General features: G+C 35.2%; 242 protein-coding genes, 8 pseudogenes and 1 riboswitch (1 of these 251 running past the window's edge). Of the genes and pseudogenes, 79 read left to right on the plus strand and 171 right to left on the minus strand.

The features are described 5' to 3' along the window. The 3 genes from QUF91_RS14830 to QUF91_RS14840 all read right to left on the minus strand — a co-directional run. Positions 1-54: the 5' portion of a DUF3221 domain-containing protein gene (locus QUF91_RS14830; RefSeq protein WP_289418274.1), read on the minus strand. Its footprint begins 906 nt before the window's first position; the window shows 54 of its 960 coding nt (coding positions 1-54); it begins with the start codon at positions 52-54; its stop codon lies beyond the left edge, outside the window. Continuing rightward, positions 47-565: a sigma-70 family RNA polymerase sigma factor gene (locus tag QUF91_RS14835; protein ID WP_289418275.1), complete on the minus strand. Its 519-nt coding sequence runs from the start codon at positions 563-565 to the stop codon at positions 47-49. Before QUF91_RS14835 ends, QUF91_RS14830 begins: the two co-directional genes overlap by 8 nt. A gap of 458 nt (positions 566-1,023) precedes the next feature. Continuing rightward, the gene (locus tag QUF91_RS14840; protein ID WP_289418276.1) at positions 1,024-1,467 is read right to left on the minus strand and encodes an Lrp/AsnC family transcriptional regulator; all 444 of its coding nucleotides are present in this window, start codon (positions 1,465-1,467) and stop codon (positions 1,024-1,026) included. Between the two features lie 141 nt (positions 1,468-1,608). Between QUF91_RS14840 and QUF91_RS14845 the strand changes: the two genes are divergently transcribed. After that, positions 1,609-2,193, plus strand: a complete 585-nt coding sequence (locus QUF91_RS14845) for a DJ-1/PfpI family protein (protein ID WP_289418278.1) — start codon at positions 1,609-1,611, stop codon at positions 2,191-2,193. A 48-nt stretch (positions 2,194-2,241) separates the two neighbouring features. On the opposite strand, the gene QUF91_RS14850 is transcribed toward QUF91_RS14845, so the two are convergent. Next, complete coding sequence (locus QUF91_RS14850; protein ID WP_285398997.1) at positions 2,242-3,093, minus strand: LysR family transcriptional regulator; 852 nt, start codon at positions 3,091-3,093, stop codon at positions 2,242-2,244. A 177-nt stretch (positions 3,094-3,270) separates the two neighbouring features. Between QUF91_RS14850 and QUF91_RS14855 the strand changes: the two genes are divergently transcribed. The 6 genes from QUF91_RS14855 (at position 3,271) to QUF91_RS14880 (ending at position 5,935) form a co-directional block, all read left to right on the plus strand. Next, complete coding sequence (locus QUF91_RS14855; protein WP_289418280.1) at positions 3,271-4,413, plus strand: MFS transporter; 1,143 nt, start codon at positions 3,271-3,273, stop codon at positions 4,411-4,413. A gap of 46 nt (positions 4,414-4,459) precedes the next feature. Then, positions 4,460-4,825, plus strand: a complete 366-nt coding sequence (locus QUF91_RS14860) for a hypothetical protein (RefSeq protein ID WP_289418281.1) — start codon at positions 4,460-4,462, stop codon at positions 4,823-4,825. Continuing rightward, complete coding sequence (locus QUF91_RS14865) at positions 4,822-4,968, plus strand: hypothetical protein (RefSeq protein WP_289418283.1); 147 nt, start codon at positions 4,822-4,824, stop codon at positions 4,966-4,968. The genes QUF91_RS14860 and QUF91_RS14865 overlap by 4 nt, the downstream gene beginning before the upstream one ends. Then, entirely contained in the window at positions 4,965-5,135 is a 171-nt protein-coding gene (locus tag QUF91_RS14870) for a hypothetical protein (RefSeq protein ID WP_289418284.1), read from the plus strand. Before QUF91_RS14865 ends, QUF91_RS14870 begins: the two co-directional genes overlap by 4 nt. Continuing rightward, a complete protein-coding gene (locus tag QUF91_RS14875) occupies positions 5,132-5,386 on the plus strand; it encodes a hypothetical protein (protein ID WP_289418286.1) in 255 nt (84 codons plus the stop codon). The genes QUF91_RS14870 and QUF91_RS14875 overlap by 4 nt, the downstream gene beginning before the upstream one ends. Positions 5,387-5,536: 150 nt before the next feature. Continuing rightward, positions 5,537-5,935: a hypothetical protein gene (locus QUF91_RS14880; RefSeq protein ID WP_289418287.1), complete on the plus strand. Its 399-nt coding sequence runs from the start codon at positions 5,537-5,539 to the stop codon at positions 5,933-5,935. Positions 5,936-6,073: 138 nt separating this feature from the next. Here the strand turns inward: QUF91_RS14880 and acnA are convergent, their stop codons facing one another. Together acnA and QUF91_RS14890 are read right to left on the minus strand one after the other, a co-directional pair. Next, entirely contained in the window at positions 6,074-8,779 is a 2,706-nt protein-coding gene (gene acnA, locus QUF91_RS14885; RefSeq protein WP_285397808.1) for an aconitate hydratase AcnA, read from the minus strand. A gap of 259 nt (positions 8,780-9,038) precedes the next feature. After that, the gene (locus tag QUF91_RS14890) at positions 9,039-9,299 is read right to left on the minus strand and encodes a hypothetical protein (protein ID WP_285397807.1); all 261 of its coding nucleotides are present in this window, start codon (positions 9,297-9,299) and stop codon (positions 9,039-9,041) included. A gap of 477 nt (positions 9,300-9,776) precedes the next feature. Between QUF91_RS14890 and QUF91_RS14895 the strand changes: the two genes are divergently transcribed. After that, positions 9,777-10,118, plus strand: coding sequence for an ATPase (locus tag QUF91_RS14895; RefSeq protein WP_285397806.1), 342 nt, complete (start codon positions 9,777-9,779; stop codon positions 10,116-10,118). 111 nt (positions 10,119-10,229) lie between these two features. Here QUF91_RS14895 and QUF91_RS14900 read toward each other — a convergent pair whose 3' ends face one another. From QUF91_RS14900 to QUF91_RS14910, 3 genes are all read right to left on the minus strand, one after another. Beyond that, positions 10,230-10,445 carry a hypothetical protein gene (locus tag QUF91_RS14900; RefSeq protein WP_285397805.1) on the minus strand — a complete coding sequence of 72 codons (216 nt, stop codon included), beginning with the start codon at positions 10,443-10,445 and terminating at the stop codon, positions 10,230-10,232. Between the two features lie 91 nt (positions 10,446-10,536). Further along, positions 10,537-11,229, minus strand: coding sequence for an ABC transporter permease (locus QUF91_RS14905; protein ID WP_289418289.1), 693 nt, complete (start codon positions 11,227-11,229; stop codon positions 10,537-10,539). A 430-nt stretch (positions 11,230-11,659) separates the two neighbouring features. Then, positions 11,660-11,878, minus strand: a complete 219-nt coding sequence (locus tag QUF91_RS14910; protein WP_285397803.1) for a DUF3955 domain-containing protein — start codon at positions 11,876-11,878, stop codon at positions 11,660-11,662. 743 nt (positions 11,879-12,621) lie between these two features. On the opposite strand from QUF91_RS14910, the gene QUF91_RS14915 reads away from it, so the two are divergent. Then, entirely contained in the window at positions 12,622-13,863 is a 1,242-nt protein-coding gene (locus QUF91_RS14915; protein WP_285397802.1) for a nucleoside permease, read from the plus strand. A 232-nt stretch (positions 13,864-14,095) separates the two neighbouring features. Here the strand turns inward: QUF91_RS14915 and QUF91_RS14920 are convergent, their stop codons facing one another. The 3 genes from QUF91_RS14920 to QUF91_RS14930 all read right to left on the minus strand — a co-directional run bounded on the left by QUF91_RS14920 (position 14,096) and on the right by QUF91_RS14930 (position 15,765). After that, positions 14,096-14,548 carry a VOC family protein gene (locus tag QUF91_RS14920; RefSeq protein ID WP_289418290.1) on the minus strand — a complete coding sequence of 151 codons (453 nt, stop codon included), beginning with the start codon at positions 14,546-14,548 and terminating at the stop codon, positions 14,096-14,098. A 71-nt stretch (positions 14,549-14,619) separates the two neighbouring features. Beyond that, positions 14,620-14,931, minus strand: coding sequence for a hypothetical protein (locus QUF91_RS14925; protein WP_289418291.1), 312 nt, complete (start codon positions 14,929-14,931; stop codon positions 14,620-14,622). Positions 14,932-14,970: 39 nt separating this feature from the next. Continuing rightward, positions 14,971-15,765 carry a phosphotransferase family protein gene (locus QUF91_RS14930; RefSeq protein WP_289418292.1) on the minus strand — a complete coding sequence of 265 codons (795 nt, stop codon included), beginning with the start codon at positions 15,763-15,765 and terminating at the stop codon, positions 14,971-14,973. 943 nt (positions 15,766-16,708) lie between these two features. Between QUF91_RS14930 and QUF91_RS14935 the strand changes: the two genes are divergently transcribed. Continuing rightward, entirely contained in the window at positions 16,709-17,665 is a 957-nt protein-coding gene (locus QUF91_RS14935) for an MBL fold metallo-hydrolase (RefSeq protein WP_285397798.1), read from the plus strand. 60 nt (positions 17,666-17,725) lie between these two features. Here the strand turns inward: QUF91_RS14935 and QUF91_RS14940 are convergent, their stop codons facing one another. The 4 genes from QUF91_RS14940 to QUF91_RS14955 form a co-directional block, all read right to left on the minus strand. Continuing rightward, positions 17,726-18,082 carry an NUDIX hydrolase gene (locus QUF91_RS14940; protein WP_289418295.1) on the minus strand — a complete coding sequence of 119 codons (357 nt, stop codon included), beginning with the start codon at positions 18,080-18,082 and terminating at the stop codon, positions 17,726-17,728. Beyond that, entirely contained in the window at positions 18,079-18,225 is a 147-nt protein-coding gene (locus QUF91_RS14945; RefSeq protein ID WP_289418296.1) for an NUDIX hydrolase, read from the minus strand. The genes QUF91_RS14940 and QUF91_RS14945 overlap by 4 nt, the downstream gene beginning before the upstream one ends. A 309-nt stretch (positions 18,226-18,534) precedes the next feature. Then, positions 18,535-19,011 carry a PH domain-containing protein gene (locus QUF91_RS14950; RefSeq protein ID WP_289418298.1) on the minus strand — a complete coding sequence of 159 codons (477 nt, stop codon included), beginning with the start codon at positions 19,009-19,011 and terminating at the stop codon, positions 18,535-18,537. A 202-nt stretch (positions 19,012-19,213) separates the two neighbouring features. Continuing rightward, a complete protein-coding gene (locus QUF91_RS14955) occupies positions 19,214-21,037 on the minus strand; it encodes a DNA ligase D (protein WP_289418299.1) in 1,824 nt (607 codons plus the stop codon). Positions 21,038-21,142: 105 nt separating this feature from the next. Between QUF91_RS14955 and ku the strand changes: the two genes are divergently transcribed. Then, on the plus strand, positions 21,143-21,961 hold the full coding sequence (ku, locus tag QUF91_RS14960; RefSeq protein WP_289418301.1) for a non-homologous end joining protein Ku: 819 nt from the start codon (positions 21,143-21,145) through the stop codon (positions 21,959-21,961). Positions 21,962-22,019: 58 nt separating this feature from the next. Here ku and QUF91_RS14965 read toward each other — a convergent pair whose 3' ends face one another. After that, complete coding sequence (locus QUF91_RS14965; protein ID WP_285397793.1) at positions 22,020-22,544, minus strand: AAA family ATPase; 525 nt, start codon at positions 22,542-22,544, stop codon at positions 22,020-22,022. 121 nt (positions 22,545-22,665) lie between these two features. Between QUF91_RS14965 and QUF91_RS14970 the strand changes: the two genes are divergently transcribed. The 3 genes from QUF91_RS14970 to QUF91_RS14980 all read left to right on the plus strand — a co-directional run bounded on the left by QUF91_RS14970 (position 22,666) and on the right by QUF91_RS14980 (position 24,759). Then, the gene (locus tag QUF91_RS14970; RefSeq protein WP_285397792.1) at positions 22,666-22,839 is read left to right on the plus strand and encodes a hypothetical protein; all 174 of its coding nucleotides are present in this window, start codon (positions 22,666-22,668) and stop codon (positions 22,837-22,839) included. 76 nt (positions 22,840-22,915) lie between these two features. Continuing rightward, the gene (locus QUF91_RS14975; protein WP_289418303.1) at positions 22,916-23,671 is read left to right on the plus strand and encodes a class I SAM-dependent methyltransferase; all 756 of its coding nucleotides are present in this window, start codon (positions 22,916-22,918) and stop codon (positions 23,669-23,671) included. 65 nt (positions 23,672-23,736) lie between these two features. After that, positions 23,737-24,759: a serine hydrolase domain-containing protein gene (locus QUF91_RS14980; RefSeq protein WP_289418305.1), complete on the plus strand. Its 1,023-nt coding sequence runs from the start codon at positions 23,737-23,739 to the stop codon at positions 24,757-24,759. 353 nt (positions 24,760-25,112) lie between these two features. On the opposite strand, the gene QUF91_RS14985 is transcribed toward QUF91_RS14980, so the two are convergent. Then, positions 25,113-25,640 (minus strand): dihydrofolate reductase family protein, encoded by a 528-nt coding sequence (locus QUF91_RS14985; protein WP_289418307.1) that lies wholly within the window; start codon positions 25,638-25,640, stop codon positions 25,113-25,115. A gap of 100 nt (positions 25,641-25,740) precedes the next feature. On the opposite strand from QUF91_RS14985, the gene QUF91_RS14990 reads away from it, so the two are divergent. From QUF91_RS14990 to QUF91_RS15000, 3 genes are all read left to right on the plus strand, one after another. Continuing rightward, a complete protein-coding gene (locus QUF91_RS14990) occupies positions 25,741-26,682 on the plus strand; it encodes a helix-turn-helix transcriptional regulator (RefSeq protein WP_285397813.1) in 942 nt (313 codons plus the stop codon). Between the two features lie 93 nt (positions 26,683-26,775). Beyond that, a complete protein-coding gene (locus QUF91_RS14995) occupies positions 26,776-27,828 on the plus strand; it encodes a DUF418 domain-containing protein (protein ID WP_285397787.1) in 1,053 nt (350 codons plus the stop codon). 266 nt (positions 27,829-28,094) lie between these two features. Next, on the plus strand, positions 28,095-28,355 hold the full coding sequence (locus tag QUF91_RS15000) for a hypothetical protein (protein ID WP_289418308.1): 261 nt from the start codon (positions 28,095-28,097) through the stop codon (positions 28,353-28,355). A gap of 191 nt (positions 28,356-28,546) precedes the next feature. On the opposite strand, the gene QUF91_RS15005 is transcribed toward QUF91_RS15000, so the two are convergent. Together QUF91_RS15005 and QUF91_RS15010 are read right to left on the minus strand one after the other, a co-directional pair. Then, positions 28,547-30,043, minus strand: a complete 1,497-nt coding sequence (locus tag QUF91_RS15005) for a serine hydrolase domain-containing protein (protein ID WP_483308088.1) — start codon at positions 30,041-30,043, stop codon at positions 28,547-28,549. Positions 30,044-30,298: 255 nt separating this feature from the next. Next, a complete protein-coding gene (locus tag QUF91_RS15010; RefSeq protein ID WP_285397784.1) occupies positions 30,299-30,991 on the minus strand; it encodes an SDR family oxidoreductase in 693 nt (230 codons plus the stop codon). Between the two features lie 345 nt (positions 30,992-31,336). On the opposite strand from QUF91_RS15010, the gene QUF91_RS15015 reads away from it, so the two are divergent. From QUF91_RS15015 to QUF91_RS15040, 6 genes are all read left to right on the plus strand, one after another. Then, positions 31,337-31,678, plus strand: coding sequence for an ATPase (locus tag QUF91_RS15015; RefSeq protein ID WP_285397783.1), 342 nt, complete (start codon positions 31,337-31,339; stop codon positions 31,676-31,678). Between the two features lie 338 nt (positions 31,679-32,016). Next, complete coding sequence (locus tag QUF91_RS15020; RefSeq protein ID WP_285397782.1) at positions 32,017-33,141, plus strand: hypothetical protein; 1,125 nt, start codon at positions 32,017-32,019, stop codon at positions 33,139-33,141. Beyond that, on the plus strand, positions 33,098-33,487 hold the full coding sequence (locus QUF91_RS15025) for a hypothetical protein (protein WP_285397781.1): 390 nt from the start codon (positions 33,098-33,100) through the stop codon (positions 33,485-33,487). The genes QUF91_RS15020 and QUF91_RS15025 overlap by 44 nt, the downstream gene beginning before the upstream one ends. 32 nt (positions 33,488-33,519) lie before the next feature. Then, positions 33,520-33,945: a hypothetical protein gene (locus tag QUF91_RS15030; protein ID WP_285397780.1), complete on the plus strand. Its 426-nt coding sequence runs from the start codon at positions 33,520-33,522 to the stop codon at positions 33,943-33,945. A gap of 486 nt (positions 33,946-34,431) precedes the next feature. Then, the gene (locus QUF91_RS15035; protein WP_353957849.1) at positions 34,432-34,680 is read left to right on the plus strand and encodes a hypothetical protein; all 249 of its coding nucleotides are present in this window, start codon (positions 34,432-34,434) and stop codon (positions 34,678-34,680) included. Further along, positions 34,667-35,089 (plus strand): hypothetical protein, encoded by a 423-nt coding sequence (locus QUF91_RS15040; protein WP_289418314.1) that lies wholly within the window; start codon positions 34,667-34,669, stop codon positions 35,087-35,089. Before QUF91_RS15035 ends, QUF91_RS15040 begins: the two co-directional genes overlap by 14 nt. A gap of 385 nt (positions 35,090-35,474) precedes the next feature. On the opposite strand, the gene QUF91_RS15045 is transcribed toward QUF91_RS15040, so the two are convergent. Next, entirely contained in the window at positions 35,475-35,753 is a 279-nt protein-coding gene (locus QUF91_RS15045; protein ID WP_289418315.1) for a hypothetical protein, read from the minus strand. Between the two features lie 591 nt (positions 35,754-36,344). On the opposite strand from QUF91_RS15045, the gene QUF91_RS15050 reads away from it, so the two are divergent. Beyond that, positions 36,345-36,551: a hypothetical protein gene (locus tag QUF91_RS15050; RefSeq protein WP_289418316.1), complete on the plus strand. Its 207-nt coding sequence runs from the start codon at positions 36,345-36,347 to the stop codon at positions 36,549-36,551. 75 nt (positions 36,552-36,626) lie between these two features. Here QUF91_RS15050 and QUF91_RS15055 read toward each other — a convergent pair whose 3' ends face one another. After that, positions 36,627-37,028, minus strand: a complete 402-nt coding sequence (locus QUF91_RS15055) for a YhfM domain-containing protein (RefSeq protein WP_285397775.1) — start codon at positions 37,026-37,028, stop codon at positions 36,627-36,629. A gap of 390 nt (positions 37,029-37,418) precedes the next feature. Between QUF91_RS15055 and QUF91_RS15060 the strand changes: the two genes are divergently transcribed. Then, positions 37,419-37,622, plus strand: coding sequence for a translation initiation factor 2 (locus QUF91_RS15060; protein ID WP_285397773.1), 204 nt, complete (start codon positions 37,419-37,421; stop codon positions 37,620-37,622). A 475-nt stretch (positions 37,623-38,097) separates the two neighbouring features. On the opposite strand, the gene QUF91_RS15065 is transcribed toward QUF91_RS15060, so the two are convergent. Beyond that, positions 38,098-38,433 (minus strand): hypothetical protein, encoded by a 336-nt coding sequence (locus QUF91_RS15065; protein ID WP_289418318.1) that lies wholly within the window; start codon positions 38,431-38,433, stop codon positions 38,098-38,100. Between the two features lie 183 nt (positions 38,434-38,616). On the opposite strand from QUF91_RS15065, the gene QUF91_RS15070 reads away from it, so the two are divergent. Then, a complete protein-coding gene (locus QUF91_RS15070) occupies positions 38,617-38,814 on the plus strand; it encodes a hypothetical protein (protein WP_289418319.1) in 198 nt (65 codons plus the stop codon). 158 nt (positions 38,815-38,972) lie between these two features. On the opposite strand, the gene QUF91_RS15075 is transcribed toward QUF91_RS15070, so the two are convergent. Continuing rightward, a complete protein-coding gene (locus tag QUF91_RS15075; RefSeq protein ID WP_285397812.1) occupies positions 38,973-39,224 on the minus strand; it encodes a hypothetical protein in 252 nt (83 codons plus the stop codon). Between the two features lie 311 nt (positions 39,225-39,535). Next, positions 39,536-40,396 (minus strand): alpha/beta fold hydrolase, encoded by an 861-nt coding sequence (locus QUF91_RS15080; RefSeq protein WP_289418321.1) that lies wholly within the window; start codon positions 40,394-40,396, stop codon positions 39,536-39,538. 588 nt (positions 40,397-40,984) lie between these two features. Between QUF91_RS15080 and QUF91_RS15085 the strand changes: the two genes are divergently transcribed. Further along, positions 40,985-42,156, plus strand: a protein-coding gene (locus QUF91_RS15085; RefSeq protein ID WP_289417810.1) for an IS3 family transposase whose coding sequence is annotated in 2 segments (ribosomal slippage) — positions 40,985-41,246 and positions 41,246-42,156 — 1,173 coding nt in all. Because the reading frame shifts where the segments join, the coding sequence is not laid out codon by codon here. Between the two features lie 487 nt (positions 42,157-42,643). Then, the gene (locus QUF91_RS15090; protein WP_285397768.1) at positions 42,644-43,033 is read left to right on the plus strand and encodes a spore coat protein; all 390 of its coding nucleotides are present in this window, start codon (positions 42,644-42,646) and stop codon (positions 43,031-43,033) included. A 301-nt stretch (positions 43,034-43,334) separates the two neighbouring features. On the opposite strand, the gene QUF91_RS15095 is transcribed toward QUF91_RS15090, so the two are convergent. Then, complete coding sequence (locus QUF91_RS15095; RefSeq protein ID WP_289418322.1) at positions 43,335-43,841, minus strand: hypothetical protein; 507 nt, start codon at positions 43,839-43,841, stop codon at positions 43,335-43,337. A 266-nt stretch (positions 43,842-44,107) separates the two neighbouring features. Here QUF91_RS15095 and QUF91_RS15100 point away from each other — a divergent pair, with 266 nt between their 5' ends. Then, positions 44,108-44,440, plus strand: a complete 333-nt coding sequence (locus QUF91_RS15100) for a hypothetical protein (RefSeq protein ID WP_289418324.1) — start codon at positions 44,108-44,110, stop codon at positions 44,438-44,440. A gap of 479 nt (positions 44,441-44,919) precedes the next feature. Here the strand turns inward: QUF91_RS15100 and QUF91_RS15105 are convergent, their stop codons facing one another. The 5 genes from QUF91_RS15105 to QUF91_RS15125 form a co-directional block, all read right to left on the minus strand. Continuing rightward, the gene (locus tag QUF91_RS15105) at positions 44,920-46,125 is read right to left on the minus strand and encodes an EAL domain-containing protein (protein ID WP_285397765.1); all 1,206 of its coding nucleotides are present in this window, start codon (positions 46,123-46,125) and stop codon (positions 44,920-44,922) included. Positions 46,126-46,661: 536 nt separating this feature from the next. Then, positions 46,662-47,765, minus strand: coding sequence for a TFIIB-type zinc ribbon-containing protein (locus tag QUF91_RS15110; protein WP_289418326.1), 1,104 nt, complete (start codon positions 47,763-47,765; stop codon positions 46,662-46,664). Positions 47,766-47,779: 14 nt separating this feature from the next. Then, positions 47,780-49,018 (minus strand): SPFH domain-containing protein, encoded by a 1,239-nt coding sequence (locus QUF91_RS15115; protein WP_289418327.1) that lies wholly within the window; start codon positions 49,016-49,018, stop codon positions 47,780-47,782. Between the two features lie 315 nt (positions 49,019-49,333). Next, the gene (locus QUF91_RS15120; protein ID WP_285397762.1) at positions 49,334-49,708 is read right to left on the minus strand and encodes a DUF423 domain-containing protein; all 375 of its coding nucleotides are present in this window, start codon (positions 49,706-49,708) and stop codon (positions 49,334-49,336) included. A gap of 11 nt (positions 49,709-49,719) precedes the next feature. After that, complete coding sequence (locus QUF91_RS15125; protein WP_068984419.1) at positions 49,720-50,145, minus strand: acyl-CoA thioesterase; 426 nt, start codon at positions 50,143-50,145, stop codon at positions 49,720-49,722. Between the two features lie 391 nt (positions 50,146-50,536). On the opposite strand from QUF91_RS15125, the gene QUF91_RS15130 reads away from it, so the two are divergent. Beyond that, the gene (locus tag QUF91_RS15130; RefSeq protein WP_285397761.1) at positions 50,537-50,926 is read left to right on the plus strand and encodes a spore coat protein; all 390 of its coding nucleotides are present in this window, start codon (positions 50,537-50,539) and stop codon (positions 50,924-50,926) included. Between the two features lie 198 nt (positions 50,927-51,124). Here QUF91_RS15130 and QUF91_RS15135 read toward each other — a convergent pair whose 3' ends face one another. From QUF91_RS15135 to QUF91_RS15170, 8 genes and pseudogenes are all read right to left on the minus strand, one after another. Beyond that, positions 51,125-51,466 (minus strand): LuxR C-terminal-related transcriptional regulator, encoded by a 342-nt coding sequence (locus tag QUF91_RS15135; protein WP_353957850.1) that lies wholly within the window; start codon positions 51,464-51,466, stop codon positions 51,125-51,127. A 169-nt stretch (positions 51,467-51,635) separates the two neighbouring features. Further along, positions 51,636-51,918: pseudogene (locus QUF91_RS15140) on the minus strand (replication protein); the annotation flags it as partial. 112 nt (positions 51,919-52,030) lie between these two features. After that, positions 52,031-54,106 carry a serine hydrolase domain-containing protein gene (locus QUF91_RS15145; RefSeq protein WP_289418328.1) on the minus strand — a complete coding sequence of 692 codons (2,076 nt, stop codon included), beginning with the start codon at positions 54,104-54,106 and terminating at the stop codon, positions 52,031-52,033. Positions 54,107-54,411: 305 nt separating this feature from the next. Beyond that, positions 54,412-54,999, minus strand: coding sequence for a DJ-1/PfpI family protein (locus tag QUF91_RS15150; protein ID WP_285397759.1), 588 nt, complete (start codon positions 54,997-54,999; stop codon positions 54,412-54,414). Between the two features lie 181 nt (positions 55,000-55,180). Continuing rightward, a complete protein-coding gene (locus tag QUF91_RS15155; protein WP_289418330.1) occupies positions 55,181-55,354 on the minus strand; it encodes a hypothetical protein in 174 nt (57 codons plus the stop codon). A 103-nt stretch (positions 55,355-55,457) separates the two neighbouring features. Next, positions 55,458-56,030, minus strand: coding sequence for a histidine phosphatase family protein (locus tag QUF91_RS15160; protein WP_289418331.1), 573 nt, complete (start codon positions 56,028-56,030; stop codon positions 55,458-55,460). A gap of 24 nt (positions 56,031-56,054) precedes the next feature. Next, a complete protein-coding gene (locus tag QUF91_RS15165) occupies positions 56,055-56,243 on the minus strand; it encodes a hypothetical protein (RefSeq protein WP_289418332.1) in 189 nt (62 codons plus the stop codon). After that, entirely contained in the window at positions 56,219-56,359 is a 141-nt protein-coding gene (locus QUF91_RS15170) for a hypothetical protein (RefSeq protein ID WP_289418333.1), read from the minus strand. The genes QUF91_RS15165 and QUF91_RS15170 overlap by 25 nt, the downstream gene beginning before the upstream one ends. A gap of 543 nt (positions 56,360-56,902) precedes the next feature. Here QUF91_RS15170 and speG point away from each other — a divergent pair. Next, positions 56,903-57,418, plus strand: a complete 516-nt coding sequence (gene speG / locus QUF91_RS15175; protein ID WP_285397256.1) for a spermidine N1-acetyltransferase — start codon at positions 56,903-56,905, stop codon at positions 57,416-57,418. Between the two features lie 124 nt (positions 57,419-57,542). Here the strand turns inward: speG and QUF91_RS15180 are convergent, their stop codons facing one another. Then, a complete protein-coding gene (locus QUF91_RS15180) occupies positions 57,543-57,761 on the minus strand; it encodes a hypothetical protein (RefSeq protein WP_285397257.1) in 219 nt (72 codons plus the stop codon). Positions 57,762-58,492: 731 nt separating this feature from the next. Here QUF91_RS15180 and QUF91_RS15185 point away from each other — a divergent pair. Further along, entirely contained in the window at positions 58,493-58,954 is a 462-nt protein-coding gene (locus QUF91_RS15185; RefSeq protein ID WP_285397258.1) for a putative iron-sulfur cluster-binding metallochaperone, read from the plus strand. 119 nt (positions 58,955-59,073) lie between these two features. Here QUF91_RS15185 and QUF91_RS15190 read toward each other — a convergent pair whose 3' ends face one another. The 13 genes from QUF91_RS15190 to QUF91_RS15250 form a co-directional block, all read right to left on the minus strand. Then, entirely contained in the window at positions 59,074-60,258 is a 1,185-nt protein-coding gene (locus tag QUF91_RS15190) for an MFS transporter (RefSeq protein WP_289418335.1), read from the minus strand. Between the two features lie 11 nt (positions 60,259-60,269). Next, positions 60,270-60,740 (minus strand): MarR family transcriptional regulator, encoded by a 471-nt coding sequence (locus QUF91_RS15195; RefSeq protein WP_285397260.1) that lies wholly within the window; start codon positions 60,738-60,740, stop codon positions 60,270-60,272. Between the two features lie 307 nt (positions 60,741-61,047). Continuing rightward, positions 61,048-61,878, minus strand: coding sequence for a phosphoenolpyruvate hydrolase family protein (locus QUF91_RS15200; RefSeq protein ID WP_285397261.1), 831 nt, complete (start codon positions 61,876-61,878; stop codon positions 61,048-61,050). Between the two features lies 1 nt (position 61,879). Continuing rightward, a complete protein-coding gene (locus tag QUF91_RS15205; protein WP_289418337.1) occupies positions 61,880-63,103 on the minus strand; it encodes a Tm-1-like ATP-binding domain-containing protein in 1,224 nt (407 codons plus the stop codon). A 107-nt stretch (positions 63,104-63,210) separates the two neighbouring features. Continuing rightward, entirely contained in the window at positions 63,211-64,425 is a 1,215-nt protein-coding gene (locus tag QUF91_RS15210; RefSeq protein WP_289418339.1) for a phosphoenolpyruvate hydrolase family protein, read from the minus strand. 302 nt (positions 64,426-64,727) lie between these two features. Continuing rightward, entirely contained in the window at positions 64,728-65,474 is a 747-nt protein-coding gene (locus QUF91_RS15215) for an amidohydrolase family protein (RefSeq protein ID WP_285397264.1), read from the minus strand. A 330-nt stretch (positions 65,475-65,804) separates the two neighbouring features. Continuing rightward, positions 65,805-66,497 carry an ABC transporter permease gene (locus QUF91_RS15220; RefSeq protein WP_289418341.1) on the minus strand — a complete coding sequence of 231 codons (693 nt, stop codon included), beginning with the start codon at positions 66,495-66,497 and terminating at the stop codon, positions 65,805-65,807. Positions 66,498-66,950: 453 nt separating this feature from the next. Further along, positions 66,951-67,643: a DUF3169 family protein gene (locus tag QUF91_RS15225; protein ID WP_285397266.1), complete on the minus strand. Its 693-nt coding sequence runs from the start codon at positions 67,641-67,643 to the stop codon at positions 66,951-66,953. After that, positions 67,643-67,846: a helix-turn-helix transcriptional regulator gene (locus tag QUF91_RS15230; RefSeq protein ID WP_285397267.1), complete on the minus strand. Its 204-nt coding sequence runs from the start codon at positions 67,844-67,846 to the stop codon at positions 67,643-67,645. The genes QUF91_RS15225 and QUF91_RS15230 overlap by 1 nt, the downstream gene beginning before the upstream one ends. A gap of 305 nt (positions 67,847-68,151) precedes the next feature. Next, on the minus strand, positions 68,152-68,724 hold the full coding sequence (locus tag QUF91_RS15235) for a DUF1697 domain-containing protein (RefSeq protein WP_285397268.1): 573 nt from the start codon (positions 68,722-68,724) through the stop codon (positions 68,152-68,154). Between the two features lie 15 nt (positions 68,725-68,739). Beyond that, a complete protein-coding gene (locus QUF91_RS15240; protein ID WP_285397269.1) occupies positions 68,740-69,558 on the minus strand; it encodes an alpha/beta fold hydrolase in 819 nt (272 codons plus the stop codon). Between the two features lie 11 nt (positions 69,559-69,569). Further along, positions 69,570-70,043, minus strand: coding sequence for a GbsR/MarR family transcriptional regulator (locus QUF91_RS15245; protein ID WP_285397270.1), 474 nt, complete (start codon positions 70,041-70,043; stop codon positions 69,570-69,572). A 153-nt stretch (positions 70,044-70,196) separates the two neighbouring features. After that, the gene (locus QUF91_RS15250; RefSeq protein ID WP_285397271.1) at positions 70,197-70,754 is read right to left on the minus strand and encodes a cysteine hydrolase family protein; all 558 of its coding nucleotides are present in this window, start codon (positions 70,752-70,754) and stop codon (positions 70,197-70,199) included. 475 nt (positions 70,755-71,229) lie between these two features. Here QUF91_RS15250 and QUF91_RS15255 point away from each other — a divergent pair, with 475 nt between their 5' ends. The 3 genes from QUF91_RS15255 (at position 71,230) to QUF91_RS15265 (ending at position 73,351) form a co-directional block, all read left to right on the plus strand. Beyond that, complete coding sequence (locus QUF91_RS15255; protein ID WP_285397272.1) at positions 71,230-71,913, plus strand: DUF421 domain-containing protein; 684 nt, start codon at positions 71,230-71,232, stop codon at positions 71,911-71,913. A 149-nt stretch (positions 71,914-72,062) separates the two neighbouring features. Continuing rightward, a complete protein-coding gene (locus QUF91_RS15260) occupies positions 72,063-72,977 on the plus strand; it encodes a class I SAM-dependent methyltransferase (RefSeq protein WP_285397273.1) in 915 nt (304 codons plus the stop codon). Positions 72,978-72,997: 20 nt separating this feature from the next. Beyond that, positions 72,998-73,351, plus strand: coding sequence for a cupin domain-containing protein (locus QUF91_RS15265; protein WP_285397274.1), 354 nt, complete (start codon positions 72,998-73,000; stop codon positions 73,349-73,351). A gap of 180 nt (positions 73,352-73,531) precedes the next feature. On the opposite strand, the gene QUF91_RS15270 is transcribed toward QUF91_RS15265, so the two are convergent. Both QUF91_RS15270 and QUF91_RS15275 read right to left on the minus strand, forming a co-directional pair. After that, positions 73,532-73,909, minus strand: a complete 378-nt coding sequence (locus tag QUF91_RS15270; protein WP_285397275.1) for a VOC family protein — start codon at positions 73,907-73,909, stop codon at positions 73,532-73,534. Then, positions 73,902-74,259, minus strand: a pseudogene (locus QUF91_RS15275) (VOC family protein); the annotation flags it as partial. The pseudogene QUF91_RS15275 and the gene QUF91_RS15270, both read right to left, overlap by 8 nt. Positions 74,260-74,926: 667 nt before the next feature. Between QUF91_RS15275 and QUF91_RS15280 the strand changes: the two are divergent. Then, positions 74,927-76,129, plus strand: a complete 1,203-nt coding sequence (locus tag QUF91_RS15280) for an alpha/beta hydrolase (protein ID WP_289418345.1) — start codon at positions 74,927-74,929, stop codon at positions 76,127-76,129. Between the two features lie 167 nt (positions 76,130-76,296). On the opposite strand, the gene QUF91_RS15285 is transcribed toward QUF91_RS15280, so the two are convergent. Together QUF91_RS15285 and QUF91_RS15290 are read right to left on the minus strand one after the other, a co-directional pair. Continuing rightward, on the minus strand, positions 76,297-77,007 hold the full coding sequence (locus QUF91_RS15285; protein WP_285397277.1) for an ABC transporter permease: 711 nt from the start codon (positions 77,005-77,007) through the stop codon (positions 76,297-76,299). An 11-nt stretch (positions 77,008-77,018) separates the two neighbouring features. Beyond that, entirely contained in the window at positions 77,019-77,714 is a 696-nt protein-coding gene (locus QUF91_RS15290) for an ABC transporter ATP-binding protein (protein ID WP_285397278.1), read from the minus strand. Between the two features lie 154 nt (positions 77,715-77,868). Here QUF91_RS15290 and QUF91_RS15295 point away from each other — a divergent pair, with 154 nt between their 5' ends. Then, positions 77,869-78,009, plus strand: coding sequence for a hypothetical protein (locus QUF91_RS15295; protein ID WP_289418348.1), 141 nt, complete (start codon positions 77,869-77,871; stop codon positions 78,007-78,009). A gap of 5 nt (positions 78,010-78,014) precedes the next feature. Here QUF91_RS15295 and QUF91_RS15300 read toward each other — a convergent pair whose 3' ends face one another. Next, entirely contained in the window at positions 78,015-78,563 is a 549-nt protein-coding gene (locus QUF91_RS15300; RefSeq protein ID WP_285397279.1) for a PadR family transcriptional regulator, read from the minus strand. 693 nt (positions 78,564-79,256) lie between these two features. Continuing rightward, positions 79,257-80,102 carry an MBL fold metallo-hydrolase gene (locus QUF91_RS15305; RefSeq protein WP_289418349.1) on the minus strand — a complete coding sequence of 282 codons (846 nt, stop codon included), beginning with the start codon at positions 80,100-80,102 and terminating at the stop codon, positions 79,257-79,259. 336 nt (positions 80,103-80,438) lie between these two features. Here QUF91_RS15305 and QUF91_RS15310 point away from each other — a divergent pair, with 336 nt between their 5' ends. Further along, the gene (locus QUF91_RS15310) at positions 80,439-81,194 is read left to right on the plus strand and encodes a DUF1266 domain-containing protein (protein WP_289418351.1); all 756 of its coding nucleotides are present in this window, start codon (positions 80,439-80,441) and stop codon (positions 81,192-81,194) included. A 111-nt stretch (positions 81,195-81,305) separates the two neighbouring features. On the opposite strand, the gene QUF91_RS15315 is transcribed toward QUF91_RS15310, so the two are convergent. Next, positions 81,306-82,064, minus strand: a complete 759-nt coding sequence (locus QUF91_RS15315) for a class I SAM-dependent methyltransferase (RefSeq protein ID WP_289418352.1) — start codon at positions 82,062-82,064, stop codon at positions 81,306-81,308. A 701-nt stretch (positions 82,065-82,765) separates the two neighbouring features. On the opposite strand from QUF91_RS15315, the gene QUF91_RS15320 reads away from it, so the two are divergent. Continuing rightward, positions 82,766-83,629 carry an AraC family transcriptional regulator gene (locus QUF91_RS15320; RefSeq protein ID WP_289418353.1) on the plus strand — a complete coding sequence of 288 codons (864 nt, stop codon included), beginning with the start codon at positions 82,766-82,768 and terminating at the stop codon, positions 83,627-83,629. Between the two features lie 24 nt (positions 83,630-83,653). Here the strand turns inward: QUF91_RS15320 and QUF91_RS15325 are convergent, their stop codons facing one another. Next, positions 83,654-83,776, minus strand: a complete 123-nt coding sequence (locus QUF91_RS15325) for a hypothetical protein (RefSeq protein ID WP_289418354.1) — start codon at positions 83,774-83,776, stop codon at positions 83,654-83,656. Positions 83,777-83,845: 69 nt separating this feature from the next. On the opposite strand from QUF91_RS15325, the gene QUF91_RS15330 reads away from it, so the two are divergent. Then, complete coding sequence (locus QUF91_RS15330; RefSeq protein WP_289418356.1) at positions 83,846-84,418, plus strand: GNAT family N-acetyltransferase; 573 nt, start codon at positions 83,846-83,848, stop codon at positions 84,416-84,418. A 569-nt stretch (positions 84,419-84,987) separates the two neighbouring features. After that, positions 84,988-85,422, plus strand: coding sequence for a ribosomal maturation YjgA family protein (locus tag QUF91_RS15335; protein ID WP_353957851.1), 435 nt, complete (start codon positions 84,988-84,990; stop codon positions 85,420-85,422). A gap of 295 nt (positions 85,423-85,717) precedes the next feature. Here the strand turns inward: QUF91_RS15335 and QUF91_RS15340 are convergent, their stop codons facing one another. Both QUF91_RS15340 and QUF91_RS15345 read right to left on the minus strand, forming a co-directional pair. Further along, positions 85,718-86,458 carry a metallophosphoesterase family protein gene (locus QUF91_RS15340; protein ID WP_285395905.1) on the minus strand — a complete coding sequence of 247 codons (741 nt, stop codon included), beginning with the start codon at positions 86,456-86,458 and terminating at the stop codon, positions 85,718-85,720. Positions 86,459-86,596: 138 nt separating this feature from the next. After that, positions 86,597-87,067: a DinB family protein gene (locus tag QUF91_RS15345; protein ID WP_285395904.1), complete on the minus strand. Its 471-nt coding sequence runs from the start codon at positions 87,065-87,067 to the stop codon at positions 86,597-86,599. A 352-nt stretch (positions 87,068-87,419) separates the two neighbouring features. Between QUF91_RS15345 and QUF91_RS15350 the strand changes: the two genes are divergently transcribed. Next, on the plus strand, positions 87,420-87,896 hold the full coding sequence (locus QUF91_RS15350) for a hypothetical protein (protein WP_289418358.1): 477 nt from the start codon (positions 87,420-87,422) through the stop codon (positions 87,894-87,896). Positions 87,897-88,249: 353 nt separating this feature from the next. Here QUF91_RS15350 and QUF91_RS15355 read toward each other — a convergent pair whose 3' ends face one another. From QUF91_RS15355 to QUF91_RS28140, 6 genes are all read right to left on the minus strand, one after another. Beyond that, on the minus strand, positions 88,250-88,861 hold the full coding sequence (locus tag QUF91_RS15355) for a DUF4304 domain-containing protein (protein WP_289418360.1): 612 nt from the start codon (positions 88,859-88,861) through the stop codon (positions 88,250-88,252). 77 nt (positions 88,862-88,938) lie between these two features. Continuing rightward, entirely contained in the window at positions 88,939-89,511 is a 573-nt protein-coding gene (locus QUF91_RS15360) for a GrpB family protein (protein ID WP_289418362.1), read from the minus strand. Between the two features lie 118 nt (positions 89,512-89,629). Beyond that, entirely contained in the window at positions 89,630-90,475 is an 846-nt protein-coding gene (locus tag QUF91_RS15365; RefSeq protein WP_289418364.1) for an alpha/beta fold hydrolase, read from the minus strand. Between the two features lie 537 nt (positions 90,476-91,012). After that, positions 91,013-91,228 carry an IS66 family insertion sequence element accessory protein TnpB gene (gene tnpB, locus QUF91_RS15370; RefSeq protein ID WP_289418365.1) on the minus strand — a complete coding sequence of 72 codons (216 nt, stop codon included), beginning with the start codon at positions 91,226-91,228 and terminating at the stop codon, positions 91,013-91,015. Between the two features lie 153 nt (positions 91,229-91,381). Beyond that, the gene (locus QUF91_RS15375) at positions 91,382-92,440 is read right to left on the minus strand and encodes an NAD(P)-dependent alcohol dehydrogenase (protein WP_289418366.1); all 1,059 of its coding nucleotides are present in this window, start codon (positions 92,438-92,440) and stop codon (positions 91,382-91,384) included. 245 nt (positions 92,441-92,685) lie between these two features. Beyond that, entirely contained in the window at positions 92,686-92,778 is a 93-nt protein-coding gene (locus QUF91_RS28140) for an HPr family phosphocarrier protein (RefSeq protein ID WP_353957871.1), read from the minus strand. 177 nt (positions 92,779-92,955) lie between these two features. On the opposite strand from QUF91_RS28140, the gene QUF91_RS15380 reads away from it, so the two are divergent. Beyond that, positions 92,956-93,441 (plus strand): tetratricopeptide repeat protein, encoded by a 486-nt coding sequence (locus QUF91_RS15380; RefSeq protein ID WP_289418367.1) that lies wholly within the window; start codon positions 92,956-92,958, stop codon positions 93,439-93,441. Between the two features lie 415 nt (positions 93,442-93,856). Here the strand turns inward: QUF91_RS15380 and QUF91_RS15385 are convergent, their stop codons facing one another. The 4 genes from QUF91_RS15385 to QUF91_RS15400 all read right to left on the minus strand — a co-directional run bounded on the left by QUF91_RS15385 (position 93,857) and on the right by QUF91_RS15400 (position 98,472). Next, positions 93,857-94,900 (minus strand): phosphotransferase family protein, encoded by a 1,044-nt coding sequence (locus QUF91_RS15385; RefSeq protein WP_285395899.1) that lies wholly within the window; start codon positions 94,898-94,900, stop codon positions 93,857-93,859. A gap of 12 nt (positions 94,901-94,912) precedes the next feature. Beyond that, complete coding sequence (locus tag QUF91_RS15390; protein ID WP_285395898.1) at positions 94,913-95,689, minus strand: SDR family oxidoreductase; 777 nt, start codon at positions 95,687-95,689, stop codon at positions 94,913-94,915. Further along, a complete protein-coding gene (locus QUF91_RS15395) occupies positions 95,686-96,921 on the minus strand; it encodes an acyl-CoA dehydrogenase family protein (RefSeq protein ID WP_289418369.1) in 1,236 nt (411 codons plus the stop codon). Before QUF91_RS15395 ends, QUF91_RS15390 begins: the two co-directional genes overlap by 4 nt. A gap of 663 nt (positions 96,922-97,584) precedes the next feature. Continuing rightward, on the minus strand, positions 97,585-98,472 hold the full coding sequence (locus QUF91_RS15400) for a LysR family transcriptional regulator (protein WP_289418371.1): 888 nt from the start codon (positions 98,470-98,472) through the stop codon (positions 97,585-97,587). Positions 98,473-98,611: 139 nt separating this feature from the next. Here QUF91_RS15400 and hutG point away from each other — a divergent pair, with 139 nt between their 5' ends. Next, positions 98,612-99,577, plus strand: coding sequence for a formimidoylglutamase (gene hutG / locus QUF91_RS15405; RefSeq protein ID WP_289418373.1), 966 nt, complete (start codon positions 98,612-98,614; stop codon positions 99,575-99,577). Next, a complete protein-coding gene (gene gltS / locus QUF91_RS15410; RefSeq protein WP_289418374.1) occupies positions 99,574-100,758 on the plus strand; it encodes a sodium/glutamate symporter in 1,185 nt (394 codons plus the stop codon). Before hutG ends, gltS begins: the two co-directional genes overlap by 4 nt. Positions 100,759-100,810: 52 nt before the next feature. On the opposite strand, the gene QUF91_RS15415 is transcribed toward gltS, so the two are convergent. From QUF91_RS15415 to QUF91_RS15445, 7 genes are all read right to left on the minus strand, one after another. Further along, complete coding sequence (locus tag QUF91_RS15415) at positions 100,811-102,076, minus strand: polysaccharide deacetylase family protein (protein ID WP_285395893.1); 1,266 nt, start codon at positions 102,074-102,076, stop codon at positions 100,811-100,813. A gap of 462 nt (positions 102,077-102,538) precedes the next feature. After that, positions 102,539-103,375, minus strand: coding sequence for a D-alanyl-D-alanine carboxypeptidase family protein (locus QUF91_RS15420; protein WP_289418375.1), 837 nt, complete (start codon positions 103,373-103,375; stop codon positions 102,539-102,541). A 90-nt stretch (positions 103,376-103,465) separates the two neighbouring features. Then, positions 103,466-104,083 carry a histidine phosphatase family protein gene (locus QUF91_RS15425; protein ID WP_289418378.1) on the minus strand — a complete coding sequence of 206 codons (618 nt, stop codon included), beginning with the start codon at positions 104,081-104,083 and terminating at the stop codon, positions 103,466-103,468. Positions 104,084-104,124: 41 nt separating this feature from the next. Continuing rightward, entirely contained in the window at positions 104,125-104,547 is a 423-nt protein-coding gene (locus tag QUF91_RS15430) for a DUF3995 domain-containing protein (protein WP_289418379.1), read from the minus strand. Between the two features lie 263 nt (positions 104,548-104,810). Then, a complete protein-coding gene (locus QUF91_RS15435; RefSeq protein WP_285395889.1) occupies positions 104,811-105,344 on the minus strand; it encodes a TetR/AcrR family transcriptional regulator in 534 nt (177 codons plus the stop codon). Between the two features lie 66 nt (positions 105,345-105,410). Continuing rightward, positions 105,411-105,542, minus strand: a complete 132-nt coding sequence (locus QUF91_RS15440; RefSeq protein ID WP_285395888.1) for a hypothetical protein — start codon at positions 105,540-105,542, stop codon at positions 105,411-105,413. Between the two features lie 283 nt (positions 105,543-105,825). Then, a complete protein-coding gene (locus QUF91_RS15445; RefSeq protein ID WP_289418389.1) occupies positions 105,826-107,514 on the minus strand; it encodes an AAA family ATPase in 1,689 nt (562 codons plus the stop codon). A gap of 93 nt (positions 107,515-107,607) precedes the next feature. On the opposite strand from QUF91_RS15445, the gene QUF91_RS15450 reads away from it, so the two are divergent. Then, on the plus strand, positions 107,608-108,045 hold the full coding sequence (locus QUF91_RS15450) for a hypothetical protein (protein ID WP_289418390.1): 438 nt from the start codon (positions 107,608-107,610) through the stop codon (positions 108,043-108,045). A gap of 76 nt (positions 108,046-108,121) precedes the next feature. Here QUF91_RS15450 and QUF91_RS15455 read toward each other — a convergent pair whose 3' ends face one another. The 3 genes from QUF91_RS15455 to QUF91_RS15465 form a co-directional block, all read right to left on the minus strand. Continuing rightward, the gene (locus QUF91_RS15455) at positions 108,122-109,105 is read right to left on the minus strand and encodes a helix-turn-helix transcriptional regulator (RefSeq protein WP_289418391.1); all 984 of its coding nucleotides are present in this window, start codon (positions 109,103-109,105) and stop codon (positions 108,122-108,124) included. Between the two features lie 461 nt (positions 109,106-109,566). Next, positions 109,567-110,046 carry a nucleoside 2-deoxyribosyltransferase gene (locus QUF91_RS15460; RefSeq protein ID WP_285395884.1) on the minus strand — a complete coding sequence of 160 codons (480 nt, stop codon included), beginning with the start codon at positions 110,044-110,046 and terminating at the stop codon, positions 109,567-109,569. An 11-nt stretch (positions 110,047-110,057) separates the two neighbouring features. Further along, positions 110,058-110,492, minus strand: a complete 435-nt coding sequence (locus QUF91_RS15465) for a GNAT family N-acetyltransferase (RefSeq protein ID WP_285395883.1) — start codon at positions 110,490-110,492, stop codon at positions 110,058-110,060. A gap of 287 nt (positions 110,493-110,779) precedes the next feature. On the opposite strand from QUF91_RS15465, the gene QUF91_RS15470 reads away from it, so the two are divergent. Continuing rightward, on the plus strand, positions 110,780-111,937 hold the full coding sequence (locus tag QUF91_RS15470) for an immunity 26/phosphotriesterase HocA family protein (protein WP_289418392.1): 1,158 nt from the start codon (positions 110,780-110,782) through the stop codon (positions 111,935-111,937). 55 nt (positions 111,938-111,992) lie between these two features. On the opposite strand, the gene QUF91_RS15475 is transcribed toward QUF91_RS15470, so the two are convergent. Further along, a complete protein-coding gene (locus QUF91_RS15475; protein ID WP_285395881.1) occupies positions 111,993-112,466 on the minus strand; it encodes a hypothetical protein in 474 nt (157 codons plus the stop codon). 51 nt (positions 112,467-112,517) lie between these two features. Here QUF91_RS15475 and QUF91_RS15480 point away from each other — a divergent pair, with 51 nt between their 5' ends. Then, positions 112,518-112,769 (plus strand): hypothetical protein, encoded by a 252-nt coding sequence (locus QUF91_RS15480; protein WP_289418393.1) that lies wholly within the window; start codon positions 112,518-112,520, stop codon positions 112,767-112,769. A 357-nt stretch (positions 112,770-113,126) separates the two neighbouring features. On the opposite strand, the gene QUF91_RS15485 is transcribed toward QUF91_RS15480, so the two are convergent. Beyond that, on the minus strand, positions 113,127-113,597 hold the full coding sequence (locus tag QUF91_RS15485) for a hypothetical protein (RefSeq protein ID WP_285395879.1): 471 nt from the start codon (positions 113,595-113,597) through the stop codon (positions 113,127-113,129). Positions 113,598-113,772: 175 nt separating this feature from the next. Between QUF91_RS15485 and QUF91_RS15490 the strand changes: the two genes are divergently transcribed. The 3 genes from QUF91_RS15490 to QUF91_RS15500 are packed head-to-tail and all read left to right on the plus strand — an operon-like array spanning position 113,773 to position 114,902. Then, on the plus strand, positions 113,773-114,366 hold the full coding sequence (locus QUF91_RS15490) for a TetR/AcrR family transcriptional regulator (protein WP_285395878.1): 594 nt from the start codon (positions 113,773-113,775) through the stop codon (positions 114,364-114,366). Positions 114,367-114,401: 35 nt separating this feature from the next. After that, positions 114,402-114,632 carry a hypothetical protein gene (locus QUF91_RS15495; RefSeq protein ID WP_289418394.1) on the plus strand — a complete coding sequence of 77 codons (231 nt, stop codon included), beginning with the start codon at positions 114,402-114,404 and terminating at the stop codon, positions 114,630-114,632. A gap of 18 nt (positions 114,633-114,650) precedes the next feature. Next, the gene (locus QUF91_RS15500; protein ID WP_285395876.1) at positions 114,651-114,902 is read left to right on the plus strand and encodes a hypothetical protein; all 252 of its coding nucleotides are present in this window, start codon (positions 114,651-114,653) and stop codon (positions 114,900-114,902) included. A gap of 312 nt (positions 114,903-115,214) precedes the next feature. Here QUF91_RS15500 and QUF91_RS15505 read toward each other — a convergent pair whose 3' ends face one another. The 22 genes from QUF91_RS15505 to QUF91_RS15610 all read right to left on the minus strand — a co-directional run bounded on the left by QUF91_RS15505 (position 115,215) and on the right by QUF91_RS15610 (position 133,018). Next, entirely contained in the window at positions 115,215-115,682 is a 468-nt protein-coding gene (locus QUF91_RS15505) for a DUF4259 domain-containing protein (RefSeq protein WP_289418397.1), read from the minus strand. A gap of 198 nt (positions 115,683-115,880) precedes the next feature. Continuing rightward, complete coding sequence (locus tag QUF91_RS15510) at positions 115,881-116,042, minus strand: hypothetical protein (protein ID WP_289418398.1); 162 nt, start codon at positions 116,040-116,042, stop codon at positions 115,881-115,883. A gap of 95 nt (positions 116,043-116,137) precedes the next feature. Next, positions 116,138-116,980, minus strand: coding sequence for a metallophosphoesterase family protein (locus tag QUF91_RS15515; protein ID WP_289418399.1), 843 nt, complete (start codon positions 116,978-116,980; stop codon positions 116,138-116,140). Between the two features lie 85 nt (positions 116,981-117,065). Further along, positions 117,066-117,701 carry an RNA polymerase sigma factor gene (locus tag QUF91_RS15520; protein WP_289418400.1) on the minus strand — a complete coding sequence of 212 codons (636 nt, stop codon included), beginning with the start codon at positions 117,699-117,701 and terminating at the stop codon, positions 117,066-117,068. A gap of 69 nt (positions 117,702-117,770) precedes the next feature. Then, complete coding sequence (locus QUF91_RS15525) at positions 117,771-118,481, minus strand: DUF4274 domain-containing protein (RefSeq protein ID WP_289418401.1); 711 nt, start codon at positions 118,479-118,481, stop codon at positions 117,771-117,773. Positions 118,482-118,634: 153 nt separating this feature from the next. After that, positions 118,635-119,696, minus strand: a complete 1,062-nt coding sequence (locus tag QUF91_RS15530; RefSeq protein WP_289418403.1) for a suppressor of fused domain protein — start codon at positions 119,694-119,696, stop codon at positions 118,635-118,637. A 593-nt stretch (positions 119,697-120,289) separates the two neighbouring features. Next, on the minus strand, positions 120,290-120,874 hold the full coding sequence (locus QUF91_RS15535) for a hypothetical protein (RefSeq protein ID WP_289418405.1): 585 nt from the start codon (positions 120,872-120,874) through the stop codon (positions 120,290-120,292). A 395-nt stretch (positions 120,875-121,269) separates the two neighbouring features. After that, the gene (locus QUF91_RS15540; protein WP_289418406.1) at positions 121,270-122,046 is read right to left on the minus strand and encodes a MerR family transcriptional regulator; all 777 of its coding nucleotides are present in this window, start codon (positions 122,044-122,046) and stop codon (positions 121,270-121,272) included. Between the two features lie 21 nt (positions 122,047-122,067). Further along, a complete protein-coding gene (locus QUF91_RS15545) occupies positions 122,068-122,406 on the minus strand; it encodes a DUF4870 domain-containing protein (protein WP_289418407.1) in 339 nt (112 codons plus the stop codon). A gap of 436 nt (positions 122,407-122,842) precedes the next feature. Then, entirely contained in the window at positions 122,843-123,127 is a 285-nt protein-coding gene (locus QUF91_RS15550; protein ID WP_285395867.1) for a hypothetical protein, read from the minus strand. After that, positions 123,127-123,423, minus strand: a complete 297-nt coding sequence (locus tag QUF91_RS15555; protein ID WP_285395866.1) for a DUF2089 family protein — start codon at positions 123,421-123,423, stop codon at positions 123,127-123,129. The genes QUF91_RS15550 and QUF91_RS15555 overlap by 1 nt, the downstream gene beginning before the upstream one ends. A 1,495-nt stretch (positions 123,424-124,918) precedes the next feature. Continuing rightward, positions 124,919-125,284, minus strand: a complete 366-nt coding sequence (locus QUF91_RS15560) for a VOC family protein (RefSeq protein WP_285395865.1) — start codon at positions 125,282-125,284, stop codon at positions 124,919-124,921. Positions 125,285-125,715: 431 nt separating this feature from the next. Beyond that, positions 125,716-126,297 carry an imm11 family protein gene (locus QUF91_RS15565; protein WP_289418408.1) on the minus strand — a complete coding sequence of 194 codons (582 nt, stop codon included), beginning with the start codon at positions 126,295-126,297 and terminating at the stop codon, positions 125,716-125,718. A gap of 186 nt (positions 126,298-126,483) precedes the next feature. Beyond that, positions 126,484-126,942, minus strand: coding sequence for a hypothetical protein (locus QUF91_RS15570; protein ID WP_289418410.1), 459 nt, complete (start codon positions 126,940-126,942; stop codon positions 126,484-126,486). Positions 126,943-126,960: 18 nt separating this feature from the next. Beyond that, the gene (locus tag QUF91_RS15575; RefSeq protein WP_289418412.1) at positions 126,961-127,488 is read right to left on the minus strand and encodes a DUF4303 domain-containing protein; all 528 of its coding nucleotides are present in this window, start codon (positions 127,486-127,488) and stop codon (positions 126,961-126,963) included. Positions 127,489-127,665: 177 nt separating this feature from the next. Continuing rightward, a complete protein-coding gene (locus QUF91_RS15580; protein WP_285395861.1) occupies positions 127,666-128,169 on the minus strand; it encodes a DUF6630 family protein in 504 nt (167 codons plus the stop codon). A 190-nt stretch (positions 128,170-128,359) separates the two neighbouring features. Further along, entirely contained in the window at positions 128,360-129,214 is an 855-nt protein-coding gene (locus tag QUF91_RS15585; protein ID WP_289418415.1) for a hypothetical protein, read from the minus strand. A gap of 97 nt (positions 129,215-129,311) precedes the next feature. Further along, positions 129,312-129,704, minus strand: a complete 393-nt coding sequence (locus tag QUF91_RS15590; protein ID WP_289418417.1) for a DUF4240 domain-containing protein — start codon at positions 129,702-129,704, stop codon at positions 129,312-129,314. A 397-nt stretch (positions 129,705-130,101) separates the two neighbouring features. After that, the gene (locus QUF91_RS15595) at positions 130,102-130,959 is read right to left on the minus strand and encodes a hypothetical protein (protein WP_289418418.1); all 858 of its coding nucleotides are present in this window, start codon (positions 130,957-130,959) and stop codon (positions 130,102-130,104) included. 187 nt (positions 130,960-131,146) lie between these two features. Next, a complete protein-coding gene (locus tag QUF91_RS15600; protein ID WP_289418420.1) occupies positions 131,147-131,452 on the minus strand; it encodes a hypothetical protein in 306 nt (101 codons plus the stop codon). 133 nt (positions 131,453-131,585) lie between these two features. After that, positions 131,586-131,987, minus strand: coding sequence for a DUF2750 domain-containing protein (locus QUF91_RS15605; RefSeq protein WP_289418421.1), 402 nt, complete (start codon positions 131,985-131,987; stop codon positions 131,586-131,588). A 503-nt stretch (positions 131,988-132,490) separates the two neighbouring features. Next, entirely contained in the window at positions 132,491-133,018 is a 528-nt protein-coding gene (locus tag QUF91_RS15610) for an Imm26 family immunity protein (RefSeq protein ID WP_289418423.1), read from the minus strand. Between the two features lie 139 nt (positions 133,019-133,157). Between QUF91_RS15610 and QUF91_RS15615 the strand changes: the two genes are divergently transcribed. Continuing rightward, positions 133,158-134,281, plus strand: a protein-coding gene (locus QUF91_RS15615) for an IS3 family transposase (RefSeq protein WP_289418424.1) whose coding sequence is annotated in 2 segments (ribosomal slippage) — positions 133,158-133,401 and positions 133,401-134,281 — 1,125 coding nt in all. Because the reading frame shifts where the segments join, the coding sequence is not laid out codon by codon here. Positions 134,282-134,946: 665 nt separating this feature from the next. On the opposite strand, the gene QUF91_RS15620 is transcribed toward QUF91_RS15615, so the two are convergent. Continuing rightward, entirely contained in the window at positions 134,947-135,756 is an 810-nt protein-coding gene (locus QUF91_RS15620; protein WP_289418425.1) for a hypothetical protein, read from the minus strand. Between the two features lie 336 nt (positions 135,757-136,092). Then, positions 136,093-136,452 carry a hypothetical protein gene (locus QUF91_RS15625; protein WP_289418426.1) on the minus strand — a complete coding sequence of 120 codons (360 nt, stop codon included), beginning with the start codon at positions 136,450-136,452 and terminating at the stop codon, positions 136,093-136,095. A gap of 396 nt (positions 136,453-136,848) precedes the next feature. Between QUF91_RS15625 and QUF91_RS15630 the strand changes: the two genes are divergently transcribed. Beyond that, complete coding sequence (locus QUF91_RS15630) at positions 136,849-138,165, plus strand: IS1380 family transposase (RefSeq protein ID WP_289418427.1); 1,317 nt, start codon at positions 136,849-136,851, stop codon at positions 138,163-138,165. A 309-nt stretch (positions 138,166-138,474) separates the two neighbouring features. On the opposite strand, the gene QUF91_RS15635 is transcribed toward QUF91_RS15630, so the two are convergent. Both QUF91_RS15635 and QUF91_RS15640 read right to left on the minus strand, forming a co-directional pair. Further along, positions 138,475-138,654: a hypothetical protein gene (locus QUF91_RS15635; RefSeq protein WP_289418428.1), complete on the minus strand. Its 180-nt coding sequence runs from the start codon at positions 138,652-138,654 to the stop codon at positions 138,475-138,477. A gap of 126 nt (positions 138,655-138,780) precedes the next feature. Beyond that, positions 138,781-139,542 (minus strand): hypothetical protein, encoded by a 762-nt coding sequence (locus QUF91_RS15640; protein WP_289418429.1) that lies wholly within the window; start codon positions 139,540-139,542, stop codon positions 138,781-138,783. Between the two features lie 589 nt (positions 139,543-140,131). On the opposite strand from QUF91_RS15640, the gene QUF91_RS15645 reads away from it, so the two are divergent. Both QUF91_RS15645 and QUF91_RS15650 read left to right on the plus strand, forming a co-directional pair. Beyond that, complete coding sequence (locus QUF91_RS15645) at positions 140,132-141,367, plus strand: DUF6138 family protein (RefSeq protein WP_289418430.1); 1,236 nt, start codon at positions 140,132-140,134, stop codon at positions 141,365-141,367. A gap of 11 nt (positions 141,368-141,378) precedes the next feature. Next, on the plus strand, positions 141,379-141,918 hold the full coding sequence (locus QUF91_RS15650) for a hypothetical protein (RefSeq protein ID WP_289418432.1): 540 nt from the start codon (positions 141,379-141,381) through the stop codon (positions 141,916-141,918). Positions 141,919-142,161: 243 nt separating this feature from the next. Here the strand turns inward: QUF91_RS15650 and QUF91_RS15655 are convergent, their stop codons facing one another. Beyond that, a complete protein-coding gene (locus QUF91_RS15655; protein WP_289418435.1) occupies positions 142,162-142,518 on the minus strand; it encodes a hypothetical protein in 357 nt (118 codons plus the stop codon). Between the two features lie 85 nt (positions 142,519-142,603). After that, positions 142,604-142,708, minus strand: a pseudogene (locus QUF91_RS28145) (hypothetical protein); the annotation flags it as partial. A gap of 558 nt (positions 142,709-143,266) precedes the next feature. Here QUF91_RS28145 and QUF91_RS15660 point away from each other — a divergent pair. Further along, positions 143,267-143,743, plus strand: a complete 477-nt coding sequence (locus tag QUF91_RS15660) for a GNAT family N-acetyltransferase (RefSeq protein ID WP_289418436.1) — start codon at positions 143,267-143,269, stop codon at positions 143,741-143,743. 622 nt (positions 143,744-144,365) lie between these two features. Here the strand turns inward: QUF91_RS15660 and QUF91_RS15665 are convergent. The 4 genes from QUF91_RS15665 to QUF91_RS15680 form a co-directional block, all read right to left on the minus strand. Then, on the minus strand, positions 144,366-145,463 hold the full coding sequence (locus QUF91_RS15665) for a TolB-like translocation protein (RefSeq protein ID WP_289418437.1): 1,098 nt from the start codon (positions 145,461-145,463) through the stop codon (positions 144,366-144,368). Positions 145,464-145,704: 241 nt separating this feature from the next. After that, a complete protein-coding gene (locus tag QUF91_RS15670; RefSeq protein ID WP_289418438.1) occupies positions 145,705-146,520 on the minus strand; it encodes a C39 family peptidase in 816 nt (271 codons plus the stop codon). Between the two features lie 1,475 nt (positions 146,521-147,995). Next, on the minus strand, positions 147,996-148,256 hold the full coding sequence (locus QUF91_RS15675) for a hypothetical protein (protein ID WP_289418440.1): 261 nt from the start codon (positions 148,254-148,256) through the stop codon (positions 147,996-147,998). An 887-nt stretch (positions 148,257-149,143) separates the two neighbouring features. Continuing rightward, positions 149,144-149,542, minus strand: a complete 399-nt coding sequence (locus QUF91_RS15680; protein WP_289418442.1) for a VOC family protein — start codon at positions 149,540-149,542, stop codon at positions 149,144-149,146. A 650-nt stretch (positions 149,543-150,192) separates the two neighbouring features. On the opposite strand from QUF91_RS15680, the pseudogene QUF91_RS15685 reads away from it, so the two are divergent. Then, positions 150,193-150,468, plus strand: a pseudogene (locus QUF91_RS15685) (DnaA N-terminal domain-containing protein); the annotation flags it as partial. A gap of 76 nt (positions 150,469-150,544) precedes the next feature. On the opposite strand, the gene QUF91_RS15690 reads toward QUF91_RS15685, so the two are convergent. After that, a complete protein-coding gene (locus QUF91_RS15690; RefSeq protein ID WP_289418443.1) occupies positions 150,545-154,321 on the minus strand; it encodes a S8 family serine peptidase in 3,777 nt (1,258 codons plus the stop codon). A 332-nt stretch (positions 154,322-154,653) separates the two neighbouring features. Then, positions 154,654-154,935, minus strand: a complete 282-nt coding sequence (locus QUF91_RS15695; RefSeq protein WP_289418444.1) for a hypothetical protein — start codon at positions 154,933-154,935, stop codon at positions 154,654-154,656. Positions 154,936-155,060: 125 nt separating this feature from the next. Between QUF91_RS15695 and QUF91_RS15700 the strand changes: the two are divergent. After that, positions 155,061-155,955: pseudogene (locus tag QUF91_RS15700) on the plus strand (PhzF family phenazine biosynthesis protein). Positions 155,956-156,318: 363 nt separating this feature from the next. On the opposite strand, the gene QUF91_RS15705 reads toward QUF91_RS15700, so the two are convergent. The 5 genes from QUF91_RS15705 to QUF91_RS15725 all read right to left on the minus strand — a co-directional run bounded on the left by QUF91_RS15705 (position 156,319) and on the right by QUF91_RS15725 (position 159,552). Next, positions 156,319-156,804, minus strand: coding sequence for a DUF2975 domain-containing protein (locus tag QUF91_RS15705; protein ID WP_285399588.1), 486 nt, complete (start codon positions 156,802-156,804; stop codon positions 156,319-156,321). Between the two features lie 105 nt (positions 156,805-156,909). After that, positions 156,910-157,047, minus strand: a complete 138-nt coding sequence (locus tag QUF91_RS15710) for a hypothetical protein (protein WP_289418445.1) — start codon at positions 157,045-157,047, stop codon at positions 156,910-156,912. 458 nt (positions 157,048-157,505) lie between these two features. Next, complete coding sequence (locus QUF91_RS15715; RefSeq protein ID WP_285395056.1) at positions 157,506-158,177, minus strand: CPBP family intramembrane glutamic endopeptidase; 672 nt, start codon at positions 158,175-158,177, stop codon at positions 157,506-157,508. A 280-nt stretch (positions 158,178-158,457) separates the two neighbouring features. After that, positions 158,458-159,048: a VanZ family protein gene (locus tag QUF91_RS15720; RefSeq protein ID WP_289420083.1), complete on the minus strand. Its 591-nt coding sequence runs from the start codon at positions 159,046-159,048 to the stop codon at positions 158,458-158,460. 381 nt (positions 159,049-159,429) lie between these two features. Beyond that, the gene (locus QUF91_RS15725; protein WP_285395055.1) at positions 159,430-159,552 is read right to left on the minus strand and encodes a hypothetical protein; all 123 of its coding nucleotides are present in this window, start codon (positions 159,550-159,552) and stop codon (positions 159,430-159,432) included. Between the two features lie 650 nt (positions 159,553-160,202). Here QUF91_RS15725 and QUF91_RS15730 point away from each other — a divergent pair. Further along, positions 160,203-160,867 (plus strand): annotated as a pseudogene (locus QUF91_RS15730) (ISL3 family transposase). A 497-nt stretch (positions 160,868-161,364) separates the two neighbouring features. Next, positions 161,365-161,511: a YrzI family small protein gene (locus tag QUF91_RS15735; protein WP_289418447.1), complete on the plus strand. Its 147-nt coding sequence runs from the start codon at positions 161,365-161,367 to the stop codon at positions 161,509-161,511. Between the two features lie 977 nt (positions 161,512-162,488). Here QUF91_RS15735 and QUF91_RS15740 read toward each other — a convergent pair. The 20 genes and pseudogenes from QUF91_RS15740 to QUF91_RS15835 all read right to left on the minus strand — a co-directional run bounded on the left by QUF91_RS15740 (position 162,489) and on the right by QUF91_RS15835 (position 182,789). Beyond that, entirely contained in the window at positions 162,489-162,839 is a 351-nt protein-coding gene (locus QUF91_RS15740; RefSeq protein ID WP_289418449.1) for a YhjD family protein, read from the minus strand. Next, positions 162,832-163,164, minus strand: a complete 333-nt coding sequence (locus QUF91_RS15745) for a YolD-like family protein (RefSeq protein WP_285400152.1) — start codon at positions 163,162-163,164, stop codon at positions 162,832-162,834. Before QUF91_RS15745 ends, QUF91_RS15740 begins: the two co-directional genes overlap by 8 nt. Before the next feature lie 13 nt (positions 163,165-163,177). Next, entirely contained in the window at positions 163,178-164,434 is a 1,257-nt protein-coding gene (locus tag QUF91_RS15750; protein WP_285400150.1) for a Y-family DNA polymerase, read from the minus strand. Then, positions 164,434-164,610: a transcriptional regulator gene (locus tag QUF91_RS15755; RefSeq protein ID WP_285400149.1), complete on the minus strand. Its 177-nt coding sequence runs from the start codon at positions 164,608-164,610 to the stop codon at positions 164,434-164,436. Before QUF91_RS15755 ends, QUF91_RS15750 begins: the two co-directional genes overlap by 1 nt. 91 nt (positions 164,611-164,701) lie before the next feature. After that, positions 164,702-165,270: pseudogene (ligD, locus tag QUF91_RS28150) on the minus strand (non-homologous end-joining DNA ligase LigD). A 46-nt stretch (positions 165,271-165,316) separates the two neighbouring features. Continuing rightward, a complete protein-coding gene (locus QUF91_RS15765; protein WP_289418452.1) occupies positions 165,317-166,861 on the minus strand; it encodes a class I adenylate-forming enzyme family protein in 1,545 nt (514 codons plus the stop codon). Between the two features lie 12 nt (positions 166,862-166,873). Beyond that, the gene (locus QUF91_RS15770) at positions 166,874-167,647 is read right to left on the minus strand and encodes an enoyl-CoA hydratase/isomerase family protein (protein WP_289420084.1); all 774 of its coding nucleotides are present in this window, start codon (positions 167,645-167,647) and stop codon (positions 166,874-166,876) included. Then, entirely contained in the window at positions 167,647-169,206 is a 1,560-nt protein-coding gene (locus QUF91_RS15775) for an AMP-binding protein (protein WP_289418454.1), read from the minus strand. The genes QUF91_RS15770 and QUF91_RS15775 overlap by 1 nt, the downstream gene beginning before the upstream one ends. Positions 169,207-169,329: 123 nt before the next feature. After that, on the minus strand, positions 169,330-170,874 hold the full coding sequence (locus QUF91_RS15780; RefSeq protein WP_289418456.1) for a class I adenylate-forming enzyme family protein: 1,545 nt from the start codon (positions 170,872-170,874) through the stop codon (positions 169,330-169,332). A gap of 21 nt (positions 170,875-170,895) precedes the next feature. After that, positions 170,896-172,362 carry a sodium:solute symporter family transporter gene (locus QUF91_RS15785; protein ID WP_289418458.1) on the minus strand — a complete coding sequence of 489 codons (1,467 nt, stop codon included), beginning with the start codon at positions 172,360-172,362 and terminating at the stop codon, positions 170,896-170,898. Positions 172,363-172,404: 42 nt separating this feature from the next. Further along, positions 172,405-172,785 (minus strand): hypothetical protein, encoded by a 381-nt coding sequence (locus tag QUF91_RS15790; RefSeq protein ID WP_285400137.1) that lies wholly within the window; start codon positions 172,783-172,785, stop codon positions 172,405-172,407. A 626-nt stretch (positions 172,786-173,411) separates the two neighbouring features. Beyond that, entirely contained in the window at positions 173,412-173,849 is a 438-nt protein-coding gene (locus QUF91_RS15795) for a MaoC/PaaZ C-terminal domain-containing protein (protein ID WP_053483971.1), read from the minus strand. A 36-nt stretch (positions 173,850-173,885) separates the two neighbouring features. Beyond that, the gene (locus tag QUF91_RS15800) at positions 173,886-175,397 is read right to left on the minus strand and encodes an acyl-CoA synthetase (RefSeq protein WP_289418460.1); all 1,512 of its coding nucleotides are present in this window, start codon (positions 175,395-175,397) and stop codon (positions 173,886-173,888) included. 205 nt (positions 175,398-175,602) lie between these two features. Then, the gene (locus QUF91_RS15805) at positions 175,603-176,757 is read right to left on the minus strand and encodes an acyl-CoA dehydrogenase family protein (protein WP_289418461.1); all 1,155 of its coding nucleotides are present in this window, start codon (positions 176,755-176,757) and stop codon (positions 175,603-175,605) included. A gap of 23 nt (positions 176,758-176,780) precedes the next feature. Continuing rightward, positions 176,781-177,929 (minus strand): acyl-CoA dehydrogenase family protein, encoded by a 1,149-nt coding sequence (locus tag QUF91_RS15810; protein ID WP_289418463.1) that lies wholly within the window; start codon positions 177,927-177,929, stop codon positions 176,781-176,783. 213 nt (positions 177,930-178,142) lie between these two features. Then, the gene (locus tag QUF91_RS15815; protein WP_285400132.1) at positions 178,143-178,355 is read right to left on the minus strand and encodes an acyl-CoA carboxylase biotin carboxyl carrier protein subunit; all 213 of its coding nucleotides are present in this window, start codon (positions 178,353-178,355) and stop codon (positions 178,143-178,145) included. A 260-nt stretch (positions 178,356-178,615) separates the two neighbouring features. Then, positions 178,616-178,930, minus strand: a complete 315-nt coding sequence (locus QUF91_RS15820; protein WP_285400130.1) for an AtuA-related protein — start codon at positions 178,928-178,930, stop codon at positions 178,616-178,618. Next, positions 178,927-180,291: an acyclic terpene utilization AtuA family protein gene (locus QUF91_RS15825; RefSeq protein ID WP_289418464.1), complete on the minus strand. Its 1,365-nt coding sequence runs from the start codon at positions 180,289-180,291 to the stop codon at positions 178,927-178,929. Before QUF91_RS15825 ends, QUF91_RS15820 begins: the two co-directional genes overlap by 4 nt. A gap of 171 nt (positions 180,292-180,462) precedes the next feature. Beyond that, positions 180,463-181,248 (minus strand): enoyl-CoA hydratase/isomerase family protein, encoded by a 786-nt coding sequence (locus tag QUF91_RS15830; protein WP_285400127.1) that lies wholly within the window; start codon positions 181,246-181,248, stop codon positions 180,463-180,465. 11 nt (positions 181,249-181,259) lie between these two features. Next, a complete protein-coding gene (locus QUF91_RS15835; RefSeq protein ID WP_285400126.1) occupies positions 181,260-182,789 on the minus strand; it encodes an acyl-CoA carboxylase subunit beta in 1,530 nt (509 codons plus the stop codon). A 280-nt stretch (positions 182,790-183,069) separates the two neighbouring features. Between QUF91_RS15835 and QUF91_RS15840 the strand changes: the two genes are divergently transcribed. Beyond that, positions 183,070-185,124 (plus strand): sigma-54-dependent Fis family transcriptional regulator, encoded by a 2,055-nt coding sequence (locus QUF91_RS15840; RefSeq protein ID WP_285400124.1) that lies wholly within the window; start codon positions 183,070-183,072, stop codon positions 185,122-185,124. A 473-nt stretch (positions 185,125-185,597) separates the two neighbouring features. Here the strand turns inward: QUF91_RS15840 and QUF91_RS15845 are convergent, their stop codons facing one another. After that, complete coding sequence (locus QUF91_RS15845; RefSeq protein WP_289418468.1) at positions 185,598-185,984, minus strand: helix-turn-helix domain-containing protein; 387 nt, start codon at positions 185,982-185,984, stop codon at positions 185,598-185,600. Between the two features lie 86 nt (positions 185,985-186,070). Next, positions 186,071-186,292 carry a transcriptional regulator gene (locus tag QUF91_RS15850; protein ID WP_285400121.1) on the minus strand — a complete coding sequence of 74 codons (222 nt, stop codon included), beginning with the start codon at positions 186,290-186,292 and terminating at the stop codon, positions 186,071-186,073. 272 nt (positions 186,293-186,564) lie between these two features. Here QUF91_RS15850 and QUF91_RS15855 point away from each other — a divergent pair, with 272 nt between their 5' ends. Further along, positions 186,565-187,257 (plus strand): cupin domain-containing protein, encoded by a 693-nt coding sequence (locus QUF91_RS15855; protein WP_483308089.1) that lies wholly within the window; start codon positions 186,565-186,567, stop codon positions 187,255-187,257. A gap of 129 nt (positions 187,258-187,386) precedes the next feature. Next, a complete protein-coding gene (locus tag QUF91_RS15860; RefSeq protein ID WP_285400120.1) occupies positions 187,387-187,674 on the plus strand; it encodes a hypothetical protein in 288 nt (95 codons plus the stop codon). Positions 187,675-187,845: 171 nt separating this feature from the next. On the opposite strand, the gene QUF91_RS15865 is transcribed toward QUF91_RS15860, so the two are convergent. Further along, positions 187,846-188,241: a hypothetical protein gene (locus QUF91_RS15865; RefSeq protein ID WP_289418470.1), complete on the minus strand. Its 396-nt coding sequence runs from the start codon at positions 188,239-188,241 to the stop codon at positions 187,846-187,848. A 49-nt stretch (positions 188,242-188,290) separates the two neighbouring features. Here QUF91_RS15865 and QUF91_RS15870 point away from each other — a divergent pair, with 49 nt between their 5' ends. Continuing rightward, entirely contained in the window at positions 188,291-188,776 is a 486-nt protein-coding gene (locus QUF91_RS15870; protein WP_289418471.1) for a DUF3231 family protein, read from the plus strand. Between the two features lie 46 nt (positions 188,777-188,822). Here QUF91_RS15870 and QUF91_RS15875 read toward each other — a convergent pair whose 3' ends face one another. Further along, entirely contained in the window at positions 188,823-191,429 is a 2,607-nt protein-coding gene (locus tag QUF91_RS15875) for a cation-translocating P-type ATPase (RefSeq protein ID WP_289418473.1), read from the minus strand. 203 nt (positions 191,430-191,632) lie between these two features. On the opposite strand from QUF91_RS15875, the gene QUF91_RS15880 reads away from it, so the two are divergent. Next, on the plus strand, positions 191,633-191,767 hold the full coding sequence (locus tag QUF91_RS15880) for a hypothetical protein (RefSeq protein WP_289418474.1): 135 nt from the start codon (positions 191,633-191,635) through the stop codon (positions 191,765-191,767). Positions 191,768-192,058: 291 nt separating this feature from the next. Here the strand turns inward: QUF91_RS15880 and QUF91_RS15885 are convergent, their stop codons facing one another. The 7 genes from QUF91_RS15885 to dacB all read right to left on the minus strand — a co-directional run bounded on the left by QUF91_RS15885 (position 192,059) and on the right by dacB (position 199,110). Beyond that, positions 192,059-192,349 carry a hypothetical protein gene (locus tag QUF91_RS15885; protein ID WP_285400116.1) on the minus strand — a complete coding sequence of 97 codons (291 nt, stop codon included), beginning with the start codon at positions 192,347-192,349 and terminating at the stop codon, positions 192,059-192,061. A gap of 97 nt (positions 192,350-192,446) precedes the next feature. Next, complete coding sequence (locus QUF91_RS15890; RefSeq protein WP_289418476.1) at positions 192,447-193,637, minus strand: MFS transporter; 1,191 nt, start codon at positions 193,635-193,637, stop codon at positions 192,447-192,449. A gap of 94 nt (positions 193,638-193,731) precedes the next feature. After that, a riboswitch (purine riboswitch) is annotated at positions 193,732-193,831 on the minus strand. A gap of 635 nt (positions 193,832-194,466) precedes the next feature. Further along, entirely contained in the window at positions 194,467-195,024 is a 558-nt protein-coding gene (gene lepB, locus QUF91_RS15895) for a signal peptidase I (RefSeq protein WP_285396722.1), read from the minus strand. Positions 195,025-195,397: 373 nt separating this feature from the next. Continuing rightward, complete coding sequence (locus QUF91_RS15900) at positions 195,398-195,493, minus strand: transcriptional regulator (RefSeq protein WP_285396720.1); 96 nt, start codon at positions 195,491-195,493, stop codon at positions 195,398-195,400. A 327-nt stretch (positions 195,494-195,820) separates the two neighbouring features. Beyond that, on the minus strand, positions 195,821-196,756 hold the full coding sequence (locus tag QUF91_RS15905) for an LCP family glycopolymer transferase (protein WP_285396718.1): 936 nt from the start codon (positions 196,754-196,756) through the stop codon (positions 195,821-195,823). Positions 196,757-196,993: 237 nt separating this feature from the next. Then, positions 196,994-197,428 (minus strand): MarR family winged helix-turn-helix transcriptional regulator, encoded by a 435-nt coding sequence (locus tag QUF91_RS15910; RefSeq protein ID WP_285396717.1) that lies wholly within the window; start codon positions 197,426-197,428, stop codon positions 196,994-196,996. A gap of 248 nt (positions 197,429-197,676) precedes the next feature. Next, positions 197,677-199,110, minus strand: coding sequence for a D-alanyl-D-alanine carboxypeptidase/D-alanyl-D-alanine endopeptidase (gene dacB / locus QUF91_RS15915; RefSeq protein WP_289418480.1), 1,434 nt, complete (start codon positions 199,108-199,110; stop codon positions 197,677-197,679). 388 nt (positions 199,111-199,498) lie between these two features. Here dacB and QUF91_RS15920 point away from each other — a divergent pair, with 388 nt between their 5' ends. Beyond that, positions 199,499-199,867, plus strand: a complete 369-nt coding sequence (locus tag QUF91_RS15920) for a hypothetical protein (protein ID WP_285396714.1) — start codon at positions 199,499-199,501, stop codon at positions 199,865-199,867. A gap of 100 nt (positions 199,868-199,967) precedes the next feature. On the opposite strand, the gene QUF91_RS15925 is transcribed toward QUF91_RS15920, so the two are convergent. Together QUF91_RS15925 and QUF91_RS15930 are read right to left on the minus strand one after the other, a co-directional pair. Further along, positions 199,968-201,701: an ABC transporter ATP-binding protein gene (locus QUF91_RS15925; RefSeq protein WP_289418482.1), complete on the minus strand. Its 1,734-nt coding sequence runs from the start codon at positions 201,699-201,701 to the stop codon at positions 199,968-199,970. Then, positions 201,698-203,440 (minus strand): ABC transporter ATP-binding protein, encoded by a 1,743-nt coding sequence (locus QUF91_RS15930; RefSeq protein ID WP_285396712.1) that lies wholly within the window; start codon positions 203,438-203,440, stop codon positions 201,698-201,700. The genes QUF91_RS15925 and QUF91_RS15930 overlap by 4 nt, the downstream gene beginning before the upstream one ends. A 779-nt stretch (positions 203,441-204,219) precedes the next feature. Here QUF91_RS15930 and QUF91_RS15935 point away from each other — a divergent pair. From QUF91_RS15935 to QUF91_RS15960, 6 genes are all read left to right on the plus strand, one after another. Continuing rightward, the gene (locus tag QUF91_RS15935; protein WP_289418484.1) at positions 204,220-204,672 is read left to right on the plus strand and encodes a VOC family protein; all 453 of its coding nucleotides are present in this window, start codon (positions 204,220-204,222) and stop codon (positions 204,670-204,672) included. A 25-nt stretch (positions 204,673-204,697) separates the two neighbouring features. Then, positions 204,698-206,203: a transposase gene (locus tag QUF91_RS15940; protein WP_289418486.1), complete on the plus strand. Its 1,506-nt coding sequence runs from the start codon at positions 204,698-204,700 to the stop codon at positions 206,201-206,203. A 517-nt stretch (positions 206,204-206,720) separates the two neighbouring features. Then, a complete protein-coding gene (locus QUF91_RS15945) occupies positions 206,721-207,206 on the plus strand; it encodes a YfbM family protein (RefSeq protein WP_289418487.1) in 486 nt (161 codons plus the stop codon). Positions 207,207-208,668: 1,462 nt separating this feature from the next. Then, positions 208,669-209,031, plus strand: a complete 363-nt coding sequence (gene crcB / locus QUF91_RS15950; RefSeq protein ID WP_285396708.1) for a fluoride efflux transporter CrcB — start codon at positions 208,669-208,671, stop codon at positions 209,029-209,031. Continuing rightward, on the plus strand, positions 209,028-209,357 hold the full coding sequence (crcB, locus tag QUF91_RS15955) for a fluoride efflux transporter CrcB (protein WP_285396706.1): 330 nt from the start codon (positions 209,028-209,030) through the stop codon (positions 209,355-209,357). Before crcB (QUF91_RS15950) ends, crcB (QUF91_RS15955) begins: the two co-directional genes overlap by 4 nt. 21 nt (positions 209,358-209,378) lie before the next feature. Continuing rightward, entirely contained in the window at positions 209,379-209,726 is a 348-nt protein-coding gene (locus QUF91_RS15960; RefSeq protein WP_285396704.1) for a hypothetical protein, read from the plus strand. Positions 209,727-209,871: 145 nt separating this feature from the next. On the opposite strand, the gene QUF91_RS15965 is transcribed toward QUF91_RS15960, so the two are convergent. The 3 genes from QUF91_RS15965 to QUF91_RS15975 form a co-directional block, all read right to left on the minus strand. Next, positions 209,872-210,267 (minus strand): VOC family protein, encoded by a 396-nt coding sequence (locus QUF91_RS15965; RefSeq protein ID WP_285396702.1) that lies wholly within the window; start codon positions 210,265-210,267, stop codon positions 209,872-209,874. A 354-nt stretch (positions 210,268-210,621) separates the two neighbouring features. Further along, the gene (locus QUF91_RS15970; RefSeq protein ID WP_289418490.1) at positions 210,622-211,458 is read right to left on the minus strand and encodes a CbrC family protein; all 837 of its coding nucleotides are present in this window, start codon (positions 211,456-211,458) and stop codon (positions 210,622-210,624) included. 290 nt (positions 211,459-211,748) lie between these two features. Continuing rightward, positions 211,749-212,066, minus strand: a complete 318-nt coding sequence (locus tag QUF91_RS15975) for an antibiotic biosynthesis monooxygenase family protein (protein WP_289418491.1) — start codon at positions 212,064-212,066, stop codon at positions 211,749-211,751. A gap of 163 nt (positions 212,067-212,229) precedes the next feature. On the opposite strand from QUF91_RS15975, the gene QUF91_RS15980 reads away from it, so the two are divergent. Together QUF91_RS15980 and QUF91_RS15985 are read left to right on the plus strand one after the other, a co-directional pair. After that, positions 212,230-212,901: a response regulator transcription factor gene (locus QUF91_RS15980; RefSeq protein ID WP_289418493.1), complete on the plus strand. Its 672-nt coding sequence runs from the start codon at positions 212,230-212,232 to the stop codon at positions 212,899-212,901. Further along, the gene (locus QUF91_RS15985) at positions 212,901-214,136 is read left to right on the plus strand and encodes a sensor histidine kinase (RefSeq protein WP_289418495.1); all 1,236 of its coding nucleotides are present in this window, start codon (positions 212,901-212,903) and stop codon (positions 214,134-214,136) included. Before QUF91_RS15980 ends, QUF91_RS15985 begins: the two co-directional genes overlap by 1 nt. 41 nt (positions 214,137-214,177) lie before the next feature. Here the strand turns inward: QUF91_RS15985 and QUF91_RS15990 are convergent, their stop codons facing one another. From QUF91_RS15990 to QUF91_RS16005, 4 genes are read right to left on the minus strand one after another with little or no spacing between them, the layout of a single operon-like run. Continuing rightward, positions 214,178-214,732, minus strand: a complete 555-nt coding sequence (locus QUF91_RS15990) for a ferric reductase-like transmembrane domain-containing protein (RefSeq protein ID WP_285396693.1) — start codon at positions 214,730-214,732, stop codon at positions 214,178-214,180. Beyond that, positions 214,733-215,632: an FAD:protein FMN transferase gene (locus tag QUF91_RS15995; RefSeq protein ID WP_285396692.1), complete on the minus strand. Its 900-nt coding sequence runs from the start codon at positions 215,630-215,632 to the stop codon at positions 214,733-214,735. 13 nt (positions 215,633-215,645) lie between these two features. Continuing rightward, positions 215,646-215,888 (minus strand): hypothetical protein, encoded by a 243-nt coding sequence (locus QUF91_RS16000; protein WP_289418498.1) that lies wholly within the window; start codon positions 215,886-215,888, stop codon positions 215,646-215,648. A gap of 12 nt (positions 215,889-215,900) precedes the next feature. Then, positions 215,901-216,533: a copper amine oxidase N-terminal domain-containing protein gene (locus QUF91_RS16005; RefSeq protein WP_289418501.1), complete on the minus strand. Its 633-nt coding sequence runs from the start codon at positions 216,531-216,533 to the stop codon at positions 215,901-215,903. A gap of 309 nt (positions 216,534-216,842) precedes the next feature. On the opposite strand from QUF91_RS16005, the gene QUF91_RS16010 reads away from it, so the two are divergent. From QUF91_RS16010 to QUF91_RS16020, 3 genes are all read left to right on the plus strand, one after another. Further along, complete coding sequence (locus tag QUF91_RS16010) at positions 216,843-217,310, plus strand: LytTR family DNA-binding domain-containing protein (protein ID WP_289418502.1); 468 nt, start codon at positions 216,843-216,845, stop codon at positions 217,308-217,310. An 81-nt stretch (positions 217,311-217,391) separates the two neighbouring features. Beyond that, the gene (locus tag QUF91_RS16015; protein ID WP_289418503.1) at positions 217,392-217,904 is read left to right on the plus strand and encodes a DUF6622 family protein; all 513 of its coding nucleotides are present in this window, start codon (positions 217,392-217,394) and stop codon (positions 217,902-217,904) included. 118 nt (positions 217,905-218,022) lie between these two features. Beyond that, a complete protein-coding gene (locus tag QUF91_RS16020; RefSeq protein ID WP_289418504.1) occupies positions 218,023-218,355 on the plus strand; it encodes a DUF3021 family protein in 333 nt (110 codons plus the stop codon). 357 nt (positions 218,356-218,712) lie between these two features. On the opposite strand, the gene QUF91_RS16025 is transcribed toward QUF91_RS16020, so the two are convergent. From QUF91_RS16025 to QUF91_RS16040, 4 genes are read right to left on the minus strand one after another with little or no spacing between them, the layout of a single operon-like run. Continuing rightward, positions 218,713-220,182 (minus strand): sodium:solute symporter family protein, encoded by a 1,470-nt coding sequence (locus QUF91_RS16025; protein ID WP_289418505.1) that lies wholly within the window; start codon positions 220,180-220,182, stop codon positions 218,713-218,715. A 1-nt stretch (position 220,183) separates the two neighbouring features. Then, complete coding sequence (locus tag QUF91_RS16030; RefSeq protein ID WP_285396685.1) at positions 220,184-220,390, minus strand: DUF3311 domain-containing protein; 207 nt, start codon at positions 220,388-220,390, stop codon at positions 220,184-220,186. 30 nt (positions 220,391-220,420) lie between these two features. Then, on the minus strand, positions 220,421-221,710 hold the full coding sequence (locus QUF91_RS16035; RefSeq protein WP_289418506.1) for an amidohydrolase: 1,290 nt from the start codon (positions 221,708-221,710) through the stop codon (positions 220,421-220,423). Further along, positions 221,707-222,930, minus strand: coding sequence for a MalY/PatB family protein (locus tag QUF91_RS16040; protein WP_289418507.1), 1,224 nt, complete (start codon positions 222,928-222,930; stop codon positions 221,707-221,709). Before QUF91_RS16040 ends, QUF91_RS16035 begins: the two co-directional genes overlap by 4 nt. A 225-nt stretch (positions 222,931-223,155) precedes the next feature. On the opposite strand from QUF91_RS16040, the gene QUF91_RS16045 reads away from it, so the two are divergent. After that, positions 223,156-223,617, plus strand: a complete 462-nt coding sequence (locus tag QUF91_RS16045) for a MarR family winged helix-turn-helix transcriptional regulator (protein ID WP_289418508.1) — start codon at positions 223,156-223,158, stop codon at positions 223,615-223,617. Positions 223,618-223,948: 331 nt separating this feature from the next. Here QUF91_RS16045 and ltaS read toward each other — a convergent pair whose 3' ends face one another. Then, on the minus strand, positions 223,949-225,901 hold the full coding sequence (gene ltaS, locus QUF91_RS16050) for a lipoteichoic acid synthase (RefSeq protein WP_285396678.1): 1,953 nt from the start codon (positions 225,899-225,901) through the stop codon (positions 223,949-223,951). Between the two features lie 419 nt (positions 225,902-226,320). Here ltaS and QUF91_RS16055 point away from each other — a divergent pair. Further along, a pseudogene (locus QUF91_RS16055) lies at positions 226,321-226,569 on the plus strand (MarR family transcriptional regulator); the annotation flags it as partial. Between the two features lie 72 nt (positions 226,570-226,641). Here QUF91_RS16055 and QUF91_RS16060 read toward each other — a convergent pair. After that, the gene (locus tag QUF91_RS16060; RefSeq protein ID WP_289418509.1) at positions 226,642-227,907 is read right to left on the minus strand and encodes an MFS transporter; all 1,266 of its coding nucleotides are present in this window, start codon (positions 227,905-227,907) and stop codon (positions 226,642-226,644) included. A 260-nt stretch (positions 227,908-228,167) separates the two neighbouring features. Next, a complete protein-coding gene (locus QUF91_RS16065) occupies positions 228,168-229,589 on the minus strand; it encodes an anion permease (RefSeq protein ID WP_285396675.1) in 1,422 nt (473 codons plus the stop codon). Between the last annotated feature and the right edge of the window lie 1,097 nt (positions 229,590-230,686).

The following is a 230,686-nucleotide window of genomic DNA, read 5'->3' on the forward strand; positions in this document are numbered from 1 at the left end:
ACGCTTTTTGCTTTCGCTTAAATCATTTAATACCCTCACATCGACTTTACTCATGCAGCAGGACCTCCCATTCAATATGCTGTAGCTTTGGCTTTAATAACTCTCGTCCACGACGTAACCTTGTTTTCACCGTACTCTCCGGAATACTTAAAAGCTCTGCAATTTCAATAACAGGCATTTCCTCAAAATAAAAATAAATAAGGACCTCACGCTGTTTCAATGGTAGTGCTAAGATGGCGTTTTCAACTAAGGTTTGTTCATCCTGCTGCACTAGCATGTCCCTTTTCATGATAGCCTGCTTGGCAAAGATTTTCTGTTGAACTTGTATTTTACGGTATGTCCAGCTGCGTAAATAGTCTTTACTTTTGTTGATGACGAGCCTCGATAAATATGCCCGTAATTCTCCTCTTTCTTCATAGTTTTGCTGATTATCGTAAAATTTAATAAATACATCTTGAACGATATCTTCAGCACTTTGTAAATCCTTGACGTAATAAAAGGCAAGTCGGATGAGCCTTTCTGTATGCTGCTGCATTATTTCTTCGAGTTCTTTAATTTCAAGCAACATCTCTCCCCCTCTCTGCCCTATAAACGGTGCTCACGGTATAGAGGTTTGCTTTTTTTGTATTTTTTTTAAATAAATGATACCTGTTCTTTGAACTGTGGTTTTCTTGAGTTGTATTTCTTCCTAAGCCGAGTCCAAGGCTAACTCGAGTAGTTATTGGCTTTACCTGATCACATTTCTCGACTACCCGAGCGGTTTTGAGCTTTACCCGATCACATTCCTTGGCTACCCGAGCGGTTTTGGGCTTTACCTGATCACATTCCTTGGCTACCCGAGCGGTTTGGGGCTTTACCCGAGCACATTCTTCGGCTACCTGAGCGGTTTGGGGCTTTACCCGATCACATTCTTCGGCTACCTGAGCGGTTTGGGGCTTTACCCGAGCACTTTCTTCGGCTACCTGAGCGGTTTGGGGCTTTACCCGAGCACTTTCCTCGGCCACCCGAGCAGTTCTGAATTCATTATTCTAAATTTTCATCAGAAAAAGGAGTGATGACCGTTTTTTCGGATGAAGACAGCACAATATTCGTTGAAGGTGTTCCATAAGGCATCGCATCATCAATAAACTGCTCTAATGTTTCCACTGAGTTAGTTGCAATTTTTACAATATAACTGATTTCACCCGCTACACGATAGCATTCAAGGACATCGGGATGTGCGTTACAAAAATCCGAAAGACTTTTACAATCAATTGATTTAAATAAAATAATGGCTTGAATGTCGCGATTGATCTTTTTTAAATTAACCCTAGCACCGTAACCTTCAATAATCCCCTGCTCTTCCAGTTTTCTTACACGTTCAATAACAGCTGGAGACGATAAATGAACCATAGCCGCTAATTCCTTCATCGATACTTTTGCATTTTGTTGTAATTGCTGTAAAATTTCACGATCTATTTGATCCATAAGTATCCACCTTTTTTTATAAACTAGATTTAATAAAATTCCTTTTATTATAAAGCAAATTATCTAAATTACATTATACAGATTCTGTCATTGAATAGCATTATTCTCTACAATTAGACGTATAAAGGAGGCATTAATAACATGAAAAAAATATTATTACTATTAGCAAATGGATTTGAGGCAGTTGAGGCGAGTGTTTTTACAGATGTACTTGGCTGGAATAAATGGGAGGGTGATGGCACAACAGAGGTCCTGACCGTAGGATTGCATCAACAATTGCAATGTACATGGAATTTTAACGTAGCTCCTGAAAAGTTGCTTCATGAAATTTCATTAGAGGATTTTGATGCACTTGCGATTCCTGGAGGCTTTGAAGAGGCTGGATTTTATGAAGATGCTTTTAGCGAGGAGTTCCAGGCGGTAGTTCGTCATTTCGATGAACACAAAAAACCTATTGCGACAATTTGTGTAGCTTCCCTTATTTTAGGTCATAGCGGAGTACTACATAATCGAAAAGCTACTACTTATAATCATCCAACTAGTAAACGATTAGCACAGCTACAATCCTATGGTGCAGATATCGTAAATGAACGGGTTGTTCAGACTGAGCACATTATTACATCCTCAAATCCAGGTACTGCATTTGATGTTGCCTTTTGTTTACTAGAAAGGCTGACATCTGTGGAAAATACAAAGAAGGTAAAGGATTTAATGGGGTTTAATTAATTTAATGAAGCTGTCTCCACTAAACACTTGGATACAGCTTCATTCCATTTAATTTGATATTAATTGATATAATTTCGATCCAAATTCTTTATTTTTTGTAACCAATGAAATTGTTCTTGTTCTTCCAAAATTATTAATTGGTAAGGCAAAAAGCTGAAGATGACCGATATTTTTAGCCATAAGCTCTGGAACAATCGTAATTCCCATTCCAGTACTTACTGCTCCAAAAATAAAATCCCCAAAGTTTACCTCAGTTATGATATTTGGTGTGTAGCCAAGAGATTGTATTTGTTCTACTATCTCCTTCCTTGAATCACAAGGAGCTTCATGAACAATAAGCGGCTCCTCACACAATTCAGCAAGCTCAACTGTTGCTCTTGAATTAAAACGATGATTCAAAGGAAACACAGCATAGTAAGGTTCCGTAAACAATTCCCAACTCCACAAAGATTCTCCCGTATATTTAGCATCCACAAATACTGCATCAAGTCTACCTTTTTCTAAAGATTGTAACAGTTCATTTGAAGTATTTTGAATCATTAATGTTATAGGTCGATCTAGTTGCTTAAGTTCATTCATTTTGTTTGGCAAATAGTAAGTGGCTAAGCTAGGCAGACCACCGATTGCAATAGGGTTACTCTGACTAAATTGCTGTAATTCTTCACGAATAGATGTTAATTCAGTCAAAACTGGTGTAATTCTAGTGTAAAAACGTTCGCCAGCTTCTGTTAATTCGATACCAATAGATGTCCTATGAAATAGCTCGATACCAAGATTATTCTCTAAGTTTCGTATATGTTTACTTAGTGCAGGTTGGGAAAGATTAGTGATTTGTGCAGCTTTAGAAAAACTTTTTTGATTGGCAGCGGCAATAAAACTGTGTATCCATTCTACATTCATTATATTCACTCCATAGCCTATAACGTTTTGTTATACCCTTATAAAATAGTGATTGTTCCATATTCAACGTTTTCTAGTAATCTATTAAATATAGAAGGTGCTTCGATTATAACATATTGTTATAAGTTAACTAATCGAAAAAATGCTTAGCATCTTTAATATATGGAGGTTCAATAGATGAAAAATGTTTTATTATTATCCTTTGGCATGTTTGCCTTGGGCTTTGATGCCTATGTGATCGCAGGGCTTCTTCCAGGAATTAGCGATACGTATCAAAAAAGCACGTCACAAGTCGGCCAAGCTGTGAGCGTTTTTACTTTATTTTACGCAATTTCAGCGCCATTATTCTCTTCTTTACTTGCAGGAAAACCAATTAAAAAAATCTTAATATGGTCAATGCTTATTTTCACTATAGCAAATAGTATTACAGCTTTAGCGCCGACTTTTTCTATTCTTCTTCTATCAAGAGCAATTGCGGGGACAGGGGCTGGATTATTTTCACCTTTAGCTGTAGCAGCTTCTACAAAATTCGTTTCTAGTGAAAAAAAAGGGAGAGCTCTAGGGTTGACTATCGGAGGAATGAGTATGGGAACAGTGCTTGGCGTTCCTTTAGGAATCTATATATCAAACTTATTTGATTGGAAAGTAACACTTTGGCTATTAGTGATGATCGGTGTAATTTCTATTTTATGTATGTATATTTTCCTACCCGATTTCCCAACAACACCTCCCCCCGCCCTTAACGAACGACTAAAAATGTTCCTAGATAAAAGAGTAACTATAACTGTATGTATAACATTTTTCGGCAGTGTTGCCAGCCTTGGCTTATACACATATCTATCTCCCCTATTAGAGGAAATGGCAGGCTCCAGTAACTTAACGATATATCTTTGGGCATGGGGATTGGGTGGCTTATTTGGAAGTATAATAATTGGTTACTTAATCGACTATTTCGGAAAACCAAAAACTTTGGTTACAATCATATTATTTACTTTAACTTTATCCATTATTTGTATACCATTAATGATTAACTTACCTATAATAAAATACTTACCGTTCTTTGTCTGGGGAGCAATGGGATGGGCATGTCAAGCACCTCAACAACATATTTTACTATCATATCAGCCAAATAACGGAAGCTCAGCAGTGGCATTAAACAGCTCTGTAAATTATTTAGGCAGTGCAATAGGCGCAAGCTTAGGCGGGATTGTATTGTCCTTACAAATTGGATCAATTAAGTTGATTTATTTTGCAGTAATTTCTATGTCATTTGCAATTTGTTTACAGTTTTATAGCATGAAGAAAAAATTTAGCGATTAAATTTATTTAACAATTGCGGCTCTAACTGTTGATTCGATGATTTTATTTGTCGCTTCGATGGTTAGAATTGCAACTTGAAGACTCTATCATTCATCTTGAAACTTCTATTCGTCATATCGAAGGTCCTATCCACGATTTTGAAGGCCCTATCCACGATTTTGGAGGTTCTATCCACGATTTTAACGTTTCTATCCACGATTTCGGAGGTTCTATCCATCACTTTGGCGATTCTATCCGTCACTTTGACTGTTCTATACGTCGCTTCTGTTGTTCTTTCCGTCGCCCTGACGATTCTATCCGTCACTTTGATTGTTCATTCCGTCGCTCTGATGATTCTATCCGTCACTTTGACTGTTCTATCCGTCACTCTGTTTTCTATCCGTCGCTTCGGCTGTTCTTTCCGCCACTTTGACGATTCTATCCGTCACTTTGACTGTTCTATCCGTCACTCTGTTTTCTATCCGTCGCTTCGGCTGTTCTTTCCGTCGCTCTGATGATTCTATCCGTCACTCTGTTTTCTATCCGTCGCTTCGGCTGTTCTTTCCGCCAGTTTGACGATACTATCCGTCACTTTGACTGTTCTATCCGTCACTCTGTTTTCTATCCGTCGCTTCGGCTATTCTTTCCGTCGCTCTGACGATTCTATCCGTCACTTTGACTGTTCTTTCCGTCACTCTGTTTTCTATCCGTCGCTTCGGCTGTTCTTTCCGTCGCTCGGATGATTCTATCCGTCACTTTGACTGTTTTTTCCGTCGCTCGGATGATTCTATCCGTCACTTTGACTGTTTTTTCCGTCGCTCTGTTTTCTATCCGTCACTTTGACTGTTCTATCCGTCGCTTCAATTGTTCTTTCCGTCACTTTGAAGTTCTATCCGTCGCTTTGATTGTTCTTTCCGTCACTCCGTTTTCTATCCGTCACTTTGCCTATCCGGAGGTGTCTATCCATCACTTTAACCGGGCTATCAATCACTAAGAATTATAAAGTGCATTACTACCATTATCTAGGTAATGGCGTTTGAAAAAGTTGTAGCTTGCATTAAATGTAAACTCCCACAATCTGTAACTATTTGTAATTTATTTCGTCTAATTGGCAATAGAATACATTTTTTTGGGAGGCAGCCTAATGAAAAAATTTTTGTTTCTAATTTTGTTGGTAAGTCTATTTTTGATTTCTGCTTGTACAAATGAAAAAACGCAATCATTAGAAGCCTTTTATAAGGAAGCAAAAATTGAAAGTATAGATAAAGTAATCATCCAAGAGGGTTCAACTGGTGCTTCAAAAACGATAACTAAGCAAGAACAAATCAATGAATTCGTTTCTCTGATTAAAGATATAAAGTTTACTCCACAAGAAAATCAAGAAAAACGTGTTGGATGGAAATACGGTATTACTCTTTTTGATAGTAAAAGAGAATTTAAATTTACACTAAGTGAAATTGATGATATCTACTATGATTCAAACCCAGATATTTATCCTATTGTAGAGAACTATTACAAACAGTTGGAAATTGTAGAAAAGTAAAGATTTTAAAACTAATGACCTCTTTATATTGAGGTTTTTTGTTTTTCGGAACTTCTATCCGTTACTTCGATGAGTTGTTTTGACAGAAGTGCATAAAAAAACCGACCTCCTAGGAGATCGGTTTTCATATTTAAATGATTACTCAGCAGCTTTTGCGCGAAGAACCATTTGTAGGATACCACCGTGACGGTAGTAGTCTACTTCTACTTCTGAGTCGAAACGAGCTAAAGCTTGGAAAGTTTTAACTGAACCGTCTTCAGATTTAGCAGTAACTGTTAAGATTTCACGTGGTTTTACGTTGTCAGTAATGTTTACAGAGATTTCTTCTTTACCAGTTAAGCCTAAAGTTTCAGCTGATTCACCTGGCATGAATTGAAGTGGAAGAACACCCATCATTACTAAGTTAGAACGGTGGATACGCTCGTATGATTGTGCGATAACAGTTTTCACGCCAAGTAGGAATGTACCTTTCGCAGCCCAGTCACGAGAAGAACCCATACCGTAGTCGTTACCAGCAAGTACTACTAAGCCAGTACCTTGCTCTTGGTATTTCATACATGCGTCATAGATGTACTCTACTTCGCCTGTTGGCCAGTAAGTAGTGAATCCACCCTCTGTACCAGGAGCAACTTGGTTACGGATACGGATGTTTGCAAATGTACCACGCATCATAACTTCGTGGTTACCACGACGAGAACCGTATGAGTTGAAGTCACGGATTGCAACACCGTTTTCGATTAAATATTTACCTGCAGGTGTATCTTTACCGATTGCACCAGCTGGAGAAATATGGTCAGTTGTAATTGAGTCACCGAACTTCGCCATAATGCGTAAGCCGTCTAAGCCTTTAATAGCTTCTGGCTCTTTTGCAAGACCTTGGAAGAATGGTGGGTTTTGGATGTAAGTTGATTTGTCATCAAATGTGTATAGAGACTCAGTTGATGTTTCAATTGCATTCCATTTTTCGTTCGCTGTGAATACAGTTTCGTATTCTTTTTGGAATAATTCACGGTTAACTACAGTACCTAATACTGCGTTAACTTCTTCAGTTGAAGGCCAGATATCAGCGAAGAATACTTCGTTGCCATCTTTGTCTTTACCGAATGAATCTTTTTGTAGGTCAACATCCACAGTACCAGCAAGTGCATAAGCAACAACAAGTGGTGGTGAAGCTAAGTAGTTAGCTTTTACAAGTGGGTGTACACGGCCTTCGAAGTTACGGTTACCAGAAAGAACTGATGTTACGAATAAATCGTTCTCTTTGATTGCTTCTTCGATTTCAGGAAGTAATGGACCTGAGTTACCGATACATGTTGTACAACCGTAACCTACAGTGTTGAAACCGATTTGGTCAAGGTAAGTTTGTAAACCTGAATCTTCTAGGTAACCAGTTACTACTTTAGAACCTGGTGCTAAAGAAGTTTTTACCCATTTAGGCACAGTTAGACCTTTTTCTACAGCTTTTTTCGCAACTAAGCCCGCAGCGATTAATACGTATGGGTTAGATGTATTTGTACAAGAAGTGATTGCAGCGATTGCTACAGCACCTGTTGGGATTTCTACATCACCTTCAGCGAATTTAGCTACAGAAGTTTTTGCGAATTCATCTTCAGTTAAACCGAAACCTTGTGTACCTTGTGGTGCCACTACTGCTTCTTTGTAACGAGTACGCATTTGAGATAGTGGAATTAAGTCTTGTGGACGTTTTGGACCAGAAAGGTTTGGTTCGATTTCAGCTAAGTTTACTTCTAATACGTCAGTGTAAACTGGCTCTAAAGTTGGATCGAAGAACATGTGGTTAGACTTTAAGTAAGATTCTACAACCGCGATGTGCTCTTCGTCACGACCAGTTAAACGCATGTAGTTTAATGATTCTTCGTCAATTGCGAAGAAACCACATGTAGCACCATATTCAGGAGCCATGTTAGAGATTGTCGCACGGTCAGCTAGTGGTAATTTAGTTACGCCAGGTCCGAAGAACTCAACGAACTTACCAACTACGCCACGTTGACGTAATACTTGAGTTACTTTTAATGCTAAGTCAGTAGCAGTAGTTCCGTTTGGAAGATCGCCAACTAATTTAACACCGATAACTTCTGGAATTGGGAAGTATGAAGGTTGACCAAGCATACCTGCTTCAGCTTCGATACCACCAACGCCCCATCCAAGAACGCCGATACCGTTGATCATTGTTGTATGAGAGTCAGTACCTACTACTGAGTCTGGGAATGTTTCGAAAGTACCGTCAGCATTTTCGTTTACATGTACAACTGGAGCTAAATACTCTAAGTTTACTTGGTGAACGATACCAGTTGCTGGTGGTACAGCACGGAAGTTATTGTAAGCAGTTTGAGCCCATTTTAAGAAGTTATAACGCTCAGCGTTACGTTCAAATTCTAGGTCCATGTTTGCTGCTAATGCAGATGCATTACCGTATTTGTCAACTTGTACTGAGTGGTCAATTACAAGGTCAACTGGAATAGCAGGGTTGATTTTGCTTGGGTCGCCACCCATTTCTTTCATAGCAGAACGTAGAGAAGCAAGGTCAACTACTACTGGTACACCAGTAAAGTCTTGTAATACAACGCGTGAAGGTTTGAATGGTACTTCAGCTTCTGGATCTGCACCGTTACCCCATTTTGCTAATTCGTTTACGTGCTCTTCTTTGATTACATATGCATCATATTGACGTAAAACAGATTCTAATAATACTTTGATTGAGTAAGGAAGGTTTGAAACTTTTGCAACGCCAGCTTTTTCAATCGCAGCTAAGTCATAGTAATTATAAGATTTACCATTAACTTCGAATGATGCGCGGCTGTTGTGTAAATTACCTTGTGCCATTTGCGGATCCCCCTAAATATCTTTTTGAAAAGGCCTATTAAAAAAATTTAAAGCATCTTTTCTCCAATACCCATGATAACGCATTAATATTCATAAGTAAATTACATTAATATTATCTTTTTCAATAAGTAATTCTTATGACCTTGATTTCTAACCTAAATGTATTTAATTTTTTGATGTGCATAATATGAAGGTTTTGCTGAAAGGACATTTTTATACATTAGAAGCTAAATGTTTTAAAGGGAGTACTTGTAGTTTTTTATTTTGAAATGGCGATCCAGTAAAAAATCAATGATTTGGCTTTGTGCTTGTACAAAGTACTCCCTTCCGAATCCGTGACATCCGCCAGAGATTTTAACTTATTTTCAGAGAATGTTTTGACATCCTCTGAAAAGTAACTTAAATCTGCATTCATCTGTTCACCATAGGGGTAGGAGACTTCTGTATCCGTCGCTACAAAAATATTGCTGAAATAAGTTAAATTTCCCGGACAAGTAATAGTAATAATAGAAGCAATCATAACAAAAAAACGTATTTACAACAACTGTTATCCTTGAATATTTAGAACATTCACATTTTTATTCTTCGTTCAACCTAATGTCACAGCATGGATCCTTTTAAATATGTAATAAAAACCTCAAGAAAAAATCTTTAAAATCAAATGTAATAAAAAAACGGACTGTCTATTTTGTGATTACTAGCATTTTGAAACCACTTACTCACTCCCCTGCACATATTATCCCGAAAACGAATCCAAAGATTTTCAGTTCGTTTTTCAATTCGAAATTAGGCTTAGTATATGCTTCTTCTAGCACAATCCATATTCTGGTTTGCTTTCAGATTTATCTTTAATAATTTTCCCTTTAATCAATTCACACATTTTTTAATTAATAACAAATTGATTAATATGTCTAAAGCATTCAGTAGAGTACTGAATACTATGAATATGTAAGCTGCAGATTATAAAACTTTTATTTGCAAAGGAGGTGAATTTCAAATGCCTTTAACTACTGGTCCGATTGAAAATACAGGAAATCTACCTGCTAATGCTAGTAGCGTTCGTATTAAAGTTCTTAACCTTACTGGAGGCTTACTTTCCGGACTAATTAGAGTTTTCAGACTGAACGGTACAAGACAATTACTATCAGTGACTGCTTTTAACGTAGGTGCTAATTCCTCTACTTTTATAGATGCAAGTGTTGGAACTTCGGCTCAATATGAAGTTGAAATTGCTCCAAATCAAAATGGTGGATTATTTAGCGTTTACGGATTAACTGCTTCAGGTGTTATCATTACTGCCCAAAGATTAGTTAACTCAGAATTAACACAGATTCTTTAATTTGAAAGTGGCTGTCAAAACTTTAAAAAGCGCGAGAAATCAATTTTAAAAACGTTGATTTCTCATGCTTTTCTGATGTGAAATTTTTTGTTTTTTACTATTTATTTTCTTTTAAATTACTCTCACAACGATTTGGATTGTATGGGTAATAATAATTAATAAGCCTAAACCAATACAACATGTCGCCAACGTGCTATTTTTTTGTTTTTTTTGCTTTACAAGACCAAAAATAGTCAGGCTTAAACCAATCGCAATAGATACTATTGATAGAATGGTAAAAAACGGTGTACTTAATGAAGAATTGAAAAAAATACTTTCTAATTGCATTTTACGCTCTCTCCTTAAACTTAGATATTAAAATCAATAATGCCATGGCAAAATTGCTCGGAATCGGCTTTGTGTTTGTACATACTTCAAGTTAAACCGCATCCTCCCTTTCAATATTACGAATGCCTAAGTAAGCAATTGCTCCTCCAATAACTGCAAGCCCTATTTGAAGTGGAATAAATGTCACCAAGGAGATTTCTGGATTATAAGAACAAGCAATGGCCACTACAATAAGTGATGAAGTAATTGTGACCGGAACAGAATGATTACGCATTCCGAAATATAATGGAATTAAACTCATTCCCGCAGAGGCAATTACAAAAGGAACCATGTTAATGACTTCTCCTAGAAATCGATTTACAGTTAATGTAAATGGAACTATAGGGATATAAATATTAACGATAGTAAATAGTCCTGCAACAACGATATTAGACAGCATCATAGTAATTAACGTTAACGATACGATTAGCAGCAGTTTACTAGCGATGATTTTCTTCCTATTAACAGGATAAGAAAATAAAAGGGATATTGTTTTATTTTTATATTCTTCAATGACTATTTTCGAAATCAATACAGAGGCAAATACAATAAACGTTGCCCTAACGCTTGCACCAATCAATATGTATACATCCTGATACACTGTAATTAGTAAATCACCCTCACTATGTGCTAAATAAATTACGAAACACATTATTACTGTTAATAGGATATTTGCGATAATCGCACCTTTTACATACCAACCTAATTTAAATTTCTTCAATTCTAGCTTTATTAGCTGTAACATCCCTTTCACCCCTCCTCTTCTAGATTGTCGTCTCACTACACGGTCATATAAGTACACTTATTATGTTAAATATTGGTAAACTATCATTATGCTTGAATCCTTCCATTACTATACGGAATAACATAACAGCTAAAAAAATGATAAATGTGAATTTCAGAAGAAAATTCATGAATGCTATGAGTCCTAAATATTTTGTAAACGTAAGTCTAATCCCAAGTGTAGATCCCAATGCCGTGAAGCTGCTTGCTAAGGAAATTGCGACAATCATTAGTTTAAGCATGGATTCGCTCTCCTTTCATTTTGTAATTTAATTGTACGAATCGATTTTCACTTTTTTCTTACTCATTCCTTACAAATTTATTAATTTTAAAGTTGAATACAAAAAAGACCAGGATCTCATGAAGAGAATCCCGATCTTTTCAATATAATATTAGTTTGAAATTTGTGTTTTCTTAAACATTGAGACTAGCGTCACTCCACATAAAGACACAATCCCTATGAACAATAATAAGTATCCAATTGGAATCAAGAAGAAAGGTTCCTCTAATTTGCCATCTGCAGCTACATTACTTCCAATGATGGCCTTTGCAAGAAAACAGATTACTCCTAAAAGAATTGGTGTAGATGCAATTACATATTTCATTTTCATAATATCTTCCTCCATTAAAGTTAGTTTATTTGTTAATACACTTATTTTTTATCCTGTTTGTATTTTGAATCGAAAAATCATTCCCACAACTTACATCTGTACAGAAATTCCAACATCTACAGGCTTTTCGAAGGAATTCCAGGTGACAAAATAACACCCCAGTTAATACGATTATAAATTCCAACCAATACTGTTTGATGCCTCACCGCTTTCTCAACTTTCTACAATCATAATATCTAAAACCTCATCCTTAGTCAATAATTATTTATCGAAAAACAATAAATTATTATTGTTTTTAACAATACGTGTTGACGTTATATTTTCACTTTACTGAAATAAAAGTGGAGTGAATGCAAAAATAAAATATAAATAAGCCTAAGATAGCAGAATTAATTGCCATCTTGGGCTTTTGTCATTTTAACAACTATTTGACGATTAATTTTCTATAGTTTTATTTTCGGCTACCTTTGCAAGGAGATGTGAACTAGCAAGAGAAACTTCAATTAAAACTCGTATGAATCTGACATTAGGAGTAAATGCTGTAGTTATGTCAACAGTTCTAGAGTCAATATAGCGACTTATGGGAGAAGGTGTTTGTATTTCATTACATCAGACAATAAAAATTTTTTATGAACGAAAAATGCCTGTTGAATTCATCAGTATTAGCTCAAACTATAAAATGAACAATCGTAGAATAACGTTCTTTACAAAAGAACTTCATCACCTTCTATAGGAGGCAAAAAATGAATATAAAATTACGTCTTAAAATAATGATTTTTCTCCAGTTTTTTATTTGGGGATCTTGGCTTGTTACACTCGGTTCTTATATGATTAATACGTTGAGTTTTACTGGTGCACAAGTTGGATTTGTATATAGTTCAACCGGTCTTGCTGCCATCTTTATGCCAAGTATTATAGGCATTGTTGCAGATCGCTGGGTAAAAGCAAATATTTTATATGGAATCTTACATTTCCTCGGTGCGATTACCCTATTTACAGCTGCTCAAATTGCTGATCATACTATTATGTTTTGGGTAATGTTCTTTAACTCGATTGTTTATATGCCAACACTTGCTTTATCGAATACAATTTCTTATGTTAGCTTAGAAAAAAAGGGGTTCGATATCGTAAAGGACTTCCCGCCTATACGTGTCTACGGGACAATTGGTTTTATTCTTGCGATGTGGATTATTAGTATTGCTAAGCTTGAATTAAGTAATATTCAGCTATTCATAGCTAGTGGAGCATCGATGGTACTTGCACTATACTCATTTTCTCTTCCTACCTGCCCAACTTCCAATGCCATAAAGGATAAGTCGTTAGTTAGCCTTTTAGGACTTGACGCTTTTGTTCTTTTTAAACGAAAAAAAATGGCTTTGTTTTTCCTTTTTTCAATGCTATTAGGTGTTGCCCTTCAAATTACCAATACATTTGGTGATCCATTTTTACACGATTTCGCGTTGAACCCAGAATATAAGAATAGCTTTGCCGTTAAATATCCAGCTATTTTATTATCAGTGTCGCAAATTTCAGAAGTATTCTTTATTTTGACCATTCCCTTTTTCTTACGTAAATTTGGAATTAAGAAAGTAATACTCATCAGCATGGTGGCATGGACATTACGCTTTGTATTCTTTGGATTCGGAAGTCCAGTCGGTGTAGGATTCTTATTGTTATTATTATCTATGATTGTTTACGGTTGTGCATTTGATTTCTTTAACATTTCGGGAGCCATTTTTGTAGAAAAAGAAGTCGATCCTCGAATTCGCGCCAGCGCTCAAGGATTATTTAGTACAATGGTAAATGGAATCGGCGCCTATGTGGGGGCTATAATTAGCGGAACAGTAGTTGATTATTATACAGTTGATGGAGTAAGAAATTGGCAAAACATTTGGTTGTTTTTTGGAGCCTATACTCTCGTTTTAGCAATAATTTTTGCGATAACTTTTAAATATAATCATGACAGCAATGAAATGAAAATTTGACCGTTTGCTTTTGTCTTCACTAATAAGAATGTTACTACAATATCCAACTGTATCTCCTCACTTACTCACGGGAAATATGTTTTCCATTAATCGGAAATCCAAGGTGATGGAAATCCTACCCTTGCTTGTTTTCAAGTACAAGAAAGAGCCTTACCGTTCTCGGTATAAGGCTCTTTTACTTTAGCAGAAAAACCGGCTACCTTCAGTTACTTCAGGATGCTTTTATATGGCTTTAACGCTTTCTCCACTCTTCAAGAGACATCTCATTAAAATCCTCAACATCATCTAGTCTCAATGGTGTAATTAATTCTAAGGAGTTACCATCTGGGTCTGAGAAATAGATTGCTGCATGCGCATGAGGTTTGTTTGATAAAACTAAAGGTTGCTGTTCAGAAGTAAGGCCAAATTCAGTTCGAACTTCTATGCCAATTGAAGACAACCACTCTTTCACATGTTCAAGATCTTCTTCATCAATTTTAAACGCCAAATGTCGGATAGATGGATGGTATTTTAATTGAACACTATCATTTTCCCATAATCCTAACCAGCTTTCTCCTTTAACTATCCAAAAGAAAGCGACTTTTCCTTTTTTATACGCGAGTTCTAACCCTAACTTTTTATAAAATAAAATCGAATTTTCTAAATTACGAACTGGTAAATGTGCTTCATATAAACCTTTAATCATTTCAATATTCTCCTATTTCATCTTTATTTATGAAATAATATATTAAAAACACATTCCATTTACATCAATCTTTAGTCTGAATCTTTAAAAAACCTATCTTCAATAAAGTATCTAAAAACAGAAAAAATTCCAACTAATACATAAATCAAACTATTGAAAAACACTATAATCATAAAAAACATACTAATATACGTAAAATCGTCACCAATACTAAAAATACTTGAGATGAATTTAACCAAAGATAGAAAAACAACTGGTATCAAAATTGCACCGAATAATCCAATGCGTATCAAAGAAATATTTTTCACTTTATGGAAATATAAAAACACACCGTTTGTTAAAAAAATTAAAAATAAAAAAAACCCCGCTATAGAAATATCCATAATTATACAAACACCCTCCAGAATTTAGCGAAATAAATATTAAAAGAACTCATATAATCCATTAACAAAATACTCATATATTTTGTCATCAATTATATTTTCACCGTACCCTTCAAAAAAGATTTGTTTTTCGATTTCGTTTTCAAAGACATTTGGTTTCGGTCGAATTGCAAGAGATACATCATATCTTGGGTCTCCGTATGCTCCACTCCCCCAATCAATAACACCTGTCACTTCCCCGTTGGAAACCAATACGTTATCAATTGTATAGTCTCCATGAATTAACGTCTGCTTATAATGATCTGGTTTATATTTTTTAACCTTTTCCAATAATTCCTTAGTTCCATCTACTTCATTTTTAATAAGATTATCGTTTGCTTGACTTATCATTTGCTCAAGCCAGTTTTTATGGTGTATTAGTTCCTTTGGACAAGGCGTTGAATGAACATCAGCTAAGAGTTTGCCAAAGTTAAATATTATTTCTTGTCTTATTTCCTTATTTTTCTCATCTTTTAAAGCAATTCGGATAGTTTCACCCTGAAAGAATTCAAAAAGTGCCCAACATTGACTATCTTGCTTTTGTTCAACGAATAGCTCAACTTTCGGAACACGTAGTTTTGTTTCCTTTGCCAATCTGTTTAGTACAGAAACCTCTCTTTTTAACAAAGAACAGAACCATTCACCTGTTGTTCTTTTGAGAGCAAAAGAGCCTTGATGACTCTGAATAATCGCAACATTCGAGGTGTATCCTTGTCTTGGAAACTTAATACAGTCAATGTTTTTTAGATATTCTCTTATTTCTTCTGGTATTTCATCTACCTGTATTGGCTGCAATAAAAAAACCCCCACCTCTGAAAAGATATTAGCATACGCTTCCCCTTACCAAATAATCAAAATAATTATGTCAATCTATTTTCCACTAGAATTCTAATAACTTAGTGACCGCCTTTAACATTAAAATATCAATTTCAACAACAATAAGAGATTGTTTCAATAATGATAGCGACTACGCTACCGATTCTAATCAACTTTATTTGAATATCAGATAACTCAGGGATTTCTTTGTATCGCTATCGCTCAAAAAAGAAAAAGCTTTCCATAGGCTGTTACATACTCCAAATACAAAAGCCATAAGTATGGATAATACTATACTTATGAATAACATCGCTTCTCCACCGTTTAAAACTTTAATTATAGATTAATTCTTCCATATGTTTCAATATTCCTGTTGTTTTTGGGTCATCACCAAAAGTTGTGGATGACATTTGTTAAAATATATGCCATGTATTAATTGATCTTCGTTCCGACTAGGCGACTCCTTGGGGATTAGCGTTACAGATGAGACCCTGTGGCGAGCATGTAGAGGAACGAAGACTAAGAGCATCACATCCTGGATTTATCGAAACAAAATCGCTCTTTATCGAAACTATTTGAGCTTTTATCGAAACAAAATCTCATTTTATCGAAACTTTTTGGGCTTTTATCGAAAAACAAGCTCTTTCTAGCAAAGAAATCAACCACACGTTATGGTGAAGAGCCTTATTTTTCCAGAAATTAGTGAAATTTTCGATACTAAAATAAATGGAGCATGCTTTAAGGGTATGAATTATTAACAAAGTTCGTAGATCTGAGGAAGTTACATTTTGCTCAGCGAAAAAATGAATGGACACTCAGATTGTTTTTCTATTATCATAAAGTATAATCACTACTTTTACAGATAAAAAATGCACATTAGAGAATATTTCACACATTTCAAAATCGGAAGGGGATTATTTTCATGAGTAGAGTCCAACAACTTGCACCAAATTTTTATTGTATTGATACACACGATTTAAATCGGGAACAGCGTACAAGCTCTTATTTGCTTATCGACGAAAAAATTACATTAATCGAAACATCTGCCAGTCCTTCTATGCCATATATAGTTGAAGGTTTAGAGGAATTACATATTTCTTTAGAGGATATTCAATATGTAATTGTTACACATATCCATTTAGACCATGCTGGAGGTGCGGGATTATTTTTACAAAGTTGTCCAAATGCTACATTCGTTGTCCATCCACGAGGTGTATCTCATATGGTTGATCCTAGTCGTCTAATCGCCAGTGCAAAAAGTGTTTATGGATCAGAATTTGATCGTCTTTTTGATCCAATTGTACCTATCGATGTTGAGCGCATTATAGAAATTGGACATGAGGAAGTATTATCTTTAGGTCAACATCAGCTAACGTTTTATCATACGGAAGGCCATGCAAAGCATCATGTATCGATGCTGTATTCTGCTACGAATGGATTGTTTGTTGGAGATACAACTGGTGTACGTTATCCAGAAATGGAGAGCGAAGCAATTGATTTAATTATTCCCTCCACTTCGCCGAATCAGTATGACCCAGATACGATGGAGCAATCTATCAAGCTTTACGAAAAATTAAATGCTACTGAATTGTATTTCGGTCATTTCGGTGCATATAAAAATCCAGCTGAAGCTTATAGACAAGTGCGCTATTGGACACCACTATTCTTAGCTGAAGGGGAAAAGGCGTTAACGGTATCTAGTGATTTTAAAGAACAAGTACAATTTTTAGATACTCGCTTAAAGAAACTTTTGTACAACTACTTACAGGAAAATGGCATCGAAGAAAATCATCCGGTATATCAAACAATCCCATTTGATACAATTGTTTCGGCAATGGGAATTTTGGATTACTTAGAGAAAAAGAATGCCCAAAATTAAAGCATTAGCACTGATGTACTAAACCCCAAATACGAGAGGAGAAATCCTCTCTGTTTTCTTTTATGTTCTTTTTTCTTCAATCGTTACGATATGTTTGATTTCAGCAGGCAAGCAAACTAGTTCTGATTTAAAGAACTCTGGGAATGGAAAGACATCCTGAAGATTTGAAATAGGTAACCATTCTAATTTTTCTTCAATACCATCACTAGTGTAGCTTTCACACTTAATTTCGACTTCAATAGATTTCATCAAATAAAAGAATGATATTTCATGAAATTGCGTTTCACCATATGGACCGCTTTGAACGGGAAAAAAGTTTTCATGAATAAACACTAAACGATCAATTTCAACATGCACTTTGGTTTCTTCAAAGCATTCGAGAATGACAGCTTCTTCCAAAGTTTCCGGTAACTTCACTCTTCCCCAACGTAGTAGTAGTAAGGGTCACGATTATTTTTAACCATTAGCACTTTATCATCTCGAAGAATTATAGCGCCCATCCTCATATTGAACACTCCTTCTTTAGTTGGGAAGGTAATGTCTTGATTTTGTTTATCCAACTGAATCTCCTGCCTTTCAAACGTTAACTTGATCACTCTATGTAGCTATCTTTTCTCAATATTGCATGGACTACATTTGAGTTTAAATGATTGGAATTCACCAAAGACTTATCAACAGAATATATAACGTCTAAGAGAATTGACAAATCCTTAACTTTTAAGAAGTTGATGATATAAATTAAAAAGAGGGCCAGTGTAGTAATTCCGCCCTCTCTATCAATCAATTAAATCATCCAAGAGATTAAAATCCTGCTCCTTCCCTATCAATCAGAAGAAAAAGTAAAGGATTACTGATAAAAATTTAACCAATTAATCAAATATTTGATTGTGAGGAATCTGAGCATTAGGACATCGTTTTTTTAACTCTAAAATGAACTTCATTTTATCTTTCGGTAAAATTTTTATACTACCGTGAGCTGCTGTTTTATAAAATATTTCAAGACCCTTATCAGATGATGAAATTAGATAACCAGTATACTTATCTGTCGTTGGAGAAACCCTCGTTATACTTTGATAAGGAATCTTACTTTTGAATGGTCCACCTTTCACTAAAAGATAATTTTCACAGAAAACAAACTTAATAGAATTTGCGTACCACCATATAAAAACTACTGAAATAATAAAGACCATTGACATAATAATAACAGTTGATAAAGATCTGATAAATAGAAACAATGGTATAGCCCCAAACATCCAAACCAATAAAAATATAATTATTGCTAAAATAATATCTGTTTTTGCATGATATACCATAGGAATTATCCCACCTTTCTTTTTAATTTCCATTAAAAAACCAACCATTTAACGGACAGAAAAAATAAGGAGATCAAGCCAACCTTAATAAGTAATTTAACATTAATTATTGATTTAGCAAACGAAATAAAAGACTATTCAGATAATTATAAATAAGTTTATTAAAAAGCATCGACACTAAAGCCGATGCTTTTTGCTTTTATCGAGGTTTTCCTGTTCATATTTAGGAAGAAAATCATTGCTCCTTTATCCGTTCTAAAGCTGATTGAAAATCTTGCCTCTCCCCTACTTGACGGAAATTTTTAAATGGATTGCTCACTTTTTTCATTCGCTCCAGTACAGCTGGAATGGTAAAGAGGTCTGGTGTTAACTGTTCATTGACCTCCTCCCAGTATAATGGTGTTGCCACTAAGCCCTTCTCATTACCACGTGTTGAGTATGGTGCAATAATTGTTTTCCCTTCTGCATGCTGCACATAATCTAAATATAATTTGTTATGCCTATTCTTTTTTAAGCGCTCAATCGTATATAGTTCAGGCTTTTGCTCACATAAAAAACGACTGATAAATTCAGTAAATACTCGCACCTCTTCATAGGAAAATGCATTTTCAGGTAACGGTATATATAGCTGTAATCCTTTTCCACCCGATGATTTAACAAAAGATTGTAGCTTAAAATAATCAATAATTTCCTTTAAATCTAACGCCCCACGAACGGCCAGTGAAAATTGCTCTACCGACGGAGGGTCTAAATCGAAGACAATTTCAGTCGGATACTCTGTTTGCAACGTTTGAAAAGGTATATGCAGCTCTAACGCAAGCTGATTGCCTAGCCACAATAATGTTTCAAGATTGTTACACACAAGATAATTAATATTGTCCATCCATCCTGTTGAAACAAATTCAGGTATTTTCTCTGGACTACTTTTTTGATAAAAGCTTTCACCCGGAACCCCATGTGGAAACCGAATTAATGTAAGCGGACGATTTCTCAAAAAAGGTAATAAATACGGAGAGATTATTTGTAAATATTGCAAATATCCATCCTTCGTAATACCGATTTCAGGCCAAACAGGTTTATCAGGATGCGTAATTTGAACAGTATCAGGAATAGGATAAAGTTGACGCTGCATGTGCTGCCAATGACAATCCCGAACCATCGTCCCCAGTCGAAATGCATGGAAACGTGGTTCTCGACATTTGCTTCCATCAAAATCAATACATGCTACATCAACACAAATGGATGGCTCCAGTTCCCATGTTTCATTATTCCTCTGTCCATTTTCTTGAAAGAAAGCAATGAGTGTTTTACGCTCTTCCTCTGACAGTCCATGTTTAAAACTAACGACTTCAACTAGCTCCTCCTGTTGATAAACAGAGCCATGAAAATAGCCATTGCCATGATCATATTTAGTCACTATGACCGTTACATAGCGCCAATTCTTAATTTTTAACCAATGAGTCGAGCGCGTATCTCCAACCCATTTACTAGTTTTCTTCTTCGCAACCATTCCCTCTCCATTGTAAATCTTAATAGCCTTCCAAAGAGGCTCACTCTGTTCTACACCATTAAGTGCTTGCATACGACGTTGATCTTCATAATTGATCATCACAGGAAGCTTTAAAGTCTTAAAAAGCTTAGCCAGTTGCTGTTTGCGAGTTTTTAAATATTTATTTGTCAGCGACTCCCCTTTATAGCTCAGTAAATCAAAAGCAATATAATGAAAAGGAAAGTCTTTTGCATGTGCAGCAATAACTTCTTTATTTTGCATCCTACCTCTTTTTTGAACAAGCGAAAATTCACTTTTAAAATCATTCGTTAAATACACTAATTCCCCATCAAATGTTAATGGTAAATAAGCTTTTACTTGATGAAATATGCTCAGACAAAAATCCAGTATCTCTGGAAACAAGTGATTTAAGTTATTGCCATTTCTGCTTATTAACATTGGCTGTTCGTCCCATACTAACATACATCTAAATCCATCAAATTTTATTTCGTACAACCATTCTTCACCAATAGGCGTTTCAAGCACTTCTGTTAATAGCATTGGTTTCATAATGAATACCTACTTTGCTTTTTACCTTCAGTTTCTGACGATTTCACTTTAAGATACATAAAAATAAGCAAAATATATCATAGTAAGAAAAACGAGGTGACACAAATGCATACAGTTTGGAAAGGCAGTATCTCATTTGGACTTGTCAATATACCAGTGAAACTACATGCCGCAACTGAAAATAAAGACATTAAACTGCGACAGCTCCATAAAGAATGTCATACACCTATTAGCTATAAAAAGGTTTGTGAAGGCTGTAATCAAGAAGTTAAAGATGAGGATATTGTCAAGGCTTATGAATATGCCAAAAATAAGTTTGTCGTATTAGATCAAGAAGAATTAGAGAACTTGCGTAAGGAAAATGAAGATAAGGCAGTTGAAATCATAGATTTTGTTAAATTAACCGAAATCGATCCTATTTATTTTGAACGAACTTATTTTTTATCCCCTGATACGACTGGCAGTAAGGCATATTCCCTATTACGTCAAACATTAGAGCAATCTGGAAAAATAGGCGTTGCCAAAATTATTATCCGTTCAAAAGAGCAGCTCGCGATTGTTCGTGTTTATCAAAATGCCCTTGTGATGGAAACAATTCATTTCCCTGACGAGGTAAGAAGTGTGAATGATGTGCCGAGTATTCCAAGTGAACAAACGGTCGTTCCAAAAGAGTTAGAAACAGCACTAATGCTCGTTGACCAATTAACAACAGAATTTAACCCTGAAAAATATACAGACGACTATCGTAATGCGTTAATGGAGCTAATTGAGGAGAAAAAAGCTACGAATACAATCTCAACTAGCGATAAACGTCCGGTACCTGATAATGTCACGGACTTAATGACAGCACTTCAAGCTTCCTTAGAGAAAACGAAAAAGCCAACAACAAGAAAACGAGCAACAAAAACGAAAAAAAATGCTTAAAAAAGATAGAGCGTATCCTGATTTTGGGATACGCTTTTGATGTGGTGGAAGTGGACAATTAGTCATTTCCATTTAAGTACCTGTGTGTAAACCTCTCATTATTTATGACCAATATCTTATCCTGATAACCGCTAAACTTTTGAAAAAAATTAGGTTTACTAATCTCTTCAAAATATCGATTCCATTGAAACATTTTGATGAATATTGTAAAAGTCGGTTTGTAATGTGACTTTTCCAGACTCATTTTTTGCAAAATGAATCTTTTGATTATTCGATAAATTCTTACGGCATAATTTGTATCCAAGAAAATAATCAAGTCGGCATGATGAAAACTTTGTGCTACCCACTCCTCATTATGTACGCCCTCAATGATCCAAGTTTTAGTTTGAATGATAGCATTTAAATGATCTATCTTTTCTTGATTGGTCCTTCTTATATCCCCCGATTCTTTTCTTGTCCAAACAACATTATCTAATTCATAATAAGGGATATTGAATTTTAAAGATAATTCTTTCGCTAACGTTGTTTTCCCGCTCCCAACAGAGCCGATGATATGTATTTTTTGTGGAAATGTATTGTTCAAAAAAGCCCTCCTATCCTTTAAAGTTTGTTAATTTTGTAGCTCATCACCTAAAGTTAGAGATGAATAGCGTCACAGCTGAGACCCTTGAGCGAAGCGGCTCATCGGACGCCCCTCGGAAGTTTTGCACTGTGCGAAAGCAACAAGGTTTTGTCTGTGCGAAAGCAAAGCGATAGCAACAAGGTTTTGTCTGTGCGAAAGCAAAGCGATAGCAACAAGGTTTTGTCTGTGCGAAAGCAAAGCGATAGCAACAAGGCGCTCAGCCGGAACGGAAATCGACTACACATTTACGGTATAGCTCGATTTGTGCGAATATTGCATCTATTATACAATATATCTCAAGTAAAGATAAAATATTGAAGGAGTAGAATTGTATGGATCAAAATGAGTTTAGTGGAAATTTAGAGAAATATAAAAACCCTATTGAATATGATGTAATTTATGAAAACTACAACGTAGATTTACATTATATTAAAAATCTTCTTAGGAAGAATATCGATCCGATCATTGAATTAGCTAGTGGCACAGGTCGATTAGCTATCCCCCTAGCCAAGCAAGGATTCAATGTTTATGCAGTAGATATCCATGAAGGGATGCTTCAATTGGCAATTGATAAAGCGAAAAAACAGAATGTACAAGTGCATTTCTCTTTGCAAGATTGCACGCAACTTCAATTACCTATTTCATCAAATTTCATCTATATGACAGGAAATTCATTTCAACATTTTTTAACTAATGACAGTCAAAATGCTTTATTCCAATCCGTTAAAAAGCACTTACATCCAAGTGGAGAATTTGTATTTGATACGAGAAATGCGCTTCTAAACGAACTGTCTATCGTGGATGAATACGAAGAAAGTTCAGTTAATAGCAAAGGTGAAAAACTAACCATTCAGCATCGCGAAGAATATAATCCTGTCACACAAATCTTAACTTGTCGCTCTATAAATAAGCTAGAACATTCAACTTTCGAAGATTCAATTCTACTTCGCTATACATATCCAATGGAATTGAAACGACTATTAGAACAAAACGGTTTTGAATTATTACATCTATACGGTTCATGGAAAAAAAGTGAATTTACGAAGGATAGTCCTTCTATGATTGTACATGCGCGATTAACAAAATAAAATCCATAACACAAACATTCGTTCTATTTTCTGTTATAATAAAGAAAAAACCAGGAGCAAACTAAATGATAAACATTAGTGAACGCATGGAGCATTATCGTATAACTGGCCTCAGTCTTGTAACTATCGAAAAGAGCAAAATCAGTAAGTCAGATTATTTTGGAGTTCTAGAAGCAGGTAGCGATCAAAAAATTAATGAGCACACGATTTTCAATGCTTGTTCGATAAGTAAGTTTCTAACAAGCATATTAGTATCGAAATTGGTGGAGCAAGGTTTTTTAAACTTAGATGAAGATATTAATAAGAAGCTAGTTTCATGGAAGGTTCCTGACAATCAATTTACAAAGCATAAAAAAGTTACATTACGTAACTTACTCTGCCATCAATCAGGTATTGTGGACCCGGAAAGCAGTTTTACGGCAGTAGAATCGTTCAATGACATGCCATCCATGCTAGAAATATTGGATGGTAAAACGCCCTACTGCAAAACGCCTATTGAGATAACGTATGAACCCGAAAGTGAATTTCACTATTCCGATGCAGGCTTTTGCGTTATTCAATTACTTATTGAAGACACAATGGGCAAACCATTTTCCGTTCTTATGGACGAACTTATTTTTCAGCCATTGAGCATGACAAACAGCACATTTTCTAGCACTCTTTCAACATCAAATACGGATAATTTTGCATGTGGTCATGATAAAAATGGCGAGTTAATCTCAGGAAAATACGCTATTTATCCATACCTTGCAGCTTGTGGTATATGGACTACTCCAAACGATTTAGCAAAATTATTATTGGATGTTACGAGTGCTATAAAAGGACAAAGTAAACTTGGTCTTACGGCAACACGAATAAAAGAATTGTTTCGACCTCAAGGATGTAAGGAATGGGTAGGCCTAGGTGTATTTCTAGATGTAGCTGAAGAGAAACTCGAATTTTCCTCGCTTGGCTGGGGTGTTGGGTTTCAATGTATGCTAGTAGCTTATCCATACCTAGAAAAAGGTATTATCATGATGACGAATACGGATACTGGTGTACATCAAATGAAGGGAATCATGGGTGAAATCTATCATTCGCTTTCGTAATCAAGAAAGTGGCTGGGACAAAACTGGTCAAAACCTTAAAAAGCGCGAGAAATCAATTTTAGAAACGTTGATTTCTCGCGTTTTTTTGATGTTAAGTTTTTAAATTTTGCGTAAAAAAATATGCTTATGTCATAAGGACGTAAATTATCAGTACGGTCAGAGAGTGTTGCATGAAGATAGATGTCGATATTTTCCAAAAGTTGGTTGATAAAACGATAAAGTTGGTCGATAAACAATCAAAAGTTCTCGACAATGAGGTTAGTATAAAATCTCAAAACTGCAGCTCATTAAAGATTTCTATCGCTGCCATTGCGCTCCGCTCCACTTTCGCTGTAGAAAAATGAGGTTTTGTCTCAGCCTTTCTTCACCCTATAATGCATTTGCACCATTTGTCCATAGCGAGTCGTATTGGCTAACTTCAACTCTTGAAATGGATTATTATTCTTAAACAGCGGAATGCCAGAGCCTAATAGATGGGGTGTGATTGTAATTATCAATTCATCGATCAGCTGTTCCTTCATAAATGCATCAAGTATGTCAGCTCCACCAACCATCCATATTTTCGAGCCTTCCTGTTCCCTTAACTTTTTCGAAAACGTTACGACATCCTCATTCACAAACTCAACATGTTCGTTTTTACCACTTAATGAAGTCGAGAATACATAACATTTCTTATCAGGATATGGAAAGGTCTCCGTATGCTCAACAACCCAATCATACGTTCTTTTACCCATAATAATGGTATCGATAGATTGATACATGTCGGAATAGCCAGCATCCCCTTCCACCTCAGCCTCTTCCAGCCATTGTAAGTCATCATTTTCTTTCGCTATAAATCCATCCAAACTAGTCGCAACATATAATATGATTTCTCGTGACATATCGTCATCTCCCTTTCTTCTTTGAAAAATTCATGATCAACATTTATACTAAACCTAAAACATGACAACTACTGGCATGATTACAATGAAAGGTGAAAAAATGTCAAAAGCAAAACGTTTATTAGATATTCTTTTGTTTGTGAGTGCAAAAAAGAAATTTACTGCACAAGAAATTGCTGATGAATTCGATATTTCAATTCGTACAGTTCATCGATATATTTTAGATTTAGGTGATATGGGCTTACCTATTTACGCGGAACAAGGACGAAACGGTGGTTATACTGTCCTAACGAGCAGACTTCTTCCCCCTATTTTATTTACAGAAGATGAGGTCGTTTCAATTTTCTTTGCGTTTCAATCACTCAAATATTACCGTGATTTGCCCTTTGATGCGGAAATCTCCTCCGCTTCTCATAAATTATATAGCTCACTTCAACATGACGCCAAGCAGAAAGTGGATAAACTTCAATCCTATATCGCCTTTTGGAATCCTAAAAGAGCCATAGAAACACCTTTATTGAAAAATGTTTTAGAAGCAGCCATTGAAAATAAAAATCTTCATATCCAATATGAATCCAAATCAGGTACAACTACGAAACATATTCATCCACTTGGTGTTTACGCACATGATGGATTATGGTATATGCCTGCCTTTGATTTTACGAAACAAAAAATTTTACTATTTCGAGTAGATCGTATTCTTTCTATAGAAAATGAAGAAAACAAAGATAAATTCTTAAGCTTGGAGGAGTGGTTTGGCAGCACATATGAAAATAAACAACCCATTCGTTTACACGTCTTATTATCAAGGGAAGGTGTACGTCAATGCAAAAGCGATCCAAGCCTGGAGGATTTTGTCGCCATAGATGAAGATGGAACAGGTCATATTGATTCCATTATAGACAAAGGTGAGCTTGATTTTATTAGTCCCCTTTTCTATCGGCTGGGTAAACATGCTCAAATTGTAGAACCAAAAGAATTAATCGCTAATTTACAACAGCATGCAAAGGAAATTTTATCTATGTATCAAGAAAATGAGTAAGGCTATATGACGATTTTGTAAGATTGGCGTAACACTTATCGATACTACTTTTTGGAGAATTTCCTTATACTTAGTAAAAAAGGAGGAGAAAAAATGCAACCAATTGAATTAAACAAAAGAATAGATACATTAGATTATTTAAGAGGATTTGCTTTATTAGGAATTATTTTAGTCAATATTCCATCATTACTGTGGATTACACCACCAGAAACATCGATAGATATTACATATAATAGGTTTCTATTGCTCTTTGTGGAAGGGAAGTTTTTCTCCATTTTTTCATTTTTATTTGGTGTAGGCTTTTATATTTTTATTTCCCGTGCAAAAGCTAAAAATGAAAAGGCATATTTATTATTCATTAGAAGAATCATTATTTTATTTTTAATAGGACTTGTACATTTCTATTTTCAACCAGGAGAAGCATTAACCGTCTATGCGATATTTGGGCTAATTGCGTTACCATTTTACAAAGCTCGGAAAGAAATAAACGTTACTATAGGGCTTATATTATTAGCCGTAACAGCTTATTATGGCATCAAAATTGCTATGCCGTTTCCACTTATTTTACTAGGTTTAGCAGCTGGGCAATATCGAATTTTTGAAAAGATCAATGACAATCGAAAAAGCATATTTATCTTTACAATTATAATGTTCGGTATTAGCATAGGCGGCTTGCTGTATCAATGGCATTATGTCCCAGAGGCAATGGTGAACTTTAATAATATGACAGAGGATGAACTTACAGAACATGTGACAAACGTTGGGAATTTTTCGCTAATAGGGCTTCAGTTCAGTCCATTTGTATCAGCATTTTATGTAGGACTATTAATGCTTTTACTCCAACATCCTTTATGTCAATTTTTGCTATCACCATTAAAAGATTATGGCCGAATGGCTTTAACAAATTATTTAGGACAAACAACGCTGATTTTAATAATAGGGAATGCCTTTCACCTTATTGGCAATATCCGTTTCATCCAATCTCTTTGGATTTGCATAGGCATTTACATTTTTCAATTACTATTTAGTAGGTTTTGGCTAAAATTCTTTAGATTTGGTCCATTAGAATGGTTGTGGCGCATGGGCACATATTGGACAGTACCTTCAATACTTAAAACTTCTACTCATTCTAAGGAACGTTCCTAAAGAATTGTTTTAGAAAATGGCAAACACCTAACAGTAGGTTTTTCTCATTCATAATATGGTAGTGTACCTAATACACTTCCATTTTGCTCATACCTTCAGCAAAAACACACCCCCATATTTTACTTTTGGTCACTTTCGCTTTGGAAAAGTGACCTTTTTTCTTGTATAATATCCGTTAATTTTTGTGTACATAAAAGATGTACTACACACGACTTCTGTGTAATGCATAAGATGCAAATAATACAATTTGTATGGAGGATAATTTGATGAATAATAAAAAATCAAATCAAAATAATCAAGTTCCAAATTCAGAAAACCAAGCGGCCAAACTCGCAGTGATCGGAGCCGCAATTACTACTCTTGGCGATGCCATAACTACGATTTCAACAGGACTCGCGTTAGAAGAAGCACAAAATCAGAGCAAAAATAATAGTCAAAACAATAGTCATGATATTGAGAGATTACAAAGGCAAATTGACGAACTATCAAATGAAATAAGACAAATCAAAAAAATGATGATGCGTTAATGTTTAGATTGTCCTAAACCATTCATAAGATATTTCAACAACCCAAGAGGACAAGTAATGGCTTTCGGCAATTAACAAAAGCTTATAATTATACAAAAAAGTCTTTCATTATTCAAAAATGAGAGCCTTTTTTGTGTAAAAAAACCGACAAAACCTTAGATTTTGTCGGTTAGCAACCCTAATACACGGGTTTACTTATTTTCTTTTTTAGTAAAAATGCTCAATAAGCCTAGTAAATAAAAAATAACACTTCCCACTATGACACCATAAAACAACACAGAAATTGAAGTAGGACCCCATACTTTAACAAATTCCCAGTTTGCCCCTAGTAAAATTTTAGGGAACATAATTAAAAGTGTCAAAAATATTGCTACAACTAAAGAATGTATGATTAGGAAGAACGTCCTTTTTGTATTGAACGATACTCTCATTCGCTGTTTTTTAACAATCTGCCTCAATGTTGTTAGCAATAAAATACTTAAAAACATCCCAAATCCTACGACAATCACGCACAAAAGCGTCACAGTTTTATCTATTCTTTGTAAGTTGTCGGAATGGTTAATATCAATATTTTTCCCTTCCCACAAATTCATCACACCTTGTCCAATAGCGGTTGTATAGCTCGAATTCATATTGGACAGTATGGCCACTCCTAATTGTTCATCTGGCTGCATAATGAAATAAGATGTAAATGTTGGATTTTCACCTGCATGGAGTAAATATTGTTTTTTGTCTTGTTCCATAACTCCCCATCCACTAGCGTAGTATGTATCCTTATCGAAAGGCTCTACAGATTGATCAGGAATATGCGATTCTTGAATAATTTTCTTATCAATAGAATAAATTTGGCTACTTCCTAACTGTAACTTTAACCATTTTGCTATATCATTCGTGTTGCTTATAATATATCCAGCAGGTACATTTCCACGATAGATAGGTGGTGTGTATGGCTGCTCTCTCATTAGTCCGATTTTATAACCTGACGCCATCTCATCAGATTTAACTTGATGAAGACCAACAAATGAATCATTCATATTAAGTGGCTCTAATATATGCTGTTTAATATACATATCAAAGGGCTGTTTTGATACCTTTTCAACAATGAGTCCCAAAACATCATAATTCAGCGTTGCGTACTCAAATGAGCTACCTGGTTTACGATCTAATGGCTGATCAAGTAATTTTTTCACAGTCAACTCAAGAGCATCACTTTCATTACTTTCAGGGATATTAGCTATGGTGATTGATGGGATCCCACTTGTATGATGCAGTAACTGATTAATCGTAATCGACTGCAGCTCTCCATTATATTTTAACTTCAACCATGGGATATACTTTTGGACATCATCAGATCGTTTTAACAATCCTTCCCTTTCCAATTGTAGAATGGCTAGTCCTGTAAATGCTTTCGATGTGGATCCTAGTTCAAATAATGTATTAGAAGTAACGGGTGTTTTTGACTTAACATCGGCATATCCGAAGCCCTTTTCATAGACCGTTTCCCCCTTCTCTACAATTACTAACGATACCCCGGGAATTTTACTAATTGCCATTTGCTCTTCAACAAATTGTTCAATTTTTTGAATTTTTTCATCTGAGCTTGCATGTACGATTGTTGGCGATAAACTATAAAACGCTACAATCATAGCAATCATAAACATATAGATTTTTGATGGTTTCATTTTCATTTCTCCTTGGATCTACTCCTTCAAGACGTTTTGCCTAGGTATAAGTTAACAACTTCATTTACTATAACAAGCAATTAGTACCTAAACCATCGTTTTACATGACTAAAAACGACACAACATGACAATTTTGTAACGTACAGGTCTTTTTACAGTCTATCTGTTTAGACAATCACCTATTAAGCCTATAAAAACAGATAAAGACCAGGCTCAAATGGTGATACCTGGTCATCGTCTTTTACGCAGCAAATCGCTGTGTTATCGTTGATTTTTAATAACAATTTCAGTTACAGCTAGTAATTTCCTTGGTTTAATATTATCCATGATAATATCCGCGATATCATTAGGATCCATTAAGTTCTTTGTTCGTTCCTCTGAAAATATCCCGTCCCAAAACTCTGTTCTCATACCACCCATGTAAACAGCACATACATTAATGGATGTTTCTTTTAATTCTAATGCAAGACTTTCCGTAAAACCTTTTACTCCAAATTTACTTGCACAATAAACTGATTCCGTTACTTTCCCCTCTTTACCAGCTGTGGAAACGATATTGACGATCGTTCCTTCATTACGTTCTTTCATACCTTTTAACACTTCTTGTGTGCAAAAAATAGTTCCTTTTAGATTTATATCAATCATTTGATGAACTGAATCCTCACTCAAGTTTTCAGCGTTATCAAAATAGCCAACACCAGCATTATTAATTAGTAATTGAATTGACCCTAAATCATCTTGTATAGATTGAATTATTTTAGCGACCATTTGTTTAGAAGTAACATCCACCTCATAAATAGAATAGCCATTGCTTAACGTTTTAGCCGTTTCCTCTAGCTTTGATTTCGTTCGGCCTAATAAACAAATGTAATAGCCAAGGCCCGAATATTTTTTGGCAAGTGCAGCACCTAATCCACTGCCAGCACCTGTTATAACAACGATATTTTTGCTCATATTTATCATCCTCTCTCGCAGTTAATTATACCAAAATAGAAACTTCTTTCAAAATACGAACATTGAATTGTATCATCACCCTTTAGTAGAGCAAAAATAATAGGAAAAATTCCTGATATGCTGATAATAGCATATCTTTCACTATGTATTGCTACTCAAATATTTGCATCCTTAATAGATTGGTTTTCAGATTTTTCTTTGAAAAGTTTTCTTTGATCATTTCACAGATTTTTTATTTATAGCAAATTGATCAATATGTCTATAGCATCTCAATAGAGTTTGAATACTATGAGTATGTAATCTGCAGATTATAAAACTTTTATTACGCAAGGAGGTGAATTTTAAATGCCTTTAACTACAGGTCCAGTTGAAAATACAGGGAATCAACCAGCAAATGCAACTAGCGTTCGTATTAAAATTCTTAATCTCACTGGAGGTCCGCTTACTGGAGTAATCAGAGTTTTCAGACTAAACGGTACGCGACAATTACTATCAACAACTTCCTTTAGCGTAGGTGCTAATGCTTCTACTTTCTTCACTCGAGGTTTAGGACTCTCAGCTCAATATGAAGTAGAAATTGCGCCAAATCAACCAGGCGGATTATATAGTGTTTACGGGTTAACAGCTTCAAGTGTTATCATTACTGCCCAAAGGTTTGTAAACTCAGAATTAACACAGATTCAATAATTTTGGTACAATTATCCCCTTTGAATATAGAGAAAAGTCACTCATTTTATTTTGAAAAATGAGTGACTTTTTATTGTTCTATTCATAACTTCTTCAACTATTATTGCAGTTAATTAACCGGTCATTGTCTTGGGAATCTTAACGGTCAAGTCAAGCGAACGTTCCCCTTTCAAAAGTTTTTATTCATTTTCTTGCATATTCGTTCCAAGTCATCCCTACTATTATGTCAATTAACAACATTTTGTAATTTTCTGGTTATTCAGAACATATAATATTAGTTAATATAAACTGCATAATTCCATCGAATAAAGAATAATATAAATTGTGGAGGGCGTTAAATGAATACAATTAAATCTTTAATCTTCCCCCAAGACTTGAATAGATTGACCAAAACTCTACTTAAAGAAGTTTGTAGTGATTTGACATTAGAAACAACAGGAAATGTAAATGAATTAGCGAGCAGAGTATGGAACGCTTTTGAACTAATTGAAGGCGATGTTCTTACATCAATCAGTAATAATATTTTTACTGGGGCAGTTTCTTTAGTTTGGTATCAAACTACAAATCAAACTGGTTTAATCGGACTTAAACAAAGTATTATTGATAAAATGTCATTTAATCCTTTTGAAACAGTAATTACACCAAATAGCGAAAATGTTCCCATTGAGCCTACAATTATTGCTGCTACTGAAATCGAAGGCTCACAAGCTTATTATTTAAGGTTTATTCACAGATCTGGGATAAATGTTGATTACTTTTTAACTAACCGTAGAGAATACATTAAACATGAAATTACGACAGTTTATATCGATGAAAATAAGGGAATAATCGAAGTAAGGGCAAGTTCAGCTGTTGCAAAGAAAATTATTGCTGGATTAGCTAAAATAGTAGATGAAGTATACGAATTCAAACAGTATGATTTCTTAGAAAAGTATGGCGGAACTCTTGAGCCTTTAGCTGATGTTCTTCAAGGAAGACTTATTGATGCTACTGGAAGACCAGCTGGATTAGTAAATACATTTGAAGAAACACAAGGTAAATCAATTGTAAGTATACTTTCTGCGATTGATGAATACTATACTAATGGTGAATTATCAGTGCTTGAGCAAAATTTAAATAGCGAAGATATTACCAGCATTTTAGAAACAACACCTTTTACTTTGCTACTTTTAAGTGGTCTTGAAACAATAGGATTAGGGAGTATTAGAGAGTTAAGGGGCTTACCATTGTATAATTATTTAGAGCCTTATCTTTCCAAGCAAAAAGGATCAATACTATTTGAACATAGTGTTGGTGGAGTAGTACAAGAATATTCTATTCGAATTGGCGTAACTACAAAGACATTTAAGTTCAATGTATTTGCGTCTGAACATGTATTGGATTATATTAGAGAAAAATTGATTCTGCGAGGTAAAAGTTGTGAGCAATTTAAAGCCATGGGAAATTTCTCAAAAAATAGATAATGCACTCGAGGCAATTGCTATAAGTAAAATCGACAAATTTTACCATAGTTATATTGCAAAAATAACTGACTTACCTCTTGGAGTAGTCATTGATAAATTATCTGAATTAGAGAAACAAGAAGCGCTCGTTATAAAATTAGAATTCCACTGTGAGGAATGCAGTAGAAGTATTTTAACTGCCAATAAATTTGAACTGGAAAATATCGATTCATTTACTTGTAAGTATTGTGGTACAGAAAATTGTTTTGACCCATTAAACGCTATTCCAATAATTAAATTAAGTGAAGATTACAAACAAAGTTTTTCAAAAAAAAAAATAATAACAAAAGGGTTAATGTCGGGTTAAATAAACAAAATAAACCTGAGAGTTTAAGAGAAATGATTGATCTTTTAGAAAAAGAAAATTCTGGACAATTATTAGATAAAGTATCAAAACTCGGGCAAGTAACTATTATTTTAGGAGATGGTTATATGGGTGAATCTAGTAAATATGGTGGTTTAACTTTTGGAGACAATAAAGGTAATATAACGATTGAGAACAACGGTACACTGAATCAAGGAATGGCTAGCCAATCTGATGATATTATCCTTGCGTTAAAACAACTTCACGAAGATATTCAAAGCCTATCAGATGATCAAAGAGACATTGCAGAAGCGCATTTTGAACTTCTTCAAACGCATATAAACAATGGAGATAAAGAGAAAGCTAAAAAACCATTAGAGAAATTAAGTAGTTTGCTAGGTGTTATTAGTTCTATAATTTCTATCGCTTCTGCCCTCGGACTTGGATTCCCTTTAAAATAATATAGGTGTATTGATCTGATTTCCGCTACGGGCTACAATCAGTTAAAATGGAAATATATTAGTGAAATAGTAACGAAAAATTCCTTTTATCGCTCAATAATAAACCTATTTTTTCCTAACCCACTTGTCAGGCACATCTAACAATCTTAGGTGCAGTTTCTAAATGGGGAAATATAGTAAAGAACTCTCTGATATCCTATAGAATTATAAACCTAACAAACCGTCACTCCCCAGTATTAAACTGGGGTTTTTTGGACCCTTTTCCTACTTTAAATCCATTTACATATATTAATTTCGGAATAGCTCCTTTACATCGAAAGCAGGAACATTTTCCAATTCTTATCGTTCATTAATTGATAAGGGGGAGATGAATATGTTCGGATTTCTTAATTTGGGAAGCCTTGTGCTTGGAATAATTGCTTGGTTATTACCGATCGGAAATCTTTTACGTTCAAATAAGCAAGTTCATAAAAATGAGGTAGTTATTTGCATGTTGAGCTTCAGTGCTTGTGCGACATCGATAAGTTTCCAGTTATTTTACAAGACCATCTTGTGAAAATTGAGGATTGGACTGCTCTTATGGATACATCAGGAAGTGCAGTAGATGCTGTAACCATCCTGCTCATCGGTACGATTCTCTTAAATACTTTAACTATAATTGTACATCGCATTAAAAAAAAGAGAACTATATTATCAAGTGAAAATATAAACGGAGAAAAAAATGTACAGAAATAGCCGTTCCTACTTTATAGTGGCTTTTACAAATATTATCACTGTCTGTTTAGCCCAAATTTTTTACCATACACTACTTGGTGAATCAAAAGATGAAGTAATTTTTCAATTTTTGATTTTCCCTTTACTTTTTGTGCTTATCAATATTTTTCTGTGGTTTAGCCAATTCAAACTAAAATTTTTTGAACACGCATTATTCGCCTATCTAGCCTTCTTTGTTTCCGTCATTGTTACTTCCTTACTGGTATTAGTAATCATAGGGCCTTCTCAAGAACTACCTCCGGGCGAAATCGTATTAGGGGCAGATTTGATATTGATTCTTGCCATCTCAACAATACAGTATATAATTTTACTGTTTTTAAATCTCATTTGTTATATAGGTTACCGAATCTTTGGTACTCGAAAAAAATAATAATAATTTCCAAAAAAGGATGATGGGAATCAGAAGTTTTCTTTAATATAGAAAGTAAATCTCTGATCCCCCTAATCCCTTTCTATCAACAGCGAGTAATTTATCATCCCTCTTTAACGAGCTGTAATCTGTTATTTACTTCAATCCTGGTGTATTTAACTTACTCTAACGTTTTACTCAATTTGTGCTTCCACCATTTCCACTTCCCATGTAATAAAATTTTTTTTATTCATATTGCCATCTCAGATACAAGTCGCTATTTTTAATTAGTTAAAAGATCTTTGTTTCACTTAAATTGCCCCACTAACACAAAAAGCAATTGCTCCAGAACAATCGCTTCCTTTACTAAAATAAGAAGACAACTTAATTTTTCTTCCCAATAGTCTTATATAAACTGATGCGCTAACATAAAACCGATAGGAATAGTTAACCAAAGCAGAAAGTTGCTCAAGAAAATTTTAAAATAAGAGCTATCTGCTAATTTATCTTTGGAAAAAAATCTCCACAGAAATAGCACCCCAATAACCCATATTGGTAAGATTAAAAAGAATTCTGGTGTTAAAGCATCAGCTTCACCTAGTGCCCCTTCTGCAAAAAACCAAGCAATAAATAATGCAATAAAACCACTAATTGTAACATTACCCATAACTAATATTGATTTCAATTTAAACCCCACCATTCCTTTTGATTCTTATGAAATACTTTATTCAGCAGGTTATTCCAGGCGTGTTGATTAGGAAAAAATAGGTTTATTATTGAGCGATAAAAGGATTTTTTGTTACCATTTTGCTAATATATTTCCATTTTAACTGATTGTAGCGTAGGGCTACTCGACTCCCGCGGGATAGCGAGACAGACGAGACCCTGCACGGAGCGGAGCGGAGGAAGCGGCTCGACGCTCGCCCGCAGGAAAGCGAGTAGCCCGTAGCGGAAATCAGCCTTTTAAAATGTATAAAAATGGTTAATCAACACACCTGGGTTATTCCTCATTAAACCCTAAAGATGATGTTAAGGTCATCGTCTCTTCCAAGGCTATTAACTTAATAACGTTACCTTAATTAATCATGTAAAAAAGAAAAACAAGAGCAGAAAGGAATAAAAATCATTCAATTACATAAATCATCGGAAACATAATATTTTCATTTTCGTACCACCCTAACAATTATATTCTTTATAATATTATAACGATAATTTTGTAAATTAGTTCCATTGATAAGTGTTGCAATTTTCAAAAAACTCATTATGAGGTGATGTTGTGGAGAATGATAAATTGGTCTGCAAGGCTTGTGGTTACGACTCTTTTGCAACTGGTCAACTTGGTCATAGTAGTTTTACTACAGAAGGAAATGTTAGGCCTATAGGATCTTTAATTGCCTCTGGTTCCCCACTTATTTTGTCATTTTGCAAAAATTGTGGAGAAGTGACTTCAATCAAAGTAGCTAAACCTGAAAAATTCAAATAATTCCTCGAAGTTAATTAGGGTCACTTTCAGCCGAGTGATCCTTTAATTGTTTCTTCCCTCATATTGTGCAGTAAATCATTTTACTTCTTTATAAGACTCAAAAAGTTCAATTAATGCTGGAATGGCTTCTTCATTCAAAGAATACATATCATTCATATAAAATCTTCCTGTATTTGCACTTGCGTAATACCATATATCAATGATTTCTTTCGAGTTATCACCGTACATCACTTCAAGCTTATATAAAGGACCTTCATCTGTATGAGGTTGTGATAATATAGTGGCATCTTGCATTGCATCTTCAAAAAGTTTTATTTGAGTGGCATTTTCAACTTCTTGTTTATCTAACTTAGCATTTGTTCCTTGTCCAATCACAATTATTTTTTGAATTTCATCTGCAAACTCAAAAGTTTTCATCTCTTCATTATTACAACCGACAAGAAACAACAAAACGAATATTATAAACATTTTTTTCATTAGATCCCAGGTCTCTCCCTATTTGTTTTATAGATTAGACTTATAATCTGGTAAAAAGTTACAAACTGCTGAAACTTTCATTTACTGCACATTTTCTTTCTATTGTTCAGTTACTACCCAGCCAGTTATGTAAATTTCTTATCTATAGCCCAACTCACACTCATCTTCGTTACTACACTTCTGTTGAATATCTATCTCAGTTTACTTACCATTTGAATCACTAATTTTTCTACATGATTGCTTCGCATTAATAAATTTTTTCTTTTCATTTTTTTAAAGTGAAGCATATGATACAATAATGGGCTTTTCCGGAAGGAGGGATGGAAAATAAATAACAGTAGAAGTAATTCAAGTCAACCTAAGGATTCTCTTGAGATTTATGCTGCCAAATTGGCCTATGTCGGCACAGCTATTTCTACATTAGGAGATGGCATTCAAACAATAGCTGCTGGTCTAGCATTAGATGCGTTAAGAAATTCCAATACCCAAAATTCTCAAAATGATACGGAACAATCCATGCAGAAAGATAATATGCAAAAACAGATTGATTATCTTATTTACGAATTAAAGCAAATAAAAAAAATAATCAAATAATGTACATACAATATTTCTAGAATTACTTGTATTATTTTCCGTTGCTAAAAAAATCTTTATTTTGTAAAAAAGGTTTTTGCTTGGAAAGCAGCTTAACTGACATACAAGACATAATTACAGATGCTCTAAATAGCATTAATGAAGCTTGATCAAGAATTAATTTAGGTGAGATGCAAAGTAATTATTTTTTAATGACTTACAATCAAAAATTGACAAACTACTAATTGAATTAAATAAAATTAGGTGTGTTGATTAACCATTTCTATACATTCGAAGAGCTGATTTCCGCTACTCGCTTTCGCGCAGAGAAAGGCTTCCTACAGGCGAGCGTCGAGTAGCCCTACGCTACAATCAGTTAAAATTGGAATATATTATCAAAATAACAACCAAAAAAACCCTTTTATCGCTCAATAATAAACCTATTTTTTCCTAATCAACACGCCTGAAAATTAATATCTTTAGGAAAATCATTAATTCATCTTCCTATAACAATCTCATCTCTCCCGCTCGATAAATGGATCTGAACTCTATCCTTCTCATAGATTGTTAAAGTACCTTCTCTAACTACCTTTTCCCAACCATTTACCCTTATGATCAGACTATAACTAAAAGGAATACCATTTAAATCAGAAGACTTTGACCACTCATATACAGAGATATCCTCATTTTCCTGTATTAGTTTGGCGCTTCTAGGAATAGGGAAATCACTATATTTTCCCGATAACTCGTATTTAGAAGTAGCTACAAAATAATAGCTAATTCCTAAGAAAATTAATAAAACAACAGTGAGAATTATTTTTTGATATTTCATTTAAAACCTCCCCGTAAATGGTCGATTAAATAAAAGAGCAAAAACCAAATCGAAGCTGTAGCGTGTGACGACGCTGCGGCTTTTTATATCCCAACACTTATACCATTATCAAACAAAAAGGAATTATTTGGGTTATTTGTGTTATAATTAAATAAATTTACACACTCAAAGGAGGTTTAACAAATGCGAGAAAATAAAAGATTCGCCTTAATTGCTTCATTGTTTGCATTAATTGGTTTACCTATTATTTTTCTAACAGTATCCTTGTACACAGGAGAATGGCGTTTTTTTATAGTTAGTATTGCACCTTCATTAACTGCTGGTTTAACAGGACTAATTCTTACAATGCAGAAAGTCAGTAAAAATAAACGAATGGCTTAAGGTTTTTTATACTGACCTAAGCGCTCGCGGAAAAGCCCTTAAAAAAGACATTATTGCTATAATTATACAAAGTTTCTTGCACGAAAAATATACTACATTTGTAATTTCCCTTCAAAAATTCACTTCCCCACTTTCCGCAAATAAAAGAAAGTAAAGCTCTACTTTCTTTTATTTTTTCCATATTTCTCGTTACCACGTTTAAAATTACCTGTAATCTTAGCTAACAATAACTGTACTGCTATTATATTATCTTCAACTTCTTCAATCCTTGCGATAAGACGCTCAGCCTCCTTATCTTTTACAATTTTAATTTGTTTACCTTCGTAATGTATTACAACTGTTCCTTTTTTCGTTATTTGATAAGCAAATGGTTCTTCGCTTAATCTGTTTCGTTTATCTATTTCGCTCACTGCACATCTCCCTAATTCTTTTAGTTTCCACATTATATTCAAAAAAATCTGTTGGTTCACTTGTTTTCTGTTTTAACACCGTAAAAGGCTAACTGTTACGGTAAATTCCCACGCCTATTTGCCTAGCTTATAAACACGAAATTTCATATTAAATTGGATGCTATTCGACATAGTGTTCTAGCCTTTAGCAAAGTAATGTGACCCATTCTCTATTTAAGATAGAAACCCTGCCCCGTTAGCTGCAAAAAAAAAGAGCTGAACACACAGTCTAACTGAAATGTTTCTCTTTGTTCAGCTGTGTACTTAATTGGTTACTCCTTAAGAAATTCAACGATCATTTTCATTTCACGCTCTGGCATCATATGCATGTGTCCGCACCCCTTTAACATATGAACTGTGTTATTTGGTATGATTCTTTTTGCTCTTGGTAATACTTTTCTCGCTGGAAATAAACAATCGTTTTCTCCTGCCATAATAAGTGTCGGTGCTTTACACTGTTGCATTAATTTCTCATTCACATTGGATGGCATCCCTACTTTTGTTTTTACATGATCAAAACTATCTTTCACCATATCCAAAGTATCTTTATCAAGAAATTCTTCTTTAATAGCCATAAATAAAGCGGTTTCTTTTATATATTTTTCCATCTTTGTTAGTTTATATTTGAGTAGTGGTATCAGCATTTTAAGAGTACTGATTGGAAAGGCATTATTAATACCTGATGGCACAATTAATACGGATTTTTCTACTTTTTCCGGTGCGATACACATCAGTTTTGCCAAAACGCCGCCTCCAAACGAAACCCCAAAACAAGCTATTTTATCAAATCCAAGCCCTTTAATAACTTCACTTGCCCACTTTCCATAATCATAATTTCTAGGAGAAAGACTCACTTCTTCGCTTTTTCCAGGGTGGCCAATAATATCAACCGCATAAACGTGAAAATCCTTAAGCAGGAATCTATACATTAGTAAATTATAGGCAGTCGTACTATTACCGCCATGAAATACTAGCAATGGTTCACCCAATAGATTGCCAGTTTCAATGATATGTGTTCTTCCAAAACGTGTATGAACGTAAACATCCTTAAATAAATAATCCAATTTATTCAATTGAGCATCATAAAGCTTTAATGACATTTCTCTTCCCGATTGTGTTTTGTATATACTCATATCGGTCCTCTCCCTCCTAATTTGAAAGTATGGCAGCTTTAAAAGATTTGGGGAAAATAGGTTTATTATTGAGCGGTAAAAGGATTTTTCCGTTACCATTTTTCCTATATATTCCTATTTTAACTGATTTCCGAATGTATAAAAATGGTTAATCGACAAACCTGATTTTATTCCGTTATGTGGTTGATTTCCGTTGCGACTGAACGCTTTGTTATTTTTTGTGCGGCAGCGTCACGTTATTTTTTTGAAATTATAGCTTTTGGATAGTTCCAATCTCCTAAATAACATCTTTAACAGTTTCATATCTGCATTTTAATAAGGTATGGAATCTGTATTTTCTTCATAAGCCTTTATCGCTTGCTCAGCATATACATCTATTCTTTTAAAATCGTTTGTATGTTTATGAAAAATAACTGAACGATCTGTTAATATGATTGTTCTTCCCCCATAACAATCATATCCTTCAAACCAAATGCTGTAACCACAATCATTTATCCATCCACTTTGATGTTAGTCTAAATAATGGACACAGAGAATTGGGAGTTTATAAAGTATAATAATCTTAACAATTTACTAGGAGTGTCTAAGATGACAAAACGAAAAAGTTATGACAAAGAATTTAAATTAGAGGCAGTACAATTAGTTGAAAGTGGCAAGAGAGTTGCTGAGGTTGCACGTGAGCTGGATCTTGCAGAACAGACATTACACAATTGGGTAAAGAAATTTAGTAAAGATGGCGAAGTTGCATTTGTTGGTAGTGGGAATTTAAAGCCTGAGGATAAGGAAAATAAAGAATTAGAAAAAAGAATACGTGACCTAGAAGAGGAAAATGCCATCTTAAAAAAGGCTATGGGCATCTTTGCGAAAGACCGGAAGTAATTTACAACTTTATTCAACAGCACCGACACGAATTCCGTGTGGCAAAGATGTGCGAAGTATTAGGTGTTTCAAGAAGTGGTTACTACGAGTGGCTGAACCGACCAAAGAGTAATCAAAAAGAACGGAAAGAAAAGTTAACCAGCCAAATAAAACGAGTGTATTTGGACTCAAGAAGAAATTATGGTAGTCCGAAAATTACAAAACAATTGAATTCAGAAGGAGTCTCTGTATCGCAAAAAACAGTATCGCGAATTATGAAAGAAGAAGGCATTCGCTCAAAAACAGTGAAACAATACAAAGCGACGACGAATTCAAAACATAATCTACCAGTATATCCAAATCTATTAGACCAACAATTTAAAGTAGAACGCCCTGGACAAGCGTGGGTAGCTGACATTACGTATATATGGACCAGTGAAGGTTGGCTCTATCTAGCAACGATTATGGAGTTGTTTTCAAGACGAATCATCGGTTGGGCAATGGATGAGAGAATGACAAAGGAATTAGTGATCCTCGCCTTAAAACGAGCAATCAGAACTCAGACTCCAACGCCTGGGCTCATTCATCATTCAGATCGTGGGAGCCAGTATGCGTCGAAGGAATACCAACAAGTGTTACGAACTAACAGAATGATTACAAGTATGAGTAGAAAAGGAAACTGTTACGATAATGCATGTATCGAGTCATTTCATAGCGTCATCAAAAGAGAGTTAGTTTTTCATGAAAAGTATAAAACGAGAGATCAGGCCAAGAAAAGTATCATTGAATACATCGTTAGTTTTTATAACTACAAGCGTATCCATTCTTTTACAAATTATATGTCGCCCATTGCATACGAAAAGCAATATTTCAAAACTTCACAAAAAACTAAGGTCATATAATTAAACCCTTTTAACCTCACAAATAATTTAAGGGTTACGCCCCTTAAATTATTTGTGAGGCGAGCAAGCGATAGCGCGCTTAGATTTAAAGCAAAATCTCAATTTTCCCTGTCCATTTTCTTGACATAGTATCACTTTTATTAAGTTGGTCATGGGAATCCCCCAAGTTCCTTCATTTTCAACCTAATCTCCATTGTTGTTAAATTAGATAAAGAAAGAAAAAGCATACATCCTCCTAATTCTTTCGATAGAGCCCTAGTAACTTTTTCAAACCAATTGTGATTATTATCTATTTCGAGGATTATCTTTTTCTTACAATCGAAATTAAACAACTTCCATGTATGCTAAGTTTGCTTCTTAGGCAGTCATGCTAGAACAACTACTATAAATGATTATTTTAATTATTCTTAAATACACCTTCCTTTTCGTCCAAACAACTGTATTCGATATGAATAAAATAGGATATAGAATTGGAGGTGAATATAAAATGGCATCATTTGAAATTGGAGCGAGAAGTCTTTTCAATTTTCGAAACGAACGCTTTTTCCTATTTGTTGAAGATGAAGTTACAATTCCAGCTCAAGGTGTAGAGATTGATCCAGTTAATATCTATGAGATTGACCAACAAACTTTCAATTTTATTAGAGATGAAGGGGATACACCTGTGATTCGACCAGTTATTACTCTTCCACCTGTACCACCTGGATTTGAATTAGAACGAAAATGTATTTTTACAGTTGATAATGCATACTACGTAATTTATGATTTAGAAAATGGAACAGACAACAATGTTTTATTAAGAATCGGTGCAGCTTTATTTAACTCATTGAGAAATTCTGGTGTTCGTGAATGTATTCCTCAAGATTTTATTAATTAATACAATCTCCAACTGGCGTCGGGAACTTATTGAACAACTTAAAAACAAACGGAGTAGCATTTAAATTCGCTACTCCTTTGCTCTTTCTATTCTATCCCTTCCCCTTTTTTTGGAGAAGATTTAGAGATGGTAAAGAAATATTTTCAGGAAAAGCATGGGATTCAGCAATTTTTTTTTTTGACATAGACTACGATAAAGGTTATGTACAATTTTAATCATGTATTAGAAAATGACCAAGACGGCAATTATGCTATCTTGGTCATTTGTTTATATGTCTTGAAAATATTAAAATTACAATACTTTAGTTTAACACACTGACAGTAAAATCAAATTCTCCTGCTCCGCCATTATTTGAAATAATCGATATCTTATATTCACCCATTGGGATATCATGTAGATCCCAAAATGCTGTATAAGTTTTAGATTCACCAGGTTTTAACGTACCATTATTCCATATTTCCCCTTTAGGATTAAAAATTTTCCATGTGGAAGTATTAGACCCTCTATTTGCTATATTATATCTTACGTCATGATCATTTGAGGCAATATGGAATTCATTTTTAAATTCCCCATGTATTAATGGCTGATTATTGTAAATAGCTACTAATGTTTTTACATACTTCCAAGTATCACTACCGAAATCCTCTTCGTAATTTTGAACAACAGTACCATCTTCATTTTCTTGAATACTTGTGTTAACGGTTTCTTGTTGTACTGCCACTTGTTTTTCTGCCATTGCAGGTGGAAGGCTAGATCCTACCAAAGCTAAAGTTAAAGTAGATGTTGTAACCCATTTAGTAAATTTCATAAGATATCACTCCAAAATCGCTCCTAATTATGTATAGTATACTTCGAATTACTAAATATACCAATTAAGACGAAAGAAAAATAATCAGGTACTCACCATTTAATGAGCGCCTGATCATTTGTTTTGCTTACTTAATAGTAATCTCTATAATCGTATTTAATGTAAATATATTTTGAAAAGATTAATTTATTTACAGTTCCGGTCGATATTAGGATAAGTATGGTAAATACTAAAAAATCAATTAACTAGAAAGGTGGAAATCTTTTATGATTACTACAAGAAATTCAACAGCAACTATGCAATATTTAATGACACGTAGATCCTATAAACAATATGGGCTCCCTCAACAAAACAGTAACGAAATTAACCGCACTTCTAAGAGTCAAGAAAGAATAAACAATGTGAATAAAATTATCGAAGAAAGTAAAACATCTAAACTCTCTACTAAACAGATTGAAACACTTAAAAGTGCTGCTAAGGATGGTTTATTAGGCTCTAGTACTACTAAATTAGGACCATGGGGGAAACACAACCTCCAAAAATTTTTATCAAACTCTAAGTACAATTCAACATTAAATGCTTATCGAAATTCAATATAAAATCATTAAAATCAAAACACCCTTTAACACTTTGGAGGTTTTTTTGAAATACAATTAAACTTACAAGGTATTACGTTTGGCGTTGTGCAATAAAAAAGCCCAGGCTCAAATTAATTGAGTACCTGGGGCTTTTTGTTGAAGTTTAGGTTAAAGTAAAGATATGAAATCTTTCATTAATAAGATAACACAACAACCTGAACAAAATCTGAACAATTATTATGCAGCTACAATTTTTGTTTTCTGCGCTAATTTTGCTACCTCTATTTTTCAGCTCCTTCTTTGGCTGCTTCGGCACCAGTGAATGTACCTGTTTTAACTCGTCATAACTTACCTTCTGGCTCAATGTAAGAAACCCAGCCAAAATGATGTTTTAGAACATCCGTTACATTTTCTGCTGTTTGATGTGTACTAGATGTGCCATTTTGGGTGCAAACATAATTTGCATCCCTGAAACCTTGATTCTATAAGCATTTAAAAGACTATCTAAATATATTGTGCTCATAAAGGTAATCATAGGAAAGATCGACGAACAAATACTCATGTTCGTTAATAGCAATCGAAAACGTTCTTGTAATTTCCCCTGTCTCAATATCTCGATAAAGCTCTGAAATTTCCCCGCTTTGATCGTTGCGCATTTTAATGATTGTTTGTAGGAAATATGGACGCCAGCTCCAGTTTTTATTAATAGCTCTAGGCTGCAATTCCCACTGTCCATCTATACGCATAACGTTTGGAGATAGTTGGAAGCCATCTTCATTACAAATATATAATCGGAATGAATAACTATCCAACAGCTGTGCCAAATGCTCTAAATGTGAGATGTTGTCACTAGAAGGTTTAACACGATGGACAATCGCTTCTAGCTCCTCTCTCAATTTTTTCAGCTCAAAATATTGCGCTTCAAGCATTTTCTTTTCAGATGTAATAAATTGCTGGCACTCCTCTTTAAATCGCTCCTTTAAAATATCCTTTTCTACAAATGTCATTGCAGGATTTGCTAAGTATCGTCCTTGATAGAAGCGCCCTCCATTTTTCCAGGCAAACTGTAATTGATAAACGGTTTCGATTCCTTCAAATAAGAGGTTTGCACCAATTTTATAAGCGAGGCTCCCTATTGCTGATATCATATCAGACTGTGCAGACCAAGAATCATAATTTAAATCTCGAATATTCACCTTTAAAATTTGTGGGGATAATAGAGCAATATGTTCTAAATGACTCTCCGCTCCCACTTCCTGAACGGCAATTTTCACACCAAATGTCGTAAAGTAACGTAGTGCATGGTGTAGCTTATGAATGTCACCTAGAAAACGATGTTCAGAAACAACTAATACAATACGATGTAACTCTTCTTCACTTATATATTGTTGAATAATATTAAAGTGACTTTCTCCGAAATCCTGCATCAGTATGTTCGGATTACTTGGAATATAAATATCAACATCCGGTGCAATCTCTCCTATTTTTTCTAATGCAGCATGTAGAATTTTATGTTCCATGTCAATACGGTACTCTTCTGGAATATCTTCATTATTTACAAAATCTTTTAAATTAATTTGTTGACCCTCGATTTGTAACTGTCCGGAAATTTCGTAGGCAATCACCGTATGCGCATCCGCGCTAAATATAGGTTGAAAATACCCATGTATTTGATCTAAATTTGTTAACACTTCAATTGCGTCCATTGTCGAAACCTCCATATCATGAATAACTCCATAACAGTTATTCAAGAATAGCATTACTTTCACAGCTCATTACATGAAAAAAAGCTCTCTGACTGTATATTAATTTGTTTAAAGTAAATTCGCAACTTCACTTGGCAATATTTGATGGAAATATCTGTTCTGAAAAGTTAGCCGTCCATTCATTTTTCACAGTTTTTCAGTAACCCTAAAGTCTAATACCTGAAATCATCCACTAATGTCAAATCACATTTTGCCGAAAATATACCATTAAATGATAATGCCGTCATCTAAAACTGCTTTTATCATGTACTGCTGTGTAAAAACGAAAAAAATTTCTTTATCACCATAATTTATGCAACAAACCGAAGTGAAAGCCGTGATAATTAGAGCTATTCATCCAATTTACTTAAAATATTCAGTCATTCACCCACTAATATAGATGATATTATTTTTGTACTGGCGTTTCCCCTTCTACTCATAGTAAAAAAGCAGTATTCCAAAGTATGAATTATACCCTTCCGGAATACTGCTCATGACTATTCTGACATAAAGAAATACCAAATAATCGCAATTGTAATTAAGGATAAGATTACAGCAAATGTAACACGAAGCGGTGAAATCGGAGCATCTCCACCTACATGACCCGTTTGTCCGTTCACCATAAATCGGTAAATTTTCTCCTTATAACGGAATGAAGAAAGCCAGATTGGTAACATAAGATATTTGTATGTAATATCATCATGTGTTGTAGAGAAACATAAATTGGATACAACATCTGCATTCTGTTCCCAACGGATTTTTGAAGTAATTTGTGCATTTAGATGATCATGTATTTCTCTCTTTGCTTGACCCCACCCGTCCTGTAAACCAATACTGTAGCGTTCTGATAAAAACCCAGCTACATATTCTGGTTTATAGGCTTTATTATCGAGTAAATTAAAAGGTTCTATTTTTCGCATCATATTCCGATCATAACGGGTTGTTGCACTTATTAAATGATCGTCAATAAATTCCTGATAAAAACCACTTGTGGAATACCAATCTGTTTCAGTTCGAGTATTTCCCTCTTTATCTGTAACTGTACGATGTCTACCGTAACTTGCGGAATACCTTGAGCTTGTTTTCGTATCAAAAGTCCAATAAGGAAGATAAACCCCTTTAAACGAATCAGGCTTTGCACTATCTTTTGCAGCTTTCGGGGTGAACCATTTTCCTTTAATCCATCGTTGGAAGCTTTCACCTGCTTGCTTATCTGTTATTTCAAATGCACATACCCCGTTCGGTGCTAGTGTATTTTCAGCACTAGCCTCCATAACCTGATTAGAACCACAATATGGGCAACTATCGGCTACCTGTAATGCATCATAAATCGTTTCTGCCGCACAGGATTTACAAATGACTGTTTTTTTCTCAACACCCCAGTCAAAATTCCCACGTTCTTCAGCATTTGCGAAAATCATTTCCTGGGCAACTTTTTCCTCTTGCTTTTCTGGGGCTGCAATTTCTGACTCATAGCCACAATAAGGACATGTTAGCTTTCCTGTTGCTGGATTAAATTCAATAGATGCACTACATGATGGACACTCAGCGTCAAAATCAAGCTTTACTTGTTTAACATTTTCAGCATCTTGCGTTGTCATCACTAGTTATCTCCTTACTTAACATCATTTTCATCAAACACATCGCCACACTCTGGACAGAATTTTGGTGGGTTTGCAGGATCTTCTGGCTGCCAACCACATTTATCGCACACGTATTGTAATGCTCCTAAAGGTTTTTTAGCACCACATTCGCTACAGAATTTACCAGTGTTTTCATGGCCACAAGCACATTTCCATGCACCAGAAGTCGTCGCTGTTTGTTGTTTCTGGGCTACCTGTTTATTTTGCTCATTCATTTGGTAAAGCTGTCCTGCATTAACACCGCCTGATTGAGCTGCCATGTTCATGCCCATAAACCCTGCCATTGCTCCGCCATCATTGTTTGCTGCTGCGATCATCGCTTCCGCCTGAGCACCCGTTAAATGAGCTGCAGCCATACCTGGATCACGCATTACGGCATTTCGTTGTAATTGTTTAATCATCGCCTCATCTTCTTCAGATGCTTTTAAAGAACTAATGCCAAATGATACAACCGCTAGACCACGAGTTGATAACCATTTTTCTGACAATACTTTATTGAGAGCATCCGCTAAAGCAACTGTATGTGCAGGAATTTCACTATAGCGTACTCCACTTGCTGAAATATGTGCGAAAGCTGGCTGTAACGCAGTCATTAACTCTGTTTTTAATTGGCTATCGATTGCGTCTCTTGTAAATTCACGCTCTACGTTTCCACAAACATTTGTATAAAATAATAATGGATCGACAATTTTATATGAATATTCGCCATGACAACGAATAGCAATATCAATATCTAGGCCTATGTTACGGTCTATAACTCGGAATGGAATCGGTGCTGGTGTTCCGTATTTATTGCCGACGATTTCTTTTTTATTAAAATAGTACACACGCTGATCCTTTGCAGGTTCTCCTCCAAATGTGAAGCGTTTACCAATTTGCTTGAATGTTTCCATAATACTTTCGGACAAATCATTGCCATACATAATCGAAGGCTCTGTTGATGTATCATAAACATACTCCCCAGACTCCGCAGAGAACTCCACTACTTTCCCTTGCTCGACAATCATCATACATTGACCTTCATTAATTGCAATAATAGAGCCATTACTAATAATATTGTCATTGCCTTTATTTGATCCTCGTTTAGAAGTACGTTTAACACCCTTTGCTACAAGAACATCTGATGAGAGTGACTCACAATAGAAATATTCACGCCATTGATCTTCTAGAACACCCGTTAATGCGCCAACTCCTGCTTTTAATAAACCCATAGTTATTCCCACCTTCAACTTATATACTTAACACTTATTTTATCATATCAATAATACCTCGACATCATTGCGTGAAGCTTTAGGTCCACACGACGTTGGTCACTCAGGCGTTTTCACAGGACGTGAAGTTCTTAGCCTGCGTTCTCTATTTCAGCGTGTGTTTGAACACTCGCTAAAAGAAGTTAGAAATAATCTAATCATTATGTAGTACGTACAATAAGGACAATTTGTTTCATTTTTTAGCCTTCTTTATAAAAAAAGAGATAGCTCCATAGGAACTACCTCAATCATAATTATAGTGGATCTTAGCGTTTCTTAAGAAAATGCAGAAATAGCAACAAGCACCCAGGCAATTATAAACAACAAACCGCCGATTGGTGTAATCGCTCCAAGCTTTTTCACACCTGTAACGGCTAATACATATAAACTGCCAGAGAAAAACACAATACCAGCAAACATTAAATAACCTGCCCAAGAAAGCATACTAGAAGCTCCTAAAAGAGCATCGCTAGATAAAATACCAAGTCCCAGTAAGCCTAATGAATGATACATATGATATTGCACCGCAGTTTCCCAAATGGCCGCATAATGTGGTGACGCAAATTTATCTTTTAGTGCATGTGCCCCAAAAGCACCTAGCACAACACCAAGACAAGCCATAATAGCCCCTAAAGCTAATAAAATTTCCATACTTCCGTCTCCTATTTCGTTTCACATGCGATTTCTTTGTATTTCGCATCCCAAGCCGGATCAATTTTACTTAGCGATACCGGACGTAACGTATCTTTATGGGCTAAAATATGTACTGACTGAGCAGTCGCAGCTATCGTTCCATCTTCATGTAAAATTTCATAGCCATATGTTGTACGTAAACGATCATGCTTTTCCACCCATGTACGCACAGTTGCTACTTGGCCATAATGCATAGCTGCCTTATAAGAAATGGATAAATCCATCACCGGCGATACATAACCATCTTTTTCTAACGCTGCATACTCAAAGCCTGCATCATTTACTAGCTGTGAGCGTCCAATCTCCATCCAAATGATGTAGTTTGCATGGTACACCACGCCCATTTGGTCGGTCTCAGCATATCGAATTTCTATTTGTTTCTCACTTACAAACATTTTCTTCACCTCGTCATTCATTATAGCGTAAAAATATTGATTTGGCGGGTTTTTGCTCTATTGATTTTTGTAAGGTGAAAAATAATGGTTCGATTAAGTGTGATGATTATTAGAAAAACAAATTTCATATATGTTTATCTCTATTCCATATAAACTCGTATAAAATCTTTTATTTGCTGTACTTTTGTAGAATCCATTTTGAGGATTATCTTCTTCTTACAATCGATATTTAACAACTCCCATGTATTCAACGTTTGCTTCTTTAGCTGCCATGATAGAACAACTACTATAAATGGTTATTTTAATTATTCTTCATTACACCTTCCTTTTCGTCCAAACAACTGTTTTCGATATGAATAAAATATGATATAGAATAGGAGGTGAATATAAAATGGCATCATTTGAAATTGGAGCGAGAAGTCTTTTCAATTTTCGAAACGAACGCTTTTTCCTATTAGTTGAAGATGAAGTTACAATTCCAGCTCAAGGTGTAGAGATTGATCCAGTTAATATCTATGAGATTGACCAACAAACTTTCAATTTTATTAGAAATGAAGGAGATACACCTGTGATTCGACCAGTTATTACTCTTCCACCTGTACCACCTGGATTTAAATTAGAACGAAAATGTATTTTTACAGTTGATAATGCATACTACGTAATTTATGATTTAGAAAATGGAACAGATAACAATGTTTTATTAAGAATCGGCGCAGCTTTATTTAACTCAATGAGAAATTCTGGTGTTCGTGAATGTATTCCTCAAGATTTTATTAATTAAATGAGAATTGTGATACATTACTCAATACTGGTTTTATAGTACAAAAAACAAGCGATCATACTCTGTAAAATTAAAGACAAGTGAATGTTATAAATCTGTAATATCAAGAGGTTGTCTTTAATGTCACACATTATATTAAATAATTAGTATACCACTTTTATATAGCGATGTACTTTTTGGGAATAAATGGGTTACAGTTTATTTTGAATTATTTAAATAGTAAAAAGAGACAGCTATTGCTGTCTCTTCCTCCTTTTCCATCATCTGATTCAAAATATTGTATCTACCCCTGAAGATAGTAGTACTAGAGAGCTTCATGTGTTTACCAATCGCTCGCATACTATCACCATTAAGTAGCCTATGAAGTATCTCCCTCTCACGATCTCCATGTACTAACGATATTCGCTTTTGCACCTCAGCAACCTTATATTCGTATTCACTGATGCGATGATTCATTGAATATACACGTCTTTGAACTTCATAAATACTGGATCGCTCGTACCACCACTTGCCTTTGGTAATGCCCTCAATACCATACATAGCAGTTTTCTGAGCTGTAGCGTGTGACGACGCTGCGGCTTTTTTTATATTACAATTTACATACTGGATTCTTCATTTTCTGACGTAACGTTATGCGTATCGTGTGACGTATCGTAATACGACTCGTAGACGATACTTACAGAATCATTTGGAATTCCTTCTCCAACCCATTGAATAAGTGAAGTGTCTTTCACTTCTTTTAATTCTGATCTCACGCAATCTAGGATTGGTTTACCTCCACGATTGAGGTTGTATTTGCCTCAGTTTTTAATAGCTATTTCACGAGTTTCCTCATTGTACTTAATAATCTTGTGGTGGTCCCTAAAGCGTTGATGCAAAGCACCAGCACTTTCCATTGAGTAACCCATATCAAAAGCAATTTTCTTTTTAGTAATTTGATAGATTCCAATTTGAGTTGTACTTTCATTTGTCAGCAAATACAGGAAGAAGTACTACGTTTTAAGAACAATGTCATGTGAGCGTGAGTTAAAGGTTTATATAGTTTAAATGTACCATCAGAATATCCATTTGCGATACCAGCTTTTACAATACTTTGAATTGTAGCTAGTTCAACGTGATTTCAAATTTGGAGTTCGGCGCGCCAGCAAATACAACCGTTCCGTTCTTCGGTAGTTTTACTTTGTTATTGCCGCTCACAACAGTAAAATTGACGCATACACCCTCCTCATCATACACTGCGAACGCACTCTTCTCTGGCAACGCCACGGTCATCGTTTTCCCTGCTGCCTCTTGCGGGATCGTAAACCATTTCGCATGCCCATTTGCTTGAAGCGTAACTTTGGATGATTGGCTTACATCCAGCGGTTTTACGTTGGATTCACTTACGTATAAATATCCGGACATCTCCATATATTCATCGCCGCCTTCTGTATAGAAACGGGCTTCCGACGTATCACGGCCACCCATCACAGGTATTTGGAGCTGATGCATCGCCGTGTTAGGGCCTGTAATTTTTCTGCTTTCCCAATAGCCCTCCATGCCTTCCTTACTATTAATTTGTTTGGTAGGCATCATTAAATATTGCATAGAACTAAATTTCTCGCTCACAAGATAGAAATTGACGCCTTCCCGCTTCGCCCATGCGGCAGCGGTTTCCTTCGATAGCGCGTTGTCTTCTAGTTTCTCGCCTAAATAGTAAGTCATCGCTTCTTGCCCTAAACCTGGCAGCGATATAAATGTGCTCTCCCTCAAATATGTTCGTCTATTCTTCTCAGTGACGAAGTTGAGCTTGGAGGTACCTTTCTCATTAATAAAGCTTCCATCCGCAGTATATACATATTTTTCTTCTGGATTAGATGGTAAAATCAGTTCACCATTCTTCGTAATTTCTATTTTGAATTGACTGAAACTATTGCCGTAAAAACCCGCTTTCTTTGCTACTTCATGAGGCATCTTGGCCTTGACCGGCTTACCAAAGGATTTGTTCGGCTTGATATCCTTAATTACGCCCTTCTCTTTAAGCGCAGCGAGCAGTATTTCAGTCGCCATCATTTGATTTGTAGTGCTGCTACCGCTGGATGACAACACAGCCACTGCCATCTTCTGCTCAGGAAGTACGACCAGTGATGCATGTTGCAGTGCCGTGTCTCCGCCTTTAGCCAAGCCCTTTATCCCATATTCACTGAATGGATATAGTTTCACACTATCCCAGCCAAGACCATAGTTGATAATATTATCTCCATCCCCAGGCCACATTCCTTTTTTATATTCCTCTTGCTCCATCGCCTTGACTGCCTTATCAGAGAGGATTCCTTTTCCCTGTCCCATGAATATTTGTGAGAATCGCACCATATCTTCTGCTGTGGAAGAGATTCCTCCCGTACCAATCACATTCACCGATTCAGCAGGAAGCTGCCCTTGGTACGTTGGAAAATAAAGTCCAGCCCGCTTATCGTCTTCCCATTTGTCCTGCGGCGTTTTCGTATGATTTAGCTTTAAGGGTTTTGTAAACCGTTGATGTATAAATTCGGTAAAGCTCATACCGCTGACTCTTTCCACCATAATCTCGGCTAGCGTAAAGCCATCGTTGCAGTATACCGAGAACGCGCCAGGATCCGCCTTCAATTGCTGGTTGGACAATTGCTGCAACAAGTTATCATGCGCATAGGTATCATTATCTTTAAATAAAAATGAACTACTAAGCGTACTACCTTGCAAGCCGGAGGAGTGGTTCAACAGCATACGTGGCGTAATGCTTTTGTAACGCTCGTCTTTCATCTTGAAATCAGGAACATAGTGGACGACAGGAACATCCAAATCGACTTTTCCTTCGTCGACCAATTTCATTACAGCCGCCGTTGCATACATTTTACTGACTGAACCAATCCCGTATAGGGTATCTTTGGTCAGCGGCTGTTTCCCATTCATATCGTTCTTGCCTGTCTGCCCCGACAAAATAAGTTTGCCATTATCAATTAACGCATACTGAACGCTAGTCGTCTCATAGGACTTCGTGAGTAGAGTAGCCTTCTCTGCCGCAATCTTTTTCAGTTCTTGACTAGCTAATTCTTGGCTAGCCACAACCGTAGTCTGATTGCTAGAAAACGCCATCGCCCCTGTTGGTAGGCTCATCGTTAACGCTAATGTTGCGGCTAACACCGCAGATAGTTTATTTTTCATAAAAGAATTGCCCCCTTGATTTCTAGATATACACTTCCTAAAACAATAATTAATGCCCCCACAAAAAAATTTTTTTGTTCACTTTAACATCCAGATTACCCCCTTAGGAAAGAAATATTTTCCATAAATAGAATATCAAAGTTTTATTAGCTCGTAAATACAATGATAGACTGATACCATACCGGGCTTAAGACTTATGGTTGATTATGACTAAGTAAATTAAAAAGACCAGATGCTCAATTTAGCACCTGGTCTTTTGTTTTGATGACTGATAAGTAATTTTTTCCACTTGTCTTTTAAAGGAGTTATATTTGAGTCTTTTGGAAATACAAACCTTTACCTACTGGTTGAACAGTTTCTAGTACAATGTCAACCATTGTTTCATTAACAAGAGTTCCTATTATCCAAGCTGATAAATCTTGTGCAGCAAAACAACCAGCAGCAGTAGAGATATTGCCTTCATTTACAAAACTTTGTTCAATGACATCTACATCAAATTGTTTTAGTTGATCTACTACAGATGGATATGTAGTTGCTTTTTTGCCTGTTAACAAATTTTTAGCTCCCAGTAGTAGAGCACCTGAACACATAGAGCCTATTAATTGTCTTTGGGGATCTAAAATAATTTTATCTAAATATTCTTGATTTTTATATAAGTCTTGTACACCCTTACCACTGGCAAAAATAACAGCGTCAGCAGAAGGGATCTCGGATATGTCTCCTGTCATTGGTATTCTCAAACCTGACATAGATATATGAGTTGTTTCTGTTCCTAATAGTTGGACATCCCATTCAGACATACCACCAACTAGACGTACACGATTTAATATATCCCATGGTAAAAAAACATCTATATCAGTGAAGTTATCGAAACAGACAATTGCAATTTTCATTCCCTATTCCTCCGTTATTTTAATATTAAAACATTTCTATTATATCAATAAAAAGGATAATCAAGGAAATTTAAAGTATTATGACTAACCGTTTCTATTACAACGTCTTTGATGAATCTTAATATATGCTCCTACCAAACGATCAATCGTTATGTTACCATCCTTTAAGTCATTCAATGTATTAAAGTGAATTATATTTTTTTACAACTAAAGGAATAGATATAACATATAAATCTATAGCATACGTAATAATCGTTATCCCTTTACCTTCTTCAGTAAATTTTGCTTGAAAAAACTTTTCCGAAACTTTTCTTTTTCCCCATTTTTTAGGTAACCATTCAAATCCTGAGAACATAAAAAATAATCTACCTTCTTTTCACTAAAATTGCAGCATAATTTAAAAGGACCATTAGTTCAAATTCGATTTCCAACTACTACACTGACTTGTGTATTTAAAACTAAGAAATTTCCCACAATCTTTTTACTTCCACCAATTCTTGCCCTTCGAATTCCATTCTGTATATATCTGGTTTCGTTGTTTGAAGTAAAAAGTTTAAATCGTATTTACTGTCATAATACCTCATCATTAAAGTCATAACAGCCCCATGCGTACCAATCACTACTTTCTGTCCTTGATATATGTTTACTATATCTTTTAAGACTTTTATAGCACGTTTCTGGCAGTCAGCATTAGACTCTCCTCCCTGTAAAGCAAAGTTTGAATCAGAAAATGACTTTTCTAATAAAGGAATTAAGTCCTTGTCAGACATTCGCGTATCTTTAGCATTAAAAATTCTCTCTTTAAGGTCTTCAAATACAATTACTTCTTTTTCAATTTGTTCTGCTACTTTCTGTACAGTTAGGATTGAACGACGATACGGGCTTGAAATAACAACATCAATGGCCTCTTTTTTTAATATATCAGTTATTCGATGAGCGTCTAATCTGCCTTTTTCAGTTAAATCTCTTGTTCTTTCATCCCCATATTTTGGAGAATCACCGTGTCGAACCAAATATATATATGTTCTCATAAAGCCTCCTATAGTTTTGGCTCATCACCATAACGTGTGGTTGATTTCCATTCCGACTTGGCGCTTTGTTGCTGTCGCTTCGCTTTCGCACAGATAAAACATTTGTTGCTGTCGCTTCGCTTTCGCACAGATAAAACATTTGTTGCTGTCGCTTCGCTTTCGCACAGATAAAACATTTGTTGCTGTCGCTACGCTTTCGCACAGATAAAACATTTGTTGCTGTCGCTACGCTTTCGCACAGATAAAACATTTGTCGCTGACGCTTCACTTTCGCACAGATAAAACATTTGTCGCTGTCGCACAGAGCAAGGCTTTCTGCGAGCGAGCATCGAGTAGCCCTACGCTACAAGCTCTTCATCATAACATGTGGTTGATTTCTTTGATAGAAAGAGCTTGTTTTTCGATAAAAGCCCAAATAGTTTCGATAAAATGAGATTTTGTTTCGATAAAAGCTCAAATAGTTTCGATAAAGGGCGATTTTGTTTCGATAAAAGCTCAAATAGTTTCGATAAAGGGCGATTTTGCTTCGATAAATCTTCAAAGTAGCCCTATAAAACCAACAAAAGTAGCTTTAGCGATTCTGTTTTGGGGCTCGACACTAAATAGTAACAAGAAAAACCCTTTCATCGATCAATAATAAACCTATTTTTTCCTAATCAACACGCCTGATCCAAAATATACGTCTTAACAAATGTCATCCACAACTTTTGGTGATGAGTCATAGTTTTACAGAATGAATTCCCCGTTCCTTACTACCAGTTTTAGTGCATATTTTACCATATACCTCTAAAAAGTATGGTTCCTTGACTGTATAGTTACTATACAGCTTATAGTGTGCATACACTTTTATAAATTTAGGAGGAACATCGATTATGTCAGAAAGTATCAAGTTAAGACCGTTAGAAAGAGAAGATTTAAAATATGTTCATAAATTAAATAATGATTCTAGAATCATGTCATATTGGTTTGAAGAACCGTATGAATCTTTTGTAGAACTACAAGATTTATTTGAAAAGCATATCCATAAACAAAGTGAAAGACGTTTTATAGTCGAAAAAGAAAAGGAAATTCTTGGATTAGTTGAATTAGTTGAAATTGACCTGATCCACCGTAATGCAGAATTTCAAATTATTATTGATCCTAATTCTCAAGGAAAAGGATATGCCTACGCTGCTACTATTTTGGCAATGAAATACGCCTTTCATATTTTAAATCTACACAAACTATATTTAATTGTTGATAAACAAAACGAAAAAGCCATTTACATTTATAAAAAAGCTGGATTTCATATTGAGGGAGAACTTAAAGAAGAATTTTTTACTGAAGGTAAATATCGAGACGCCCTTCGCATGTGTATATTCCAATATGAGTTTAATAACCAAATGTAGCTATACTCGCCCTTTTATGTATTGTAATTCTTATATGAAGAGGCATAACCAATTTTTAGCTGTAGCGTATTACTACGCTATGGCTTTTTTCATTCAGTCAAATTTCCTCAAAAAGTTTATAACCTCATTCAAACAAGGAGATGATTGCAACAATCCACGCTGCTATCACAAGTAATAAAAACCACCAGCCCATAAACTTTATAAACTTTTTTAAAATTGGTTTCTTTTTGAAATCATCTGAAAAGGAACTCATCTGTATAGCACCCTCAGGATGCTTCAACAGCATATAAGAAATACTGCCGAAAATTAAAGTAATCAATATTGCCACTATAAACATTTCCAATAGTCCCCCCTTCATATTAAGTTTCAATTGCGTTAAATCGGACTTTTTCAAACGCCTCTTAATCATAAATTGATTATGATTTTTTAGGATTCATCCATTAAAATCACTAAGTATTTCGACATTTATTTACTACGTTATTCCCCTTTCAATGCATGATCTTTCTGACATGATCTTCGAAGTGTTTGTTCATTTTCGTTAAAACTTTTCGAGTTTCCAAAAAAATACTTTTTTGGCTATCAGCTTATCTATTTTACTATTTTCTACTCTATAAATCTCCTTTTTTACGTTGAATAATTATTCTTTCACACCAATCGTCATTCCATTTTGTTGCAATGTAGCCTTAAGGATGCTTTGGGATTCGAGTTTTGAGTCTCGACATTTTGTAGTAGTTCATCTACTGTTACCCAATCATGGTCATGCACATATGCCTTCACAGCGTCTATTGTAAAAGAAAATTCGATTCCATCAATGTAGTTAATTCTTGAATGAAGACAATAAACACTACTAACAAATAAAGGTGCAATTTATGTAAGTAACTCGTCATTTTTTCATGCGTGTTCACTATCATGTTGATATTCTGAGAAATTATTAATTTCCTTTTACCTGTACGTTAGCATAATGGTTTATACTTTATATAAGATGAATTATGAATTCTACAAAAAAATGATGTGCGATTATCCTGTTTTTGAAACTTTTAGAGACTAAAAATAAAAAGTAAAGGTGGAAAAATCATGGGAAACTGTTGTGATAGTAGCCATAAAAAAATTATAAATGAAAACGCTATTGTATGTCCTTCTTGTAAAAATAAAGCTAAAAGCGTAAAACTAATGACGATTAAATCATTGATTAAACCAGCTGTATTAGAAACAATAAATGCTGTGGAAAATCACTATTTTTGTTCAACTACAGATTGTCATGTAGTTTATTTTGATTTGAGTAATAAGATGTACCATATTTCTGATATAAAGGTAGCTGTGCATCAAAAGGATGACTCATTACACACACCGATATGTTATTGTTTTGATTGGACTAAAGAAAAAATTAAACAATATGTTGAAAATGAACTCACGCCTAATCCCTTAGAACACATTCGTTCAAATATAAAAGAAAACCGTTGTGGATGCGAGGTAAACAACCCTCAAGGAAGTTGTTGTTTGGGGAATGTTACGAAATATATTAAAGGTTTAGCCTAAAAAGGAGTAATAAGGGGTCCTAAAAGCCTAAATAGGTTTTCAGGACCCTTTTATTGATCGTGGTACACTTTAATAATGTGTTAATGTTAACAATCAAAGGCATTTAGGAATAAACCATTCTAATACAAAAGTCTTTTCTTTAAACTTCGATAATGTAATATTGAAGTGAAAAAAAGAAAGATACCTAAAAAAACATATACTAGATTACTTGGAATGACTTTATATAATCCAGAGAACATTCCTCCGATTGCCATACCAGAATAACGGATGAAATTAAAAAGACCTAAAGCAGTTCCTCGATTTTGGCTGTATTCATTACTTATCATAGTTGAAAATAAAGGAGGTGAAAATCCCACTGTCATGCCATAGCCAAATAATAGGATAGCCAATCCAATAATTGTTTTAGTATGTAGTAAACCAAATAATATTACTTCTAAGGGCATTAAAAATAGAACAGCAATAAACAAGTCATTTAAAGGAATTCTTTTCTGTAATTTTTTGAATATTACACTTCCCAAAATCATACTAACGGTCAAGGGTAAGTATAATAAACCAATGATTTGCAACGGAACGTGATATTGATCGTTAAGCAATATCGGCAAGTAAACAAGAATAGAAAAATATACAAAGAATACAAAGAAACTGACGATCATTGTACTTACACCCATATAATTAGAAAAAACAGCAATATACGTTTTCAATAAGCTGCTTGTTTTACCTTGGTCATCTTTCCTTTCATTATCTGGAAGTCCGTAAATAATCAAAATAAATAATACTGCAGATATAACAAAGAGGAATAGGAAAATTCCTTGGTGGCCATAATATTGCCCAAGTAAACCTCCCAATATAGGTGAAATAGCTGGAGCGAGTGTAAGTAATATTTGATACGTTCCTATTGCACTGCCTCTTGCTTCGCCTTCAAATAATCGTGTAATCATATTTATCGTTACTAAAGGGATGATTCCAGCACCAATAGCTTGGACTATTCTAGCTATCAAAAAGAGCAGAAAATGATCTGCATATGCACAAAATATCGTAGAAATATTAATAAAAATAAAGCTAATCAATAATAATCTCTTTTGGTTTTTACTATCAATTACCGTCCCTAAACTGATTTGAATCATAGCAATAATAAAAATAAAACTGCTCACTGTGAAGTTTACCCAATTAATTGAGACGCTGAAAAAATCCCGAATAAGAGGAATAATCGGTGTATAAATGTTTTGATTTAAAGAGGCAAAAAAAGTGCTTATACTTAACAAATACAAAACAAATACTTTGTTTTGAGATATTCGTCTTGTCATATACATTCTCCTTAATTTTGCTTTATATTCTCAGTAACAGCGTTTAAAAACTTAATAATAGTCTCTAATTCGGCTATATTAAAATTATCTAAAATACTTAAATAGCTGTTTCTTGCTTGCTCATGTAATTGATTATGAATTAAAGCAAGCTTCTCTCCTGATTCTGTCAGAAGATAATAAACCTCTTTTTTATTTTCTCCTTGGTGCATTTTTGCAAGAATATTATGTTGTAACAACTTTTTAACGGCTTTTGTAATAGCTGGTTTAGATAGTTTTAAACTTTCAGAGAGAAAAGTATTATTAGCCCTCCCCTTTTCTTTAATTGTTGCAACGATATGTAATTGAGTAAGTGTCCAATCTAAAACTAACACTTCTTCTTGGCCTGCTTTATCTACTTTTCTCCTTTTTTGGGCTGCTTCTCTTTCTGTAATTAAATGTTGTAGAGACTCCAAAGCTTCTTCTTTTTTATTTATCTTATCCATTAGTTTCCACCAGACTTTTCTTAATATTTTTAAAACAAATCAATATTGTTAACCGGTTAACAACAACTATAATTTATTAATTTTCGTAAGTCAATAAAAATTGTTAACCGGTTAACATAAAAAGCGTTACCTATTACTAAAATATAAAATAGGCATTCTTCTTTTACTATGTACTTCTAGGCATAGTATTTGAAGGGTGGTCGACTTCTTGGGGGGCCTTGATATAAAAGTTTTTCGACAACAAAAAGTCACTCATTTTTATTGATGAGTGACTCAGACTATCGAAAAATGTCTTCTATATGAAAAGCTAATTACTATTGTTTATTCCCTTGAAAGCTTCAGTTTGCTCTTTAATTCCTTTTTCTGCAGCAAATCTTTCAATACTAGATGCACCAAAGAATCCAACAATTCCCTCTACTCTTTCAATAATATAAGCAGCATCTTTCGGTTCTGCAATTGGACCTCCATGGCAAATTGCTAATATATCAGGATTTACGGACTTACCAGCATTAATAATTTTTTGGATTCGATCGACACAATCATCTAAAGTTAATGCCGTTTGTGCACCAATAGTTCCTTTTGTTGTTAATCCCATATGCGCCACTAAGATATCTGCACCCGCTTCAGCCATTTTCTTTGCCTGTTCTTCATCGAAAACATAAGGAGTAGTAAACAAATCTAATTCATGTGCTTTTCTAATCATATCTACTTCTAAATCATAGCCCATTCCCGTTTCCTCCAGATTTTGACGAAAAACACCGTCAATTAAACCAACTGTGGGAAAGTTTTGAACGCCGCTAAACCCTTGATCTTTCAGTTGCTTTAAGAAAACTTCCATAACTTTAAAAGGATCTGTTCCATTAACACCGGCGAGTACTGGTGTATCTTTTACTACGGGTAATACCTCATTACCCATTTCAACAACAATTTGGTTAGCATCACCATAAGATAATAAACCAGCTAGGGAACCACGACCAGCCATTCTATAACGGCCTGAATTATAAACAATCAACATATCTGCTCCACCAGCTTCACTACTTTTAGCCGTAATTCCTGTACCAGCGCCAACACCTACAAGAATATGTCCATTATTAATTTCTTCTTTAAATCGATTCAATATAACTTGTCTCTGTAACATTTTAATTTTCCCTTTCTTTATTTTCTATTAATTCAATTAATGTTTTCGCTGCAGCTAGTGCAAACTCTTCACTATTTATATCCGCATTGATTTCAATCATTTCCACTTTACTTTGGTCAACATTTTCTCTTAAAGTATCAAATAACATACTGTCTTCCTCTAAACCGTAGAAAGGCTGACCTTCAACATCGAGACCTGATAGCCCTTTTAACGGTAACAATAACGCTGTGTAGCATTTAGCTAAAGATAATTTTTCAGCAATCACTTCACCTATTTGCTTGTTCTCTTCAACGGATGTGCGCATTAAAGTAACGGTTGGATTATGCTTATAAAATTTTCGTCCTTTAAATTTACTAGGGACAGAATCAAATGGACCAAAATTAACCATGTCGATCGCACCAACTGATACAACTTGAGGAATTTGATTTTTTGAAGCTGCTTCTAAACGATGAGGACCAGCTTTCAATACACCGCCAATTAATTCATCAGCCCATTCAGTAGTCGTAATATCAAGGACACCATCTAGAAATCCATTCGCTATTAAATTCTCCATTGTCCGACCACCAACACCTGTTGCATGAAAAATTAAAACTTCATATCCCCTAGCTTCTAAGAAATCTTTAGCCTGATTAATACAAGGTGTTGTCAGTCCAAACATAGTTGCAGCAATAAGAGGCTTTTTTTTCTCGATCGTTTTATTTTCAAAGTTAAGCATACCTGCTATCGCAAATACCGCATTTGTAAATATTTTAGTCGAAATCACATTTAAACCAGCAACGTCTACTACTGATGGCATCATAATTATGTCACTAGTACCTACATAGGGCTCTGTGTTACCGGAAGCGACTGTTGAAACCATTACTTTAGGAACACCAATTGGTAATTCTCTCATTCCAGCTGTTACGATAGACGACCCTCCAGTACCTCCAAAGGATAGTACGCCGTCAAATTTACCTTCTTCATACAATTTCGGCAAAAGCACTTCCATCCCTTTTGCAAGAACAGCGGTTGCAATTGCTCGGTCTCTTTTTGCTGCAATTACTTGTATATCTTCTCCAGCGGCAGCTGCTACTTCAGCATTGGTTACGTCGGGATTAAAAACTGGATTAAAAACACCTGTATGAATCGTGAAAGTATTGAAACCTAACGATTCCATCAACTCTTTTACATATAAATATTCTTGTCCTTTTGAATCAAATGTTCCAGCCAAGGCAATTGTTTTCACATCAACTCATCCCTTCTTAATTCTTTTTAAAATTAAAGAAAGCGGTACCATTTATTACTCAACTACATGATAACGTTTTCTTTTAGGAGAGTTAATGTGTTTTTGTTCTATAAAATTGTCTCTTCGTTATTTTTTATATAGTTTTTAGGTGACACACCTTTGTATTTTTTGAATATTTTACTAAATTGAGTGTAGTCAGGATAACCTACCATTTCAGCGATATTATTTAGTGGTAACTTTTCTAATTTTAATATTTCAATTGCGCGATTAAGCCGAAAATTAATAAGATATTGAGTAAATGATATACCCATTTCTTTTTTAAATAACGTACTTAAATAAGAACGAGATAAATTTAATAGTTCTGCCACTTCATTCAATGATATTTCATCCATATAATGTAAGCTTATATATTTCTTTGTAAAATTAATATAATCATCTTGACTTCCTAAGCCATCAGTAATTTTACCGATTAATTCATCAAACTGAAAATCATTCGTTTGCTTAAATGATTTCGTAATATGTATGAGAGTCTGTTCATTTGGAATCCTTTCAAAAACAGAACCTCCAATGTAACCCATAATAGTAGTATCATCATACATATATTGAACATCTATTGGTTTATTAACCGGACCTCCATAAATCATTTTAATAATGTTTGGATTCAGTTCATTACATTCATTAAATATATTGACCGCCATCCTTTTGGCAGCTTGTAAAGATAAAATCTTTTTAGCACCTAATGATCCACCATTCGTTAACCCTAAGTGAACACAAATAATATCTGCGCTCGCTTCCACCATACTTATTGCTTGCTCCTCGTTAAATACAAAGGCAACAGTAAACAGCCCTTTTTCACTAGCGATACGAATAGCCTCTACCTCTTTATCATATGTAATCCCTTGTTCCTCTAAAGCTTCTCTAAAAAGCCCATCAACTAGTCCAATACTTGGATAATTATTAATGCCCGCAAAGCCTTTTTTCTTAATTAAATCAATGTAGTCATGTAAATCAATTGTTGGATCTGTTGCACATAAACCAAAACAAACAGGAATTTTTTTTACCATAGGAATGATCTCTTTACATGCAAAATCCATTACAACATCATTACTATTGGCATACGGTAAAAAACCAGCTAATGAACTAACCCCCATTAATCTAAATCGACCTGAATTAAGAGCCAAAATAAAGTCAGCGCCACCTTGTTCTGCGTATTTAGCCGTCATTCCAGAACCAGCAGCAACACCTAATATATATCTATTTTTATTAATTTGTTTTTTTAAATAATTTTTGATTGCATTCTTTTTATTTTGCTTATCCCCCATATCGTCTACACCTCTACTAAATTTTACATCGTTTAGATTCAGTTAATAAACCATTCTGCTCATTTAAAGTAATTTTCACATTACATTCACTCTATTTTAACCTCGTCCTAAAATGTTGACCGGGTTAAACACGTTAACTTCACCTTCCTATTCAAATGAATGGCTTTGGCAAAATAAAAAGTCAACTCGAAAAAAAATGAATTGACTTTTTTATAACTAAGTAGATTATTCAGTTTTTACTAATTTCAAAACAGCTAAATCATATATTCTAAATATAAACTTGATTGTAAACAGTACTTCTATCAACAATTGAAATAAAAATCCATTGCGTTTTGATAAAGAATTTTTTCCGCCGACGTTGCATCAAATAATTCTTTAATCAGTTCAATATCTGCATAAGCAAAAGGCCTTTTTGCTCGTGTTGACGGCAAGTCTGTGCCAAACATTAACGCCTCTGGATTGGCAGCATAAATGGATTTTAAAGCATTTTCTACATTGAGCTCCACTCGACCAAAACCTGTCGCCTTTACTCGTACACCTTTTTCTACGAGCCGCAACAAATGAGGCAAGCCTTCCTCGGAGAGCCCTAAATGATCAATCGAAATCGCCGGTAATTTTTCAATCGTTGGTGCGATTTCAGGCAAATCTTTAGCGTCTATATATAGTTCACTATGCCAACCAGCTAAATCATATACACGTCTCGTAAAATAATCGAGCTTCGATAAATCTTCGGAGCCGCCACGCTTCACATTGAATCTTAGTGCGCGTACCCCTTTTTTATGTAAATCAATTATCTCATCATCTGTTACCGAAAATGGTAGTTGCGTAACACCACAAAATGCAGATCCCATTTTCTCTAAAGCGTTCACTAAATAACCTTGGTCAAAACCTTGGAAAGAACCTGATACGATTGCACCACCTACAATATTATAAGTCGCTGTATCTTTTTGGTAATCTTCTACAACATAGCTGGGTGGTACATATCCTTGATTTTCTGTAATAGGAAAATCAAAATCAATAATGTGAAAGTGTGCATCAAAAATTCTCATCTTTCCGCCTCCTTTCTTTTAAGTTATCAAACGTTGAACATAAAGAAAATTTATGATTTTTTATGCAACACCATAAGTTTTTCTTATCAATTAAAATATAGGAGTCGTTAAAGTCTTGCAAAAAATTCCCTCCACAAATGTCGTGAGCCAAAATATAAATCCTTATAAGAAATACCTTAAAGTATTACTTCCAGATGTCATTAGCGCTATAAAACCTGCAACCATAATCCATATTGCAAAGCACAAATAATTGCTTATTCCCGCCGTATTCATTACAAAAATCTTACATTTCTCTTAGCTCTTTCTGATTTTGTGTTACCGTTCTTCACTTTACATCGCATCCTCGTTTTCAATATTACGAATACCTCGAAATGCAATTATTACTCCAACTGCTGCAAGCCCTATTTGTAGTGGAATGAAGGCCGCCAATGGAATTTCTGGGTTATAATAACAAGCAATTGCCACCACGAGTAGGGAAGAACAAATAGTGGCCGGAACAGAATGGTTACGCATCCCAAAATACAATGGAATTAAACTTATTCCTGTTGAGGCGATAGCAAAAGGAATCATGTTTATGACTTCACCTATAAACTGATTTGTAGTTAATGTAAATGGAACGATAGGAAAATAACTATTGATGATTGAAAATAGACCTGCAACAATGATATTAGACAACATCAAAGTAATTAACGTTATGAATGCTATCAGTGTCAGTTTACTAGCGATCAGTTTCTTACGACTAACAGGATAAGAGAACAAAATCAAAATTGTTTTATTTTTATATTCTTCAATGACTAGTTTCGCAATCAATACAGAGGCAAATACAATAAACGTTGCCCTCACGCTTACACCAATCAGTACATAAACATCTTGATACGTTGAAATGGGTATATCCCCCTCGCTCTGTGCAATGTAAATAACGAAACATACTATTGCTGTTAAAATGATATTCGCGATAATCGCACCTTTTACATACCAACCTAAGTTAAATTTCTTCATTTCCAGCTTTAGTAAATGCACCATAGCATCATCTCTCCTCTTCAGTTTTTAACCTATTGCATGACTTCAGCCCTCTGGATTCTAAAAAGCAATAGGTTTCACCTTTCTTCATACTACATAGTGACAACTAAAACGCCCCCCTTTCATGTACTATAATTGTACGAATCGATCATCTCTTTTTTCTTACTCATTCCTTACAAATTTATTAATTTCAAATCTCTCGTAGGATCATCTACAAAACCTGCACCCATATTTGGAATGCAGTTCAAATTAGTTTGTTGGCTTTTATTGTTATAATTCATCAACACAAAAAAGCTAGGCTCACAAAAAATTTGTGAATACCTAGCCTTCTTTATGCGTGTTCATTTATTAACCATGACATTACTTGTTTACCATATAATTCTTAATAAATTCTAAACTAATCGTGAAGTCCTTGATTTATACTATGTAGCGAAAGTAATTCCAAAAGACGACTCTTTAAACATCGCCACTTTCTTTCAGTTTGTTTGGTTTCAAACTGATTGTAAAACTAATCTGAATAAACATTAATAATATACCAATACAAACGATACTAACTAACTGCGAGTTTCCTGTAAACGCAGAATAATACATTAATCCAAATGATAAAAGTACTAAAGCCCAAATTGTAAATTGATATAAATTATAAAGTCCTTGGAACATGAGATGTTTTTGTCCATCGTCAAACTGATCTAATAGTTCTTTATTATAATTTTTTGATTGAGGATTAGGTAACGTAAATCCCGGGTTTGTAAGGTTGACAATTTTTTCACTAGGAAATGACTTGATTAATGCAAAAAACATCAGCACGATACTAGCCAAAACGACCTCTGGATATTCATCTCTAAATAATAAAAATCCGACTAATATCGCTATAAATGATAGACAACCTGCAATTTGTATATAGATAGTCATTGTATATGCTTTTCTTTCCAACTGAAACAAATGGAGGTCCTCTTGATCAAAATTAAGTTCCATATCCAATCCGATTTCTATTTTTCGCTTATGCAATTCGGCAATGATAAGTGCAACAAGGCTGATGAAATTTACAGTCATTAATACATTCGCTGCATCTGATAGATTGTTAAAATTTATAATCCATTTATAAACTCCATAAACAGCAACTGTAAAGTAAATCAATAACATTTTCATTACAATTCCTCCTCACTAAAAATAAAAATATTTTCTACTGGCTCTTGAAATACATGAGCAATCTTCACCGCAATTAGTAAAGATGGCATATATTCGTTTCTTTCAATCAAACTAACTGTTTGACGTGAAACTTTTGCTCTTTTTGCCAACTCAGTTTGATTTAATCCATCCCTTGCTCGCAATTCTTTGAGTCGATTTTTCATGTGATCACCTCAAATATATTGTAAATGATTCTTTTATTTTTGACAACGATGATAGTCAAAAATAAAAATATAATAGTCATTTCACAAAACATTTTCTATTTAAAAAACTTATGTTGTGAATTTAATAAACTTGATAGAATGTAAAAGACTAGGTACACATTATCAATGTGTGAACTTCACCCGAATTATTAAAAACAACTTTTCGAGTCAATTCACAAAATAATTGAATACCTAATCTTTTTTGTTTTTTATGCATTTTTGTAAATCCCAATATACGAATACTTAATAAAGAGCTTTGATAAATATTATTCACTCTTCATATGTTTGACTTCTTCGACCATACTTGAAAGCTTCATGAGCGTTTTCCAATTACGGACAGTTGCTGGAATCTCAAGTTTTTTTAGATTATTACCCAGTTTGGAATTTCGAATACTGTCATAGAATAAAAGATACACATCTCTTCCGTTTATGACACTAAGTTCTCTGTCGTTTGCAAAGGATAAAAACTTGTCACTATTGACCTTCGAAGGAGCTGTCGGCAATAATGCAACATGCAGACATTCACCTTTACATGATTGTTCCGCTTCTGTAATCTCCTTATCTGAAAAAGGGGGTTGACTAACAATCCGCTGTATTTCCTCTGCTGTCCGAATGACAACAACACTAGATATCCCAAAATCCTCTTTAATTTTATCGTGAATTTTCGTTTGCAAAGTCTCCTCAGTTTCGTCTGATTCAAAAAGGATGTTTCCACTTTGAATATATGTCTTCACATTTTGTAATCCTAATTGCTCCAGAGAACTTCTTAATTCTGCCATGATTATTTTATTGTGCCCGCCTACATTAATTCCTCTAAGTAATGCGATATAAATGGTCATACTATCCCGCCTCTCTTATTTCTTGAAAATTTCTACATCCTTATAGTGCTTCAAAGGCTTATCCTCTAGATAGTCCATAATCATCTCATTAAAAATATCTCGGCGCATCGTACTTAATGGATCGAATGCATCTTTGAATAGTGCTAACTTTGCATTTTGAAGATGGTTATAAATAGTTCGGGATCCTTTCCCTTCATCAACGCCCGTTACAACTTTCCCTGCACCACCCATTACAAGTGTAGGCGACTTTACTCGATGCAATTGATCCGTATGGGTTGGAAATGGTGCTTTTTTCATTGCAAGCAACATCTTCTTATCAATTGAAAAAGACTCCCTTAATATCCGCTGAGTATAAGGATCATCCTTATAGAACTTCATCATAATATTTATAATTATACGGTATGGAAGCAGACTAAATATAAAATTTGATATGGACAGCACCCAGCTAGCCGCAATAGTAGGCATCTCACTAAAACTATTAGAGATTACGAGCTTATCAACGTATGTTGGGTATTTTATCGCAAGCAATGTAGCCAATTGTCCACCTTGCGAAACACCGACTATATGAATTTTGCTAATCCCAAGAACATCTAAAAAACATTTGATATCCTCCACAATAATATGATGATCATATTTATTATTCGGGAATTCCTTTGTTGTATCACCATGTCCTCTATAATCGGGCATAAGCATTTGATAGCGTGAAGAGAATGCTTCAAATTGAGGCTCCCACATTTTCCATGATGCTCCGCTCCCGTGCAAAAACAAAACGGGCGTCCCTTGACCTCTAATTTCGTAATGGATAGTGATTCCGTTAGCATTAACTTTTGGCATAAGACTTCCTCCTACTTTGCATTGCGCTCTTTTCGCTCTTCCCACTGAACTAAAATTTGCTCCGTCTGTTGGATAACAAATTCAAAAAACTCGATACTCTCATCAATGGTTGATACAGCCTGTTCCTCTAGAACTAACTCCTTCGCTCTACGCAAATATTGGGCCATCATGGCACCTTGTGCAATGCTCGTATGCAAAGTCGATGCCCATGCGTCTGTATGCAATTGATAGAAATCTCGCTTGCTACCAAGAATCCCTACTTTACGAAATAAAGAAATTTGAACTCCCTGTCGAACGGACAATGATGCCATCCCTTTGCTAATTTGTAAATCGTTCACCATGTCATCGAGTGACTTTGGCGAACCCGATATCAACAAGTATCCCCATATCTTGCCAAGTGACCTTGCACCGCCTGATGACTCTATGTAAGCTTCAAAATCCTCTATTAATACCTTCTGCTCATCGTTTAATATAATATTATTCATATCGTACACCTCTTTGCAAGAGGCGATATATTGCACAGTAACATCTGACCTGACTTTTCGTTATCTCCGTACTCGGATTAACTGAGTAAAACTTACAAGCTACCAACACCAAAAAGAAAAGCACCCATCAAATGAGTGCCCTTACTATATTTCTTATCTATACGAATCATGAGTAGGTTGAAATAAGTCTTCTTCTGCATTTCTAACAACAGAAAAGTGTTCAACATTATAATGGCCATGAAGCGTGTTATTATGATGCTTTATTATTTGCTCAGCACTTAATACATCACTGTCCACTGTTGAATGCCCATCACCAACTAACGTGACATCCAAACCGTTAATTGTCGCTGTTCTAACTGCACTATCGATACAGTGTTGCGTTGAACAGCCCATAATCACAACATGTATAATCGCTTGAGACCTTATATCATTTAGAAGTCCTGTCCCATGAAAGCAATTTGTTGCAGTTTTATCGAATATCTTAGCTTCTTTTGGTACATTAATCCCATTATGAATTTCGAATCCTGGACTTTTTCCTTCAGCAACATCAAGATCCCTCACAAACACTATTGGAACATTGGATTCTCTTGCTTTTTCAATGACTATATTAATATTTCTAATAAGCTGTTCCTTATTATAAACAGCCCTTTCTTTCTCATTGCCATCCATTAATTCTTGTTGAGCATCGATAATTAGTAATGCTTGATTCAAATAACTGTCCCCTCTCTATTTGAGAAAACGCTATATAATCATTAGTTAGTCGTTTTCCCCTTTTTGTTTATCACGTTGACATAATTTTTGTTTGTCATAATACCTACCCCCTAAGCGAAATTGTCTTTAAATAATTTATTTTAAGACAACAAAACCTTATCACAATTTTCCATAATAAGAAACTTTATGTGATATGGAAGGTGCGTTGATTAACTATGTTTATCCATCATTATTCTCGGAATATTGTCAATCCAGCTGTACTCTTTTCATTCAATTTCCCTTCCTTCATTACTTTCTTATATTACATAGCGCTCGACGTAATTTTTCAAATACTAATAGTTTTTACACTCTCCTCAAATAGTTCAATTTCAAAACTTAACTAACACAAAAGATTGCCCACTATAAGTTCATTCATTTACGGAAGTATCTTTTTAAATACGGTGGGTAATCTAGGGTTAAGACGAGGAGTGAGATTTTGAACGTAAGTTATTCACAGATAGTTGTTGAAACCGTTATTACTTTTTTTGTGCTTCTTACACTTACAAGGTTTTTAGGTAAAAAACAGCTAAGTCACTTAACTTTCTTCAACTATGTAACTGGCATTACAATTGGTTCAATTGCAGCTAATATGGTTGTTTTGGATACAGGCAATTACACAAAAGAATTAACTAGCTTAATTGTATGGTGTTTGCTTAATACTATTATTGGTTACATTAGTCTTAAATCTGGAAAAATAAGAGTTATACTTGATGGTCAGCCAACAATTGTTATTAAAAAAGGGAAAATCGATAAAGAAGCTTTAGCAAAAACTAAAATTAATATCGATGATCTTACTATGATGATTAGACAGTATCAGGTTTTTTCAATTACAGAAATTGACTATGCTATCCTAGAACCAAATGGCATTCTTAGTATTCTTAAAAAGCCAGAATATCAAGGAACGCAGAAGATTGATTTAAAAATACTCCCACAAAGCCCAGCATTTATCCCTACTGAAATAATCGCAGACGGTAAATTACTAAAACGAAATTTATTAGAAATTGGAAAAAGTAAAGATTGGCTGAATAATGAATTAAAAAAAGCAAATATAAAATCAATAGATGAGGTTTTCTATGCAGAAATTCAACCTAACGGAGAAATGTTTATCCAAAAAAAATGATTAAGATGACTAAAATTTCAATGATTCCAACACTCAAAACTTGACAAAAAAAAATATTTATGTAATAATTTACTTTTTTTGATATTTATTTGTACAATAGGATTCTCCTGGCCAGGGGAATCCTATTTTTTTTGAAGGAGTGTATTTGCATGAACAAAGGTGAATCCAGTTTAACTTCATTAATCTCAGCATTTAGCAGAGCTTATCATAGCCAATTTGATAGCCCTAAAATTTTTGATGACTATCTAGCAAAAGATTTAATCACACAAAAAGAATTCAATGATATTCAAACAAATATGGTTCAAGGCATCCAATTTTTTAACAAAGAAATCGTAGAAATATTAAATGGAAATAGCGAAGAACTATTAAAATGGATTGTGCAAATTCAACTCTCCCCTACGCCATTGGCACGTGCAGCATATTGTGAAAAGGTTTTACTGAATGAAGTCATGTTAGGTTTACAACAATATGTCATACTCGGAGCAGGGTTAGATACGTTTTGCTTAAGACACCCGGAATTTGAAAACATTTTGGAAATCTTTGAAGTTGATCACCCTGCAACACAAGAATTTAAAAAGAAAAGATTAGACGAAGTTGATTTAAAGCTTCCTAGTAATGTACATTTCGTTTCGATGGATTTCACAAAAAAGTTTTCATATCAAAATCTTCTGGACAGCGGCTTTGACAATAAAAAAACGTTCTTTAGTCTACTAGGCGTTTCCTATTATTTAACGAAAGAGGAAACTTCAAGCTTGATTGAGCATTTGTTTGCAAATCTACCACCAGGAAGCTCCATAGTTATGGATTATGCAGATGAAAACTTATTTAAAGAACAAGGAATCTCTAATCGAGTGGACAACATGGTGAAAATGGCTACAGCGAGTGGTGAACCGATGAAATCGTGTTTTACTTATGAGGAAATGGAAATGATGTTAGAAAAATCAGGACTACTAATTTATGAGCATTTATCTCCAGCTAACATTAATGAGCTTTACTTTGACAATCGCAAAGATTATCTAACAGCCTTTGAAACGATTCATTACGTTCATGCTGTGAAAAAATGATAAAAGTTTGGAGGAATCCAATGAAGTTTTTTCAATTTTCTAAAGTAAATGGTAAAAACATCTCACAGTTTAATTCAAAATTTATTATGTCTCGCATTATTAACACCGAAGCATCAGCTAGTATCGGTTGCATGTATTTAGAAGAAAACGGTATTATAGGCTATCATCAAGCTGTTGTTCCTCAACTGCTCTTAATTATAGAAGGCGAAGGATTTGTAAGAAATGAACTGGAGCAATATTTCAAAGTCCAGCCTGGAGATGCAGTTTTTTGGGAAAAAGGTGAATGGCATGAAACTAAAACGACCAAAGGATTAACTGGAATCGTGATAGAATCTGAACAGTTAAATCCGTCAGCTTATATGCCTTTAAAATAAGTTACTACATTTTTAAACTATTTCTCAGGCAATTAACTATGCAAGAATAACATCGTATCATATGTTAGTAATGTAAGATGGTTTAGTCTTACACCTCCAAGCTTCGTTACTAAGGGTCACTTATAATAATAAGTGGCCCTCTATAAATTTACTGTTCAGGAAATAGTGTTTCTATATACTTTATTGACAAACTCCCAGTGGATTTCCATCAGGATCATAAAAGGTGAAAAATTTCGTCTCTCCTTCTCCATCTATTTCATTAACTTTTACATTCTTTTCAATTAACGATCGATAAGTTTCTTCAATGTCATGCGATATAAAATTAAAGAATTTGCCTACACCAAAATAATTGTCTGGGAAATTTAGTGGCGTATAATTTTTTGCTTTTACTAAACAAACAACTGTTTGAGATTCTTCATCAATTTTCATTACCGCTGCATCATCTTCTAAGTAAAGAAGTGAAAATCCTAGTTTCTCCTCATACCATTTAGCAGATAATTCGGGGTTTTTAATCGGAATAAATATTGCTTCTACTCCTTTCAATATGGGTTTACTCATATTTTTCCTCCTTGAGTTTTGCTTTAAAAGTAGGACTCAGGTCGCTCCACACATCAAATTTATTTCCGTCTATATCTTTAAAAACAAAATTTCTTCCCGCATGTCCCCTATTTTCAATTTCTCCAACTGTAATTCCTTTATCGATGAAATCTTTATGGGTAGTCTTTAATGCACTTAATCCATCAACCTCAAAGGTTATTTAAAAAACGCTCCTCTCCATAGCAATCAATGAAATTTGAGCTTTGATTACTCGTTGCTCTAACAAGAAAAAAACTTTGATTGGCAAAATTAAGAATAGCTTTATCATTATCTTGGTAACTGCATGTTGCTCCCAGATTATTTACATACCATTCATAGAATTGACCTTCAGGAAGCCCACTTCTTCAGAGCTGGGAGGAATGAAGTGCTTTTCTTTACAGAACGTATGTTTTTGTTGTATATTGTGAATAATCAAAAAATAAAGGAGTGACGGGTAATGACGAAATCGAAAAAAGATTGTTTTATTATAGAACAGAAGATAAATCAAAGATGTTGTACACAGGACATGGCAACACCATCTGTGGAGAGCTTTGTAACGCTTCTCTTAAGTATATAAGAACCCCGCTGCTTTAGCTGTGGGAGTAGTCAGTCATCCACTCACCCTCTCCAATTTCTTTAATGAATTATTCTATTTTCAGCTTTTATATCCGTTCTGGCCAATTTTACAATTTCGACGCTCCTTACAAAATGCCAAGTGGCGTTAACTGTAAAGTAGCGTTTTTCTACAAGGAAATGATAAATGTCAAAGTCATCCCAATAAGAAAAGTAAAGATTCTCCTCAAATGTCCACATATCTATACTAAATCTCACCTTTTTTGTAGATTAACTATATTAATAAAAAAATTGATTCTATATATTATAGAGAGAGAGAATTGTATAAGGACTTTAATATCCAATTGTATTTGATTCATAAAAATTTTTGAGGGATATTGCTGTCGGAGATAAAATATATTCTTTAGTATGGAGGAATTTTGAAATATGGAACAAAAACAATTAACCAAATTGCGACCTAAAGGTTTTTTTCAGTGGCTATTAACAGGCTTTTCAGTAGTACTAACACTTCTTACTGCCATGATTGCATATGCCATTTTTAATACAACTAATATTCTTAGTGTAGTTGGTTTCCTTGGAACGCTCGCATTGTACACTCCATGGTTTTTAGTAATACTAACATTTTTTATCATAGTGTTAGTAATACTTGCTTCATGGAAGAAAGCTAAAATCGCTCAATTCATTTCGATTTCATTATTGTTAATAAATGCATTTTTAATTATAGAGCCAATAATAGAAATGGAGAACTATGCTAAAAAAGAAAATGTTCAAGTTTCACTTTATTCTCACTTTTTTAACAACAAAACAGAAATATCATCAACGTTTACAAAAGATATCGTATATGGAAAAACTACAGATGGTGTTGAGTTAAAGCTTGATATGTGGCCCGCCAATGAAAAATTGAAAAACACACGTACCCCCGCTGTTATAAAGGTACATGGAGGCGGATGGGTTGATGGTAGTAAAGCGAGTACCCCTTTTTGGAATCAATGGTTAAGTGAATTAGGATTTACTGTTTTTGATATAGACTATCGCATGCCTCCTCAAGCAGGATGGAAAGATGAAGTAGCTGATGTGAAATCAGCAATAGGATGGGTAGTAGAACATGCGGATACTTACAAAATTGATCCTGAAAAAATTAACTTAATGGGTGATTCAGCAGGTGGAAATCTAGCTATGCTTGCTGCTTATAGTATGGGAGACACAACTTTACCACCGTCCATCGATGTACCTTCAGTACGTATTAATACCGTGATTAACTTTTACGGACCGTCAGATATGACAAAATTTCATGAGAATAACCCTAGTCCAGGCTATGTGCAAAATGTTATGAAAGAGTACATTAGGGGCACACCTTCACAATTTCCTGATCGTTATCAAAAGCTTTCTCCTATCAACTATATTGGAGAACACACACCACCTACCATTATGTTTTTAGGAACGAGCGATAGTCTTGTCCCAACAGAACAAGCTACAATATTGGACAGGGAACTTTCAATGAATAATGTTTCTCATGAGATCTATTATCTTCCGAAAGCTGAACATGTTTATGATGGAGTACCAGGTAATTTGAATACCCAAATTACTTACGAGAAGCTCAAGGTATTCCTTCAGAAATATAACAAATAAAATGATACGCAAAAAAATAGTAGATCAGTTGATTTTCAAAAGCCCCCTTTCGAATATAAAGCCTGAGTGGACTTATACACCACCAAGTTGTTGTGCATACTAGCTCACATTACAAAATGACCAGACCCACTTTTGAGTTCTGGTCATTTAATTTATTACCTTTACAATTATTGATCACTATACTTGAAGGTTTTTAAGGAAATAATTAGTGTCAAAGCTAGGCATCCTATTAAGAGGAGTAAAGATTCCCCCCATGTACTAAAATTATTTAGGAATGCGGCTTTTATGCCATTCAAAAACCATTCAAATGGATTCACTAGACTTATATATTGGATAAAATTTGGCGCTTTTTCCATTGTAAAAAATGCATTACTACAAAGCAGCATTGGTATCATCAGTACATTCGCAGTCATACTCAAATGCCCTTCATTTTTCACGAGACTTGAAATAAAAAAGCTTAAAAATACAAAACTTAATGAAGCTATTAGAATAATTGGTGTCATATAAAAGAGAACATTAAAGGAAAATTTCAATTGATTGATAACTAAAGCAAATAAAAGCACTATATATGACAGGATAATAGCTATGACAGACCATGAACTCGAAACACTGACGATATATTTCCACAAAGGCATAGGTGTTGCGTGAAGTAAATTATAAACACCTCGTTTTCGTTGAGACAACGCTATAAAAGCAGTAGTCATAAATGAATAAAAAAATACACTAACAGCAATGATTCCTTCTACATAATCTCCTGAATAGCTCGGTAAAAAAATTCTTAACGCAATAATAGCGGCGAATGGCATTAAAATTGACCAAAATAGTAAATACATATCTTTCATGCTAGATTTTAAATTTAATAAAAAAACAGTTTTCATCCTCTTGCTCCTCACTTTGTTAATTCAAAAAATAAATCCTCTAAATTTTGAGTTTGGTATTGCGCTATTAATCCATCAGGTGAACCATTTGCCATTATTTTTCCGTGATGCATAATCAAAATTCTGTCAGCTACATTCATAACCTCCAACATATCATGAGAAGAAAATAACACGGCAACTCCACTTTCTTTTAATCGCTTAATGATATGTTGAATTTCCTTTTGCCCCCGCGGATCTAATCCTGCAGAAGGCTCATCCAAAATGACTAGCTTTGGATTATGCAAAGTAGTCACGATAATGGCTAAGCGTTTTTGCTGTCCTAATGACAGTTTGATGGCAGGCGTTTTTTTAACATGTAGTAAATCAAAGGCTGCGAGCTTGTCATCAATCATCTTATCCGTTAATGAAATCCCATAAAATGCAGCAAATAATTTCATATTATCTTCTACGGAATAACCTTCGAAAAATGGTGTTGATTGAAGTTGCGTACCTATCTCCTTTTTGTAATCAGAAGTCCAATATTCAATTGTTCCACTGTCTGGGGGAACAATTCCAAGGAGCATACTGATAGTAGTCGTTTTCCCAGCACCATTCGAGCCAATTAAAGCTACTATCTCACCTTCTTTAATATCAACATTTATACAATCAACGACACATCTTGCCTTATAATTTTTCGTTAATTGATTAGCACTAAGTAGCCTTTTCATATTTTCTCTCCTCGTATCAATTTTGCCTCGGCATAATTGCGTTCGGAATCGGCTTTGTACTTGCAAAAAACACCTTTCCGATCCCGTAACCCGCCAGAGGCTTTAATTTCTTTCAGCAAATGTTTTTGTAGCGAAAGCGAAGCGTCAGCTACAGATGTTTTTTGTAGCGAAAGTGAAGCGTCAGCTACAGATGTTTTTTGTAGCGAAAGTGAAGCGTCAGCTACAGATGTCCAAATACCCGTCCGAAATGATTCAACATTGGATATTCAACGTTGACTATATAGCTATTTTTTAACTCCCTCATTCGAGAGAGTCATTTTTTTTCATAATTTCAATAGCTTGATTGACAAACCTTGATTGTACTTTTACAATTTCTAGCATATTATCAAATGCTAGTTGTGTTAACGCTGGTATTTCACCTTGCATAGCAATCAGCTTTGCCTCATAACCAGCATTTATAGCCTTTTCTTCTTGTTCTAAAATCTTTTTTTGCTTTTCTAATGCTTCAATAGCTCTATCATTTGGTAATTTAAATGCAAATGATACGCCTGAATACAAAGTTGTAGGATAAACTACAGAAGATTTTTCAAGGGCCTCGATAACCAATTCTTGTTCATGTGCCCTACCCTTTTCAGTAATTTGGTAAATTGCTTTTTGCCTATGACCCGTAGATTCAATACTAGCCACCTCTATATAGCCATCTTTTTCAAGCTTCTTTAGGGCATTGTAGATAGAGCCTATTAGCACACCACCCCATCGTTCAGCATCACTCAATTCAAGCATTACTTTAATATCATAGCCAGTCATTGGTTTAAACCCCAACATAGCAAGAACTAATAACCTTGTCATAATAATCACCTTTTTATATTCAACGTTGAATAAATTGACTATAACGATTCTTCATTTTTTTGTCAATAGGCTTTTACAGACTAAATTAAAATTTTGTAAAAAACAAAATACATCATAATAAAGTTTTTTATGATAGAATAAAAGATATTGCACCATCAAAGGGCATGTTTCAATTCTCGCTGTAGCAAATTTATTTGCTACAGCTTTTTATATTTACGAAGGAAAATAGCCAAACACATTAATGAATTTTATTTCCAGGCGTGTTGATTAGGAAAAAATAGGTTTATTATTGATCGATGCAAGGGTTTTTCTTGTTGCTATTTTGTGTCGAGCCCTAAAACAGAATCGCTAAAGCTACTTTCGTTCGTTTTATAGGGATACTTTGAAGATTTATCGAAACAAAATCGCTCTTTATCGAAACTATTTGGGCTTTTATCGAAACCAAATCTCATTTTATTGAAACTATTTGGGCTTTTATCGAAACCAAGCTCTTTCTATCAAAGAAATCAACCACATGTTATGATGAAGAGTTTGTAGCGTAGGGCTACTCGACGCTCGCTCGCAGGAAGCCTTGCTCTGTGTGAAAGCGAAGCGACAGCAATAAAGCGAGTAGCCCGTAGCGGAGATCAGCCCCTTCTAATTTAATTAGGATGGATAAAAATGGTTAATCAACACACCTGTTTTATTTCAATACTAATTCAGGAATTTACTATGATTAGGTAAAGCAATCTGCTCAAATTCAGTTGTTAGCTTATACAAATTTTTTGTAAGTTCTTCTCCCTTCATTGGTAATCCGTGTCCAGTAACAGCGACTGAAGGTTTTAGTGCTTCTAATTTTTTTACGGAATCCCAAGCAGCCTGCCAATCCGTCGTAAAATATCGTGGCGGCCCACTAATTTCCTTTTTTTGTAACAACACTTTATAGAGCGATTCTTGTTTAACCGTAACAAATGCATCTCCGACAATTAACGCTCGATCTTCATCACGAAATAAAGATATATGCCCTGGCGTATGACCCGGAGTATGAATCCAACGAAAACCTTGCATAAAAGGAATACTACCATCGGCCGGGAGCACCTCAACATTGTTCCCTAAGTTAATAGCTTCATTCGGGAAAATTGATGACACTTTTGCTAATAAGCCACCATTTACAATTGGATCAGGTTCAGGATAATTTTTTTTACCCGTTAAATAAGGTAATTCTAAAGGATGGGCATAAACCGGCATACCCCAGTGTTCAATTAAATCAATTATCGCCCCAACATGATCAAAGTGACCATGAGTCAAAATTAATGCTTGAGGACGACTAGTTGATCCAAACCTCTTCTCTGCTATTGAAATAATGTTATGCGCACTTTTTGGCATACCAGCATCCACTAAAACAAATTCACTTTTATGAGGATTACCGTAAAGCACAATATTAACAATTTGAATCGTATGCTGGTATAAATCAGGTAATACTTCAATACCATCTCCGCTCCAAATTGAAGTTGCTGGAATATATTTAAAGTCGCTACCATAGTTCATATCTTCATGCACGGAAAACCCTTCTTCCTCATTAAATTGTAGACAATCATATTTTTCCTTTATACAGTAAAAATAATGCAAGAAAAAAATGGATTATAATTCAAAATAACTAGCGACTTTGTTAGCTAACTTCCGCTTCATGTCCCCTTTCAATCGCCCTTGCAAAAGCCTCTTCCCCAATCGACACATGTCATCTTTACCATAGGCAATAAGTAATAAAATAGTCATATTGTATATTGTTACCTACAAATGTATAATTTTACTATCCTTCACTAAAAGTGAGTGATTATGATTTAAACTGCGCCAAATAAAAAATATGGAGAGGAACGTGAAAGCTTGGAGACCCTTATGTATATTCTAGGAATTATTGTAGCGATTGTATTTTTAATTATTGTAGGTTTAATTACAGCAAGCAAACGAATTACGAAACAAAATAAAAAAATGCGAGTAGAGATGGAGATGGCTAACCCATTATCGAAGGAGAAACAGCATTTGCTTGCCTACGGTGCCAATCTCGCTCTTTACCGCTCTGAGTCTCCACGGATACTGCAGATGAACGTAGATCATGAAACTTTGAAAGAAGGCCTTTCTTCATACTGGGACATTAGTAATTCAGAGGAGGCTGTGCAAACTCTGGAATGGCTGCTATCGGAAGGGCACCGTACGAATTTTGATGAGCTTCTTCTGGCGCTGAAAACTGGACAATCTTTTACAGAGGAGGAAGTGGGTAAATCGCAGGAATGCTATAAATCCGCTCAAGAAGCGATGATAAAGAAGCTTTCCTTTATGAAATCCGATTTTGACCAGGTGAACACTATTGCTGCTTGGGATTTTGAACGAGCTGTAAATATTGCAAGATGGAGCTACATACTTGGTTATTTAACCGAAGAACAGGCATGGAGCTATATTGATAGAGCAGCTGATGCGGCTAGTCCTTTCTTCCAATCCTGGAAGGACTATTTTATTTCATTTGCATTTGGCCGTGCCATTGCTTACGAGGGTGACATTTACGATATCATTTGGAACGGGAAAGAATTGCTGGAAGAAAAGGATTCAATTTGGAATGAATTTAGCATTAAGCTACCCGTAGCAGGAAGCCGATAATTTAGCATTGGACAAGTTTTATACAGTAAGAAAAAATGGAATATGATAAAAACTATTAGAAAAAACCTGCTAGATTTTAGCGACTTCCTTAGCTAAAATCTAGCAGGTTTATTATTTACGAACGGCTTCAAATGTTATCAAAGAATGCTCTTTTGAAGGCTTCTTGTTATAAATGTATTCAGCGGAGCAAGTAATATCAGAAAAACCTATGCTCGATAATATGTGCTGGAATTCTTCTATCCCGTACCATCTTATCGGAAATCTTTGTAATTCTGTATCTATTAATTTCCCATTTCTCCATTTTTCATATTTTAAAATGGTTAGCGTATATTGATCGACCCAGTTCATTTCAACGGATTTTCGTTCTAAAGCAATTCCTTCCTCTTTGGAAATCTCATAGTAGGATGAAGTAATCTCCCCTGTTCGCCAGTCTGTAGGTAAAAGCAAGTCTACAATTAGGCGACCTCCAGGTATTAAATGATTATACATACATGTTAATGTATCCATCGCATCTTTAGTATTCTCTATTAAACAAAACGAACCTGTCGGCATAACAATCGCTTCATATTTTGAGTCTAATGAAAAATTGCTCAAGTTACCTTCATATAAATTCGGCTTGAATCCTCTTTCTTTACAGTAGTTCCGGCATAAATCTAACATTTCAGGCGAGTAGTCGATTCCCTCAACATTATATCCGTTTTCAAGTAAAGGAATTAAGAAACGTCCAGAGCCAACTCCTGCTTCAAGTACTCTTCCCTTAGCTCCTTTTAATCGTTCAAGATAATATTCAATATCCCCGCCAATAGAATATCCTACTGGTTTTGTTAAATCATAAAGTTCTGTACATAAAGGACCGTAATAACTATACATTTCAATTTTCCTCCGATTTCGCGCAGAAGAATCTTTTAATTTCTCACTTAATTCTCCCACACCTTAAATTTGTTTGATGGAAAAATAGAGTTGACTATCATTATTAATCACTTACTTTCAGGTTCATCACCATAGCGTGTGGTTGATTTCCGTTCCGACTAGGCGCTTTGTTGCTGTCGCTTCGCTTTCGCACAGAGCAAAGCTTCCAGGGGGCGTCCGATGAGCCGCTTCACTCGCTCTGCTCGCTCCAGGGTCTCATCTGTGACGCTAATCCCCTAGGAGTCGCCCAGCCTCCACTCCAATCAACCAATATACAGTAAATATATTTAAAAAAATGTCATCCACTACTTTTGGTAAAATATAGTAATATTATACATTTCTAAACAACATAACTCAACATATTTATTACTCCACTAAAGCGAGGAGGTGATTTCCATTCTGACTGGACGCTGTACTAGGGGCGTCCAATGAGTCACTAATCCCAAAAGAGTAACATAGTCTTTACTTAAATAAACTTATACACATTACCAAATTTCCGGAAATCAACCTTCTTATAATCATGGATTGATTTTTTTAAGAGCCCCTTCCTAAAAAAAGATTTGTTTTCAATCATTTCTACAATATAATGTACGAATTAGCACAAATTATCAAAAAAAACTTATATTTTAGCTATAACATTAAAAAGAGAAAGGGGCTATGGTATGGATTATTTTGAAAGAATTCAAAACTCTATTGAATATATTGAAGAGCATTTTCAGAATGAACTATCAATTGCAGAAGTATCATCAAAATCCTATTTTTCAGCTTTTCATTTCCAAAGACTTTTTCAAGCAATTACTGGATTTTCGGTTCAACAATATATTAGAAATAGAAGGCTTTCCGAAGCTGCACAATTATTAGTAACAACCACAAAAAACATATTAGAAATCGCGATGACGTATCAATACGGTTCCCATGAAGCATTTACACGAGCCTTTATTAATCACTTTGGGATAACTCCCGCGCAATACCGAAAAGTAAAAAAGCCAATTCCCCTTCAAACCAAAATAAATTTTTTGGATTATAAAATGAAAGGGAAATTGATGATGAACAAGCCTGAAATCGTTCACCTCCAGAAAAAGCTTATTACTGGATATGTATACAAAACTACTTTATTGGACGAAAAGTATTTTGTAGATATTCCTGAATTTTATTTTGATTTTGGTAAAAATCAGTATTATGAGCGGATCTCCAATAAAGTTACACCCAATATGGCTTATGGGATCACCACTAATTTTCAAGAGGATGGACATTTTTCCTTTATCGTAGGCGAAGAAGTACAGATAAATAATATTTCTTTAGGTGGCAGCTTCGTCAATACAGAGATCCCCGAAGGAAAATATGCGGAGTTTAAAATTGATGGGACTTCTGAATCCGTTCAAAATACAAGACGTTATATTTACGGAGTTTGGCTGCCAAATTCGAATTACAAAAGAAATAGCGGCCCTGATTTTGAGATTACTGATGTAGTAAATTCTAAATTTCCAAACGATATGAAAATGAAAATTTACATTCCGATAAAGTGAAACTTCATTCAGAGGGAGATTTTTTTATCCCTCAAAGAATAATAAAGCCTTCACGTCCTGTGAAAAAGCTTGTGTGAACAACATCCTGGTGCAGTCGCTTCGCTTTCGCACAGAAAACATCTTGTTGCTGTCGCTTCGCTTTCGCATTTTGTTGCCCCTAACCAATGGGACGTTTGCTGGCAGTTATATACTTATAAAAAATGAGGAGAGAATACAATGAATCTAGAAAAAGTGTTTGCAGAGTTCCCATTATTAAGCTCAGAAAATCTAGTGCTGAAAAAAATTGAGGATGCACATTTACAGGAAGTATTTTCAATCTATGATAATGACAAAGTATTTGAATATTGTGGGATTATCCCTAAACACAATATCCAAACTGTGGGTAAAATGATTGGGCATTTTGATAGGGATTATCAGAAGAAAAGCCGAGTTAAATGGGGCATTTTCCTAAAGTCTCAAAGTGATACATTGGTTGGCATTATAGAAGCAATGGATTTTAATCAAAAAGTGAATATGGTGACGATTGGTTACTTTTTAGCAGAGGATTATTGGGGTAAAGGTATTGCAACTGAAGCCGTTAAAATTCTCGTAAAATTTTTATTTGAGGAAGTTAATGTCAATCGCATACAAGCGGATGTTATGCCATTAAATGAAACATCCAAAAAGGTTCTCCTTAAAAACGGATTTTTAAAAGAAGGACTTTTAAGACAAGCTACGTTATGGTCTGGTAAAGGAGTAGTGGATTTAGAAATATACGGATTGCTAAAAGAAGAGTACAAAGTGAAATAAATAATTTTCCTTAAAGATTGTGTGTTCTATTCTTTAATTTTTTGAAACGCTCTTTCGATATGATTGTATGCTTTTATGATTTCCCCCTCTCTTTGCAATAATAAAGGGCCTTTGTTGATAAGGTCATAAAATGATACGTATAAAATTAGGTTTTTGTAAATAGACATATTACCCATTCACCTTGGTTTTTCAACATAGACTAATCATTTGGATTGCCCGAGCTGCAGTGCATACTCCTGGAAATAGGAGAAACGGCTATGCTAGTAATCATTGACTCTGAAAAAATCGAAGCCATTCGTAATAATACCCCTTCAGGCTAATAATAAGCAAACAAAGTTAACACTCTAGGCTCTTCCAATCTGGAAGTAGCCTTTTTGGAATGAAGTGACTTAGCTTCTATTGCACATTTAAAAAGACTACATTTCTATAGCCATATTTATAACTGTAATTTACCAAGTTTCTCCTGATAACAAATTGACCATTTCGTCAAAAGTGCATACACACCTAATTTTTGCTAACATCATTTATGAGATAATAAAATTAATACATAATATCAACACGCCGAAAGAGTGATTCTATTGAACAATGAGTATAAACTTATCAACTCGCAATACCGTAACATGCGAATAGCTTATTTCATAGTTATTGTTATCACCATTTCACTCGGCTTAGCTTCTAGAAAATGGAGTACCCTACTCCCGTCATTTGTAGCGCAAAACGCAGGGGACATACTATGGGCGATGATGGTCTATTTCGGATTTCGATTGTTGCTAGTGCGTCAGAGCACCGTCACAGCCATTTTGCTCAGTTTTTTGTTTAGCTTCGGCATTGAATTTAGTCAATTGTACCAGGAAGACTGGATTAATCAGATTCGTGGTACATCACTCGGGGCTTTGATCTTGGGCAAAGGGTTTCTTGTAGAGGATTTGGTTCGATATACAGTAGGGATCATGATTGCTACTGTATTAGATAAGCTGGCACTTAAGTTCACTCTTCGAAGTTAAATCAACAATTTAATTTTAGAATAAAAAATGCTCATCAACATAACGTGTGGTTGATTTCCGTTCCGACTGTGCGCTTTGTTGCTGACGCTTCGCTTTCGCGCAGAGCAAAGCTTCCTTGGGGCGTTCGATGAGCCGCTAATCCCCAAGGAGTCACCCAGCTGGAACGAAGATAAACCTATATACATTTGGATACGTTTTAGCAAATAAATCCACAACTTTTAGTGATGAGCCATAAAAAAGCTACTCGGACTATTTATTTTAAACAATTTTAAACAATTGCCCCGCCAGTTAAAAATTATAGTTGATTACCATGAAATACTTTTAATATAAAATCAAGTTCTGGTACTTGTAATTTATGATACGATTCTAAAAAAGAAGTGTTATCATAAGTTGCTTCTTCCAATTTAATTTCAATTGTTTCATTCGTAAATGCTATAATTGCATAAGGTGCTGTTGATTTATCGTTACAACCAAGGGAACCTGGATTCAAGTATATCGTTTTATTCCCTATAAAATAATGAGTGGAATGATGGTGTCCAAAACAAATCAATTTTTCATTGTTACCTTCAAATAATTTTTCTAGGTTTTCATTACTTGGGGTAACAATTGAACTAAATGGATCCTTACTAATATGTTCATTTTTGTAATTGTTTTTAATTTGGTAATGAGTAAATAAAATTGAATGTCCTTCTATATTTTCTTTAATTGTACGGTTTAATTTTTCTAACTTAGGAATAAATGATTCATCCAGTCTATCTAAAATCCATTGATGGTGTTCTTTTGTGTGAGCATGACTTTTGGGATATTCTTGACCTTTTGCTAAGGCTAAGATTGCTTCATCGTGATTACCAGTTATTATTAAAATATCATTTCTAGAGAAAAGCATTTGTAAAACTTCATTAGAGTCAGGACCAATTCCAATCATGTCTCCCAAACAATATATACGTTCAATGTCTTTTCTGCTATCTATATCAGAAAGAACGGCATTTAATGCTGATGCATTGCCGTGTATATCTGTAACTATTGCTATTCGCATAATTAGTTTCCCCATTTCAAAAATTTACTATATATTCTCCTTTACCCATCAAGATTCCTTCTCCACACGTTAGCCATCCATTTAGCGAAAAAAATGAAAGATCACTAAATTCTTTCGTGGGAGTTCAATAGTTAATTGCTATTCAAACAATGAAACTTTTGGTTCTATTCCATAACAATGAACAAGCATTGAGTTTAATTGCCCTCTGTGGTGATAAACGTGAGCTAGAATCTCTAATAACCATTCATATCGTGAGTATGTTACACCCCAATAAGAAGTAATTTTCTCATGAAGTTCAACTTCTGTATAATTCATAAATTTATCTTCTAATAATTGATAATTTTTTATCAATGCATCTTTCATCTCATTTGGACTCTTATATGAAACACTTAAATAAAATTTATTCATCTTATCTTGAGATGCACCATCTGAAATAAGTGAATCAGCTTTACAAATAACGGCAATATGTTCTAACAGTTCTCCTATGGAATATTTGCCAGGTGTAGGTCTCTTTTGCAAGTCATGTTCTGCTAACTTTTCTATCATCTCAATAATTGTCGTTAAAGCGAATTTAATTTGATGTAATGCGCTTTTACAATATATATTCATCTTATCCTCCTTAATTTTAAAACTCTATTCAACTAATCTATGTTATTAACTTAATAAACGAATAATCAGATGCTCCTTTATAGCGTAACATATTTTAAAATATTTGTTCGGAGAAGTGTGTATTGTCAATAGGTCTTTATATTCCCTTGTTTTTTGAATGCGCTTTGTATATCATTGAAACTTTTGATGTTTTCCCGGAAGCTTTACGAATGAAAATTGGATTATTTTGATTAAATAACACGGCTGATAAAAGAAGGTGAACATATTACATTTAACTCCTTAGCCAACAGCATACCGCCCTTTCTAAAAGTCAAAAACACCTTTATAATTCTAGGTAAGGTAAATTAGTACAATGAACGAGGAGGTATTTCAAGAAGAAATGTTGCAGATATCCATTTTGAAATGTTCTATAAAGAGCACCAAGAAAATACTTCTAATATTTCAATCAACATTTGACACCATTGTCCATAAAAAAGGAAATATGGAAAACGCAGATTTAAACTTTGATAGCTTATCCTTATACTTAGAACATAAATTTCCCGACAGATTAAATTCGGACAATAGCACTGATATTTCAGATTTATTGGAAAGTCTAATTTCTCATGGCTATTCAATGATTCAAACACTTGATGAGCAGATAGATAAAGGATTATTAGCTTTTTATGCATATGAAGAGGACGCTTATGATGAAAAATATTTTTCAAAAACTGGTGTCGTAAGAAGTATTCTATGCATGTTAAATAAAAAATTTGAAAAGCATATATTCCCACTAAGTAAAAAGAATGAGGATAAGTATGCTCCGTACCGACATTTAATAAATAATGACTGATTAATTAGCGTACTAGTAAAAGGGCCTTGAATTAACAAGCCCTTTTCATTTGTAGGAGTCCCCAGTCGGAACGAAGAGCAATTAAAATACAGGGCATATATTTAAAAAAATGTCATCCACAACTTTTGGTGATGAGCCAAATAATTATAAAATTAAAAGCAGAAAAGGCTCTTTGTCCTTTTCTGCTTACTGTGTATCTATATCCCAATCTCTATTATACTGATCAAGACTTTCTATCATATTCTTAATCACCTTTAAGGCACAAGGCTACTTCCCAAAAGTATCCTTGCCAGGTAAGGTATCATCAAGTTTTTGCCACCACATCATTTCTCACTGACGTTCAATATTCTGACTTATAGCTTATCAGATTCCACTCCGTATTTATTGAAGATTGCATTGTATTTATTTTCAAAAATAGACCATCGCTGTTCCGTTCCGTACTTTTCCTGCAATGCCTTCAAATAATTTTTAGCCGCTGCTACTTCATTGGATTGTAATAAAAAATGAAAGCTCTCCTCGCCCAGATGTAAAAATGAACCTAAAGTGTAATAATCAACAATGGATCTTGCACTAGTCATAGTATCAAAGAAATGAATAACCTCTTCTAATCCACTTAGCAGCGTTTTTCTTAATTCATCCATATTCGTATCAGGAGTGATTGAAAATCGATCTGGTACAGACTTCACAATTTCCCCAATTCTTGCTCTGAAGTGACACTCTGCTTCTTTTGGTGCTGTCAGAATCTCTCTCGATTGTAACTGTGCCAACTCAGCCGCATAAATACCGCAGTTCACATAAAACATTACATTGTCCGCTGAATTGCCAGAGGATTTTTGGAAATTGAACATGTAGATGAGGCTATCTGTTACCTTATAGAAATTCAAACTCTTCTTTGCGAAGCCACACTTGGAAAGGAACGGTTTTACGTCCTGCTTAATCAAATCACTATAGAGCTGTTGCAACATGATACCTCCTAGAAGAATACTAAAGATTTTTTGTTTCAAATACGTATTTGCTAAGACTTTCGAAGATATTTTCTATACTAGAATAGTCTTTTTGCAAATATCTTTTTTACAAATTCAGTTTTAAAATTAGTATATTCATTAATATTTGGTGAGTTATTTTGTCGTAAATAATCTTCTTTAATATTGGCATACGCCTTTTTTTCAACCTCATGCTCATTTAAATAATCTCTGAAAAAGATAAGGTTTGTCCACAATTCCTCTTTAAAACTTACTGCATGAATAAAATGTGTTTTCACCTCAAATTTTTCATTTGTAAATTTTGCAAATACTACTTCATTTGTTCTCTCTACACGTAGTCGATAAAAACCAATTTTTCGAAGATTCTTTTCCATTTCCTTATCGATTTTATGAAGATCATCGACACCTAATAGAATATCAATAATTGGCTTTGCACTTATCTTCTCAATTGCAGTACTTCCAATATGCTCTATACGATTACCATCAATTTCTAAAACAGATTGTATTTCTTGCTTCACATTTAAAAATTCATTATTCCATTCTGAATCAAATGGTACAATTCTTACTTCATTATTTTTTAATCCAAGTTTTATAATGATTTCCCCCTTTGTGTCACCGATCTTACCTAGCATTAAAAACTTGTTAAATTAACTTTAAATGGAAAATCGCTAGAGAAATATATTACTTCCCTAGCGATTTTATTTTTAGTATGCCTGCCTACACAGCGTCACTAACTGCTATCATTCTTTTCTATTCATTCATCCAGTTGATTAATTCTCTATCAAAAGTATCTGGTTCTTCAAACATTGGATTATGGCCACTTTGTTCAAAAATGACTTTCTTCACATTTTCATATGAATGATCAATTGAATTCCAGAGTGAAACAGGAGCTACTAAATAATCATACCGACCTAATCCTAAAAAAATCGGTTTATCGAAATGAGCCATTGATTGGATTAGATTTCGTTCAGCAAATACTATCCCCCAAAGGTAATCAATAACTTCCATATTAGTATATACGCCATCCCACATAGAAGCAGCATCGAATGTATAATCATAAAAACTATGCGCTCCCATGCGAATACACATATGCACAAACCGTCTTTCAGGATCATTGTTAATATCATTTTCTAAGAAAGCAATATCATGTTCAAATTGCTTTTTTCTCTCAGCACTGGCAGTCTCAGTAAAAAAGGAAAAACTTAGATTTTGTCTGTCTTGACTGTTTGTTGGTGCAGAATTTAATAAAATGACCTTTTGAACAAACTGAGGATATTTTTTAGCATAGGCCAAAGCCATAAATGCATGTCCAGAATGTCCTAAGATGATAATATCTTCAAGCTTGAGCATTTGTCTTGCAGTTTCGATATCGTCTACAATTTTATCTAAAGTATAATCTTCTTTCTTTAAATTGTATGGAGGCTTCACAAAACCTCTATGATCTAAGAAGATAAATTGAAAATGTTTATATAAATTTTCCGAGAACAAGCGCGGATAATATACACTACTACCCACTACCAATATCGGCTTACCTTGTCCCTTCACACAATATTTTAAATCAAATCCTTCACTAAAGATGCTTTGATAATTATTCATCATAATAGTCCTCTTTTCTTTTTTATATAGAAGAGCTATCGTAAGTGCTCTTCTCATTATCACTCCCTTTCTTTTTCACATTCCCGTGTTTTCTCCATAGAACGCTCAAGCATTCTCACTCACCTCAATTAATATTTTCTATGATATTTAAAGTTATAGTTAAAGTAGAATTCTAAAAAAAGTACTTATTTGGCTCATCACCATTACGTGTGGCATATGTTTTAACAAATGTCATCCACATTTTTTGGTGATGTCCCCTTATTTTCCAAGTATACAATGCTTCAAATAAAGAGGTTTGTCTGTCTGGTGCTTAATACTTTGATTTTTCTGTTTTGGGACCGTATAAAGCTTTTGTTAATTGGCGAACTTGTTCTGTTAACACTTCTATTTGTTTCAATGATTGATCCAAATTCTTTGTCAGTTCATTATTTTGCTGATTTGAATGAGCCCATTATTGCTCAAGTATTTGAATGAATCGTTCATTTTGGTTAGAAGATAGGTTACCCACTGTATTCACCACATTTCGTTCAGTATAAGTCATGGATGATTATACCACTTTGGTGAATAGATTTTAAAGACACCTTTTTCTGATTTCGCAATTGCCTTTGGCTGCTGAAGTGATAATCCTTCCAACAGCAAACGAAGCTCCTGTTGTGAAAGATTACGCACTTCCTTTTCATCTTTTGGCCATTGCAGTTTACCGTTATCTAATCGTTTATAAAGCTTTGCTAAGCCATCTCCATCAAAATACAAACATTTACGCCAAAAGCAAATGAGCTAAGCAATTACAGATTGCTTAGCTCATTTTTCATTGCATACTTTCAAGTTTTTGAAATTTAGTTAGTGTCCAAAACCTCTTAAATGTTGCTTTTTGGACACCATCTTCAGTCACTACATTGATTGATTTTACTGATGATCCGGAATAATCACTGCCCGGCCACGCATTCCTCCATGATGAAGCTTCTCATAGGCTTCCGTAATCTGACTGAACGGGAATACATCAATTTCACTCTTGATAAGACCAGCTTCAGCCATAGCGAAAACCTCCTGTACATCGGCTATGGTCCCCCCTTGGAAGTTGAAAACCTCCCCGTCCTGCGGTAGGTTGCCTATCCACGGCTTTTTGAAGGTCCCGCCGCCAGCTCCTACCAGACCATATGAACCGCCTTTTCGTAGCGAAGCAAGACCTGCTTCAATCGTCGCATCAAATCCGGCGAAGTCAAGTACCGCGGCAGCACCGTGGCAGCCAGTCAGTGTACGGATCTCGCTTGCCGTTGATTCCGTAACGCCAATCAACGTCTCGTGCGCTCCGTATTCCCGGGCCAAGTCAAGACGTGAAGGATTCATGTCCACGGCAATAATCCTTGCAGCCGTCATTTGCTTCAAGAATTGGATTGCAAAGCTCCCAAGACCTCCGGCGCCGATAACAACAACACTTGAACCAGGTGTCAGACGCGTAAGCACTCTTTTAACGGCATGATACGACGTTGCCCCGGCGTCAGTTAGCGGTCCTGCTTGCAAAGGATCAAGCTTATTCAGCTTGATGATAAATCGGGAGGATTTCACCAACACGTACTCGGCAAGACCGCCATCTCTACCGTATCCCCTACCGGCTGCACTTTCAATACAGTTGTTGTCCTCTCCCCGAATGCAATACTCGCACACCCCACAGGAATTAGGAGATACAAGCGCTAAAGGTTCGCCGATCGCCAGATTCTCCACGCCGTCTCCCAGCTTTTCTATCCATCCGCCTGTTTCATGGCCTAATGTGAACGGCAGCTGCCAGCCCAAGTATTCAGCCGTTTCCTTAGGAATAGCCTGCATATTAAAATCAGAATGACATAAACCGTTCCCCGCAACTTTCACCAAAATTTCACCTTGCCCCGGTTCTGGCACCTCTACTTCTCGAACTTGCGGCGGTTGTTGCCATTCAACAATTTGATACGCTTTCATAGTTCTTTTCATTTCAATATGCCTCCTTTTTGTAGTTCTAAAATTCCCTATTATCAATTTTACACTCCAGTTCCGATGATCAAGATATCAGTAATACTATGAATAACGATATATCCCCTTTTGTAAATGTAGCACTTTTTTGGCTTTTTATAACTTGTAGAATAGCAGTACAAATGTATAATCAAAATATACAGAATTATATGTAAAAAATTAAGGATTAAATTAGTGAGATTATATAGATAAACTACAAAAAGGAATTAGTGTAGATTTAATTTAATGCTTGAATCATATTTTTCAGCAACCTTTTCTAAAATAGTTGCGGGGCGAGCATGAATTCCTGTTTCTTCAATAACTTGCTATTGTTTTTCAATCATAATTTTTCCCTGCTCCTTTTCTTTTTATTTCACAAGAAAGAGGCTGGCTTTAACGCCAATAATATTAACCAACATCGTACTCCACTTCGATAACACTATTGTCGAGTGGAGGCAAACCTTAGGAAAATACAGAAATTTAAAAGGCGGAATGAAATGGATAAGCGGTTACAACACATCATCAAATTAAGAGAAAACGGTCAATTGGAAGAAGCAAATGAATTAATGGTAGCACTTGTTAAAGAAGAGCCTGAAAATGGATACTATCACTATCAAAGTGCATGGACTTATGATTCATTAGGAAAAGAAAAAGAAGCTGTCCCCCACTATGAAAAAGCCATTCAATTAGGGCTTAAACCAAAAATTTTAGTAGAAGCTTATTTAGGATTAGGTAGCACCTATCGTACATTAGGGAAATATGATCAGGCACAACGTATTTTTGAACAAGCAATAAGCGAGTTTCCAGAAGCTGAACATTTAAAGGTTTTTTATGCTATGACGCTCTATAATCTTGCTGAACATTCAAAGGCTATGGAAACTTTATTAAATACAGTAATTCACACTACTACAGATGAAGGAATAAAAAATTACAGCAAAGCCATTAAGTTTTACAGTGATAAGCTAGATCAAACGTGGGAATAGCACCAAAAACGCATAAAAGATCAGGCTCCAATTTGCGAACCTGATCTTTTGTCTTTTGAAAATACTTTGAGTTTATCGATAAATTTAGGATTCCTCTCGATAAAACAAGTAAAGAAAGCCTTCGTTAACTCAACTGTATAGAGATTCTCTTTTTCCTAAGTAATTCACTTAAATCATTATCATTCTGTCTATGTATTTTAGTTATTTATGCTATGAACATTTCGTTATGACAGAATCTATGATAAAATAAGAACATGCATTCCCTCTCTCTTGATTTTCTTCACGGGAATATTTTGTTAGAAAAATAAATTGGGTGCGAGAATGTATCTTAGAATATAATATTTAATGTCGGATAATCTGTGGTTATAATAAAAGTAAAACGGCTGCTAGTAAAAGCAACCGTCTTTTTATCGTTTTATAGTTCCTTGGAAGCTTGCTGAATGAGTGCAGCTACCATTTTATCCATTTGTGCAAAACGATCGTCTTTTGTTTGACCATTCACATATCGATAATAGATTTGTTGACATATTACCGCTAATTTAAAGTAAGCAAATTTTATATAATAATCGATAGTTGAAACATCTCGCCCACTTTTCTCTGCATATCGGTTAATGAATTCCTGACGTGTATAAAATCCTGGTAAAGTCGTTACTGGTGGCTTTCCAAATGCATATTGAAGCATTTTTGGATCGTCCGCATGCATCCAATAGCTCATGGCCACGCCCAAATCTGCTAATGGATCCCCTACAGTCGTCATCTCCAAATCAAAAAGTCCGATCATTTCAGCATAATCACTAGAAAACATGGCGTTATTAAGCTTGTAATCATAATGTATAATAGTAGCTTCATGATTAGCAGGTAGATGATCCTTTAACCACGTTGTCAACGTTGCTACTTCAGGAAGCTCTGCTGTTTTCGCATTGTCATAGCGCTCAATCCAGCCATGTACTTGGCGTTCCATAAATCCATCTGGCTTCACCATGTCCTTTAACTTCGTTTCCTTATAGGGTATTGCATGGAGAGCAACTAGTGAATCAACCATTTTTTCCGAAATAAGTCGTGCTAATTCTTCCGTATTTTCAGTACCAGGTGGAAAATGAGTGTCAAGTACAATTCCTTTTTTGCGTTCCATTAGGAAGAAATCACTGCCGATAATGTCTCGATCATCAACATACACATAAGGTTTCGGCACAGCAGATAAAAATGGATGTAATGCAGATAAAATGGTAAACTCACGTTTCATATCATGCGCTTTTTTGGCGACTGGTCCATGTGGAGGTCGACGAAGAACCACTTCAAATTCACCTATTTTTAGGCAATAAGTCAAATTTGAATGTCCAGCACTAAACTGTGAAATTTCTAGCTTCCCCTCTGGTAACTCAGGAAATTGGTTCTTTAAAAATGACTGTAATTTCACTTCATCAATACGCTCACTTGCCCTTACTTGTATCGTATCCATCGAACCCCTCCTCTAAATGATTGAACTCATACCGCCATCAACAACGATGACATCCCCTGTCACATAATCTGAGGCAGCCGCTGCTAAAAATAACGCAACACCTTTTAGGTCATTTTCAGATCCTAAACGTTTCAATGGCGTGACCCCCATTAAATAATCTTGTCCACGCTCAATTAAGACTTTTGACATTTTTGTTGGGAAAAATCCTGGTGCAATCGCATTCACATTGACACCATATGGCCCCCATTTTACGGCTAAATCTTTTGTTAAAGTGATGACTGCACCTTTACTTGCGTTATATCCAATTGTATCCATGAAATCAGGCAATGTACCACCAAGCCCTGCAATCGAAGCGATATTGATAATTTTCCCACTCTTTTGTTCGAGCATTATTTTGCCAACAGCTTGGCTCATTAAGAATGTACCATTTACGTTAACATCGAAGACTTTTTGCCAAGCCTCATATGGCATTTCAACAGCAGGAGTACCCCAAGACGCCCCGCTGTTGTTGACTAAAATATCAATTTTCCCAAATGTTTCAATCGTTTTTGACACTACATTTGCTATATCCTCAGGCTTTGTAACATCACAAGCAATGGCCAATGTCTGTACACCTATTTTCGCTAGTTCTGAAGCTACCTCTTCACATGCTTCCACTTTTCGTGAGCACAGTACAACATTAGCGCCAGCCTCTGCAAAGCCTTGTGCAATTTGTGCTCCAAGACCACGTCCGCCTCCTGTTACAATGGCCGTTTTCCCCTTTAAGCTAAATAAGTCTAATACCGTCATTTCACCAGCTCCTCTTGTTTTTTGGTATGCTTTTTTAGCTCTAACTTGGCAACCGTGTTACGATGAACCTCATCCGGTCCATCTGCTAGGCGCAATGTTCGAGAATTTGCCCACTGTGCAGCAAGCGTAGTATCAGGTCCTACACCGGCAGCGCCAAATGCTTGAATCGCTCGGTCAATAACTCTTAATGCCATATTCGGCGCTACCACTTTAATCATCGCAATTTCTGCCTTTGCCTCTTTATTACCTACAGTATCCATCATATACGCTGCCTTTAGCGTTAACAGTCTTGCTTGTTCAATATCAATCCGCGACTCCGCAATACGCTCACGCATCACACCTTGGTCTGCTAACAGTCGATGGAAAGCGTGTCTCTCCTGTACACGCACACACATTTCCTCTAATGCCCGTTCAGCGGCACCAATAAGACGCATACAATGATGGATACGACCTGGTCCTAATCGACCTTGGGCAATCGCAAAGCCCTTGCCCTCTCCCCACAATATATTTTCAACAGGTACTTTAACGTTCGTAAACGTCACCTCACCGTGTCCTTCTGGGGCGTGATCATAGCCAAATACAGAAAGTTTACGTTCTATTTTTACTCCAGGAGTATCCATCGGCACTAAAATCATCGACTGCTGCTCATGGATTGGTGCTGAAGAACCTTTATGTTTCCCCATAAAAATAGCGATTTTACAGCGAGGATCTCCAGCTCCTGTTGTCCACCACTTATGGCCATTTAAAATATAATGATCGCCATCACGTTCAATACTAGCTTCGATATTTGTTGCATCACTAGACGCGACTGCGGGCTCAGTCATCGCAAAGCAGGAACGTATTTCCCCTCGTAATAACGGTTCTAGCCACTGCTTTTTCTGCTGTTCTGAACCATAACGCACAAGCACCTCCATATTCCCTGTATCTGGTGCATTACAATTAAACACTTCAGGGGCAAGTAAAGAACGTCCCATTATTTCACATAAAGGTGCATACTCTAAATTCGTCAAACCCGCACCATATTCACTATCTGGCAAAAATAAATTCCATAAGCCCGTTTCTTTTGCCTTGAGCTTTAATTCCTCCATAATCGGCGGAATCGCTCCCCAACGATTCTCCATTGCCTCTACCTGTGCAGCATACACGGCCTCATTTGGATAAATGTATTGCTCCATAAAATTTGTCAGCTTCTCTTGCAGTTCCACTACTTTTTCGTTATAAGAAAAATTCATTAAAAAGCCCCCTTTGTTTGAACATCAACAAAAATGAATGAATGCTCATTTTCAGTTCTTACAGTAAATGCTACCGCTATATTACTTGTAAATCAACGTCTATTAAATGAAAATTTGAATTATAGAGAAAATTCATACTTTAGATAGTGTTTCGAGCAGATAAAAAATCACATTACGATAAAAAACAAGTCGAAACACTATTTTGTCATAATGTGTGGTAGATTTCCGTTCCGACTTATATAAATGGCATACTTTTTAACAAACGTCATCCACAACTGTTGCATGAAGGTAGATGTCGATATTTTTCGAAAGTTGGTGGATAAATTATAAAAGTTGGGTGATAAATCGAAAAAGTTGGTCGATAAACAATCAAAAGTTCTCGACAAATCTCAAAACTTCAGCAGAAAAAGCAAGAAGTGAAGTCACTACAATCATCATTAAATAGCCGAACATTGAACGGTTAGCGAAATCTTTGTACATTGAAAATAAACAAAAGGAAAACAGTATAAACAGACTAGTTTGTCACCATTCTTGTATATGACAACCGAAGACCATGATAGGTAGAGTTTATTGGAAACGAACAACTTTCTACAATCATTATTGTTATAGTTCGATTTTTAACATAATCAATTAACAACCATGCTCGTTAAAACTCCCCATATTCTAAAGCGTTTTACCGATCTTCATAATATCAGTAATCAATTGACGAATGGCAAAAGGGAGATGGCGATTTTTTAAGTACACCACATACACATTGCGTCGTAAATTAGGACAATCTATTTCTTTCTGTACAATCGTTTTCGCAGTAGGGCCTTTTAAATAATTTTCAGGTAGAATGGTAATTCCTAAGTTTTCACGAACGAGAGACACTGCCGTTTCAAAACGTTCGATTTCGAACTGGATATTAATGTTTTTTTCAGCCTTTTCAAATGCATCTAAAATGTCACGTCTCGTTTGAAAGCCCTCAGTACCAATAATAAAAGGCTCATTACTTAAATCAGCAATCGTCAGTTTATCCTTCTTTGCTAATGGGTGATCTAATGGTAAAACGGCTACAAGTCGCTCTTCATATAAGTTCTTCACTTCAAGATCTTCATCATCCATTATTTGATTTGTAATAATTAAGTGTGTTTTATAGCTTTTGAGCGATTTTTTGACACGCTTACTTCCTAGAATATCTACTAGATGAATCATCATTTGTGGATATGCCTTTTTATATTCTGTAATGACTTTTGGTAGCCAATGCTTAATCGATTCCATAACGCCAATCGTTATTTCGCTTGTGCCATGTACAATCACCTCATCCATTTCAATTTTAAGAACTTCCATGTTTTTCAATATAACTTTAGCTCGTTCATATAAAAGCTCACCTGCTTCTGTTAATTGAAGATTTCTCGTATTCCTTTCAAGTAAAGGTGATCCAATTTCTTGCTCTAATTTCTTAATCGCATTACTTAAGGAAGGCTGAGATATATGTAGTTTTTCTGCTGCCTTTGAGAAGTTCATTTGGTCCGTAACTGCTATAAAATATTGTAATTGTTTAAAATCCAAAGCATCCTACCCCCTATTTATAGTTAAAAGCTATAGATTAATATCAATTATATATTAGTAATTATAATTATGTGAATATATAATAAATTCATGACAATATTAACACTACAATAATATTGGAAACGGAGATGATATAGCTATGTATACAATGACAGATCAAAAACAATGGAAAGGCCGTATAGATTCAACTACAAATTTAAGTAGCTTTCGTTTACATCAAAAAGTGAAAAGAATTCCTATTAATGATGTAAGCGCTTCAGATGATCAGCATGCCGGAATTGTTGGCTTTATTTGTGAAGAGGGTGTCCGTCGTAATCAAGGACGTGTAGGAGCAGCAAGTGCACCTAATGCTCTGCGTGAAGCATTATCTAGCTTACCTTGGACATTTCACGATGAGCAGCAAATTATAGATGTCGGTAACGTTATTTGTCTGAACCACGCATTAGAAGAAGCGCAGCGTGAACTCGGTGAAATTGTCAAAACAATGCTAAATAAAAAATTACAATGTGTCGTGCTAGGTGGAGGACATGAAACCCTATACGGACATTATTTAGGCGTTCGCGCTGCATTACCTAAGGATGCGAAAATTGGGATAGTCAATATCGATGCTCATTTTGATTTACGACCTTATGATGAACAACCATCTTCTGGTACAATGTTCCGTCAGATTTTAGAGCAGGACCCACATGCAGATTACTTTGTTCTAGGCATACAACGATACGGCAATACAAAAGAGCTATTTGAAAAGGCCGATGAATTGCACGTCAACTATGTGTTAGAAGAAAATATGACGGCAGCAAATAAAGCGCAAATCATGCACGATCTTCAACAATTTATGGATAATCATGATTATGTTCTCTTAACGCTATGTATGGATGTGGTAAACGCTGCATTCGCACCGGGTGTTAGTGCTCCATCACCGTTTGGACTAGATCCAACGACTGTCCGTTCAATACTTCAAAAAGTAACTTCGCATCCACATACACATTCTTTTGATATTTGTGAGGTAAATCCTTCACTTGATGAGAACGGACGGACAGTTAAATTAGGTGCTTATTTTGTTTATGAAGCACTTAATAACTTACTTAGGAGGCAAGGTTCATGATTGAATTCAATCAAATCACAACAATATTTTTGGCAGTAGCTCTATTCGCATTGGGTAGCTGGCTCATAAATAAAATAAGTTTTTTAAAACGTTTTTGTATTCCAGCACCTGTAGTTGGCGGCTTACTATTCGCCGCCTTGGCAACTATTTTAAAGACAACTGGCGTATTAGAAATTTCGCTTGATACGTCATTACAAAGCTTATTTATGATCACTTTCTTCACAACAATTGGCTTAGGCGCAAGCTTTAAACTTGTGAAGCTTGGTGGGAAATTATTAATTATTTATTGGTTGGCTTGTGGTTTCCTTGCCTTAATGCAAAATGTTATCGGTGTATCACTTGCGTCTCTAATGGGGATTCACCCATTAATCGGAATGATGGCTGGTGCTGTTTCTATGGAAGGTGGTCATGGTGCTGCCGCGGCATTTGGACAAACATTAGAAGACTTAGGTATTTCTTCAGCCATGACAATTGGTGCAGCTGCGGCTACATGTGGCTTAGTTGCTGGTGGCTTAATCGGTGGTCCTATTGTAAAATACTTAGTTGGTAAATATAATCTAACGCCTGATGAACAAGAAGCTGAAGAAGTTGATTTTGAAAATAAACATGAACAAATTACATCCGATTCATTCTTTACACAAGTATTATTAATAACGTTCTGTATGGCGGTAGGTACATATGTTGGAACATTATTCTCAGAAGCTACTGGCTTTGTATTACCTAGCTATGTCGGTGCAATGTTTGTAGCTGTGCTAGTGCGCAATATTATGGATAAAGTAAAACCTGAAGCGATTAACATGAAAAGCATTTCTTTAATTGGCGATGTTACTTTAGGTATCTTCCTTTCAATGGCACTCATGAGTATTAAATTATGGGAAATTGCTGATTTAGCACTTCCACTATTCATCATTGTTTTCGCACAAGTATTCTTTATTGTTCTATTTAGTATCTTTGTATTGTTTAAATTACTTGGAAAAAATTACGATGCTGCGGTTATGGTCGCTGGTTTTGCCGGACACGGTTTAGGGGCAACACCAAATGCAATGGCCAATATGTCAGCCGTTGTCCACCGTTTCGGTCCATCTAAAAAAGCATTTCTCGTTGTGCCAATTGTAGGAGCGTTTTTGATCGACGTATTCGGTATTCCTATTATTATTACGACTATCAATTTATTTAAATAATGAAAGTGCCGTGCAATCGACAGTTGCACGGCACTTTTTAATAGCTTATAGATTATTGTAATATTTCACTAACAGTTACAAATTCATAGCCTTGTTTTTGCAAATAAAGAATAACATTTTCCAGACCATTTGCTGTTGATTGATGAATATCATGCATTAAAATAATGCTTCCATCTTTCACAGACGATTTCACATACGATAAAATTTTATCTGCATTGCGATGCTTCCAATCAAGTGTATCTATCGACCATAAAATGGAAGGCATAGTAATAACTGAACGAACTTTATCACTCGTTGCCCCATATGGTGGACGGAAAACTGTTGGATATTGACCGATTGCTTTATATATAGCATCGCTAGTTTTATTAACCTCTTGTTTAACATTTGCTGTCGATAAGTTTGTTAACTTCGAATGATTCCAAGTATGATTGCCTATTTCATGGCCAGCCTCATAAATTTGCTCTACCAATGCTGGATTTCTCGAGACATTTGTCCCAACCATAAAAAATGTAGCCTTTGCATCATATTTCTTTAAAATCGCTAAAACTTGTGGGGTTACTTTTGCATCTGGCCCATCATCAAACGTTAAAGCCACACGCTTCTTCTGCCCTTTCGCTGCTGGTACACCTTTATTATATACTTTATTATCAAGTATTTGGATATTTGCTAGCTCAGAAGCTTTCACATAACCCTTTTGGTCGCCTGCTTCTACATAAGCCCAACCTGCAATCGTTGTAAAGTGCTGAACGCTCGTTTTATTGGCAAGCGTACCAACGACCTCGCCACTTGGGCTAGCTGTTACACGAAGTACAGCACCATTTACCGCATTTACTCGTTTCTTTGTTGCAACAGCTTTCTTTAAAGAATTCGTAGCAACATAGCCTGTTTCTTGACCATATTGGACAAAAGACCAACCTCCAGGTGCTGATCCATAAACAAAAATAAGAGTGTTTTCATTAAGCTGTCCTGTTTTTTGTGCACTTGGACTAGGATATGTAAATAAAGTTGTGCCACCTTTTTTCGTCACTACATATTTTTCGGACGTTAGGCTTTTTAATGCGGCCGTTTCTACGTATCCCTCTAGCTGTTGAACCTTTATTTTAGTCCATTCCTGATTTACAGGTGTAGCGGTTACATAACTCCCTTTTGCTACTTGACCAATTCCGGCACTTTCTACGGAAGGTTCTACATAAACTGTCGTGTCTTTTACTACTGATTGAATAACGGTTGTTCCCTCAGCATTTGCTGAGGCAAAATCTACAAACACAAAGCTGATTAAAAATGTCAAAAATATAGCATAGGGTAAAAGCTTTTTCATTGTTCAACACCGCCCTTATCATTACTGAAGTCTTTTTTCATATGTTTTCTCTGAAAAAATCTAAGATTCGACTTTAATTATAAATTAATAGACTATACCAGAAAATAGTAGGATTCAACTAGTTTTTAAGAATAAAAATTTCTTTATTAGCGTTTTTTGGTAGCTAAGATCAACGGCATATTGTTGAAATGTTTACTGAAGCTTTTCTAAAAAATTTTTCTTTTTTCTTTGTTATTTCAATAAATACATGCAACACCTCCCCTCTTACATCAAAATGATCGATTGTATCCCCAAGCGTGAATACATTGTTAGCTATTTTATCGACATCCAAATGATTCCCAACACTTGTGCCGATCAAAGGCTCCCAAAACGCCTTCTCTTTTTTGGGTGTATGAAGTCACCCTATTCATAAGACGATTGAAACGGTTAAAAAAGTTATTTATTTTTTCGTATTTTTTTCATTCATAATGCGTCATACGCTGTATATGCATCTTCAATATGGAGTGGTGGTGTCCAAGCTTGCCCATTCGCATTTGTCGTAACGAAAATATATTGTTCACCATCTTTTTCGATAATAGAGGCTAAGCATAGGCCTGCTTCAGGTGTGTAGCCCGTTTTTCCACCCAATAATGCACCTTCCCCATTTGGTAATTTTGACAAAAGTGAGCTTGATATTGTTAGCTCATTCGGTACATGAGTTGTATAGCTTTTAGAAGTCAATATTTGATAAAATGTAGGATTTTCAATAGCGTAACGAAATAACTTACTAATATCACGGACACTGGAGACATGATCGTCATCATGTAATCCACTGGCATTCACAAAATGCGTATCGTCCATCCCGAGTTCATGCGCTTTATTATTCATTAACGTCACAAATGCCTCTTCACTACCCGCAATGGCATTTGCAATTGTTCCTGTAGCATCTGCCCCAGAGGCAAGCAATGTACCATATAATAAATCCTCAATCGTCACAAAATCTCCTGCCTGAAAGCCAGCCATGGATGCATTTTGAGCAGTAAATTTAGAAATCATTTGCGGTTCAACAATTGTTTGCTTCTGTAGATCAGGACTCATCTCAATGGCAACAATCGCTGTCATGATCTTCGTTAATGATGCAGGATAAATAATGGCATCTGCATTTTTTTCGTACAATACATCTCCATTTTTATTCAGTAACAAAGCATTTTTGCTATGTAACGAAGATAGGTCTATTTGCGAATGTTGCGTTGTGTTATTTGTATAATAAAAAAAGAATGCAGCCACACATATACAACAAAATACGACAAATTTCTTCATAAAAAAACGCCTCCCACACATTATAATAGGAGACATTTCTGAATATTCCTGTAGGAGATTGATGAAGAAATTCTTAAGAATTGATTTTTTTCATTCATAAAAATCATCGAAATTTGAACAAATTCTTGTAATTTTTTTATTCGCTAATTTAAAAAATACATCCTGAGATACTTCTAGCTTCAGTGCATCTTCCTTTTTTAGATCAGCATAAATGCCACGTAAGATGCGACCTGTTAGACCGTGGGAAATAACAATAACTTTCGGTATATGTTGAATGTCTTCTAGCCAAGCACTTAGTCTGCTCACTACCAAGTCATAAGCTTCTCCATTAGGAGCATTAAAATACCAATTATACACGTCTGTGTTATGCAAAAGGTTTGGCCAAGAACTTTCAATTTCTTTCGTTGTTAATCCTGCCCATTGCCCCACAGCAACCTCGGTTAAGCGATCTTCTTTTTCAATATTCTTCAAATCAAATCCAATTGTTTCACAAATGATTTCAGTACTTTGCATTGCCCTTCCTAATGGGCTCGACACAATTTTCCATTCGTTAGGATCCCCAATCAAACTTCTCAGCATTACAGCATTTTGTTGTACTTGATGTATGCCAGCTTCTGTTAATGGAGAATCGAGCTCTCCTTGGTATCGTCCTTGTGTGTTAAATTCAGTTTCACCATGACGAAGTAAGTAAATCGTTTGGTTCTTCAATATTGTTTCCCCCTATAATTTCTCCCTAGTTATGACTAATATTAATACAATAGAATAATATAGACAATTCCAAAGAATAAACATAATGGACTGTAAAACCAAGTATCGTATCTAGCAAACTGTGAGTGTTTTATTTTTTTAAAAAATCCAACATACTTAAAATCGCCGACTGCCCGAATAATGAAAACGAAAGCACAGACAACACTTCCGATTTTAGATAAACCATTTGCTTGATAACCTTGCAAATACCCTCCTTGAACAACAAGAACGACACTCGCCATGAAAATAAGAATAGCAACTAACAATGTCCCCCATTTTCTAGGAGTAAAAGCAGGTTTATGCTCTCCCTCTCTTACTGGGATAGCAGCTGCAGAACCCCAACGACCTCCAAAAGCCCAATAAATATGCAACAAACTGATAAACCACAGAAGTCCTACAGCTACTAATATTACAAATAATTTCATTTACTCGCCCCCAATGTAGTAATTCAAACAAAACATACACAAGCGTATGTTTATAGTAAAAATGTTGTCCCTTCAGGCTTTATAACCTTATTAGGGACATTAATTATCGAATAATCAATTATGCCTCGGCACGATGGTTTTTGTGCGAAAGCGCAGTGCTAACGTAACGACAGCAACACGATGTTTTTTGTGCGAAAGCGAAGCGACAGCAACACGATGTTTTTTCCACAGGACGTGGCATTTTTAGACTAAGTTCCTCTATTTCAACGGATGTTTGGACTCCCGCTGAAAGAAGTTAAAAGCTCAACCATTTTTTCAATTTCAAAATTAGGATTTGCTTCAAATCTTGTCATCCATCCTACATACGTTAAATAGGCAAGTCTCGCTCGATCCATTGATTCCGGCTCGTCTATGCCCATTTTTTGATACAATTTTGCAACACAAGAAATTCTCTGTTCTTCAATATCTACTAAACGCGTTGCCACAACAGGATCATATTTAGCCCAAGTATAAATGCCAATTTCCATTTTTTTATCTCGATTAAAACTAATTTGTAATAGCTGTTCTAATGAGGCATCTTCTTGTTCCATACTTTGTACAATCAGCTTTGTTGCATGCATTTCCCAATAGTCGAGCATAGAATCTAACAGCTCTTGATGGTCACGAAAATAGTGATAGAAGCTCCCTTTGCTTATTTTTAGCAATCGAGCAAGTGCTTCAATGCGAACTTTATGTATTCCTTCATCAGCTAATTGTTGTAATCCTGCTTTTATCCAATCTTCTCTCGTTAATTGCATGTCATCTCTCCAGTAAAATACGGCACCGTATGTTTTATGTTAGATTACAATTAATTTCATTTTTTGTCAATTATTCAGCTCATCACCAAAACGTGTGGTTGATTTCCGTTCCGGCTGGGCGCTTTCCTGGGGGCGTCCGATGAGCCGCTTCACTCGCTTTGCTCGCTCCAGGGTCTCACCTGTGACGCTGATCCCCAAGGAGTCGCCCAGCCTCCACTCCAATCAACAATATACAGGGCATATATTTTAAAAAATGTCATCCACAACTTTTGGTGCTGGGCTTCAATTATTCATTCGGATTATTTTTATGAACTTTGATATTGTTGTTAATCGTTACATTAATCGTTATCACCCTTGGTAAAATACAAGCACATACTAAAATTATTGACACAAATTTTTTCATTATTATTCTTCCTCTTTTCCTATTTCTTTGTGGGAAAAGCCAAGGTTTTTAGGTTACCTTGGCCATGGTTCCCAACAACTAAAATGTATTATCAAATAGATTTTCTGCTATGCCTAGTAAAATATCTTCTTCTGCAAATTCCATTAATTCATCTTTCGTAATATTCTCCTGTTGAATGAGACGGTTGGATTGAATCGTCACAAGCTTTTCAAATAAATTTCGAATATAACGACCGTTTGAGAAATTTAGAATTGATTCAACTGGAATTTGATGCAATTGGACCTTCATATGGTGTGCAAATGCTTCACCATATTGATAATCATTATTTTTACATAGCATGGCGAAAATATCATAAAGCTCATCCGTGCTAAAATTATCGAATTTTACAAAATGATTGAAGCGTGACTTAAACCCTGGATTGGCTAATAAAAATTCCTCCATGAGCTCTGTATAACCAGCGACAATGATAACTAAATCATCACGTAAATCTTCCATCGCCTTTAATAGACTATCAATCGCTTCTTTTCCAAATGCGTCTTGTTTATCATTGATTAATGCATAGGCTTCATCAATAAAGAGTACGCCACCTTTTGCTTTATTCACAACTTCCTGAACCTTTAAAGCCGTCTGACCCACATATCCTGCTACTAAGCCCGCACGATCTGTTTCCACAAAATGCCCGCTTGAAAGTACACCAAGATGCTTATATAGTTGGCCTATTATACGGGCAACGGTCGTTTTTCCTGTACCTGGATTCCCAGAGAACACAAGATGATATGTTATCGGGAAGCTTGTTAAGCCATGATCGACACGTAAGCTTTGAATTTTAATAAAGTTAATGAGATTATGTAATTCCTTTTTGGCATTAGGAAGCCCTACAAGTCCATCTAGCTGCTTCTGTAATTTTTCAATCTCTCGCTCAATTTCTGGTGTTATTCGTAAACGTTCACCATTGATAAATTCACCACTATAAATAATTTTCCCTTCTTCATTAAAATAGTCTCCCCGACCATGCTTTTCACCATTTACAAGTTCCCCGATATAAGAAGCCTGTCCATTAGCGTAATAAAGAGTTCCATGTCCTGTCATAGCATCCTCTTTAAATTGACCCTCCGCTTCGATAACGCCTTGTCTGGAATAGACTTTTCCTTTTCCGTGCTTCAAATCCTCAAAGAAATAGCCTTCATACTGAAGTGTTGTTAAACCATTTGCAAGTTCCTTAGCACTTGGCGACTTTGGAGCATCATAAAGCTTTCCTGCACCTTGCATATGATTCCATATAAAATCACCTTCATATTGTAAAAAACCACTTGGATAATATTGTTTTCCCTTTCCTTTCTTCATGCCATGGACAAAATCACCCTCATATAGCGGCTGATTTAAATGTGAATACTGTGCACGAAGCTCTTTAAACGGGGCAATAACATCATCCTCATAATACAAAATTCCGTAACCTTCCATTAAATCATTGCGAAAATGCCCCTCATAATAGACCTTACCACCTTTGTATAAAATACCATTTCCTTGTTTTTTATTTTGAATAAATTCGCCCTGATAAATCATTTGTCCTTTTAAATACATGATGCCGTTACCTTGCTTCATATGATTGGCGAATTCACCCTCAAATAACAATTCACCTTCCTGATCAAATAACGTCCCCTTTCCATCATAAATGTCATGTCCAAAGTCGTTCTTCTTTACACCGCCACGATACATTAATATACCATTTGGATAAAATATCTCTTTTTCTTCATAATTATGTGTCATTTAATTGCCATCCTTTATCATTTCAGTATATGCTCAATTATAGCGTGGAAAATAATACATATGTGCGAATTTTTAGAATTTAAGGAGTTTAACATGAAAAAAAGATATAAAGTATTAATCGCTATCCTATTACCTCTTATCATTTTATTTATTTCAACAATGCTACTAACTCGCGATTCAACTTTTGACGAAGAGGTTATTGAACGACTTGATATCAAGCAAATTAAAGAAATTGAAGTAATTCGAGCTTCTGATGAAAAAACAATCACTATTACAGATGCGAATAAAATCAATCAAATTATGAAAAATTTAGATGACCAACCACTTCGCAAAGTATATTTTGCCAATTCGGATTATGATGAGGCTTATTGGTTAACATTGCATATTAATGATAATCGTGAAGTTGGCTTACGTTTGGATGACGAAAAGCATTTATTTGTTTATTTATATGAGGAAAGCTATATGAAAGATTATGACCTTTTAGGGGATTTTAATATGACCTTTATTGAGGAACTTTTTTATGAAATATAAATACCATGCCAATGGTAAAAATCCGCTTATAGTCTACGCGGATTTTTACCACTTACATACGTAACCTTCTAGCATATTAAACGTTTATATAGCGATAATTTTGCTGCATCGATTGAATCGTGTCAATGATCTCTTCTCGAAGCTCAATTGGCTCTAACACCTCTATGTTTGCCCCTTGGCTCAGTAGCCACATTTTAATACCACGTCCAAAAACCTCTGCTTCAAATAAACATTGCCCATCTTTATTGGATATTATTTTTGCAGTTGGTAAACGATCTAATACAGCCTGCGGAGATGCTCCTTTAAATATAAATTTTATACGCATCAGCTCGCCAGCATGCATAAACTGGATACGTTTACGAAACTCACCTTCTTGAAAACGCTCGGCATATGGTATTTGAAACTTTTTATCTAGCTCAAGAAAATGTTGTATACGGTCGACTCTATAGACAATTGGCAAATCCTTTTCATGCTTATTATCATAAGCAATTAAATAAAAGTAGTACTCTGAGAAAATGACGGCGAGCGGTTTTAAGATCTTTTCTTTAGGAATTATTTCACCTTCACGCAAATAATCAATTTTAATGATTTTCTTCTTTTGAATCGCCTCTGAAAGACACCAAATTAAATGTAGTAAAGATTTTTTATGATTTAAATCTACGTACAAATGTTTTTCATTTAAAATAATGTTGTGAATAAATTCCTGCTTATCAGTTGCAACAATCGAAATAAGTTTATCTATAATATCACTCATTTCTGATTTTAACAGTGCTCTAGATTCAATCAAAATTTTGACAATCGCCAACACTTGCTCTTTTGATAAAATATTTTTTCCTGTTTTCGTCAGCCGGTACACCTTTTCTACTCGCACATATTCTAAATGGCAATCCAATTTAGTTTTTTCAATATAAGCTCGAATTTCATTTAAATCCCGTTGTATGGTTTTTTCACCAACATTATGTGTAAATGCTTCTTGTTTTTTGTTAATTCCTTGACCATCCATCAATCTGTCAAACATCGAAATGACTCGATAGCCTTTATTTTGTTGTGAATCTACCATATATCCCACTCTTTCTTCATAGTTACTCCCCCATTATACAAAACGACTTGGACACTATTAGTCCTTATAACTACGGAATTTCTATTTTATTGGTATAATTGGCACTATACTAATTTAGCAACAAAATATCTTTAAACAGACTAAACATACTATATTTTTGTTATAATTAACTTTAATTTTACAATGAATAACGGCTTTACACATAAAAAGAACTCCAATCTTTTCGATTGAAGTCCTCACCAGTTTATTTTTTTACTCTTACCTATGCACCACCCATGACAAACGCCTCACAAAACCTTTCTCCAACAATTATATTACTCCTAATTACTCCACTACTTCCTACATAGCTTACGCAACCATTTCTTGAGAGTGAACGAGCATTTCTACCTACTCACTTCATCTCTCCTTCAGTCCTGCTACAATATCTGTTGTTGAAAGGTTGAAAGTAGCATACTAAACTGCTATTTTTTATAGTTTTGAACGGCTTGGACAGCTTCTTCAATGGAAGATGTAATGATGCCATTACGTTTAATCAAGCCTATGACAAATAAATTGCGATAAACAAATTGATTTTCCATTCCGTCGCGTACAAGTGCCTCTATTTTCATCATATTGTCTCGACCTTGTTGACGAACATCTGTAAATACACCAACGATTGGTCGATTCAACATGGCAAATGCACCGATCTCTGCTGCCACACCCGAATCAATTTCAACGCCATCTAAAACAGCTACTAAAACATCACTATTTTGTAGCATCTCTAAATCCGCTTGTGCAATCGCCAAACTATCTGCATATGCCGTTTTATCATTAATCGCGTCATTCTCCTGCGGTACATATAATTCAATACCTGGTACTGCCTCTCTAATTGCTGCAGCGAGTTGCTCGTTGACTAAACGATCTCCTAAAGAAAATAATCCATTTGCTAAGTATGCCTTCATTAATAAAACTCCTATTCCAATATTTTTTCAAACACTATTTTATGTCTACCTTTATGATCAACAAATGTTGAAACAATGTCAAAACCGTGTTTCAAGTTTGTTATAAGCATTGCCTTTCGCTCATTTCTACCATATGTACGAACTTTATTAAAGCCAAGAGCTTGAAGATGTTCATGCTGCTTCCTCATTAACCGGCTGGCAATTCCTTGACCACGTTGCTTTTCATGTACACCACCTAACCAGCTATAAAAAACACCATCGGGATGTGTGTAGCCTAGTTTAAAACCTATTATATCCTCATTCTCTACTGCTAATAAACAAATTAGCCCTTCTTTACTTTCAAGTTTTTCTAGTGGTAGATTTGCTCCATCAAATACATGTGCATGGATTTCCTGTAATTGCTTCAACCAATCATATGGTACACCTTCAATTGTGACGATATGCATTTGTATCACCCCTATCTGTATAGTCGTTAATTATAGCAGAAAAGGTTTAACTACAAAGTTGAACATTCATATTCACTCGTGTTGTAGTATTTTGCAAAAAAAGGTGAATTCATAGAGATGCTGTGGGGTTATTCTTAGTTTATTTTTCCTACCTTCTCTCCTTGTGATCATTCTAAATAATCAAAATTAACTATTTTATGGATATTTTCATATTATATATTTTCGTTGCAAGTCGCATTAAGTATACTTGACATAATCACTTTTGATTAATAAAAGGAGGTAATTTTATGACACCATTAAACAGTTGGCTAACAAATACGCTTCGCCCTTATTTCGGATTACATCCCATTGAAGAGCATTGGGGGACGATTGAAATCCGAGATGATTATTACATTTGCGTGGACGGTGATATCATAAAAAAACGTATCTTCGTTAATGAGCAAGCTTATCAAGAAGCGGATGTAGAGATCCCAACAAGAAATTGTGAAGTAATTCTCCCTCAAACTGCCCGCGGTAAAGAGAAAAAAATGAATTATACCAATATTTCCAGCGTTAAAGCGAACGGGGTTGTTTTTTCTGCTGGCGTGCGTACCGAGGACCCGCCATCTAGTCACATTAACGCTCGCAATATGAAAACCTATTTCTCACTGCCCCTGACCAACATGAAGAATTTAACGAGCAAAGAGGAAATCGTTGAGTGGCTACATCAGTATCCGTCAAATTTGCCTCCAGACTATGATTTACAGCTAGAAAAGCTCACAAGGAAAAAAAGCTTACGCTATAAAGCTGTTCCAGGAGATATTTTCCGAGTTGAAATTGATTTATTCACAGACGGCTTTGTGCTTGTTATTGGAGATTTACGCCAAATGCAAAAAGATGGTCTATTTTCGAAAGATAGTCTATGGAATGATGTCATGACGATGCCGCTTTTTATTCGACCTTATCTGTTTAAAACAACTAATCGTTGCCCAAGTATTGAGGATATTACATCAGTCCAATTATCTGAACAAACCTTGATTGTCATGGACGACCTATTTATGCGGGGTGGCTATGAAAAAGTTGGACACAAAACGCTAACTGAAACAGATATTCTCCTGCCACTTGGTTACGGTATAAACATCGATAATGGAAAAGAAGAGCGCTACCGCCTTTCCTGGGGCACAGGAACAATTAGCAAGTCAGAACAAGAAACTTCTTTTAAGACGGGAAGCCGTTTTTCTAATTATGGCGTACAAGCAGGCATTGATGTCAAGTGCTTTGATACTTTTTCTCGGTCTCGTTCACTGGATAATCCGTTATACACCAAGGAGCACAAACAGGCACTGGCGGAATTTGGCTTTCCAAAGGATATTACATACGATGAATTCAACCGTCAAACAGGTGGGCTCACTAGGCTGGAGTATTTAGATTATTTATCGAAAAAATATGCCCGCACCCGTAAATAAAGGATATAAATACTATACAGATGATTTTTCGGTTTGAGATAACAGGACAGTTATCTCAAACTAGGTATCTTTTGATTTGCTGCTTAAATACCTTTTTATCATAAATTTTACGTGGATAACGTTCTTCTTTCAGTACCTCGTAAAGAACACATTGACCTTCCTTGTAGAATACTGTGACATCTTCGCATTCATCATAAAGGTGCCGTGATAATTGTTTTACTGATTCAATAGCTTCTTTTCCACTGATTCTCCATCCGAATCTAATCATATCGCTCTGGTCCATTGCGTCTCGATAAGTGTCAAAAACAATACATGTACCTGGCTCATGTTTATTGGAAAACACTAGGACATGACCAGTATGTACAGGCTGGTTAAAATAACGCTCGTGAATATCCTCGATTGGTGCACGAATACCAATAGCATCCATAATCGCTTTAAAGTTCGGGTGAGGTATGTATTCATCTTTCCATTCGTCGGGATAATGCACTAGTTCTGAAATCGATGTCATAATCCAAAATTCATAATACAAATTCAATCTCTCCTTTTACAATTAATAAAACAAATGAAATGGGGATTTATAATGAATGATAACAGTATAGCTTTTCCATGTCTGGCATGTAATAAAATACTTGATAAAATAAAATTAAACAAAAATAATTTCGAAATCGTAGGATTTGAGACGGGCTTTGAATGGTCCGATTTTCAAGCCAGCAATTTACCTTCGCTTGATAAAAAAATATGGACACGATCAAACAATCCACCTCTCAAAGGAGGTAGAAGAATCGTTATGGTCCGTTATCCCTTTCAGATGAAAGTAGGTGAAAGCTTTTGAATGTTATTTATGCCTGCCCTCTCATACTTTAACGGATGAGAAGAGCGTCCTAGTAAAATCACTTCCTCAGCATTAATAGCTACTAAAAATCACTATTTTGTAGCATCTCTAAATCCGTACATGTGCATGTATTTCCTGCAATTGCTTCAACCAATCATATGGTACACCTTCAATTGTGACGATATGCATTTGTATCATCCCTATCTGTATAGTCGTTAATTATAGCAGAAAAGGTATATTTACATTACCGATTCATTCCATCTCTTTAATAGGTAGTATTCTAACAGCACCTATCAACAGTTGGCTGACAAATACTGTAATAGGGTATGGTTTTTAGATAATAAAATTAGATAGTGATCATAATAGGTACCTTTTGATTTGCTGCTCAAACACTTTATTATAGTATAGTTTGCGCGGATAGCGTTCCTCCTGTAACACCTTATAGAGTACGGATTGACCTTCTTCGTAGCGAACAGCATCTTCGCATTCATCATAAAATCGCCGTGCTAACTGTCTTACTGATAGGTTAGCTTTTTCTGCACTAACTCTCCACCCGAATTGAATCATATCGTGTTGGTCTGTTGGATCTCGATAAGTATCAAAGACAATACATGTATCTGGTTGTAGTTTATTAGCAAATACCAAAACATGCCCAGTATGTACAGGTTGATTAAAATAATGTTCGTATATTTCATTAATAGGTACACAAATATCAAGGGCATTCATAATTTCATGAAAATTCGCTTGAGGTGTGTAATTATCACTGTCTTCATCTGGAAAATCAACAAGCTCTGTAATTGATGCCATAATCCAAAATTCATACTTCAAATTCAGTCACTCCCTTTTACAATTAATAATACAATGAAATGCTGATATATATAATGAACGATATTAGTCTAGCGTCTTTATTTTTAATCCCTTGTAAAGAATCATTGTTGATGGTATTGTATGAATAAATTACATGAATATTCATATGAAATATTCACAAAGGAGGTATTCACTTATGGCAAGAGGAAAAAAAGTTTTTTCAGAAGAAGATAAAATTCTAATTAAAAGTAAATTGAAAGATGAGTGTATGGCATTTTGGATTACACAGGGTTATAAAGAAACAAGCATTGGCGCATTGTGTAAGAAAGCAGAAATATCAACAGGTACTTATTATAATTTTTATTCAAGTAAGGAAGAACTTTTTTTTGAAGTTTTGTATGACATTCAAGATACTATTTATGGAAATTTCATTGAGCGAATTGAACAATGCCCTGAAAAGTCCGGTTTTGAAACAGCAATAATCCAGCTTTACTACGAATACGAAACCAAACCATTTCTTTATGACGTAAAAACGATCGATTTCACATCATTTTATAGTAAACTATCGGAGGAAATGAAAGAAAAACTAACATTTGATAGTAGTGAACTTTTTCGTACTGCAATCAAACGAGCAAATCTTAAATTAAAGGTTTCTGAAAAGTTAGCATTTTCTACTTTCACCGTACTTCTTTCAAGTATTGCAAGTAAAGAAGGGATTTCAAAGAACTGCGATCATTTAGCTGCATTTCAATTTATGACTAAACAGTTGGTAGCAAGTATTTTTGAGTAGAGGATCTTTTCAAATATAAAATAGGCGGGATAGCAATGAGTTTATTTTGGAGTATTATAGACTTTCTTAAAGAAACTTCACCTTTCTTTATTGCGATTAATTTCATTTCAGCAATTTTCCTACTAATCTTAGGGTTAGTTTTAATATCCAAAAAGAATAGAGAACAGAAGACGAAAAAAATTGCCGGAATGGTTTGTTTATCAATTTCAATGTTGGCTTTTTTAGGTGCTCTGTCCAATACATTTTTTTCTTTTTTCGTATTTTAAAATTAGGAGGCTAAAAAGATGTTAGACAAACTACAAAATATCATGGACGCGGCTTGTAAATGGGGAAATAAAAATCTGGGAACCTCTATTCAATTCCCTAAACCAACAAAAAAATCGATGGTATCCAGTGCTTTTTCAAGCGGGATTATTGGTAGTGTAATTCTGGTGTTTGGACTCTTTTTCAACAACAAATGGATTTTGTTAGTTGGTGGACTTGGAATAATAAGCAGTGTTTTCATATATCGACAAAGTGAAAAAACGATTAGATAAGTATCATTAACCTTTTCAGATGACATTTTTAGGTGAAAGCTTTTGAGTGTTGTTTATGCCCCCTCTCATACTTTAACGAATGGGAAGAGCAACCTAGTGGATTCGATTCTTCAGCATTTATTCGATGTTGCTTTGAGCAGATTCTTTCTAGAAATGAGGTGTGCGCATGGATTGAAATCAGCATTCTAAATGTAAGCTTACACAGTTCTGTTCCCTTTTTCTAAAAGTAAAGAGCTTTTCTTCCTTTGATCATTACAAGATTTCAAGGGAAGAAAAGCTCTATTCATAAAAAATACTGAGTAGCAACCAATGTCATTTTAAAGAATGGATAATTTCCTTTTCAACTCTATTGAATAGAAATTCTAAGTTAGATTTCCATTCAACCCAGCATTCTGATTCACGCCATAATTCAACGATTTCCCTAATACCATCAGCATCTGGAACTTCAGCTCTAATATCCGCTAAATATCTTAATATAAACTTCAATGATTCTTCATTCGCATTTATTGAGTGTATTTTTTCAAATTCGTCTTCAGCGTCATATAATTTTCCTGTCTCAAGATACATTACATAGAGCTCTGCAAGCGCCATTGCACTTATATCGAAAAAGAAATCAACTTCATCGAAGCTCTCACCAAAAAATCCTTCTCGTTTCATCGCATTAATAACCTCAGACAGCTCTATATGATTTGATTCCAAAGTATAAATATAGCCCTGTAAAAAGTCGACTACATCCAGGCCTTCATCACTTTCTAATGGTTTAAATCCCCATGCGCCCATTATTAAGTCTCCTTTCATATTTAAAATATCAGGTGTTTTGATTAACCATGTTTATCCACCCAAATTAATTAGAAGCTTTGATTTCCTATTATCGTCAATAATAAACCTATTTTTTCTTAATCAACACACTAGTAAAATATCACAATTCTCCAAATGTCTTAATCTTTACTTCCCTAAAAACTATGAGAGAAGCTAAGTTCATATACATTCCGGATTGTTTACTAAATTGTAAATCATCGGCTCTTCACCAAAACGTGTGGTTGATTTCCGTTCCGGCTGGGCGCTTTCCTGGGGGCGTCCGATGAGCCGCTTCACTCGCGTTGCTCGCTCCAGGGTCTCATCTTTGACGCTGATCCCCAAGGAGTCGCCCACCCTCCACTCCAATCAACCTATATTGCATACGTTTTAACAAATGTCACTCACAACTTTTGGTGATGAGCCAAATCATCCCTAAACTAGTTTGGAGCTGTAAAGATAAAAGCACGTCCATCTGTATTTAAAATCTGTAGCCCGTTATTCGTTTCAACCAATGGTGTATCCCAATGAACATGGCCGCAGCAGACCAAAAGCTCAGCAGAGTTCTGTAGTTCTTTCCAAATATGTGCATTCCCTGGTAGGCCTTGTGAGCTAATCTTCGGACTTTCATGAAGTAGCAGGATGTCAGGAACTTGCCTTAAAGTGTGTCGAAGTTTTGCTAAATAATTGTCTTCTTCCATTCGATTTGGTTTATCTATTCTACCAATGATTCCTCCGAGTCCTGCTACTGCAAGATTAGCGTACATCATCGCCCCTCCATCCGAGAAGTAATGAATACCTGTGGTAGAACCCAATTCAGCTTGTTCCTTATTTGTTAATAGGTCGTGATTTCCAGCTACACCAGTAACAAATCCAAAATAATTCCTAAAAGCTCTCCAAACAGGCAAAGGGTTTCCGTTAGCACCTCTTTTGGTTAGATCAGTATACAAATCTCCACATAAACATACCATTACCTTAGCTGGGTCCAAATCTGACAAATGGATTTGGAACAAAAGGGAAAGCACTTCCGCAAGTTCCTCACCCAGTAACTTTGGTGTTTCTTCCACCTGCTCTTGCTTATAATCCGCGATGCCTTGTAAATCAGATGCAACAATTAAGGCATCTAGCTCCTCTGGCAATCCAAGTATCTCTCCCCAATATATAGGAAGCCATTCATAAGAAATCCTCGCGTCTTTTGATGTAGCGGTAATGTATGGTATTTTCTCTAAAGGCTCTTTGGCAATATCAACGATTTTTAATGTTCTTTTCGTATGTTTCTTCATTTAAATTCATCACCCTTTTTATCCCCTTCGTTGGTTCAAAACTCGAAAAGCTCTTTATTATCTTTCATTCGCTCATTTTCACACTTCAACCATGAAACTCTTTAGCCTTTTTCAAATAACCATACGCTTCTTTCAGCGGTAACTGCAGCATGTCTGCAATTTCTTTGATGGACATTCCGCGCTTGCTCATCATCAGCACTTGCTTGGTCAATTCATCTTCCATGCGACGGGCCGCTTGGAAAGCAGGGTTCAATAGAGACTCCCATAAATCTTTATCGGCGTATTCATCCGCAGATACAATCTCTGTAATTATTCGTTCAAGTTCCATACACTTTATTTTCCATGATGATTCATTTTGTTGAGCAATTAGCTGTCTAAATTGCTGGATAGCTACCTGAAAATTTAAAACTGAACCAGTCAAATAACTACCTGCATGCCAGTCACCCATACCATGCATGAGAACAGCTACTGGTTGCCCAGGTTCTGCTGTCTCTATAATCATCGGATCACCTGTCAGTTTCATATGCCCAATCACAAGCCAATCAGCCTGCCATGCCCCCTCTTCATCATGAATAAGAGAGTTACCTTCAAAATCAATGCTATATCCTATTTGCTCGCGCTCTAAATATTCTGGATCGAACATTTCAACATCTATCCACTCTGCAAGTTGCTCACTGACAACCTTCAATTGTTTTAACTGCTTGAGAAGCTCAGCATCCAATATCATACTCACAACTACATTTAATTAATTTTATAGCAATAATCCCTAGCCTCTGTTTCTTTTTGAATACTAGATTCGAGTATTTAACAGATTGACTTTCTTCGTTAGTTCCTCTGCTAGTCTTCTCCAAGGGCATTTCCACGATGGCTTCGCCAATTCTTCTTCATCTTGTTCCAGCCAATAATCACCATCCATTAGCTCATACATGTCAAGTAGGGTAATCTCTGCACAAGCTGGATTTTCAAAAGCTACAATCATCGGCTCCGGTCCGTCATCCCAGTTATAGCCGTTAACCACTGCGTGCAGAAGCACTGGATATGACAACTCTCTAATCATGCTACACATCTTTGCCAGCGATTCTTCATATAAAATATCATCTACTTCGCGTTGTTCTTCCGCATCTAATGTGAGTCGGATAGCCCCTTTTGTATTCAGCAGTAAATCAGCAATTGCATTATTCATTCTTGCAGTATTCCAAGCTGTCGCCAAAATACCTTTAGCTGAATTCAATTCCACTCCATACTCCAGTAGTAGCTTGATTTCTTCCACTTGCTTGAACTTGACCGCTTTCTTTAGAACCGTATCTCCTAACTTATCCTCAGCCTCTAAATCTATATTTCTCTCAAGAAGAAGTTTAATCCCTTCAAGCGGCATTCGATTCATGACAAAAAGCATTATAGGCGTTCTTCCCCTTGAATCTCGTTCATTCGGATCAAGCTGATTCACGCCTGCACGAATAATTTCAATATCTTTAGATTTACTAACTTCTAACCAGTTCATTTGTACTCCTTTCGTGTCCATAACTCATCTGATCACATCCAAATTTAGTAGCTTTTACAGAAGATTTCTCACCATTCAACTTACACTCCACCATTGATGAAAAAATCTCCCGCATCAAATAGATCTACTAGCGGGAGACAATTCTCTTCATATTTATCCGATTGTTTCTACAACGTTTCCTTCCTGATCTTTAATGTAGGTTTTCATTATTTGGAACGAAAGCCCCGTTAAAGAAGATAATTCGAATTCTTTTTCCTGCGGTATCAAATTTTGGCCAAGTTCCGTGGCGGCCTTTTCATTCAACGTAATGATAATATCCTGATCATCCAGACTGAACTCGGATTTTTCCCCTGGTCTAAAGATAATTCGAATTTCTCGACCAACGAGGGTGAGGTTTTTCCCTTTTAAAATTCGGCCGCGCAGTAGTTTGCCGATGATTTCCGCCTGCTTTGCCCCTAGCATAACTTTATCAGGATGTTTGCTGAACCATCCCTTTTTCCCCTGTTCCCATGCCAGTTGGTCCACAAATAAAAAGCCAGTGTTCGAGCCTCCTTCTTTCATTCCTTTTTCTACTGCTTCAGCAATGGATGAAATCTGTAATAGTGATGCCCGATCTAAATCAGTAACATAGCTCGGGATATACGCTAAACCTGCATTTAGCACACCTAATGTATTCCAAACTTGCATTGCCTCAAGCTCATCACCTGTAATACCTACCATTTGAATAAACTCGACTTGTCCATTTGGTGTATCAATAGCAGGCATCTCTGGATCGAACGTAAAAGCAAGAGCCGTTAAAAGCGTGTCTTCACCTAGGCAGATTGGACCGTTTGCATCCAAATAATCACCAGATTTAAAAACATTGCCACTATTAAAAACATATCTTCCCATGTTTTGTAGCAAATTCAACGCCCAAGCTGGTGGCTCCTCCTCATCCTCATTACGTACAAGTCGAAATGTTAGCTCAAACCCATATCCACTGTAATCAGCATCCTCTGATTCTTTTTCATATAACTCAGAAAATCCATATGTTACGAAATGCCAGTGCGGAACTGGTGTCTCACTTTTATAGGCGCTGATTCCTTGCAGTGGATCCTCGCCTCCTAATGAATAGGGAAGAATGGTTCCATAATGCTTTGGCTCCTGATCCCCGTAAATTTTTAGTAACTCCGCATCAATTGCATCCCAGCCAAATGCTTTTACGTCTTCGCTCATGATAACGCCTCCTATGTATGTTTTGATTTTCAAATTTAAGGTATTTTACGGACTCGTTTCTTTGGTCTTTCAGGCGTCCAAGCCATTAAAATTTCCGCTTTCGCCTACCTTGTAAATTATATTCAGCAAGATATTACCTTTTTCCTTCATAATTCTCTCTTTTAGCTCCTCTAAAGGCAGCTTAATAAAATTATGATTTCCTTCATGGTCCTCGTATTTATTACCTTCATAAATAAACGCCTAACTAGGAGGATTTCTCGTTATGTATATCTCTTTTATTATTAATTAAAGCATGATTTCCCCCTAGAATTCTACTTATTAAACATTGATTTACACATTAAAGAGATATTACCCATTCCATTACCGTAATATTATAACGGAATAGGTTTATTTTCACGCAATCATTTGAGGGCTTCTGGTAAATATAAGTGCGATGTAAGTTTATAAAAGAAAAATGTTAACTTAGCAAAATGAAGGAAAATTCTTGTGAGATTAAAAAGAGGTAAGCCCCGATAGATGTTAGAATTTTGCTAATCTTTCCGAGGCTTTTTTTTAGAAATCGAGGTAAAAAAATAAGGTTAATGATTTAAGCCTTATCCATATAACATTGCTGGTGCACGAACATCTTGTAAATAGTCTGCAAGCTTCCCAGCATATACTTTTTCTAAATAAGGTAACTGTGCTATACAATGCGGTGTCATTAATGCCGGGTTTTGATAAATTTTTAAACCACCAACCTTTAAAAGCATCGCCACAAATTGTGAGCAAAAATAAGCACGCTCTCTTCGTACCTCCTTTTGCATCATAACACCAAAGAGCCCAATAAAATTATATTTATAACGATCACGATTCAAATACATATAACGTACGAATTTCATCATTTCTAAGAATTGATACTGCGAAACTCTGCAACGATAAATAACACAATCTGCGGTCTCAAACAATCCTCTTTCTGCATCTTCTCGCAAAAAACCACCACTAAGAGGATTATTTAACTGTTTACGTCCAAAGCTATACATTTGAATAAGTTCCTCGTCGAACGCAATGGACGCATGATTCATCTCTTTACCGGTATACATACCTATAGCCTTTGATAATAACGTTCCTGTTTTTGTTAATACTATGTAAATGGTGTATGCCATTTCCTCACCTACTTCAAAATTCTTTTCTACTACCAATACGGATTAAATCTTCAAATAGTTTCGTTAATTTCCTTTTTTTATAAGTATATAATTCAAATCTTAATTTTTTCCTCTATAGAAACTTAAAAATTTCTTAATTTTTTTATATTTTCAATAGACTAACTATGACAAAATCAATGTTTTCAGGGCTTTTATTTTTTTACTACCTTTATTTATATGTCTTGAATGCTAATCTTATGAGATGAACAGATGAGGTACGAATGATTTTTTTACTGGGGGAGTTGGGTTTAAAATAGATCCTAGCAGGCATGTACTTAATCAGATAGCTATAATAGATATTTATAATTTAAAGAAAGTCACTCATTATTTTTGTTCAAAATGAGTGACTTTTTCTTATTAGCAATTTTTCAACTTGTGTTTTCAATGCTTGATTAATTCTTCATCGTTTCCTGGGTGTTGCTACAATTATTTTGATATATCCTTAACGCTTCTTTTAAAAATATTTGCTCCTTTTCTGTAAAAGGATTTGGAAATTTGAATGATTCTGTGGATGGTAGTTTTTCTTCAATCAAATCTAACTTTCCTTTCAAGGTTTCATTCATAAGTACTAAAAGTGTTCCAACAGTTTCTTGGGATTCTTTAGAAGAAGGTATAGCTTCAGTGAGCGTTAAATGTTTAATTTCAAATAAGACTTTTGTCCATTTTTTATCTAAATCGATTTCTTCGGATTTATTTATATTAAATAATTCATCAGTTATGTCTTGTGAAAAGTGTTCTTTAAACCATGTTTCAGTATTTTCAGCAAACATTAATTTTTGTAGCATCGCACAAAATATGTCAATATTGATAATTCCCTCATCTTTTATTGTTTCAATAAGATGATTTAAATCAGATAATGTATTAATAATTTCAAGTTTTTTTGCTTCAAATAACTGCTTTTGATCGATTAAAGATTTTAAGATAACTTCGCCTTTAACAGTATTTTTTTGAAGCATGTCTTTAATTTCTTTTAGCGAAAAACCAAGAAACTGTAATGACTTAATGTTGTGTAGAATAGTTAAATCTTCTTTTGAATAAAGTCTATGTCCACCCTCTGTATAATCACTTGGCTTAAGTAGGTCTATACTGTCGTAATATCGAAGTGTCCTAATACTAACACCAGACTTTTGCACAAGTTCACCTATCGTAAATATACCTTTTCCCGACAAATTATTCTCTCCTCTATTAACTTAATGATTGACTTTAAAGTAACGTATAACGGGATAAGAAAACTTTTTTCCATTTAAAGTATAAATTGCAGCAACTAAAATTAGTATTGTTTCAAGAATAATAAGTGCAAAAGAAAGTGTAGAAGCAGCACTCCATTTTTTAGAAATAAAAGTTAATAACAAAAATACTGGGAAGAAAGTAAAATGAAGATTCATCCCTTCTTTTGCATGATCAGCAAAATATTTATTCTTATTCCTCGATACTAAGTATACCAATATTGGTAAAATAAAGGTTAATAATAGCGAGAACAGATGCATTAAACTTGCCAATCCTCGGTTTAATAAACTCTCTTTTTTCATAGTGTTGTTCCTCCAATATCATTATTTGATTGTTACCTTTTAAAGTAAGTAACTAAATTCATCATAAAAGGTGACGTTACTGGAGATTCAAGAACAAATGATAATTTTTTTATTAAACTCTCAAATAACAGAATTAGCATTCGGATTTTGGTGATTATGTTTTATAAACGCAGATATGTTTAATAACCATTAATTAGATGACCTTGATTTTCGCAGCTAACGAGCGTTGAGCCGCTTCCTCCGCTTTGTACTTATTGCTGTCGCTGGACTGACGACTAGTGATAAAAAATCCCAATGTTTCAATTAGACTCCAATCATCCGATTATATAATCCTAGATGAAAATTAAAAAGACCAGATACGGAACTACACCCCATAGCTAGACAAATCTAACAAAGGGGTACAGTTCAGCACCTTGGTCTTAGTTATTTCTACCGATTATAAGTCAAAAGCCTTCATCTTTTCTAATTCTTTCTGTCTTTTACTAGCTACAATTTTTCTGCCACTCATCCAATATCCTACTAAAAATAGTTCACCGACAATTCCCTGTAAAATGAACTGTATTATAGACCATTCAAATATCCCGTAAAACTGTACACTTATTAGCGTTGCTATGTATATAATTGGTAGCAAACCTCCCCAATACACATTATTTCTAGTAGATAAAAAATGTTGCACTGCAAAAACAATTAATATTAATAGTAGTCTATACCAATCGTTCACTATTTTTGTACCTCCATTTTATATTTTTCAATTATTAATTTGGCGTCCTCTAAGCTAATTCGATCATCAATTGATAGCCTCTTTATAAAACCTATGAATTCTTCATTTTCGGAACTCTCATTCACGTTAATTTTATTTATCAGCTTATCTAACCGAATTCTTACAGTCGGATAGGAAACGTTATAATACTTCGCTATCTCTTTTAATGAACCTGAATTTATTACAAAATTTTTAATAAACTCCACATCTTCCTTTTCTAATGATAAAAGCCAACTTGGAATTTCATTATTATTCAAATTACCCCTCCTTCACATTATTTAACTTTACTTTATCATTATCTTTAATTTTATTCAACTTTTATTTAACTTTATTTATTTTTTAAAAAAAACACTTCATTCTTTGCTAATTACATCGCGCAAAATCGCCATGTACCATCCAGTTTTTATCACCCAGTATAACAAAGTTTTCCATTTACAAAAAAAGAACAGATACTCACATTTAATCGAGTACCTGCTCCTTTTTTGCTAAATTATAATTATCTATTTTGCATGCTTTATAATTTTTCGCTTAAAATCTAAATAGAATAATTCCTTTTTATTTTAATTTTATTTCTCAGGCAATTCACTATATAAACATAGCATTCGAAGCATAATAATAGTAGTGTAAAGCAATTTAGCTTTGCACCTCCTGGTTTGTTGGCTTGGGTCACTCTGGTCAAGTGACCCTTTTTAATTTTCTAACCTCATCCCACGGTATACGTGCGAATCAAAAAATGGGAATAGATTTACTCTATCCCCTAATCGCTGTCTCTCTCATTTCAAATACCCTAGATTCTGCATTTGATACTTCTATAACATCAAATACATACACTTTTGGACCTCTCCCAAATCATTTAATTTGCACCCATTTTCATAACAATACTGACAAAGGGTTCTTCTTTCGCTTCTCTTAATGCATATGCTATTTCTTCAGCTCAAAATACATTGCGGGATTGTTCAATAGAGCAGTCGCTTATCACTAACATCCAGGTTAGTTATAAAAGCAAGTATGTTGATTAACCATTTTTATTCATTCGAAGAGGCTGATTTCCGCTTCGTTAGCACTACGCTTTCGCACATAAAACATTTGCTCCTTGCAGGGTCTCGTCTGTCTCGCTTTCCCGCGGGAAGCTTTGCTCTGCGACGAAAGCGAAGCGACAGGAGCACTAGAGTAGCCCTGAAAATGGAAATATATTAGCAAAGTGGTAACAAAAAAATCTTTTTATCGCTCAAAATAATAAACCTATTTTTTCCTAATCAACACGCATATTATAAAAGAAGATTATTTAATGTTTGTAGCTCTTCACCATAACGTGTAGTTGATTTCTTTGATAGAAAGAGCTTGTTTTTCGATAAAAACCCAAATAGTTTCGATAAAATAAGATTTTGTTTCGATAAAAGCTCAAATAGTTTCGATAAAGAGCGATTTTGTTTCGATAAATCAAAGTATTCCTATAAAACGAACTAAAGGAGCTTTATCCATTCACATAGATTACCTTGATCATTTTGTTTTTCAATACTAAGAAAAGAGTTGTCTCTGCGCTGAGACAAACTCCTTTTTTGGCTCTTCCGACTGGCGCTTTGTTGCTACCGCTACGTTAGCACTTCGCTTTCGCACAGAGCAAAGCTTCCTGGAGGCGTCCGATGAGCCGCTAATCCCCAAGGAGTCGCCTAGCCGGAACGAAGAGCAACTAATACATGGCATATGTTTTAACAAATATCATCCACAGATTTTGGTGATGAGCCATGTTTGTTACATATTTTCAAACTGGAGGTATTCTAAAATATTTCCGAAAGGGTCTCTGAAACTAATATATTTTCCCGGAGGACAATCAGTTGGTTCATCTACAATAAAATTAACTTCTTTCTCTTTTAAGAATTTAACCGTTTCATAAATATCTTCAGTTTGCAATCCTAATACAACTCCTGTAATTTTATTATCTTGGTTATAGGTTGTATTACCGTTCTCCTCTAAAATAATTGGTAACTCTCCGTGAACAAGTGATGCAATATTAGGACCATACTGCTTGTTTAATTCAAAACCTAAAGTATTAGTATAAAAGTCAATTGCTTTGTTTAAATTTGGCACGTAAATGCTTATAACACAAACCTGATTCATTATTTTATACCACCTTTTTTTAGTATTATAGTAAAAATTATACTTTAGTTAATAAAAATCCTTTTTTTAAAATTACATTCAATTATCTTAGAAAGTTACATCTAACACCGAAAGATGAGAGGTAATTTCGACATAATTATCTCTACATAATATTGATACTTTTTCCTGTACTTTTTCATCCAAAATAGCTGTTGTTATTTTTAGTTTGCCTTAATATATGATATAATTCATTTACTGACTAACCTAAGCAGGACAAAAACCAAAGCTGTAGCGATACCGTACGCTACAGCTTTTCTTCTGAAGGATGTTAAGTTATCTTACTAGTAGTGAATGATCAATCGCAATTCCCTACATTTTGTATACTTATTTAATTGAACTATATCAAAATCACCCATCGTTTCTTCTTCCATTCAGAATTCAAAACAACGATATTATTTTAAATCAACAAATTCCGGACTACGTACATTTCCTTCTTTAACTAACAGAACACCTTTAATTTTTTCTTTTCTGCAAGCATCCACAAAAACTTCATCTACAACTATCTCTTCTTTGGATTCTTTCATTCTTACGACATGATGTCCATTAAGGGATTTTGGAATAAAAGCAATAAAATTCAAACTAATAGGCCCATCAGGTATGGATTTAACTAGTGGTTCATAGTCTGATCTATTATGATCTAAACAAGGAATTAGATTTAAAACATTCATTACAAAGTAGGAATCGTTTATTTCTCCCGTTTCTGCAGATTTTATAATTGCAGGAATAAACTCACAATCTGAACCTAATCTTTCTATTAGCATTTTTAACTTTAAACTTACTAATTTGCCACCGACTGTTGGTAAAATATCATACTGTTCTAAATAAGAATCGAACCTATCTACCACGTATAAAAGTCTTTTATGTTGAGAATAAGGTATACCTTTTTCCAAATCAAATCTATTATACTTGTTCTCATCAGAATAAAAGAAATATACATCTCGTTTGTAAGAAGCTAACAATCTACAATAATTCATCTATATTCATCCTTCTCAATGTTGTGGGTTTTTGGTTTCTAGTGTCAAAAAGCCTTCTCTCAGATCAATAGTAAATTCGTACACCATAAACATATGTAATGAATAAACTTACATATGTTTATCATTCGGTAAAACAAAATGTAATTTAATGTCTCTTCGGAATGTTTATGCAACATAAAACTACCTTTATTTATCGAGATCTACAGACCAATCAACCTCTTCATTAAACCAATTACACAATTTTGTTGAACCATTATCCATTTTCAAAGGGATTTCTCTTGCCCACATTTTAATGTCATTTATAAAAATCTCTTTTTCAAGCCCTTCAAAATTATGTTTTTCTAACGCCCTGTTTAGAAACTCTAGAAATAATTTCCCCAAATGATACCGTTGCTCTACTTTATACATTTTTCCATATTCTTCTACCGTAATTGCCATATCGATTGTCAGATAGTTATCTTTTTTAGTATATCTAATAAATGACTTTCTTCCATAGGATTCAAGTAAGCATCTAAAGGCTATCCCGATCGAAACATCGACATTCCTATATTTTGAATTTATATTAGATTCCAATGCGTCTGCTAATTCACTAGCTAATTCACCAACTCTCGCACCTGCAGTGTCTGAAACTATTGAAAAATCCATACAACGCACTCCTCCGTATTATTCTTCTGCAGCTTCATTAAGCCAAGCCAAAATATTTCCCCTTTTATTTAGACGTAATGCTCTGATTGTATTTGTTTCATCAGGAGGTATCACCTCAACGTTCACATACACTTTACTTCTCGGTTGATTTAAAGAAAATATTTCTTTTTTATCTATTTTTTCCATAGCCAAAACCATAGCTTCTAATCTAAAATCTACTTCCTTAAACCACTTAATTTCATCAGTATAGTCAAGTAAACGCTCATTAAATAGTTTTCTTTCAGTTTCAAAATTCTCGCAACCAAAATTACAATATGGTGAATCTGCATAGGACCATTTTATTAACTCTGCATCTTCCTTTGAATATTTTTTAGCGACATTCTCCAATGCTTCCCAAGACCATGCTGAAATAACTGGTGCAACAGCCTCCCCTGTTGTCACCAGTGCACAATAATAATACGTTTCTTTGTTTTGGAATAAATTCACAAAGGTTATTTCTGTAGCGAGCGCTATTTCATCAACTAATAACTTTAAATCTTTATCCATCTACACTCCCCCTTTTTCACTTTGAACACGTCATACTTCAGCATGAAAAGTACCTTTGAATATATTGTGAGGAGTTGGATGTCTCTGTGGGAGCTCGTTGCAAATGGTTTACCACATTCCATCTACTATCGTATTTCAAGGAATCTACACTAAACTCATTCCAGAAGGCTCGCTACTTCAAAAAGAATCTTGTATTTTATATCCTGCTTCTTGTGCCAACTTCTTAATTTCATCAATGTCAGATGAAGGAACAGTAACAAGAACGTAACAGTCACATTCGATATCCAAACATGCCAACGAAATTCCTTGTTCCATTAATTTTTTGGAAACTTCATTTAAATACTGAGGCGTTGGCAGCCCATCAAATTCTCCATCTTCAAACTCTTCCCAGCTTATGCACGCCATTTTTTTCCTATCTAACAATTCATCAACAACATCGCAAATGTATACCCCTGTTACTTTCCAATCGATTTCAAATGCTAAATCTTCATCAAGAAGTGCATCCACTAAAGAAATCCATGCCAATTCATCAATCGGGCTTTCTATTCCTCTTTCATCAAGTCGATCTTCGAACTTCTCGAAATAGGTTTCTGGCTTTTCTATAGCTAATGAAACCTCTGACAAAATTTGATCTTCCGCATCACATGAAAGCTTTTGCACCAGTAACAGCATTGCATTCATACAACCACCCCATTTCTACTTAATAGTTTGTAAACTAAACTTTGATTTTGCATTTAAAATCTTCGTCATACTCCTCAAGGTTATTGATGAAACAGGGTGTAACTAGCTGATGATCACCCGTCTTTGAATCTCAATCGGGCTATCTATTCCTTTTTCATCAAATCGATTTTAAGTTCACAATCAAGTGCCTTTAACGTATAATGCGTAGCGAATCCGGCACTTTTTCATTTTGAATTACGAATTGTAATATCTCATCCTCATTAAGTTTATACCCAGGTTTTTCCTTTGGAATTTCAGCCAGAGGTGTTTGAAGCAACGGATGCTCTATATTTGGTGTGGCTAGTCCCTCTTTTTCTCTTATTAATTGAATACAATAATAATCGTAAGGAATACAGTCGAACGATAAAATTTCACTTGATTTGTCTGGTGTGTCGCTTAAACTATAGATGTGAAAATCACAAAGTTCATAAAGATATTCTCCAAAATTATTTGTATCGTTCCAACTGCGCATCAATTTTTGGTAGATATGCTCTTCTGGTAAAATATTAAACAATTCAGGCATTTCTCCAGTTTTCCATTTGTGATATAGGCATGTCATAAAAACATGATGAGTGTTAGTCTCAGAATAAAAATTTCGATCTTTCGTGAACATATTAGTTGCATATTTGTATGTTAGCTCTGCAATATCTTCATAACCCCATAATAAAGAAAGCCCGATAAGCCCTCCTATTTGACTGCCCGATACACTTCCTCTACTAGGATTGCTTTTGATCATTTGTATCAACCAAAAAAGTTGCTGCTCTAATAAAATCCATGCTGATGGTGCTCCATTTAGTATTCTATTTTTTGCATTCATTTCAAGGTGAACACCTATTCCCATCTTTAAGCGATCAGCTAAACGATTTCGTTCATTTTTTTGAATTAAATCATTCATTTCCTTCAGTCGATTATCTAGTAATTCTTTTACTTCTTCATCTGAAATTACTCTTTTTTTGTACTCTTTCATCACTCGATTAAAGTACTTCCAATACTTGTTGGTACGCATATTCCACCCCTTTTTGATGTCCATTCAACAAATGAAAAAATTGATTTTTAAGTTTATTTTATTGTCGTCTAATTTGACAGATTAATAATTATTTATGTTAATATACCTTTGTTGACTCGCCGAACTTTTCAATACATATTTCATCTGCGAGACCGTATAGAATTTCACAATTTTCAGCTGTAAAAGGGATTTTCTTAGGATCATTAAGTATCTCCGCATAATATTTCTTCCCCCTACTTACTACCAAATAACTTACATCTTCAATTCCATCCTCTGACTCTTCCATATAATTCAAAAATGGTTCATCTTGTAATACAGCTGCCGCTTCTAAAAATTGTTCCTGAAACTTTATAATACTCTCTTGATCCATTTCTCTTAATATTTCTCTTAATTTATCCGCCTTCTGATTTGCGTTCCTAATAATATCCCAAAACCAATCGCTTACAACGTCACTGATTTCTAGTGGTAAAATAAAATTAAAATTTCCCATAAAATACCCCATTTGGATTTTCTTTTAATTAATATTACCATTTTTCTGCTAACAAAAATACCTTTTGCAGTCTAGTAGATGACATTCAATTTGTGTTATTCAAAGCAATGAATGTCCTATTAGTATCTGCCTCTCAGCATGGCTAATTAGTATTAGAGCTATATATTACTTTGATTTTATTCCAATCTGTGCAAAGTAAAAAACACCTAGAACAATTGAAAGTTCTAGGTGTTTTTATTGAATTGATTCAATTCAGAATAAAGTACTATAATCATTTCATGCACAGTATTTAAAAATCACTGCTTCCATCTAGCACATTTACTTGCCACTACAAAAAAACAATCAACTTTTATTCTTTGTTTTTGTCAAGGAAAGCACGCTTTTTCACTAAAATATTTTATTTCATCTCAGTTCTTACTTTTGCGCCCAACGACATGAAATAGTCAGCTAAAATTAAAGTATTTTCCCCATATCCCTCAGCAATTAGAAACTCATTCCAATTTAATCGGCTTCGTATTTCATCGAAGGATAGACCGATTTCTTTTTTTATTGCTAAGATCACTTTTGATTTATTTTCACCTGGATCCTCAAGATACACATAATATTTTTTTTCTATTTCTTTTTCTTTAATTCGTTGTTCAATTGGGGCAAAATTTTCTTTTGATTTTGCAATAGGGAGAAATTTGCATATATTTCGAATTTCTTCATCATTTAATTTAATTTTCCACTCTTTCTCCATTAACTCATAAAAATTAGATTGATATTCTCCGCTTTTCAAGTATCTATCATCATGTTTATCGAGCCAAACGGACAAAAAATAGTCGAATTTCTCCAATGAATTCACTAAGAGCTTTGGGGAAAATTCCCCTCCAATATAATCATAATAAATTGGAGTTTCCACATTACTTATATCTGCAATCACTGGATTTCCACTCCAACTGGAAATAATGATCCAATTTTCACACCATTTCATTTTCTCCGAGAAATCTTTCCAACCTTCACCTTCTCTAATAAATCTATAACCTTCTAAAGCAACCATTAGATTTTCCGAACCAATGATATAGAAGTCGTTAGTCCAATAAAACATTATGTCTTTAGATTTTGGTAAATCACTGTACCATTTCAAAAGTGCTTGACTTAAAAGAGGAAGTTTAAAATTTTCTTCTAACTCCCGTTTCGTTTCTTCTGTTGTTCCTAGATATCTAATCTTACTGCCATTTTCATTTTTAGAAATCGAATGAGCTAGGTAATTCATTTTTCACAGCCCCCTCCACGGTGATTTTCTATCTATCATAGCTTGGCGATCAATTAGTCGATTGTAGTTGCATTGTCATAACATTGTCTATTGCCACTCTCCCCATATAAATGCCCATATATCCTTCAACATAGCCTTATATGGTATAATTCTCTATATTTCAAAACCAAAAACTTGGTTCTAGTCTTTATTCAAATAACCTATTTGCCAAACTAGATATTTCGTGAACCGCATCCTCAAATAGCACTTCTTCTTCTTTAGTGTACTTGCCCTCGTGAAAATAAAAATAATTACTTATATCTACAAAGCATAAGGCGAGTTTTTTAGGAACTTCAGATTGATCTTTATATTCTTCAATCAATTTTGTCATTGCTTCAATTAAAAGTTTGTAGCTTTCTTGATTTAATCCATCCCCTGCTCGTAACTTCACCAGTATTGAGTTATCACCAATGATATAATCATAAACTACATTAAGTGCCTTATCTTTATCCATCGACTTCTCCTCCATAACCTCGAACTAATACTTCTTTGGATTTTACAGCAGGTCTACTCAACAAAATTATACTGATTCTGATTATATCTTTTCATAAACAGTTCTATCCTGTCCTTATTTTACAATTCATTTTCTATTCTAATTGAGAACATTCATATAATAAATTATTTTTAAAGTCATCCGCAGATACTCTTACAACTTCTGGATTTTCCGGAACTTTAAATACAACTACTTGCGTTCCCTCCTCTGATAGGTTAGGTAATATTTCTTCTATCAGTGTATGTAAATCTATTTTTTGTGTTTTACAGTTTTCCCATTCATCTCCTATGCATTTCATAGCATACTCTTTAAATGGCCAGATAGGCATAGACAGATTTCCCTCTTTATCTGAAGTTGTAACAAACCCTTCATTTAATTTCAAAGACCACGCCTCTTCCCAGTCTGCAATACGTTTTACAGAGTAAATATATCTATCTCTAGCTGATTTTTTTATCATGGCTTTAAACTCTGGACTCGTTTCAAATCCCTTACCCATATTAAACTCCTCATTTCTTTTTTTATTAAACAAGGGGCTTTATTACCCGCTCCTTTGTTATTTTTTCATCTTTTAATGTCAAGTATTGTTTCTCTCATTTTTCCCCAAGTTCATTGTACTGCATCGTTGCTATCCAATTGCTCTAAGCGAGAAGCATTGATTGTGGCATATTCTCCCTTTCATTATGAGCCATACATCAATTTTTGCTCTCACCTAAACTACTCGTAATCTGCGAATGATTACCTAATAATGAAACAAGTATACAAAAAGGAAAATAAATCCTAATAAAAAAGATTAGCATAATTCCCAAGAATTTATGCTAATTTTTTGATATAATTATACTTTTTACAAATACAACCCTGAGCTTTATAATCTATACGAATCCTATTATGGTTTGAAAACACGCAACATTTTTTAGAGATTGCTGGTTTCAACGACCGCATGAACTTAAATTACTACCCTGCACGAAATCAAACTGATTTTTACTGTTTATTAATCAACAGCTACTTTACCACTTGTCTGTATTTTTTAATTTCTTCCTTAACCTGTATGTCTCCCCATGGACTTCTAAGTAAAAAAACTTCATTCTCTCTACCTTTAATTTTAAAATGTAATCCTATTGATTGAATTCGATGTTTGTCGCCATTAACTATAGAGTATTTTATATCTCCGCAATCATTATCAAAAACACCCATTAGTTTCGTATCTGTATCCTTTTCAGCAGCCATCCCCCAATAGCGCAAATGATCAACATTTTCAGGTATGTAATAATCTTCATGACCAATTACCGTCCAAGTTCCTTCTTTCTTTCTTTTACCGAATAATCCCCAAGTATCTATAGGAATTGGCTCGAAAAGCCTTTTGTTGGTCATATTTGTATCAAAGATATTTTCTTCTGAAAAATAATCGAAAATTTCAACGATATGTCCTAAACTTATTTGAGAAATACAGCGTCCAAATGCATACTCACTATTATCTTGTTTTACACTAAAAATATCTCCCACTTGGAACTTACTTTTAGGCGTTTTCATCCTTTGCGCTCCTTTTCAGGTTTTCATAAAATTTTATTCTCTCATCACCCAGAGGGAAAAATGGATAGGCTACACTAAGTTAGACAGATTCCATAAGGGCTAGTACACTATAATTACTAACCTAAAGGAGCGTGTTTTTATGTCACGTCAACGTCGAACTTTTACAGCTGATTTTAAACTTCAAATGGTGAAGCTATATGAAAATGGTAAATCTCGTGCAGATATTGTAAGGGAGTATGATATTACACCATCTGATCTAGATCGTTGGATTAAAAACCATCAAGAAACAGGTTCATTTAAGGCAGAAGATAACCGTTCACAGGAAGAAAATGAACTATTAGACCTACGCAAAGAAGTACAACGCCTGCGAATGGAGAACGATATCTTAAAGCAAGCCGCGCTGATCATGGGACGAAAATAGATGTGATTCGTAACAACGCTCACAAATATTCGGTATCAGCAATGTGCGACGTCCTGCAAATTCCAAGAAGTTCCTACTACTACCACTTAAAAATACGCGAAGATGATGAACGACAAGCACAAGAAGCCGATTTACAAGAGACTATTTATGTCATCTTCAAACAAAGTCGTAATAATTACGGGACACGTAAAATAAAAAAAGAACTAGAAAAGCAGAATAAGATAGTTTCAAGACGACGAATTAGTCGCATCATGAAATATCTAGGTCTTGTCTCAAACTACACGGCTGCCTATTTTAAACCGCAGAAAAATCGTAGTAATGAAGCACCAGTAGCCAATGTTCTAAATCGTGAATTTGAACAAGAAAAAGAATTATTAGTTTTAGTCAGTGATTTAACATACGTACGGGTCGGAAAAAAATGGCACTATGTATGCTTATTTGTCGACCTCTTTAATCGTGAAATTGTTGGTGCAAGTGCTGGGCCAAATAAAGATGCGGCGCTTGTTTATAAAGCTCTAAGTAGTATTAAAGGGAACTTAACAAATGTGCAACTTTTTCATACAGATCGAGGTTCAGAGTTTGATAATAAGCTAATGATAGAAGCAACTGAAACGTTTGGAATCCAACGTTCACTAAGCGCGAAAGGATGCCCGTATGATAATGCCATCGCAGAAGCTACATACAAGAGCTTCAAAGTTGAGTTTGTCTACCAACGTACTTTCTTAACTCTGGAGCAGCTTGAGCTTGAACTTTGGGATTATGTACATTGGTTTAACAATATTCGCATCCATCAAACTCTTGGCTATCTTACACCAGCTCAATTTAAAGAACAGTATATATAACTGCCATCGAAGAACGGCTTTACATGGAGTGGCGGGCATGATAGCCTCCGTTTGGCAGAGCCAGTTCTATGAAGCTGGTTCCTTGGCGCAAGAATCATGCCCGTAGAGGCTCCATGTCAAGCCACTTCATAATAAAATCACCCTTAAAAGAACTGTTCAAATTAGTGTTGACATTCCAAAAGCCATCAGACAATTCATAAACCCTTTCAGACCAATAATTGTCCTCTTTTAACAATGCCTGTTTGTCAATATCACTAAAAAATGTTTCTAATGTTTCAATAAAGCTATCAAAAGAATTGTCACTTATCTCATTATTTATTATTTTATTATTTTATTAACCATACATAGATAGAGGTTATTAAAACATATAAATTGATTGATGTCAGAATTACAGAACCTCACTTTTATTTTCCCATTATCTTCAATTAAATGTCCAATTGTTCCATTCTTCTTATCTAATACAAAATACCCACCAAGATCATGACCAAAAATAACCACAGATTGTTCGTTAATGTTGAATGAATAGAAATCATTTAAATAAAATGTAAGTGCATTATTATAATACGGTAGTAATAAATTTATTTTCCTAAATTGCAATCACGCTTTTTATATAAGCTTTTTACAGTATAGCCGCCATATTATTTTTTTGACTGAAAAACAATAATTTAGATAAACAAACTTTGTAATTCTTCATATTCACCAAACCAAAATTTTAGTGCATCTTGATTTATACCGTCTCTCCCTTTCCACCAATCAACGGGATATAACCAATCTGAGCTATGTCTAGATCTTGGGGCTAAACCAAGATTTATGAATTGATGTAAGAAACCTTTATGCTCTTCTGTTTCTAAAATACTACAGAAACCAAGCGTCTCCAGAAATGCTTTTCTTTGTTCTGCATTGGATTGAAATCCTTCAATTTTTCCAATCTTTTTTTGAACTTTAGATGGTGAATCATTACTTTCTGCATCTTTAATAATCCCAATAACGGATTGAAAAATATCAAAATCTTCTTTTGTCGGCTTTACATGTGGAAGCTTATTATGCTGTTGAAGTATAAATGAAAAATCAAATATGTTACCTGAAATAATCCCACCATGACTAAAACGAATTTTATTAATGAATGTTAGATCTACTAAATCTTCAACATTATTGGCACATATTTCACAAGACATAAAATCACTTTTAAAATCATGGATAGGAAATTGTCTCATAATCACATATACTGGTAAACCCGATCTCCAATCTAAACGCTGGTTACTTAAACTTGCCAGAAATAAATCAACTGTGAAACGTTTAGTACATTGTTTCATTTCAAACATTGCATTCTCAATAGCTTCATTATGTGTCTGAAAAATTTTATCAAATATATAACCTGCTGTTTTAGCATACTGAAAGTCTTCCTCTGATGTTTTCTCTGGATTTAACAATCTATAATTTAATAGAATTTTTAAAGCTCTATCATTATATGTCATTCTTTAGAATGCTCCTCTATTTACATTTTAAATCCTAATTAAAATTGGTGGTTGATGTACATATAGATTATTAAGATACTTATCAGCCGTACTTAATCTATGCTCCCCTTGTTCTGTTAATGGTTTTCTGGTATGTTGAATGCATTGTTCTTCAATACCTCTCGCCGTATCTTGGTCTGTTCCTTTTGTACCTGCATGTCGACGTTCAACATCACGCCCCAGACGAAGTTATTAAATTCATCATAACTTCCCAAGGATGTATTCTTATTTGACGATATCGATATTAACTATTTATGTTCACGATTTACTTCGTCAACCGATGGATTTTTAATAGCATTAATAACGTAAATTATTACCGTATTCCTCTAGTTCAGTAAAGAGTTCATCAGCATTAGCTTTAATGCCTTCTCTATATTTAGATGGTATTTTTTTTTCACACCTATTAAACCATTCATTAAATGTTTCTTTCCATTCCTTTGTCCTATATTGTTTAATCAATAAATTTGCATTAACAGGAAACTTTCTTGCGAGCATTAATAAAATATCAATATGCGTTAACATTACTTGATATGGTTTATCCGTATTCTTCAACCATTCATTACTTTTGTTTATTTCCTCAATTGCCAAAATAATGTAACGAGCATTTTCTTTTTCCGCTGCATCATTATCTTCAGGTTTTGTTCCAAAAATTCTCAATCTCAACATCTCCTTAGAACTTTAATAATATTTTAAGTTTAAATTTCAAAAAAGGATCTTCGTACATTTAGCTCTTTTAATTCACGTAGTAGCCCTAAAAGTATTCCTATCTGAAAACGAAAATTCCCTATTGTTAAGTGCTAATTCCACAGATAATCTTAGCTGTGCATTAATTTCATTCAAGCAAATGAGAGTATTAAAACCATCTTCATCAAGAATATCCATACCCTCATCTTGAACCTAGATTATTCACCAACCAACACAAAATCCCAGGGAAAAGCTGACTTGTCGGCTTTTCCCTGGGATTCTCTTTTTCACTTAAAAGATGAAAAAAGAATCCATTTTTGTTAAGGTTATTGCGACAAAACAAAACCATCTCAAGAAAGGATTCTTATGATGACTACTTTATCGCAAATTCCCTTACATTTCAATCGTTCTATCAAATTATCTAATGATGGAGATGCACTTTCTTCGGATACTGGTCATCTTATCTTTCGTGAATTTGACGAAAAACTAGGCTTCTCTCAAACGATTGCCAAACATCTACAGTTAAAAGATGAACGCTTGTATTGCATTCACCAAAATGAGCAGCTGCTTCGCCAAAAAATCTACCAACTGATCGCTGGTTATCATGAAGACGATGCAGCAGATCAGTTGACGCATGACCCAGTATTTACGCAAGTGCTAGGTACGCCAGCACTCGCTTCTCAACCATCATTATCGCGCTTTTTTAAACGGTTCGATTCACAAGCACTCGATCAACTCCAAGCGGCGAATCAAGAACTACTCGATCGTGTTCATCATGCTCGACAATCGAAAGCGTTGATTGCCGATTTAGATTCCACACATGCCGATACATATGGAAATCAAGAAAAATCTGCGTACAATGGCCATTATCGAAAAGTTGGTTTTCATCCACTCCTCGCTTTTGATGGGCTGACAGGTGATTTTTTGAAAGCCCAATTACGACCTGGTAATGTGTATACATCAAATAGTGTCGTAGATTTTCTACGTCCCCTGCTTGAACATTATAATAAAACCTTTCCGGAAACCTCTGCGCTTGTACGTGGGGACAGCGGCTTTGCGGTACCAGATCTTTATGAACTATGTGAAAAGGAATCCGTTTACTACATCATTCGTTTAAAGGCCAATGCTCAACTAAAGGCGCTCGCTGAAGAACTGCACCCTACACATGAAATTCGTGATGTATCCGTGACCGAGCGCTATATCGATGAATCCATTTATCAAGCGTCTTCTTGGTCCGCACCACGAAGAATCGTTATTCAATCGATTCGCCCAGCTGGTGAACTGTTCTTTTCTCATGCTTTTTTTGTGACAAATCTGAGTGAAACTTTCTCACCACAAGCCATTGTTGAATCTTATCAACAACGAGGTACGATGGAAAATTTCATTAAAGAAGCGAAGAACGGTTTTGGTTTCGATCAGATGAAAAGTCATGATTTCGTTGTTAACGAAGCACGCATGATGTTAAGTCTGCTTACCTATAATTTTACAAACTGGCTCCGTACACTGAGTTTCCCAAAGCGCTACAAGGGTATTCAAATCCAAACAATTCGCACGCGCCTCATTAAAGTGGCAAGTAAACTAGTGAAATCTGGACGCTCACTGTACTTTAAATTGTCTTCTAGCTTCGTGTATGCACACTTCTTTTGGGACGTACTGACCCGGGTCCAACAATTAGAAATCAAATAACCTTTTTTAAAAAATCGACATCGCACCAAGGGAGGAGTCTGCTCAAAAAACGAATTTCTTTCCATTTGCTTTCTATTTCTTCTTTCCTTAAGCATAGATTCACAAAAAAACGAGACTACTATAAAAAAACTCATGAAAATCCGCAAACTTTAAATGGCTATGAATAATTCAGGTCTAATACTAAATCAACTGGGTTTAATTTTTTCTGCATTTTTCAAACGCCTCCGGATTGTCTGTATTCAATTTTATTATTCTCGTAATTTAGAGTTAGAAATATCAGGATACACTCCTCGTAATTCATGTTGCGGCTCATTTGATGCTTGGAACAGTCTCTTTATCTTTATAATATTGTGTTAAAACATCCAGTGCCTCCCTCACATGATTTAATAAATCAGAATCTAGCTCTCTATTCGTTCTTAATTTTACTGGTACTGAATTTTCACTTACTAACCCAATATAAATTATTTCAATCGCTTCCTGTATATCCATACTTTCACTTCCTTTTAAAAAAGTAACCTTATTCATCGGAATCTATCGAGAAGCCCGTTTGAATGAGGTTACTTTAATCATTAACATCTATTTATCCTTCTTCTTTCTTGCATGAGCTAATTTTGATTAAACTAAACCAAAATTCTCACCTTTTACTCCAATTAGAAGCTTTTTTTCATAGAAAAACTTCCCTATTTCATGTAGGCGTTCTTCCGGAACTATCCACAACCAATTCCCTTGTCCTATTTCTTCCAAAATACCATTCCCAGGAGCTTGTATCCAATTTTTAAATGAAAAAGTAGCACCTTCATACTCTAAAAAATCACGGTTTATGATGTTGACTGGATATATGTGTCTTAGTTTAGGAGAAGAATTGTAAAGTATATCTCTGTTTCTAGGATTTAATGCAAGCCACCAAGTATGATTATCTTCCATATATAAGTCTAGACTCTCACCTTTCCCCCAGATTGTTTCATATGAAAAATATCCAAAATTGACTATTTTATCATCTAAGTAAGATTTTAATAAATTTACAAGAATTTGTGTATGATTAATTTCTAAACTAGTATTAAAGAAAATCTGTAACTCTCTACTAGGTTGATCAAACCTTATTCCATATTCCCAGGAGCTTGGAACTTTCAGACTTTTACCTTTAAATATCGTAAACGAAAATAAACTTTCTACATCTCCTTCATGCATCTCATTGAATTCACTTTGAAACTTTTCAAGACTCTTCCTCTCTAACTTCTGATAGTTCACGTCATAACTAACACTTTTAAGAGGAAATCCATTGTTAGAAAACAGCTCAATAGATTTTTTTATCCATTCTGAGACACTGCCACAATAGCCATAAATATTACAATATATTCTACCATTTTCTATATCCATATTGAACTTCCCCCGATTGACCTAATTAATTTAAAGAAAGAGATGCTCAGTTTGAGATTTATTGCTGCTCTTGCCTATCATGTCAAATTCTCTTTCCATTTATTAATTTATTTGTACTACTTCACCTTATTTAGAGGAATGCCCTTAATTTCATTCTTTAAAATTTATTATTCAAAAGAAGCTGTAATTAATAATCGGTTGTATATTTTCTACCTTTTCTTCACTTCTTTGAAGAATATACATTAGGTAGAAATAAATACTTCAGGGTCTTAATTTATTTTTCCATCTCTAACAAAAATTTATGTACTATTAATATTTAAAGTTGAACCAGAACAAAAGAGTAGCAATAAAAATCCAATTTTAAGGTATTTTATGTTACTCTTTAATAAGTCAATTATTACAAATAGACCCATCAAATGCTACCCTTTTGTTTGCAAAGCCACTATCTAATAAATACTTGTAGTTTTCAAAATATATCTCTTCTGTAACATGGGATATAATTTCATTTGTTCTATCTTCTACGGAATAGGGGATTCTTTTCCGTAATGTTACAGCAAGCATTAATATATTTACAGCGGGAGGCAATACCATGAAAATTGAGCAATTCACCAAAAATGAAACATTATGGCTACAACTTGAGCAAGAGCTACTTTCTAAACAATATAAAATTGAAACAGATGTCTATACTTCTGAAATCATCACCCCTTCTTTTTCACTGAACGACATCACACTGCATGAAGTACTTTGCCACTATCAACAGCTCGCATTGTTAGATGCATTTCGTCAAGAGCTTGGCTTTGAGACACAGCGCTACTGCCTTTCTAATTTCACTAACAAGCACCGATCATTAACCTACATACCATTGTTAAGCTACTTTGCAATAAATCTAAGAAAATATGGTGCAAGTTTTGAATATTTAACAGTTAAAGTATTGTTAGCAACCATTAAAGAATTAGATACAGAAACGTACAACTCATTAATTACAATTGGCTCTGGCACTTTACCAGCACATAAACAACAAATGGAATCCGACCTGATTTTTTGCCAAGCAAATGATGTGCTGGCAAAGATTACGATTCAAATTAAAGAAGAAAGCGAAGAGGCTTATCGCCAATCATTAGCTTACTTAAATGCTTTATTAGAAGAAGATTTCCCTAAAAGCTATAACATTCATTATGAAGGTAAGAGTAACTTAGTGCTACCAATCGAGCATTTACCAGTTACATCATCACATCACTTCTTCGCTAAAGCTGTCAGTTACCCTAGCCTACATGCCGCACTAGCTGAGTATAGCTATAAGGCGATGGCACAATATCATTTTTATCAAGATGTCGATGAGGAACAGGCTGCGATGCCGAGTACATTCGCCGTTTTTGGTCTTGGTTTATACGATAAAAGCTACGGCAAGCTCGTTATCGATTATATGTATGAATGCGATGGTGACCATTCACCAATGCCTGAATACTTTGCGAAAGCCTATGTTAAAACATTTGGACTAACACCGGAAACATTGCCCGTCTTTGTATGTACGGTACAATCTGTACAAGAAGTTCCGTATGATGCTTTCTTTGAACAAGCTATGAGCATAAATGACAACTTACAATGGTTCGAAAAATTTATGACGACGCCACTTCTAGAGCTTTGTCCATATATTCCTCTCGAACAAAACGAAGAAATTGAGGAATATAAAGATATGGCTGTAGCACAGCTTTTATATACATGCTTTGGCATCATCCATTTGAATGACTTTACAAGTTCAGCATTTATGCGCATTCCAGAACCATATCGCACACGCTTTGAGGCGATTATAAAAGAACTTATTTAAGGAGTATTTTCATGCAAATTGCCTATCAAGAAATGTTAACGATACCTTGGCACCGTTTAACAACTGCATACGGAAGAGGTACAAAAATTCCAGAATTAATAAAAATGGAGCAATATGGTGAGCTTGCACAATTAATTGAACATCAAGGCACTCTATGGCAGGTAACACCATGGGTTATTCAACAGCTTTTACACACATTACCGAATCGATCTGTAGAAAGTGTAAAGAAGGAAGAAATACAGTTATATATTGCAGTTGCTTCTGCTTTTACTTGGGATGAGCTGACATCTAGCCCTGTGCAGCATATGGATGAATTGCTACAGGAAAAATGGCTTTGGTCAGTAGTTGAAGATGAGGAGGAATGGGAAGAGGAACCACGCGGCTATGAAGAATGTGCTTTTATTAGCTACTATGTTTACAGTGAATATCAAATGCGTGCAGCGATACCCTTATTCCAAAATATCGCAAATATGCGAAAAGATTTAGCTCCGAGTTTGACAGAGCTACTTGAACTATTGGCGAACCGCCAAAAGCTATGGGAAACAATTTGATTAGAAGGCTAACAAAGGGGCAGTGCTATGAGTGTGTCACTTATTATACTTGCGTCCGCATGGATGTATATCATGAAAACTTTCAAGATCGTAGGATTATGAAATAATATTAAAAAGAGTGCACCTTTACGATACGCACAACAAATGGCCAGCTATCTGAAATTTTTTTCGGATAGCTGGCTATTTTGCATGACAAGTGTTAATGCATTAGTTGACTACGAGCTTACTGCTTTTGAATATATTTTAGCCATCCACCTCTACAGAAATAAAGCTTTCCATTACACCCACAAATTCAATATCAATTAAATGATCCTCATCAAGCTCATTCTGCGTGTAGGTAAAGCGTTCACCTACCTCATCCACCTTTAAAATAGGTAAATGTAGCTTCTTCATTACATCCTCTATCGTTGCCTCTGGATAAACATGTTCAAATTCTACACAAAACCTAGCCAGCTCTTCTAATTTAGCGGTATATTGATTTCTGACATTCTCAGCAAACCGCATACTTTTATCGTTCATTAAATGCTCCGGTATATTGACCTTCATACCATCAAGAGTCGCTTCATACTTCATAACCCTTATACCTGTTTGAAAACTCATTTATCCCTCCTCGTCTAGCACTAACCCTATTCATTTTTTAATAACTCTTTCATAATGAGTGTTTCTTCCCTGCTTCTAGCTATATCTAACGCAATTTCTCCAAAAACATTTTAATTTCTCGATTTGCACCTCGTTTTAGAAGTAGTTGAATAATATCGATGCGTTCCTCACCGTCTGAAACTTGCGTATGTAAAGGGGTATTTCTAGCTAATTCCCCTTCCGCTTCATCGTTCTATCACATTCTATTTTTGAGAGTCTTTTATTAATCGTTTTTGAATGGAAAGAACTTCAGGAACAAAGATTCATTTAAGTTCGTTTAAGTAAAAAAGGAGGAAAAGTATGGGAATCAATTTGAATTTGTGGTCATTCTTCATGTCTTTATGCTGTATTATTTTATTTTTCATAGCAAGTTTTTCTGCAACTTTTATAAACTTTTTTGTCGCATACCTTCATTTCCATCCATTGAATGTTGTTTTACTATTAACAATCCTATGTTTTTTCTTAACGCTCATTGGAATGAAAGATGTTAACAATACAATGTCTATGCTTAGAAGCTTTATTTCAATCGTTCTAACATTGCTTTTAGCTAGCATCATATCTTTTATATTATTTTTTGGAAGCTTGTTAAGTTAGCGCTACTATGTGAAAATCGGCATTGTCCTTTAGACGAATTTGATTAGGATTCATTTATCTATATTGACGAACGTTTGTTCTGTTTGCTAAAATGATTAAAAAGGAGGCAATTTTTATGCAAAAAACTAACGCCATTGAATTAGTACATTTCTCAAAAAACTTTGTGGATGTTTTGAATGACTTTGAACTTCCGGAAGAACAATGTCAATTTACTGCCCTTCCAAAAGAGATTTCGATCGAAATGGTTGGACAGTATCCAATTGTTATTTTGAGCGACAATGTACCTGTAGGTTTTTTTGTCCTACACGCAACAGAAAGAGTAAAAGAGTACTCTAGCAATCCAAAGGCTTTGCTACTTACAGCATTATCAATTGACCATAAGCAGCAAGGAAACGGCTATGCAAAAAAAGGGATGCTTGCACTATCTGAATTTATTAAGAGAGAATTTAAAGACTGTGATGAAGTCGTTTTAGTCGTTAATCATAAAAATATTCCCGCTCAAAATTTATATTTAAAAGTTGGCTTTGTCGATAACGGGGAAAGAAGAATGGGACCTATTGGCGAGCAAATTGTTATGCACCTAAACATCTAATAGATTTTCAAAAATCACTCGTCATGACATGAGTGATTTTTTCTGTTGGCCCCTTACTTGTGGGCATTAGGATACAAGGAATTGAACCTACACATATGATTGTCATTGCGGATAAACTGACTAAGACGAAAATGTCATTGAAATGTGTAAGGATTACATACTCTTTTGGATGTGCTAATTGAATTATTCTACTTCATATCCCTTGAGTGCCTTCACATAGTTTACATAATATTTTTATTCAATCATCCTTCTATTTGGCAAGTTCTCGTGGTAACTCTCTGCTTCCACTCCGGAAGAAGTAACATTGCTGTCCCCTCGTCATTGGTGCTATACCTACCAAATGTTTTTGGTATTGTTTCAAAAACTAAAATTTCAGGATTCTTATAGGGTTTTCGCTTTAAATATTCTTCAATCGTCATCATACTTTCCTAATATTGTTTTATTAAATCTTCTTTAGAAGAGAGTCTTCTTCACCAGTCTCCAATTTCAACTCATTTGTCAACGAATTATTTTTCTAGGCATTAAAAAACCCCCTTTAAGTAGAATGTTAATGACAGATTACTGTAGCTCTTTTAACATTGTCTACTTAAAGGGGCTAATATCATTGGGGACAGCCAATTTTTTAATTAGAGAGTTCACTTTGGATAATTAATTTGTTTTTACGTTTTTCATCTGAAGGGTCTTGGTTAATAATATAGATACCATTTTCTCCAGAAAATCTGTAAATGTCAGGTGTTTCTAACTCCCCTTTTTTAACCAGTAAATTATTCTTTACCTTAAATTTCATAAAAGATTTATCATCATAAGAGAAAAACACTTGATTATTAAAATCTGTGTAAAGATCATTTACATTTACATCCGAAACAACTTCTTGCGTATGTTTATTAGAAACATTATAAAAAAGAAGTTTTTGTTCATCAACTGTAGGTTCACTAGGATCATTAAATGTTAGATAAATAAATTGTTGACCATTTAACAAACTTGCCCAACCAATAAATTGATAGTCCGTTTTTATTTCTTCGATTTCTTTACTTTTCACATCGTATAAATATAGATAACCAACATTATTTTTTTCATCAGTAAATAATATTTTTCCATCCTTTGCAGATAAAAACGTATTCATAAATGTATGAGTGTTTAAATCGAATATACTTTCAGTTTCATTTGTTTTTAGATTTTTTAACATAACTTTCGGCTTGCTCGTCCTTATATCCATTGCTATCCAAGCTGCATAGTCTTCAACGAGTACAGGAAAAGCATTATGGATATTTGGATCATTTTCTTGTGTTAATGGTTGTATTTCATTCGTCTTTAAATTCATTAAATACGGATTTTTTTGTCCCCCACCTTCATCAGCATCAACCCACACTAACCAATTATCATTCATTTCTAAACCTTGGACAGATGGAAATTTAAATTTGCTATTAAATATAGTTTTGTATGTCTGAGTCTTTCGATTATATTGAATGATTTTATTATCTAGACGAGATGAACTCTTATGATCTACACTCATGAAAATTGAGCTAGCGTTACCTCTAAAAGAAGTTATGCTAGAAAAAGGAACATCTACTGTTTTGTTAAAATCTTTATCAACTATTTGATAATATTCAAGCGTCTCATTTTCAGCATTGTTATTGTTTTGAACTACTTTAAAAATAACTAGTAGAACAATGACTAAACCGGCAATTAATCCAAATGCTACTAATGCACTTTTTTTCAAAATTATCTCCCCAAATAAACCTAGTTATTTAAGGCACTTCACCAAAACATGTGCTTGACTAAGAGTCGTATCGGTATTCAATCCATTCAGCATTGCACTCAAGTAAAATCGTTAGAGTGCATCTGTATACCTTACTTTGTTGTTTAGTGGTACTCTTAACTTAGCAGATAAAGTTGCTTTTTTGTATTCATTTTCAATCAAGAACAGATTTTGGCGTTGAGCCTTATTTAATTTTGTTTTTTTACCAAATCATTGCAGGGTTAGCACCATCAGCTATATATACAGCTTTTGCAATACCTTTACCATCTGTAGTCGTATCCGTTGCACTTCCGATAGATGTCCAATATGTTCCAGTTCCCGTGAATTCTGTATGATGATTTGGATCTACAACCCTTAGAGTCTTATCGGATTCTTTGTATCCACTTATTGTTACATAATGACGATAATTTGTACCTTTATACTGTTTTATCCATTCTGTTTCTGTTAATAAGATTGGTGCTGTTTTTTGTTCCTTTAAGGTATCAGTAATACGTGAAATAAATGTTGTTTGAGGATCTTTGCTGTCAATAATCCTACCTACTATATAAGGATTTGAACTAAAACTATATACATTTTTATATTTATTTAAACCGTTTCTTAAATCTGTAGATCTTGTCGGTCCTTTTTCCGGTAGAACACCAATAGTCACACCAAAGTTTTCTTGGGATGGTAAACTTTCTTTACTCTTACTTTTTGCTTTGTGGAAACTTAAAGCTTGTCTTCCTGCCGCTGGGCCACAAAAATTGGTATACGCTTGCTTATTATAGGTAACTGGTATTGTATAATAGGCGGCAGCGCGCGCTAAACCTTGTTCTCGTTCTCGTTTTTCTCTTTCGGCAATTTCCAAATCTCTTTGTTTCGCCAATTCATCATAATATTCTTTGTTTTCCATATAATCTGTATCAAAATTCGAAACACCACTATCATTTTCTTCTTCTGAAGCTGCCTTAGAATTTTCAGGTAATGCACCAATACTCATTGTAAGTAAAAATAAAGCGCTTAAAGCATATTTTTTCATTATTTATCCTCCAATCTTTATTTTATTGTGTCTTTGATTCAAAAAAGCTAAGCATTGCAATAAGAAGCGTTTTCTTCAATTTCGATCCTCCTTTGTGTTTAAATAATTAGATTATTTTATTCGCATTTCGTCGTACCACTAAAATTTCGCGATAAATAACAAGTAGATACAGAAGTAAATATACTCCCTGTAACCAACCTATAAAAATCCAAAGTTACTGTCTAATGGAAATCATCTATAAACAGTATAATTATCTAAATATTCAGATAATTATCACCACCTCTCTCCTTAATGGTCAATCGTAGGGCATGTATTCGCAACTACATGTCGATATTACCATAGTATTTTGTATAAACAAGGAGATTTTTATCATCTTTCAGTTACCATTACAAATATTGTGAATTTTCTCTTTTTTTAAGAAATATATTAACAAAAAGAAAAAGTGTACCCATAATATAGTTCAAGTGGGTATTACCTAGTTTAGGATCAATTCATTTTTTGTTAAATTCATAAAGAGGCTTGGACATAAGTATTTTTATAAAGCAAAATTAAAAAATATCACAAAAGAAAAGCGCTAGAAAGCAACGTCTAAAATTGATTTCTAGTGCTTTTTAAGGTTCTGACGAGTTTTGTCCCAGCCTCTTGGTGAGAAATTAATATTTTACAATAATAAACCTATAACTTATGAATGGCGGAGGGTACTTATTCAAATACGCCGAGTAATATCGGTGTATTTAATACTTACATTTTCGAAATGACAATACAAATCAATAAAAATATTCCTGATAAAATAAAGAATACTTTCGGAACGTAGTAAGGACTAAATGTTAAAACAGCAGCAAATAGCTCACCTAATATTGTCCCATTCCCCGAACTTGTCCTACTATTCTTATCATGGTATTCCTTCGGTAAGAAATTCCAAATATCAACATAAATATTGCTATAGAACCTGAAAGAATCTCTCCCCATCCCCACATAAAAACACTTTCCTTCTTTTTCAATTTTAATTATCCGTATTCAATTAAATTTCTTAAAACATCTCCACTTTTTGGAGAAACGCCCCCCCGTTTTAACTTCTTTCCATAGAATATTTGACCGACCTATCAAATCTTAACAATGTATTGCCTTATTTTATATATGTAATTTTTTCCTCATTCAACTAAACTGCCCTAGTTAATTTAAGCGTAATCCGTCACAATATCCCTTTTCTTATTAAGAATCTGACCCCGTTTGTTGAACAAGCTAAAAATTTCTTCTACTGACCTGCAACACAAACTAAAAAAACGAATTCCAATAATAGGAATTCGCTCTGTATTAATTTTTTTACTAACTCCTACCACGCCACCGCTTCATAGTGTGAGGGGTATATGTGGCAACATATAAGATATTGATAGGTAGAACTTGATTTTAACATTAGATTGATCCAACCACAGAACACCTCCATTGTTATGCTGTATGATGGTTTTAACTTTTTATTATGATAAGAATTCAGCTACCACCAAAGCCGCAATACAATAAATATCTATTGGTATCAATAAGAAGCACCCTATCATCCGATTTAATTTTATATATACATTAGGTGGTATTATTTTCAATGCTATTTTTGTATTTCCTACGAGTTCATTATTTTTTCGTACCTCTTCAGAAATATTTTCAACCTTCAGTTCTGCTTGAGTTAAATTAGGATTATAAAAATCACTCTTTAAAAATGCGTATTGAGGATTTAAAATCGACAATTTTACACTCCTTCGTATCATCCTAATTCCTTAATAAATCAATTAAAAGCTTAAATTGCACGTAGCATTTAGTCTATTATATTCTCAAGATATTAATAACATGTGTGTATGCACCATTAATTTACAAAGTTTTGCAATGAGTACAATTAACATGTCGATTATTGACGTAAAATTTTAAAAAGTGTTTTTGGGGATTTTCACCAAAATATGCGCTTGGCTAAGAGCCGTATTCAATCCACCTAAACCTTTACCTCTTTTAACTATACTTTTATTAGTTCCCAGGTGTGTTGATTAACCATTTTTATCCACCCCAATTAAATTAGAAGGATCTGATTTCCGTTACGGGCTACTCGCTTTGTTGCTTTCGCACAGATAAAACAATTTGTTGCAGTCGCTTCGCTTTCGCACAGAGCAAGGCTTCCTGCTAGCGAGCGTCGAGTAGCCCTACACTACAAGCTCTTCATCATAACATGTGGTTGATTTCTTTGATAGAAAGAGCTTGTTTTTCGATAAATGCCCAAATAGTTTCGATAAAATGAGATTTTGTTTCGATAAAAGCTCAAATAGTTTCGATAAAGAGCGATTTTGTTTCGATAAATCTTCAAAGTATTCCTATAAAACGAACGAAAGTAGCTTTAGCCATTCTGTTTTGGGGCTCGGACACTAAATAGCAACAAGAAAAACCCTTTCATCGATCAATAATAAACCTATTTTTTCCTAATCAACACGCCTGATTAGTTCCATTTCTATTAAATCCATCCATATAGCCTTCTTCGTTTTGGTCTTAAAAAGTTGTAGAAAAATATCGTAAAAATAAAATGATTCCCCAATACACACCACCAAATCCAAAGAAACGCTCTTAACGTAAAGCCCTTTTAGTACAATATTTAAACTCCCTCTTTTCCGATAATAGCTTTTATCCGTGATTCTTCTTCAGTCTTATCTAAGTATTCAAAAAATCCAAGACGATTTCCCCAAGGGTCAGTAAATGTTCCCCATTTAGCTGAAACTTCTGGTCTTGAGTAAATTTCAAAGTTATCAATGTTAAGTTCTTTTATAAGTCTTTCTCTTTCAGCTTCAATATTTGTAACACCTAAACGTAAAGGGCCATTTCCTTCAGTAAGATTCCCCTCTGCTACTTGTAACCAACAACCAGGTATGAGTTCCCACTCTACAAAACCATCATGTGGTATGAAATCAGGTTTTTTGTTTAACAGTGTTTCATACCACTTATGCCCTTCTTCAATATTAGATACTCGTACTTGAGTAGTCAGTTCAAAAATCATCTTAACCCCTCCAGATTATGGTATATATTTTCTTTTCAATACATTTGATTAAACGTTATTTAAATTGCAACTTTTACTGTATCAGTAAATTGCGACAAAAAGGTTTGTCAATGAAAAGAAAAAAGAGTGCTTTCGCCTTTTTGCCTCAATTGAGAGAACATGTTATATACTTAAATAGTACATATTCAGAAAGCGAGGTATCCACCAATGGAAGAATTCAAAAAAGGAATTATGAAAGTGTTGAATGAAATGAAGCCAGAAATGAATCAACGCTTTGATAGGTGGATCAACGTCTTGTAGTCGAAAGTAAGCTTGACTTATTACAATAAATAGCCTGTATGCCTCACTACTTTACTACACTAAACAACATAGGAGTAATCAATATGACAAACGAAAACTTAATTATCGAATTGCTAGAAGAAATAAAGCAAGAACAACAAAAGATGAACCAACGTCTAGATAAAATTGAACAGCGTTTTGATAGAGTAGATCAGAATATCAATTTCTTAGCCGCAGAGATTGGGAAGCTACAGATGGTTAATCACAGCCAAGCAATGCATGAACAAGCCGAACCTGCAAAGCAAAAACTTGAAGTAAATGGACAAATGTCAGATGAAACCTTAAAGAATTCAGTACAAGGGACTGGCAGCTTGGAACATTTAGAAGAACTTTGGAAAAATGTCCTGGTTCGGGTTGGACAAGAAATTTCTAAACCAAGCTTCGAAACGTGGATAAAGTCTACAAAATTACTGTCCTACAATAGTAGTGACGCAACTGTGACGATTTCTGCGCCAAATTCGTTTGCTCGAGACTGGCTTGAGAATCACTATATGCACTTGATTAAATGTATATTAACGGAGCTTACAGGTGAAGAGTTGCTTATTAACTTTGTTGATCAAAAAACCATGACTGATTTCGATTTACCGAAGACGAACTAAACAAGCAATACCAAAAAGAGAAATTGCGCTGTGCAATTTCTCTTTTTGCTTGAACTGAAATTAATTATAACTCATCCTCGGTAACTTCATTTTTATTTCCATTTCCATTTCCGTTGCCATTACCATTACCATTGCCATTGCCATTACCGTTTCCGTTGCCATTACCATTACCATTACCATTACCGTTTCCGTTGCCATTACCATTTCCGTTACCATTTCCATTACCGTTGCCTGGCTTTACAACCAACACATCAAATGTTAGTGTGTGCTCACCATACGTTACTGTAATCGTCGTATTACCTTGACCTTTTCCTTTTACAGCCCCTGCTTTTACAGTAGCTATTTTATCATTCGCTACTTCGTAGGTTGCAAGCTTTGTAACATCTTTTTCTGTTGTTTTACCATCAAAAGTAGTTACTTCAGTAATCTTAACTGGAACTTCTTTACCGATTCTAGTTTCAACCTGAGCTTGATCAATTTCTAGTGTTACTATTGGTTGTTCTACAACAGGTGCTTTAACTGTAACATTTACAGTAACTTCATTATCACCGTATGAAATAGTAATTGTAGTCGTACCCTCACCTACTGCAGTTACTAATCCATTTACTATTTTTACAACGTTTTCATCTCCAACAACATAAGTAGCTTTTGAAGTTACGTCTTCCTCTGTTGCAGCACCTTCTGCAGGCGTTGACGTTTCTGTTACCTTAAGTTGTGCAGTTTCTCCAGCTGTTAGCTTTAGCTCAGTTGGATTTACAGAAAGTGTTACTTTTGGTTCTACTACTTCTTTTTCATATATCTTCGCTTCACCAACATTCCCGGCAGCGTCTTTAATTATTACTGATACAGCATTTGTTTCTGCTGTTACTGGGAATGTGAAGCTACCGTCTTGATTTAATTCAAAAGCAACTGGAGCTTGTACTTCGCCATTTACCGTCGAAACATAGGAAGCTTTTAATTTATCATTTAAATTGTAATCTAAACCGTATAAATATAACTCTTCATTGTAGTCGATATACTTATCTGTTACCTGTCCTGTAGCAACACCTTTAGCTACTGAACCAGTAATTTCTGGTTTAGTCGTTTTCACGATAATTGGTCCAACATAGTCGGAAACTACTCCTGATGCTGCAAGACCAGTGAAGTCAATTGTATACAGACCATCTGGAATCTTTGTGGCAGGTGCTGTTCCCCATGGTTTGTACTGCCCACCAATCTTCAGCGTATAAGAGCCTTTTCCTAGCGCAGTACCTGCATGCAGATAACCAATGTAGCCGTCTCCGTATTCTCCACCTTTAGGATTCATAATATCCCAAAGCTCAATATAATTAGTTGTTACATCTCCAGTTAATGTGAATGAAAGTACAGCTGAGTCTTTCACTCCATCTCCGTTAAAGGATAGGTCTGTTTCTGTAATCTTAAAATCTTTAATTTCAGTTGCTGCCGCGCCGCCAAAGTCAGCTGCGAATGGCAATGAAATTTCTGTATCTCCACCGCTGATGTAAATATACCCTAGTATTTCAGAGCCTTTCGGTGCCGTAGCTTGTGAAGCAGTTAATGTAATATTTAAAAGTTGCTCACCATTTAGATTAAATGTTGGCTGATCTACTGTAACAGTTGCATCACCAAATGTTTTTGTCACATCAATTGATACGTTATAATTGCCGCCGTTTCCTTTAATATCTTTTACTAAAACTTGTTTCGTTACAGAAATATCTCGGTCTTTAAGTGATTGCGGGCCGAAAGTAACTGTACCTTTCAAGTTTTCTGTAACTACACCAGTTCCATCTAAAATTGCGCTATCAAGTGCATAGGCAAGAATTTCTGGATGAGCTGCTGCATAAGCATCTACACGCCCTGCACCTTGAGAAAACACATCGTATTTTGTTTTATCAATAACCTTAGCTGTATTAGAAAGCGCCACTTTTACATCGAACGCGTTCCAATCAGGATTTGCTTGTTTAACTAATGCAACAATACCTGTAATATGAGGTGTTGCCATTGAAGTTCCTGTTTTACGACCATATGCTTCCCCATAATCTGCATCAGGGAAATCTTTTTTATACTTTGGAATCGTTGACATAATGTTTGTTCCAGGCGCACTTACATCTGGTTTAATATCAAAGTTTGGTGTAGATGGTCCACGTGAACTTGAATCGTTTACATCATCCCCCAGTGTAGTTGTGGAAGCAAATTTACCAAAGCTTACTTTTCCGGTTCCGCTTGCTAAAGCAGCGCGAATTGCAGCACCATCCGTTAGGGACATATCAAATGATGGCAGGAACTCAAATGAATCACCTATGAATGCGCCTGAAATGTTCGGTGCATTCGTTCCACCAGCAAAGTTATGAATAATTGTTGCAACTGCTCCATTAGCCTTTGCATTCGCAATCTTATCGACGAATGCGATACTACCACGAGAAATCAATGCCACTTTACCTTTTACATCAATTCCTGCATAGTCTTTTACTTCCCCGTTTCCAGGAACAGCAACTAGGTCAAATTCTCCTTGAAGCTGTGTTGCTAAATCTTTCCCAAAAGTCGTTCCAATTAATGGAAGTTGTTTTGTTAAGTTGTAGTTGCCAACTTTAACTTTCACTTCCCCGTTATACATTGTTTCAGGATTTGTTGTGTTACCAACAGCAATTCCTAAACGAGCGGTTGCAGGCGTACCCATTGTACCGCGATCCGGTCCATCGTTCCCTGTTGCAATCACTCCGATTGTTCCGGCCATCATTGCATTATTAATAGCAAATGAACCTGCATCCGTTTCTGAGTTAGGTCCACCACCAAGTGAAAGGTTGATAATGTCCATTTTTTCTTTTACAGCAGTTTCAATTGCTTTAACAATACCAGAGGAAGATCCACTTCCGTATGCCCCAAGAACACGGTAAGCATAGAGGTCTACTTTTGGAGCAATTCCTTTAATACCGAATTTGTTAGCTCCGATTGCTGCAATTGTTCCAGCAACATGTGTACCGTGAGAAGTATAGAACGCGCTTCCCTTTTCATTAAATTCAGGTGTCCCGGCTGGACGTTCCGCAGGCGATGTTTCCGATGCATCGTCATCTGCTCGAGGCTTCGTGTAAGTTGCTGAATTCGGAATGAAGTTTTTTCCACCTTTATAAACTCCAGCAAACTCAGGGTGATCTACATCAATACCAGTATCTAATACTGCTACTTTTATTCCTTGTCCTTCAAGTCCTTCCTTCCAAAGCTGTTCGATGCCAAGGAAAGAATTACTTGTATTCATTTGAGCTTCTAATTGATCTTCCTTAATAAGTTCCGATGATTTCATCGTATTATCTTCTGATGCGTAAACAATTGCATCAGGTTCGATTAATGTAATTCCTTCTACTGTAAGCAGTTTTGGGAGATCATTTGCTTTCACAGTTGCCGCAAAACCGTTTAAAACAGTATCAAATGTGTATCCTTGAGTCATCTGAACATTTTTAGCAGCTAACTCTTTTTTAACTTCTGCTTGTTGTGCTTTTACATTTGAACGAACTTCATTTGCTCGGGCATTAGAGAATTTTTGGCCTTTGACTTGGCTAATTCCTTGCTCTAGTGCTACAGGCTTTTCAGATAAATGAACGATGACTGCAACATCTTGATTGCCTGATACATTTTGTAAGCTTTCGTGAAGAGTTGGACCATCTTTAGACAAGCTTAGCTGTTCAGCGATAGCAGCCTTTAGTTCAATTATACTTTCACTTTGACTATCCTGCTTGAATGGTTTCGATTCTTCAGCACTAGCACTTGACAATGGAACAAATAGAGAAAGCACCATAACGAAAGCTAGAATACTACTTAAGAACTTCGTAAACTTAAACTTTTTCAAATCTCATTTCCCCCTCCGCCTTTAATTGTCACACTTTTCAGTTTAGTGTGATATTTCCAATTTATCACAAAGGAGATAATACTAATATCAGAATATTTAAACATTTTAAAATATTGATAATTAGTATCAGTTTATCAAATAGAGATTAAATCTATCTTCCTATTAATTTAATGAAAAAGTAGAACTTTCAAATGAGAAATGACTCAAAGTAATTCCTTAATTTTTTCAATTAATCCTATCAAGGCAGCAGTTGTAGGTATAGTCGGTGGTGTAGTTGCTTATAGAAAATTAGAAGAGCAGTAAGAGGAGTGATTGGAGGGGAATCGGTTTTTTTAGCGAATATATGATAAGCCTTTGTCAAATCCATTACGATGGGCAATCGGTTTTAATGCGCAAAGTGTCACCTGTTCACTGAAATATGCCTCTAATTCAAGGATGGTGCGTCTTAGAATAATATTTAAAATTGTGCCATCGTAAGTCATGCAAACCAGTATTGTACCGGTATGCCCCTCGCGAATGGCGAAATCATCCAGTTCAAGCGCGAGATTTTGACAATAATATGCCTGGTGCTGACAGGCGCTTATTGAACACATGAAGCTTCTTTCTTTTTCCAATCTCCCCCTTTAATAAAATTGCATTATATAGTATTCTTACTATGATAATTAATTCGAAAATTCAGAAATTTATAGCAAAAACACTGTACAGAGGGAACAATAAAAGTGAGAAAGGAATTAATAAGATGAGAGATATTAGAGTTTATCATGTAGATGCATTTACAACAGAAAAATTTTGCGGTAATACTGCTGGCGTCGTGCCAGATGCTGATAATTTATCCGAAGTTGAGATGCAAAGTATCGCAAAAGAATTAAATTTGCCGGAAACCGCATTTTTACTCCCTTCCAATAATGAAGATATAGATTATAAAGTAAAATATTTCACTCCAACTGAAGAAATCAACTTTTGCGGACATGCAACTGTTGGATTAACGTGGCTTTTGGCTACTGAGTTTAGTCTTGCTGAGAAAAAGGAAGGTATAGTACTAGAAACGAATATCGGTAGAGTACCAGTTGTATGGCATAAGGAAAATGGAAAAGTTATTGATGTGGAAATGACGCAAGCAACGCCAAAAACAGAAGATATCAATATTGATGTGAGAGCTTAGTCGACTGATCGGCGTCCATTCCGAAAGCATTGATGTAACCTATCCAATCAAACTAGCGAATACTGGTGTCTGGCATTTACTCGTTCCAATAAAAGAGCAAATCGATATCGACAATGCAGCACCTGACTTAACGGCGTTAGGGAAGCATAATAAAGAGCATAATATCAGCACGACACATCTTTATACTTTTACTAACTTGCAAGAATATAAATTATATACAAGAGATTTTGCACCAGGGATTGGCATACCAGAGGATCCTGTAACTGGTGCAGCAAATGGTGCATTAGCAGGCTTCCTCTATTTAGAAGGCGTTATTCCTCAAGGTGAAATAACATATCTTACAATCGCTCAAGGAAATGCGATAGGAAAACCTGGAACGCTTTATGTGACTGTTATTCCAAATGAATTAGAACCAGTCATCAAAGTTGCAGGAGCTGCTACCATCACAATTCGAGGTATCTTAACTATCTAAACAAATCAGCTTGAATTTGAGGTATTTTTATATTTCTTATTCAAGCTGATTGGTTCTTTTACGGTTTCCGTATTTTTACTATCTCTACACGCATTTGACATCCTCTGGAGGTTTTAACTTCTTTCAGTGGGTGTTTGGACACCTGCTGAAAGAAGTTTTAAACGGCTATGAATGAGCTCCTCTACCTGTGCTTTTAGAGCTTGTTTGGCATAACGTAGCACTTCATCTTCGCCTGCTGTTTTGATGATTACATCATCTCTTGAAATTTACAAACCTTTAGATAATCGAATCATATTATCCCTACAAATAGTGTCGTAGCTTGTTTCATAAAAAGTACCTCGTTAATTAAATTTTCTCAAACCGTTAATCATTTTTTGACTTAATATCTGGGACATTTTTTAATGGCTTTTGAAGTGCATCCACAATGGCTCCGATGATACTTGTTGCTAAAATACCCATTAGACCTAGTGATATAGGACCTGCTGGGTCGTCTCCTGTTATTTTAGCAAGCACCTTCAAGCTTACTATTCCTAACAGAATGAGGAAAATGACTGTAAAAGCACATTTTTTTATAACCTTCAAAGATTTAAGGGATAATTCAGAGAAAGCATTGTTTTTTTCGATATAGGTTAGTAGTTTAAATGCTTGATACAACGCAACAGAAAACGTAATACAGAATCCATATGCACATACTAAAAAGGGGATTAGGAAATAAGCCGTATCTGGATGTACCTTTGCATCTTTAATGGTTATCTCAGGCAACCAATAGATACATAAAGCAAGCATCGCAATTCCAATCAGAAAAATAATTACCTTTAAGAAAGTGGTTGAACCTTGTTTAACATTCATTTAAAGCACCTCACTTATCAATGACAACATGATTTTATTACATTATTTATCGCTTTTCAATAAATTTGTATTGTTTTTTATTATATTATTATTAAAAATCCGTAATTAATCATTTTTACTAAACCATGTATCAATAGAATTTATCATATTTTCAAATGCTTCTTCTTTAAATGGTGAGGCGATTCCTGAATGATCAAGTAAGTCTAGGAAAGATAAACGTCCCCCCTGTTTACATATGTCCATATATACATTCCAAGCAGTATACATATCTATTTGTGCGATTGACCAAATCTGCAATGCACAAATTTGAGCCATTGCATAGTCGATATAGTAAAAAGGAAATTTAAATAATCTTCAATTAAAGCACTCCGTTAGTACAATAATGGGTCTCGTCAGATTTATTCGGATTTACAACGATAAGACTTCAATTTTTATACACGATTTTATTCATTAAAGACGATGGTGCAACATTACTTCAAATGCTTCAAAACCTTTGCTATGACTGACTTTTAACAAAAGTGCATAAAAAAACGCATAAACAATATTAATAAGAAAAGCCACGAAACGTTGATTTAACAACATGCGTGGCTTCTTGGTGGATTTCCAAACTTTCATTTGGGAACGTTATTTTGTTTATTTATGTATACGTTATAAATCCGTGTTGCACTAAAGCACACGTTAATTAATAACATATTTTTTCACTAAATTAATGTAACAAAAAAATTATGAAGTGCGTGCAATATTATAACTGACCATAATGAACCGGTTTTCTTGTACACAAACCCAAAGAGTAGACCTAAAACAAAAACATAAATATGTGTCCCGAAATGGAAAATTATTTCATTTTGAATCCAAATTGGATAGTGTATCACTAAAAATAATAAAGCCGTTATAATATTCGCTTTCCAAAAAGCTAATTTTTTATTAATCTCCCGTAAAATTAATCCCCTAAAAACAATTTCTTCTGCAATCCCTGCCACTAGAATGCCATTAAGGTAATCATCAAAGGATAATGAAAATTGAAATGATTGCTGATTAATGATATATGTTTCAAAAGCAAAATATAAGCCAACTAACAGTGAAAGAACTACTCCCCAAAATAAACCTCTTTTAACATTAACGTTCACTTTTAAGTAGTCAAATGGGTTAGTATGTAAATAATATTTTATGTATAACCAAGTTGGAACAATCCATACGAACCCCTTAACCAACGCTTCTAATAATGGAGAAATTATTTCACCGAACGAATAAATGTAGTCAATTAACCATAATTCTTTAATTGCCCATACTAAGTAAAATATGAGTAGAAACCCTATCATCGATTTCACATCATTATTTTTCACTTTACTTTCAACACTTAATTGCGATTCCATTTCTACCTCCTCGAATGTAATTATTTACCTTTTTAGATTATACCATATTATTTTGTTCAACTATCCTGTGCCATTCAGAACAAGTAAATCGAACAGTCCTCTTTAAAATAATTTCTCACAGCGTCTCAGAGCGTTATTTTCTAATAAAAACAGCGACAAACACTGATTTAACAGTGCTTGTCGCTGTTTGAAATGTTAACAAGCTTTGATTTGAGAACGTTTTTAGATATATGTGTGTATATTTTATTCAACAAATTTAGTTTGGTTATTATTTATCATTTTACTTCACTTGTAAATTTAATTTATATGAGCGAATAAAACTTACTGCGTATTTCACTAAAAATATACCTAATATCCCACCAAGAATATTAAATAACAAATAGATAATATCCGTATTACCATTGTTTCTCATAACTACACCAGTCTCCCCAAATAAAAGACCAGCAAAGTAGATTCCCGAACAACTTAAAATAACAATAGAAATTGCTTTTTTGTTACTTTTTAAATTGAAAAGGAGTAATAAAGAAATCCCAAACGGTACAAATAAAATAACATTATAAAATAAAGCTGAATAACTCCAAATAGAAATATTAAAGTGCATCGTATCAAATATTCCAAACCAGTCATTTGTTGAAATAAAGCTGCTACTATTGTCTGCTGGATTTTGAGGAAGCGTGAATCCACCAAATTTAATTTGAATTAAGCTTATTAAGTAAAAGATAAAGCTATATAGAATAACTCGTTTTTTGTTACTTTTTTTCACTTTTCTAAAATAGTCAAGAAATACATCAATAAAAATATATACTAGCAAAATTAGAAATCCTAAAGGAACAATATTGTAAAGAACGTATGTTGAATGCACAATTAACATCTCCCACTTTTTATAACATTTTATAATCCTTATTCTACTTAATTTTACATTATAAAACAAACGAGTTTTCCACGTTAATTGAAGTACAAACAAGCTTCCCAGAGCGTTATTTTCTAATAAAAACAGCGACAAACACTGATTTAACAGTGCTTGTCGCTGTTTGAAATGTTAACAAGCTTCCATTTGGGAACGTTATTAGATTTATTTATGTATACGTTATAAATCCTTGTTGCACTACGCACTCCGTTAGAGAACACCATTTAATTAAATGATTCTTTTGTTCTTTATTATCCAAAATAAACCCCAAATACTCAGTAATGAAATAGCAATAAGCAAATAGATAAATAGAACTGAACCAAACAAGGTTAACCCTCCTAGTGTTTAATTCGATTTGTTTTTTTCAAGTTCTTCGATACGTTTTTCTAATTTCTTAATCTTCATGTCATTAAGCATAGCAATGACTAAAGCAACCATAGCAAAGGTAGAAGCAACGAATAAACTCACTCGGAAACCTCCTAATATTTGTTAGCAACATTGTACAATAGGTTGCTCAATGAAACAATTTACATTTCAAAAAGCACCCAAAGCGTCGTTTGGGAAAGATTTTTAGATTTGTTTTGTATACTTTATAAATCCTTGTTTCACTTTGTAACACTCACTCAACGAGTATAAAAATCCATATACTGATTGTCAAAAATGCATACGCAATATAAATTATTGTGTACATTGTTAATTCAATAGTTGAAAGTTTTCTTTGTTTTTTCGTTTTTGCCAGATGTCGAAAATAAAAAGAGGAACTAATAATTAGCACACATATAGAAATTACACGTAAACTTCTGCGAAGATTATCAAGCAAATCATCTCCTTTAAACCTATTACTTTTAATACGCCCGAAACGATCATAAGTTCCATATTTAAATAATTTTACCATTTACTCGACTCATCACCATAACTTGGGGTTGACTATATAAAAATTCAATAAATTCCCATTGAAGTATAGAAAAAAAGTGAAAACTCACGTATCGTAATTGTTGCTGAGACAAACCACGAGAGGAGTTTTCACTTTGTGCTCTAAGTTTATCAAATTAATTCTACCGTTGCCATCCTTTTTTAAAATCGCTCTGCCATCTGAGGAGGAGCCAAACATTTTTCACGTGGACATTGCGCCACAATCAATAACTTGTCCAAATGTATTGGATCGCTTTCATTTGATTCAATTTTTCACCGATGCCCAGCAGCGCAGACGACGCTACTTAGGTGAAGCAAAAAAACAGCACAAATCCCGATTTATCGACCGCTGTTTACCGCGAAAGCCGGACGAGTTAACAGAGGAAGAACGTGGTTTTGTGCGTGAATGGCTACGGGAAGATTTTCATACAAAGCATATCTATCAAGCATTGAATCACATGCGTTATGTGTTAAAAGCTACAACGGATACACAAGCAACAAAGCGCTTAAAAGACTGGCTCAAACTCACACAAGTGCTGTAGTTTCAAAGATAGCTAAAACCGTGATTGTTCGTGAGAAAGCCATGATAGATACCATAAACTCACCTTTCTCAAACGGCATTATGGAAGGCACAAATAATAAAATTAAGCTCATCAAAAGACGTGGTTTTGGCTACCGAAATGATGCCCATCTTTTCCTCCGTTTACGTTTGGAAAACAGGTCATTGATTTTGTCATCCCCGGATTTTGGTGATGAGCCATTTACTTGTGAAATAAAGAAATCCCTTAGTTTTTTAATTGAGGGGAGTTCTTCATTAGTACAAAAATTCTCAAGTACATTAAAATTCCATAAAGATCAAGTTTTTGTTTAGGTTTTCCTTTAAATTGTCTTTAAATTTAATAATTCTAAACCATTTCTGAAATCCCTGCCTTAATAATAATTATATTTTTTGGCTTTAAGTCTTCTATATCTTCTATTTGCTCCTCCGAAAAAATCAGGTAACTAACAATGTAAAGCAGCAAAGAGTTTTTCTAGTCATTAACACAATCAGGAAAACTTAGTAAAATATGTTTACAAACAACTTAAAGATAGATATACTTACAAAGTAAACAAAAAATTCTTAAGGAGGTCGAATGAAATGATCGTTATCGTTAAATTGATGTCATTGGTAGTTACAACTTCAGTAAAAATGAAAATCACACATTCGACCAGATCGGAATGGATCGCTTAAGTTTTTTTGTAATTAAGCATACCCATACCGCAGGGAGAAGTGTGCCCCTGCGGTATTTTTTGTGCCTTTTTTCACCGTAGGGGAGTCTCTCTACGGTTTTTTTCATTTTTCATGGTAATTTAAGGAGGTGATAATAAATGATAGTAAACATTTTTGCTCTCACGATAACTATTACAAAACGTGAGATCTCTCTTGAGAAAGCACTTCATAATGAAAATGTAAAAAAAATCTTTGAAGAGAACCGAAGAAAAGTAGAAAGTTATATTCGTATTCGTCCATATTAATTTTGTTAATTAAAAAACATGAAAGGTGGGAATTGAAATGATTTATATGATCAAAAGACGTCATGCAGTTTTATGGGTGGAGAAAGACACAACCACCAGATGAAGTAATATAAAGTGACAATATAGCTATTTAATTTTATAATCTCAGTAAAGCTAACCCGTTCTAACCTAGGACGGGTTGCTTCAGGAGGTATTTTGCACTTTTTTAAGCGATATTTTAAGAAAATGCGGAATTACAATGTTAGGGAAATTCTAATTCTATAAAGCGTAATTCCTCGATACTAAAATTGAATTTGGCGATTTTTAGCTTAATTCCATTATTCTGCCCCGTTAGCCATCCATGTAGCGCAAAGATAGCGTTATATCACAGAGAATGAAAGATTATTACGTTTCTTTCACGGAAGTACAATAAGTTCAATAAAAAAGTGAATCTTATTATAATGATAGGTAAGCCTTTGACGTTATCTCCGGCTTTTCCCCCACTTCACACCGTACGTGCGAGTTTCCCAGCATACGGCGTTCCCATTAATCCAATTCATTCAGATTTTATGTGTAGGCTAAGTTGCTACTTAAAGTCAGATTGTGGCGTTCAGACATTGCTTACGCAATTCATTTACTTTCAATAGTTGCTTTTCATCTAATTTCAATGCTTTGAGTAGCATTTGTATTTTCTCGAGGTCTTTTAAGTGGATTAGTCGGTGAATTGATTCATGGATAATCATTAAATTGGATTCCAACAAATCCAATTTATTCTTTCTATGTCTTAAGCAGACGAGTACTTTTCTTCTATTATTAAATTATTTCATTGTTACATTTCAGTCGTAAATGAAACAATAAGGCTCATTTAATTGATCAAATAAAAATCTCATACTTAGTTAGAAAGATTAACTCCATTTTGATTAATCTTTTTTCGAAATGGAGTGTTTTTGCGTTTGCTGATAAATAAAGGTTGAAGGAAAAAATTTTTTAATCAATCTTTATTCTAAAGCTACACGTATATGATTAGCCAACAACTTTTCCACCTGTGATTTAAGAGCTTGATTTGCATAACGGAGTACTACATCATTACCTGCAGTGGCAACTTGCACGTCACTAAAGTATTCATCTACTGGTTGCCACCCTACTACTCGTATACGTTTTTGTGCAAGTTCTCGTTTGAGATTAAAATATTCTTGTCTTAGATCCTTTAGCAATGAATCCATCATTGGAAGAAATACCATTTTCATTTTAAACTGCTCTAATTTACAATAGTCAACCTGCAATGATTTAACTGCTAGCTCTAACAAAAGATACTTATGAAGTAACTGTCTTTCGTCGGCTTTAATCATAATAATCAGCATCCAGTTGGGCTGATTGAATACTTTGGATTGGAATACTTTTCGTTTTAAGTAGTGTTTCAAGTATGAGTTCATTAGTATTCATCGATTTAATTATTCCAGTCCATTGTGTGATTTTGTAGTCCTTCCACACTTCTAATTTTATGTCCAATTGCTGATTAAAAGCTTGATCAATTGTTTTTTGTAGTTCTTCCAGTTCCCACTCAGTCAACTCTCTTCGCTGTTCTGTATGCTCTTGTTTGAACTCTCTAAGAAGCTCTAAATGCTCCGGCAACATCATCGATGCCCATTTAATATTACCCCTGTCTTGTATCATTAATAAATCACTCCTATGCCAAATGACCACCAACTAAGTGATCTCGATTAATAGCTGTACCAGCTTCTGTGAAAGAAACTGCTCTTAATATTGAGGTAGCTCCAAACCTGTTACGTATTGCATCCATTGTAGGACCGATTATTTGACGCTGTGGCTTACGATCATCGAATAAATCTAATTGGATACTATGCTCTCTTTCCAGGTTGGATATTCGGACAGATAACTGCCGAGCTGGTTCACCTGCAAAATGTTTATCCAGTAATTCAATACAAGTTTTATACATTACCAGTGTTTCGCTTGTTGGTACTGCAATCGTTTTAGAACGATGGAATCCTTTGGTCATAGCGTTTCGACTATAAGAAAGACCAATACTAATTGTACGGCCAACATAACCTGCATCCCGCGTTCGCTTCATTACGTCCTCACACATTTCAAGGAGCACTACAGAGATTTCTTTTCGTGTGTGGTAATCCCTCATCAGCATTTGGCCCTTCCCAAAACTTAAAGCTCCATTTGTTATTAACGGCTCCCCTAATGTGGATAAATCGATTCCCCATGCATGGTAATAAAGTTGATTGCCCATTACACCAAAGCGCTTTTCTAATTCTTTTAGATCTGTATTAGCCAAACCACCGACTGTTTGTATCCCCATAGCATTTAGATTTGCTTCCATTCGTTTTCCTATGCCCCACATTTCAGAAAGGGGGCGAACTGGCCATAATTTTTTTGGAATATCTTCATACGTCCATTTAGCAAAGCCTGTTTTCTTTGCTTCAAGGTCTAAAGCTAATTTGGCTATTAACATATTTGGTCCCATGCCTACTGCACTAGGTATATTAAATTGGTCAAGAATAGCCCTTTGTATTTCCTTAGCCGCTTCTTCAGGTGAACCCCAAAGCTTTTCAGTACCGGATAGATCAACAAAACTTTCATCGACACTATAAATATGTATGCACTCTGGCGGCACATACTTTGAAATAAGACGAGTGATAGCCATCGACATTTCAATGAAGAAACTCATCTTCGGTTCAAAAAGTTTTATGTCTGGATGCTTGGGTATTTCAAAACGGCGATTTCCTGTTTTTATCTTGAATCGCTCCTTCATAGGTGGCGATGCAGCTAAGACAACGCTACCAGGTTGAGTGAAATTAGCTACGATTGCGATTGGGGTTGTCATGACGTCTAAACCTTCAAGCATTGCCATGCAACTAGCGTAAAAACTTTTCATATCAATACATATAATGGAACGTTCAGGGAGGTTTTCATACATTAAATGATCCCTCGCTCTTTATAAACAACTGAAACAATAACAAGAACATTATCGAGAATAAAAGTACGCTTTGCCTGTTTCTGGATACACCTTTTCGTGATGACTTCAGACTTTGAAATGTACACCATATTTACTAACTGATTGTGTTGCATCGCTTTTATTAACTTATCTTTCATTGTTTCCACTCTCCCTCCGCAAAGAAAAAGAACGTTAGTTCGTATATATTATACGCACAAACGTTCTTTTTTAGAAGTGGTAATTTTTAGATCAGTCTTTTTGATTGATCGAGAACTGATTTAAAGCCCTGTAATTCCCCAATATATCGGAAGTTTTTAATGACACTACAGTTCTAATTCTTTCTAATACAAATGGTATTGTAAATTTATCTGGGCTTAAGGAGTTATTCATTTCTTCCCAATACAACGGTGTGGCAATTAGTCCTTTATCATTACCCTGGGGCGAATACGGAGCTATGATTGTTTTCCCTTCACGGTTTTGTACATAATCTAGATATAATTTATTGTTCCTATTCTTTTTCAATCGTTCTGTTGTGAAGACTCCTGTTTCTTCATATGAAAATGTAACCGTCGGTAACGGGATGTAAATTTGCATTCCCTTCCCACCTAAAGTCTTTACAAAAGATTTCAACTTAATTTGATCAAAGAAGCTTTCAATTTTAGAGCAGCACTAACAGCTAAATGAAATTCAGCAACGGAAGGTGGATCTAAATCAAAAACAATCTCAGTTGGTTTCTCCGTATGAATCGATTGAAATGGAGTATGGAATTCTAGTGCAAGCTGATTACTTAACCAAAACAAAATTTCGATATTATGCACAAAATAAAATTAGTGTCTTCTACATATTTGGTTGTAACATACTCTATTATTTCACTGTCAAATAAATTTTGTCATACATTGCACGTAGCTTTTGCTTTTGAATTTTCCCTGTAGAGGTCATCGGGAACTCATCTACTAAAATAATTTCCTTTGGAACTTTAAAACCAGCTAAATTCGCCTTACAGTAAGCGTGAATCATTTCCTTCGTTACGCCATCTTTCACCTTCACAAAGGATGTGACTGCTTCAATCCATACAGGATGCGGAAGACCAACAACAACCGCATTTTCTACATGCTCACAATTCAACAGCACTTGCTCGATTTGAATAGAAGCTACGTTTTCTCCACCTGTTTTAATCATATCCTTCTTACGATCAACGAAAACAATAAGTCCATCATCATCCATATAACCTAAATCTCCTGTATGATGCCAGCCGAATTTTTGTACTTCCGCTGTGGCCTGTGGATTATTCAAATAACAGCTCATGACATTTGGACCCCGATGAACAATTTCACCTACCATATGCTTTCCTAGTATACGGCCCTCTTCATCCATAATCGCAGCATCATTAATGAGACTTGGCTCACCCCAGTAATTCCCTACCTTTGTGAGCTGATATTGTGGCTTAAACACAACCGTTGCGGGGTACATTTCTGTTTGTCCAGTACCTAGGAAAAATTCAGCATTCAATTGTTCAATTCCCATACGCAAAGTCGTTTGATCCATCGGAGCCATCGCATATAAGCATTTATTTAAGGAAGATAAATCATATTTTGAACGATTTGGATCGAAAATAAGCGCACGGTACATAATTGGTAATGCAAAAATAAACGTAATCTTCTCAGATTGAATCGTTTCAAAAAAGACGATTGGGTCAAACTTTTGCGAAACGACAATTTTACCACCTACTAGTAAAAACGTTTGTAAAAATGCATGTTGTGCACAGTGAAAATAAGGCATAACCGCTATTATTCCATCATTAGCTTCTACCTTCATTTCTAATGCATTTGCCATACTAGACATATGCACAGCTATATGAGAAATACAAACACCTTTGGGATTACCTGTTGTACCACTTGTAAACATAATTTGAGCAATGTCACGATCTTCAATATGAACATCAGGCTCATCCACAGAGGCAGAGCTATAGGCCTTTGTAAAACAAGATGCCCCATCTGAGTCTGGTGTCACAAGTTGTTCATAAGGACTCATAATGGATACATGCATCTTTAGTAACATAGCATCACCAATTACAAGACGTACATTGGCTTCTTGTAAAATATAATCGACTTCAGATGTTGTTAAGCTTGGGTTTATGGGAACCCATACCAAGCCGGCTTTTTGAATGCCATACATTGCAATTATATGCTCATATGAATTTAAGCACAGCGTTGCAACTTTATCTCCTTTTTCCAAGCCAAGATTTTCTGATAAATAATTTGCGACTTGATTTGTGTGCGTATACACATCTTTATAAGTGTAGCGTTTGTCACCGTCAATAACCGCCTCTTTGTTTCCAAACTTACTCGCTGTTCGTCGTATTACATCACCAATTGCTACTCGATTGATAATCGAAATTTGTTCTTTCACCCTATCGCCTCCTTATGATCCTCTAAATTGCGGCTCCCTTTTTTCTGCAAATGCCGCAACACCTTCTTTTGCATCCGAACTTTCAAAAACCTCTTTAGCATACGAAATTTCTTTATGGAAGGCCTCTTCTATGGGTAAATTTAGTAATCCAATTACTGCTTTTTTTGTGTTTTGAATTGCTAGTGGACCATTCTGACAAATAATATCAGCATATCTTTCTACTTCATTCATTAACTCTTCTTTAGGGACTACTTTATTGATAAGACCAATTTTTTCAGCTTTCTCTGCTGTAAGTTGTTCCCCAGTCAACAATATTTCCATAGCTTGGCAATATGGTATTTGTCTAGCTAAACGAACAAGGGATCCCGCTGCAGCCATAATCGACCATTTTGGCTCTGGTAACCCAAATATTGCATCTTCACTTGCAATACGAATATCTGTAGCCTGTAAAATTTCAGTCCCCCCAGCTAAACAATAACCGTTTACGGCTGCAATGATTGGTTTCCAGATTGGCACGTTTTTTAGAACAGCATCGTTTAACAACCCGAAATCTAGTTGCCCATCAGATATAAGCGGAATAGTCTTTTTTAAATCCGCCCCAGAGCAAAAAGCCTTGTCCCCTGCACCTGTTAAAATTATGACTCTTATATTATCGTCTGCTTGAGCCTCTTTGAAGTATTCTGCAAGTAATTGAAAACCCTCTGGTGTCATTGAATTCATCGCTTCAGGTCGGTTAAACGTAATATATGCTTTAACACCTTTTTTCTCAAATAAGACAGGTTTCATCAATACTCTTCCCCCACTTCATTCAGTGATTTTTTTCGGCGATCCCAAGTATTTATACTTACGTCACTATTTTCTTTTTTCAAAATCGACTTTTGAATCTTTTGTGTTTCGGTTTTAGGTAAACTATCTCGAAATTCGATGTACCGCGGGATTTTATATTTAGCCATCGTAGTCTCACACCACTGGATGATTTTTTCCGGTTTTATTTGTACTCCCGGATTAGTGACGATAAAAACTTTAATTTCTTCACCACGATCGTCATCAGGAATAGGAATTGCGGCTACTTCCCAAATATCAGGATGCGATAATAATACCTGTTCTATTTCAGCCGAAGATATGTTTTCCCCATTACGTCGGATGATATCTTTTTTTCTGTCTAGAAAATACAAATATCCATCCGAATCCATATATCCTATATCACCTGAATACATCCAACCATTTCGATAAGCCTTTTGAGTTTCTTCTGTATTATTCCAGTACCCAAGTGTCAGTGATGGACCCGTGAAAATGATTTCTCCTGACTTAAGTGGCAATTGAGGGGTACCTAATTCATCCACAATCATGACCTTGTGGTTTTCAAACGTTTTTCCACAGGATCCAATTTTGCGATTTCCAACTCGGTTAATTGTTCCAGCGCCTTCTGTCATGCCGAACAACTCAATCATTTCCAAACCCCATCTAGTTTCATATTCTTCTATCTTTTTAGGGTTCGCCTGTGCTCCTACCGCTAAACGTAGTGTGTTATGCTTTTCCTCTTCAGAGACTGTCAATTTTGATAATAATGGTAAAATAGATCCTAAATAAAAGAAAACGGTTGCTTTAAATTTATCTATCTCTTGCCAAAATAAGTTCGGTTGAAATTTATCTAAAAGAACAATACTCGAACCTGAAACGAGGGATGCAGTTACAGTAAGTATTTGAGCGTTCATGTGAAAGAGAGGTAAGTAGGTTAACAGGCGATCAGTTTCTTTAAACTTCACTGCCTCAACTGCGGATTTTGCCAAATGAAAGTAGTATCTATGTGGGCACATAACCCCTTTCGGATTACCTGTAGTGCCTGATGTATATAAAATTGAGGACAAATCATTTTCGTCAGGTATTTCACAATCCAAATAACTCGTTTTCTCTAATAAACTCTCCATAGAAATCCAGCCATTTTGAGATGCACCTGTAGTAATAGTAAATATTATCGACTGACATTCTGATACCGCTGGATTTAATACTTCTTTTATAGCATCACCCTCACCAATTAATCCTACAACTTCACTATCATTCAAGATAAAAGAAACTTCCTTTTTTTGTAATGAAGTATTGATAGGGACCATAATTGCGCCTATTCGATTTAAGGCAAACCAAGTATATAAAAACTCCGGTTTATTTCGAAGATACAAAGCCACCCTATCTCCTTTAGTAATACCTATAGAATAAAGTGAATACGTTAAAGCGTTCACACGTTCATACAAATCTTTATAGGTCAAAGTCTCGCTACTCGTAAATAAATACTCTTTATTTGGTGTATGACTAGCATGATAATCTAATAATTGATTTATTTGATGCAATTTTTCAACCTCCTTTTTCTTTCTCCTTTACAAATAGAGCCATTGAATATCCTTACGAAATGTAAATATTCCCTTTGCTAAAAATTAAATCTCCATATACTCATTTGGAATAACTATAAAAATTCAACTAAATTGTTCTCTCAATATAAACTTTTGAATTTTCCCTGAAGGAGTTCTAGGAAGTTCATCTACAAAAATAATTTGCTTTGGTTTTTTGTAACCTGCGATTTTTCCATCTATAAATGCTAAAATTTCTTTTTCAGATATTACCTCACCTTGTTTTAAAACAATTATTGCGCATACTACCTCGATATATTTTGGATCTGGAATACCAATTACAGCTACATCATGTATAGCCGTATGCCGAATTAGTACGTCTTCAACCTCTACCGCATAAATATTTTCACCACCGCTACGAATCATATCTTTTTTCCGGCCAGATATAGTTAAGTATCCATCTTTATCCAAATACCCTAAGTCTCCAGTATGACACCACCCATTCACAAATGTACTCGCTGTCTCTTCTGGTTTCCTCCAGTATCCCATTGATACTGACGGACTCTTAATGCAAACTTCTCCTACATTTCCATAGCTCAAAACATTTCCTTGATCATCCACAATTTTAATTTCTGTAAACGGCATTGGCTTCCCTACTGAATGTCCTTTCAATTTCACATCTTGTGGATCTAACGAAGCTGCTACAGGGGTCCCCTCTGTAAGCCCATAAACTTGCACAAAATCAATATGTGGAAATAAGTAATGTAATTGTTCAATTGCCCAAGGTACAACGGGGTCTCCCCCTGAAAAGATCCGCTTCAAGCTTGTAAAATCATAAATAGAAAGATCACTTACATTTAGCATGTTATATACCATAAAGGGAAAAAGTAAAATATCTGTCACTTTTTCTTGTTCGACAGTAGACAATACTCTCTCAATATCAAATCCCCCACTCCTTGTTAGTATCACTGTTCCGCCCATCATTAAAACGGATAACGAAATATCTTCCATCGCTCCAACATGATAAAGAGGTCCCGTTGACATTGCGATAGATTGTTCATTAATTCCCCATTTGAGTATTTGCATATTTGCAAACCATAACGTATTCTCATGTGACCAAAGCGCACCTTTAGGTCGACCTGTAGTACCTGATGTATACATCAACATGACTGGATCAGATTTATCAATGTCTATTCCTTTAACTTCGGATGGACTACCTTTTTCTAATACATCCCAACTATTTGTCCAGTTTGCGGAAGTAATATTCTCATTTTCAAGGCATACATACTCTCTTACTTTAATTGAACTTTTAATAGGTTCTATTTTGCCTTGAAGACTTGAATGAAGACAAAGGATCTTAGTTCCAGAATCATTCAAAATATATTTAAACTCTTCACTAGATAATCTAAAATTTATTCTAACTGCGATTGCACCTAGCTTGGCGATTGCAAAATAAAGAGCAAAATACTCGAGGCAGTTATATAAAAGGATCCCTACTCTATCACCTTTTACAATGCCCATTTGTTGTAGTGAATGAGCATATTGATTCGAAATTCGATTTAGATCACCATATGTCCAAGTTTCATTGGACTCTAATTTTAATGCAATTTTTTCAGGAGATATTGTTTGAATCCTACTTTCAACTCTGTTAACTAAATAGCCAACATTCATTTTGAAATCCCTCCTATTCAATTAGCCTTCCATAGCATCTAGCAATTCTTTATCTAACTCCAAATTTGACTTTTGAGTCATTAGAGAGACGGTGATAAATACAATAATAGAAACGGAAAATGCAACTGCACCAATGATTACCCCAGGTGGGAGTAAGATAATCCCATATTTCGCGCAAATCTCTAGTACAAAATTTAATACCAATCCAACGCTTATACTTGAGACAGCTCCATATTTCGTTGCCTTTTTCCAAATTAGCCCCAATACTACAGCTGGGAAAATAGCAGATGCGAAAGTTCCCCAACCAAATACCCCTAATAACGCTACCAATGTATCCATATAAAAAGAGAATAAAGTTGAAATAACAAGTAAACCAACCACCGCTATTCTGTTCCATAACAATTCATTTTTCACTTTAATATTAAATGCTTTTGGTATATCTCTTGTTAAACCCGAAGCACCTAAAGTTACAAAACTTGAACCGGTAGACATGATGGCTGCCAGTAATCCTGCAATTACTAAACCACCTGCAACCGGAGAAGTAAAATGCGTAATAAATACTGTTAATGCCTCATCTGGTGAGGTTAATTCCGGGAAATCGCCTTTAACATAAAGAGAACGAGCAGATAGCCCAATTCCTATAACTAATAGAGTACTCAGTGTATAGGCAAACCCCGCTGTGAATGCTCCCCATTTTAATTGCTTCTGATCTCTTACCATTAAAAACTTTGTTATAAAATGGGGTTGACCAGCGGCCCCTAAACTAAATAAAAAAATCCAGCAAGCAATAGAAACCATTGAAAACGTTCCAAATGGAGAAGCCAATAATGGATCAAAGCTTTTTAGATTCTCAGTAATACTCTGAACACCGCCACCTACATTTAGTGCCATGAAGAAAATAAAGACGGAAACAACAACCATAATGACCCCTTGAAATAGATCCGTATATACACCTGCTAAAATGCCTCCACCTACGCAGTAGAATCCTAAAATGGCAAGTCCAATCAAAGCTCCAACCATTGGAGTTACACCAAATATCGTATGCATAATAATGCCCATCGCCTGAACTTGTGTTCCAAGATAGCCAATTACTCCAAGAGTAACTGCTAATCCAATCCATCCCCTTACGGCTTTACTGTTATATCTTCTTTCCACTACATCACCAAGTGTATATATTTCTCCTAGTTCCCCAACTTTCCACATTCTTTTTCCAACTAAAAACCAAGTTAATGCAAAGCCTAAAGGAGCTGCAATTCCGACCCCAGCTAGAAACCCCATTCCTCCGGAGAATGTTAACCCTGTCCCACCTAACATTCCAAAACCACTTTGAATAGAAGAAAATGCAGCAATAGCCATGACGAACATTCCAAGGTTTTTACCTGCAATTAAAAAATCACTAGTTGTTTTGGTCTTCCCAGTAGCCCAAACCCCAATCAAAACACAAATTAGTAAATAAATAACTGCAATAATAATAATTGTACTATTCACTTACCCACCCCTTATTGTCAGATTCGCCAACCCAATGTAATATTAATTGTTTAACGTTTCCTCTTTTGAGAAGGTCCATGCATATAATAAACAAATTAAATTTGCTAACGGCCAAATACCAAGTATATATAAAGCCATACTCGGAGTTAGTCCAAATATATATTTACTTCCTCCTGTAGGTGTGTCGATTGTTATAATATCCAACCATGCATACAAAATGATATATACAATTACAACTGACACTGGAATCCACATTTTCCAAGGATTTTGTTTTACATTTTTCAAAATCCCAAATAAAATAGCAATGCCAATTACGATTAAATAGGGGTAAAGAATGAATCGCCATGAACCTGTTATCGTCCCAATAAAAGTTATAATGACAAGGCTTAGAAGTGTGTAGATGAGCTTATCGATAAAAGACATATTTCGAACCCTCCTCATAATTTTACAAATCAAAAATTATCCATCTAAATGTTTTTCAACAAAGTTTGTGGTCCGATAAATACTTTTTTAACATGAATGACATAACTCATTTCTAATTACTTCACCGATTTTTCCATATGCAAGATATTTAACAAAATGATAGTTTGTTACTGATTCGATATTCTATGCGTTTGTAAATATTCTTCTTTTAGTTTTGATTTTTGGATTTTTCCAGCTGGTGTCATCGGTACTTAGAACCTCCTCAAATAAGATTCCATTATTCGAAAGTTACTTATTATCCGCCTATAAAGTCAATAATAAATAAGGGCTCTTTTAACTATATTTCAGCCCTTATATTCCACGCCTCACAATTACCGTTAATATCCATATAATCAAGATTTATATTTTTAAAATCCTTCGTTCCTTTTTCCAATTCATCTAGCTATATTCTTCTTATCTGAAATACTCTTTTTACTTTCCATAGCTTGCTTCAAGACCACTTCGAGCATCTATTTGAATTCCATATTGGGGAACAGGATTGTTGACTTAACCTTGCTAACTCTTCCAATCCTTTTACCAAACCCTCGACTACATCTCCCCATTTAACACCAATATTTTCCCCCTAACTATCTCTCTTTATTTACCAATACCTTTATTACCCCAGTCGTCACAGGCTCACCTGTTTGTTTAACAATTTTTTGATTACATGTTACAACACCTGTACCATTTCCTTTGTCTAGTAAATCAGTTACTTCTAGTTCTACATGAATCGTATCATCTATGAATGTTGGATGAATAAAACGAAGATTTTCTATCCCATAAAAAGCGACTATGATATCCGGATCCATTACTTGAAGCCCAGTTGCAACTGACAAAATAAGCATTCCATGCGCAATCCTTTGTTTAAAAGGAGTGTTCTTTTCCGCATATTCCTTATCAGTATGAAGCGGGTACCAATCTCCGCTAAATGCAGAAAACATTACGATATCCGATTCCGTTATAGTACGACCTCTAGAGCACCATGTTTCATTAACTTCAAAGTGTTCAAATTTTTTATTAAACATTTTATCAGCTCCCTTTATTTCCGAATTTTCAGTTTTCTAAATTCGTAAATTTGTTTTCAATACTTTTCCAGTTGCATTTCTAGGTAATTCCTCAACCAATTCAATTTGCTTTGGAATTTTAAAATGGGCCAACTTTCCTTCGCAAAATTTGCGTACATCTAGTAAACTCATTTGCTCATTCGTGTTTTTCAAAGCAATAACTGCTTTCACAGACTCACCCCATATTTCATCTGGATATCCTACAATAGCTACCTCTTTTATATTTGGATGACGGAATAATACTTGCTCAACCTCAATAGGATAGACATTTTCTCCTCCAGTAATTATCATATCTTTCATACGATCTACGATATAGATAAAGCCCTCTTCATCCTGTTTAGCAAGATCCCCAGTATAAAACCACCCCTTTCTAATTGCATCTCTTGTTGCTTTCGGCTTATTCCAATATTCAATAAAGATATTAGGTCCTCTCACAATTAACTCTCCGACTTGCCCAACTGGTACTTCTTTATCAAATATATCTACAATTTTAATATCCGTATGCATCGGAGTTTTTCCTACTGAACCATTTTTCCTCATACTATTATCACTATCAAGTACGCAGACCATAGGGGCCGTTTCTGTTAACCCGAATCCTTCAAAGAATGGGATGCCTCGCTTCTGGAAAAATTCAATAATTGTAAGTGGACAAGGAGCCCCACCCGAAATATTAAATTTTAAAGAGCTTAAATTATATTGATCTAGTTTCGTGTATTGTGTAATGGCAAGCCACATTGCAGGGACTAGAAACAACGATGTTATTTTTTCTTTTTCAATGATCTCTAACGTAGATTGCGGATCAAATTTATCCTGCAACACTACCGTCCCACCTTTATACAATGTAGGTGTAATAAATATATTCATCCCGCCGATGTGAAACATTGGTGCTACTCCTAAAGTAATCATATCTTCGGCAATCGGTAAGCTAATGAGACAATTTATAGCATTCCATTGTGTATTACCATGTGTTAAAACTGCTCCTTTTGGTCTTCCAGTCGTTCCTGATGTATACATCATCATGTGTGCATCTTTTAGACCTATTACATACTCTATCTCATCGTTATTTGCTTGAATGAGAAGTTTTTCAAAATCTAAGTCCTTTTCAGTTTGACTTTCTCCAACGCGAATAAAAAAATGTATTTGCGATGTCCTTGATTTCAGCCCATCCACAATAGTTTCAAGTCGATCATCATAAATGAAAATAATCCCACCTGAATCATGAACAACATATTCGACTTCATCAACACTCAATCGGTAATTAATCGGTACAAAAATCGCACCTATTTTCGCACAAGCAAACAACGCTTCCATTAATTCATTTCTGTTAAAGAGCAATGCATTAACCCGATCACCCTTTCTTACGCCGAGATTCATCAGGGAATTTGCCAATCTATTCACTCTGTCATTCAATTCTCGATAAGTAAATCGTTTGTCATTGTAGATGATTGCAGTTTTTTCTGCTTTGCACTCACTATGCTTAACAAGCCAAGAACCGATGCCATTTATCATAAAATATATAATTCCCCTTTCTACTATTCCATCAGATTTATCCCTATAAATAACGCTTCAAATTGTTTAGGTAGTTCTTGTTTTTGACTTTCCCCTTTTGTTGCCATTCATTGAACAAACACAAGCAATTAAATACTTAGTGAAACAGTTGATAGCACGATGATCTACAGGAAAATCTTCCAGCACGTTCATGTACTATACTTTTTTAATTCGACGTAATTTGAAGTTTTTTTGTTAATATTTCATTCATGATTTGTGTTGTTCCTCCACCGATAGATTGAATGCGTGCATCACGCCAATAGCGTTGAATAGGATAATCCATCATATAACCATTTCCGCCGTGAATTTGAAGGGCTTGGTCACATACTCTACTTACCATTTCTGCCGAATATGCTTTTGCCATTGTTGCTTCTGTTGTTACATCGTTGCCTTTGTCATATTGATAAATCGCTCGATACGTAATATGTCTTGCTTTTTCAATTTCAACGGCCATATCTACCATCTTATGTCGAAGTACTTGGAATTGAGTTAGTGGTCCGCCGAATTGTAATCGTTCTTTACTATATCGAATAGCCTCTTCTAGTGCCTTTTCGGCTAGTGTAATACTAGAAAGAGCCATCGTTAATCTTTCCCATTGGAAATTAATCATTACATATTTAAATCCTTCATTCACAGTACCAATCAAATTCTCTTTAGGTACTTTTATATTTTCAAAAAACAATTCACCCGTATCAGATCCATGCCAGCCCAATTTTTCAAGTTTCTTTCCTACAGAGAAACCTTCCCAATCTGTTTCTACTATTAAAAGGCTCATACTACGATGCCCTGGACCATCAGCAGTTTTTGCAGCTACAATTACAAAGTCAGCGTTAACCCCATTTGTAATAAAAGTTTTAGAACCATTTAAGAGATAATGATCACCTTTATCTACCGCTCTTGTAGTTATTGAAGACACATCACTTCCAGTATTCGGCTCAGTTATACCTAATGCGGCAATTTTTTTTCCTTCAATTCCTGGTTTCAAGTATTTTATCTTCTGCTCATCATTACCAAAACGCCAAAGAGGAGTTAATGCAATTCCGATATGAGCAACAATTGAAGCACCTATCCCACTCGATCCGCACTTTGTTAGCTCTTCATTAAAAATAGCATCCATTATAAGATCAGACCCTGCACCTCCGTACTCTACAGGAAACTTAGTTCCCAAGTACCCTAATTGCCCCAGTCTTTCAAATATACTTCTCGGAACTTCTCCCGCTGTTTCCCATTCGCCAACAAATGGAACAATTTCCCTTTCTACGAATTTCCTTACCGAATTACGAAACATGTTATGTTCTTCATTAAACATCCAGTGGGTCATATTATCACTCCCTTTTTTCTAACTTACAGGCCTATTTGTTTCGATATGATTTCTTTCATAATCTCATCTGCTCCAGCACCAATACGATGAAGTCTAGTGTCACGCCAAATGCGTTGAATAGGGTATTCTGACATATAACCATTTCCACCAAATATTTGGAGCGCTCTATCTGCTACCCAATGAGCCATTTGCGCGGCTGCAAGTTTTGACATTGAAATTTCTTTACTCGGTACTTCACCATTTGCAAAACGATATGCCGTCGCATATGTTAATTCCTTGCATATTTCTATGTCCGTTTTCATTTCTACGAGTAGATGGGCAATCACTTGAAAATTAGCGATTGGTTGATTAAACTGACGTCTCGTTTTTGCATATTGATATGCAAGATTATAAGCATATTCCGCCATACCGATTGATCCTGCAGCAGAAATCATTCGTTCCCCTTGTAACTCCCACATAATATAAGAGAAGCCCTTACCTTCTTCTCCAAGTAAATTAGCATCAGGTACTCTAACATTGTCAAAAATCAGTTCGGCAGTATCTGATGAGCGCATGCCCACTTTGTCAAGCCTTTTACTAACAGAAACACCAGGACTGTCAAGATCCACTAAAAATAAACTGATTCCTTTATAACCCGGTTCATCTGACGTTCTTGTAACGAGTGTAATAAAATCAGCACGTGTACCATTCGTTATAAACATTTTAGAGCCATTTATTATCCATTCGTTGCCTTCCTTTCGTGCCCTTGTCTCTATGGAAGCAACGTCTGAACCATGATTTGGCTCAGTTATCCCAATTGCAGCAAGCTTATCACCTTTTATCGCAGGTTTTAGAAATCGTTCTTTTTGATCGGCACTTCCAAATTGATCAATTGGAGGAGTCGCCATGTCAGTTTGCACTGAGATTGCCATTGGGAAACCCCCACAGCCGCATTTTGAAAGTTCTTCTGCAAATACAATACTAGTAAAATAATCTCCGCCTTGTCCTCCAACTTCCTCAGAATAACGTAGTCCAAGAAAACCGAGATCACCCATTCGTTTTAATATTTCTATCGGAAATTCACCCGCAGATTCCCATTCTTCAACAAATGGTTTAACCTCTTTATCTACGAATTTACGGATAGTTTTACGAAGCTGTTCATGTTCTTCGGTAAAGTAAGGTTCGTATGCCATACCCAGACCTCCTATTCTCAAACAATTTTTATCAGCATCTAATTTAATATTTTGATTGCCAGCCCAAGCTAGTTAGTAAAAACAATCTCCACTCTTATCATTCCTGCTGTTTGTCGATTCCTCAGTGAAGCAAGAAAACAAACGACTTCAGCTACACAACCTTCCCCTAAGTTCAATTCAAAGTTATGTCATGTGGATAAAGAACTTTTTTAACTAATTTCCAAGGAGAATTACAACCTCTTGCTCTTGCACGAAGTCACCTTCGGCCACTTTGATTTTTTTGACGACTCCAGTTTCTGTTGCTTCAATTGGAATTTCCATTTTCATTGACTCTAAAATAATTAGTACGTCCCCTATTGATACTGTATTGCCTTCGCAAACCTCTATTTTCCAGACACTTCCGCTCATCGGTGATACTATTTCCATTAGTTTCTCCTCCCTATTTTCCAATCCATTCGGGTTTTCTTATTTCTAAAAATGCGAATACATCTTCTTTTAAATCTTTACTTTAGAAAGATACAATCCTCAATGTCGATAAATTAATCGAAAGACTTCATAAAATCCATTTGCTCTGTATTAAAAGAAGCCTTAAGCCTGTCTTGAACAAAATAGTGTAATTTCTGTTGCCACAAATGCCCTTACCTCTTGACGCAACGCATCTTGTTCAGCTGTAAAATATCCCATTGTTATCCCCCTCGTATTTCCATACGCATTAAATTACTTGCAAAACACTTCCCTAAATTATCAACACGAAGCGATGCTGATCCTCCTCCATCGAGCGCTTCACTCAATACAAAATTTAACGCATAAATTGTTGGTACTTCATAACGCTTAACCTCGCCAAATACAAGGTCTTTAAAATGAGCTGCTACTCGCTCCGGTGTTACTTGGTCAAGAAGTATGTGGTAATCCTTTGCATCCTTCGCAAATACAGCAATGTTGACCTTATTTCCTTTATCACCACAGCGGGCATTTGCGATTGTTCTTAATTGTATCGTCATGAAACCACCTCCAACTCCACTTGCACATGCTGTTCTACTAGTTGACGATTCACTAACGTTGACCACATGCCTAGCAATTGTCTCGGTGGAATCGTAAAGAAGCCCGCTAATGACGGTGGTCCATTTAATGCTAACGGTGGCAAATACCTTTGAATCGCTTGCGCTAATGGTCTTGATTTTGCCTTTACGACAATACGCAAATAAATTTCATTTATATCCTCTGACGGGGGCGTCGCTAATGGTCCGTGCAATGAATTATAGCCAACATAATCAAATTGCAGCTTTTCAAACGGATTGCCTTGCATTTCAATTTTTTGCATAACGATTTCTTGCGCCTTTTGAGCTTTTTTATAGGCATCTGGCCAGCTATAGCCCATTAAAGATTGACCTAAAAAACCATCCTCATAGCCCATCACCACCTTTAAAGTTGATGGTGCAGGCTTTCCTTTAATACCTGTAACACGTACTGTATTGGGCGCGACTTCTGTTAACGTAACCTCTGATAAATCAACAACAACATCCGGTGTTATATAAGCTGACGGATCATGAATTTCATACAATAGCTGCTCACGAACAGTATCAAATGACACGAGTCCACCTGCTTCTTCTATCTTCGTAATCATAAATTCGCCAGATTCCTCGACTTCTGCAATTGGGTAGCCGATAGATTCCATGCCAGGAACCCCTTCCCAATCACCACTGTAATTTCCTCCCGTCGATTGCGCCGAGCATTCAAGTAGATGCCCCATCATAATGCCAGCCGCTAGCTTATCCCATTCATCCTTAGTCCAACCGAATTCATAAATAAGCGGTGCTAAAAACTGAGCAGGGTCAGTTGTGCGACCGGTAATAACAATTTGCGCCCCTTCCTGTAAGGCCTCTACAATTGGCCAAACACCTAAATAGGCATTTGCAAAGAGCCAGTTTTTATCTTCTAATACTAATGGTTCTTTTGTATCTGCATGGGATAAATCTATACCTTGCTCATACCAAGCCGGCAATGTCTCTAGTACATTATCCCCCGTCACCACAGCAATCTTTAAGCCGTCCATCCCAAGCTCCTTGGCAATCCGCATAACCTCATCTTTCGCAGCTATTGGATTAATGCCGCCAGCATTCGTTAGTAGCTTGATACCTTTTTCCTTCACAAACGGTAAAAGGCTTGTTATAGAATTCGTTAAATCTTTTGTATAACCATGTGATGGATTTTTAGCATGATCCTTCGCTAAAATGGCCATTGTCAGCTCGGCTAAACAATCGAAACATAAATATTGTACGTCACCATATTTTGCTGTTAAAACAGCAGGCTCGATCGTATCACCATAGAACCCTTGTGCTGCACCAATTCGAATTTTTCTCATTGCTTCACCCTCTTTTATTCGATTCTAAGTAAGATGTCATCTTCTTGTACGAAGTCTTCTAGCTTTATCCGAATCTCCTTTTCTCAGATTCAATCGGAATTCCTACAGCAACTGCTAACTTCCAAACAACTTCACTAACAGAAATAAAATATTCATAGTTAACTACTCCTGTTATTTTCCTGTCCAATTTGGTTGTCGTTTCTGCAAAAATGCTTGTGCACCTTCCTTTAAATCTGCACTTTTAAAGCTCACTAGACGCATAGTCGCTAAATAGGTCATCGCATCACCTACATCCATTTGTGCTGTTTTTTCAAATGCAGTTAGTGCCATTTTTACAGCAAGTGGACTATAACTAGCTAACTTTTTCGCCCAATTTAGAGCTCGTTGTTGTAGCTCTTCTGCTGGAACGACTTCGTGCAGTAACCCGTAACGAAGTGCCTCCTCGGCAGATAATACACGTGCACTTAGCATTAACTCCATCATTTGACGTTCACCAACAGCTCGGCGTACTAGCGGTAAAATTACATATGGCACAAGTCCTAGCTTAAGCTCTGTTAGACCGAGCTTAGCGTGTTCACTACCAATAGCGATATGACAAAGCGCTGCAATACCCGTTCCACCACCAAGTGCTGCTCCATTAATGGCTCCAATGATCGGTTTCTTCATCACATCTCGTAGTTGAAAGAGCCGTGTGCTTTGTAGGCCATCCTCATACAACGTTGGCACATCCATTTCTAAAAAAGACTGAAACTCTGCTAAATCGCCACCTGCACAAAAGCTCTTGCCAGCGCCAGTAATAATAATCGCCGCAATATGTGAAAGTTCATTTGCTGTCTCAAATGCATGTACAAGCTCTTCTGTTAATTGCGTAGATAGCGCATTATGTGACGTTGGATCATTAAGTGTAATCGTTACAATCGCGCCATCTTCCTGCCAGACTATTTTTTCATATATCATGACTTCACCTCCTATACAGGTTTCACGGCATTTCGTTTTGGCAATGTATAAGTTTGCTTTGTCTCATAATACGCAAAGCGTGCCGTTACCTGCTCGCGCACCTCATCAAAGCCTATTACGTCATCAATAATCATTTGCGATGCTAATTTATAAATATCAATATTCTCACTATATTGCTGACGCTTTTGGCTAATAAAATCTGTTCTTTCCTCCTCTGGAAGCTCGGCAATTTTGCCTGCATAAACGGCGTTAACAGCTGCCTCTGGTCCCATAATGGCAATTTGCGCGCTCGGCAATGCTAGGACAACATCTGCACCAAACGCCGGACCTGCCATCGCATATAAACCTGCACCGTAGCATTTTCGCGCAATCAGTGAAATAATCGGTACCGTTGCCTCGGATAAAGCTGAAATCATTTTCGCACCGTGACGAATGATGCCACCCTGTTCAACCTTCGAGCCAATCATATACCCCGGTACATCAGCAACATATAAAAGTGGAATGTTATAAGCATTGCAAATCATAATAAAGCGCGCTGCTTTGTCTGGCGAATCGATAAATAATGTTCCACCTTTCACTTTTGGCTGATTAGCAATAATTCCGACAACACTGCCCTTCATACGAGCAAATCCGGTAATTAGCTCCTTTGCAAATAATTTTTTATATTCAAACCATGAGCCCTCATCAATTAGCTGATCAATTAGTTCATACATATCAAAAGGTGTATTTTGACTTAATGGAATAATCTCTTCAATACTTCGTCCCTTTATTGGAGGCTTTGCCTCAGCTGTTGGTGGCTTCTTCTCCCAATTCGTCGGCATCAACTGTAAATATGCTTTACACGCCTCAATGGCCTCTTGCTCAGATTGCACAAGTACATCCCCTAAGCCGCTTTTCGCACAATGCATTACGGCACCACCCATATCCTCCATGGACACTTTTTCACCAATGGCCATCTCAACCATTCGTGGTGAACCTAAATATGCACTCGATTGCCCTTCAATCATAATGACTAAATCCGAAAATGCTGGTACATACGCAGCTCCAGCTGGAGATGGACCAAATAAAATCGTAATTTGCGGCACAACACCTGACAATTGAATTTGATTATAAAAAATACGTCCTCCATGACGGCGCCCTGGAAATACCTCTAACTGGTCGGTAATACGTCCTCCAGCTGAGTCAATTAAATACAAAATCGGATACTTTAAAGACATGGCCTTTTCCTGTAAACGAATGTTTTTTTCAACGGATTTTGCTCCCCATGAACCTGCTTTCACCGTCGAATCTGCGGCAATAAAACATACAGGTTTTCCATCAATCTTACCAATACCAGTTATCGTTGCATCACATGGTAGCGATGGATCTAAAGCTTCAGCAAAAATATTATCCTCAATAATAGTTCCCTCATCAAAAAGCTTTGCTAAACGATTCCGTACAAATAATTTACCCTGTGCCTCATTGGCCTTATGTCGTATTGTTTTACCACCTTTTAATATTCGTTGTTTTTGTTCTTGAAAAACTTGAAAGTCATCACGCATAATCTTTCCCCTCCTTCTTACTTTTTATATAAGCAATTTGCGTGCCAAATTGAAAAATAATTATTATATATGCTCTTTTTTCTGCAGCAATTTTAAAATTTACACAGATTATAGGTAACCTCCTTAAGTGTATCTAAGTTATTCTCTCCCCCCACAAAAAAACAGAAATAAACTATTATTTGCTAGATATTTCTACTTAATGTACAATTTACAATAAAGTTGTTTGGTTTTTAAGACACTTGTCCGAACAGTTTGTACACCTTTTTAAGGGGGCGATTTTTTGTTTATTCACGAGTTTATGTCAACGTCATTTATTCGCGTTACACCAACAGCAACCATTAAGGAGGTGATACAGCTATTTGAAGAACAAAAACAAGATCTTGCAATCGTTTATCAACACGAGCAGTTCATCGGTATTGTCACCAAATACTCCTTATATCGCCTGTTATTGCATACAAATTCCCTCCAACAAGTAATTACAGAAGCAATTATTGAAGATGTTTTTACGATAAATGAAAACGATCTGCTCTATGGCGGGCGCCATACCTTGCGAACGCAAAAGCTAAGTAATGTTGTCGTCATTAATGAACAACAGCAAGTAACTGGTGTTATTTCTAAAAATGAAATCATTACAGGCTTTATACATGAGTTAGATTCACATACACAACAACAACGCAATATTTTAAACTACTTACATGACGCGGTGATTACCGTAAATGAGCATATGCAGATTACCTTTATCAATAAATCCTGCAAAGATACTTTTCATACTGAAAAATTAGAAGAGAACGAATTATTAACAGCCTATTTTCCAGATTTTCTTCCCTTAATTCAACGTGTGCTACATACAAAAAAAATGTTAGAGCAAAAGATGCTAATACATCGTTTTTCTTGTCTAGCTTCCATCCTTCCGATGACTATGTTGAACGTAACAACTGGCGTTATTATCGTGCTAAAGGACTTAACAAAATTAGAAAAAATCGCCTCCGAATTAGAGACGACAAAGAAAATGGAACTTGTACTACAAAATGCTTTAGACGCGTCGTATGATGGCGTTGTCATAACAAATAGCCACGGACAAATTACACGCATTAATGATTCACTTTTACACCTGATCGAACGAAATGAAAAGCAGGTACTTTATGAATCTATTTATTCTATTTTCCCTATGCTCCCACCATTTCCAAACGCCTTTAAAGGCATGGTACTTACATTAAAAGAACAACGGGGAATTGTCTCAAGTATTCCGATTCAACAAGAAGGACAGCTTGTTGGTATGCTTTATAAATTTGTATTTCAGCAACTACATGTTTGGAAAGAATTACTTGGACAAATTGACCAATTAGAAGATGAGCTATCCTTTTATCGTGGGGAGCTTGTGAAAGCAGCTAAGCATGATGATCATTTCAATTTAATTGTTACAAATGATCTGCAGCTTATTCAACTCAAGCAACAAGCCTTTAATGTAGCCAAATCTTTGTCGACCATTTTAATTACAGGGGAAAGTGGTACAGGTAAGGAATTATTCGCAAACGGCATTCATCAAGCGTCTGGACGAAGTGGTGCATTCATTAAAATTAACTGCGCTGCTATTCCTGAACAACTCATTGAATCCGAGCTTTTTGGCTATTCGGACGGGGCTTTTACGGGAGCAAAGCGTGGCGGCAAGCCTGGAAAGTTTGAGCTTGCGGAAGGCGGAACTTTATTTTTAGATGAAATTGGTGATATGCCATTACCCATTCAGGTAAAGCTATTACGCGTGTTACAGGAGCGAGAATATGAACGACTTGGTGATACAAAAGTGAAAAAAGCAGATGTACGCATTATCGCAGCAACAAATAAGCACTTGCCAACGCTCATTCAGGAAGGTAGTTTTCGTGAGGACTTATACTATCGTATTCACGTTATTCCATTACACATCCCACCACTACGAGAACGAAAGGGAGATATTCCACTTCTTGTCGAAGCATTACTACACAAAATTTCGATTAAGCATCAGCTACCACCCTATAGAATCGACCAGCATGCACTACAGTTATTATTGCACTATGATTTTGTCGGCAATATTCGCGAGCTAGAAAATATTTTAGAGCGTGCTATCTACTTATCACCGGACACAATGATCAAACAGGAGCATATTATGATTAGCCCAATTATTCGTCCACATGATGAATGTAGTCCTTCACTGCATAAGGATAAAATTGATGAAACAGAACGCCGTGGTATTGTACAGGCCATTAAATCGGCAAACGGCAATAAATCGAAGGCCGCCAAGCTACTCGGCATTAGCCGTTCGACATTTTACTATAAATGCAAGAAATATAATATTTCATAGCTAAAAAACGTATATTTCAGTATAGAGAAAATACTGAGTTATAAAGAAATAATCCCTTCCATTCAAGAGAGTGAAGAATTCACTGTGCATGTTCACTTTTTTGTAGGTGGATTAACTTCTTTATACTAAGAATAGTTCGCAGGAAAAATTAGATATTCTCTTGAAGAACTAACATCATCCACTAGCCACATTAAGATACAAGGCATTCAAGATTATACTTTAAAATAAAATACTTTCCAGTTTATAGGATAATAAAAAGCAGCTGTACTTTCAGCTGCTTTTTAAAGATTTCTCTGCTTTACCTTATAATACGAATGACGCAGGTTAGTGCAAGCAAGATAACATTATAAAATAGTAAAAAAACAGATACGCAGTTTGTAAAGTACTCATTTACTTCATAGGCTTCAACCTTAAAGTATCTAAACAATCAAAATATACGAAAGAGAAATTGTTCAAACTAACTACTATATTTTTCATTTACCATACGTACTAAATACCTCAGTAGCAATCTTAAAGGTAATTTTTTCAAATGTTTGCAATGTAATATTTCTGTCCCCTCTTTCAACATCTGCTAAATACGATGTCTGCAGCCCACACTTCTCTGCTAATTCTTCTCGAGTCAACTTTTTATGTATGCACTCTGGTGGCACATACTTTGAAATGAGGCGAGTGATCGCCATAGACATTTCGAGAAAAAATGACATTTTAGGTTCAAAAAGCTTAATATCTGGATGCTTAGGTATTTCATAACGCCTATTTCCCGTTTTAATTTTAAATTTCTCCTTCATCACTGGTGAGGCTGCGAGTACGATACTACCTGGTTGCTCAAAATTGCCAATAACTGCAATGGGATCTTTCAAGACATCCTTCTATCATGGCAATACAGCTAGCGTAAAAACATTTCATATCAATACAAAAATGTCCTTGTGCGGCAGATTGTCGTAATTCATATCACCTCACGCTTCCGATGTGTAACCGGGAGTATTGCTAGAACATTGTTAATAATAAACGTACGCTTTGCCTGCCTCGTAAAGCAAAATGCTGTAAAGGAATCACCAACAATCTTCATGATTTTCACACGCCTTTTCGTAATGACACCAGACTTCGCTACATACATCATGCTAACTACTTGTTGACGCTGCATTGCTTTTATTAACTGTTCTTTCATCTTAGTTGCTCCTTTTCACTAGCTCTGTTATTACCTGAGCTTTACTTCCCTCCGACAAAAAATTGGTGAGTATAACAGTGCTGTTTTTCACCACAGAACAAACGTTTGTATATTTATTATACGCACATACGTTCCTAATTAGAAGTGGTAATTTAAACTAATTTTTAAGGAGGGTGATGTAGCCTTAGAGGACAAATAAAAAAATAGGCGTTCGTGTAAGCCTACACTAACTTTGGAACATATTCTGTGCTGATGACAAGTATTGAAAATTAATGAGAAAGGATGTAATTATTAGCTCAAATATTGATTATACTTCTCCGTCAACACAGTTCACTTTTGATGTAAATGACAGTACTCTCTTTAAAAAAGATAATCAGAATTATATTAATGTCTTAGGTGTAGAACAATTAAATACGTTAGAAAATACGTCCTTGCTTGATATTTTTCTAAGTAAGGACAATGTGATAGAGCCTCACTATCATCAAAATGCAGCAGAACTTGTTTATTGTGTTTCGGGTGCTGCTATCGTATCTATACTTAACCCGTTTACAAAACAGATTCAAAACTATCCTATAACGCCTGGTCAAGTTGCAAATGTACCGCAAGGCTGGTGGCATTATGAAATAGCTACTGAGGATGACACGCATTTACTAGCAATTTTTGATGCTCCAACTCCTGAAGTCATTTTAGGTTCAGATATATTGAGATTTACACCTTCTAATATTATGGCTCACACTTATTGTTTAGATGAAAAGCAATGGAAGCAAACCATTGCACCTATAATACCGTCAACATATATTGGTCCACCTAAAGACTGCAATCGTGTAAAATCGACTTCTGAAAAGCAAAAAAATCCTGATTGTAAGTGTAAACAGAAGCCCAAGCCTAAGCGTAAACAGCCAAATTATATGAACCCATATCCATATCACTACCCATATGTGTATCCTTATGGCTCATATTATTAATTGCTAAACAATATAGCCTAATAATGCATTGGGTGAACAGCTCTACACCTTCATCGAATAAAAATAAATAAACAGGAAAATCTATAGTTTAAAGTCATAGCTTTGTTACTACTAAAAGAGGTGTAGAAAATGGAATTATTTCCAGTGATCCATACAAATTTTTGGGATGCCGTAATAGCCGTTCCAGCTGTGTTAATTATTACACAGCTAATTAAGGTATTTATGCATGTTCAGCCTAAATATGTTCCAGCAATCGCTCTTGCTATTGGCTTGATTATTTCTATCTTCATTAGCCATAGACACAATCTTATTGCAGGAATATTTATGGGCTTTTTTTATGGTTACGCAGCTATCGGAAACTTTGCCGCATTAAAAACAACCATTAATAGCTTTAAAAATAAGAAATTAAAGGAATAAACCTTTTATTAGCTCATCACTAGAAATTTGGGATGACATTTGTTAAAACGTATGTGCGGTTTTTCGGCTGACCCGAGCGATTCTTCGGTTGACCCGATCTTTTCTCTTGGACACGAGCAGTTCTTCGCCTTACCCGATCACTTTCCTCTTGGACCCGAGCAGTTCTTCGCCTTACCCGATCACTTTCCTCTTGAACCCGAGCAGTTCTTCGGCTGACCCGATCACTTTTCTTGTGGACCCGAGCGAATCTTCGGCTGACCCGATCACTTTTCTTGTGGACCCGAGCGAATCTTCGGCTGACCCGATCACTTTTTTCGTGGACCCGAGCAGTTCTTCAAATGACCCGATCACTTTTTTCGTGAACCCGAGCGGTTTTTCGGCTAACCCGATCACTTTTCTCTCGGACCCGAGCAGTTCTTCGGCTAACCCGATCACTTTTCTCTCGGACCCGAGCAGTTCCCCGGCTAACCCAATCACTTTTCTCTTGAACCCGAGCAGTCCACCCGCCGACCCGAGCAAGATGACCCTTTTATTGTAAAAAATGATTAGAATTTCATTAATTAGCACATCCTAATCTCAAATAAATGAACGATAACATGAGTTAGGACGTGTAACTATGGAATTGGTAAATGGACAGCTAGAATCATTACGTTTTAAGGAGATTTTTAAGATTTGGACACAGCTCAGCGTTAATAATGGCTATATCGCTTCAAATCATGCGTTTTTTAAGCACACTGTTGATAAAAATTTGAAGGCTATCATCGTAGAATTTATTCAATGTTTAAAAGAGGAAAATAAACAGCTAACCGCGTTATTAAAGGATAATGGAGTGCTTGCCCCGTCTACAGCAATCGACTACGGAAAGTTGAAAATGGGAGATATTCGAGGGAAAACAGCTATTAATGATACAGAAATCAGCGCCATTGTAGCAATGAATATTGCTTCTTCTGTTATTACAGTGAGCCAAGCTTTAGAAATTTCTATTAAGAAGAAAGATACTACAAAATATGGAGAGCTTCATATGAGGTATGCCATACTCGGTGCTAAACTGGTACAGCTAAGTAAAGATAAAGGGTGGTTACTGGCCCCTGCTACTATTTAATGTAAAAGAGCGCTCGTTTCCACAAAAACGAGCGCTCTTTTACGTATTATCTTCTTCTCACAAACAATAGCTTATACCACTGATTCACTAGGAATGGGAACACAGACAAACTATATATAAAACCTAATTGTGCTGGACTTAAAATGGCAACTTCAAACACACCTGTCAGCATCGGGATAAGCAATACTGCATGTAAACTTAATAAACCGATAAAAAATGCTAGCCACGTATATTTATTTGAAAATACTCCAATGGCAAAAATAGATTCTTTAGATCTGGAGTTGAAGCCATGCACTAATCGTGATAAGCATAATGTTGTAAACGCCATAGTGCTCGCCGTTAACGTATCTCCTGTTGACAACCCGATTTGAAAGGCAACAATTGTGGAAATAGCAATTAGTAACCCTTCGAGCACTACTTGGATTGTAAATGCTTTGTTTAATAGTGGCGTATGAATATTTCTAGGCTTGTCCTTCATTGTTTTTTTATTATTCGGCTCTAAACCGATGGCAATCGCTGGCAGACTATCGGTTAGTAAGTTTATAAACAACAAATGCACCGGCGCGAAAGGAACTGGTAAGCCTAAAATGGTTGCATATAAAACAACAAAAATCGCACCTGCATTCCCTGATAATAAGAACAGGATAGCATTTTTAATATTCGTATAGATGCTTCTTCCATTTGCGATAGACTTGACAATCGTTGAAAAATTATCATCCGTTAAGATCATAGAGGAAGCATCCTTCGCTACCTCTGTGCCGGTGATGCCCATCGCCACACCAATATCAGCTTGTTTTAGGGCAGGGCCATCATTAACACCATCTCCCGTCATGGCAACGACCTTTCCCGTTTCCTGCCATGCTTTAACGATGCGAATTTTTTGTTCTGGTGTTACGCGGGCATAAACAGAGAAATCTTTAACCTTTTCTTGCAGTTGTTGATCCGTTAAATCTTCAATTTCATGCCCTTCAATCGCTTCTGATGGATCATTTAAAATACCGATTTGACTAGCAATAGCCATTGCCGTAATTTTATGATCACCGGTAATCATCACCGGTTTGATACCAGCTTTTATACAGTTTTCAACCGCTCCTTTAGATTCTTTTCTTGGAGGATCCATCATAGCGACTAAACCAACAAAGATTAAATCTTTTTCCGCTCTCACATCAATTGCGTGATTTCCCTTTACCTCTTTGTAGGCAATTGCTAGCACCCTTAACCCATTCATAGAAAAATCACGATTCACTGCTTCGATTTTTTGACGCTGTTGTTTTGTAATATTAAAAATACCATTTGAAGTTTCGATTTTCACAATTTTAGGTAAAAGGACATCTAACGCTCCTTTTGTAATCATGATAGATTGCTGATCAATAGTATTTACCGTACTCATGAGCTTTCTATCTGAATCAAAAGGGATTTCGGCCACTCTTGGATAATGATCTCTTACCAGTAATTCGTCAAAATCATATTGCTTCCCTAATTTTACGAGTGCAATCTCAGTAGGATCACCGATTTCTTTACCGTCCCTTTCCACAGCATCACTACATAATATTGCCTTTAACATCAGATTTTCCTCGACTGCATTTCTAGTGTTTAACCGATCATATGGAATAATTTTTTCATCCACATATACCCCTTGAACAACCATTTTATTTTCAGTTAATGTTCCTGTTTTATCTGAACAAATGACAGATACACTTCCAAGGCTTTCAACGGCATAGAGCTTTCGTATAATGGCATTTTCCTTTGCCATTTTTTGTGTCCCAAACGCCAGTACAATGGTCACAATCGAGCTCAATGCTTCTGGAATTGCTGCCACGGCAAGTGAAACAGCAAACATAAACGATTCTACAAGCGCACGTCCTCGAACAAGGTCAATCACGAAAATAGCTAGACAGATTAACGTAATACCTAAAGCTAATTTTTCTCCAAACTGATCTAAACTTACTTGTAAAGGTGTTTTTTTCTCTTTCGCAGTATCTAGTAAATTGGCAATTTTGCCGATTTCCGTTTGCATACCGATTGCCGTAACTAGAACAATACCACGACCATTTGTCACAAAACTTCCAGAGTATACCATGTTCTTTTTATCAGCAACAGTTACATTGCTTTCTTTGATGGGATCTATAATTTTCGCTACAGCGATGGATTCACCTGTCAATGAGCTTTCATTGATATGCAAATTATGACTTTCTAATAATCTCCCATCTGCATTTATATAATCGCCAGCCTCTAAATAAAGCAGATCTCCGACGACTATATCTTCCGAAGAAACCTCTATTAGCTGATTATTTCGCATTACCTTTGCAATTGGAGAGGTTAAGGCTTTTAAATTATCCAAAGACTGTTCTGCCTTGACATGTTGTACAGTGCCTAGAATAGCGTTTAAAATAACGACAATCATAATGACAATCGTGCTTTCTACTTCCCCTAATAGAAATGAAACGAAAGCAGCAATAATTAAAATAATGACTAATAAATCTTTAAACTGTCCAAAGAAAACGGCGAATGTACTTGTTTTTTTGCCTTCTTCTAATACATTTAAGCCGTATACCTCTTGCCTCTTTTGAACGTCATAATCACTCAATCCTTGATCTGTCACATTCAAAGTTCTCATAACTTCAGCCGATGATTGTTGATGATATTCTGACATTCGATTCCCCCTCCATTTGAATTTATTGAACTATCCTGTCAATAAAAGAAACTCTCGGTACTCACCCTATTCTGAACGCTTTCCTCCTTACTAGATTAAGGAAAAAATGTTTGTATTAGGCTCATCACCAAAAGTTGTGGATGACATTTTTTAAAATATATGCGCTGTATTTTAGTTGATTGTAGTGGAGACTGGGCGACTCCTTGGGGATCAGCGTCACAGATGAGACCCTGGAGCGAGCAACGCGAGTGAAGCGGCTCATCGGACGCCCCCAGGAAAGCGCCCAGTCGGAACGGGAATCAACCACACATTTTGGTGAAGAGCCTTGTATTAGTTAATCAATTTAGATTCCTATTAGTAGATTTCTTGAATTACCTTAAATTCACTTGAATATATAAATCATCAGAATCTCTATCTACTTGGCTCTAAAATACTTTAACTACAACAATCTATTCCTTGTCCTATTCCAGTATGATAATAATCGCTATGGAAATTAATTAAATATAACGTAACTTCAATAATCTACTCTTGCTAGCTATAACATAAAAAAGACATTTGGAATATGGCTACTCCAAATGCCTTTGTCACATGCATAAACTCCCTAATAGACCAGTCCTGCAATTATTTAATTATTTTACTTGTTTCTCTTTATTCGCTACTAATAAATAATCAAGTGCACTCATTCTAGTAAGTTTATGCGTGAACTTTATAGCATCTGCTTGAGAATCAAACATAAAGTTTTCGAGTTCGTCTGTTGGTATATATTGATCAGCAATTTTTCTTTTTAATTTTCGTACAGATAGAGTGTGGGAATCCTCTTCATATAAAATAATAGCACCCACATTGCGGTAAAGCGTCTGGTCAATCGTTGCGACAACTTTCACATTTAATCCGTTAAACTCTGTTAAATCTATTTGCATGTATTTACCAACCCCCTCTAAACTTACATTCTATCTCTAGCGATCATTGTCCTTCTTTTCCAGCAGCATTTTTGGATATTTCATCTCGCTCTAAAATCTATGAGTTGTTGTGAGCCGAATTCAACCCTAACTTAGTCTCATCTGAAACTGGTGCTCTTTTTAAAGAGAAAATAGCACAGCCTAAAGCACATAAAACTAAAACGGCGCCGAAGCTAGCTAAATGCATAACAGACCCTGTAACAGTAAACATAGCTCCACCAACAGCTGAACCTATAGATATCCCGATTTGTAATGCAGCTGTATTTAAGCTTTGTTGAATATCAGATGTTTTTGGATCAATTTGTATTAAATAATTTTGTAATGGAGGTGTAAGTGCCCAGCTAAGTGCACCCCATAAAACTGTAACAACTAAAAAGAGTGGTAAAGCGACAATCGTATAAGGAATAATAAATAATACAACGGCAAATGTTGATACAACAAGTAAAATTGCTTTTCCAGTACCAATTGTATCACTTAACCAACCACCAAGAGCATTCCCACTGACAGAAGCGATCCCGAAGATTAAATAACAAATACTAATCCAAGAGGCGTTCATATCAAATGCTTCTACTAAAAATGGTGTTAAATAAGCATATAACATATAATGACCAGCTAGCATAAACAATGTTGTTAATTGCGCACTAAAGATTTTTAAATTTGCTAATGATTTAATTTGTGCCTTTAATGGAACAACTTCTACAACTGGCATTTTTTCAAGTAGTAACGCAATAAGAATCATTGATATAGCTGAAAGAAGAGCGATCCCTAAAAATACAGCTCGCCAACCAAATGCCTCTGTCACAAATATCCCCACTGGGACACCGATGACAAGTGCCGAACTTACACCTACAAAAACAAGACCTAAAGCTTTTGCACGATGTCTTGGCTCAACAATTTTTGTTGTAATCGTTAAGGATAAAACAATAACCAACGCTGTACTCATCGCGGTAAAAATTCTAGCAATCATAACTGTCGTGAATGTCGTACTAAAATAAGTCATAAGATTTCCTAAAGTAAAAATAAATAAAGAAATAAGATAAAGGCGCTTCCTTTCCACTTTTGCCGTTAATGATAAAAGGACAGGCGCAGATATTGCATAGACGAGAGCAAAAACAGTAATCAATTGTCCTGCTGTTGCTAAGGACACATTTAAATCCTCGGCAATTGCTGGTAATATACCACCCACAATCAATTCCACCAATCCTACTGTAAAGGTAGTAACGGCAAGAATATAAACTCTCCAATTCATAATAATCACCCTTCTAACCTTCATTTTTGTAGGGAGGGTTTTCTATATATGTCTAAACATCTACCGAATAAAGACAAAAAAAATCCTGACTACAAAAATGAAGCAAAATTTTTGTAGTCAGGATTTTATGGTTCCTGGTAGAGACCCTCAATCCATATCATTGAGGTTATACAGATCAAAATATTTACTTTAGCTATAGTAGCATATTGAATTTTACATGACAACCATTTTTATGAATCTACTTCATCCACTCTTCTTTCTCATCTAAAAAACGATTCGTTATAGCACTCTCCATCATCAAAATTCAATTTATCATGGCAACCACCTAGCTACTTTCATCAAAAAAAATCCATTAACAAGAGATAAATTTTAGATTTTACTTATAATTCTTCAAGTTTGAACATACATAATAAAATAACAGAATATTGCGAGGTGATTGTTTGCGTATATTAGGTTTAGTATGCTATTTTCTAATGTTGTTTTATGGCGTAGAACTAGTAGTAGAAGAGCTCACAATCGATGAACCAGCAATCAATTCCCCAAGTCTGAGCAAACAGCAAATCCCCATAAAAGAAACTGTTGAAGATTCAACAGTTTGTGTCTATTACCCCTCTTATAAAGTTTGCAAAGCATTAGCAGATAACGAATACAGGAACAAATAAGCTAGAACTTTAACCTAAACGAAAAAAGGCTGGGACATAAGTATATTTTCAAAGTAAAATTAAAAAATTTCACATCAGAAAAGCGCGAGAAATCAATTTTAGAAACGTTGATTTCTCGCGCTTTTTTAGGTTTTGACCAGTTATGTTCCAGCCTCTTTTTCACTAATTTATTTTGGACCGAAATGGAAATGACTAAATGGATATAGTGTTACTTTAGCTTCACCATAAATGGCATCTTCAGAAATTAAACCATAATGACGGCTATCGTAACTTTTCAGACGGTTGTCCCCTAGTACAAAATACATACCTTCAGGCACTTTTTTCTCTTTTAGTAATTGCTCTAACGTGAAATTTTCTGTAATGCGTAATTGATTAGGATCATCTGTTTGACGATTTACATAATCTTCTTTATAAGCTTTACCATTTACATACAAAACGTCGTCCTTCATTTCAACTGTATCACCTGGCAAGCCAATTACTCGTTTAATATATAGTTCATCTTCTGTTGGTGATTGAAAAACAATTTGATCAAAGCGATCAATTTTACTCATTTTACTTACAATAATAATATCCTTATCATGATAAGTCGGGTACATAGAAGCACCCTGCACTTTAATCGGTGCAAATAAAAATTGCTTACAGCCTAAAACAACTACAGCAGTAATGACAATAATTTTAAGATAAGATAGTAATTCTTTTTTAAAACTTGTTTTCTCTTCTTGCATGTTCATTCCCCGATACTGTTTTTTTTATAGTATAACATTTTCTACAGTATATTGACGAATTAATCACATAAATTGTTTCAAGTTCAGAAAAATGGTTTATCACCATATCCTGAGGTTGATTTCCTTCAGTGGGGCATCCGATAAACCGCTTCGCTCAATCAACTTTTATATGGCTCATCACCATAACGAGGGGTTGATTTCCGTTCCGCCTGTGGGCCCCCAGGCGGAACGAAGATCAACTAATATACAGCGCATATATTTCAAAAAAATGTCAGCCTTAACTTTTGATAATTAGCCAAAAAAATAGACAAAGCTACATTAACTTTGCCTAGATATCTTCTATTTTTTTGTTTTCACGATTATGAATGGTTTTTTACGTAGTAGAGTGATGCTGCTCATTCCATAAATCTACTGCTAAAACAATACCTGCATGTAATGCCACTGCTAATAAAATTGTGCCTATAATCATCACAATCACTCCCTCAACCATTTCTAAGATGATTATACACCCAATTTTCTGATATTTCAAATAAAATAAAAAATCATTCAACTAGGCATGCACCCTACCTGAATGATTTTTTATGTTTCACATGAAAATTTTCAAGCACAATAGTTGTAAATGTCGGATAGCTGAACTGACTGGATTTTTTTGAACTTTGCGTTTAGGCACATAGCTTTGCATGCAATTATTGAGAGCTGTATACCTAAGCACCTGGGTCCTCCCATTCATTCATCTCCCTCCCTTCATTGCCAAAAGTTTCACAACTATTATGCTCAAATCCTTACTTCTTACAATTTATTGCAAATGGGCTTTTAATTCCGATTGAATTTTGCCGAGCTCTGTCTCATCAGGAACGTAATACCATATGTTATTAACTCTTTCGCCACCCTCTGCTTCAAATGATAGCTGATCAATATTGCCATCCATTTTTTTATAAATACTTTGTAGCTGGATTAAATCCTTCATCGTAAAATTCATACGGACATTATCGCCTACTACATCAAGCATATCTGTAGCCTTTAATAATATTGATGGTGTCGTCGAAGCTTTTTTCAGAACTGCCTCAATAATTTGTCGTTGGCGAATTTGACGACCAAAATCACCGCGGGGATCTTCATAACGAATACGTGAAAAAATTAGTGCCTCCTCACCGTTTAAAGTAATCTCTCCCTTTGGATAATGATGCTTATCATAAGTTAATTCCATGTCATTATCAATCGTTATCCCACCAATTGTGTCGATAATTTGCAGGAAGCCCTCCATATTAACATACACATAATAATCAATGGGAATATCTAAAAAATGCTCCACCGTATCCACAGCCATTGGGACGCCTCCAAATGCATAAGCATGATTAATTTTATCAACGGAATCATGGCCGATAATTTCTGTACGAGTATCTCGTGGTATACTAAGCATCTTCATTGTTTGTTTTTCAGGGTTCACCGTAACGACAATCATCGTGTCTGAACGTCCACTATCATTTTTACGTTCATCCACTCCAAGCATTAACACAGAAAATGGTTCTTTTTTTGTCACTGTTTTTTGTTCTTGTGCTTCACCATCTGTCGTTTCTAATAATGGTGTATTTATTTTATTCATCGTTTTCTGGATTGTATAATAAGCAGTACCAATAAAAATTAAAAAAATTGCTAATAAGCTGCCTACTATCCAAAGCCAGATTTTTTTCTTACTCTTTTTTTCCTTAGAACGCTTCATATTTTTTTCCATACATAAGTCCTTTCTTGCTTATCAAATTTACCCCTCTTTTTGACGTTTTAAGTTGGAAAAAAGTTTATATAGTCTATTTATATGCATACTGGACGAAAAAAAGACGTACACTAGTATTTACTATATGTACAACAGACTATTCTTTGATTGTTAACTTATATAAAAGACATACATTTTAACAAATATCGTCATTTTATCTCCAACAAAAAGCCGTTTCACACCGAAACGACTTTTAATTTACACGCCTTTGTCTTGTATTCCTTGCACTAATTTTTCTTGAATCAGCAAATATTGTGCGATTTCTTCATCATTCAACACTTCAAAAAGCTGTATAAAAACTTCTTGTCCAATTGATTGAGCTTTCGCTAAGGCTTTTTCACCTTCATCCGTTATTTGTAAACGAATTGTACGACGATCAGATGGATCATATAATCTTTCTGCTAAACCGAGCTTTACTAATTTTTCAGCAATACTCGTCATTGCCCCTTTTGTATAGCCAAGCGTTCCTGCTAACTCAGCCTGCTTCTGCGGACCTTTTGCGTGTAACTCACTTAATACTAAAATGGGTGATATCCCTAACGGATATGGAAACGCTTTTGTAAAACGGATAATATTAGCATTATTCATCTGTTCAATCATATGGATAAGCTTAAAAATATTTGTTTGTGTCAAAAAAATCCTCCTTGAACCCTAAGAAATTAGTGAAACATCACTAAACCCCGTTCAGTATAATTGACATTGAGAATTATCTGGAGCTAAAAAAACAGCTGCACGTCTATTCTTATTGAAAAAGCGACTAAGCGGATTTTATTTTTAGCCGCTTCATAATACTTAACCTTGTACACCTATGAATTAGCAGGTGATTAATATGCATTTAGTTTAACATTAACCAAATGCAATAAAACTACGCTGTTCAAATCTTACATTTCATTTGCAATCTGCTTGACAATCTCGTCGATGGATGGGATAGCTGAAGTTTTGTTGGCTTGTGTTAAAATACTAAAAATATACCACTTGCCACTTTTACCTTTTACGTAACCACTCAAAGAATAAGTTCCAGAAATATAGCCCGTTTTTGCAGATACACTATAGCCCTTCATACGATTTTCTAAAGTTGCACCAACAAGCGCACCCTTTCTCCCTGCATGCGGTAATGCATCTAAATATGAGTAATACCAGGGTTTACTTCGAACTTTATATAATAATAGACTTTCTTGCATACTACTTACTCGATTTTGATGACTTAAACCTGAACCATCTTCAAAATACCATTGATCCATATTGAGCCCAATATCATTACCGTATGTACGAATTGCTTGAATGCCTGCAGACCAGCTTCCTTCACCAAGTAGTTCTCGTCCGATCTGTTTTGTAAACATATCACCCATACCATTAAGACTTAGCTTTAAAAATTTAAAGTTAATATCCTGTAATGGCTTTGAATAGGAAATACCTACTCGTTGTGCATTTTCAGGTACCTTCCCAATTTCAAGTGGCATTGTTTGGATACCTTTTGCTACTAATTTTTCCCGAAATACATCAAGTGTATACAGAGTTGGATCAAAGACAGTTACATATGTATTCTTCTGAGAACCTGCTGGTAAGTTACCTGTTATAATGATTCGATCTGTACCATATTCTCTTGTAATTTTCACAGTACTTTTCTCGCCCTTTTTAACAATTTTTGTTTTGTTAACAACAGGAATGGTACTTGCAAACGGAACAAGCTGAACATTAGCCGTATTGCCAACCTTTGAGCCTGTCATTTTCACTTGCACAGTTGCAATATCATATTGCTCATTTGGCGAAATCGTTAATGCCGAAATACGTGAAGCATAAGGTAATGCCTCTTCTTGCGGTACAATTCCCTTCGGTAAACGATCTGTATCAAACCACGTATCATCCGCAATTAAGGAACCTGTAACTTTCGATATCCCCATTTTCTTCAGTCCATTAGCAAGTGATTCTAAATGGATAGGCAAAAGCGTTGGGTCTCCCCCGCCCTGTAAATAAATATTGCCTTGAAGTACACCGTCTTCAATTGGACCATCGACATAGACTTTCGTTTCAAAGCGATAATCAGGTCCAAGTAAATCTAATGCAGCAGCACTGACCAAAATTTTATGAGAAGAAGCAGGACGTATCATTTTTTCACCATTTTTATTGTAAAGTACATCCCCTTTTTCCGTATCTCGTACGGTAATGCTGTACTCGTTATTCTTCCAATTTTTCGCAATGATGTTATTCACTTTTGTTGTCATTGTTTGCTCACTTGCTTCAGCCTTTTCAAGAAAGGTTATTGGTAAGCAGCAAACCATAAAAATCATCGTTAATAAAGGTATTTTCTTTTTCATAGACCCTCCTAATAGCAAATTTCTACATGGTTTTATTTTACGGAAAAATTTAGCATTTTTCAACAAATCAATTATGCCTAGGCATAATTACGTCCGCTTTCGCTACAAAAAATATTTACCAAAATAAGTTAAACTCATTTTTCTACGCAAAAAACTTTCATGGATTGGGTTTACAGCCCGAAAATCCATGGGTGTTTTATTTTACAAAGAGGCACTTCACAAAAATATGTACGCGTCGGCGTTGGCATGGCCTAAATGTCTTTTATACTAGCTTATTTTTTTAGATTTTAGTATGAACCCTGACAAATAACATGGCATCTTTTTATTCGATAAGAATAAACTGTAGTAGCTAGCTAGCAAATCACTTTCAGGAAAGGAGTTGGTTACAATGGGTGCTAAATGGATAAAAATTTCTGTCATGTATTTGGTGATTGTTTTGGCTTTTGGACTGTTTATGCATTATACAATTCAACTTCAATGGACGGCTACACATGCCCACATTGGTGTGTTAGGTTGGCTGACAACTGGTTTTATTGGTTTAATTTATTCAATTTATAAGAATGCAGCCGAGACCGGGCTGGCCAAGGCACAATATTGGCTTTACAATATTGGATTGCCGTTCCTCTTAATCGGTATGATGATGGTTTATCTTGATGTGCCACGCTGGTTATTTGAGCTCTTCGTATCAGGTGGGGGCATCGCTGTAGCAATTTCAGCACTATTATTTGTTGTCAATGTCTTTAAACATGTAAAATAGTACATTTTAAATAGCAAGGCCCCACTTTTTTAGCAAAGTGGGGCTTTATTCATACCATTAGTAAGTGTTAATAACTATTTCGCAACAACTATTCAACTTATTATTGCAATGAATTCGCCTGCATTTGATACATCTTTTCGTAAATACCGCCCTGTTCTAAAAGTTCGTCATGTGTGCCACGCTCAACAATTTTACCTCGGTCTAAAACAAGAATACGATCCGCATTTTTAATAGTAGAAAGTCGATGAGCGATAATAAATGTTGTACGTCCTTTTTTCAACACATCCATTGCATGTTGAATAATCTCCTCTGTTTCCGTATCAATATTAGACGTAGCTTCATCTAATATTAAAATAGCCGGGTCAAAGGCAAGAGCACGTGCAAAGGAAATTAACTGACGCTGCCCAGATGACAATGTGCTCCCCTTCTCAATAACAGGCTCATCATAGCCATTTGGCAAATTCGTTAATACACGTTCCCCACCAACAGCCTTTAATGAGGCTTCTATCTTTTCACGTGAAATTTTAGGGTTGTTTAGGCTGACGTTTGAAGCAATAGTACCTGTAAATAAGTATGGATCCTGAAGAACAATGCCCATATGTTCACGCATTGTTTGACGAGGAACCGAAGTAATATCAATTCCATCAATCGAAATTTTCCCTTTAGATGGGTCATAGAAGCGGAACAATAAGTTCATAATCGAACTTTTCCCAGATCCTGTATGGCCTACTAAAGCAATTGTTTCGCCTTGATGTGCCTCAAAAGATAGATTTTTCAATACATATTCATCATTTTTATAAGCAAAGGAAACATCTTCGAACACTACATTTCCTTTATAACGAGGTAAACTTTTTTCAGATACAGGTTCCCCGTTAATATCTAACACCTCAAACACACGCTTTCCTGCAACAAGCGAGCGCTCAAGCTGAGAAAATTGATTGACGATATTCGTTATTGGATTAAATAATCTCGTTAAATAATCAACAAAGGCATATAAAGTCCCTGCAGAAATAGCTTCTGTTGCCGTAAATGACTGTGTACCAAAGTAGAAAATAAAGATCGTAAACATAATGAGTCTTAATGTATTAACAAGGTTGAAGGAAGTTGCAGAATCAAGGAAAAGTAGCTTGCGTTCATATGCATAATGCTCATTATTCATGTCATCAAATTCCTTCGTCATTTGTTGCTCACGGCGGAATGCCTGAATAATCGTCATTCCTTGAATAGATTCATTTATCATTGCGTTAATATCGGCAATTTTCGTTCTGATCACATCATTATATTTCGAGGCAACTTTACGATATAAAATCATCCATAAATAAACGACCGGTACCATCGTTAATGCTAGGAATGCCATTTTCCAGTTTAAAATGAAAAGTGCGATATAAACACCCACAATAGAAATTAAGCTCGTAACGAAGTTTGAAAGTACCTGTACATATAAATTACGAACAGCCTCCGTATCATTCGTTACACGTGCGACAATTTTCCCCGCTGGTAAATTATCGAAGTATTGAATTGGCAATGTTTGAATATGCTCAAAGACATCCTTACGTAATTTTTGTACAACACGGTTCGCACCCATTTGTAAATAGATATACATAAAATAGCGTAAAACAGCTGTAGCTATTGCTAAAATTAAATAGACAAGTAACAGCCAAGTAATTGGTTTTAATTTGATGTTTCCAATTGTCATGTAATTATCAATGATGTGCTTTGCAATAAATGGTCCAACAAGCTCCGTAAAAACGGCGATTGTTAAGAAAAATAATCCAAGTAATATCGGTTTTTTAAAATACATTGCGTAGTGTATTAAACGTTGATTCGTACTCATGAGGCACCTCCTTCTAGCTGCTGACGGTCAAATTGCTCTTTATACCATCCTTGTTGTGAAAGAAGCTGCTCATGTGTTCCCTGCTCTACAATTTGGCCTTCATCTAGCACGATAATTAAGTCAGCATGCTGGATTCCTGATAAACGGTGTGTTGTAATAATCGTCGTTTTGTCTTGTCGTTCTCGCTGTATATTTTCAATAATTTTTGCCTCTGTCTTTGCGTCTACGGCCGAAAGTGAGTCATCAAGCATTAAAATTTCAGGGTCCTTAATAAGGGCGCGCGCTATTGACACACGTTGCTTTTGACCACCCGAAAGAGATACACCCTTTTCACCAACAAGTGTCTCAAGACCCATCGGTAAATTTTCCAAATCCTTTTCAAAGTATGCTGCACGAATCGCCTGCTGCAATTCAGCTTGTGTCGCATCTTCTTTCCCAAATAAAACATTTTCACGAATGGTACGTGAGAATAGAACATGATCTTGTGGTACATAACCAATCCAGTCGAGTAACTGCTCCTTCGTCTGTGCAGTAATATCGACTCCATCAATCGATAGCTGCCCCTCGCCGATTGGATACTCGCGTAATAATTGTCGTAGGAAGGTCGTTTTCCCCGCTCCAGTTTTACCAACAATCCCAAGTGTTTGCCCCTTTTTCAACGACAACGAAATTTGTTGAAGGTTTTTCACCTGACTCATTGGATATTTGAATGTTAAATCATCAAAGCCAATCGCATTTGGCGTCGCAATCGTTTGTGGATTCGCAATATTCCGAACATCTGCCTCGTAGTTTAGCGTTTCCTGTACACGATCAAGAGAAGCGCTTCCTTGCTGCATCACATTGATCAGTTCTCCAATTGCAAATATTGGCCAAACTGCTAGCCCTAAGTAAACATTGAACGTTACAAGCTGCCCAACTGTCATAGCCTCAGTCGCTACTAAATGAGCACCGTAGCCAAGGGCAACAACATAACTAATCCCAGTACCGACCTTTGTAATCGGTCCAAATAAGGCGTTTATTTTTGCAGTATGCATATTTTTTTCATACACAATCTCGCTCATCTCTGCAAAATTTGCCTCATCCTTTTTTTCTTGCACATATGCGCGCACAACTCTCACACCTGCAACGGACTCTAGAACACTGTCATTCAGCTCACCAAAAACATCCTGTGCCTTCATATAACGTTCATGCACAATTTTCCCTAAATATTGAATAAGGATGGCCATGACCGGCACTGGCAACATTGCAAAAAATGTAAGCTTCCACGAAATCATATAACCCATGGCAAAAATAATACAACCCATATAGATTGTAGAATCAATTAGTGTCATAATTCCGAAGCCCGCAGTTAGTGACACTGCGTTTAAATCGTTCGTCGCACGTGCCATTAAATCTCCAGTACGATTTTTTTCATAAAACGTTGGCGTCATGCGTAGAAAATGCTGCATAAGGTTCCGACGTAAAATTTTCTCTAGGTTAATAGCCCCTTCAAATAGTCTGAATTGCCATACAAAATTAAGGGCATAACCGCTAATAATGATGCCAACAAAAATCAAAATATACTTTGTTAAAATAGCTGGTGTCATTTCTCCAGCAGTCAATATATCAATAATTGACCCTAGTAAATACGGTGGAACAACTTCCAAGCCACTGGCAATTATTAAAAGTACAATTGCTAGAGTATATTGCTTCCAGTACTTCTTAAAAAACCAGCCTAATTTACTTAAAACATCAAACATACATTATAACCTTCTTTCTCCATTGCTGTTGAGGCTTTACTACCCACTATCTAGACATTCCTTTTTGAAAATCATTTTTAGTACTGTGTTTCGCATACTACATACACTCCTTTTTTTGTTATCACTACAACCTTTTTTGCAATAAAAAAGACACATACCCCTAAAAAAGAGCATGTGTCTCTTAATAAAAGGCAAGGTGTAACCCATACCTTTTGCTGCAATGTAAAATATGAAGCTAGAAGACATGGACAATGTATGTAGTTGTTTGTTTATATGATACTGGTAAAACTAACATTGTCATGACCTCCTTCGCTTAGTTTGTTATAGTGTTCTTGAAGATTATCACACTTTAGAAATATCTGTCAACTAACCCACTGTTATTTTTTACTTTTTTCAGAAAATTATTAGCACTTTAAAGCAATGAATTACTACAGCATAATCTTATGTTTAGCATGTTAATTCTCCATAAACAAAAGGTGTGTGTTAATTAACCCCCATATCTATCCACTTTTATTAATTAAAAGGCTCATCACCAGGACGTGTGGTTGATTTCCGTTACGGCTGGGCGCTTTATCGCTGACGCTTCGCTTTCGCACAGAGCAAAGCTTCCTGGGGGCGAGCGCTAAGCCGCTTCATACTGTAACAGAATGTGATGCTATGCAGTGCATATTTTGGTGAAGAGCAAAATCTTCAAACATATAAAACAAGTGTTTGTATTGACTTTAACGCTGCGTAAACCTTTATGGTTAGTTTGTATTAACCAAAAGGAGGAAACAAACATGAATGAATTTTATCAAATGCCATTATTTTTAAAGTTAAAAGTAAGAGATATTGAAAAGTCAAAAGAATGGTATACGAATGTACTAAATTTCAATTCAGTATTTGATTTTCCAGATACTGAAGGAACAACTGCAATGACACATTTAAGAGGGGCAAAGTATCAAGATTTAATGTTAATAAAAGATAAAAAAGCCAACTCCACTGATTCAGTCATTATTAATTTATTTTCTAATGATATTCATAGTATTTATCAAGCCGCGCTGGACAATAAAACGATTATTATTCAAGAGCCAACAGTTCAACCATGGAATGCAAAAGAATTAACTATAAAAGATCTAGATGGCTATATTTTCACAAAATTGAACTTCAGGAAGCCCACTTTTTCAGAGGTGGGCGGAATGAAGTGCTTTTTTCTTTACAGAACATACGTTTTTGTTGTATATTGTGAATAATCAAAAAATAAAGGGGTGACGGGTAATGACGAAATCGAAAAAAGATTGTTTTATTATAGAACTCAAGTTGCTTATAAATACATGGCAAAAGGATATTCTATTAAAACGTTTTGAAATTGCCCGTACACTCTATAATACGACTTTGTCTTATGCAATAAAACAATATACTTTAATGCAGGAATCAAAACACTATCGAAAACAATTACGTTGCTACCAAAAAGCAAAAAAATCTAATGATACAAAAGAATTGAAGCAGACCGCACAAGAATTAGATAACATTCGTCAATCTTTTGGATTAAGTGAAAATCAACTGCATGCGTATATTAAAAAGCATCAACATAACTATAAAAAACATATAGATAGCAATACTTCCCAGAAAATCGCCTCTACTGTTTGGAAAGCGGTTCAGGATGTTCTATTTAAAGGGAGCAAAGCACACTTTAAACGTTACGGAATGCTTCATTCTGTAGAAGGGAAATCTAATAAAGCAGGCATTCGATTTAAAGAGAATGTTGTCTATTGGAACGGATTAACCCTTCCTATTCGTATTCGCAAACAAGATTTATTTGTAGAAGAATCCCTTGCTCTTCATACCATTAATTATTGTCGTCTAGTCAAAAAAGTGATTCGTGGAGTACATACTTTTTACGTACAACTCGTGATGGATGGGGTTCCTCCTGCAAAGAGAATTCCATCTACAGGAGCCTTTCGACATGCCTATCAAAAACAAAAACGGGTAGGTATTGACATTGGTCCTTCTACCATTGCGGTTGTTTCAGAAGAAACTGTTTTCATCCAACAACTTGCGCCAGAAGTACCTTTATTGGAGAAACAAAAAAGACGTTTATTACGCAAATTGGATAGAAGTCGTAGAAGTACCAATCCTAACAATTTCAACAAGGATGGTACTATTAAACATAGCGTCAAACTCCGTTGGACATATAGTAAAAACTATCAAAAAACAAAAAAACAAATAAAAGAATTATATAGAAAGAAAGCTTCCTACATCAAAGAAAAACATGGTGCGTTAGTCAATAAAATCTTGTCTCTTGGCGATGAGGTGTACATCGAAACCATGCATTTTAAAGGATTAGCAAAGCGTACAAAAGAAACCAAAACAAATATACAGGGTAAAATCCAATCCAAAAAGCGTTTTGGAAAAAGCATTGGGAATCATGCCCCTGCGATGCTAGTGGAAATCATCCATCAAAAATTAGGTTACACAAAGCAAACGATACAGAAAGTAAATACGATCACCTTTAGAGCCAGTCAGTATAACCATGTGACGGATCGTTATGAAAAGAAAAAACTCCATCAACGTTGGAGTCAAATTGGAAGTCATCTTGTACAACGAGATTTATATAGTGCGTTTTTACTGATGAATAGTGAACCAAATTTACAACAAACGAATCAAGACTTATGCAATAAAACGTTTACTACCTTTTTAGAGTTACACAATCAACATATAGAAGACTTGAAACAAGTAAAGAAAACATTCCCTCTTAGCATGGGTATCAAACAAATCAAGTGAGAGGTATTCCCCCGTAGGTAGAGCTACCTGCCTTCGTTAAAACTTATTGTCAACACAACATCGGTTGTGTAAATAAGAAAGTCTTATAGAACAGAAGATAAATCAAAGATGTTGTACACAGGACATGGCAACACCATCTGTGGAGAGCTTTGTAACGCTTCTCTTAAGTATATAAGAACCCCGCTGCTTTAGCTGTGGGAGTAGTCAGAATAACAGAAAGTTTTGATTCCAATAAAGACTTTGCATCTGTCATTGACAATGTTAAAAATCAATTATAGAGGTTGATTCTGCCAATCTGAAAGTCACTCAATGATGTGCCATTACTTTAACTAATTACTTTTTTATCCTACCGCATTTCTTAAAACAAGAACATATATTTCGTTTACACAAAAACATGCTTTGATTATTTAGCAAGAAAATTAATTGGAATTTTTATAAAAAATGCTTAAAAACTTCCCATGTTCAAGTTATAGTATTACTAACAAAAGCGATAGCGCGTATAAGGAGGAGATCACAAATGGGAATGATCGGCTACTACACTGCTTTGCCAGAGGAAGAAATACAGCAACTTGCAGCCAGAACCAAAGTGCTAGAAGACCTGGACCCCTATAACCGAGAACATCTTGATATTGACAAATCATGGCAGGCACTTTATTACATGCTCTGCGGAGATATTATCGACGGTGAACCCCCGCTCAGTTATGTCATTCCAATGGATCAAGACAACCATATAGAGTTTGGAGAGTTTGGCGCCTTTTATTTAACACCCCCGCAAATTCGTGAGGCCTATCAAGCCATTGATGCCATGACACGAGACGAGCTCCTAGAGAAATACAACTATAACGAGATGCTTGAGGAGGACATTTACCCTCTCTACGGCGACGCGGAAGATGGAGAAGCAGAACAGTTTTTCGACTATCTATACAGTTATTTTAACGACATTCGCAAGTACTATTCTAAAACCATTGTCGAAGGAAAAGGACTTGTATTCTATATTTCATAATACGATGCATAATACAAAGTCTGGCATACGATAACATTCCAGCTGCCAGACTTTCCCAAATAGAGAGTTATCTTCGTTTACTTATTTAATCCGAATTTGTTGAAACATAATATACTCCCAGGCGTGTTGATTAGGAAAAAATAGGTTTATTATTGATCGATGAAAGGGTTTTTCTTGTTGCTATTTAGTGTCGAGCCCCAAAATAGAATCGTTTAAGCTACTTTCGTTCTTTGTTTAGGAATACTTTGAAGATTTATCGAAACAAAATCGCTCTTTATCGAAACTATTTGAGCTTATATAGAAACAAAATCTAATTTTATCGAAACTTTTTGGGCTTTTATCGAAAAACAAGCTCTTTCTATCAAAGAAATCAACCACATGTTATGATGAAGAGCTTGTAGCTTCGGGCTACTCGACGCTCGCTCGTAGGAAACCTTGCTCTGTGCGAAAGCGAAGCGTCAGCAACAAATTGTTTTATCTGTGCGAAAGCGAAGCGTCAGCAACAAAGCGAGTAGCCCGTAGCGGAAATCAGATCCATCTAATTTAATTAGGGTGGATAAAAATGGTTAATCAACACACCTGATATACTCCCCTACTAAACGATCAGTTGTTATTGTCTCATTTTGTAAATCTATAAAATGTGAAGCATTAATACCTATACTGCTTGTACAATAAAATTTAATAGCTGGTGAATCAGGATTCCAATTTATGTTTGTTACTTTTTATTTCCCCTTTCTATTTTCCACAATTTCACTGCTAATTGGAACGATTACCTGTACTTCTAGCCCCCCTCTTATCATCATCATTATTTATATTTAGTATTTTATTAATTAGTAATTTATTAATTAGTAGTGGCGGGTTTTCCGTTGACGGTTTAACCGTATTCGGATTTTCCGTTAACGGATATTCAGTAAGCGGTGGTACCTTTTTGTTTTGAATACAAAAAAATTTCTGTCTGACCAACCTTTCCTCGTTCTCCTTACTCTTTGCATCCAGCTTTCGTTAACGCTATTCACGACATTGCCCGTAGCATCACGTCCATATACACCTCTCCCTTTATAAGATATATACATATTTAACCATGAAATAGGGACAATACTTCCCTCAGTACGTGGCAGAACATTAATTTAGCTGAAGGAAATATAATCTACGTCAGCGAGATGTTATAAACTAAAAAAGTATTCAAGAATAGCAATTGATGAAAGGTCACAATCGCTTTTAGAAATCTATAGGAAGAAATCATTATGATGACGTGACAAAATTGATTGACGCTACACCTAAAACGTTTTAAATTAAAGTGCATACTTTAGTTAAACTCATTACTAAAATAATTATTCTAGGTTATGTAAATCCCCCTACATCCCTTAATATATTTGAATCCATATAACTATTGAAATATATCTAAAATTCAATTCTCGTGATACACTTTTCAGTATAGACATTTTAATAAGGAGCTTTTACTTTGAAATCATTTTTAGCTGTTGGGATTGGCGGTTTTTTGGGCGCCATCTGTCGATATAGCTTTAGTTTACTACTTCCGAACTCAGGTGGTTTTCCATTTGCAACACTTTGTATAAACTTAATTGGCTGCTTTTGTTTAGCGTGGCTTTTTACTACTTTTACAACGCGTACGCCTGTTGTTTTAGGGATTGGTACTGGCTTTTTTGGTGCTTTTACAACCTTTTCAACATTTTCTTTAGAAACATTATTACTTTTGCAAGATAGTAAATGGCTACAGGCCGTACTTTATCCTTTAATGAGTGTTTTTGGCGGTTTAGCTTGTGCATGGCTAGGATTTAGACTAGCAAAGGGGCGCATCGTATGATCGTGATTGGACTTGGTGGATTTTTAGGTGCACTAACGAGGTTTTATCTAGGGAAATGTATTGTTCATACATATCCATGGGCAACGTTTTTGATTAATATAACGGGGTCCTTTGCACTTGGCTTTCTATTTGCTTTACAGCTAAGTGATTGGCTTTGGCATTTTATAGGGATTGGTTTTTTAGGAGGCTATACGACTTTTTCAACGTTCGGTTTTGAAGCCTTGCAGCTCTTAGAACAGAAAAAGTGGAGACAGGCTATTATTTATCTATGCTCTACAGTATTATTTGGTATACTTTTCGCAGCACTTGGCTTTCTACTCGTGTAACAGCATTTATGAGGTGATTTTTTGACACAACCATCAAACGAACAATTACAAGCACTCGAAGCTGAAATTGAACAAACATTATATACATTAATCGACCTTGAGCTAGAAGAAAACTTTCCAGAAATGAATACTCATTTTGCACAATTACTTGCAAAAGTACAGGCTGCTCAGTTAATTGATTATAAGCTTGACGTCCTCGTTGACCCTCAAGCATTGCCAACAGAAACATGTATTCTGCTACAAAGTTTAATAGAGGCAAAAGCTAGACCACATAAAAGGCAACGACTCCTCACACATCGAATGATTTTGAAAATATGGCTGCGTAAAAATCAACGTTTTATGAAGGAATTTTTACCACAAATGTTTTAGGCGCCACTCGATTTCTCAAGGGGCGCCTCTTATTAAGAAATATGCCGGAAACCGTCGATAATTTCACAGTTTCCGGCAGTGTAAGACAGATTTTGTGTTGGTTCAAGCATGCTGATCGTGTATTTTTATTGACCTATCATAGATTCTATTTTGCATTTTCATCGGGTTGATGAATTCCGAATATATTGCCTTCGGTATCAATATAGTATCCTTGCCACGCCATTCCTGGTAGCGCATACTTAGGCATTGCGACCTTGCCGCCATTCTCAATAATTTTAGCTTCCGTTATATCATAGTTTTCCACGCCCATTGTACAAGCAAACCCATTTAAAGCTTGGTTTGTTTCCGGAGGAGCACTTTGACGTTGCATTAAAGCACCATTGATTCCAAGTTCATCCTCATTACCAGTCACTGCTCCAAAGTAAGGCATTCCAGCATAATCACTCCAGTCTTGAAATGACCATCCGAATACTTTCCCATAAAACTCCTTCGCTCTTTCCATGTCACTTACATGAATTTCGAAATGAACTAATCTTCCCATGATATCCTCCTAATTATTCAAGAATGAACCATTCTTAAATTAATGACTGTATTCAACTACAATTATTATTATAAGTTAGGAAGGAAAAAAAAATCAATTTTATGAAACCAGAAAATATACCATTCAATTCGCTCCGATTTATCTATGATTAACTATTTTATTAAAATGATTTCACTAATGAAAAGACATCAATCGTATCTTAAAATAGTTAAAATAAAAAGAATCTACTCAACGCCAATAACGACGCCTAAAAAGATATCATGGACAAGCCAACCATTAAAACCCCACGAATCATTTAATCATTGAAAAAAATTGGCCAACTCCCCTCTTCTCAAGTTTTAATGACATATTCATTTAACTAAAATCAGAATAAAGAACATAACGATCACATTGTAAACATTGAAATAAATACCCTTGATGATGCCCATTATTCACGAGGGATTCTGACAACTCTTCATTAGAAAATTCAGTATAGTTTTCAAATTGTTCTGTAATGCCCAACTCCACTAACTCACTCCATCCAACATAGCCAATAAACGCACAATAATCTGAGCAATGGGCCGTCCAATTATTACCTTGCCAACTTACATAACCAGGTGTTCTACACATTATCTCCTCAGTAAAATCAGAATTGACAACATTCTCATTATTGATTAAATATTGCTGGAAAGAACCGTCGTATTTTTTAGCAGCTGCACCACTGTGTATACATGTAGGACAGAGATAATCCACCTCTTCAATAGCGTAAATACCTCCAGTATAATAAACATCTACTTCCTGTTCGCAGCAATCACAAGTTACAATTTCTTCCGCTTCAAAGATTTTAGATTTTAATGGGTCTGGCAAATATTTAAATGCAGGTATGACCGTTTTAATTGTTTTATCCTCTCTAATTTCACGTGGATACAAAGGCTTCACACAATTAGGATTTTCTATGTAATATTTTATTGATCTAAATTTTTTCTGATCTTTCTTGTTCCCTAAATCCATTATAGAAGTGAAAATTTTATAAGCATCTGAATACATTCGAAGCATGCAGTAGATGTCTACGAGTAGCCTTAAATTCCCCTCAGTTTGTTCCTCAAGTTTCAGCTTTTCTTTGAACTCATGCATTTGATTAATACTAACTGGATTTGAAGGGTTGAAATTTTTCCTTACCTCATGCCATTCTTCTAAAATAATTGTAGTCATATCGTAGCTCCTTCTATATTTGAAATAATAGTTTTGACGTTTAATTTTTTATAAAAGAACAGGCGTGTTGATTGGGAAAAAATAGGTTTATTATTGAGCGATATATGGATTTTTTGTTACCATTTTGCTAATATATTTCCATTTTAACTGATTGTAGCGTAGGGCTACTCGACTCCCGTGGGAAAGCGAGACAGACGAGACCTTGCAAGGCAGCTAATGTTTTCTGTGCGAAAGCGAAGCGTCAGCGACAAAGCGAGTAGCCCGTAGCGGAAATCAGCCTTTAAAAATGGTTAATCAACACACCTGATAAAAGAATAATCTTTCATGACTTTACAAATTTCCACATTATATTGCGTATACCATTTGTCTTTGCCGAATTGCTGTGCAACTAGATGTTTTGAATTCTCTTTCCATGCCTGAATAGCCTCAAGTGATTCCCAGTAGGATATAGTAATCCCCTTCCCTTCAGCATTTCTAGCACTTTCTACACGGAGAAAACCAGGCTGCTTTTGTGCTAATTCATCCATTGCTTCTGCCATTTTGGCATAGCCCTCTCCATCCTTATCTGTTCTTTGTGATGTAAAAATTACGGCATAACATGTTTCCATATCATCTACCTCCTCATTATGTTTTATTGTAAACGATAAATACTTTTACTAAAATCAAAATATGGAAATAGATAATTTATTGCAAGCGAATGGAACTTTTTCAGTTTCATTTCATTTTTTACGCGTATACTTGGCTGAATATAGTAAATAGGAGGAAGCTGCCTTGAAAATATTATTAGCAGAAGATGATGCACGACTAAGAAGAAATATCGTTCATATTTTAAAGAAAGAATTTCATAATGTGACAGAGGCGGAAAATGGGCAGGAAGCCCTAGACCATACTCTTATCGAGCAATATGATCTTGTTATTTTAGATTGGATGATGCCGAAGCTTACTGGAATAGAAGTATGTCAGCAACTACGGAACAATGGATTCAATGGGAGTATTTTAATGTTAACAGCAAAGGATGATACTGAAGACATCATTAAAGGGCTTGATAGTGGCGCAGATGATTACATAGTAAAACCATTTAAAATAGAGGAACTGTTAGCAAGAGTTCGCGCATTACTACGAAGAAAAGATAAAGTCATTGAACAGGTTATCGAAATAGATCATTTACAACTGAATGTAGATTCCCGTGTATTTTTGTACAATAATGAAGAAATTGACCTTACTAAAAATGAATTTTCACTTTTAGAATATTTATTTATCAATAAAGGACGTGTACTTACAAGGGAACAGATTTGTATTCATATATGGGGCTACGATTACGATGTTTCGAATAATTCCTTAGATGCTTTGGTCAAACTTGTTCGAAAAAAAATTGATGATGGTCAATCCAAATCACGTCTTCAAAATGTCAGAGGTATTGGCTATAAACTGAGGGAAAATTAATGTTTCAAAAAACGAGAAAAAAATTATCCTATTTGTATGCAACGCTTTACTTTTTATTATTTTCATTATTCGTTATTGTTCTATACTTTTCACTCATTAAATTAATGGAAAATCAGCAAATAAACGAATTAGAAGACTTTTATGTTAAGCAAGAACACGATTTTTTTGAGCACGTCAATGCAAACACAAAAACTTTAAATTATAATCCAAATCGCAATTTTTTTTACTATATTTACACGAAGGATCATAAGTTTGTTCACGGCGACGAATCTTACAAAGGGCTCAAGAAACAGATTGAAAAAGAATTTGGCAATCGCAACCCAAGTGAAGAACTCATACAACATTATGAATGGCAGGAAGAGCATTTTCTTCTTCTAAAAAAGCCAATTTTAAACGACGATACGATAGTCGGATATATTTTCGTTGGTAAATCAGTAACATCACAGCATCACTTTTTCCAAAATGCAAAGTATTTACTAATACTATTAACTTGTATCTCGACAATCTTAATTGGACTACTGAGCTATTATATGGCAGGGAAAGCGATGATCCCTATTCAATGGTCGTTCGATAAACAAAAAAAGTTTGTATCCGATGCCTCTCATGAATTACGAACACCACTAAGTATTTTTTATAGTTCACTTGAAATTTTAGAAATTGAGGAAGCAAAACAATTAAGCCCCTTTGGAAAAGAATTAATTGTAGATTTAAAGGATGAGGCTGAAATAATGAAGGAGCTCATAGAAAAACTGCTGTTCTTAGCAAGACACGATCAGCAGCAGGCTTCCATTCATAAAGAAATAATATCATTATCTACTTTACTCAATAAAGTGAGCTCAAAATTTCAAAAGATTATGCCTCCTGACATACAGTTTTCTACTGAAATTCAAGAAAACATCGAGCTTCTTGGAGATGCTTCAAAAATACAAGAACTGCTTTATATATTATTAGAAAACGCGATAAGATATACAAATAGTGGGAAAATCACACTTACACTGTTAAAAAATCAAAGCTTTGTAAAAATTATTGTTGCTGATAGTGGCATTGGGATGACTGAACAGGAATTGCCTTTAGTGTTTGAGCGATTCTACCGAAGTGATTCTGCTCGTCAACGAAATGGCACTGGTTTAGGTCTTGCCATAGCGAAAGCAATAGTGGAGCAGCATGACGGAAAAATTTATGCAACAAGTAAAGTAGGTAAAGGTACTACATTTCATATTGAATTTCCTATATAAATATAAAGGAATCGAGGCTTTTTAAACAGCCCCGATTCCTTTTAATTATTGCGTGATGTTGAAATATTTACTTTTTTCATGAACTGGCTTATTGTTCTTGCTACTAGTACTAACATGGTAAGCCCTCCAGAAACTACATAAAATATTATAATCAACATATTTTCTGTATCCGTTCCAATTAACACTCCATGAGCAAGTGATATTACCCATGCTGGTAACACAAGAAAGTGAAGTTTTTTCCATAAGGTGCGATTCATCGTTCGAATCCATAAATCAGAAGTCATGAGTACCATTATAAACAAATAAAATGCGATTGTTCCAAGTGCTGATGGTAGAGACTCATATTTTGCCGAAAAAGGGATTAAAATCTCAACTAAACTGTATGGCTTATACTGATCGATTACAAGCACTAACAAATGCCCTATCACAGTGATTAACCCTAGCCATCCCGCATTTTGATGTATCTGATAAATTAAATTTTTATGTGATTTTACAAATGATGATTTTCTCAATAAACCAAATATAATGGAAATTGTAAAATAAAAATACGCTAAAAATCCTAATAATCGAATCCATTCCCATGTGCTTATTAACATTTATCTCACTCCTGTCATCCTCCAATTTGCTACTTGTCCTTCTTTAACAAGATAGCGTGCACTTTGCTGGCAATTTTTTTCGAACCACTGCTGCAGCTCATCTTCCTTCATAAGAAAGCAAAGTTTTGCACCAACCTCCGCATCACATAAAGAGGATGTTACGACTGAAGCTTGTAGCACATCTGTATCAGCAATTTCACCTGTTTGTCCGTTTAATAAATGATGCTTCTTCTTTGTTCCTTGCATCCAACTTCGATAAACTTGATTGGATGTCGCTATGGCACCTGTTTTCATTTTAATGGAGCTAATTTCCTTGTCGATATTCCAGGCATCTGCAACACCGATTGTCCAAGTCTTTTCCCCAGAAGACCACATTTTCATATCCCCTCCTCCGTCTATTAGTCCGAAATCAGAGGATACCTCTTGTTCAAGCCAAATAGCCAATTTTTCAATGGCATACCCTTTGGCAAATCCGCCTAAATCAATTTCCTGTTGTGCTACCTTCATTACTTGCCCATCGCCTAAAAATTGAAATGGTTGATCGGCGATAAAAGATTTGTTTTGAAATGAATTGCTTTTAGCTGTTTCAAATGGGAAAGATTGATTGTAGCCATGCTGTTCTAGTTGCAATTTAAGATATGGTGAAAATAAACCATTTGAAAGTTGATAATAATGATCTGCTTGCACTAAACAATCATATAATAACGAACTAATGCGTAGCGTTTCTCCCATTTTCAAATCATTAAGTTGTGATAATTCGTTGTTTGGTTGAAACCTTGACCACTCTTTCGCTACGTATTGAAGCCATTTCTCTGTTTTTGCTTTCCATGTGAAATGAACACCTTTTGGCATAGCTATATAAAATTCTGTATTCATTATTGGTAAAGTTAGTGTATCCACACGACCAACTCCATTAAGTTCTTTTCGTTTTTCGCTCGCTTTTGACAGGCGCCTGATTTGTCACTTCAAAATTAGTCCAATCAAGCTGCACTAGCTCTTTTTCTCTTTTTGTCATATTGTCCTGATTTACATCCTGACTATTATTTGCGCGTGTCGTTTCGGCTACTGTGGGGCTGTTAATTTGGGTTAAGATCGCTGCGGATAAAAGTATCCCGGACGCTCCTAATACCCACTTTGCCTTTTTCGGATCTTTCATAATACGTCCTCCCTAATTCGTAATTGGCTGGCATACAAATGTTTGATTACTTTCTTGCCATTCAGCTATATAGCCTAAGCCATTCGTTATTGTACTAATCGGTACATATAATTCTTCATTTACATAAAAGGCTTGTGCTGGAGATGGTGTTTTGACGTTATTATCATAGACAACGTTTGTTCCAGCACGGAAAAGTAATTCATTGTCTTGAAATTGGATGGCCAAAATTTTACTTTCTTTATAAAAGGTCGCTTTTGCTCCTAAAACCTGTGCTACTGTTTTCCCTGGTACAAAAAATTCTCCGTCTTTTGGTATCACAGAAAAGTTAAGCTCCTTATTTGTACCTTCTACTTTTAACGTGACCTTTTGAGAGTTCGTAAAAGGTAATACTTCTTTATCCGTGACAACTGTTCGTGTCCAAATATTCCAACTACCTTTTTCACTTACCGCATCTTGAAAATAGTAAGTTTCTTCCCCTTCTTCATCCTCATCGTGCTCGTCATCGTCATCATCATCGTCATGGTCTTTATACTCTTTATGTTCTTTATATTCATGCTTGTCATCATCTGCATGTACGACAACGCCATTTGGTATAAAACTCGCCAATAATAGAACTACAATAAGACCAATTTTTTCCTTTTTCACTTACAACACTCCTTTCCTTTGACTTCATTTTAGGTTTTGAAAATGATAGGAGACTGAATTTATCAAACAAATTTTCACATTTGAAAAAGCCATTTCTATAGACAGATTCCTCTGCACTAAGAAATGGCTTGGTTCATAAAATCTCTTATTTTTATTCTTTTGCATCTTGGTAAACTATCCTACAATTATAAGCTGGGTACTCAAAATTAGAGTAACTTTTTTGATATACTCTTTACAAATATCGCAGTAACTTTTACTGTAAATACATAAATTACTAAGAATCAATTTTGAAAGGAATATATGTCTTAAATGAAGGTAAACATTAAAATTATTGAAAAACTTAAAGAAGAATCATGTACGTTTAACATCCACAAAGTAACGTCTTTTATTCAAGATATTGTATCAACTCTTGAAAAAAGCTCTGACAACTATTTACTAGCAAAGTCTACATCAAAAGACGAACAAGAAAAAGTTCCTTACTCAAACATATTTTATTTGGAATATCTTGAACGAAAAATATTCATTTACACAAATGACACTATATTTGAAACAAAGAGCCCTTTATATAAATTAGAACATGATCTTCCCAATCACTTCTTCAGGATCTCAAAAACTATAATAATCAATATTCATTTTTTAAATAAATTTTCGGTTCAACCTAATAGTAATCTTGAAGCAATTCTCTCGAATAGAGAAAAAGTAATTGTATCAAGAAAATATGTATCCTCTTTAAAAAAAGCACTAACAAGATATTCCAAAAGTCCACTTATGTATTGATTTTTACCACATATGTTTAAACGTATTTCTTTATTCCCTCTTTGATGCCATTATGTATAACATCAAAGGAGGCATAAAAAAATGTATAACAACATTATAGAAATATTTTTAAGAACGCCATTGTGGGTATGGATATTATTATTTATTTTAATAAAAAGAGGCATTGCTATTTCCCAGGAAAGACCAATCCATTTATCTAAAATGTTTTTAGTTCCTTTTATCTTTATGATATGGGGATTTGAAAAAATGATCACTCAATTTTCGTACTTAGAGTTATGTTTAACAAGCTATTTCCTCTCCATACTTCCTGGCACATTAATTGGTTACTTGTTGTATAAAAAATATCAAATTTTTTACAAACAGGAATTAGTAATCATGAGAAAGAAATGCTATCTTCCATTAATCATTATCCTGATTAATTTTATGGTGAAGTATGTTTTAAATGTAACCTTAGGCATCTCTCCGTCATTTTATAATGACATTTCATTTAATATAATTTATTCTGGCATAAGCGGGCTATCTATAGGGCTTTTCTTTGGGGGAATTCTTTATACATATTATGCACAAAAAGAAATCAATTTTGCCTCGGCATAATTGCGTCACCCACTGAAAGAAGTTTATTTTAAAATCATAAAAATTTTGAGAGGAAGACATTTCATTGCAATTAAAAAATAGACTACTTTCAGGTTTAGGAACTGGTGCATTTATTTAAATGCTAGTTTTACTATCGAGGAGAACTATCATCTCTTCAGAAGCTGAGATCATTGGTGTGTTAATAATCTCAGCTTGCGCAGGTATTTTTACAATCATCTTTGAAATTGAAAAAATCAACTATTTGTTTGCGTTAGTCATCCATTTTATCATGATGTTTCTAGTAGTCTTCTCAATATCTTTCTATAACAAGTGGACAGATAATTTTCTAAGTGCAGATTTTCTTGGTAGTTTTTTATTAATCTATCTATTTGCTTGGATCATAACACTGATTAAGACTAAAAAAGATGCGAATGAACTAAATAACTTACTAGAACAGATAAGAAATTTTTAAAATAAAAGAGTGTTTAAAGAGACCCAATCATAATTACCGATATTAATCAGCACATCCAATCTCCTCTCTGAAGGATTAAATGATACAGAAGATCACTCTTTTTGCAGAGTGGTTTTTTGTATTATCTCTCACTATCTCATTCACTCATAGCGATTATCATTCCAACCAATTAGACTATGTTATTAAGCACAGGAACTATTTAAATAAACTTTTAGATCGTGTGACCCTATTACTTATTCGTTCCTCTAATATCATGTGTGTTCCTACATTACGATACCTGATGTTTTTTCAACAGATACATTCAAAGTTGCTATTCCGAAATATAATATAAAATTCCATGACACTCAGATTTTCTTTCTAAATGCTTTCTATAGTTTCATCATTTTTAAAGGTTGCTTTCCTTGTAAACGCACTAACCATTAAACTTACTAAAATATTTACACTTAATGCTAGGAAACCAATGTTAATATCTTGTATGTAAGATGGCCAGCTTGGGAACAGTTTACTTAGATTAGCTCCTGTTGCTGCTTGCCAACCTACAATCGTAACACCCACAACAATCCCAGCAAACACTCCTTGTACAGTTAATGGATTTTTCTTCATAAAGTTACTGACAACTGCTGGTACAAATTGAGTAACTAGACCATATCCCATTAAAAATAATAACGTAATTGCTCCACCACCACTAAAAGTAAAGTAAAGTGCAACAAGTGCAATCACTGGAACTGAATAGCGAGCAATGATAGCAATTTGTTGATCGGTAGTTTGAGGGCGAATAGGTTTTACGACATTTTTCGCAAGCAATGTAGCTGCCGACATCAAAATCAATGAACCTGGAACAATTGCAGTTAATAACCCTGCTGCTCCAATAAAGCCAACGATGACTGGATTAAATGTTTGCGTGGAGATTTTAAATAAAGCTAAATCCACAGCCCCTCCTTCTAACCCAGGAACTTGTAAAATTGCTGCTGCTCCAACAAATAAGATAAATAATAAAAATAATGCATAGATAGGAAGCATAATCGCATTTTTTCTTAGGGCATTTCCACTTTTCGCTGAAAAAGTAGCAACAAATGTATGTGGCCACATATAAAACCCTAATGATGTTAACATGATCGTTGAAATATACCATGAGGCGCTAAAACCTGAGTCTGGGAGTGTTAAAAAACCTGGTTTAACAGCTTCGATTGCTTCCCACATTGGTTGAATCCCGCCATAATAATGAATAGGTAAGTAGATACCAAGGAATAACACCACACCAAGAATAAGAAAATCTTTAATAACAGCTGTCCAAGCCGAGCCATGAATTCCTGAAACCATAACATAAGCAATCATTGCAATTGTGCCAATCCAAATTGTTAATTTCGGATCAATCGCTCCATAGGAAGCTTCAGAAACAATAATGCCAAGACCTTTTAATTGAATGACTAAATAAGGAATTAAAGCTGCTAGCCCTACAATAGCTACAAGTGTGCCGAGAATTTTACTATTATATGCCTTTTCAAAAAAATCAGATTGCGATAGTAGACTATATTTCTTTCCATAAGCCCATATTTTAGGTGTCAACCAGTAAGCAATTACATAGTTCAGCATTGCGATATTGAAAAATGCTACGCCACCCTTTCCGTACATCCAACCACTTACCCCTAAAAATGCATTAGTTGTATAAATTTCACCAGCCATTAATAAGAAGATGAAGATAGAACCAAATCCACGGCCTCCAACACTCCATTGTTCTAGGCTCATATCTTTACCTCTACTCGCCATAATGCCTAAAAATAAAGCAATACCTAAGAAAATTGCAATGATTCCAACTGAAATTATCATATTATTCCGTCTCCTCTTTTGCACTAGGATTTATACGATGAACGATAAACATTAACCCTGTTCCTAAAAAGATCCATAAAACCATCCAAAATAATAAAAACGGAAGACCTAAGACATATGGTTCGGCACTTTTAATAAAGGGAACTCCAAAAGGCATTCCAAAATAAGCAATGAACGTGAGTAAATAGCAGAGCCTTTTTTGTGTCATTTTTCTTATCTCCTTTGTATTCAATGAATTTTATTCATTTATTAATTGCTGGAATCCATTATCAATAAATAGACTATTTATATCTCTTTTATCAGGAGTAAAATGAACTTGTTTTTCAGTATCTAGAAAATCAATTGTGTATTGTACAGTAGCCGCCACACCTAGCTTTAAAGCATCTTCATCTAAATCAAAGAAAACATTATGGTGTTCAGCCCCAATCCCTTCTTCGAGGTTTTGTATGCCAACGAATGCAAACACACCTGGGAAGTATTTTTCGTAAAACGCAAATGATTCTGATGCCATCCAAGCGGGGATTGAATGTAATGCATCTGTACCAATTGCATTTTTCACTGCATCCATTGCAATTTGTGCACAATCTTGTTGATTGTAGACAATTAAATCCGATTCTTTCGGTTCTATAATAAATTCATAGATGCAATTATGCAGGTCACAGACTTTTTCAAGAATTCTCTTAAATTCTTTTGCTGCATGGGCACCTTGATCAACATCTAAATATCTGACTGTTCCTGAAAACTGTAAACTTTCTGGAATAATGTTTGCTGCGGAACCTGAAATAATCGTTCCAATTGAATAGGTAATTGTTTTAAAAGGATCTAAGGTATTTAACCGCATCGCTTTTAAATTGTTATAAAAATCGGTAAAGCAATCTAATGGAGAAACTGACAAATCTGGTCTTGAACCATGTCCACTTTTTCCTTTTATTAAGACATTGAATACAAACGAAGCGGCCATTCTTGGGCCTGGATCAACAGATATTTTCCCAGTCGGAAGATCAGATTTTAAATGAATACCCCAAATTCCGTCTCCTCCGATTTCGTGTAATCGTTTACAGAGATTATAAATTCCTCCGCCCATTTCTTCCCCTTGTTCAAATGCGACAAGCACTCTTCCTTTGATTTTGTCTTTGTGTTGGGTCAAAATTTTCGCTGCACCTAAAAGCATCGCCGTATGTCCATCATGTCCACAAGTATGAGCAGCTTGGTCAGTCTCAGAAAATACCACTTTTTTCTTTTTTAAATTATTTTCCTCTTCCTTCATCGGCAATGCATCTAGATCTGCCCTAAGAATTAAAGTTTTTCCCGCTTGATTCCCTTGAATATAACCAATAATTCCACCATCAGAGACAATTTCGTAATTAATGCCTAATTTAGTTAACTCGTCTGTCACCACTTTCATTGTCCGTACTTCTTGTAATCCGATTTCAGGGTGTCTATGGAGATCTCTTCTTATATCAATTACATAATCTTCTACTTCTTTTGCAGCTTTTAATGCATCAAGCTCAAATTCGATTGTTTTCATTTTCTATACACCTCTTCTAATTGGTTTTTAGATTCGATATCTTGAAATTCTAAAGCGATTCTTTCAAGTGCTTCTTTTATAAGGGATCTCGGTGAAGGGATACAGATTCTTTGGAAGTCTTCACCTTCAATTCCAAACAAGTGACCATCTTCAAGTAAGACATTGGCTTTGTTATAGATACGATCATGAACCTCTTGTGCTGAAAGACCATATCCACTAAAGTCCATCCACATCACGTATGTTCCTTCAGGGATCCTAACTTTGACTGTAGGCAATTTTTCAGCTAAGTAATTTTTCACATACTCCATTGTGTCGTCAATATATTCTGTTATTTGCCCTAACCATTCTTCTCCTTCGTTGTAAACAGCTATAAGAGCTGCAATGGTAAACGGTGATGGTAATTGCATCCCCATTGTGTCGCTAAAGTTTTTTCTAATTTCTGGGTTTGAAATAATGACATTTGTACAGTGCAGACCTGCAACATTAAATGTTTTGTTGATGGCTGTGCACGAGATGATATTGTCCGTACTGTTTGCAACTTTTGCGATTGGTATAAATTTTTGGTTTTTTCTAATGAGATCCCCATGAATTTCATCAGCTATAATAATCACATTATTTTCCGCACAGATATCTGAAAGTCTTTTTAATTCCTCGTTTGATAAAATCCTTCCAGTCGGATTGTGTGGGTTACAAAGAATGAACATTGTTGTATTTTCTTCTTTTGCTTTTGCTTCAAAATCCTCAAAATCAATTGAGTAATATCCTTCAGCATCACATTTCAACGCATTATTTCGAACAACTCTCCCATTTCCCTCTATCGCAACTGTGAACGGTGGATAAACAGGACGTTGAATGATGATGCCCTCACCAGGTTTAGTGAATGCTTTTACAGCTATATTCAAGGCATGTACTGTTCCAGGGCTATATATAATCTCTTCTCTTTTGATTGTCCAATCATGTCTTTTTTTAAACCAACGCTGAATTGCTTCATAGTAAGCCTCTGGAAAAGTAGAATATCCAAAAATACGATGATCCACCGTTTTATGAAGTGCATCTATCAATGGTTGCGGTACGGGTAAATCCATATCTGCTGTAAATAGTGGAATGGTCTCGTAGTCATACCTTTCTGTATAACCCATTGTTTTAATGAAATCTTCGCCATCCCACTTTAAAGAGTACGTATTTCGACGATTAACCACTTCATCAAAATTATATTTCAATGCTTCCACTCCTCTTGATCGTGTTCAAATTTTCTATTTAATCGAGGTTTTCAAAACCCTTAAGGTAAATTTTTCTCAGTTTAACACCTTAACTGTAAAACGGTCAATAAAAATTCTGAATTTTTTAAAAATTAAACGTATTCAAAAGGAATGGTTATTTAAAGAATTCCTATATGTTAAAATAAAATTAAATTTATCTTCTAATTATGGAAAGGATGCTGCATTGTGGATAAAGAGAAAGTATTTTATGAGCTAATGGAAACGATTTACGAGACATCTCGGCTAATTAGTTCATACGAAAATATTCCAAGAAAATATGGAACAGAAGATGAATTGTATATGATAGAGGTACATACACTCAATTTAATTGGAGATCAGGTAAAAACTACTACTTCTGAAATTGCAAAAATTAAAAATTGCACAAAAAGCGCTGTTTCTCAAATGGTTGATAAACTAATTAAAAAGGATTTAGTAGTTAAATATAGAAATCCGGACAATTATCGAGAATTGAATATTGAATTAACACCAAAAGGCAAATTAGTTTATGAATATCATAAGAAGCTAGATCTAGAGGAATATAGGAATTACCTAAAAAACCTCGAGCAATTTACAGCTGAAGATTTTCAAAAGTATATTACAGTCTTAAACGTAATCAATCGTAGAACACAAAGCGTGCTTAATGACTAAAAATCAACGGTGTATTGATATCCTACTCCAGATTAAGGAATTATTTATTATTAGTTATGGGAGTAAAATTGAAAAGAATGACATCCACCAGAGACTTGGATAACACTGGTCAAAACCATAAAAAGCGCGAGAAATCAATTATAGAAACATTGATTTCTCGCGCTTTTCTGATGTAAAATTTTCAATTTTGCTTTAAAAATATACTTGTTCTATCCTTACTATTACATATAAAAAGACAATTCAAGATAACGGTAAGATACCATAAAGCAATCGGATAATAAACTCTATGATATCAAACACATCTTCTTGAATTGCCAACAAATTACAACTGTTAATTAGATTCTCCATTTGCATCTTTGGAGTAATTATACTTAGAAGGATCAACTGGAGTATAACCATTTGGCGTATAGAATCTCAATAAGTCACCATTCACGACTTTATCAGATAATTCCAATTTGTGATCCACTTCATTTTTGATAGTTTTTGCAAACTCTAATTGACTATCATCTAGTAGTAAACCCGTTTTATTATCGTAATATTTTCCATTAATTGAATAAATCGTAGGGCTGACAAAATCGCTATTTCTAAATGGTACAACTTCATCATGCTCTTTTGATAATAAGTCTGAACCAAATTGAACAAATTTTTGCGTATCAATTCCTAGTAAATGTAATAACGTTGGAAGAAGGTCTGTTTGGCCACCATAAGTATGGTTGGTTCCACCTTGCATTCCTGGAACATGGATAAATAATGGTACGCGTTGTAAATTAGCACTTTCATATGGTGTAATTTCTTTTCCAAGGACTTGTCCCATCGCTTCATTATGATTATCTGAAATACCGTAATGATCACCATAAAGAACAATCATCGTATTATCATATAAGCCTAATTCTTTTAATTGATTGAACATTTGTTTGATTGCTTCATCTGCATAACGTGCTGTTTGGAAATAACTATCTACACTTACATCTCCAGTATTAGCTTTATCAATTGATACTAAGTCTTGATTCATTTGATATGGGAAGTGGTTCCCTACCGTAATAAATTTCGTATAAAAAGGTTGTGGTAACGAACTTAAAAGACTTTTAGATTGTTCAAAGAATGGTTTATCTAACAAACCATATTCAGCCATGTTTTCTGAAGAACCCGTATCATAATAACTAGCATCATAGAAGTGATCGAATCCAAATGATTTATAAATCTCATTTCGATTCCAGAAGCTTCCGTTATTACCATGGAATACAGCCGATGTATAACCATAATCTTTTAAAATACTAGGCGCTGCTTGGTACGTATTTTGTGCTTTTGTAATATAAGCAGATCCTTGTGGTAACCCAAACAAAGAATTTTCCAGCATAAATTCTGCATCGGAAGTTTTACCTTGACCTGTTTGATGGAAGAAATTATCAAAATACATTGTATTCTTATCTTTTGCTAATGAATTTAAAAATGGTGTAACTTCTTCACCGTTTAATTTATAGTCGATAAGAAAGTTTTGGAATGATTCTAAATGTAAATAGATGACGTTCATTCCTTTTGCTTTACCAAAATATTCTGCATTAGGTTTGGCGTAGTTAGCTTTTGTATAGTTTATCACTTCTGTAATATCACTACTATCCGCCAAAGCTCTCTGTGAAGATGCTTTTATAGTTTCTACTGAATCATAAATCGTATAGTTATAAATTCCTAAATATTTCACAATATAGTTTCTATCAAAACCTCGAGATAATAATTGCGGACGATCAGCTTCAGCTAGTCCTAAATTTAGGAATGATACTACTAATGCACACGCAATGATTGCCATTCCTTTTTTATATCCAAAACGATTGGTTTCTTTTTGTATTTTTTTGGAGAATCGTAAGTAAAACATTACAAATACATCCACAAAGAACAAGATATCATAAGGCTTTATTAAAGAAATAACACTACTACCTAGATCTCCGAAGTTCTGCGTTTGGAAAACTGTGGGCAGTGTAATGAAATCACTAAAAAATCGGTAATAAACAACATTTGAATATAAAACAATAGACATCAGAGTGTAAATGACAACTAGTGATGTATATTTTCTCTTACCTTTAAATAAAAATGCAAATCCTAGAAATAACATCGCTGAACCTAGTGGATTTATTAGTAAAAGGAATTGTTGAAGGAATCCTTCTACGCCTAGTTTAAATTGTGTTGTTTGAGTGATGTATGTTTTAATCCATAACATTAAAACAGCTAATAAATATATCCCTAAAAAGTTGTTTAATAGGTTATCTTTTTTACTTAATAAATTTTTCATTTTTGCCCTACCTTTTACTTAATCAATTATGCCTCAGCATAATTTAAATCTAGATGTATATTAACTTAGATTTTAAGTATTTCATTTTAAAAAAAGTTTCTTCACAATAGCTTTTTTCACAGCTAATGTAGCTTACTCCCCATTTAGACTTCTGTCAAGTTGTTAAATATAATTGAAGACAGTTAGTAAGTTTAACTATTACATTCGTCTATCGATTGCAATCTTCAGATGTAAAATATAATTGTTTTACTTTACTCTTACCTGTGTTTAGTTGCGGGTCAATTGAGGCCAAGTGACCTTTAATAAAGTTTTTCAACAATAGCTATTCTAAAACACAATTTTAGTTTTAACAATTAATTTTTGTGACATGTACCTTATAATTTTGTAAGTTTTAATTAAATCTCGGCGTAAATCTTTTAGGCATAATCGAAAGTTACCAGAAACCGGACAAGTAAGAAAGAAATCTATTTTAGGCTTACTGAACAAGGGGGAAAGTAATTTACAATGTCCATGAAGAACTGCACCAAGATATTCGAGAGCGAGAGAAAGACGTATTTAATAGAATGACCGAGAAACAATTTGACAGTATACTTAGCTTCGTAGAAAAGTATAGTAGGCATTTGGATTTAGAAATAAAGAAACAAGGTATAGATATTTCACTAGAATAAATTCGGATAATAAAAATGCAGCCCTACTCTACCGAGAAAAGGCTGCAAAACTTTAGTGTCATATAACTTACCTCAAGCTTTTCTTGACCAAATGACAACAGGAATCAGAATTAAGGATAAAAGCCCCCCTGCTAATGATAGCGTCGCATAACTCGCATTAGCTACTACCATTCCTGAGAGAGCACCACCAGAAGCTCCTGCTAGTGCAATTAAAACATCTATTTTCCCTTGCGTTTTTGCACGTGTGGAAGGCTCTGTCGAATCTACTATTTGAGCAGTACCACTAATTAAACCAAAGTTCCAGCCCAATCCTAGTAAAGAAAGAGCAACGATTAATAGAACCATAGAATCGCTCGGTGCGAATGCTGCTAATAAACCAGCAAATAACAAAGTTACTCCTGAAGCAATACTCATGGCAGTCCGTCCAATTTTATCTACAAGAATACCTGTTACGAGCGATGGAAGATACATAGAACCTACATGAAATCCTATAACAATTCCTACTTCCGCCAATCCATGCCCATGATGTTTCATATGTACAGGTGTCATTGTCATAATTGCAACCATCACAATTTGAGTAAGTACCATAACCGTTGCACCTACTGTAAGACCTCTTTTATTGATTGCTTTATTAAAGGTTTCCGTCTTATTTTCTTGTTTATTTTTTTGTTTATGCGCTTCAATCCCTTTTGCAATCTCTAATGGATCAGGACGCAACATAATAAAAAGAACAAGCCCTGCTAAAATAAAGGCTGTAGCTGATAAAATAAAAGGCCCAGCGAGAGACGGAACACCAATGGAAGTCGCAAATTGACCCATTATTTCTACTAGATTCGGACCTGCAACAGCCCCGAATGTTGTCATAACCATTGTCGTACTGATAGCGGTTGCTCGCTGTTTATTATTGGCTAAATCTGTCCCTGCATAACGAGCTTGTAAATTTGTCGCAGTCCCTGCACCATAGATTAATAGAGAAGCGAATAATAAAATTACACTATTCATCATGGCAGCAATCACTACTCCAATTGCCCCTAGTCCACCTACAATAAACCCTGTCGATAACCCTATACGACGTCCATACCGTTGAGAAAGTTTTCCTACGATTAAAGCTGCTATTGCTGACCCTAAAGTAAATAAAGCTGATGGCACACCTGCATAGGCATCCGTTCCAAGCATTTGTTGAGCTAAAAGAGCACCAACTGTAATACCTGCTGCAAGCCCTGCTCCACCAAATATTTGGGAAAGACTAACAACAATCAACACGCGTTTATATAAGTTTTTTAGCTTTTCAGGTGAATCTATATAACTCTCAATAGAATCTTGTGATTGAACAAACACTTATTAAACACCTTCTTTCTATTTTTATCTCAATGTTTACAACATTAGTTGGCAGCACTTCGACAACTTTAGTACTACCCATTAACGCGGGAGAGAATTATTTTTAGTTTATTATTTAAAAACAATGATGATGATGTGCCCCTCTAAATACCAACCAAATTATACCCTTAATTATGTATACTATTTACTTCTCCTTCGAACGTCAACTATAAAAATATCCGGATAGACTTATTTCTATCCGGATACAGAGGCTAATTATTTTACCAATAACCAAGAAGCTTCCACCATAAGCCTCCTACGATAGTAAAGATCAGAATGGAAACAACGGAAACTACAAATCCAACTGTCCACCATTTTTTCTGATCAATATAACCTGCACCAAAGAAGACCGGTGCTGGACCAGAACCATAATGAGTAGTGGCGCCAAATAAATTACTAAATGCCGCTAATAATATAGCTGCTAACATAGCTGGTGCTCCTGCTTGCAGCATAACAGATAAAAATGCTGCATACATCGCACTAATATGCGCAGTGGAACTCGCAAAGAAATAATGGGAATAGAAATAGACTAATGCTAATATTAAAACAGCCCATATCCAACTATACCCAGATACAAGTCCACCAACTTCATTACTAAACCATGGAATTAGCCCTAGTTTGTTCATAAAAGATGCCATCATAAATAGTGTGGCAAACCAGACAAGTGTATCCCATGCCCCTTCTTCCTTTTTAATATCTGCCCATGTTAACACGTTTAACAGTAAAAGCAAGGAAAGTCCTATTAGAGCTGATGTAGTGGCACTAATTCCTAAGTAATCTCCACCTATCCATAACGACAATACAACAACAAATACTACGATCATTCGCTTTTCAGAACTTTTTAGTGGACCAAATTCATCCAGCTTCTTTTTAGCAATAACTGCTGCTTCTGGTGTTTGCTTGATTTCAGGCGGATAGATTTTATAAATAATATAAGGAACAACAATTAAAGCTGTTAACCCAGGGACAATCATAGCCATCGCCCAACCAAACCAAGTAATAGTTACTCCAGCTGTATCACTTGCTAGCTTTACAATTAAAGGATTCGCTGCCATCGCCGTCATAAACATAGCAGACGTTATTAAATTTCCTTGAAAACCAACCGTCAAGAGAAAAGCACCCATCTTACGCTCTGTCCCGTCTTCTGGTTTAGATCCGAAGGTATGAGACAATGACTGGATGATTGGAAAAATTACACCACCAGCACGAGCTGTATTACTAGGAATAGCCGGCGCTAATATTAGGTCACTCGCTAGTAAAGAGTAAGACAGACTCAAGGTTTTTTTCCCAAAAAGACGAACAAATAGATAGGCAATTCGTTCTCCTAGTCCCGTTTTAATAAATCCACGTGAAATAAAGAAGGCAATGACAATTAGCCAAATTGTTGAATTGCCAAAACCGCTTAATGTCTCTTCAATGGTTAATGTATTTGTTATTGCAATCACAGCCATAGCAATAATGGATACAGCTCCCATTGGCAACGGTTTAGTGATAAATCCTATAATTGTCGCAACAAAAATAGAAAATAGATGCCACGCCTTTTCATCTACTCCTGAAGGTACTGGACAAAACCAGATAGCCACGCCAACAGCAAGGGTAATTAAGAAAGGAACCCATTTGACTGCACTTTTTTCTTCTTTCATGATGTAAATGCTCCTTTACCCCAATGTATTTTCAAAAGTGATTTCTCCCATGATTTTATATTTCCCCATTATCCAAAAAACATAAGTATTATATATGCTTTATGTAATAGATGAAAAGAGTTTTGTTACATTTCTTAGAAAAAAATAACCTCGAGTTAGAAATATTTCTCTATTATGTAAAATTAACAATAAAAATGAACTTTTTTATAGGATATTTTTTACAATATAACAAGGAAAACATGTTTGCCACCGGGGATAACTTCCCACAAAAATCGTTCTTTGTGAGACATTAGAGGATGTAATTCGAGAAATCAAAAGTTATATGACCTATTACAATCATTATCGAGGTTAGTGGAACCTAAAAAAGATGACACCTGCACAATGCAGACTATCATCTTTCCTAGAGCTTTTTTAAATGTTCTTTACAAAGCGTACACATTATTTTGAATAGATTCTTTCATAATTCAAGAAATATTTTATGTTCTCATCTATGTTGATCTAAAAGAATAGGATTACCATCCGGATCTTCAATTGTTAAATTTGTAGGGCCTTCGGATATCTACAGTGCCCTTTTTGTGTACTCAGAAGTTTGCAAGGCTATTGGGTATTACCATATTGCTATCGAGCCTATCCAGAAAACAAAAATACGTTATTCTTTTTGTAGAACGATTTCTCTAAGATTTGTACCGTTCTTCATTCGTTTTTGAATACTTTTTTTATTCCAGATAAGACACATCAAGTTTAAAAACTTCGTTAAAAATGAATCGCCATTTTAGGAATTAGCTTGAGGAGTGTGCATGAGGATTATTTAGTAATACTAGTGGTTGCCGTTCTGGCGGGCAATAACGTTTCTTTTGTTATGCCCGCTCAAATCGTTCCTGTCAGAATCTGCTTACTATCAACTACTGCCTTTATTTATTTTATTTTTCTTACAAGCCAGCGCCAGCCTATCCAGAAAACTATTATCATTATTCCTACTCCAACAGACTCTGTCAGTATCCACAAAACGATAAGAATCAACAAAATAATTAACGGAAGAATCGTCAGCTTCAAATCGTCCAACTCTTTCATTCACTCACTCTTCTTTCTTGAATGAT

Source organism: Lysinibacillus sp. G4S2 (assembly GCF_030348505.1).
GTDB lineage: Bacteria > Bacillota > Bacilli > Bacillales_A > Planococcaceae > Lysinibacillus.

Bases quoted from the DNA above. Each gene is read 5' to 3' on its own strand.
- QUF91_RS14840 (WP_289418276.1), bottom strand. From the start codon at position 1,467: ATGGATCAAATAGATCGTGAAATTTTACAGCAATTACAACAAAATGCA.
- QUF91_RS14845 (WP_289418278.1), top strand. From the start codon at position 1,609: ATGAAAAAAATATTATTACTATTAGCAAATGGATTTGAGGCAGTTGAG.
- QUF91_RS14850 (WP_285398997.1), bottom strand. From the start codon at position 3,093: ATGAATGTAGAATGGATACACAGTTTTATTGCCGCTGCCAATCAAAAA.
- QUF91_RS14855 (WP_289418280.1), top strand. From the start codon at position 3,271: ATGAAAAATGTTTTATTATTATCCTTTGGCATGTTTGCCTTGGGCTTT.
- QUF91_RS14875 (WP_289418286.1), top strand. From the start codon at position 5,132: ATGATTCTATCCGTCACTTTGACTGTTTTTTCCGTCGCTCGGATGATT.
- QUF91_RS14880 (WP_289418287.1), top strand. From the start codon at position 5,537: ATGAAAAAATTTTTGTTTCTAATTTTGTTGGTAAGTCTATTTTTGATT.
- acnA (WP_285397808.1), bottom strand. From the start codon at position 8,779: ATGGCACAAGGTAATTTACACAACAGCCGCGCATCATTCGAAGTTAAT.
- QUF91_RS14890 (WP_285397807.1), bottom strand. From the start codon at position 9,299: ATGATTGCTTCTATTATTACTATTACTTGTCCGGGAAATTTAACTTAT.
- QUF91_RS14895 (WP_285397806.1), top strand. From the start codon at position 9,777: ATGCCTTTAACTACTGGTCCGATTGAAAATACAGGAAATCTACCTGCT.
- QUF91_RS14900 (WP_285397805.1), bottom strand. From the start codon at position 10,445: ATGCAATTAGAAAGTATTTTTTTCAATTCTTCATTAAGTACACCGTTT.
- QUF91_RS14905 (WP_289418289.1), bottom strand. From the start codon at position 11,229: ATGTTACAGCTAATAAAGCTAGAATTGAAGAAATTTAAATTAGGTTGG.
- QUF91_RS14910 (WP_285397803.1), bottom strand. From the start codon at position 11,878: ATGAAAATGAAATATGTAATTGCATCTACACCAATTCTTTTAGGAGTA.
- QUF91_RS14915 (WP_285397802.1), top strand. From the start codon at position 12,622: ATGAATATAAAATTACGTCTTAAAATAATGATTTTTCTCCAGTTTTTT.
- QUF91_RS14920 (WP_289418290.1), bottom strand. From the start codon at position 14,548: ATGATTAAAGGTTTATATGAAGCACATTTACCAGTTCGTAATTTAGAA.
- QUF91_RS14925 (WP_289418291.1), bottom strand. From the start codon at position 14,931: ATGGATATTTCTATAGCGGGGTTTTTTTTATTTTTAATTTTTTTAACA.
- QUF91_RS14935 (WP_285397798.1), top strand. From the start codon at position 16,709: ATGAGTAGAGTCCAACAACTTGCACCAAATTTTTATTGTATTGATACA.
- QUF91_RS14950 (WP_289418298.1), bottom strand. From the start codon at position 19,011: ATGGAAATTAAAAAGAAAGGTGGGATAATTCCTATGGTATATCATGCA.
- QUF91_RS14955 (WP_289418299.1), bottom strand. From the start codon at position 21,037: ATGAAACCAATGCTATTAACAGAAGTGCTTGAAACGCCTATTGGTGAA.
- ku (WP_289418301.1), top strand. From the start codon at position 21,143: ATGCATACAGTTTGGAAAGGCAGTATCTCATTTGGACTTGTCAATATA.
- QUF91_RS14975 (WP_289418303.1), top strand. From the start codon at position 22,916: ATGGATCAAAATGAGTTTAGTGGAAATTTAGAGAAATATAAAAACCCT.
- QUF91_RS14980 (WP_289418305.1), top strand. From the start codon at position 23,737: ATGATAAACATTAGTGAACGCATGGAGCATTATCGTATAACTGGCCTC.
- QUF91_RS14985 (WP_289418307.1), bottom strand. From the start codon at position 25,640: ATGTCACGAGAAATCATATTATATGTTGCGACTAGTTTGGATGGATTT.
- QUF91_RS14990 (WP_285397813.1), top strand. From the start codon at position 25,741: ATGTCAAAAGCAAAACGTTTATTAGATATTCTTTTGTTTGTGAGTGCA.
- QUF91_RS14995 (WP_285397787.1), top strand. From the start codon at position 26,776: ATGCAACCAATTGAATTAAACAAAAGAATAGATACATTAGATTATTTA.
- QUF91_RS15000 (WP_289418308.1), top strand. From the start codon at position 28,095: ATGAATAATAAAAAATCAAATCAAAATAATCAAGTTCCAAATTCAGAA.
- QUF91_RS15005 (WP_483308088.1), bottom strand. From the start codon at position 30,043: ATGAAAATGAAACCATCAAAAATCTATATGTTTATGATTGCTATGATT.
- QUF91_RS15010 (WP_285397784.1), bottom strand. From the start codon at position 30,991: ATGAGCAAAAATATCGTTGTTATAACAGGTGCTGGCAGTGGATTAGGT.
- QUF91_RS15015 (WP_285397783.1), top strand. From the start codon at position 31,337: ATGCCTTTAACTACAGGTCCAGTTGAAAATACAGGGAATCAACCAGCA.
- QUF91_RS15020 (WP_285397782.1), top strand. From the start codon at position 32,017: ATGAATACAATTAAATCTTTAATCTTCCCCCAAGACTTGAATAGATTG.
- QUF91_RS15030 (WP_285397780.1), top strand. From the start codon at position 33,520: ATGATTGATCTTTTAGAAAAAGAAAATTCTGGACAATTATTAGATAAA.
- QUF91_RS15040 (WP_289418314.1), top strand. From the start codon at position 34,667: ATGTACAGAAATAGCCGTTCCTACTTTATAGTGGCTTTTACAAATATT.
- QUF91_RS15055 (WP_285397775.1), bottom strand. From the start codon at position 37,028: ATGAAAAAAATGTTTATAATATTCGTTTTGTTGTTTCTTGTCGGTTGT.
- QUF91_RS15065 (WP_289418318.1), bottom strand. From the start codon at position 38,433: ATGAAATATCAAAAAATAATTCTCACTGTTGTTTTATTAATTTTCTTA.
- QUF91_RS15070 (WP_289418319.1), top strand. From the start codon at position 38,617: ATGCGAGAAAATAAAAGATTCGCCTTAATTGCTTCATTGTTTGCATTA.
- QUF91_RS15080 (WP_289418321.1), bottom strand. From the start codon at position 40,396: ATGAGTATATACAAAACACAATCGGGAAGAGAAATGTCATTAAAGCTT.
- QUF91_RS15090 (WP_285397768.1), top strand. From the start codon at position 42,644: ATGGCATCATTTGAAATTGGAGCGAGAAGTCTTTTCAATTTTCGAAAC.
- QUF91_RS15095 (WP_289418322.1), bottom strand. From the start codon at position 43,841: ATGAAATTTACTAAATGGGTTACAACATCTACTTTAACTTTAGCTTTG.
- QUF91_RS15100 (WP_289418324.1), top strand. From the start codon at position 44,108: ATGATTACTACAAGAAATTCAACAGCAACTATGCAATATTTAATGACA.
- QUF91_RS15105 (WP_285397765.1), bottom strand. From the start codon at position 46,125: ATGGACGCAATTGAAGTGTTAACAAATTTAGATCAAATACATGGGTAT.
- QUF91_RS15110 (WP_289418326.1), bottom strand. From the start codon at position 47,765: ATGACAACGCAAGATGCTGAAAATGTTAAACAAGTAAAGCTTGATTTT.
- QUF91_RS15115 (WP_289418327.1), bottom strand. From the start codon at position 49,018: ATGGGTTTATTAAAAGCAGGAGTTGGCGCATTAACGGGTGTTCTAGAA.
- QUF91_RS15120 (WP_285397762.1), bottom strand. From the start codon at position 49,708: ATGGAAATTTTATTAGCTTTAGGGGCTATTATGGCTTGTCTTGGTGTT.
- QUF91_RS15125 (WP_068984419.1), bottom strand. From the start codon at position 50,145: ATGTTTGTAAGTGAGAAACAAATAGAAATTCGATATGCTGAGACCGAC.
- QUF91_RS15130 (WP_285397761.1), top strand. From the start codon at position 50,537: ATGGCATCATTTGAAATTGGAGCGAGAAGTCTTTTCAATTTTCGAAAC.
- QUF91_RS15135 (WP_353957850.1), bottom strand. From the start codon at position 51,466: ATGTATGGTATTGAGGGCATTACCAAAGGCAAGTGGTGGTACGAGCGA.
- QUF91_RS15145 (WP_289418328.1), bottom strand. From the start codon at position 54,106: ATGAAAAATAAACTATCTGCGGTGTTAGCCGCAACATTAGCGTTAACG.
- QUF91_RS15150 (WP_285397759.1), bottom strand. From the start codon at position 54,999: ATGAAAATTGCAATTGTCTGTTTCGATAACTTCACTGATATAGATGTT.
- QUF91_RS15155 (WP_289418330.1), bottom strand. From the start codon at position 55,354: ATGTTCTCAGGATTTGAATGGTTACCTAAAAAATGGGGAAAAAGAAAA.
- QUF91_RS15160 (WP_289418331.1), bottom strand. From the start codon at position 56,030: ATGAGAACATATATATATTTGGTTCGACACGGTGATTCTCCAAAATAT.
- QUF91_RS15165 (WP_289418332.1), bottom strand. From the start codon at position 56,243: ATGTTTTATCTGTGCGAAAGCGTAGCGACAGCAACAAATGTTTTATCT.
- QUF91_RS15170 (WP_289418333.1), bottom strand. From the start codon at position 56,359: ATGCTCGCTCGCAGAAAGCCTTGCTCTGTGCGACAGCGACAAATGTTT.
- speG (WP_285397256.1), top strand. From the start codon at position 56,903: ATGTCAGAAAGTATCAAGTTAAGACCGTTAGAAAGAGAAGATTTAAAA.
- QUF91_RS15185 (WP_285397258.1), top strand. From the start codon at position 58,493: ATGGGAAACTGTTGTGATAGTAGCCATAAAAAAATTATAAATGAAAAC.
- QUF91_RS15190 (WP_289418335.1), bottom strand. From the start codon at position 60,258: ATGACAAGACGAATATCTCAAAACAAAGTATTTGTTTTGTATTTGTTA.
- QUF91_RS15195 (WP_285397260.1), bottom strand. From the start codon at position 60,740: ATGGATAAGATAAATAAAAAAGAAGAAGCTTTGGAGTCTCTACAACAT.
- QUF91_RS15200 (WP_285397261.1), bottom strand. From the start codon at position 61,878: ATGTTACAGAGACAAGTTATATTGAATCGATTTAAAGAAGAAATTAAT.
- QUF91_RS15210 (WP_289418339.1), bottom strand. From the start codon at position 64,425: ATGGGGGATAAGCAAAATAAAAAGAATGCAATCAAAAATTATTTAAAA.
- QUF91_RS15215 (WP_285397264.1), bottom strand. From the start codon at position 65,474: ATGAGAATTTTTGATGCACACTTTCACATTATTGATTTTGATTTTCCT.
- QUF91_RS15220 (WP_289418341.1), bottom strand. From the start codon at position 66,497: ATGGTGCATTTACTAAAGCTGGAAATGAAGAAATTTAACTTAGGTTGG.
- QUF91_RS15225 (WP_285397266.1), bottom strand. From the start codon at position 67,643: ATGAAAATGTTATTGATTTACTTTACAGTTGCTGTTTATGGAGTTTAT.
- QUF91_RS15230 (WP_285397267.1), bottom strand. From the start codon at position 67,846: ATGAAAAATCGACTCAAAGAATTGCGAGCAAGGGATGGATTAAATCAA.
- QUF91_RS15235 (WP_285397268.1), bottom strand. From the start codon at position 68,724: ATGACCATTTATATCGCATTACTTAGAGGAATTAATGTAGGCGGGCAC.
- QUF91_RS15240 (WP_285397269.1), bottom strand. From the start codon at position 69,558: ATGCCAAAAGTTAATGCTAACGGAATCACTATCCATTACGAAATTAGA.
- QUF91_RS15245 (WP_285397270.1), bottom strand. From the start codon at position 70,043: ATGAATAATATTATATTAAACGATGAGCAGAAGGTATTAATAGAGGAT.
- QUF91_RS15260 (WP_285397273.1), top strand. From the start codon at position 72,063: ATGAACAAAGGTGAATCCAGTTTAACTTCATTAATCTCAGCATTTAGC.
- QUF91_RS15265 (WP_285397274.1), top strand. From the start codon at position 72,998: ATGAAGTTTTTTCAATTTTCTAAAGTAAATGGTAAAAACATCTCACAG.
- QUF91_RS15270 (WP_285397275.1), bottom strand. From the start codon at position 73,909: ATGAGTAAACCCATATTGAAAGGAGTAGAAGCAATATTTATTCCGATT.
- QUF91_RS15280 (WP_289418345.1), top strand. From the start codon at position 74,927: ATGGAACAAAAACAATTAACCAAATTGCGACCTAAAGGTTTTTTTCAG.
- QUF91_RS15285 (WP_285397277.1), bottom strand. From the start codon at position 77,007: ATGAAAACTGTTTTTTTATTAAATTTAAAATCTAGCATGAAAGATATG.
- QUF91_RS15290 (WP_285397278.1), bottom strand. From the start codon at position 77,714: ATGAAAAGGCTACTTAGTGCTAATCAATTAACGAAAAATTATAAGGCA.
- QUF91_RS15295 (WP_289418348.1), top strand. From the start codon at position 77,869: ATGTTTTTTGTAGCGAAAGTGAAGCGTCAGCTACAGATGTTTTTTGTA.
- QUF91_RS15300 (WP_285397279.1), bottom strand. From the start codon at position 78,563: ATGACAAGGTTATTAGTTCTTGCTATGTTGGGGTTTAAACCAATGACT.
- QUF91_RS15310 (WP_289418351.1), top strand. From the start codon at position 80,439: ATGTATATTCTAGGAATTATTGTAGCGATTGTATTTTTAATTATTGTA.
- QUF91_RS15315 (WP_289418352.1), bottom strand. From the start codon at position 82,064: ATGTATAGTTATTACGGTCCTTTATGTACAGAACTTTATGATTTAACA.
- QUF91_RS15320 (WP_289418353.1), top strand. From the start codon at position 82,766: ATGGATTATTTTGAAAGAATTCAAAACTCTATTGAATATATTGAAGAG.
- QUF91_RS15325 (WP_289418354.1), bottom strand. From the start codon at position 83,776: ATGCGAAAGCGAAGCGACAGCAACAAGATGTTTTCTGTGCGAAAGCGA.
- QUF91_RS15330 (WP_289418356.1), top strand. From the start codon at position 83,846: ATGAATCTAGAAAAAGTGTTTGCAGAGTTCCCATTATTAAGCTCAGAA.
- QUF91_RS15340 (WP_285395905.1), bottom strand. From the start codon at position 86,458: ATGCGAATAGCAATAGTTACAGATATACACGGCAATGCATCAGCATTA.
- QUF91_RS15345 (WP_285395904.1), bottom strand. From the start codon at position 87,067: ATGAATATATATTGTAAAAGCGCATTACATCAAATTAAATTCGCTTTA.
- QUF91_RS15350 (WP_289418358.1), top strand. From the start codon at position 87,420: ATGAACGAGGAGGTATTTCAAGAAGAAATGTTGCAGATATCCATTTTG.
- QUF91_RS15355 (WP_289418360.1), bottom strand. From the start codon at position 88,861: ATGTTGCAACAGCTCTATAGTGATTTGATTAAGCAGGACGTAAAACCG.
- QUF91_RS15360 (WP_289418362.1), bottom strand. From the start codon at position 89,511: ATGCTAGGTAAGATCGGTGACACAAAGGGGGAAATCATTATAAAACTT.
- QUF91_RS15365 (WP_289418364.1), bottom strand. From the start codon at position 90,475: ATGAATAATTATCAAAGCATCTTTAGTGAAGGATTTGATTTAAAATAT.
- QUF91_RS15375 (WP_289418366.1), bottom strand. From the start codon at position 92,440: ATGAAAAGAACTATGAAAGCGTATCAAATTGTTGAATGGCAACAACCG.
- QUF91_RS15380 (WP_289418367.1), top strand. From the start codon at position 92,956: ATGGATAAGCGGTTACAACACATCATCAAATTAAGAGAAAACGGTCAA.
- QUF91_RS15385 (WP_285395899.1), bottom strand. From the start codon at position 94,900: ATGGATACGATACAAGTAAGGGCAAGTGAGCGTATTGATGAAGTGAAA.
- QUF91_RS15390 (WP_285395898.1), bottom strand. From the start codon at position 95,689: ATGACGGTATTAGACTTATTTAGCTTAAAGGGGAAAACGGCCATTGTA.
- QUF91_RS15395 (WP_289418369.1), bottom strand. From the start codon at position 96,921: ATGAATTTTTCTTATAACGAAAAAGTAGTGGAACTGCAAGAGAAGCTG.
- hutG (WP_289418373.1), top strand. From the start codon at position 98,612: ATGTATACAATGACAGATCAAAAACAATGGAAAGGCCGTATAGATTCA.
- gltS (WP_289418374.1), top strand. From the start codon at position 99,574: ATGATTGAATTCAATCAAATCACAACAATATTTTTGGCAGTAGCTCTA.
- QUF91_RS15415 (WP_285395893.1), bottom strand. From the start codon at position 102,076: ATGAAAAAGCTTTTACCCTATGCTATATTTTTGACATTTTTAATCAGC.
- QUF91_RS15420 (WP_289418375.1), bottom strand. From the start codon at position 103,375: ATGAAGAAATTTGTCGTATTTTGTTGTATATGTGTGGCTGCATTCTTT.
- QUF91_RS15430 (WP_289418379.1), bottom strand. From the start codon at position 104,547: ATGAAATTATTTGTAATATTAGTAGCTGTAGGACTTCTGTGGTTTATC.
- QUF91_RS15435 (WP_285395889.1), bottom strand. From the start codon at position 105,344: ATGCAATTAACGAGAGAAGATTGGATAAAAGCAGGATTACAACAATTA.
- QUF91_RS15445 (WP_289418389.1), bottom strand. From the start codon at position 107,514: ATGACACATAATTATGAAGAAAAAGAGATATTTTATCCAAATGGTATA.
- QUF91_RS15450 (WP_289418390.1), top strand. From the start codon at position 107,608: ATGAAAAAAAGATATAAAGTATTAATCGCTATCCTATTACCTCTTATC.
- QUF91_RS15455 (WP_289418391.1), bottom strand. From the start codon at position 109,105: ATGGTAGATTCACAACAAAATAAAGGCTATCGAGTCATTTCGATGTTT.
- QUF91_RS15460 (WP_285395884.1), bottom strand. From the start codon at position 110,046: ATGAAGGCATACTTAGCAAATGGATTATTTTCTTTAGGAGATCGTTTA.
- QUF91_RS15465 (WP_285395883.1), bottom strand. From the start codon at position 110,492: ATGCATATCGTCACAATTGAAGGTGTACCATATGATTGGTTGAAGCAA.
- QUF91_RS15470 (WP_289418392.1), top strand. From the start codon at position 110,780: ATGACACCATTAAACAGTTGGCTAACAAATACGCTTCGCCCTTATTTC.
- QUF91_RS15480 (WP_289418393.1), top strand. From the start codon at position 112,518: ATGAATGATAACAGTATAGCTTTTCCATGTCTGGCATGTAATAAAATA.
- QUF91_RS15490 (WP_285395878.1), top strand. From the start codon at position 113,773: ATGGCAAGAGGAAAAAAAGTTTTTTCAGAAGAAGATAAAATTCTAATT.
- QUF91_RS15495 (WP_289418394.1), top strand. From the start codon at position 114,402: ATGAGTTTATTTTGGAGTATTATAGACTTTCTTAAAGAAACTTCACCT.
- QUF91_RS15500 (WP_285395876.1), top strand. From the start codon at position 114,651: ATGTTAGACAAACTACAAAATATCATGGACGCGGCTTGTAAATGGGGA.
- QUF91_RS15505 (WP_289418397.1), bottom strand. From the start codon at position 115,682: ATGGGCGCATGGGGATTTAAACCATTAGAAAGTGATGAAGGCCTGGAT.
- QUF91_RS15515 (WP_289418399.1), bottom strand. From the start codon at position 116,980: ATGAAGAAACATACGAAAAGAACATTAAAAATCGTTGATATTGCCAAA.
- QUF91_RS15525 (WP_289418401.1), bottom strand. From the start codon at position 118,481: ATGAACTGGTTAGAAGTTAGTAAATCTAAAGATATTGAAATTATTCGT.
- QUF91_RS15530 (WP_289418403.1), bottom strand. From the start codon at position 119,696: ATGAGCGAAGACGTAAAAGCATTTGGCTGGGATGCAATTGATGCGGAG.
- QUF91_RS15545 (WP_289418407.1), bottom strand. From the start codon at position 122,406: ATGAAAAAAGAGAGTTTATTAAACCGAGGATTGGCAAGTTTAATGCAT.
- QUF91_RS15560 (WP_285395865.1), bottom strand. From the start codon at position 125,284: ATGAATCAGGTTTGTGTTATAAGCATTTACGTGCCAAATTTAAACAAA.
- QUF91_RS15565 (WP_289418408.1), bottom strand. From the start codon at position 126,297: ATGAATTATTGTAGATTGTTAGCTTCTTACAAACGAGATGTATATTTC.
- QUF91_RS15570 (WP_289418410.1), bottom strand. From the start codon at position 126,942: ATGGATTTTTCAATAGTTTCAGACACTGCAGGTGCGAGAGTTGGTGAA.
- QUF91_RS15575 (WP_289418412.1), bottom strand. From the start codon at position 127,488: ATGGATAAAGATTTAAAGTTATTAGTTGATGAAATAGCGCTCGCTACA.
- QUF91_RS15580 (WP_285395861.1), bottom strand. From the start codon at position 128,169: ATGAATGCAATGCTGTTACTGGTGCAAAAGCTTTCATGTGATGCGGAA.
- QUF91_RS15585 (WP_289418415.1), bottom strand. From the start codon at position 129,214: ATGCGTACCAACAAGTATTGGAAGTACTTTAATCGAGTGATGAAAGAG.
- QUF91_RS15590 (WP_289418417.1), bottom strand. From the start codon at position 129,704: ATGGGAAATTTTAATTTTATTTTACCACTAGAAATCAGTGACGTTGTA.
- QUF91_RS15595 (WP_289418418.1), bottom strand. From the start codon at position 130,959: ATGAATTACCTAGCTCATTCGATTTCTAAAAATGAAAATGGCAGTAAG.
- QUF91_RS15600 (WP_289418420.1), bottom strand. From the start codon at position 131,452: ATGGATAAAGATAAGGCACTTAATGTAGTTTATGATTATATCATTGGT.
- QUF91_RS15605 (WP_289418421.1), bottom strand. From the start codon at position 131,987: ATGGGTAAGGGATTTGAAACGAGTCCAGAGTTTAAAGCCATGATAAAA.
- QUF91_RS15610 (WP_289418423.1), bottom strand. From the start codon at position 133,018: ATGAAAACGCCTAAAAGTAAGTTCCAAGTGGGAGATATTTTTAGTGTA.
- QUF91_RS15620 (WP_289418425.1), bottom strand. From the start codon at position 135,756: ATGACATATAATGATAGAGCTTTAAAAATTCTATTAAATTATAGATTG.
- QUF91_RS15630 (WP_289418427.1), top strand. From the start codon at position 136,849: ATGACTACTTTATCGCAAATTCCCTTACATTTCAATCGTTCTATCAAA.
- QUF91_RS15635 (WP_289418428.1), bottom strand. From the start codon at position 138,654: ATGGATATACAGGAAGCGATTGAAATAATTTATATTGGGTTAGTAAGT.
- QUF91_RS15640 (WP_289418429.1), bottom strand. From the start codon at position 139,542: ATGGATATAGAAAATGGTAGAATATATTGTAATATTTATGGCTATTGT.
- QUF91_RS15645 (WP_289418430.1), top strand. From the start codon at position 140,132: ATGAAAATTGAGCAATTCACCAAAAATGAAACATTATGGCTACAACTT.
- QUF91_RS15650 (WP_289418432.1), top strand. From the start codon at position 141,379: ATGCAAATTGCCTATCAAGAAATGTTAACGATACCTTGGCACCGTTTA.
- QUF91_RS15655 (WP_289418435.1), bottom strand. From the start codon at position 142,518: ATGAGTTTTCAAACAGGTATAAGGGTTATGAAGTATGAAGCGACTCTT.
- QUF91_RS15660 (WP_289418436.1), top strand. From the start codon at position 143,267: ATGCAAAAAACTAACGCCATTGAATTAGTACATTTCTCAAAAAACTTT.
- QUF91_RS15670 (WP_289418438.1), bottom strand. From the start codon at position 146,520: ATGAAAAAATATGCTTTAAGCGCTTTATTTTTACTTACAATGAGTATT.
- QUF91_RS15680 (WP_289418442.1), bottom strand. From the start codon at position 149,542: ATGATTTTTGAACTGACTACTCAAGTACGAGTATCTAATATTGAAGAA.
- QUF91_RS15705 (WP_285399588.1), bottom strand. From the start codon at position 156,804: ATGAATGTTAAACAAGGTTCAACCACTTTCTTAAAGGTAATTATTTTT.
- QUF91_RS15710 (WP_289418445.1), bottom strand. From the start codon at position 157,047: ATGGACATATGTAAACAGGGGGGACGTTTATCTTTCCTAGACTTACTT.
- QUF91_RS15715 (WP_285395056.1), bottom strand. From the start codon at position 158,177: ATGGAATCGCAATTAAGTGTTGAAAGTAAAGTGAAAAATAATGATGTG.
- QUF91_RS15720 (WP_289420083.1), bottom strand. From the start codon at position 159,048: ATGTTAATTGTGCATTCAACATACGTTCTTTACAATATTGTTCCTTTA.
- QUF91_RS15735 (WP_289418447.1), top strand. From the start codon at position 161,365: ATGATAGTAAACATTTTTGCTCTCACGATAACTATTACAAAACGTGAG.
- QUF91_RS15740 (WP_289418449.1), bottom strand. From the start codon at position 162,839: ATGATTAAAGCCGACGAAAGACAGTTACTTCATAAGTATCTTTTGTTA.
- QUF91_RS15745 (WP_285400152.1), bottom strand. From the start codon at position 163,164: ATGATACAAGACAGGGGTAATATTAAATGGGCATCGATGATGTTGCCG.
- QUF91_RS15750 (WP_285400150.1), bottom strand. From the start codon at position 164,434: ATGTATGAAAACCTCCCTGAACGTTCCATTATATGTATTGATATGAAA.
- QUF91_RS15755 (WP_285400149.1), bottom strand. From the start codon at position 164,610: ATGAAAGATAAGTTAATAAAAGCGATGCAACACAATCAGTTAGTAAAT.
- QUF91_RS15770 (WP_289420084.1), bottom strand. From the start codon at position 167,647: ATGAAACCTGTCTTATTTGAGAAAAAAGGTGTTAAAGCATATATTACG.
- QUF91_RS15780 (WP_289418456.1), bottom strand. From the start codon at position 170,874: ATGAATGTTGGCTATTTAGTTAACAGAGTTGAAAGTAGGATTCAAACA.
- QUF91_RS15790 (WP_285400137.1), bottom strand. From the start codon at position 172,785: ATGTCTTTTATCGATAAGCTCATCTACACACTTCTAAGCCTTGTCATT.
- QUF91_RS15795 (WP_053483971.1), bottom strand. From the start codon at position 173,849: ATGTTTAATAAAAAATTTGAACACTTTGAAGTTAATGAAACATGGTGC.
- QUF91_RS15800 (WP_289418460.1), bottom strand. From the start codon at position 175,397: ATGATAAATGGCATCGGTTCTTGGCTTGTTAAGCATAGTGAGTGCAAA.
- QUF91_RS15805 (WP_289418461.1), bottom strand. From the start codon at position 176,757: ATGACCCACTGGATGTTTAATGAAGAACATAACATGTTTCGTAATTCG.
- QUF91_RS15810 (WP_289418463.1), bottom strand. From the start codon at position 177,929: ATGGCATACGAACCTTACTTTACCGAAGAACATGAACAGCTTCGTAAA.
- QUF91_RS15815 (WP_285400132.1), bottom strand. From the start codon at position 178,355: ATGGAAATAGTATCACCGATGAGCGGAAGTGTCTGGAAAATAGAGGTT.
- QUF91_RS15820 (WP_285400130.1), bottom strand. From the start codon at position 178,930: ATGACGATACAATTAAGAACAATCGCAAATGCCCGCTGTGGTGATAAA.
- QUF91_RS15825 (WP_289418464.1), bottom strand. From the start codon at position 180,291: ATGAGAAAAATTCGAATTGGTGCAGCACAAGGGTTCTATGGTGATACG.
- QUF91_RS15830 (WP_285400127.1), bottom strand. From the start codon at position 181,248: ATGATATATGAAAAAATAGTCTGGCAGGAAGATGGCGCGATTGTAACG.
- QUF91_RS15835 (WP_285400126.1), bottom strand. From the start codon at position 182,789: ATGCGTGATGACTTTCAAGTTTTTCAAGAACAAAAACAACGAATATTA.
- QUF91_RS15850 (WP_285400121.1), bottom strand. From the start codon at position 186,292: ATGAAAGAACAGTTAATAAAAGCAATGCAGCGTCAACAAGTAGTTAGC.
- QUF91_RS15855 (WP_483308089.1), top strand. From the start codon at position 186,565: ATGAGAAAGGATGTAATTATTAGCTCAAATATTGATTATACTTCTCCG.
- QUF91_RS15860 (WP_285400120.1), top strand. From the start codon at position 187,387: ATGGAATTATTTCCAGTGATCCATACAAATTTTTGGGATGCCGTAATA.
- QUF91_RS15870 (WP_289418471.1), top strand. From the start codon at position 188,291: ATGGAATTGGTAAATGGACAGCTAGAATCATTACGTTTTAAGGAGATT.
- QUF91_RS15875 (WP_289418473.1), bottom strand. From the start codon at position 191,429: ATGTCAGAATATCATCAACAATCATCGGCTGAAGTTATGAGAACTTTG.
- QUF91_RS15885 (WP_285400116.1), bottom strand. From the start codon at position 192,349: ATGCAAATAGATTTAACAGAGTTTAACGGATTAAATGTGAAAGTTGTC.
- QUF91_RS15890 (WP_289418476.1), bottom strand. From the start codon at position 193,637: ATGAATTGGAGAGTTTATATTCTTGCCGTTACTACCTTTACAGTAGGA.
- lepB (WP_285396722.1), bottom strand. From the start codon at position 195,024: ATGCAAGAAGAGAAAACAAGTTTTAAAAAAGAATTACTATCTTATCTT.
- QUF91_RS15900 (WP_285396720.1), bottom strand. From the start codon at position 195,493: ATGATTATAGGCACAATTTTATTAGCAGTGGCATTACATGCAGGTATT.
- QUF91_RS15905 (WP_285396718.1), bottom strand. From the start codon at position 196,756: ATGGAAAAAAATATGAAGCGTTCTAAGGAAAAAAAGAGTAAGAAAAAA.
- dacB (WP_289418480.1), bottom strand. From the start codon at position 199,110: ATGAAAAAGAAAATACCTTTATTAACGATGATTTTTATGGTTTGCTGC.
- QUF91_RS15920 (WP_285396714.1), top strand. From the start codon at position 199,499: ATGGGTGCTAAATGGATAAAAATTTCTGTCATGTATTTGGTGATTGTT.
- QUF91_RS15925 (WP_289418482.1), bottom strand. From the start codon at position 201,701: ATGAGTACGAATCAACGTTTAATACACTACGCAATGTATTTTAAAAAA.
- QUF91_RS15930 (WP_285396712.1), bottom strand. From the start codon at position 203,440: ATGTTTGATGTTTTAAGTAAATTAGGCTGGTTTTTTAAGAAGTACTGG.
- QUF91_RS15935 (WP_289418484.1), top strand. From the start codon at position 204,220: ATGAATGAATTTTATCAAATGCCATTATTTTTAAAGTTAAAAGTAAGA.
- QUF91_RS15940 (WP_289418486.1), top strand. From the start codon at position 204,698: ATGACGAAATCGAAAAAAGATTGTTTTATTATAGAACTCAAGTTGCTT.
- QUF91_RS15945 (WP_289418487.1), top strand. From the start codon at position 206,721: ATGGGAATGATCGGCTACTACACTGCTTTGCCAGAGGAAGAAATACAG.
- crcB (WP_285396706.1), top strand. From the start codon at position 209,028: ATGATCGTGATTGGACTTGGTGGATTTTTAGGTGCACTAACGAGGTTT.
- QUF91_RS15965 (WP_285396702.1), bottom strand. From the start codon at position 210,267: ATGGGAAGATTAGTTCATTTCGAAATTCATGTAAGTGACATGGAAAGA.
- QUF91_RS15970 (WP_289418490.1), bottom strand. From the start codon at position 211,458: ATGACTACAATTATTTTAGAAGAATGGCATGAGGTAAGGAAAAATTTC.
- QUF91_RS15975 (WP_289418491.1), bottom strand. From the start codon at position 212,066: ATGGAAACATGTTATGCCGTAATTTTTACATCACAAAGAACAGATAAG.
- QUF91_RS15985 (WP_289418495.1), top strand. From the start codon at position 212,901: ATGTTTCAAAAAACGAGAAAAAAATTATCCTATTTGTATGCAACGCTT.
- QUF91_RS15990 (WP_285396693.1), bottom strand. From the start codon at position 214,732: ATGTTAATAAGCACATGGGAATGGATTCGATTATTAGGATTTTTAGCG.
- QUF91_RS16000 (WP_289418498.1), bottom strand. From the start codon at position 215,888: ATGAAAGATCCGAAAAAGGCAAAGTGGGTATTAGGAGCGTCCGGGATA.
- QUF91_RS16010 (WP_289418502.1), top strand. From the start codon at position 216,843: ATGAAGGTAAACATTAAAATTATTGAAAAACTTAAAGAAGAATCATGT.
- QUF91_RS16015 (WP_289418503.1), top strand. From the start codon at position 217,392: ATGTATAACAACATTATAGAAATATTTTTAAGAACGCCATTGTGGGTA.
- QUF91_RS16020 (WP_289418504.1), top strand. From the start codon at position 218,023: ATGCTAGTTTTACTATCGAGGAGAACTATCATCTCTTCAGAAGCTGAG.
- QUF91_RS16025 (WP_289418505.1), bottom strand. From the start codon at position 220,182: ATGATAATTTCAGTTGGAATCATTGCAATTTTCTTAGGTATTGCTTTA.
- QUF91_RS16030 (WP_285396685.1), bottom strand. From the start codon at position 220,390: ATGACACAAAAAAGGCTCTGCTATTTACTCACGTTCATTGCTTATTTT.
- QUF91_RS16035 (WP_289418506.1), bottom strand. From the start codon at position 221,710: ATGAAAACAATCGAATTTGAGCTTGATGCATTAAAAGCTGCAAAAGAA.
- ltaS (WP_285396678.1), bottom strand. From the start codon at position 225,901: ATGAAAAATTTATTAAGTAAAAAAGATAACCTATTAAACAACTTTTTA.
- QUF91_RS16065 (WP_285396675.1), bottom strand. From the start codon at position 229,589: ATGAAAGAAGAAAAAAGTGCAGTCAAATGGGTTCCTTTCTTAATTACC.